At 45.1% G+C, this 182,100-nt stretch carries 159 protein-coding genes and 3 tRNA genes; 77 read left to right on the plus strand and 85 right to left on the minus strand.

Annotation, left to right across the window (positions count from 1 at the left end):
- A partial coding sequence (locus AC27HD_RS14255) for a type II toxin-antitoxin system RelE/ParE family toxin (RefSeq protein WP_032095397.1) occupies positions 1–279 on the minus strand: 279 nt, incomplete at its 3' end.
- Positions 276–560: a type II toxin-antitoxin system TacA family antitoxin gene (locus AC27HD_RS14260; protein WP_032095398.1), complete on the minus strand. Its 285-nt coding sequence runs from the start codon at positions 558–560 to the stop codon at positions 276–278. The genes AC27HD_RS14260 and AC27HD_RS14255, both read right to left, overlap by 4 nt.
- A gap of 218 nt (positions 561–778) precedes the next feature.
- Between AC27HD_RS14260 and AC27HD_RS14265 the strand changes: the two genes are divergently transcribed.
- From AC27HD_RS14265 to AC27HD_RS14290, 6 genes are all read left to right on the plus strand, one after another.
- Entirely contained in the window at positions 779–1,060 is a 282-nt protein-coding gene (locus AC27HD_RS14265; protein WP_032095399.1) for a hypothetical protein, read from the plus strand.
- A gap of 230 nt (positions 1,061–1,290) precedes the next feature.
- Complete coding sequence (locus AC27HD_RS14270; RefSeq protein WP_487106684.1) at positions 1,291–1,863, plus strand: helix-turn-helix transcriptional regulator; 573 nt, start codon at positions 1,291–1,293, stop codon at positions 1,861–1,863.
- Positions 1,864–2,016: 153 nt separating this feature from the next.
- The gene (locus AC27HD_RS14275; protein ID WP_487106686.1) at positions 2,017–3,228 is read left to right on the plus strand and encodes a metallophosphoesterase; all 1,212 of its coding nucleotides are present in this window, start codon (positions 2,017–2,019) and stop codon (positions 3,226–3,228) included.
- Between the two features lie 65 nt (positions 3,229–3,293).
- A complete protein-coding gene (locus AC27HD_RS14280; RefSeq protein WP_487106688.1) occupies positions 3,294–3,809 on the plus strand; it encodes a P-loop nucleotide/nucleoside kinase family protein in 516 nt (171 codons plus the stop codon).
- Positions 3,810–3,860: 51 nt separating this feature from the next.
- Complete coding sequence (locus AC27HD_RS14285) at positions 3,861–4,229, plus strand: VOC family protein (RefSeq protein ID WP_487106690.1); 369 nt, start codon at positions 3,861–3,863, stop codon at positions 4,227–4,229.
- Positions 4,230–4,319: 90 nt separating this feature from the next.
- Complete coding sequence (locus tag AC27HD_RS14290) at positions 4,320–4,646, plus strand: gamma-glutamylcyclotransferase (RefSeq protein ID WP_487106692.1); 327 nt, start codon at positions 4,320–4,322, stop codon at positions 4,644–4,646.
- A 69-nt stretch (positions 4,647–4,715) separates the two neighbouring features.
- On the opposite strand, the gene AC27HD_RS14295 is transcribed toward AC27HD_RS14290, so the two are convergent.
- Positions 4,716–6,176, minus strand: a complete 1,461-nt coding sequence (locus AC27HD_RS14295; protein WP_032095406.1) for a potassium/proton antiporter — start codon at positions 6,174–6,176, stop codon at positions 4,716–4,718.
- Between the two features lie 204 nt (positions 6,177–6,380).
- On the opposite strand from AC27HD_RS14295, the gene AC27HD_RS14300 reads away from it, so the two are divergent.
- The 7 genes from AC27HD_RS14300 to AC27HD_RS14330 all read left to right on the plus strand — a co-directional run bounded on the left by AC27HD_RS14300 (position 6,381) and on the right by AC27HD_RS14330 (position 11,083).
- Positions 6,381–6,740: a hypothetical protein gene (locus AC27HD_RS14300; RefSeq protein ID WP_487106694.1), complete on the plus strand. Its 360-nt coding sequence runs from the start codon at positions 6,381–6,383 to the stop codon at positions 6,738–6,740.
- A 105-nt stretch (positions 6,741–6,845) separates the two neighbouring features.
- On the plus strand, positions 6,846–7,142 hold the full coding sequence (locus AC27HD_RS14305; protein WP_487106696.1) for a YciI-like protein: 297 nt from the start codon (positions 6,846–6,848) through the stop codon (positions 7,140–7,142).
- Positions 7,143–7,180: 38 nt separating this feature from the next.
- Complete coding sequence (locus AC27HD_RS14310; protein WP_487106698.1) at positions 7,181–7,825, plus strand: DUF4386 family protein; 645 nt, start codon at positions 7,181–7,183, stop codon at positions 7,823–7,825.
- Between the two features lie 88 nt (positions 7,826–7,913).
- Entirely contained in the window at positions 7,914–8,498 is a 585-nt protein-coding gene (locus AC27HD_RS14315) for a histidine phosphatase family protein (protein ID WP_487106700.1), read from the plus strand.
- On the plus strand, positions 8,492–9,001 hold the full coding sequence (locus tag AC27HD_RS14320) for a P-loop NTPase family protein (protein ID WP_487106702.1): 510 nt from the start codon (positions 8,492–8,494) through the stop codon (positions 8,999–9,001). The genes AC27HD_RS14315 and AC27HD_RS14320 overlap by 7 nt, the downstream gene beginning before the upstream one ends.
- A gap of 98 nt (positions 9,002–9,099) precedes the next feature.
- Positions 9,100–9,273, plus strand: a complete 174-nt coding sequence (locus tag AC27HD_RS14325; protein WP_487106704.1) for a hypothetical protein — start codon at positions 9,100–9,102, stop codon at positions 9,271–9,273.
- 331 nt (positions 9,274–9,604) lie between these two features.
- Positions 9,605–11,083 (plus strand): SGNH/GDSL hydrolase family protein, encoded by a 1,479-nt coding sequence (locus tag AC27HD_RS14330; RefSeq protein ID WP_487106706.1) that lies wholly within the window; start codon positions 9,605–9,607, stop codon positions 11,081–11,083.
- Between the two features lie 18 nt (positions 11,084–11,101).
- On the opposite strand, the gene AC27HD_RS14335 is transcribed toward AC27HD_RS14330, so the two are convergent.
- The 4 genes from AC27HD_RS14335 to AC27HD_RS14350 all read right to left on the minus strand — a co-directional run bounded on the left by AC27HD_RS14335 (position 11,102) and on the right by AC27HD_RS14350 (position 15,900).
- Complete coding sequence (locus AC27HD_RS14335; RefSeq protein ID WP_487106708.1) at positions 11,102–12,376, minus strand: NRAMP family divalent metal transporter; 1,275 nt, start codon at positions 12,374–12,376, stop codon at positions 11,102–11,104.
- A gap of 121 nt (positions 12,377–12,497) precedes the next feature.
- Entirely contained in the window at positions 12,498–13,841 is a 1,344-nt protein-coding gene (locus AC27HD_RS14340; protein ID WP_487106710.1) for an alginate export family protein, read from the minus strand.
- 100 nt (positions 13,842–13,941) lie between these two features.
- Positions 13,942–14,739 carry a substrate-binding periplasmic protein gene (locus AC27HD_RS14345; protein ID WP_487106712.1) on the minus strand — a complete coding sequence of 266 codons (798 nt, stop codon included), beginning with the start codon at positions 14,737–14,739 and terminating at the stop codon, positions 13,942–13,944.
- Positions 14,740–14,757: 18 nt separating this feature from the next.
- On the minus strand, positions 14,758–15,900 hold the full coding sequence (locus AC27HD_RS14350) for a hypothetical protein (RefSeq protein WP_487106714.1): 1,143 nt from the start codon (positions 15,898–15,900) through the stop codon (positions 14,758–14,760).
- A 447-nt stretch (positions 15,901–16,347) separates the two neighbouring features.
- Here AC27HD_RS14350 and AC27HD_RS14355 point away from each other — a divergent pair, with 447 nt between their 5' ends.
- Both AC27HD_RS14355 and AC27HD_RS14360 read left to right on the plus strand, forming a co-directional pair.
- Complete coding sequence (locus tag AC27HD_RS14355) at positions 16,348–16,650, plus strand: hypothetical protein (RefSeq protein ID WP_235207752.1); 303 nt, start codon at positions 16,348–16,350, stop codon at positions 16,648–16,650.
- A gap of 240 nt (positions 16,651–16,890) precedes the next feature.
- Positions 16,891–17,601: a YitT family protein gene (locus AC27HD_RS14360; protein ID WP_032095415.1), complete on the plus strand. Its 711-nt coding sequence runs from the start codon at positions 16,891–16,893 to the stop codon at positions 17,599–17,601.
- Between the two features lie 433 nt (positions 17,602–18,034).
- On the opposite strand, the gene alr is transcribed toward AC27HD_RS14360, so the two are convergent.
- Entirely contained in the window at positions 18,035–19,117 is a 1,083-nt protein-coding gene (alr, locus tag AC27HD_RS14365) for an alanine racemase (protein ID WP_032095416.1), read from the minus strand.
- Between the two features lie 266 nt (positions 19,118–19,383).
- On the opposite strand from alr, the gene murQ reads away from it, so the two are divergent.
- From murQ to AC27HD_RS14380, 3 genes are all read left to right on the plus strand, one after another.
- A complete protein-coding gene (gene murQ / locus AC27HD_RS14370) occupies positions 19,384–20,352 on the plus strand; it encodes an N-acetylmuramic acid 6-phosphate etherase (RefSeq protein WP_487106717.1) in 969 nt (322 codons plus the stop codon).
- 173 nt (positions 20,353–20,525) lie between these two features.
- Positions 20,526–20,714, plus strand: coding sequence for a hypothetical protein (locus tag AC27HD_RS14375; RefSeq protein WP_487106719.1), 189 nt, complete (start codon positions 20,526–20,528; stop codon positions 20,712–20,714).
- The gene (locus tag AC27HD_RS14380; protein WP_487106721.1) at positions 20,665–22,080 is read left to right on the plus strand and encodes an exo-beta-N-acetylmuramidase NamZ family protein; all 1,416 of its coding nucleotides are present in this window, start codon (positions 20,665–20,667) and stop codon (positions 22,078–22,080) included. The genes AC27HD_RS14375 and AC27HD_RS14380 overlap by 50 nt, the downstream gene beginning before the upstream one ends.
- A gap of 851 nt (positions 22,081–22,931) precedes the next feature.
- Here AC27HD_RS14380 and AC27HD_RS14385 read toward each other — a convergent pair.
- Entirely contained in the window at positions 22,932–25,136 is a 2,205-nt protein-coding gene (locus AC27HD_RS14385) for a glycoside hydrolase family 3 N-terminal domain-containing protein (protein ID WP_487106723.1), read from the minus strand.
- 176 nt (positions 25,137–25,312) lie between these two features.
- On the opposite strand from AC27HD_RS14385, the gene AC27HD_RS14390 reads away from it, so the two are divergent.
- Together AC27HD_RS14390 and ggt (AC27HD_RS14395) are read left to right on the plus strand one after the other, a co-directional pair.
- Entirely contained in the window at positions 25,313–26,689 is a 1,377-nt protein-coding gene (locus tag AC27HD_RS14390) for a Na+/H+ antiporter NhaC family protein (protein WP_487106724.1), read from the plus strand.
- Between the two features lie 169 nt (positions 26,690–26,858).
- A complete protein-coding gene (ggt, locus tag AC27HD_RS14395) occupies positions 26,859–28,457 on the plus strand; it encodes a gamma-glutamyltransferase (protein ID WP_487106844.1) in 1,599 nt (532 codons plus the stop codon).
- Positions 28,458–28,502: 45 nt separating this feature from the next.
- Here the strand turns inward: ggt (AC27HD_RS14395) and AC27HD_RS14400 are convergent, their stop codons facing one another.
- The 6 genes from AC27HD_RS14400 to AC27HD_RS14425 all read right to left on the minus strand — a co-directional run bounded on the left by AC27HD_RS14400 (position 28,503) and on the right by AC27HD_RS14425 (position 34,381).
- Positions 28,503–28,973 carry a LabA-like NYN domain-containing protein gene (locus AC27HD_RS14400; RefSeq protein WP_032095421.1) on the minus strand — a complete coding sequence of 157 codons (471 nt, stop codon included), beginning with the start codon at positions 28,971–28,973 and terminating at the stop codon, positions 28,503–28,505.
- Positions 28,974–29,210: 237 nt separating this feature from the next.
- Positions 29,211–29,627 carry a VOC family protein gene (locus AC27HD_RS14405; protein ID WP_032095422.1) on the minus strand — a complete coding sequence of 139 codons (417 nt, stop codon included), beginning with the start codon at positions 29,625–29,627 and terminating at the stop codon, positions 29,211–29,213.
- 11 nt (positions 29,628–29,638) lie between these two features.
- Entirely contained in the window at positions 29,639–31,045 is a 1,407-nt protein-coding gene (locus tag AC27HD_RS14410; protein ID WP_487106727.1) for an aldehyde dehydrogenase family protein, read from the minus strand.
- A gap of 312 nt (positions 31,046–31,357) precedes the next feature.
- Complete coding sequence (locus tag AC27HD_RS14415; RefSeq protein ID WP_032095424.1) at positions 31,358–32,656, minus strand: adenylosuccinate synthase; 1,299 nt, start codon at positions 32,654–32,656, stop codon at positions 31,358–31,360.
- A gap of 271 nt (positions 32,657–32,927) precedes the next feature.
- Positions 32,928–33,110 carry a DUF2065 domain-containing protein gene (locus AC27HD_RS14420; protein WP_032095425.1) on the minus strand — a complete coding sequence of 61 codons (183 nt, stop codon included), beginning with the start codon at positions 33,108–33,110 and terminating at the stop codon, positions 32,928–32,930.
- Positions 33,111–33,217: 107 nt separating this feature from the next.
- The gene (locus AC27HD_RS14425) at positions 33,218–34,381 is read right to left on the minus strand and encodes an aminotransferase class V-fold PLP-dependent enzyme (RefSeq protein WP_487106729.1); all 1,164 of its coding nucleotides are present in this window, start codon (positions 34,379–34,381) and stop codon (positions 33,218–33,220) included.
- A gap of 247 nt (positions 34,382–34,628) precedes the next feature.
- Between AC27HD_RS14425 and AC27HD_RS14430 the strand changes: the two genes are divergently transcribed.
- Positions 34,629–35,057, plus strand: a complete 429-nt coding sequence (locus AC27HD_RS14430) for a hypothetical protein (protein ID WP_032095480.1) — start codon at positions 34,629–34,631, stop codon at positions 35,055–35,057.
- A 75-nt stretch (positions 35,058–35,132) separates the two neighbouring features.
- Here the strand turns inward: AC27HD_RS14430 and trxA (AC27HD_RS14435) are convergent, their stop codons facing one another.
- Complete coding sequence (gene trxA / locus AC27HD_RS14435) at positions 35,133–36,002, minus strand: thioredoxin (RefSeq protein ID WP_163106963.1); 870 nt, start codon at positions 36,000–36,002, stop codon at positions 35,133–35,135.
- A gap of 232 nt (positions 36,003–36,234) precedes the next feature.
- Here trxA (AC27HD_RS14435) and AC27HD_RS14440 point away from each other — a divergent pair, with 232 nt between their 5' ends.
- Positions 36,235–36,564: an Mpo1-like protein gene (locus AC27HD_RS14440; RefSeq protein ID WP_032095427.1), complete on the plus strand. Its 330-nt coding sequence runs from the start codon at positions 36,235–36,237 to the stop codon at positions 36,562–36,564.
- Between the two features lie 183 nt (positions 36,565–36,747).
- Positions 36,748–38,862 carry a S9 family peptidase gene (locus tag AC27HD_RS14445; RefSeq protein ID WP_487106732.1) on the plus strand — a complete coding sequence of 705 codons (2,115 nt, stop codon included), beginning with the start codon at positions 36,748–36,750 and terminating at the stop codon, positions 38,860–38,862.
- 165 nt (positions 38,863–39,027) lie between these two features.
- Here AC27HD_RS14445 and AC27HD_RS14450 read toward each other — a convergent pair whose 3' ends face one another.
- From AC27HD_RS14450 to trxA (AC27HD_RS14495), 10 genes are all read right to left on the minus strand, one after another.
- Positions 39,028–40,173 (minus strand): PQQ-dependent sugar dehydrogenase, encoded by a 1,146-nt coding sequence (locus AC27HD_RS14450; RefSeq protein ID WP_487106734.1) that lies wholly within the window; start codon positions 40,171–40,173, stop codon positions 39,028–39,030.
- Between the two features lie 408 nt (positions 40,174–40,581).
- Entirely contained in the window at positions 40,582–41,055 is a 474-nt protein-coding gene (locus AC27HD_RS14455; RefSeq protein WP_487106736.1) for a Dps family protein, read from the minus strand.
- A gap of 191 nt (positions 41,056–41,246) precedes the next feature.
- Positions 41,247–41,837, minus strand: a complete 591-nt coding sequence (locus tag AC27HD_RS14460) for a copper chaperone PCu(A)C (protein ID WP_052010107.1) — start codon at positions 41,835–41,837, stop codon at positions 41,247–41,249.
- A gap of 67 nt (positions 41,838–41,904) precedes the next feature.
- Positions 41,905–41,980, minus strand: a tRNA-Thr gene (locus AC27HD_RS14465).
- Between the two features lie 61 nt (positions 41,981–42,041).
- A complete protein-coding gene (locus AC27HD_RS14470; RefSeq protein ID WP_032095431.1) occupies positions 42,042–43,178 on the minus strand; it encodes a 5-(carboxyamino)imidazole ribonucleotide synthase in 1,137 nt (378 codons plus the stop codon).
- Complete coding sequence (gene purE, locus AC27HD_RS14475) at positions 43,175–43,669, minus strand: 5-(carboxyamino)imidazole ribonucleotide mutase (RefSeq protein WP_032095432.1); 495 nt, start codon at positions 43,667–43,669, stop codon at positions 43,175–43,177. The genes AC27HD_RS14470 and purE overlap by 4 nt, the downstream gene beginning before the upstream one ends.
- A gap of 339 nt (positions 43,670–44,008) precedes the next feature.
- On the minus strand, positions 44,009–46,843 hold the full coding sequence (locus AC27HD_RS14480) for an ATP-binding protein (protein WP_487106739.1): 2,835 nt from the start codon (positions 46,841–46,843) through the stop codon (positions 44,009–44,011).
- 21 nt (positions 46,844–46,864) lie between these two features.
- Positions 46,865–48,163 (minus strand): amidohydrolase, encoded by a 1,299-nt coding sequence (locus AC27HD_RS14485; RefSeq protein WP_487106846.1) that lies wholly within the window; start codon positions 48,161–48,163, stop codon positions 46,865–46,867.
- A gap of 206 nt (positions 48,164–48,369) precedes the next feature.
- Complete coding sequence (gene rho, locus AC27HD_RS14490) at positions 48,370–49,635, minus strand: transcription termination factor Rho (protein WP_032095483.1); 1,266 nt, start codon at positions 49,633–49,635, stop codon at positions 48,370–48,372.
- Between the two features lie 268 nt (positions 49,636–49,903).
- Positions 49,904–50,230 carry a thioredoxin TrxA gene (trxA, locus tag AC27HD_RS14495; RefSeq protein WP_032095435.1) on the minus strand — a complete coding sequence of 109 codons (327 nt, stop codon included), beginning with the start codon at positions 50,228–50,230 and terminating at the stop codon, positions 49,904–49,906.
- A 100-nt stretch (positions 50,231–50,330) separates the two neighbouring features.
- Between trxA (AC27HD_RS14495) and rhlB the strand changes: the two genes are divergently transcribed.
- The gene (rhlB, locus tag AC27HD_RS14500; protein WP_032095436.1) at positions 50,331–51,617 is read left to right on the plus strand and encodes an ATP-dependent RNA helicase RhlB; all 1,287 of its coding nucleotides are present in this window, start codon (positions 50,331–50,333) and stop codon (positions 51,615–51,617) included.
- Between the two features lie 13 nt (positions 51,618–51,630).
- Positions 51,631–53,142: a Ppx/GppA phosphatase family protein gene (locus AC27HD_RS14505; RefSeq protein WP_032095437.1), complete on the plus strand. Its 1,512-nt coding sequence runs from the start codon at positions 51,631–51,633 to the stop codon at positions 53,140–53,142.
- Positions 53,143–53,243: 101 nt separating this feature from the next.
- On the opposite strand, the gene hemB is transcribed toward AC27HD_RS14505, so the two are convergent.
- Genes hemB through tatA form a run of 7 tightly spaced genes read right to left on the minus strand, consistent with a single transcriptional unit; the run spans position 53,244 to position 58,825 of the window.
- On the minus strand, positions 53,244–54,248 hold the full coding sequence (gene hemB, locus AC27HD_RS14510; protein WP_487106742.1) for a porphobilinogen synthase: 1,005 nt from the start codon (positions 54,246–54,248) through the stop codon (positions 53,244–53,246).
- Complete coding sequence (locus tag AC27HD_RS14515; RefSeq protein WP_032095439.1) at positions 54,245–56,140, minus strand: sensor domain-containing diguanylate cyclase; 1,896 nt, start codon at positions 56,138–56,140, stop codon at positions 54,245–54,247. Before AC27HD_RS14515 ends, hemB begins: the two co-directional genes overlap by 4 nt.
- A gap of 9 nt (positions 56,141–56,149) precedes the next feature.
- Positions 56,150–56,926 (minus strand): TatD family hydrolase, encoded by a 777-nt coding sequence (locus AC27HD_RS14520; protein ID WP_032095440.1) that lies wholly within the window; start codon positions 56,924–56,926, stop codon positions 56,150–56,152.
- Complete coding sequence (locus AC27HD_RS14525; RefSeq protein ID WP_487106745.1) at positions 56,927–57,487, minus strand: hypothetical protein; 561 nt, start codon at positions 57,485–57,487, stop codon at positions 56,927–56,929. It abuts the gene before it with no gap.
- Between the two features lie 25 nt (positions 57,488–57,512).
- Positions 57,513–58,286 (minus strand): twin-arginine translocase subunit TatC, encoded by a 774-nt coding sequence (gene tatC, locus AC27HD_RS14530; RefSeq protein WP_032095442.1) that lies wholly within the window; start codon positions 58,284–58,286, stop codon positions 57,513–57,515.
- Positions 58,287–58,586 carry a Sec-independent protein translocase protein TatB gene (tatB, locus tag AC27HD_RS14535; protein ID WP_032095443.1) on the minus strand — a complete coding sequence of 100 codons (300 nt, stop codon included), beginning with the start codon at positions 58,584–58,586 and terminating at the stop codon, positions 58,287–58,289.
- The gene (gene tatA / locus AC27HD_RS14540) at positions 58,586–58,825 is read right to left on the minus strand and encodes a Sec-independent protein translocase subunit TatA (RefSeq protein WP_349378506.1); all 240 of its coding nucleotides are present in this window, start codon (positions 58,823–58,825) and stop codon (positions 58,586–58,588) included. The genes tatB and tatA overlap by 1 nt, the downstream gene beginning before the upstream one ends.
- Before the next feature lie 182 nt (positions 58,826–59,007).
- On the opposite strand from tatA, the gene AC27HD_RS14545 reads away from it, so the two are divergent.
- Positions 59,008–60,054: a hypothetical protein gene (locus tag AC27HD_RS14545; protein WP_235207754.1), complete on the plus strand. Its 1,047-nt coding sequence runs from the start codon at positions 59,008–59,010 to the stop codon at positions 60,052–60,054.
- A gap of 111 nt (positions 60,055–60,165) precedes the next feature.
- Here AC27HD_RS14545 and ilvN read toward each other — a convergent pair whose 3' ends face one another.
- From ilvN to orn, 8 genes are all read right to left on the minus strand, one after another.
- Positions 60,166–60,663 (minus strand): acetolactate synthase small subunit, encoded by a 498-nt coding sequence (gene ilvN / locus AC27HD_RS14550; protein WP_032095445.1) that lies wholly within the window; start codon positions 60,661–60,663, stop codon positions 60,166–60,168.
- Positions 60,663–62,381: an acetolactate synthase 3 large subunit gene (locus AC27HD_RS14555; protein ID WP_032095485.1), complete on the minus strand. Its 1,719-nt coding sequence runs from the start codon at positions 62,379–62,381 to the stop codon at positions 60,663–60,665. The genes ilvN and AC27HD_RS14555 overlap by 1 nt, the downstream gene beginning before the upstream one ends.
- A 255-nt stretch (positions 62,382–62,636) precedes the next feature.
- A complete protein-coding gene (locus AC27HD_RS14560; protein ID WP_487106749.1) occupies positions 62,637–63,020 on the minus strand; it encodes a MaoP family protein in 384 nt (127 codons plus the stop codon).
- 218 nt (positions 63,021–63,238) lie between these two features.
- A complete protein-coding gene (locus AC27HD_RS14565) occupies positions 63,239–63,700 on the minus strand; it encodes a hotdog fold domain-containing protein (protein WP_032095447.1) in 462 nt (153 codons plus the stop codon).
- 180 nt (positions 63,701–63,880) lie between these two features.
- Positions 63,881–66,967 (minus strand): TonB-dependent receptor domain-containing protein, encoded by a 3,087-nt coding sequence (locus AC27HD_RS14570; RefSeq protein WP_487106751.1) that lies wholly within the window; start codon positions 66,965–66,967, stop codon positions 63,881–63,883.
- Between the two features lie 646 nt (positions 66,968–67,613).
- Positions 67,614–67,689 (minus strand) — tRNA-Gly (locus AC27HD_RS14575).
- A 284-nt stretch (positions 67,690–67,973) separates the two neighbouring features.
- Positions 67,974–68,049, minus strand: a tRNA-Gly gene (locus tag AC27HD_RS14580).
- A 99-nt stretch (positions 68,050–68,148) separates the two neighbouring features.
- Positions 68,149–68,694 (minus strand): oligoribonuclease, encoded by a 546-nt coding sequence (orn, locus tag AC27HD_RS14585; protein WP_032095449.1) that lies wholly within the window; start codon positions 68,692–68,694, stop codon positions 68,149–68,151.
- 86 nt (positions 68,695–68,780) lie between these two features.
- On the opposite strand from orn, the gene rsgA reads away from it, so the two are divergent.
- The 4 genes from rsgA (at position 68,781) to AC27HD_RS14605 (ending at position 72,428) form a co-directional block, all read left to right on the plus strand.
- Positions 68,781–69,824, plus strand: coding sequence for a small ribosomal subunit biogenesis GTPase RsgA (rsgA, locus tag AC27HD_RS14590; RefSeq protein ID WP_032095450.1), 1,044 nt, complete (start codon positions 68,781–68,783; stop codon positions 69,822–69,824).
- 142 nt (positions 69,825–69,966) lie between these two features.
- Entirely contained in the window at positions 69,967–70,845 is an 879-nt protein-coding gene (gene asd, locus AC27HD_RS14595; protein WP_163106980.1) for an archaetidylserine decarboxylase, read from the plus strand.
- Between the two features lie 3 nt (positions 70,846–70,848).
- A complete protein-coding gene (locus AC27HD_RS14600; protein WP_032095452.1) occupies positions 70,849–71,730 on the plus strand; it encodes a DMT family transporter in 882 nt (293 codons plus the stop codon).
- A gap of 8 nt (positions 71,731–71,738) precedes the next feature.
- Positions 71,739–72,428, plus strand: coding sequence for a glycerophosphodiester phosphodiesterase (locus AC27HD_RS14605; protein ID WP_032095453.1), 690 nt, complete (start codon positions 71,739–71,741; stop codon positions 72,426–72,428).
- 60 nt (positions 72,429–72,488) lie between these two features.
- Here the strand turns inward: AC27HD_RS14605 and AC27HD_RS14610 are convergent, their stop codons facing one another.
- The 3 genes from AC27HD_RS14610 to AC27HD_RS14620 form a co-directional block, all read right to left on the minus strand.
- The gene (locus tag AC27HD_RS14610; protein WP_032095454.1) at positions 72,489–72,917 is read right to left on the minus strand and encodes a MerC domain-containing protein; all 429 of its coding nucleotides are present in this window, start codon (positions 72,915–72,917) and stop codon (positions 72,489–72,491) included.
- 125 nt (positions 72,918–73,042) lie between these two features.
- A complete protein-coding gene (locus AC27HD_RS14615) occupies positions 73,043–73,843 on the minus strand; it encodes a divergent polysaccharide deacetylase family protein (RefSeq protein ID WP_235207755.1) in 801 nt (266 codons plus the stop codon).
- A gap of 275 nt (positions 73,844–74,118) precedes the next feature.
- On the minus strand, positions 74,119–75,240 hold the full coding sequence (locus AC27HD_RS14620; protein ID WP_487106848.1) for a murein hydrolase activator EnvC family protein: 1,122 nt from the start codon (positions 75,238–75,240) through the stop codon (positions 74,119–74,121).
- 354 nt (positions 75,241–75,594) lie between these two features.
- Here AC27HD_RS14620 and AC27HD_RS14625 point away from each other — a divergent pair, with 354 nt between their 5' ends.
- The 4 genes from AC27HD_RS14625 (at position 75,595) to gpsA (ending at position 77,936) form a co-directional block, all read left to right on the plus strand.
- Positions 75,595–76,020 carry a rhodanese-like domain-containing protein gene (locus tag AC27HD_RS14625; protein ID WP_032095456.1) on the plus strand — a complete coding sequence of 142 codons (426 nt, stop codon included), beginning with the start codon at positions 75,595–75,597 and terminating at the stop codon, positions 76,018–76,020.
- A 13-nt stretch (positions 76,021–76,033) separates the two neighbouring features.
- Positions 76,034–76,294 (plus strand): glutaredoxin 3, encoded by a 261-nt coding sequence (grxC, locus tag AC27HD_RS14630; protein WP_032095457.1) that lies wholly within the window; start codon positions 76,034–76,036, stop codon positions 76,292–76,294.
- Positions 76,295–76,356: 62 nt separating this feature from the next.
- Positions 76,357–76,866 (plus strand): protein-export chaperone SecB, encoded by a 510-nt coding sequence (gene secB / locus AC27HD_RS14635; protein WP_032095458.1) that lies wholly within the window; start codon positions 76,357–76,359, stop codon positions 76,864–76,866.
- A gap of 86 nt (positions 76,867–76,952) precedes the next feature.
- Entirely contained in the window at positions 76,953–77,936 is a 984-nt protein-coding gene (gpsA, locus tag AC27HD_RS14640; RefSeq protein ID WP_487106850.1) for an NAD(P)H-dependent glycerol-3-phosphate dehydrogenase, read from the plus strand.
- Positions 77,937–78,145: 209 nt separating this feature from the next.
- On the opposite strand, the gene trmL is transcribed toward gpsA, so the two are convergent.
- The 4 genes from trmL to AC27HD_RS14660 all read right to left on the minus strand — a co-directional run bounded on the left by trmL (position 78,146) and on the right by AC27HD_RS14660 (position 81,833).
- The gene (gene trmL, locus AC27HD_RS14645; RefSeq protein WP_032095459.1) at positions 78,146–78,610 is read right to left on the minus strand and encodes a tRNA (uridine(34)/cytosine(34)/5-carboxymethylaminomethyluridine(34)-2'-O)-methyltransferase TrmL; all 465 of its coding nucleotides are present in this window, start codon (positions 78,608–78,610) and stop codon (positions 78,146–78,148) included.
- A 67-nt stretch (positions 78,611–78,677) separates the two neighbouring features.
- A complete protein-coding gene (locus AC27HD_RS14650; RefSeq protein ID WP_487106756.1) occupies positions 78,678–79,643 on the minus strand; it encodes an alpha/beta fold hydrolase in 966 nt (321 codons plus the stop codon).
- Positions 79,644–79,770: 127 nt separating this feature from the next.
- Positions 79,771–81,120, minus strand: a complete 1,350-nt coding sequence (locus AC27HD_RS14655) for an ATP-binding protein (protein ID WP_487106757.1) — start codon at positions 81,118–81,120, stop codon at positions 79,771–79,773.
- A 5-nt stretch (positions 81,121–81,125) separates the two neighbouring features.
- Positions 81,126–81,833: a response regulator transcription factor gene (locus AC27HD_RS14660; RefSeq protein WP_032095462.1), complete on the minus strand. Its 708-nt coding sequence runs from the start codon at positions 81,831–81,833 to the stop codon at positions 81,126–81,128.
- 258 nt (positions 81,834–82,091) lie between these two features.
- On the opposite strand from AC27HD_RS14660, the gene AC27HD_RS14665 reads away from it, so the two are divergent.
- Positions 82,092–82,949 carry a Spy/CpxP family protein refolding chaperone gene (locus AC27HD_RS14665; protein WP_487106759.1) on the plus strand — a complete coding sequence of 286 codons (858 nt, stop codon included), beginning with the start codon at positions 82,092–82,094 and terminating at the stop codon, positions 82,947–82,949.
- A gap of 185 nt (positions 82,950–83,134) precedes the next feature.
- Here AC27HD_RS14665 and AC27HD_RS14670 read toward each other — a convergent pair whose 3' ends face one another.
- On the minus strand, positions 83,135–83,545 hold the full coding sequence (locus tag AC27HD_RS14670) for a methylglyoxal synthase (RefSeq protein WP_032095464.1): 411 nt from the start codon (positions 83,543–83,545) through the stop codon (positions 83,135–83,137).
- A 576-nt stretch (positions 83,546–84,121) separates the two neighbouring features.
- On the opposite strand from AC27HD_RS14670, the gene argC reads away from it, so the two are divergent.
- The 8 genes from argC (at position 84,122) to AC27HD_RS14710 (ending at position 92,616) form a co-directional block, all read left to right on the plus strand.
- Positions 84,122–85,135 carry an N-acetyl-gamma-glutamyl-phosphate reductase gene (gene argC / locus AC27HD_RS14675; protein ID WP_487106761.1) on the plus strand — a complete coding sequence of 338 codons (1,014 nt, stop codon included), beginning with the start codon at positions 84,122–84,124 and terminating at the stop codon, positions 85,133–85,135.
- Positions 85,132–85,938 carry an acetylglutamate kinase gene (argB, locus tag AC27HD_RS14680; protein WP_487106763.1) on the plus strand — a complete coding sequence of 269 codons (807 nt, stop codon included), beginning with the start codon at positions 85,132–85,134 and terminating at the stop codon, positions 85,936–85,938. The genes argC and argB overlap by 4 nt, the downstream gene beginning before the upstream one ends.
- On the plus strand, positions 85,935–86,846 hold the full coding sequence (locus AC27HD_RS14685; protein WP_487106765.1) for an ornithine carbamoyltransferase: 912 nt from the start codon (positions 85,935–85,937) through the stop codon (positions 86,844–86,846). Before argB ends, AC27HD_RS14685 begins: the two co-directional genes overlap by 4 nt.
- Before the next feature lie 14 nt (positions 86,847–86,860).
- Positions 86,861–88,066, plus strand: coding sequence for an argininosuccinate synthase (locus AC27HD_RS14690; RefSeq protein WP_032095468.1), 1,206 nt, complete (start codon positions 86,861–86,863; stop codon positions 88,064–88,066).
- A gap of 24 nt (positions 88,067–88,090) precedes the next feature.
- Positions 88,091–89,494, plus strand: a complete 1,404-nt coding sequence (gene argH / locus AC27HD_RS14695) for an argininosuccinate lyase (protein WP_032095469.1) — start codon at positions 88,091–88,093, stop codon at positions 89,492–89,494.
- An 18-nt stretch (positions 89,495–89,512) separates the two neighbouring features.
- Entirely contained in the window at positions 89,513–90,826 is a 1,314-nt protein-coding gene (argA, locus tag AC27HD_RS14700; RefSeq protein ID WP_032095470.1) for an amino-acid N-acetyltransferase, read from the plus strand.
- Between the two features lie 137 nt (positions 90,827–90,963).
- Positions 90,964–91,830, plus strand: coding sequence for an alpha/beta hydrolase family protein (locus AC27HD_RS14705; protein ID WP_487106768.1), 867 nt, complete (start codon positions 90,964–90,966; stop codon positions 91,828–91,830).
- Between the two features lie 339 nt (positions 91,831–92,169).
- The gene (locus AC27HD_RS14710; protein ID WP_152561520.1) at positions 92,170–92,616 is read left to right on the plus strand and encodes a hypothetical protein; all 447 of its coding nucleotides are present in this window, start codon (positions 92,170–92,172) and stop codon (positions 92,614–92,616) included.
- Positions 92,617–92,820: 204 nt separating this feature from the next.
- Here AC27HD_RS14710 and yghU read toward each other — a convergent pair whose 3' ends face one another.
- The 3 genes from yghU to AC27HD_RS14725 all read right to left on the minus strand — a co-directional run bounded on the left by yghU (position 92,821) and on the right by AC27HD_RS14725 (position 98,839).
- Positions 92,821–93,678 carry a glutathione-dependent disulfide-bond oxidoreductase gene (gene yghU / locus AC27HD_RS14715; RefSeq protein ID WP_032095472.1) on the minus strand — a complete coding sequence of 286 codons (858 nt, stop codon included), beginning with the start codon at positions 93,676–93,678 and terminating at the stop codon, positions 92,821–92,823.
- Between the two features lie 731 nt (positions 93,679–94,409).
- Entirely contained in the window at positions 94,410–96,101 is a 1,692-nt protein-coding gene (locus AC27HD_RS14720; RefSeq protein ID WP_032095195.1) for an NAD-dependent malic enzyme, read from the minus strand.
- Positions 96,102–96,178: 77 nt separating this feature from the next.
- Complete coding sequence (locus AC27HD_RS14725) at positions 96,179–98,839, minus strand: penicillin-binding protein 1A (protein ID WP_487106771.1); 2,661 nt, start codon at positions 98,837–98,839, stop codon at positions 96,179–96,181.
- A 138-nt stretch (positions 98,840–98,977) separates the two neighbouring features.
- Here AC27HD_RS14725 and pilM point away from each other — a divergent pair, with 138 nt between their 5' ends.
- From pilM to AC27HD_RS14770, 9 genes are all read left to right on the plus strand, one after another.
- Positions 98,978–100,045, plus strand: coding sequence for a type IV pilus assembly protein PilM (pilM, locus tag AC27HD_RS14730; protein WP_032095193.1), 1,068 nt, complete (start codon positions 98,978–98,980; stop codon positions 100,043–100,045).
- Positions 100,033–100,611 (plus strand): PilN domain-containing protein, encoded by a 579-nt coding sequence (locus AC27HD_RS14735; protein WP_032095192.1) that lies wholly within the window; start codon positions 100,033–100,035, stop codon positions 100,609–100,611. Before pilM ends, AC27HD_RS14735 begins: the two co-directional genes overlap by 13 nt.
- Positions 100,612–101,223, plus strand: a complete 612-nt coding sequence (locus AC27HD_RS14740) for a type IV pilus inner membrane component PilO (RefSeq protein WP_032095191.1) — start codon at positions 100,612–100,614, stop codon at positions 101,221–101,223.
- Positions 101,223–101,747 carry a pilus assembly protein PilP gene (locus AC27HD_RS14745; protein ID WP_032095190.1) on the plus strand — a complete coding sequence of 175 codons (525 nt, stop codon included), beginning with the start codon at positions 101,223–101,225 and terminating at the stop codon, positions 101,745–101,747. The genes AC27HD_RS14740 and AC27HD_RS14745 overlap by 1 nt, the downstream gene beginning before the upstream one ends.
- 2 nt (positions 101,748–101,749) lie before the next feature.
- A complete protein-coding gene (locus AC27HD_RS14750) occupies positions 101,750–103,522 on the plus strand; it encodes a type IV pilus secretin PilQ (protein WP_487106774.1) in 1,773 nt (590 codons plus the stop codon).
- A gap of 271 nt (positions 103,523–103,793) precedes the next feature.
- Positions 103,794–104,309 carry a shikimate kinase AroK gene (gene aroK, locus AC27HD_RS14755; RefSeq protein ID WP_032095188.1) on the plus strand — a complete coding sequence of 172 codons (516 nt, stop codon included), beginning with the start codon at positions 103,794–103,796 and terminating at the stop codon, positions 104,307–104,309.
- A 31-nt stretch (positions 104,310–104,340) separates the two neighbouring features.
- Positions 104,341–105,408: a 3-dehydroquinate synthase gene (aroB, locus tag AC27HD_RS14760; protein ID WP_487106777.1), complete on the plus strand. Its 1,068-nt coding sequence runs from the start codon at positions 104,341–104,343 to the stop codon at positions 105,406–105,408.
- Positions 105,409–105,496: 88 nt separating this feature from the next.
- Positions 105,497–107,005, plus strand: coding sequence for an SPOR domain-containing protein (locus tag AC27HD_RS14765; protein ID WP_487106779.1), 1,509 nt, complete (start codon positions 105,497–105,499; stop codon positions 107,003–107,005).
- Positions 107,006–107,210: 205 nt separating this feature from the next.
- Positions 107,211–108,128, plus strand: a complete 918-nt coding sequence (locus tag AC27HD_RS14770; RefSeq protein WP_487106781.1) for a Dam family site-specific DNA-(adenine-N6)-methyltransferase — start codon at positions 107,211–107,213, stop codon at positions 108,126–108,128.
- A 104-nt stretch (positions 108,129–108,232) separates the two neighbouring features.
- Here AC27HD_RS14770 and AC27HD_RS14775 read toward each other — a convergent pair whose 3' ends face one another.
- From AC27HD_RS14775 to AC27HD_RS14785, 3 genes are all read right to left on the minus strand, one after another.
- Complete coding sequence (locus AC27HD_RS14775) at positions 108,233–108,430, minus strand: DUF2970 domain-containing protein (protein ID WP_032095185.1); 198 nt, start codon at positions 108,428–108,430, stop codon at positions 108,233–108,235.
- The gene (locus AC27HD_RS14780) at positions 108,430–108,741 is read right to left on the minus strand and encodes a hypothetical protein (RefSeq protein WP_032095184.1); all 312 of its coding nucleotides are present in this window, start codon (positions 108,739–108,741) and stop codon (positions 108,430–108,432) included. Before AC27HD_RS14780 ends, AC27HD_RS14775 begins: the two co-directional genes overlap by 1 nt.
- 182 nt (positions 108,742–108,923) lie before the next feature.
- Positions 108,924–109,649 carry a TorF family putative porin gene (locus AC27HD_RS14785; RefSeq protein WP_032095183.1) on the minus strand — a complete coding sequence of 242 codons (726 nt, stop codon included), beginning with the start codon at positions 109,647–109,649 and terminating at the stop codon, positions 108,924–108,926.
- A 444-nt stretch (positions 109,650–110,093) separates the two neighbouring features.
- Here AC27HD_RS14785 and rpe point away from each other — a divergent pair, with 444 nt between their 5' ends.
- The 8 genes from rpe to AC27HD_RS14825 all read left to right on the plus strand — a co-directional run bounded on the left by rpe (position 110,094) and on the right by AC27HD_RS14825 (position 118,984).
- Positions 110,094–110,771 carry a ribulose-phosphate 3-epimerase gene (rpe, locus tag AC27HD_RS14790; RefSeq protein ID WP_032095182.1) on the plus strand — a complete coding sequence of 226 codons (678 nt, stop codon included), beginning with the start codon at positions 110,094–110,096 and terminating at the stop codon, positions 110,769–110,771.
- Between the two features lie 29 nt (positions 110,772–110,800).
- Entirely contained in the window at positions 110,801–111,808 is a 1,008-nt protein-coding gene (gene trpS / locus AC27HD_RS14795; protein ID WP_032095181.1) for a tryptophan--tRNA ligase, read from the plus strand.
- A 142-nt stretch (positions 111,809–111,950) separates the two neighbouring features.
- A complete protein-coding gene (locus AC27HD_RS14800; protein WP_487106785.1) occupies positions 111,951–112,556 on the plus strand; it encodes an anthranilate synthase component II in 606 nt (201 codons plus the stop codon).
- A gap of 337 nt (positions 112,557–112,893) precedes the next feature.
- Complete coding sequence (locus tag AC27HD_RS14805) at positions 112,894–114,069, plus strand: HDOD domain-containing protein (RefSeq protein ID WP_487106787.1); 1,176 nt, start codon at positions 112,894–112,896, stop codon at positions 114,067–114,069.
- A gap of 336 nt (positions 114,070–114,405) precedes the next feature.
- Positions 114,406–115,611, plus strand: coding sequence for an aspartate aminotransferase family protein (locus AC27HD_RS14810; protein ID WP_487106789.1), 1,206 nt, complete (start codon positions 114,406–114,408; stop codon positions 115,609–115,611).
- Between the two features lie 23 nt (positions 115,612–115,634).
- Positions 115,635–116,672: an arginine N-succinyltransferase gene (gene astA / locus AC27HD_RS14815; protein WP_487106791.1), complete on the plus strand. Its 1,038-nt coding sequence runs from the start codon at positions 115,635–115,637 to the stop codon at positions 116,670–116,672.
- Positions 116,673–116,686: 14 nt separating this feature from the next.
- Complete coding sequence (astD, locus tag AC27HD_RS14820; protein WP_032095178.1) at positions 116,687–118,156, plus strand: succinylglutamate-semialdehyde dehydrogenase; 1,470 nt, start codon at positions 116,687–116,689, stop codon at positions 118,154–118,156.
- A gap of 21 nt (positions 118,157–118,177) precedes the next feature.
- The gene (locus AC27HD_RS14825; protein ID WP_032095177.1) at positions 118,178–118,984 is read left to right on the plus strand and encodes a DUF1338 domain-containing protein; all 807 of its coding nucleotides are present in this window, start codon (positions 118,178–118,180) and stop codon (positions 118,982–118,984) included.
- Between the two features lie 228 nt (positions 118,985–119,212).
- On the opposite strand, the gene AC27HD_RS14830 is transcribed toward AC27HD_RS14825, so the two are convergent.
- The 3 genes from AC27HD_RS14830 to parC are packed head-to-tail and all read right to left on the minus strand — an operon-like array spanning position 119,213 to position 124,263.
- Positions 119,213–121,369, minus strand: coding sequence for a putative bifunctional diguanylate cyclase/phosphodiesterase (locus AC27HD_RS14830; RefSeq protein ID WP_487106794.1), 2,157 nt, complete (start codon positions 121,367–121,369; stop codon positions 119,213–119,215).
- Positions 121,370–121,377: 8 nt separating this feature from the next.
- Positions 121,378–121,917, minus strand: a complete 540-nt coding sequence (locus AC27HD_RS14835) for a heme NO-binding domain-containing protein (RefSeq protein WP_032095175.1) — start codon at positions 121,915–121,917, stop codon at positions 121,378–121,380.
- Between the two features lie 60 nt (positions 121,918–121,977).
- Complete coding sequence (parC, locus tag AC27HD_RS14840; protein ID WP_487106796.1) at positions 121,978–124,263, minus strand: DNA topoisomerase IV subunit A; 2,286 nt, start codon at positions 124,261–124,263, stop codon at positions 121,978–121,980.
- A 517-nt stretch (positions 124,264–124,780) separates the two neighbouring features.
- Here parC and AC27HD_RS14845 point away from each other — a divergent pair.
- Complete coding sequence (locus tag AC27HD_RS14845; protein ID WP_487106798.1) at positions 124,781–127,918, plus strand: hybrid sensor histidine kinase/response regulator; 3,138 nt, start codon at positions 124,781–124,783, stop codon at positions 127,916–127,918.
- Between the two features lie 73 nt (positions 127,919–127,991).
- On the opposite strand, the gene AC27HD_RS14850 is transcribed toward AC27HD_RS14845, so the two are convergent.
- The 3 genes from AC27HD_RS14850 to AC27HD_RS14860 all read right to left on the minus strand — a co-directional run bounded on the left by AC27HD_RS14850 (position 127,992) and on the right by AC27HD_RS14860 (position 133,397).
- The gene (locus tag AC27HD_RS14850) at positions 127,992–128,690 is read right to left on the minus strand and encodes a DUF2982 domain-containing protein (RefSeq protein ID WP_032095172.1); all 699 of its coding nucleotides are present in this window, start codon (positions 128,688–128,690) and stop codon (positions 127,992–127,994) included.
- A 304-nt stretch (positions 128,691–128,994) separates the two neighbouring features.
- Positions 128,995–132,147 (minus strand): efflux RND transporter permease subunit, encoded by a 3,153-nt coding sequence (locus AC27HD_RS14855; protein WP_487106800.1) that lies wholly within the window; start codon positions 132,145–132,147, stop codon positions 128,995–128,997.
- The gene (locus AC27HD_RS14860; protein ID WP_487106802.1) at positions 132,147–133,397 is read right to left on the minus strand and encodes an efflux RND transporter periplasmic adaptor subunit; all 1,251 of its coding nucleotides are present in this window, start codon (positions 133,395–133,397) and stop codon (positions 132,147–132,149) included. Before AC27HD_RS14860 ends, AC27HD_RS14855 begins: the two co-directional genes overlap by 1 nt.
- A gap of 119 nt (positions 133,398–133,516) precedes the next feature.
- Here AC27HD_RS14860 and AC27HD_RS14865 point away from each other — a divergent pair, with 119 nt between their 5' ends.
- The 4 genes from AC27HD_RS14865 to AC27HD_RS14880 all read left to right on the plus strand — a co-directional run bounded on the left by AC27HD_RS14865 (position 133,517) and on the right by AC27HD_RS14880 (position 138,020).
- Positions 133,517–134,161 carry a TetR/AcrR family transcriptional regulator gene (locus AC27HD_RS14865; protein WP_487106804.1) on the plus strand — a complete coding sequence of 215 codons (645 nt, stop codon included), beginning with the start codon at positions 133,517–133,519 and terminating at the stop codon, positions 134,159–134,161.
- 116 nt (positions 134,162–134,277) lie between these two features.
- Positions 134,278–135,291, plus strand: a complete 1,014-nt coding sequence (locus AC27HD_RS14870) for an aspartate carbamoyltransferase (protein ID WP_032095200.1) — start codon at positions 134,278–134,280, stop codon at positions 135,289–135,291.
- Positions 135,292–135,295: 4 nt separating this feature from the next.
- Positions 135,296–136,576: a glutamate-1-semialdehyde 2,1-aminomutase gene (gene hemL / locus AC27HD_RS14875; protein ID WP_487106806.1), complete on the plus strand. Its 1,281-nt coding sequence runs from the start codon at positions 135,296–135,298 to the stop codon at positions 136,574–136,576.
- 361 nt (positions 136,577–136,937) lie between these two features.
- Complete coding sequence (locus AC27HD_RS14880; protein ID WP_487106808.1) at positions 136,938–138,020, plus strand: adenylate/guanylate cyclase domain-containing protein; 1,083 nt, start codon at positions 136,938–136,940, stop codon at positions 138,018–138,020.
- 21 nt (positions 138,021–138,041) lie between these two features.
- Here AC27HD_RS14880 and AC27HD_RS14885 read toward each other — a convergent pair whose 3' ends face one another.
- From AC27HD_RS14885 to glnK, 4 genes are all read right to left on the minus strand, one after another.
- Positions 138,042–138,968 carry a Dyp-type peroxidase gene (locus AC27HD_RS14885; protein ID WP_032095168.1) on the minus strand — a complete coding sequence of 309 codons (927 nt, stop codon included), beginning with the start codon at positions 138,966–138,968 and terminating at the stop codon, positions 138,042–138,044.
- 148 nt (positions 138,969–139,116) lie between these two features.
- Complete coding sequence (gene ggt, locus AC27HD_RS14890; protein ID WP_487106852.1) at positions 139,117–140,799, minus strand: gamma-glutamyltransferase; 1,683 nt, start codon at positions 140,797–140,799, stop codon at positions 139,117–139,119.
- Between the two features lie 289 nt (positions 140,800–141,088).
- Positions 141,089–142,336, minus strand: coding sequence for an ammonium transporter (locus tag AC27HD_RS14895; RefSeq protein WP_032095166.1), 1,248 nt, complete (start codon positions 142,334–142,336; stop codon positions 141,089–141,091).
- 32 nt (positions 142,337–142,368) lie between these two features.
- Positions 142,369–142,707 carry a P-II family nitrogen regulator gene (gene glnK, locus AC27HD_RS14900; RefSeq protein ID WP_032095165.1) on the minus strand — a complete coding sequence of 113 codons (339 nt, stop codon included), beginning with the start codon at positions 142,705–142,707 and terminating at the stop codon, positions 142,369–142,371.
- A 404-nt stretch (positions 142,708–143,111) separates the two neighbouring features.
- Between glnK and AC27HD_RS14905 the strand changes: the two genes are divergently transcribed.
- The 3 genes from AC27HD_RS14905 to AC27HD_RS14915 all read left to right on the plus strand — a co-directional run bounded on the left by AC27HD_RS14905 (position 143,112) and on the right by AC27HD_RS14915 (position 146,314).
- Positions 143,112–143,999, plus strand: a complete 888-nt coding sequence (locus AC27HD_RS14905; RefSeq protein ID WP_487106811.1) for a hypothetical protein — start codon at positions 143,112–143,114, stop codon at positions 143,997–143,999.
- 574 nt (positions 144,000–144,573) lie between these two features.
- Positions 144,574–145,494, plus strand: coding sequence for a DUF808 domain-containing protein (locus tag AC27HD_RS14910; protein ID WP_487106813.1), 921 nt, complete (start codon positions 144,574–144,576; stop codon positions 145,492–145,494).
- A 508-nt stretch (positions 145,495–146,002) separates the two neighbouring features.
- Complete coding sequence (locus tag AC27HD_RS14915; protein WP_032095163.1) at positions 146,003–146,314, plus strand: hypothetical protein; 312 nt, start codon at positions 146,003–146,005, stop codon at positions 146,312–146,314.
- Positions 146,315–146,574: 260 nt separating this feature from the next.
- On the opposite strand, the gene mrcB is transcribed toward AC27HD_RS14915, so the two are convergent.
- Entirely contained in the window at positions 146,575–148,935 is a 2,361-nt protein-coding gene (gene mrcB, locus AC27HD_RS14920) for a penicillin-binding protein 1B (protein WP_487106815.1), read from the minus strand.
- 248 nt (positions 148,936–149,183) lie between these two features.
- Here mrcB and AC27HD_RS14925 point away from each other — a divergent pair, with 248 nt between their 5' ends.
- Entirely contained in the window at positions 149,184–150,425 is a 1,242-nt protein-coding gene (locus AC27HD_RS14925; protein WP_052010083.1) for a lytic murein transglycosylase, read from the plus strand.
- Between the two features lie 194 nt (positions 150,426–150,619).
- Here AC27HD_RS14925 and AC27HD_RS14930 read toward each other — a convergent pair whose 3' ends face one another.
- The 3 genes from AC27HD_RS14930 to hrpB all read right to left on the minus strand — a co-directional run bounded on the left by AC27HD_RS14930 (position 150,620) and on the right by hrpB (position 156,209).
- A complete protein-coding gene (locus AC27HD_RS14930; protein WP_032095161.1) occupies positions 150,620–151,813 on the minus strand; it encodes an HDOD domain-containing protein in 1,194 nt (397 codons plus the stop codon).
- A 9-nt stretch (positions 151,814–151,822) separates the two neighbouring features.
- Positions 151,823–153,106: a GGDEF/EAL domain-containing response regulator gene (locus AC27HD_RS14935; RefSeq protein WP_487106817.1), complete on the minus strand. Its 1,284-nt coding sequence runs from the start codon at positions 153,104–153,106 to the stop codon at positions 151,823–151,825.
- 463 nt (positions 153,107–153,569) lie between these two features.
- Positions 153,570–156,209: an ATP-dependent helicase HrpB gene (hrpB, locus tag AC27HD_RS14940; protein ID WP_487106819.1), complete on the minus strand. Its 2,640-nt coding sequence runs from the start codon at positions 156,207–156,209 to the stop codon at positions 153,570–153,572.
- Between the two features lie 204 nt (positions 156,210–156,413).
- On the opposite strand from hrpB, the gene thpR reads away from it, so the two are divergent.
- Together thpR and purU are read left to right on the plus strand one after the other, a co-directional pair.
- Positions 156,414–157,118 (plus strand): RNA 2',3'-cyclic phosphodiesterase, encoded by a 705-nt coding sequence (thpR, locus tag AC27HD_RS14945; protein WP_487106821.1) that lies wholly within the window; start codon positions 156,414–156,416, stop codon positions 157,116–157,118.
- Between the two features lie 123 nt (positions 157,119–157,241).
- Positions 157,242–158,096 (plus strand): formyltetrahydrofolate deformylase, encoded by an 855-nt coding sequence (purU, locus tag AC27HD_RS14950; protein WP_487106823.1) that lies wholly within the window; start codon positions 157,242–157,244, stop codon positions 158,094–158,096.
- 128 nt (positions 158,097–158,224) lie between these two features.
- On the opposite strand, the gene AC27HD_RS14955 is transcribed toward purU, so the two are convergent.
- Positions 158,225–158,743, minus strand: coding sequence for a YgjV family protein (locus tag AC27HD_RS14955; protein ID WP_032095156.1), 519 nt, complete (start codon positions 158,741–158,743; stop codon positions 158,225–158,227).
- Positions 158,744–159,054: 311 nt separating this feature from the next.
- Here AC27HD_RS14955 and AC27HD_RS14960 point away from each other — a divergent pair, with 311 nt between their 5' ends.
- Both AC27HD_RS14960 and AC27HD_RS14965 read left to right on the plus strand, forming a co-directional pair.
- On the plus strand, positions 159,055–161,253 hold the full coding sequence (locus AC27HD_RS14960) for a M3 family metallopeptidase (RefSeq protein WP_487106825.1): 2,199 nt from the start codon (positions 159,055–159,057) through the stop codon (positions 161,251–161,253).
- 499 nt (positions 161,254–161,752) lie between these two features.
- Positions 161,753–163,663, plus strand: coding sequence for a methyl-accepting chemotaxis protein (locus AC27HD_RS14965; RefSeq protein ID WP_487106827.1), 1,911 nt, complete (start codon positions 161,753–161,755; stop codon positions 163,661–163,663).
- 151 nt (positions 163,664–163,814) lie between these two features.
- On the opposite strand, the gene AC27HD_RS14970 is transcribed toward AC27HD_RS14965, so the two are convergent.
- Complete coding sequence (locus AC27HD_RS14970) at positions 163,815–164,603, minus strand: hypothetical protein (protein WP_152561508.1); 789 nt, start codon at positions 164,601–164,603, stop codon at positions 163,815–163,817.
- Between the two features lie 348 nt (positions 164,604–164,951).
- On the opposite strand from AC27HD_RS14970, the gene AC27HD_RS14975 reads away from it, so the two are divergent.
- Entirely contained in the window at positions 164,952–166,769 is a 1,818-nt protein-coding gene (locus AC27HD_RS14975) for a cation:proton antiporter (protein ID WP_487106829.1), read from the plus strand.
- 438 nt (positions 166,770–167,207) lie between these two features.
- Here the strand turns inward: AC27HD_RS14975 and AC27HD_RS14980 are convergent, their stop codons facing one another.
- From AC27HD_RS14980 to rpsJ, 12 genes are all read right to left on the minus strand, one after another.
- Positions 167,208–168,515: a 3-deoxy-D-manno-octulosonic acid transferase gene (locus AC27HD_RS14980; protein ID WP_487106831.1), complete on the minus strand. Its 1,308-nt coding sequence runs from the start codon at positions 168,513–168,515 to the stop codon at positions 167,208–167,210.
- A gap of 159 nt (positions 168,516–168,674) precedes the next feature.
- Positions 168,675–168,932, minus strand: coding sequence for a 30S ribosomal protein S17 (rpsQ, locus tag AC27HD_RS14985; protein ID WP_032095150.1), 258 nt, complete (start codon positions 168,930–168,932; stop codon positions 168,675–168,677).
- The gene (rpmC, locus tag AC27HD_RS14990; protein WP_014947980.1) at positions 168,932–169,123 is read right to left on the minus strand and encodes a 50S ribosomal protein L29; all 192 of its coding nucleotides are present in this window, start codon (positions 169,121–169,123) and stop codon (positions 168,932–168,934) included. Before rpmC ends, rpsQ begins: the two co-directional genes overlap by 1 nt.
- Positions 169,123–169,533, minus strand: a complete 411-nt coding sequence (gene rplP, locus AC27HD_RS14995) for a 50S ribosomal protein L16 (protein ID WP_032095149.1) — start codon at positions 169,531–169,533, stop codon at positions 169,123–169,125. Before rplP ends, rpmC begins: the two co-directional genes overlap by 1 nt.
- 2 nt (positions 169,534–169,535) lie before the next feature.
- Positions 169,536–170,240, minus strand: coding sequence for a 30S ribosomal protein S3 (rpsC, locus tag AC27HD_RS15000; protein ID WP_032095148.1), 705 nt, complete (start codon positions 170,238–170,240; stop codon positions 169,536–169,538).
- Between the two features lie 9 nt (positions 170,241–170,249).
- Positions 170,250–170,582 (minus strand): 50S ribosomal protein L22, encoded by a 333-nt coding sequence (gene rplV, locus AC27HD_RS15005; protein WP_032095147.1) that lies wholly within the window; start codon positions 170,580–170,582, stop codon positions 170,250–170,252.
- A gap of 11 nt (positions 170,583–170,593) precedes the next feature.
- Positions 170,594–170,869: a 30S ribosomal protein S19 gene (rpsS, locus tag AC27HD_RS15010; protein WP_012516961.1), complete on the minus strand. Its 276-nt coding sequence runs from the start codon at positions 170,867–170,869 to the stop codon at positions 170,594–170,596.
- A gap of 15 nt (positions 170,870–170,884) precedes the next feature.
- Positions 170,885–171,709: a 50S ribosomal protein L2 gene (gene rplB / locus AC27HD_RS15015; protein ID WP_032095146.1), complete on the minus strand. Its 825-nt coding sequence runs from the start codon at positions 171,707–171,709 to the stop codon at positions 170,885–170,887.
- A gap of 14 nt (positions 171,710–171,723) precedes the next feature.
- Complete coding sequence (rplW, locus tag AC27HD_RS15020) at positions 171,724–172,023, minus strand: 50S ribosomal protein L23 (RefSeq protein WP_012516959.1); 300 nt, start codon at positions 172,021–172,023, stop codon at positions 171,724–171,726.
- Positions 172,020–172,625 (minus strand): 50S ribosomal protein L4, encoded by a 606-nt coding sequence (gene rplD, locus AC27HD_RS15025; protein ID WP_032095145.1) that lies wholly within the window; start codon positions 172,623–172,625, stop codon positions 172,020–172,022. Before rplD ends, rplW begins: the two co-directional genes overlap by 4 nt.
- Before the next feature lie 18 nt (positions 172,626–172,643).
- A complete protein-coding gene (gene rplC / locus AC27HD_RS15030; protein WP_032095144.1) occupies positions 172,644–173,282 on the minus strand; it encodes a 50S ribosomal protein L3 in 639 nt (212 codons plus the stop codon).
- A gap of 18 nt (positions 173,283–173,300) precedes the next feature.
- Complete coding sequence (gene rpsJ / locus AC27HD_RS15035) at positions 173,301–173,612, minus strand: 30S ribosomal protein S10 (protein ID WP_006012796.1); 312 nt, start codon at positions 173,610–173,612, stop codon at positions 173,301–173,303.
- A gap of 623 nt (positions 173,613–174,235) precedes the next feature.
- On the opposite strand from rpsJ, the gene AC27HD_RS15040 reads away from it, so the two are divergent.
- Positions 174,236–176,452, plus strand: coding sequence for a GspE/PulE family protein (locus AC27HD_RS15040; RefSeq protein WP_081926613.1), 2,217 nt, complete (start codon positions 174,236–174,238; stop codon positions 176,450–176,452).
- 119 nt (positions 176,453–176,571) lie between these two features.
- On the opposite strand, the gene acnA is transcribed toward AC27HD_RS15040, so the two are convergent.
- A complete protein-coding gene (gene acnA, locus AC27HD_RS15045) occupies positions 176,572–179,289 on the minus strand; it encodes an aconitate hydratase AcnA (RefSeq protein ID WP_487106839.1) in 2,718 nt (905 codons plus the stop codon).
- 334 nt (positions 179,290–179,623) lie between these two features.
- Between acnA and AC27HD_RS15050 the strand changes: the two genes are divergently transcribed.
- Positions 179,624–180,082, plus strand: coding sequence for a cupin domain-containing protein (locus AC27HD_RS15050; RefSeq protein WP_487106840.1), 459 nt, complete (start codon positions 179,624–179,626; stop codon positions 180,080–180,082).
- A 182-nt stretch (positions 180,083–180,264) separates the two neighbouring features.
- Positions 180,265–181,011 (plus strand): 2,3-diphosphoglycerate-dependent phosphoglycerate mutase, encoded by a 747-nt coding sequence (gene gpmA, locus AC27HD_RS15055; RefSeq protein WP_163107038.1) that lies wholly within the window; start codon positions 180,265–180,267, stop codon positions 181,009–181,011.
- A gap of 163 nt (positions 181,012–181,174) precedes the next feature.
- Here the strand turns inward: gpmA and AC27HD_RS15060 are convergent, their stop codons facing one another.
- Positions 181,175–181,708, minus strand: coding sequence for a PH domain-containing protein (locus tag AC27HD_RS15060; protein ID WP_487106842.1), 534 nt, complete (start codon positions 181,706–181,708; stop codon positions 181,175–181,177).
- Between the last annotated feature and the right edge of the window lie 392 nt (positions 181,709–182,100).

A 182,100-nucleotide genomic window follows, 5' to 3' on the forward strand; every position in this document is an offset into this window, starting at 1 on the left:
GTTGCCTACAGGAAATTTTTGCTTTTGGTGTAAAACTCGAAGAATGTGAATAATGTCATCTTTCATGAAATATGAAACGATCATTGAGACCTCTGGAATTATTAACAATCTTCCCGGTATACCCTCTCTCTCCACTCCCATAAGAGGTTGCTGGTTCAAGTTTTCAACTTTTTTCTCAATTATTGCATCAGTTTTTTCTGCTGCTAATGGATTAAATTCGTATAAAAACTCGAAAATAGCCTCACGATCGTCCAGCGAACTTTTTTCCCAAACGATCATTTTTTGGCTTTATTCCTAATTTTCATTTTTCGAGCTTCCATGTCCAAGTTTGCCTCTTCATGACTGACAAACTTACTTTGCCCACTTTCTAATTTATTAAACGCAGCATTCACCTCTTCAGTAAGCCACTGTTCATGGGTAATTATTTTGCGTTGCTGTTCAGCAAGCTCTTCCGTAAGCTCTCTACAAGCGTCGCTTAAAGTGCGCCCTTGGCTTTCGGCCATTTTCTGAGCTAGCCGTTTAGTTTCTTCGTCTACTCTAAATTGTATGCGAGTATCCATAGTAAATTCCTTACTCAATGTACACACAAACGTTAGCACAACCATTGGATTTACGGCAACTAACAAATGCATTAACTCGCTCGCAAGCTCGCTAGGATAAAAACACGTAGGCTCCTCGCGCATCGCTTGTTATTCTGACCTTCATATTTTTGCCCCTTACCGGGAGGTTATGGATTTCCACTTTTAGTGGGTAAGACCAATTTCATCGGATATCTGTTATGAATTTAGATAAATCTACAAAACGTATAGCAAAGAGAGTCAAAAAAGGATTTCAGGGGTACCCTCAAATTTCAATTTCTTATTTCGGTCAGACGGCAGAGCTTGCAACAGAAATTATCGTTGGCTTTACGGCTGAAGAAGGTGCTCCTCTACAAGAGCAAAAATTTTCGAGTGAAGGAGATGCGAGAAAAGATGAAACTATTCAAACTACCTTGTTAAAAGTAATTGAGCGTGCTGATGCCCGAACAGTACTGCAAACCGAAGGTGTTTCTATACTCTAGTCTTTGAGTGATTGAAATAGAACAAATCACTAAAGCGGGACTTTTTACAGTTTGCTGAGTTTCGCTTCGCTATACATTTTAGCAAACTATTAATAGCCCTTTATTCGAGGGTTAGCTGCTTGGCGTACTACTGACGTAGTACTGGCGTGTATTTGTCGTAACAAAAATGAGGACTATTCCCTTACGATGTAGCTTTGTTAAACAAAGAAATATCGTAAGGGAATAGTAATATGGAAATGAAAATAAACTCAAAATTGATCGTTAAACTCAGAAAAGAGAAAGGGTGGAGTCAGCAGCACCTTTCCCTTGTTTCAGGTGTAAGTCTACGCACTATCCAAAGAGTAGAGAACGAGGGAAACACATCTATAGAAACACTGAAATCTCTGGCATCAGCATTTGAAACTGACTTTAACAGTCTAATTTTTACCCCCCCACAACCAAACAAGCTATTAAGGAAAACAATAACCTCTTTTGCTCTACTTTTTAGTTTGACCATGAGTATCTTTCTTACATCAACAACCACTGCTTCACCAGGTATGGAAATTCAAGCAGAAAAAATGATTGTATCTCAAGATAAAAGAGAGACCACTTTCTTAGGCAAAGTGATTATGGTTATTCCGTCTGCTGCTTCTTTTGAGATCTCAACAATTAAACATCGCTCGAATGAGGACAGTGATGCCTATCAACTTAAAATCACTACGGAAGAATCATCATTTCTAGCTTTAGATGCTCGAATTACAAGAATAGACACTGGGTTAGAGGTTAGAGCAGAAGAAATACGAGCAATCAACGCGACAGAATAGTGATTGCAGCTAACAACACTATAAACTTCGCTGGGGCGCATATACGAAGAGCTGCTTAGCCATTGCACATTCACTTATTGGAGTGTTACGTTACATTTGTCTGTTGTGTGCATTCAGACCGTCGTAAAAGTTTTAAAACAAGGAAGTTTTAGTTTGAAAAAGTTTTTGTATATTGTGACTACAGTGATCCTTATTCTGTTTATATCACTTGCAGTAGTTAGCAGGTATAGCGGAACGGGCATTAGGGTCACAGACGGACGCTACTTGGGGTACTCCGAAAGTACCGACGAATGGCTATTTATTGGATATCAAAATAAACGTGTCGAGCATGATGGACCTTATGTTTTTGTCAATTCGAATAAACCGTTAGCGTTAAGAGTTGAAAGTACCGAGCAGTCAATTAACAACGTTACAAAGTCACCTGTTCATGGTGAGCTTTTAGTCACTGTAGACAATAAACCTCAAACCCAATTCAAAGTACCTTTGCGACAGTCTTTCCCTCGCTCAAAGTTGAACTATTCCACAACCGAAAGTGTGTTGGCTATTTCTGATATCGAAGGAAACTTTGACGCAACCGTGAATATTCTCGCCGCCAATGGCGTGATAGACAGCTCCTTAAATTGGAACTTTGGTAAAGGGCATCTGGTGTTAGTTGGCGATATGGTAGACCGAGGCACGAATGTTGTGCCAACACTCTGGCTATTATACAAACTTGAAGCTGAGGCCAGAGAGGCCGGTGGCAATCTTCATTATATTCTTGGAAATCACGAACGTTACTTATTGGATGGCAGAACAAAATCTGTAGCAAAAAAGTATTTTGGTACATACCGCGCGACCAACATGACGCAACGCCAGTTGTGGTCGGAAGAAACTGTGCTAGGCCGCTGGCTGAGGACTAAACCGGTTTTATTGAAGATAAACGATGTTCTATACGTTCACGGTGGTATATCCCCCGAGGTATTGGATAAAAAGCCAACGTTAAAATTCATCGATAATTTAGCAAAAGAGTCTTTTGTAACAACAGGAACCATTGTGAAAAATATCGAAGGGCACATCCTACATAGCTCAGAAGGTTTACTGTTTTATAGAGGCTTAGCTAAGGATATGAGTCACTATGGGTTAGGCAAGAAAGCAAGTGAAAGCCATATCGAACAAATATTGACAATATATGACGCGAAAAAAATAGCCATAGGTCACACGCTGACAAACCACATTAGTTTCGACTTTAATGATAACGTAATTCGAGTTGATGTTGACCATGCCGCGGGGGCAAGCGAAGCATTGTTAATTGAAAACCATGCGGTTTATAGAGTTGACTTGAAAGGGCAAAAGCTTCCGTTAATTCAAATCGAAGGTTCAGAGTAATAATAGATATAATAAACTAGCAAGCCAAGGTTTAAGCAGTGCGAGAGAGGAATCATTACAATACTATGCTGTATATTTTTGGTGGTTTACCAGCCTCGGGTAAAACCGAACTTTCAAGGTATTTAGCCACATCGTTAAGCGCCGTTTATATTCGTATCGACACCATCGAACAAGAATTAAAAAACTGTGGCTTTAATGCACTCTATGACGAGGGCTATAACGTAGCTTTCGCACTTGCTTTAGACAATTTAAAAAACGGCCTCTCTGTAGTTGCAGACTCCACGAATCCGGTTTTAGAATCACGCCAGAAATGGATAAAAGTAGCCAACAAAGCTGCTTCACCTTATATAGAGATAGAAATTGTTTGCTCCGACAAAGTCGAGCATAAACAGCGTGTGGAAAACAGGCAGTGTGACATTCCAAATCTTGCTCTTCCCTCATGGGACAGCGTGATTTCAAGAGAATATGAACCTTGGAAATCAGCTAGCATAACTTTAGACACTGCCGGCAAGACTCCAGAACAAAGCAAACAAGAGCTTAACAGTCTACTTCATAAAAAAGGCATTAGCGGGTTAGCATAGAGTGGCAAACTAACTGGGTTGTCTATCCAATTACACAGTAAGGAATTACACATGGCTGGTCCCGCTCATCATGGCGCAATTATTTACTCTAACAATCTAAAAAATTTATCTGCTTTTTACGTGCAGCTGTTTAGTATGAAAGTGGTCAGGGAAACCGCTGACTTTATCAGCCTTGATAAAGATGGCTTTAACCTGATTGTTCACATACCGCCTTTTGCTATTCCCCATAGTAGCGTAAGCGCTGTAAAATTGTTTTTTGCTGTGACAAGTATTGATAATGCCAAATTACAAGCGATAAAGTTAGGTGGTGAGGCACTAGATGGTGAATGGGCAAACCCCATATTTACAGTGGCTAATATTGTAGATAACGAGGGTAATCATATTCAAATACGAGAATTTGCACGTAGCTCAAGTGCATAAACTTTTTAACGCGCAGTGGGCTCTTTTGGCGTGGTGCTTTGCTTAAGTAACGTAGTTATCGAAATATAAAATATTGGAGAGCAGGTATTGATGAGCGATAAATTATTTGTGTATGGAACACTAGGCCTCGGTCGACCTAATGAACACATTTTAAGTAATATTGGTGGCACCTGGGATAAAGGAAGCGTGAAAGGCGTTCTCAAAAATGAAGGCTGGGGCGCCGAAATGGGTTTTCCTGGTTTAACTTTGGATGAACGCGGTGAGGAGGTTAAAGGCTTTGTATTTACCTCTGCAAACCTAGCCCAACATTGGGCTAGTCTCGACGAATTTGAAGGCGATGCATACTTACGTGTTATTTCACACGTAACCCTAGAAGATGGCCGAACTGTAGAAGCACAACTATATACTCTGCGATAGGCGCTAGGCATTGAGTATTTAACATTAGGAGGTTGAATGTTAATGCGTTTTCACCCCATTTAGTGCCATTTAACTATCGTGATAAAAGCAGCTTTCCACGGCTTGTTTATCAAGCAACTTAGTAATAATAAATACGTGATCGCCTACCTCTAAACGTGTGCTGCCTTTGGGTATTAGCGTAGCCTCCCCTCGCGCAACTACCGCAATAATCGTTTGCGCAGGCAGTACCAGTTCACCAATCGACAGCCCTATTGCTGGTGAGTCTTCTATCAACTCTATTTCTATTAATTCTCGCTTGCTCTTAGCCACCTTCACTATTTCGATGGTGCTTGATTCTTTTGCCTTTGCATTCAACACTAGCCCCAGCTTTTTCGCTGCAAAGGGTAAACTAGAGCCTTGCAGTAAGGCAGATATAAGTACGATAAAAAACACTACGTTGAATATGAGGTCGGCATTCGGTAGCTCAAATATCAGTGGGAATATAGCCAAGATAATAGGCACTGAGCCACGTAGCCCAACCCATGATATTAACAATGATGCTTTAAACGAAAAGCGACTTAGCATCATTAGCGGCATGACGATTAGCGGCCTTGCAACAAATATAAGCACGAAAGCAATGATTAGCCCTTCTTTCCAAGTTTGAAAGAGATCCGTGGGTGTAACTAATAGGCCTAAAATAACGAACATGGCGATTTGCCCAAGCCACGCAAGCCCGTCGAGAAACACAAAGGTGTTCCGTTGATAAGAAAAACGACTGTTTCCCACAATAACGCCCGTTATAAAGGTAGCTAGAAAGCCGCTGCCGTTTAAATTTGCGGCCAAGCCAAACGCTAACACCCCGAAAAGCATGACAAACACCGGGTATAATCCAATAGCCATTAGGGTAATTCTTCTAAAAATCCATACTGCAACACCCCCAATACCGGCCCCCACCAAGGCCCCTACCCCCATTTGACTTACAAATAGCGACGCCAGCTCGATAGGCTGAGTAGAGGTGTCTTTTATGAGTGTAATTAACCCAACGGTGAGAAATATGGCCATGGGATCGTTTGATGCGCTTTCTAATTCTAGCGTGGCCTTAATTTTTGCAGGTATCGTAATGCCTGCATTTCTCAGTACAGAAAATACCGCAGCAGCATCTGTCGACCCTACAATAGCGCCAAGCAGCAGCCCCATATACAGCGGTAAGTTCAGAATATACATGGCCGCTATACCTGTGACCGTAGCGGTGCCCACTACACCAAGGGTGGCTAAAAGTGCCGCAGGTTTCCATGCTCGCTTTATCGACCTTTTCGAGGTTTGTAAGCCACCATCAAACAAGATAAGAATAAGCGCAAACGTGCCAATTGAATGAGCCACATCCACGTTATCAAAAAGAATTCTGCCAATGCCGTCTTCTCCGGCCAGCATGCCAACACCTAAAAAGAGAACGAGCACCGGCACGCCAAACCGTGGCGACAATTTGCTGGCTAATACACCAAGTATGGCAAGCACAGCGCTGAGTAAAATAATGTGGTCGACCGCAAACATAAGAATATCCTTGTACTGAGTTGCGCGGAAAAATGAAGAAAACGGAAAGGCGCTAGAATAACAGGCTTATAAGCACGATTGAGCACCACAATCGTACGGTTTTGTTGATCGGCCTTTTTGCCTCCTTTTTAAAACGCTCTTTAATACTATTTGATGTCTCACATAACAGCGCTATATTTAGAGCTCGGTTTAGGGAGATTATAATTGAAAGACTTTGACATCATCTTTGATTATTTAAAAAACATTCTGATGAACTATAAACAGGATATGGTGGTTGCCATCAACGAACCCGACCACTTTTATCTAAATACCCATCATGTTATGAAAAATAAACAGCCAATGTATTTCGCCTCAGTAAAGGTCAATAAGAATTACGTTAGCTTTCACTTGATGCCAGTTTATGTCTTTCCTGAATTACTCGACAACGTATCCCCTGAACTTAAAAAACGAATGCAGGGCAAGTCTTGCTTCAATTTTAAAACGTTCGACGACACTCTTATTGATGAATTAACAGCCCTTACTCGAGCAGGCTTTCATAAATTTGAACAAGCCGATTATTTATAGTTTCGGCGTACAAAATAAATTTATTATATCAAAAACTAGTATTTACAATGCTGTATGCTCTAATTTGACATTGAGCTTTCGCGTTTTATCCACCGAGAAATTAGTATGTTTTTCTTACTTACCTACACGGTTATTCCTGGCTATCTAGAAGCAAGGCAGCTGTATCGACAACAGCACATTCAATTGGCTAACGAGGCGGCTCAACGGGGTGAGCTCTGTTTAGGTGGAGCGTTATCTGCCCCCACAGACTCTGCGGTGTTGCTTTTTAAAGGCGATAGCGACGAAGTGGCAAAGCAGTTTGCTAAAAACGACCCCTACGTGGTTAATGGTCTAGTAACAAACTGGACGGTAAGACAATGGGACATAGTGATTGGCGCTGGTGTTGACCCCATTGGGGTGTAGTGGTGCATAGCGATGTTTAACCCTTGGAAATATACAGCTTGAGTAACTTACAAAAAACAGGCGGCGTAGCTGCATTATTTGAAGCCGTCATTTATGTTTCGGCGTTTGTGTTCTTTGGTGCTTTTTGGAGCTCACCCGGTGGTGCCGATGCAGCGCAACAATTTGCCTTTCTCGCCGAGAACAAAACAGTGCTATCCATTGTTAACTTCGTTATGTATGTGCTTTTTGGCATTGTATTAGCGGTATTAGTACTGGCACTTCACGAGCGTTTAAAAAAAGGGGCCCCAACACTTTCTTCACTCGCCGCTGTATTTGGTGTGGTTTGGGTAGGCTTAGTGATTGCCAGCGGTATGATAGCGAATATTGGCTTAGCCGCAGCCATAGACCTTGCTACCACAGAGCCACAACAAGCAATGATAATGTGGCGCACTGTTTACACCGTAGTAGAAGGATTGGGTGGCGGAAACGAAGTGGTAGGTGGACTTTGGGTTTTACTGATAAGCATTGCGGCTTTTCAAAGCCAAACGCTGCCAAAAGCGTTTAACGTTGTTGGATTATTCGTTGGATCTGTTGGTGTACTCACTGTGTACCCCGCCGACGTATTGACCGAAATCTTTGGCGTAAGTCAGATAGTATGGTTTGCTTGGCTGGGCGTAACCTTGTTGAAAAGCAGCGAAATTTAACAGCCATATATAGGTATCATGGGTTTGTCATTTAATAGGGTTTTTCATTTAATAGGCATTGCCCTTCAATAGTAGTGATAACACGGAAGTGAAACTAGATAATATGCAAATAGTGCTAGTACGACACGGAAAACCAGAAAAATCCCAAAATACTCGATTGGGCAGCGCGGGCTTCGCAAACTGGGTAAGGAATTACAATCACTCGATGGTGGCTAAGACTAGTCGCCCAAACATTGTATTTACTGACAGCTTTAATGATTACTACGTGGTGTCTAGCGATTTGCCTCGTGCTGTTCATAGCTGTGAAATTGCACTCAACAAATCTCCAGACCTCACATCGGCGTTATATCGAGAGATGGATATTCCGCGCTTCAAATTACCTTTTACCCTAAACGCGTGGACCTGGGTTTATGTAAACCGAGCTTTATGGACGGTAGGAAAAACGGGCCCGTTCGAATCTTATCGACAAGCAAAAATGCGCGCTAAAACTGCAGCACAAGAATTAATCACCATTGCGCAAAAAGAAGGTAAGGTTATTGTATTTGCCCACGGTTACTTAAATTTACATATGAGAAAACACTTTCGCAATTACGGCTTAAAGCAAACTTGCAAATCAAGCCAGTATTGGGGAGTCACCGCCTTTGAAAGCGGGTCACGAGAAACGCCATGTTAACTAACACTCTGATTTTTGGAAACTCTGCGTCTGGAAAATCAACCCTCGCCAAAGGGCTTGCGAATACATACGGTGTCGCCCATTTAGACTTAGACACCATAGCGTGGCAACCGCAATCGCCACCAGCGCGAATGCCCATGGCAGAGTCTAAAGCGTTGATAGATGCGTTTGTAAATACACATACTCACTGGGTAATTGAAGGATGTTATTCTGATTTATTAGCGCTTGTTACTCCTTTGGCCAGTAACGTGCTTTTTCTCAATTTATCCGCTAATGACTGTATACAAAATGCCAAAAACAGGCCTTGGGAGCCACATAAATACGAGAGTAAGGAAGCCCAAGACGCCAACTTAGATATGCTTATACAATGGATTTCGCAATACACCGAACGCACTGACACATTTTCAAAAGCGGCTCATGAACACCTATTTAATAGCTTTGAGGGCAACAAGCGTATGTTTCAGTCGAACCAAGCAAAGTCTCGCTGGCTCTCACAACAATGAAACTTAAGGCTCAGACACATACGCTTACGTTGTTTTAGCTAATGGCTTTACTAAATGCACTATAATTACAATTCGGCATACCAATATGGAGTATTCTGATGCCCCCATTTATTCGTATCACCATTGCGTTATTATTTCTATTTGCTGCGTTATGCTCATACAGCATGGGCTTTGAAACGGGTCTGTTTGCTCTTGTCGTACTTGGCTTTATCTTTGAGGCAGGGTTTTGGTTAGGGCTTTTCCCAATAAAAAGAAGAAAGCAAAAATTTTAGTGCATCACTCTGTGATCACCGGTTTGCTTGCCAATTTGAGCAACAGCTTGAGCACCTGTTTGAGCATAGGCTTAATCAGAGATTTTATCTCGGGTTCAATAGCAGTTTAGTTTGCAGATCGGTTTATAGCTGTTCGAGGCCTTAGCTGTTTGAGACCTTTGCTTTTTGAGGTCTAAGCTGCCTGACACTTTAACTGTTGAAAATTTAACCAGCCTATTTTACATTAACCACTCTTGAATAAAGTAAACGGACACAAATTCTATTGCGCTGGTGTCATTGCGCTGATGTTATTGGAGTGGGGTCCTCACTTACCCAGCACGGACGTACCTCAATGACCAAAATATTTACTATAGGCGACAGCATTTCCCAAGGCTTTATGTCAGGCAGTGCGGCTAACACGCGACTTAGTTACAGCACACTCCTTGCCGACGCACTTGGCGAACCCAACTACCGTTACCTTCGCTGGGATGAGCGCTATAAAACAAAAATCGATTTAGAACGCATTTTTAGGGCGCTGGAAAGGAAGTTCGGCGCTAACATTCGTGGCCTCGAATGGCTAAATGCATTTTCAGTGATTAATAGCGTGCTCGATCAGGCTGAAGACTTTTACGAGCGTGGTGACGGCATGCCGGGTAAACCCGTGGGTAGCGATTTCGACTCGCAAGGTTTTCACAATGTGGCCGTAGAAGGGATGGATGTGGGCGATGCCTTTATGGTCACTCCCCGCTCATGCCTAGATGTGATAGCAAACAGCACCGCCACCGGCGATGGCTACCTTCAAGCCGTGAGTACGCCTTTTTCCAGAAATGCCTATCGCGTACTTAACCCATTAGGCGATAAAGGATTAGACACCTTCGGCAACTTTACCGCCGTTGACTGGCTTAAGCATTGCGCGAGAGAAGAAGGCGTTGAAAATCTCTGCCTGTGGCTTGGCGCCAATAACGCGCTAGGCACGGTGTTAAGCCTCAATATAGCCCAAACACCAAACGACCCCGAACGAGTGCTACAGGCTTCGCGCAAGGAGCGTAGCCAATGGAATTTATGGCACCCCAACGACTTTCACGCCGAATACGACATGCTGTTAAACAAGGTTGTTGACGCTATGGCAGACAATAAGGAAAGTGACTGGAAAGTTTTCGTTGGCACGGTTCCTTTGGTCACTATTGCGCCTATTGCAAAAGGAATGGGCGAAAAGCGGGTAATAACCGATCCTTCTCGGCCTGATAAAAAGGCCCTTTATTATGAGTTTTATTCTTATTTTCCGCTGTCAGAATCAGCTGCAAAGGGGTGTGGTAAATACCTCCCGTTTAGAGATGCGGTATTCATCGATAAAACTATCGTCGAGTTTAATCGCAGTATTAAAGCGTTGGTGGCCGCTAAAAATGACGCTTTAGGCAGCGAACGCTTTCATATTGTTGATATTGGTAATGACTTAACTGAAATGGCGTGGAAGCGCAATTTTGGTGAGCCGACCTACCCTCTGCCTGAAGCTTTACAGTTTGTTTATCCTCCCATCGACACTAAGTACTACGATACATCGACCGAGGGCGACATTTTATCTGGCGGTATTTTTAGCCTAGACGGGGTGCACCCTACAGCGATAGGACAAGGCATCATTGCCGACGCATTTCTCAAAGAAATACAAAACGCCCGGCCCAATGAATCGGTAACACCGCTTAATTGGCAAAACATTATTGCAAGCGACTCATTAAGACAAAAACCCATTACCTTAATGAGCGAATTGTATGAGCACGATAAGCTGGTGAAATTTATTTGCTCCGTGGGCGATATTATTCGCTTTAGAGACTAATGTGTGTGTTAGTTCGCATTATGCCAGCCATTTCCACCAGACAAAGACCAGCAAAAATCCGAATAAATATATAAGCCCCATATAGCTTATTGCCGTTACCCATTTGCTTGGGGCGGCGTCTTCATGCAGCTGACTTCGGGCCACTAATCTATGGTTAAGCCACGCAAAAACTGGGGTTGTCACAAAAGCGAGGGTCATCGCAAACCCTAGCATGGCTAACAGCGCTGATTTAAAAAATAGCACTATGGCAAAACTTATCGCTGCCATAACAAGCAGCACTATTGTAACCAGAGCGTTTTGAGGGCCTTTTTCACTGTTTGCTGCTTCGCCCGCTTTTTTCGGTAAAAGCAGCGAAATACCCTCTGCGACCACTCGCGCATAACCATCGTAAACGGTCAGCGCCGAGCCGAAAATACACAGAAAGGCCACCAGCGCTATAAGCCCATGGGCCCATTCACCAATGGTGGCTGAATACATGCTAATAAGCTGATGAGAAAACCCTATGCCGCTTGTGGCCAGAGGCGTGCCGCTTGAATAGAGTACCAACGCACCTAGCCCTAAAAACAGCATGGCAAGCAACACCGTTACGCCGTAGCCAAGGTTGAAATCGAACAGCGCGCTTTTAGGAGTAACCGCTTTGTCTTTGCACTGGCGCTTTAGCCACAGCGACGTAATTGACGATATTTCGATAGGCGCAGGCATCCAGCCCATGGTAACAACTAAAAATCCGAGGGTTGCTAACGTCCATGGAGAAGGAGGTGTCTCTTTGGGCGTAACCGAGGCGTACCCCACTAGGGCAACAACAAACACCACAATAGTCGCTAACACCAAGACGCCCATTATGCCCTTAGCAATATTGTCTAGGCCTTCAAAATGCCCTGCTAACAAGATGATTAAAATAAGGCCCAATACCAAGGATGAGGAGAGTGTGATCGCGATATCGAAAGGCACAAAGTACGAGAGTAAACTGGCGGCGAACAGTAAAAGTGCGGCGGCATTCACCACAGAGGCGAGCATATTTAAGCACAGCGCCGACGCTAAATAGCGCTTACCCATACTAAGATACCCCTGCTGCAGGGTGTTCTGAGTGCTTATGGTGTAGCTTACCCCGGCCCTAAAAAAAGGGTACTTCAGTATATTTACCACAAGAATGAGTATGGCCAGCTGCCAGCCAAACTTAGCCCCTGCCTGCGTTGACGCTACAAGGTGACTTCCTCCAACGGCCGCTGTGGCCATGAGCACTCCGGGCCCAAGGAGCGATAAGAGTGCCCGAAAACGGGAAATTAGCGACATAAATGGCAAGGTGCTCTCTTAACTATTAGCAAACGATGAGCAAAGATAACAGGTTAATTACACAGGGAAAAGGTTAACTCATTTCTACTAGCGAGACGCATCAGGTATCAGTAAACGGCGGTTAAAAGCTGTACATTGCACCTGTGAAAACAAACGCACTGTTATCGCTATAGTCGCCGCGCTCAAAGCCCCGCCCTTTAAACAAATACGCACCGCCAATAGCCAAGCGCAAATTAGGTAATACGTTATAGCGCCATCTAGCCTCTACTTGATGGCCGATAAAATCATCCACACTTTCAGGGGCTTTTTGATACCACATGGCTTTATAGCCAAGCAGTACATGGTGGGCGCCTGCAGGTTTGCTAATGCTGCGCAACCCTACCGTTTTCAAGTTTCTACGGGGCATGGCTTTATACACATCCGTTGGCCCAAAATCAAAACGCCTAACACCAAATAAACTGTCGAAATTCTCAATTCTGTTGTCTGACGTATCGTTATCACCACTGATGTAATCTACCTCGGCGCGTAAAAAGGTATTGGCAGTAATCTTTTTGCCTAGATAGCCAAAAAGCATGTAAGCGCGAACGTCTTTATCTAAAGTGTCATCGGCGGCTCTGGTTTCTCTTGCGGTTCCAGTTTGACCGACTATCTCTACGTTGCCCTTCCAACCATGACTAAACGCTTTGGTATAATCTACGGATAAGGTATACAAATCTCTGTTATTCGTGGCTAACTGGTCGCCGTCATCTTCTTTTAGCCAGTAGCTTTGTAACTTTACATTGTCATCGGGAGAGGCGATGTATGCGCCGAATAACCGTCTCTCGCTGTAGCTTTTATCAAATGCTCGCTCATTTGCATCAACACTTGCTGCATCAAGAGGAAAACGCACCACAGGCTGAATATATATACCACTGACATTCCACTGTGAGAATGTGGCGTCTACCACTACCCCGTCGTAACTGTTTGTAGCATTGCGATAGATGGTTTTTGCTAGCAGGCGACGGCTGCCGTAATCAAGCTCCATACGCCCTACTTTGATGGCGTCTATATTGGCTAGTGAGGTTGGCGCATAAGAGACATAGAACTGCACGGGCTCCAGTGTATTGACCTGATTGGCACCCAATGTGGGGTCGTTATCATCAAGAAATGCTCTGGAGTCTCTTACGTCTAAAGTCGCGCTAATATTGTTGTAGCTTACCGTAGTGTTAACAATGATTCGGGTAGAAATACGCTCATTGTTTTGCTCGCGCTGCTCACGCGTAGTAGGAAAAATAGGGTTGTGCAGCGACTCATAGCGCACTCTTAGTGAGCCTGATACGTCCACATGCACTTGGTTGTCGTTGTGTATCGCTGTATCCGCTAACGCATTATTAGCCACAAGTGGCGACACTATAATCAGCGCTATAGAGAAAAGAAAGAAAGGAAAAGCGAAGAGTAAAGGTAACCGACTATAAAAAGAACGCATTAACAACCCATAAAGACCTAAAAAATTATGGGTTGTAATTATACGCAGAGCTACTCATAACGCACTATCTGTTTACGTGTAGCGCGTTATTTGTATTGGGCTATCGTCTATCGTAGTGCACTTTTTTCTGAGGATGCTGGTAGTAGCCCTCTTTTAACAAGTGCTTAAACCGTGTCAGCTTGCCTTCTAATGTGAGCTCATCAATACCTTTATTGAATAGTGAAAGCACTAGCTGACTATTTTGCTTATCCTTAGGCACAAGAAGGTGGGTAGTGACGGTAGAAATATTAGGAGAAATAAGGGCCACGTTATCTCGCTCAGTGTCAGTGAATTCTCGCTCTAATAGATACCAACCCGTTAATTCATCAATAGGGAAAATATCAATATCGCCATTGATTAGTGCTTCAAAGTTTTCCTGATCGCTTTCGCGTTTTACTACATTCTCATTGTTCTCTATAAAAGCAGCAATCTCATCGTTGTAGAGGTATCCCTCTGTAATACCCATTTTCAAATCGGCAATATCGCTTAACTCAGACCACGTACGTATTTCATTTTCGCTGTTCACATAAAAGACTAAACTTTCAGCGCTAATTGGCTTGCTGTGAAAAAACTCATTTTCTCTGGAGCGAACAAAATTGCCGTAAGATAGCGCATCATACTCACCGGCCAAGGTAGCTTCTAACGCTTCATCCCATGGCATTGATACATACTCAACCTGCACTCCAGTTTCTAACAGCGCATCAGTAATGATATGGTTTATATAGCCGCCATGCTGCATATTCGATGAGGTATAAGGCGCATACTCAGCGGTGGCTATTTTTAACTTTAACCACGCATGCCCGTGGCTCACCGACGGTATAAAGGCAAGTAAACATATAATGGTAAATACTGTTTTCATAATCATTCCCCTAAGCGCTTAGAAATAAATTCCAAGGTTAATATTAAGCCTGTGCGTGGTGTCTTGCAGGCCGCCGATGTCTAAGCCAATTCCCGGGCCACCGCTAAACCACATATTTTTGCCTCGAATGCTATCCACATACATGAATAATTTATCCCATCCCACGCTACAGCCATTCACCCACTGAGATGAGTTTTTACCTGAGGCATCATCACCCTTAGCAAGACTGAACTCTGAGTAGCATGTCATTGACGATATATTGTCAAAGTCGTATGGCACCGAGTAGATGAGGTTGGCCGAGTAGGTTTGTCCGTCTGCCGCTGCCAAAAAAGGAAAGGTAAACGAAGATAGCGCTAAACGATCGTCAGCCTGACCTTCAGGCGCAGCTAAGTTGTATTCGTAATTGATATACTGAAGTTCTACCTTAAAGTCATTTTGGGTATGACGCATGTGCAGGGCATAGGCATTCATATCGCCACTGCTAGAGGTATCTAAGTTGAGAATATTACCATACTGATAAGACGCACCAATCTCAGTGGTAGCACCTCTAATAAAACGGCCAGTGTAATTTGCACGCAAGTTATACTGTCCATCTTCTGAGTTTCTAAACTCACCATCGTCAGCAACATCGAAGGAATAACGACTAAACTTCGCAGCGTCGTTATATTCATCGTTCATGAAGTAGGCCGCCTGAAAATCCCAGTTGCCTCGCGTATGATTTATTTTAACGCCAGCATCGTAGTCGTCTTCAAACCCTAGGTAGTAATTGACTGAAAACCAGAAACTGTTACTGGCGAAGGGCTGTAAGCCAAAAGGCGTTTGCGTAATACCACCGGTAATCTCTGTACGATCGTTAAAGTGATAGGTTAGATCGGCAAAACGAACCGTATTGAAGTCGACATTTTCATACCAACGGTACTCCGCTTTATAGCTAAATTGATCAGATTCGCCAGCCACACCCAGTTTAAAGGATTCAAATTCAAAGCCGTCTCTAAAATCAGGGATAAGCCAGTCTTGATGCCCGTAGTTAACACGTGCATGACCAGAAAGAGTAAAAGGTAATTCGTCAGCTATCGCTGAATTGCTAAAGCCAATAGCGCCGATAGAGCAACCGATGCCACTACCGACAAGTAGCGATAGCGCGATGGGGAGTTTTTTCATTGCAGTTCCTACAAGTAAATTGGCGACACAAGAGAAGAAGAAGGCTTACGAAAGGTGTTTGATTACCTAGCTTTCAAAAAATAATTCTACGCCGATAGATTTGCAGTAATGGTATCAGCCCAGCGCAAACCTTACAAAAATATAACGTATGACATTGACAGTTAATACGTTCGCCTTTGCGTGTGCAACACAGGCTTGTGTAATGCGGCCTTTTGCTACATAAGCTCCCAACAGGTTTTCTAACTAGAAAACAACCGCGTTACGAGAGCACATTTCCCTATTTTGCATTCTTTATATCCCACACGTGGTCATGATATGTTTATGCGCTTAAGTAGGAACCGTATCTTTTTTATTAACCTGCAAACGCACTTTTAACTCATTATAGTGTCTGAAACTTCTCGATGTAGTCTGCCACCGCGCAATGATAGAGGTAAAACAATGCATGCTATGAAACGTTCGATTCTTGCGGATATTGCTGCAATCGCTGCTATTGCGGCGCTCATTGCCGTGACTTTTTACTGGATTGAAGCGCGAAGAGAAGTCATCATTTTATGCGACAATTTCTATCCTGGTATATCAAAAGCCAATGTAGAGCGTCAGTTGAACACCGCTGAGCTTTTAACGTGGCATACGGAGTTTGTCGCTAACGGCAGCAGAATAGAAGCGTCCAGTCCGCTCCATTTTGGCATTATGCAGTGCAATATTAGTTTTAATAAACAAGACATCGTTTGGAGTGCCACTCTCGATTAGGCAACAACCTGTTAGTGCGTGATTGAACGCGGTCATTTTATGCCTTGTACTGAAGTGGTTGTCACAATTTGGTGCAATGTTTACATAGCGGCAACACCTTGTTTACGGAAGAGATAAGAGTCGTAAAGGCATGCATACCATTCGCTGATTTGCCGACTTTAAGTTAGCCGCTCCCCCCTATATTCCCGCATGTTGTAAACGTACAATTACACTGTGTATTCTTAACGCAAGTTCTTTATCATGCAAAAACCAAATCACAGTGTCATCGAAGATGTATTCGCTTTAGTTAGTGCGGGTTTATTTGTTGCGTTTGGCGTGTTCTTATTCCAGTCTCAAGACTTAATGGTAGGGGGTGCTGCAGGTTTAGCATTGCTTGGTACCTACGCAGTGGATATAGACTTTGGCGTACTCTTCTTTCTCATTAACATTCCCTTTTACGCCTTAGCGTGGACGCAAATTAGTAAGCGTTTCACTATCAATACTTTTATTTCTGTTACCACGGTATCGGTGCTTACCGAACAAATACCAGCCTTTGTTGATATAAGCCACGTGAACCCATTTTTTGCCGCGGTATTTGGTGGCATTCTCATTGGTGTGGGTATGCTAATGATGTTTCGTCATAGCTCTAGCTTAGGTGGTATCGGCATTATGGCGTTCTTCTTACAACAGCGCTTTAATATACGAGCCGGTTTTTTCCAGCTATCGGTAGATAGCGTCATATTGTTATGCGCCTTACAGTTTATAGAATGGCACCTTGTGTTAATTTCTATTCTTGCAGCGCTTTGCCTTAACATGGTGATATCGCTTAATCACCGCCCAGAGCGTTACGCGCCGGTATCAAAAAACAAGAACAACAGTAAAAGCGTGAGTAGTGCTGACGCTAACAACACCACACTCACAGGCGAACAGAACGAACATTTAGACAACGGACTACACCCTCAAAATAGCTGATGCAACTTTGAACGTCTGGTGTGCTATCCGTTGGCCACACAACTCCAGCCAAATTGACGTGGCGCGCAAAAGAAAAGCCCGATTGACTCACATTAATCGGGCTTTTTTGAATTGCTTATTTGTATTTTTACCGCTTAGGTACGTTGGCGTCTACTTTAGCTACTGCTTCTTTTTTAACAGGCGTTGGTGGACGACTTACTGCGCCACGGTTCACTCTCGGTCTTGAAAACGAAGTACGCATACAAACCTCACTTATGAGTATTGGCAACGCTGTCGATGATGAAACATTCACCTCACACACACGTCAACCAACAACAGTATAGACACAAGGTAGGCCAAAGCGCCTCATTCTTTTGTCGAATAGTTGTTAATAAAATTTTAGCGATTCGCCGTGTAGTGCAGTTTCTGAGTGGGAAACACTCTACATAAAAGTTTAGGCATATCTCACGATACGAGGGACGCGACTGGACACGCGTGTCATCAGCTCATAATCGATGGTGCCCGCACAAGAGGCCACTTCGCTGATGGAGATGTTTTCTCCCCACAGCTCTACCGTGTCGCCAGTGGTAACATTATTAATGTGAGTTACGTCAATGGTTATCATGTCCATAGACACCCGACCTACAAGCGACGCGCGCTGCCCTCTTATCATTACGGGCGTGCCGTTAGGGCAGTGTCGTGGATAACCATCGGCATAACCTATTCCCACTGTCGCTATTTTACTTGGCTTTTGTGCCCGCCAGGTTTGCCCGTAGCCTACCCCTTCACCCTCAGCGATGTCTCTAAGTGCAATAACGCTAGAGCGCAAGGTCATTGCAGGGAACAACTGCACCGACGTGCTGGTGATAGATTGAGTAGAAACCTTTCCACCATAAACACCGAGCCCTAACCGATTCCACTGTGCTTGAGATTGTGGCCAGTTCACGCATGCTGGCGAGTTTGCTAGGCTAACTGGTAACGACAAAGACGCTACCTTGGTTTCAAAGGCGGCTATTTGAGTGGCTGTAAAATCGTTATCTGGATCGTCGGCGCTGGCGAAATGCGTTACCAAAGTGGTCTCGTTGGTAAGCAGGCTTTGGTTTTTAGCCACAACCTGAACAATGTCGTCGGTAGAAAAACCCAGTCGATGCATACCACTATCTACTTTTAGCCAAATATGCGGACGTTTAGATACCTCACACTTTTGCATCCACTGTAGTTGTTCATAAGAATGCATCACCAATATACAGTCGTATTGCGCCGCCATTGCGCACTCTTTGGCTTGATGCGCCCCTTCAAGTACCACTATTGGCACCGTTATGCCCGCTTCTCTTAATGCCACCGCTTCTTCAATAATAGCCACTGCAAAGCGCGGCGACACATGCTGAAGTATGCGCGCAACATTAATTGCACCGTGACCATAGGCGTCGGCTTTAATCACGGCCATAGACTGGCTGTGCTTTGCCATAGACGACAATGTTCTGAAATTTTGAAGTACGGCATCTGCGTGGATGATGGCTTGAGTTTGACGGCTCACAGGTTAACTCTCACTGCATAAAAAAGTTGCTAATCACAATACAATCACCGTGTGACCATATCTAATGGCGCAGATTATATCATGAGTTAAACCTGACCGCGTTTGTCTTTACCTGTGGTTTGTGGCCTTTCACCTTTAGGCAAATGCCGTTATTCTTAGCTCTTTACCAATAGCACCTTTGCTATAAGCAAAAAGCCTAGAATAAGCACGGCACTACTAGCGCTTTGCTTCTAGCTTGTTATTAACCAATCACTAGAGTATCTCTCATGCCGTTGTCACAGCCTTCATCTTCTCATTCTCTTATCAACGATTTAGCGCGTATTGTTTCGGAGGGCAGAAATCCAGACACTCTCGACATTGATACACTTTCCACCGTAGACGTACTCTCAAAAATTAATGCTGAAGATGCAAAAGTGGCGGCAAGCGTAGCCACGCAAATTGCAGCAATTGCACAAACCGTTGATGCAGCAACGCAAAGCATTAAAGCGGGCGGCAGACTGATTTATATTGGAGCCGGTACCAGCGGCAGGTTAGGTATTTTAGATGCGGTGGAGTGCAGACCCACTTTTAGCGTGCCCGATTCACTGGTAGTGGGAGTTATTGCAGGAGGTGACGATGCCATAGTGCATGCGGTAGAAGGCGCTGAAGATAACCGTGCGGCAGGCAAAGACGATTTGGTTGCCCTATCACTGACTAAAAACGACACCGTAGTGGGCATTTCAGCAAGTGGCCGCACGCCTTATGTCAGTGGCGCGTTAACCTATGCAAGTGAGCTAGGCTGCACCACCGCCGCTATTGCCTGTAGTCCTGACGCAGCCATATTTGAACCCGCCGCTATTACAATATGCCCAGTAGTTGGCCCGGAAGCATTAACCGGCAGTACCCGAATGAAGTCGGGCACGGCGCAAAAAATGATCCTCAATATGATAAGCACCACCACCATGGTGAAATTGGGTAAAACCTACGAAAACCTGATGGTAGACGTGAACGCCACGAATGAGAAATTGAAAGCCCGTGCATGTCGCATTGTAATACAAGCCACCGAGTGTGATGAGGCCACCGCCATGGAGGCACTCGACGCCTGCGATAATAAGGCAAAGGTCGCCATATTGATGGTACTGACTAACACCAATGCAGAGCAGGCGGCTAAAAGCCTGAGCAATCATAACGGATACTTAAGAAAAGCAGTCAAAACAGACGCTGCGGACAAGCCAATGCCAAAAGCTGATAACTAGCGAATAGGTAACTAGCTAATAAATAAATAGAAAATAGAGACGAAAGAGATGGGGCCTTGGCTATAAGAGGCTGTAAAAGGTTATAAGGGTCAACAAGGGTGCAATACATTGGTAAAAGGCATGCAGCAAAGCTTTAACAGGGGAAGCAATATGAAAACACATAGATCATCAAAATGCCTATTACCGTCTTTTATCCCGGCAGTGCGATACAGCTTAATGTTCTTCAAAGTAAGTTTGAGGGCAAGCTTGGGTTTGTGCCTGAAATGGCTTTTGAGATTGTGCTTGAGATTGTTCCTGAGTTTAGGCTTAGGAATGGTCATTCCATTAGGCGCTATGGCAGCGTTAAATACACCACCCGCTAGTGCCTCACAAATTAAAGTTGGCGCTGAGCAATTTGATAGCTATGTGCCTTTGTTATCTGGAAAACGTGTTGCTCTGGTTGTTAACCAAAGTGCTCTGGTTGCGAATAGCGAACCGGAGCCTAGCGTTGATGTTGATGTTGATGGTGATGGTGATGGTGATGGTGAAGGTAATTCAACTGGCGCTCCTTCAGCAACCAAACAGCATCTGCTTGATGCATTGCTCGCTCGCAACATCAATGTGGTCAGTATTATGTCTCCCGAGCATGGTTTTCGAGGAGATAAAGATGCCGGAGAAAAGATAGACAGCAACATCGACATTCAAACCGGCTTACCCATTCACTCTCTTTACGGTAAAACCAAAAAGCCCTCTGTGGCGATGTTAGAAAATATCGACACCGTTATTTTCGACATACAGGATGTGGGCGTGCGCTTTTATACCTATTTGAGTACCCTGCATTACGTTATTGAAGCAGCGTTTGAACAAGGTGTTGATGTGATTGTGCTTGATAGGCCGAACCCTAATATAGCCTACGTTGACGGGCCGTTACTTACACCACCCTTTAAATCATTTATTGGCATGCATCCCATTCCCGTACTTCATGGTATGACACTAGGTGAACTTGCCAAGATGATAGTGGGAGAAGGTTGGCTAGACACAGATAAACGCGCAAACCTAACGGTTGTGCCAGTAGCAAACTATACCCGAACCACGCCCTACTCGCTTCCCATAGCGCCGAGTCCAAACCTTCCCAACGATAATGCTATTCGGCTTTACCCCACACTGTGTTTTTTTGAGGGCACATCGGTAAGCATTGGTCGCGGAACTGACCTTCCTTTTCAACTTATAGGTCACCCTGTTGCCAATTTAGGCAACAGCCGTATTAAGGTAAATGCAAACCATGGAGCGTCAAATCCGAAACACGAAGGCACAACATTGTTTGCTCAAACTCTTGTGGCTGACTCTTATGCTTCTGAGCTTTCTAGCGCACAAAATTCTCAAGCACAGAAGCAAATATTAGAGCCACAAATAATAGGGGAATCGACAGCATCAAATGTAAGAACAAATACCAGAACAAAAGCGCGAAAACCAGCGGCCAAAAATGCAAGATTAAGCTCAATAAGCGGGCTAGATATTCAAACGTTGCTAGATACATTTAACGCTGTAAAACTGGCTGATGAGACTTTTTTTACTCGCCCAAATTTTTTCGATAAATTAGCCGGAAGTTCGTCTTTTAGAGAAGCCATAGTGGCAGGCAAGAACGCAGATGAAATTTATGAATCTTGGCAAGAAGACATTGTAAAATTTAAAGCGCAGCGAGCCCCCTATCTACTTTATTCAGAGCAGACTCAGCACACTGCAAAATAAAGTTTGTAACCACTTACAAACTATTAATAGTATTCACTTAGATATTGCCCAGCAAACCATTTATGACAAGCGGTTATCTTCAACAGTAATGGGCTTATATCTGCTATAGCGTGAGCGCCTGTAAAAGCGTGGGCGGTTAACGCTATGTATAAATCGGCAACAAGCAAGCTTACTGGATAAATGCATAGGGATTAGTAAGCACTCACACTTTACTTTAAAGAGTGTTAATTTGAATGCTGGCTAAAGGGATATGTTGAATGTTACTTGTGTATTCGTTGAGAATTACTGACGTGTATTTTGAGTATGAATTGCGTCCTAACTTAAGGGGACAGCTTGAGAGAATCAGCACTAATCTAAGATTTTACAGTTCGCAATTATTAGCAGTTTGGTGCAAAACAACACACATATTGGGTGGCATAAGCTGAAAGTGAGAGCTTCGTTTTTTATCTTATTTTCAGCTTTATTCTATGTCTATCAGTACACAAAAAAGTAGACGAAAATAGCGCAAGTTACTGATAAAGCTTTCACTAAAAACCCTGCTAATTTTTCAGCTTGAGATAACATTTTAGACTCTCTAAAAGTCTAATTAGTGAGTACTAACATACCGCTTCTTCTCTACTATTTTCAGCGCGTTTTTTTATGTATTTTTATTAGTGTTTGGCTTGGTGTTTGGCTTAGTATTTGAGTAGCAATTTACAGGTCTTCTTTCCTACATATTTGATCTAACACACGCCTTGCTTCCGACCTCTTTTTTACCCTGATTTGCTCCTTCATCACCACCAAATATTAAACCCAATATTAGCCCCTTATTTATATTACTTTGGTACGTAACATTAAAAATAGCAGCGTAACTATTGTTGCCAGCTAACTGGAGATTTTCCCTTTGGGACAAGTTTTCCACTTAGCACTTTCATCAAGGTTTGAAGACTCTGACTAGACACCTTTTGGCTAGGTTCGTCGCTGTTGGTATCGATTAGCGCACTTTTCTCCAGTGCATAGTCATAAGTTGCAATGCCAATGTCTGCATAGTCCATTGCCGCCTTGGCGGTGTAAGGCATTCTCATTGCAGCAAAAATTACTGTTTTGCCTTGCGATCTTGCCAGCTTCATTGCATACGCGCCAAAGGCGTTTAACTGCGCTCCACTGGCCCTATTTGCGAGTTGCGAGGCTCGATCTAACCCACCAAGCTCATAGTTGGCGTGAAGCGGCGTAATATCACCCACAATGAGTGCATCAGATTGCTTGATTAACCGCGATACTAACCCTTTATTCGGCAGCTCGATGAGCGGCAAACACGCGTACTGCGCATTAGCGTCGACAGAAAGTACGGCGTCTTCAAGGGCTAAGCATCTCGCTGCGTCTGGCATGAGCGCTACCCACTTCACTGCTTTCACGGGAAGTTTATTGTTTCCAAACAGTAAGGTGACAGACGCCTCAGAAAGCGCTTTCTCAATTTGTTTCCCCTTTAGATACAGCGCACTAGCATTTTCGTTTTTGGGCGCATTAGCGTGAGTTTTTGCAGCGATTTTTGAATTATTTTTTGCGTTTTTATCTGCGTTCTTTGCTGCGCTCTCTGCTGTATTCTCTTTTGCGCTCTCTTTTGCGCCCTCTTCCGCATTCCCTTTTAAGTAGCCTGCTGCTTTACCTTTCGATTCTGGGATAACCTTGTCACTGCGTGGAGTAGTCTCACCGGTGTTCGCCTGTGCTTCATTAAGCCACCACGACATAGGTTTACTCACGTACCGGCCTAGCTGATGATGTAACTTCATGCGCAACACCCGTTGGTGTGATGCTGTTAACCGTCCCATCTTTTGCTTATCTTTCACCGTTCGCATTGCAAGGCTATTTAGCATGGCTTTAAATGCCTCTATATCTTGTAGATTGCGAATGGTATATGGCATAAGCGCAATGTCTGCACCCGCGTCAAAGGCCATCATCACCGCCTCTTCTTCTGTAAAAAATTGTGATATGCCCGCCATATCCAACGCGTCGGTTACAATGAGTCCATCGAAGCCTAAACGATTGCGCAAAATGTCGGTTAAGATACGCTTTGATAAGGTGGCCGGCACAATTTGCAGTTCGCCTTGTTTGTTTTTGATAGTGGTATTATCTAGGGATGGATATTGAATATGTGCACTCATCACCATGGCTGGCGGTGTGTCGCTATTAATAATATTAGCGAATGGAAGCAAGTCGCCAGACTGTGCTTGTTTAAGCGAATGGTCAACTCGCGGTAGTCCCGAATGACTGTCTACGCGAGTATCTCCATGACCAGGAAAATGTTTAAGCGCGCTTAATACCCCTGCTTTCTGCATAGCCGACACAAAGGCTTCACCAAGTTCTGCGGTTTGTTCAGGACTTTCACCAAAGCTACGAACGTTAATAACGGGGTTGTTAGGTTCGCTATTAATATCAACCGAAGGGGCGAAGTTAGTATTTATTCCCAGCGGCAGCAATGTTCTACCTATGTGCTCACCAATGTTGCTAGCAAACGCATTACCATGTTGATGCGCAGACGCCCCAATAGCCAGGTTACCCGCAAAAGCAGGTAATATAGTAGTAGGTAACCGAGCCACCCGCCCACCTTCTTGGTCAACAGCAATAAAGAGGGCTTCTTTTCCCGCCTGTCGCATGTTGGCCTGTAGCTCGTAATTCATTGTTACAAGCTGCTTGACGCTATGGATATTTTCACTAAAGAGTATTACGCCGCCAATATTTTCACTACTGAGTAAATTTAATAATGGCTGTGGCATGGTCGTAACAGGAGTTCTGCATTGCTTGGATAAGGTACCGTCTTGGCAAAAATAACGAAAATCCAACATCATTTTTTGCCCTATCATTAACTTGGCTTTTTTAAGCTGGGCGTCACTGGCTTCAGTATTCGTGCCGCCAGGTGTAAAACTAGCGCTAAAATCAGATGCGAAACAAGGCACAGCTACAGCAATAAAAAGCCCAGTAATAAATAGGCTGTTTCTGCAGAGCGTTAACGCAGAGAGCACTGAACGACTTGATGATATAACGGGGGTTTTAGTTTTCTTAAATGTGAAGAACGACAATGTTTATCTAATCCTTGGTAACAACGCACACAATACGGTACGCTACTATAAATCAGGAAGCTAGCAGAACGCGAACTGCTCTGATCACCGCTAAACCCGCAGTTTCTCTGCGAGTTAGTCACGTTAATGAGCGCTCCCCTGGCGCTAAGTCAATACGTTTAGATTTGGAAAGTAGTATGGATTGGATGTCAGTCATCCCCCCAATTGTGGCTATTGCCGTTGTATTTTGGAAAAAAGAAGTCATTCTCGCACTCGCCCTTGCTGTGCTTTGCGCGGAAACGCTGATATTGGTCAGTACGGATTTAAGCGGCACTTACCTTGCGCCGATAAATGCGATTGAAAGAGTGGTTGGCACAGCCTCTAGCCCGGGTAATACAAGGGTATTATTATTTTCCGTATTGGTTGGTGCACTGCTAGCCTTTATTCGCGATTCTGGCGGTGTTACCGCTACCGTTAACTTTCTGGTTGGCAAAGGCGTAGCCAAAACCCGTAAACAGGTGGGCGGACTGACTATGTTTACCGGTATTGCGGTGTTTATCGAATCGAATTTAAGCGTGCTGACTGCGGGTATATTTGCCAGAGGTTTATACGACCGGTTTGGAATGAGCCGCGCTCGCCTTGCCTACATTATTGACTCTACCAGTGCGCCAGTTTGTATACTAATACTCCTTAATGGTTGGGGCGCGTTTATATTAAGTCTGCTAGACGCCTACGAACTGCCCGCCTCTTCTGCCTCCATTTTATGGGGCAGCGTTGTATTTAATTTCTACGCCATTTTTACCCTTCTTATTGTCGCCTACACAATATCTGCCGACAAAGTACACGGCCCAATGCTAGAAGAAGAAACAGCGCTTTCTCACACCGATGCAACGCAGCACTCTGAACCGGCTACCAAAGCGCGCTTTATGATAGCGCCATTACTGGTGATGGTATTTAGCATGGTGGGCTTTATGTTCTGGACTGGTAACGGTACGCTTTCACAAGGAAGCGGCAGTAAATCTGTACTCTACGCCACAGCGCTCGCTACTGCTCTTGCGTATTTCTTGCTGTTGTTTCACAAACGATTCACCCACAAAGAAGCGGTAGAAATTGGCTTTAAAGGCATGGGCGAGCTTCTGCCCTTGGTTACCATTGTATTGCTTTCTCTTACCCTTGGTAATAGCTTAAAAGACTTAGGAACAGGGGTGTTTGTTGCTGGCGTAGTGGGCGAATACCTTCCTATTGTGTTTATTGTGCCAATGCTATTTATTGCCGGTGGCGTGATGTCTTTTACCACGGGCACCTCGTGGGGCACTTTTGCTATTCTTATTCCTATTGGCGTACCGCTAATACAAAGTTTAGGGCTCCCACCATCGCTGGTTATTGCGGCTATTTTGGGAGGCGGTATATTTGGCGATCATTGCTCGCCTATTTCAGATACAACAGCGGTTTCTTCTCTGGCAGCAGGGTGCGATGTACTTACCCATGTTAAAACACAAATACCCTATGCGCTTTTCGCCGGTGTACTTACGCTAATTGCATACTTCATTGCTAGCGTCATTATGATTGGGTAACCCCCATTTTTGCATTACAAAGGAGCTATACATGACTGGACGGATAATATTTAATGCCTGGATGCTAAAAGCGGCAATGCTTTTTGGCGTCATAGCACTAGGAGCAGGCTGCACTTATACGGCTTCTTCTGATGCTGGTCAGTATGAAAATGATAATGTTAAAAGCCCAATGGCGCAGCAGGCTGTTGCCATGCCAGATAGCTACAGTGCCGATGCTGCAATGGCAGTATTACAAGAAGGCGGTAACGCCATTGACGCCGCGATTACTGCACAATTTGTATTGGCAGTCACCTTGCCTGAGGCAGGCAACATTGGTGGCGGTGGCTTTATGACCATTAAGTTTGAAGACACTACCGACTTTCTCGACTATCGGGAAATGGCGCCTCAACAGGCTCACCGCGATATGTATTTAGACGATAAAGGCGACGTAAAACCTTACGAATCGCTTTTTGGTGCAAAAGCCTCCGGTATTCCGGGCACGGTTGCTGGAATGTGGGCCGCCCATAAAAAGTATGGCACGCTAAGCTGGGAACGCTTACTCGCCCCTGCAGTGCAATTAGCTGAAGACGGTTTTGTTGTGCACGACAAGCTAGCTAATAATATTTCAAACTACATTCGCCGAACTCAAAATAACGGTATTAACAGCAACTTTGCAGACTATTTTCAACAGGCCAAAGCCAATACCGTATTCAAACAACCTGAATTGGCGGCCACGTTAAAAACCATACAATTAGAAGGCAAAGAGGGCTTTTACTCAGGCGAAGTGGCTAACCTTATTGTGGACTTTATGAAGCAGAATAAGGGGTTAATTACCCACGACGACCTAGCGGCCTATAAAGCAGTGTGGAGAAAACCACTGCAATTGAACTGGCAGGGATATGAGTTAGTGACTGCCCCGCCGCCAAGCTCAGGCGGTGTCGCTGTAGCGCAGTGGATTGGCATGCTTGAGGCTTACACGGCGCAACACGAACTGCCAGCCCACAACAGCAGTGAATACATTCACATCATGTCGGAAATTGGTAAGCGTGTATTTGCCGATAGAGCTGAATACTTGGGCGATCCAGACTTTGTAAGCGTGCCTGTTGCCGCCCTTACCCAGCCACAATATATTGCGGCGCGGGCAAAGGATATTCAACCAGATACCATTTCAGAAACCATCGCGATTAAGCCTGGCCTTCCTGAAAGCGAAGATACCACCCACTTTTCTATTATGGATAAATGGGGCAATGCTATTGCCAATACCACCACCATTAACCTGACCTTTGGTAGCGGTGTGGTGGTTAGCGGGGCTGGCTTCTTACTTAACGACGAAATGGATGACTTTAGTGCCAAGCCAGGCGTGCCTAACTTTTTTGGCGCAGTAGGCGGTGAGGCTAATGCTATTGAACCTTACAAGCGTATGTTGTCTTCGATGACGCCAACCTTGGTGAAAAAAGGCAATGACGTGGTGCTGGTGACTGGCTCTCCAGGGGGAACCACCATCATTTCATCGGTAGCGCAGTCGTTATTGAATGTGTTGCTTTACGACATGAGCGCCGAAGATGCCGTTAATGCGCCCCGTTTTCACCACCAACTATTTCCGAAAGACACCATTAGAATGCACGATGGTTTCAACACTGACACGTTGAAAAACCTTGAAAGCATGGGGTATATCATTGATAACCGACGCTTTGGTGATGTACACCTTATCAAACGAACTGACGCGGGCATTGATGCAGCATCAGAGGCCAGCGGCAGAGGAAAAAGCATTGTTGCTGCCCCTAACTAGGGCGTGTAAACCTAGTATTAGGAGCGCGGTGAAGTAGCGAGAGTGCTAGAGTAAAAGTGCGGCATCGATGGGTATATACTCCGATGCCGCTTTTTGCAGGCTTTCTGCCGTTAGCGCCGGCACACCATATACAGAGACTTTTTTGCCCTTGGCCTTTAATGCCTCCACGAGTATATCGAAGTCGCCATCGCCAGATACCAGCACCACTTCATCGGCATTGTCGGCGTATTGCAGTGCATCAACGGTAATGCCAACATCCCAATCACCTTTTGCTGACCCATCGGCACGTTGAATAAAAGGCTTTAGCTTTACATCAAAGCCAATAGCGCGAAGTATATTTTGAAATTCCCGCTGTTTGTTATCGCCCTTATCTATTGCATAGGCGAAAGCATTGACAATATCGCTATTGGCGTTAATTCGCTGCCAAAAGCGATTGTAGTTAAAGTTGCGTTTGTACGCCTGACGGCAGGTGTAATAGACATTTTGCACATCGACTAAAATAAGAACTTTCTGCACGATTATTTATACTCGCTTGTTTTTTACTCGTCTGGTTTAGACTCGCTTGTTTTTTACTCGTCTGGTTTAGACTCGCCTGATTTTGACTGACCTGATTTTGACTAGCCTGATTTTGACTAGCTATGAGAAAACGAAATGAGAATGACATTACCTAGGTAATGTCACTACACTGAGGGTGTGCTGCTAGAGCGTTGAGTGTAGCGCTTTGAGCGTCAGGCCACGAACCTGAACTTTAAGCTACGAGGCAAACAGCTGATTGATGTCGGCAAACGCTTTAAATTCTAGCGCATTGCCGAAAGGGTCTTTAAAAAACATAGTGGCCTGCTCTCCAGGCTTTCCCTTAAAACGAATGTAAGGAGCAACAATAAAGTCAATATTGGCCGCCTCTACCTTTTCTGCTAGTTCCTGCCATACCCCCATTGTTAGCACCACGCCAAAATGAGGCACAGGCACTGCGTGATCGTCTACGCCATTATAGGAAGGTGGCGAGGGCATTTCATTCACGCAGTGAGTAACTAGCTGATGACCAAAGAAATTCCAATCTATCCACTGGGTATCGCTACGCCCCTTCTCACAGCCAAGCAGTTCGCCATAAAATCGATTGGCATCGTCTAAGTTTGTTACTGGAATAGCTAAGTGAAAAGGCTGTGTCATCAAACGTCCTATTATAAAAATTTCTTGAGTAGCGACAGTTTAAATTTGGAAAACGGCGCGTATCTAAAGGGAACATCTAGCGCAAATGACCGCTTCATTACTGTCTTCAAATGGCTGAAGGTATCAAACCCTGCACGACCATGATAACTGCCCATACCGCTATTACCAACACCGCCAAAGGGAAGTTCGGGGTTGGTCATAAATAACATGGTGTCGTTTGTACATACGCTACCGGAGCTAGTGGCACTTATAATGCGGTCGAGCACCTCGTCGCTGTCGCTAAATGCATATAGGGCAAGGGGTTTAGCACCATCATTCACTAGCGCAATACCATCATCTAACGACGGTACCGTGACTATGGGTAAAATAGGCCCAAAGATCTCTTCTTGCATAATAGCACTATCAAGACCCGGCTCCAGTACTAAGGTGGGCACCATTGCTGGGCGCTCCTCATCAAACTCACCGCCATAAACCACATTCACGTTATCTAAATAACTGCGTAAACGACTTAAATGGCGTTTATTGATAATGTTGCCGTAATCTGGCGAGGTGAGTGCCGATTTACCATATTGCTTTTTAAGCTCTTTTCTAATGGCATCAATGAGCGGCTGCTCAAAACCCTTTTCTACAATAATGTAATCTGGGGCCACGCAGGTTTGTCCTGCGTTCATCCACTTACCCCAGACAATGCGCCTAGCAGTAACCTTCAAATTTGTATTTTTATCGACAAAGCACGGACTTTTGCCGCCAAGTTCAAGGGTAACCGGAGTAAGATAACGGGCCGCTGCACTCATCACAATTTTACCAACGGCTTCGCCGCCGGTGTAGAAGATATGATCCCATTTACAAGCAAGTAACGCAGTTGCCTCTTCTTTACCGCCTTCTATCACCTCTACACAAGACACATCCATGTATTGAGGGATGAGCTTTGCCACCAGCGCTGAGGTTTCTGCTGAGAGCTCTGAGGGCTTCAATACGGCGCAGTTACCCGCCGCTAGTGCGGCAATATAAGGCGCTAGCAATAGCTGTAAAGGATAGTTCCAGGCCCCAATGATTAGCACTGTACCTAGCGACTCAGGCTGCTGAAAGCTTTTACCTGGCCACGCCACCATGGGAGTAGACACCTTGCGAGGCTTAACCCATTTGTCTAAATGCTTAAGGGTGTGATCGATATCGGATAACAAAAAACCTTGTTCGGCAATCATGGCCTCGGTTTCACATTTGCCCAAATCCGCTTTAAGAGCCTCTAACAACGCCTCTTGATTGTCTTCTAACATGCGCTTTAATGCCAACAACTGATTTTTCCGCCAGTCGAGAGACTGTGTCTTTCCGGTGCGATAGCTAGCGTTTAGCTTTTTAACATTGTCGATAAAACAAATACCCGGTTCGATAGCATGAAGAGTAGGTCTAGTTGGCATATGAAGGCTCCGCTGGCGTTGTCAGCTCGAAAAAAGTCGACTTTCTATACTCTATTAATAGGTATGTTCTGCTGCAACGCAACTAAATTGTTTATTAATATTCGCTCGTTGCCGTATTTTATTAGCGCGTGATTAGCGCTTATTGCCCTTTGCAGCGCATTTTTATAGCGGTTTTAGGGCTGCTTAGACAACTATGTCAATGTTGTCTACTTTGTTTCGCGCATAAAAAAACCTAGCACAGGCTAGGTTTTTTTGGTGTATCGGCTTAAGTATACAGCGGCTGCTGCATACTTAAGCTAACGTTTCGTTGCATTAGGCATCATAAGGATGACGTAGCACGATAGTCTCGTTTCTGTCTGGGCCTGTTGATACGATATCGATTGGCACACCTGTTAACGCTTCTAAGCGTTTGATGTAGTTTTTCGCGGCTTGTGGCAAGCCTTCAAACTCTGTCACACCATAGGTGTTGTCAGACCAACCCGGCATTTCTTCGTATACCGGTGTTATCTTATCGTAGCCATCAGCTGCCATAGGCGGTACGTCTTTCACATTACCGTCAGCGTCTTTGTAGCCTACACAAATTTGAAGCGACTCCAAACCGTCAAGTACATCAAGCTTGGTCAGGCAGAAACCTGTGATAGAGTTAATCTGCACTGCGCGTTTCATGGCCACAGCGTCAAACCAACCTGTGCGACGCTTACGACCTGTCGTTGCACCGAACTCATGACCTTTAACACCTAAGTGCTGACCTACTTCACAATCAAGCTCTGTAGGGAATGGGCCAGAACCAACTCGTGTCGTGTAGGCTTTTACAATACCTAGCACGTAATCAAGCTTCAACGGACCAAAGCCTGCACCTGTTGCCACACCGCCTACGGTAGTGTTCGACGAGGTAACGTAAGGATAGGTACCGTGGTCGATATCAAGCAGCGTACCTTGAGCTCCTTCAAACATGATTGGCAAACCGTTTTTGTCGGCTTTATCAAGTTCATCGGTAACATCAATAACCATTGCTTTAAGAATATCGGCAACTTCCATCGCGCCTTTCAACGTTTCGTCGAAATCGACAGCTTCTTCACCGTAATATTGAGTCAGCGTAAAGTTATGCACATCAAGCACTTCTTTTAGCTTGGCTGCAAAGTCTTCAGCATTAAACAAATCGCCCACGCGAAGACCGCGACGAGCCACTTTGTCTTCATAGGCTGGACCAATGCCGCGACCGGTTGTACCGATGGCTTTAGCGCCTCGCGCCTTTTCACGAGCAACATCGAGTGCTACGTGATAAGGAAGGATCAGAGGACAAGCTTCACTAATTTTCAAACGCTCACGCACAGGTACACCACGCTCTTCTAGCATAGTGACTTCTTTCATAAGTGCGTCTGGGCTTAATACAACACCATTACCAATTATGCAGGTAACGTTGTCACGTAAGATGCCTGATGGGATTAAGTGAAGAACGGTTTTTTCACCGTCGATTACTAGAGTGTGACCTGCGTTGTGCCCGCCTTGGTAGCGAACAACATATTTTGCGCGATCAGTGAGTAGGTCTACGACCTTTCCTTTACCCTCGTCACCCCATTGAGTGCCGAGTACCACAACGTTCTTTGCCATGAATCATATGTGTTAAAAAATTAGGCGGGGATTCTACAAAATTCTACGCAAAGGATCATCTATTTTTCGAACAAAAATGCGCCACAGAACGCCCTTTGGTGTGAAGATATTTTGTCAACGCACTCATAAAGCAAGGAGCAAAACCCACTAACCCTATATTTTATAAAGGGTTAACGGGTAACGTTTTTTATTCATAAGCGGGATAAACTGAACAAACGGTCAATAGAATTAAAACCGTCTTTCTTATGCTTTTATTAGAGTGCTCATTCATCTACGAAAAAAACAGGAGTAACAGTGTACCAAAAATAACCAACACACCACCTATTTGACGAAGTTGATTACTGGGCTGCTGGCTTATTTGCAGCAAGTAATTGCGCCATTTGTTGGGAAATAGCAATGGCCCTATTCCCTCAATAATAAGCACCATCGCCAGTGCAGGTAAAAACCATGACATTTCCCTCTCCTTTCTTTAGCGAATTCAGCTAGCAGCCTTCGTTGACAAACTTTGGATAAGTTTATAAGGGTAACCGTTGAGGGAAAAGGGCGCTATCAAATAGTGCGTTACACCCTGCCAAGGGCGCTCAAATCTACATAGTCTGGCGTATGGTATAGGCCAAATCCAAAGCGCAATCGATTACCTCGGTAATCGGTGAGTATGTTCTGCGCTTTTAAAGCATTCGCTAACTGCTGGGTTTCATCAGCACTATCAAATTCAAAGGTCAGAAAATGCCCCCGTGCTTTGTCATCTTTAACCACTAACGCCTGTCGGTTAATCTGCGTGTGGCCGCTTGCATCTAGCTGAGCTAAAAAGTGACGCTGCATGCCCATAACGTGCTCGTCAATTTTCTCGACACTGAGGTGATGCGCTTCAAACAACTCTAGTACTGCACGCAGACGGTACAGCGCAGTAAAGTCCATCGTGGCGCCGGCAAACCGCATGCCGTCGGTGCTGTACTGAACCTCCCCCGAACGAGGCTTATCTAACGTACCAAATTCGGCAAACCACCCGGTGTAGACTGGGCGCAACGTACAGCCTGTAGGAATGTGAGCAAAACACGCCCCCTCTCCTGCCTGCGCGTATTTGTAGCTTCCTGATAGATAAAAAACTCTGTCTTCTATATGTTTAAGGTTTGTAGGCTTTGCCATAAAGCCATGATAACCGTCTACCACGATTAACGTATCGTCATTAGTGACACTAGCAACGATACTGTCTACGTCATCTACCACGTAGCCTGAATTAAAAAACACATGACTAAAGAACACCAAATCTGGCTGATGCTTACTAATAGCAGCTTTAAAACGCGCGCTAAAGGTATCGAAGGGCTGCGTGGGCACGCTGATAAGATTAATATTGGCTTGTTCATTCATGCGGGTGACTTGTCGCTGAAAGCTATGAAATTCGCTATCTGTGGATACAATGGTCACTTCGCGAGAGTAATCTAAGCAGCTCATTATGCGATAGAGTAACTCATGGGTATTAGATGCAAACACCAGCTGTTCTGGTGCGCTAGTACCGATGATTTCACTTATCTTGCTTTGTAATTCGGGAACGAGTGTTTCAAAAAAATAGCCCCATTTTGCATCAACGTAGCGGGCGCTATCATCCCAGTATTGAAGCATGGCATCGCGAGTGCAGTCTGGCCAAAAGTAATGACTGTGGCACGCGTAATGTTGCTTGCCCTCATTTGCTTCAAGGAATCTGGTATAAAAATGCTGATAGGACATGATGAAATACTCTTATTTTGACGCGACTTAATTTACCAAAACCTATCAGCGCTGACATGCAAACAGCAAACTAAACTCTCCCTAAGTGTAAAAAGTTTAATCCACCGTATGGATATTTATACCTATGTAAGTTTTAAAACCCATAATATATGCTATAAAATTAAGTAACAGTATAAAAAATCATACGCGTCACACTGGTTCTCGTGAAGCACAGACTTTTAAAAATCACGGCGGTAGTAAAAAAGAAATGCAGTTCCCTCCTTACGGCAATTACTCTGTAGACATTTCTGGCAATGTGCTTGAAGTGTTTGCCTTGGGCGCATGGAATTTAAAGACCACCCAGCTATTTGTTGAAGAGATGCATTCGTTGATTAAGCGCTTTGACGGTGAACCGTGGGCAGCGTTGATGGATGGTAGGCGCTGGGTACTGGCTACACCAGATTGTCAGGCGTACCTGTCAGAAGCGATTAAGACTAACATTGCTATGGGGCTGTGCCGCTCGGCTTACGTACTAGACAGTGGCATGGTTAAAAAGGCACACCTCGAACGAACTCACCCGTCTAAACAAAGGGATTTAGAGTTTCCTCACTACGAACGACAGTATTTTAAAAAGTATTTTGAAGCGCTTAACTGGCTTAATCAGGAGGGATTTTCACCCATTCTAACAAAACCTTGAAGGCCAACGTCTTAAAGACTTGGTATTGGAAAGCATAGCCTTAACAACCGCGGTTAAGACTATGCCTTGTGCAGTTTAGTAAAGCAGGCTGTATACCTTTCTGCGGTATTCAGATTTAAGCGGATCGCCATCTGGCAGCGCGTTCATCATATCCATCATCAGTTTGCGAGCATTGCCGAAACCAAGCTCTTTCTTTAACACCGCATAGAGCAGTGCAAGTGCATCTTGCGCTTTATTGGCCTGCTGTAACTGAACGGCCAAATCCACCTTTGCTTGTAAATCATCTGGGTTCGATTCAACCACCGACTGCAGCTGTCGTATTTCAGGGGTATCGGCCGCTTGCTCCGCCAGCTCTATCTTGCCATTTAAGGTTTGGTAGCGGGAGTCTTGATCCACTAGCTTAATTTCTGACAATAGCTGCTTGGCCACATCGATTGAACCTGTTTCTATAAAACAGTCGATAAGCATGTATTTAGCATTCACATTGCTTTCGTTAAGTGCCAGCGCCTCTTTTGCAGCAGGTAATGCTGCGGCATAATCGCCCTGCTGAATTGCTTTACCCGCAGTGGCAAGCAGTTCGTCTTCAGGATTAGGCAGGTATTTACCCAACATTTCGCGTATTTGCGGCTCGCCCTGCACACCGGCAAAACCATCTACAGGCTGACCGTTTTGCACTACCATCACCGTGGGCAGATTGCGAATTCCAAACTGGGCAGCCACCTCTTGTTGTGCTTCACAATCAACCTTCGCCAGTATCATGTGCTCACTGTATTCACCGGCAAGTTTCTCTAAAATTGGCTGTAAGTCTTTGCATGGCTCGCACCAAGGAGCCCAAAAATCGATAAGCACCACTTTCTCTTGCGACGCTTCAACGATAATTTGTTGAAAGTTCTCGACGGTAATATCAACAATGGTTGCCTGAGTATTAGCAATCATATTTTCCATAACGGGTGCCTTTTGTTTAATCATTATATGCAAAGGAATATGGGGTAGTTAGACACAAAATACAAGGCTAAGCGCATATCCTATTTATAGGTAGTAATGGCAGACAAAATAGAAAAAACATTGTCGTATTTATGACATTATTTGACAAAGCCCCATGTTAAATTAGTGTAAATAGTAAGAACAAGCGCTTCGCCTAAGTAAGCGATGACGTGTATAAATAAGGCAACAAGTTATGAGCAATGAAATATCGTCTGATTCCCGCTTTAGCTCTTTTGCAGAGTTTTATCCGTTTTACTTAAAAGAACACAGCGACGCCACCTGCCGCACGCTGCACTTTATTGGCTCATGGCTTGTTCTGGGTATTATCGCCACAGCCATATTCACTAACGTGTTGGTTTACCTTTGGTTGATTCCTCTAGTGGGATATGGATTTGCCTGGGTGGGTCACTTTTTCTTTGAAAAAAACAAACCCGCTACCTTTAAATACCCCCTCTACAGCTTTATAGGCGACTGGGTAATGTTTAAAGATATTTTGGTAGGCCGGATTAGTCTTAGAAACTAGCCTTAACAATTAGCCTCAATAAGTAGTTTCTGCGCGCGACCTAACACAAAGGCAGTGCGCTGTTTGTCACACTAAAGGGTAAGTTTGCCGCACAGGCTTTACACAATTTAAAGCAACAGGCTATGGTAGGAGAAATGATCGTTACCGAATCATTCTCTGCATTAAAAATAAAAAGGAAAACCTATGTCTGCTTACCGCTTGGTAAATCGCAAACGTAACTTCGCGTTATGTGCTGCGATGACGGCTATATGCGCTGCCCTAACGCCAGCATCTGCTGCTGATAGCGGTGGTGTTGCCAGCTCGACTGATAACGCACCCAACGTGCTAACCTACAACGACACATTCAATTTAGAGTTTGTTTCTAATCCGCAGTTCATCAATGATGACACCGTTATTTATAGCCGTCAAAGCCTAGACATTATGTCTGACAGCAGGCAAAGCAGGCTATGGCAGGTTGATATAAGCTCAGGTAAACATCGTCCATTCATTGCGCAAGATGAAAATATTTCTCAAGCCACACTGTCCCCCGACGGCACTGCTATCGCCTATACCAAAGCCGTTGATGGACGCGCTCAACTGCACTTGTATTACCTTGATTCAAAGCAATCTGTACGCCTTACCAACAGCGACGAAGCGCCATCTAACTTAACGTGGTCTCCTGATGGCAAGTCGCTTGCCTTTAGCCTTTTTACCGAAGAAAAAAACGCCCCAATATTTACCGGAATGCCGGCAAAGCCAGAGGGAGCCAAATGGGCAGAACAAGCCACCTATATTGATACCACGCAATACCGCGGCGACGGACGAGGTTATTTACGGGAAGGGTATAACCAAATCTATGTTCTTCCTGTTGAAGGCGGCACGCCGAGACAATTAACGGATGGAAAGTTTCCCAGCGGTGGTTCGCTTTCATTTTCGCGGGATGGAGATTGGATATACTTTGCCACGCCTCATCGAGAGGACTATGCCCTGCATCCTTACTTTAGTGATATCTACAGAGTCAACGTCGCTACCGCTGAAAGTGAGCAAGTGACCAGCATGGAAGGACCTGAGGGCTCACCCGCCCTAAGCCCAGATGGTAAATATCTCGCGTTTACCCATGTTAACGATAGAAAATTGTCTTATCAAAACAACGACCTGCTTGTAATGAAGCTAAGTGACGGCGAAATAACCCGTCTCACCTCTTCCCTTGACCGTGCTATCGGCGACTTTACTTGGCGTAAGAATAGTCGAGGGCTTCTTTTTTCATACCTTGATGAAGGTGACAATAAGCTAGCAGCAGTTAACCTCAAAGGCGACGTGAAGCCATTGGACGTTGCCATAGGTGGTCAATCGCTAGGTAGACCATATACATCGGGGGCCTTCGCCATGAGCGATGAAGGTACCATTGTGTATACCAGCGCAGCTCGAAACATGCCGGGGGATCTTACGTTGTATCGCACCCGCGATGACGATAGAGCCTTAACACACCTCAACGACGATACACTGGGTCATAAGGCACTCGCAGAGGTGATCGATTTATCGGTAACCTCTAGCGTTGATGAGCGAAACATCGATGCTTGGATAGCACTGCCACCAGGTTTTGATAGCAGTAAAAAATACCCGTTTATCTTAGAAATCCACGGTGGTCCGCACGCTGCCTACGGCCCTCATTTCGCCATGGAAATACAGTTAATGGCAGCGCAAGGTTATGTAGTGGCTTGGTCGAACCCAAGAGGCAGTAGCTCTTATGGCGAAGATTTTGGCAACCTTATTCACCATAACTACCCTTCTGAGGATTATAATGACCTTATGGATGTCGTCGATGCTGTCATCGACAAGGGTTATGTTGATACCGACAACCTATTTATTACAGGCGGCTCAGGAGGTGGTGTGCTCACTGCTTGGTCAATCGGAAAGACCGACCGCTTTGCTGCGGCCGTGGTTGCTAAGCCCGTGATTAACTGGATGAGCTTTGCTTTGACCGCCGATGCATATCCGTTTTTCAGTCAATATTGGATGTCTGATATGCCGTGGAATATTGCCGACAAGCTGTGGAAACGCAGCCCACTTTCATTAGTTGGCAACGTGACGACGCCCACTATGCTGTTAACCGGTGAGTCTGATTACCGCACACCGATTAGTGAGTCTGAGCAGTATTACCAGGCGCTAAAGCTTCAGGATATTGATGCAGCCATGGTGAGAATACCTGGCGCTTCACACGGGATAGCCAGCAAGCCATCTCGCCTTATTCAAAAGGTGGGGAATATTCTTGCGTGGTTCGAGCGCTACAAAACCACATCCGAAGGTGAAGATAAATAAGCTACGCGCTTCAAATAAAAAGCCGAGCTAGCGCAATTCGCTAGCTCGGCTTTTTTGCTTGCCTTTTTTGCCAAGCCCTGTCTTACCGTTGATGATAAGAGCGTCGACTGACCTATTGCGTCACTCGTATTGACATTGGCACTGGCGTTGGCATTAGCGTTGACACTATTTGGTCAGCTTTAGCACCTTGCCATTTGGCGCATCCGTTAACAGATAAATTGCACCTGCTTCGTCAACCTCAACATCTCTGATGCGAGCGCCGTTATCTCGTAGGTACTCGTACTGCTCTGCGGGTTTTCCATCTACCACATCGATACGACGAAGATGAGTAAACTTCAACGACCCCACAAGAATGTCGCCCTGCCATTCTTTAAACATGTCACCGCTATAAAATACGAGTCCACTAGGAGCGATAGAAGGGTCCCAATAGAGCCACGGTTGCTCCATGCCGTCCATGTGCGTTTTATCGCTGATGATCTCGCCACTGTAATCAATGCCATAGGTAATTTCAGGCCAGCCATAGTTAGCGCCATTTTTGATAAGGTTTATTTCATCACCGCCTTTAGGCCCATGCTCCATTGCCCACACTGCACCAGTATCGGGGTGAACCGTTACGCCCTGAACGTTTCGATGACCAAAACTGAATACTTCCGGCGCATCACCGTCAGTGAAAGAATTACTTTCAGGTACGCTGCCATCGCGATTTATGCGCACTATAGTACCGAAGTGATTATCCGTATTTTGTGCTTCTTTCATGTATTTGTAGCGATCGCCAAGGGTGATATACAGTGACTTTTCAGCATCAAATACCAAACGACACCCAAAGTGAAAACCATTGTCGATAATAGGCGAAGCGCTGAATATTACTTCTACATTCTCGAGCCCATTGTCTATCAGTGTCGCCTTCGCCACACTACTGCTGCTGCCAGGCTTGCCATCATCAGAGGGTTTGCTGTAGCAAAAATACACCGTATTGTTTTCGCTGAAATCAGGATCGATAGTAATATCTAGCATTCCGCCTTGGTTGTTTGCAACAACCTCTGGCACGTTTGCTAGCCTGTCTGATAGCTCGCCGCTTTGTGACAACCTACGAATACCACCAGAGCGTTCAGTTACTAGCATATCTCCGTTAGGTAGAAACGCCATTCCCCACGGATGCTCAAGCCCTTGTGCTAGTGTCGTTACTTTTATCCCGTCATTTTTAGTGCTAATGACCTTGTCTGAGTCGTTGTGACTATTTGCCATCACGCCTTGGCTCACTGCCAAACTGATACTACAAAGGCCAAGTAACCCCGCTGTAAATTTTTTCATCTGTGCCTCAATGTCCGCTATTGCTCTTATCGATGTCGCTTTTTGAATGCCGCATTTTTTAATGCGCTATCGTAGATACATCTTTTGCTGTGTATAGAATCTTTTGTATCTAGTTATCTGTAATTAGTGCTCTGTATCTAGTCTTCTGTATCCGGCTTTATGTATTTAGCTTTATGTATTTAGCTTTATGTATTTAGCCTTCTATATCCAGCTTTCTATATCCGGCTTTCTATATCCGGCTTTCTATATCCAAATAAGGCGAATATAACTAAGTGAAATAACAATTATACAAAAAAGGGTACAGCATAGCTGTACCCTTTACTTTATTCGTCCCGAGATATCGGACAGAGACCTCTTTTTACAGAGCTCTCTTTTTAAAAAGCTTTCTTAAACGCTGCCTTTTGACGTCTACTTCGGTAACGTCGCGCGAAGCATCCAAGCGTTTTTTTCATGAACGCGCATTCTGTCGCCAATAAGTGCAGCAGACGATTCATCATCCGCACCTTGCGCTAATTTCAAAGACTCTCTGCACGTTTTTACCACCTGCTCGTGGCCATGGGTAAGTAAACGTACCATTTCGGTAGCCTCTGGCACACCATCCACTTCTTCAATTGCACTTAGCTCTGCAAATGCTTTGTACGTTCCTGGAGCCGCCACGCCTAACGTACGAATACGCTCTGCGATTTCATCTACCGCTAATGCCAGTTCGGTGTAGTGCTCTTCAAACATTAGGTGTAGTTCGCGAAACTGTGGGCCTTCAACATTCCAGTGAAAATTATGAGTTTGAAGGTATAACGTGTACGAGTCTGCCAATAGTTTCTTTAAACCATGGGCCACTTCATTACGATCGCTTTCTGAAATTCCAATATCAATTTTACTCATGTTCCGCTCCTCAACATAATGTTAAAACTAATTAGCAGTAACGCTAACGAATCTAAATACTATATATCAACCTAACGCAGATAGAACTCGCATTAAGTTGATTGCAGCCATCTATTTTATAGATGCTAGCCCCTTAAGTTTCAACGTGAAAGATACGGGTATTGTCCGCCATCATAAACACGTCACAGTGCTTAATGCCCGTGCTTGTGCACAGCTTGTTTATCGGCTTTTACAGGTAGAACCGTATGCAATGGCTCTTGCCCATCAAAGTGAAGAGTGAGCTGCACTTCTTCTCCCTCGCTTAAACCATTTTTTAAACCTAAAAGCATTACGTGGTAACCACCCGATGTGAAAGTGACATGTTCGTGAGCGCCTATAGTCACACCATCAGTTAAGTGACGCATACGCATAACGTCGCCTTCCATTTTCGTGGTGTGAATTTGCGCCTCGTCTGCCACTTTGGCGTCAACAGTAACACCACTTAGTTGAAGGTCGTCTTCGCTATGATTGTGCAGTGTAAAATAAGCGGCTGCAGTTTTAGCCATTGGGAAGGTTGCGCGGGCATAGCCATCGTTAAGAACAACGGGCGATTGGGAGTCTGTCATGTGCCCATGGTTTTTATGATGCTCATGGCTTTTGTCGTGCTCATGGCTTTTGCCGTGCTCATTCTCATGGCTGTGCTCACCGTGAGCAAAAACAGTAGCCGAAGTAAAACAAGACAGGGCTAGCAGACAGCTAAACGCTTTGCCATGAAATTGGCGAACATAGGAAGATAATGACATTGAGAAATTGCTCCGTTGTGGTTAACGGAACTATATTACGTAAGAAATGCGTAATAACAAAGATAAATGGTGCCGACTGCCGGAATCGAACTGGCGACCTACTGATTACAAGTCAGTTGCTCTACCAACTGAGCTAAGTCGGCACACTATTTAAAACCGCTGCCTAGACAGCGGATGCGTATTCTAGCGATTAAATGGTTACTGTCAACCTTTTAATCGCGTTGCCTCAGCAACTAATTTGGGGAAGTACTCAAGGGGAAGATATTGACTAAGGGCCATCAGCTTTTCACCAAGCTGATGGTAGCTATCAGTCGTCACATTAATGTGGCCCATCTTGCGCTTGTCTCTTACCGATTTACCGTACCAATGCAAATGACTGCCATCAATACTCAAAAGCTCTCGAGAGAAACTGCTGCACCCAATAATATTCACCATGGCACTGGGTCCCAACGCTGATGTATCGCCTAATGGCAGTCCACACACCGCTCTGAGATGATTCTCGAACTGACTGGTTACCGCGCCAGATTGACTCCAGTGACCTGAATTGTGAACCCGGGGCGCTAACTCATTCACCAATAAGGTATCGTTAACTTGGAATAGCTCCACCGCAAGTACACCCACATAGTCCATACCGTCGGCCAAGGTGGTAAAGATATCGTGTGCTTGTTGCTGTAGCGCCTCATCGACGTTTGTTGCAGGCGCAACAGACACATGTAGCTGGCCCTGATGGTGCAAGTTTTCCGCAAGTGGATAAGTGCGAATATCACCTTTGGCATTTCTCACACCAATGAGTGAAAGCTCGCGGTCGAAGGCAACCATTTTCTCAACAACTAAAGGCACATTTTCTAAATCTAGGCCCTGAAGAGACTGCTTTAACTCTGGTAATTCGGCGTCGTCTGACAAACGCCATTGGCCGTAACCATCGTAACCATCGCGACTGGCTTTTAAAATTAACTTGCTGCCAAGCGCATCAACACATTCATCTAACTGGTCTAAGTGCGTAACAATTTTGTGCTCGCAATTTGCCACACCCATAGTCTGCAACAAGTGCTTTTCACGAACACGATCTGCACCCACCAAAATACTTTGAATATTCGGCATTAACTTATTGGTTTGCGCGGCAACTTCAAGCAGGCGCTCTGGAACGTGCTCAAATTCAACGGTTAGCGCATCAGCACCGACTAACGCTTCATCAAGAGGGATATCTAGAGGGGTTTTACTTACCGGATGAACAACCGTGTCGTTATTTACGTCAACGGCCTGTACATCAATACCTAACGGGCTACCCGCAAGGTACATCATTTGTGCTAATTGACCTGCACCGTAAACGACGACTCTCATTCATCTAGCTCCAATGTGTTACTTGACGCTAGCACTGTCTCGGTTTGAGTTTTTCTAAAGGCAATAATCGCGTCTCGCACTGTCTCGTCTTGCAACGCAACAACTTGAGCGGCCAATAGCCCAGCATTGGCTGCGCCAGCTTCGCCAATGGCGAGCGTACCAACGGCAACGCCCTTGGGCATTTGCACAATTGATAACAATGAGTCTAAACCGCTAAGTGCTTTTGATTTTACCGGACACCCAAATACTGGCAAATGAGTATGCGCCGCAATCATGCCAGGCAAATGAGCAGCACCGCCGGCACCTGCAATAATGGCGCTAAAGCCTTCATCTGCAGCGCTCTCTGCGAACTCCACTAGTAAGTTTGGTGTTCTGTGCGCCGACACGACTTTCGCGTCAAATTCGACGTTGAACGACTTCAGCATTTTTGCAGCCTGCTGCATGGTAGGCCAGTCTGAAGTTGAACCCATTACAATCGCGACTTTCGCCATCTAATGATCCTCGGAGTAGGTAACCTGAATCCTGTTTAAGAAAAGGCGCTCAGCACCACTAGAAACACGAATTACTGCGTTGCAAAAGTAAGTAATAGAACAACTGTTACGTGACTTTTGCGCCTTGCACTTATCATTTCTAGCAGTACTGAGTTTGAAATTTTAATTTATATTTTATAGAACAAATGCTTGCACCATTCTTTAAACAGGATTCAGGTTAGGTAAAATAGACAAGTTTGGAAAGCACGCGATTGTAGCGTAACTTGCGCAAAATTCCCACTTCAATTGCCCGTAGAAAGGCGTTTCAAATTGCGCGTTAAATGACTTGTGACAAGATATCTAGACAGCGGCGAGTTCGTTGGCAATACAGTTAAATAGAACACGCTTTCGAATAGGCTTACTTAAGTACGCATCCATACCCGCGTTGAGACACGCTATTCTGTCTTCCTCAAAAGCATTCGCCGTTAGCGCAATAATACGCACGGTGTCTTTGTTTATGCCGTGCTTGCGAATTTGCGATGCGGCAGTCAGGCCATCCATTACCGGCATTTGGCAATCCATGAGAATGACATCAAACGGGTATTTCTTCGCTGCCTCTAACGTATCTTGTCCATTTTTAGCACGTATACAGCGGACGTTAGCGCTAGACAACATATCCATGACGATTTCGGCGTTAATATCGTTATCTTCTGCTAATAGAATATGGGTGTTACTGGGGATAGTTGCGATGCTATGCTTAGCATCGGTTCCTTTAGCCACTACTGCATGCTTACTTTCTTTACAGGGAACATAAAATGTAAACGTAGAGCCATTATCCAGCACGCTCTCTACACTCATTTCACCACCGAGAAGCTCCACAAGACCTTTACTTATTGGCAAACCTAATCCCGTGCCTCCATAGTCGCGAGTGGTGGAGGCATCGGCCTGCTCAAACTTCTCAAAAATAGTATGTAACTTATCTTTTGAAATGCCAATTCCGGTGTCGGTGATCTTAATATTAAGGGAATTGTCGGCATAACTTGCCGTTATTGTAACGGTGCCGCCATTAGTAAATTTAATCGCATTGCTCAGTAAGTTATTCACCACTTGACCAACTTTGCCAGCATCAAGGGCTAGTACGCTAGGAACTGAGTCATCTACATCAAGGTCAATCTCCACTTCCTTTACATTGGCCGTGTAGGCGTAAAGTTCCTTGGCACCTAACAACAGTTCGCGTACCTGCGTATCTTGGTAATCCACTGCCATCTTGCCAGACTCGATTTTAGACCAGTCGAGGATACTGTCTAATATATGCAGCAAATTTGTGGCCGAGCGCGAAATGGTATTGGCTCGTGACGCTATATGACCTGGCAGCTCGTACTCTGACATGAGTTCACACGAACCAATAATGCCATTCATTGGGGTGCGAATTTCGTGGCTCATGTTGGCAAGAAACTGGGTTTTCGAAATATTCGCCGCTTCTGCAGATTTTAATGCGCTCTCTAAATGATGCGTTTTTTCTTCTATGCGCGCTTCCAGTGACTGATTAAGCTCACCTAACTCTACGTTCAACTGCTTCTCGTTTGCCCTTGCCTTGTCTAGTTCATCAAAGGCTGTTAGTAAGCGCTGCTCTAAACTTATAAACTCATTGTTTAATGCAGTGAGCTCTTGAATGTGAAATGCACGACTGGGGAGATTATTTCCCTGCGTACTTTTTGGGTCAAATTTGGCAATATAACGAATGAGTCGTCTAAGAGGCATGCTGATCATCCGAGCGACTAAATAGCCAGTTAATGTACCAAGGACGGATAACAACAATAGTAAGAGCAAGTCCTTCATCAGGTAGCTGCCCATAGAGGCTTGCAGGTATTCCCGGTTGAAGTAATAGCTTAACGTCCAGTTAACCTTTGGTATATCACCCTTAAACCGCAGCCAGTTTTTTCCGCCTACGCCATTATCTATTTCAACATCACACTTTGGCTCGCACTCATAAAACGGCGCTTTGCTTAACGGCTCTAAGTTAAGCGCGCTTGATGCAAATATCACATCCCCTTTTCTGTCCTCTATTAATAAGGAAAAGCCTTGTAAACTGAGCTCATCGAAGGCAGTAAAGCTTTTAAGAGACAGTGAGCCTTCAACAATACCAACGGTGTTGTCGCTGCTTGTTTTAATAGGAGCGGAAATGGCGATGATAGGGTCGTTCCCAAAGCCACGCCCTTGAAATACATCGGATAAATAAGGCTCGCCAGATTCCATTACTTCAGAAAAATAGGGGCGATAAGCGACATTTGAGCGCACGCCATCTTTTACTTTATCAATTAAATTGGTGGGGTAAGTGTGGGTAATGTCACCATCTTCATCAGCGATAAGAAACGTAATGAAGTTAGGGTAATACGCGGCCATTATCGACAGCTGTTTTGAGGATGCAGTGTCTAATGCTTTTTGAGCCATGTTGCCTGAAAGCGTTTTTGCCGTGGCCGATACAACGCTTTGGTGCTGTTCAATGAAATCGGATAGCTGTTGCTGCATTACCGCAACCCGTTGAACCATATATTGTTGAATTTGGCGCTCCTGCTGTTGCTGAAACAGCGCGACCGACAAGTAAATTACGGCCATGGAGCCGACAAAGAAACAGCCAGAAAAGAAGTAGCTAAAAAGAAAATTAAGCTTAACCTTCTCCGGCTCATAAGCAATATTTCGCCTTAAACCATGAGTGGCCAGATAAACGAAATGGCCTGTGACCAACCCAAAAGCACCGCTTATCCAGGTAACCAGCACCCCAGACATTATTATATTGAGGCTTTCGCTGTTATCGGCGCCGTTATTGAAATAATGCTCTAGTACCAAAATAGGCACAAAAACAACAGACCAAAAGCCCGCACCTATCTTAATCACCTGTTTCAGTGACTTGTGATACCCAAACAGACTTATAACGATAGGAAGAAGAGTGAGGCTTTCTTTTCCTACGATACTTCCATCGCCAAACCACACAGGTGCACTGATAAGTAGCGCAATGGGTATCGACAGGTATGGAGTAAAGCGAAGTGCTGCGTATACCGCTGCGCCGTAGCCAAACACGGCAATACCTGAACTATCAAAAGGGGCTGGCAATACATTAATACCCACCCCCACTAAGCACACTAAAAAAGCTTCAAGCGCTAGAGACCAGCTAAAAACAAAACGAGTTTTACCCAAAGAAAATCCCCAGCGCCATGTTTAGTTTTGCTCCATGTAGTCGAGTGTAAAGTTAGTCAGTAATTTAACGCCCAACTTCATGCCTTCATCGTCCACATAAAATTCTGGGGTATGATGAGCGGGGCTATCTTCTTCAGACACATCTAGAGGCTTTCCGCCAACCCACACGTAAAGGCCAGGCACTTGCTCCTGAAAGAAAGAGAAATCTTCCGCACCTGTGACAGGATTTGATAACAAGGTGTTTTCAACACCTGCCGTACGCTGCATTGTCGGCAACATGGCCTGCGTTAATGCGGGGTCGTTATACGTAATAGGGTAAGAATAATCTAACGGTAACGTTAGCTCTGCTTTGGCTCCCATACTTTCAGCGATGGCGTTTACCTTGCGAGGCAGTGCCTCATAAATATGCTCACGGGCTGCCTTGTTCAACGTTCTAATAGTACCAACAAGCTCAACTTCATTAGGAATAATGTTAGACCTGTTACCACCGTGTATTGAACCGATTGAAACAACAGCAGCGTCGTCAATCAGCTTTAATTCTCTGCTCACAATGGTTTGAATAGACATGATCATTTGTGCAGCGGTGACCACGGGATCGACACTTTTCCACGGATAAGCGCCATGCGCCTGTTTACCGTGAATAATGATTTTAAACGGATCTACGGCAGCCATGGTGCCACCAGGTTTATAGCGCACTTTGCCCACATCAGTGTTGGCATTAATGTGCAAACCAAAAATCACATCCACATCAGGGTTTTTAAGTACCCCTTCCTTTACCATTACTTCGGCACCACCGGTTTCTCCCGCGGGTGCGCCCTCTTCTGCTGGCTGAAAGATGAACTTTACTTTGCCAGTAAGTTCGCTTTTTATACCGGTTAAGATTTTAGCTGCGCCCATCAGCATGGCCATATGAGTGTCGTGACCGCATGCGTGCATAACGGGCACGTCATTTCCATTGTATTCGCCCATTTGTTCAGAGCGATAGGATAATTGGTTTTCCTCTTTAACAGGCAGACCATCCATATCGGCGCGAAGCGCTACCACAGGACCAGGCTTTCCAGAGTCGAGAATGGCCACTACGCCGGTTTTTGCGACGCCGGTTTGTACCTCTAAGCCTAGGGAGGTGAGGTAATTCGCAATATAGTCTGCGGTTTTGAATTCGCGGTTAGAAAGCTCGGGGAACTGGTGAAAGTGGTGACGCCATTTAATGACATCTGGCTCTACATTGGTAGCCAAACTGTCAACATCGACAGATGCCGCAAATACGCTGGTTGACACTGCTAAACTTGCGAAGGTTAACGTTGCTAACTTCCTAATCATCATGTTTTTCCTTTGTTGTTTTAGCCAGAATAGATCATCTGGTAAAAGAACACACCACCAAACAGAATCGAGGAGGAAAAATAACGCATAGCTAAATACAAAAACATTATACGGAAGTCTAATACCCTCAATATATGAGCCTGTAGACATAAACAGATACAAAAAAGGCGCCTTCAAAGGCGCCTTTATCAGATTCTTAGCGAGTGCTAGCTTCTTTGTCTTCGCATTGCATCGAAGAATTCATCGTTCGTCTTCGTCATAGAGAGCTTACTAATTAAGAACTCCATCGCGTCGATTTCTGACATTTCATGAACAATTTTACGCAAGATCCACATTTTCTGTAGTTCATCTTGTTTTGTAAGTAGCTCTTCACGACGTGTGCCAGAACGATTAAAGTCGATAGCTGGGAATACACGCTTCTCCGCAATTTTGCGATTAAGGTGAAGTTCCATGTTACCCGTACCTTTAAACTCTTCGTAGATAACTTCATCCATTTTAGAGCCGGTATCGATAAGTGCTGTAGCGATAATAGTTAAACTACCACCCTCTTCAACGTTACGGGCAGCACCAAAGAAACGCTTTGGCTTATGAAGTGCGTTTGCATCTACACCACCGGTTAGTACTTTACCTGATGATGGAATAACCGTGTTATAGGCACGAGCAAGACGAGTGATTGAATCGAGAAGAATAACCACATCTTTTTTGTGCTCTACTAAGCGTTTCGCTTTCTCGATAACCATCTCTGCCACTTGTACGTGACGGCTTGCTGGCTCGTCGAACGTAGAGGCAACCACTTCACCTTGTACTAGGCGATGCATTTCAGTTACTTCTTCTGGACGTTCGTCGATAAGTAGTACCATCAATTCACATTCTGGGTGATTGGCAGCAATAGACTGTGCAATATTCTGTAGAAGCAACGTTTTACCGGCTTTAGGCGGCGCAACTATGAGTCCGCGCTGACCGCGACCAATAGGCGATGCTAAATCGAGAACACGCGCAGTAATATCTTCTGTTGAACCATTACCACGTTCCATGCGCAAACGATCGGCAGCATGCAATGGAGTCAGGTTTTCAAACAAGATTTTGTTTCGCGAGTTTTCAGGCTTGTCGAAGTTTACTTCGCGAATTTTTAATAGCGCAAAGTAACGTTCGCTGTCTTTAGGAGGACGAATTTTTCCTGCAATGGTGTCACCAGTGCGCAAATTAAAGCGACGAATCTGGCTAGGCGATACATAAATATCATCTGGACCTGCAAGGTAAGAAGAATCAGCTGAGCGTAAGAAGCCGAAACCGTCCTGTAAAATTTCTAAAACTCCATCTCCGAAGATATCTTCGCCACTTTTAGCGTGCGTCTTCAAGATAGAGAATATGATGTCTTGTTTTCTGGCGCGAGCCATATTCTCAAGGCCCATTTTCTCGGCCATGTTAACCAATTCGCTAATTGGTTTATTCTTTAATTCGGTTAAATTCATACTGGTGGGTCTTTGTGCTTGAGCTTCGCTTACAGGACTTTTGGTCACTCTGTTCTCGTTTAGATTTGGTATCGCCCGGATTTGGACAGTTGCAGAATGCTGCTCGGATGAGCGCTGAGGGAAAAGTTAGCACTATATTTAACCAACGTCCAGCGATTTGGTCACTAAATGTTAATTAAATTGGGCTCACTATCCTAAAGTGTAATGCTGCCTAGTGTAATGAAAAAAGCCGATGTAGGAGTTAGCTACACCGGCTTTTCTGTATCAATTACAGGTTTTCGTTGAGAAATTCTGTTAACTGAGTTTTTGATAACGCACCCACTTTTGTCGCTGCAACGTTACCGTTTTTGAAAAGTAACAACGTTGGGATGCCACGGATACCGTATTTAGGCGGAGTTTCGTTATTTTCATCGACATTCAACTTGCCAACTGTTAACTTGCCATCAAACTCGGTCGCAACTTCTTCTAAGATAGGTGCGATCATTTTACAGGGGCCACACCACTCGGCCCAAAAGTCAACTAGTACAGGACTGTCAGCATTGATAACATCTGCTTCGAATTTATCGTCAGATAACTGGATAATTTTGTCGCTCATTCTTTTCTCCATTGTTGGTCTGTCGCTGAGTCTTCTCAGCCTTACCATAAGTGTTATATAGAAACTGTTTTTTAATGCAAGCACTGATAAGCTATAAGCTATGCCTACTCATTTAACTGAAACTCATTTTTCTGACCTGCCGATCAACAGCAAAGTCGTTGACGCCTTGACGGCAGAGAATTTTTCGCATTGTACACCAATTCAGGCACTTGCACTGCCTCCGTTATTAGAAGGCCTCGATATTGCTGGCCAAGCTCAAACGGGCACGGGAAAAACCATTGCGTTTTTGGTCGCTACATTCCATTACCTGCTAAGCAAAGCAGAAAACTCAAGTAACAGCAAATTAGACGGTCCTCGTGCCATCATTATGGCACCTACACGAGAACTTGCTGTGCAAATTTATAACGATGCCAAATTGCTCAGTGAGCACACTGGAATATCGTTAGGGTTGATCTATGGGGGCGAAGGTTACCAAAGTCAACGTGAAACCCTAGAAGAAGGGGTGGATATAATTATTGGCACGACAGGACGCATACTGGATTACTATAAACAGGATGTATTCTCGCTGAAAAATATTCAGGTTGCCGTGCTTGATGAAGCCGATCGTATGTTCGATTTGGGCTTTATTAAAGACATCCGCTTTTTATTCCGTCGTATGCCACCTGCAAACGAGAGACTTAGCATGCTGTTTTCAGCTACGTTGAGTTATCGCGTACAGGAGCTGGCCTATGAACACATGAATAACCCTACTCATGTGCAAGTTGCCCCTGAACAAACGACTGCAAGCCGCGTAAGCCAAGAACTCTTTTATCCGTCAGATGACGATAAAATGTTGCTGCTTCTCACGCTCTTAGAAGAAGAGTGGCCAGAAAAGGCCATTGTGTTTGCCAACACCAAGCACAGCTGTGAGAAAGTCACAGATTGGCTAACCGCAGACGGACACCGCGTTGGTTTATTAAGTGGCGATGTTCCGCAAAAGAAACGTCTTGGTATTTTAGAAGACTTTACCAAGGGCGCATTAGACATATTAGTTGCGACTGACGTGGCGGCTCGTGGTTTACATATCGATGCGGTAACGCACGTATTTAACTACGACTTGCCAGACGATGCCGAAGATTATGTGCACCGTATTGGTCGTACCGGTCGAGCGGGAAGAAGCGGTATTGCAATAAGTTTTGCGTGCGAAAAATACGCGCTTAACCTACCGGCAATTGAAAAGTACATTCATACAACTATTCCGGTTACAGACTACGATAGAACCGCATTATTAGACGAGGTAACACCTCCTAAGCCACGCAGAAAGCGTGTGCCTAATAATCGAAACTCTTCTCGTAGAGGCAATAGCCGTGGGCGCGGCAAGCCTCAGCAGCGAAATAATAGTAAATAGAACACGAGACACTATGCAGGCAGAACTCCAGCACGATGCCCAGACCTACGGCGAGTATTATGCCGCCGTTGACCTAGGCTCTAATAGTTTTCACATGGTGATTGTCCATGTAGTAAATGGAAGCGTTCAAATTATTGGTAAAATTAAGCAGAAGGTGCGATTAGCGGCCGGGCTTGATGAACAATTATTGCTTGATGACACAAGCATGGAGCGCGGTTGGAAATGCCTGCAAGTATTCTCTGAAAGATTACAAGATATCCCCCCTTCAAATATCAAGGTGGTTGCAACCGCGACACTGCGCCTTGCCACCAATGCACACGTTTTTGTGCGCAAAGCCGAAGAAATTCTTAATCATAAGCTTAATGTTATCAGCGGCGAAGAAGAGGCCAGACAGATATACCTCGGCGTAGCCTATACATCGGCCAATCAAGGCAACAGCCTTGTTATTGATATTGGTGGTGCTAGCACTGAAATCATTATTGGTAATGATATGCAGCCCATTCATTTGAAAAGTTTAGACATGGGTTGTGTCACCTTTATGGAACGCTATTTCCAAGGAGGAAGCATAACCGATGAGAACTTTGATAAGGCAAAAAAAGCTGCACACGCACTTATTAGTGAAGTGTCTAACGCCTTTTTATGCTTTGACTGGGAAAACTGTCTTGGTGCTTCAGGCACGCCACAGGCAATAACTGAAATATTAGTGGCTCAAGGGATCAGCGATGCTATTCGACTCGATTACCTCTACCACTTGCAAAAGCAGTGTATTGAATGCGGCTCTATCGACCAACTCACTATTGAAGGGTTAGAAGAAAACCGCAAAGCAATATTTCCATCGGGACTGGCCATTCTCATTAGCTTATTTGAAGCTCTCGATATTAAGCACATGAACATTTCTGGTGGCGCCCTACGAGAGGGTTTAATCTATGGCATGTTGGACAATGTCACCGATAACGACCGCCGCCAGCAGACGCTAAACCAAGCCAAACAGCGTTACCACATCGACACGGCTCATGCAGCTACGGTAAAACAAGTGGCGCTGTCGCTATGCTATCAACTGTGTGGTCAACAGAATATTTGTCACCTCGATACCGAGACAATTTTAGGCGCAGCCGCAGAGCTTCACGAAATTGGCCTGCATATTGAGTACAAACGCCATCATGAACACGGTGCATATATACTCAGTTATATCGATTTGCCAGGCTTTACTCGTTTGCAGCGCTCAGCAATTAGAGAGCTTGTGTCTCAGCATCGGTTAAATGTTGCCAGTAATATATTTGATAATTATCACCAAGATTATCGCCCTATGCTTAAAGGGTTACTTCGGGTTTTACGCATTGCCGTGGTGCTGTGTTTACGCAGACAAAACAAGCATATTCCCGATGTAAAACTGTTGTGTGAAGATGATAAGTGGACGCTTACCTTTCCAGAAGGTTGGTTAAAGTCTCACCCTTTAATTAATGCCGAACTAGCCAATGAATGCTGGCTGCAGCACAAAGCAGGATGTGAGCTGGTTTGTTTGTAATAGGCGCTTTTAGGTAAGGCCGCTACATAAGAAAAAAATCATTTCATAAAAAAAGAGCTGCTTTGAAGCAGCTCTTTTTGTTTGTACTCATGCCCAACGTGTTATTTATTGCTATTGCGCAATAGCTCTGCTGCTTTGGGGGCGAAGTAAGTCAAAATACCATCGGCACCGGCACGCTTAAATGCCAATAACGATTCCAGTACCACCTCATCTTCGTTTAACCAACCGTTGGCAAAAGCTGCTTGGTGCATGGCGTACTCGCCGCTTACCTGATAAGCAAACGTAGGCACTTTGCATTCATCTTTACAGCGACGCACAATATCTAAATATGGCATGCCTGGCTTCACCATTACCATGTCTGCACCTTCTTCGATATCTAGGGCAATTTCATGAATGGCTTCATCGGAATTTGCAGGGTCCATTTGATACGTTTTTTTATTGCCGCCTTTAATATTGGCAGCTGAGCCGACGGCATCTCTAAAGGGCCCGTAGTAAGAAGAAGCGTACTTGGCTGAGTAGGCCATAATACACGTGTTTACATATCCGTTGCTTTCTAGCGCCTGGCGAATTTGACCTATGCGTCCATCCATCATATCCGATGGCGCAACAATATCAGCACCTGCTTCAGCATGGGATAAGGCCTGCTTTACTAACACCTCAACCGTCTCATCGTTAACCACATAGCCCATGGCATCAATAAGGCCATCTTGGCCGTGGGACGTAAATGGGTCGAGAGCAACATCAGACATTAGCATGATGTCTGGGTACGCTTTTTTAATCGCACAAAGTGCCGTTTGCGTTAAGCCATCAGGGTTAAACGCTTCTTTTGCACAGTCTGTTTTTAAGGTCATTGGCGTGACGGGAAAAAGCGCAAATGTGCGAATACCCAGCGCAACCCACTTTTTCATTTCTACCAATAAAAGGTCGAGAGAAAGACGCTCTACGCCTGGCATTGAGGGGACGGCCTCTCGTGAGTCTTGCCCAGGCAATACGAATACGGGGTAAATTAAATCATCTACGCAAAGTGCGTTCTCAGCAACGAGTCCACGCAGAGCATCTTTAGCTCGAAGTCTGCGCATTCGGCGATTTGGAAACGAAGTGGTCATAGTTGGTCCTGCAATTGTTGAGATATTACTTTGTTTCGCCCACCCTGCTTTGCTTTATACAACAGTGAGTCGGCAAGTCTGAATAAATGTTGAGCCTGATCTTCATCATGCATAATAGCAGTTGCTACGCCGGCACTGGCAGTAAGGTTTATTTCATCGCCCTCATAACTCAGTGGTTCAGATGCCAACGCGGTTAGCAGAGTTTCGGCAATGAATTCACCGCCTCGAAGATCGGTATTAGGTAAGATAACAGCAAACTCTTCGCCCCCAATTCGACATAAATCATCGCTAGGGCGATGAATATGTTTTTGAAAGAGGTGTGTCATATGCTTTAAACACTCGTCACCGGCATCATGACCAAACTTATCGTTAATTTGCTTAAAGTGATCAATATCGAGAATGATCAACGAGAGCGGTATTTGCTCTCTGCGACTTCGTCGCCCCTGTGCGCGCAGGCTTTTATCAAAGTGACGGCGGTTGTGAGCGCCTGTAAGCGGGTCTACTGCGTTGAGTCGCTCTAGCTCTTGGTTCACTTCAGAGAGCTCTCGCAACGTAACCTCAAGCTCTAGGGTACGCTCTTCAACTTTGTACTCCAAATCTTCTTGATGTCGTTGTTGCATGGTTAACAAGTGTTCTTTGGCAATATTAGCCTGCTTCTCTTGCTCTAATGCAAATTGCTTAGCGTTTATCAGTGTATCTCTGCTGTGGCTAAAATTAATAGCCAAGATTAACGCCAGGATAAGCGTTTCAACCGCACCACCAATAATGAGTAACGTATTAGACGTTAATGGCAAGTGGAATAGGTTTAAATTGTCAAAACTTGCCGCTAAGGCGCTTATCAGTAAAAAGCCCCAAGCAATAGTAAAGTATCGAGCAATCACCTCGCCTTTAGTGGCCATCCACGCGCCTAATAGCAACGTGAAAGAGACGATTATGCTCAAGGCCACTAAGAAAATTTTGATCATAATTGAATAAGGCAGTAACACACTGGCAACGATGCTTGCCCCACATAGCCAACCAATACCGCGCATTATTTTGTCCAACAGAATACTGTGTTTCTTTATGGGCAATAAGCTACGAGTAAACATGCTGCCAAACATAATGGTGGCACTGGCAAAAATAACGGCGGCTTTACCTTGAAACCATGGGCTACTCGACCAAAGATAAGTAAAACCATAACCTTGAAGTGTGGCAATGGTGAGGGCTAAGCAAAAAACGTAGCCGGAGTAGAGAAAAAATGACTTACTCCCTGTAGTGACAGTGAGGAATAAATTGCTTATTCCCATCGCAATCAGTATTCCAAAGAAGACACCTAGTGCAGCATTTCGATTGGCTGTGAACTGAATGAACTCACTTTCTTTCCAAATACGAATGGGTAATCGGATGGTTCCCGACGTTTTTACTTTAATAAAAACCTGCTGTGAAAACTGGCTAGACGGCAATGGAAAAAGTGGCTTTACGTGCTTAAACGGACGGTTTTCTGCCGTTTGTGTATCTCCAGCAGAGTAAGTAACAAGGGGCGCCGAACTAATATTCTCATATATGCCTACGTCGAGTTCATCTAATAAGGCATAGTCGATATGCAGCAAATATTTGCTATCTGGGCTTTGAGTGGGCTCAATGACCATTGAAAACCACACAGTTTTGTCACTCATTCCCAAATTGACGGGTGATGTAGCGGGCATCCATTGGTTGGATGGTACTTGGTCCACATTCTCAAAATTTAGCTCGTCAGATGAGGCAAAACGATATTTTAATTGTGAGTAATGCGGGGGCTGCGACGAGTTGGGGGATATATTTAAAAACAGCGATATAAAAAGCACAACAGCAACGATGGCAGTTACCAACAAACCTACATCATAATTACGTAGCTTGTCTGTGTGAATTTGCATCAATCGTTCTCAGCCTATGGAAAACAAAGTGCAGCTGTTAGCAAAACTGTATTCGCTTAGCTGCTCTTCAGATAGTGCTAGCATCTCGCTAACCTGCTTTACAATGTGAGGCAAAAAGGCTGGCTCGTTATTTCGCTTTCTTGGTCTTAATGTTTTTGGGAAAAGATAGGGAGCGTCAGTTTCAAAAATAAGCCTGTCTTTAGGAATATTTTTTACCGCGTCTCTTAGCGCTTCGCCCCGCTTTTCATCACAGACCCACCCCGTGATCCCAATGTACAAACCGAGAGACAAATAGGTATTAACCTGTTCCACCGTGCCAGTAAAACAGTGAGCAATGCCACCTGGCAACTGAGGAATATAGTGAGTTAACAGCCCCATCTGTGGTTCAAACGCATCGCGCTCGTGCAGATAAACGGGCTTTTGCAGTTTAACTGCGATAGCAAGCTGTGCCTCAAACACCGATAACTGAGTGTCTTGTGCAGAAAAGTTGCGATTAAAGTCTAAGCCGCACTCGCCTATGGCTACACAGCCTTCGCGCTGCGCTAACTGCTCAAGTTGAATTAATGATTGGTCAGTAACGTCCTTTGCATGGTGCGGATGAACGCCGATGGTGTAACACAGAATATCAGGATACTTGAGATACAGTTGATAAGCAGGCTCCCATTCATCTGGGTGAGTGGTAATTACACATAACTTCTCAACGCCTGCCTCAACGGCACGTTGAATGACTTCGCTGGCATCGAAGCGCCTGTCTAGCAGATTGACACCAGCATCAAATAGAGTCATTTACTTAAGTCGTTTTACTTTTAAACGCTTATTTATACCGTCAACGCCTAAAAAGAATGCGCCGAATAGGCCCTTTTCGATAGTAACGCCCTGCCCTGTTTCTAATTTCAAATAGGTATTATCTACTTGTTGCCACTGTGAGCCGTCGTTAAATGTGATCACTTGCTTTCCACGGGCGCCTTTTGACACCTCAGCAATCGTTAGTGCAACTTCAGATACGTCGTCGGCTGGAGTGCGCTTTTTATCTAAGCCGAAAGACGCTTCAGGGTCTTGCTCTTCCATTTGTTGAGGCGCAGCAGCAACGGTAGGACGAACCGCCGGTACTTTGGTGACGGCTGGCTTTGGAGTTGCCCTAGGAATAGCCGGTACGTCACTTATTTGCATATCAACGTCGTCGTACTGGCTGATAGATTTTGCCATACGGTCGTAGCACATAAGGCGCTTTAAGCTGTTTTCAGTGCCGCGACATTTTTCGATTGCTTTGCTAATACTTTCAGCCTGCACAGAAAATGTGCCTAACGCTGCTAGCAGTGAGATCAAAGTAATGGCTCGTGATTTCATTTTTATCCCTTTTGTTATTAATGAATTAAACGTCGTCTGAAATTTTGTTTTCTGCTTCGTCTTGCTCGGGTTCATCTGCGTCCTTGGCCTTTCCAGCGTATAGCCCGCCTATGATCACGCCCACTTCAAACAGAAACCACATAGGGATTGCCAATAAAGTTTGCGAGATAATGTCTGGCGGGGTAAGCAGCATGCCGACAACAAACGCACCAACCACCACAAATGGGCGTTTAGCACGTAGTGATTTGGCGTCTGTAACGCCGGTCCAACACAATAAAATAATAGCGATGGGTATTTCAAAAGACACGCCAAAAGCGAAAAACAGCTTTAACACGAAGTTCAGGTAGCTTGAAATATCAGTGCTTACCGTAACGCCCTCGGGGGCTACACTCGTGAAAAAGGCAAAGGCAATGGGGAAAACCACAAAATACGCAAACGCCATACCCGCATAAAAGAGTAATGTGCTTGATAGCAGCAGTGGCGCCACCAAACGCTTTTCATTGCGATAAAGACCTGGCGCCACGAAGCCCCACACTTGATAAAGCACGTAAGGAATGGCGATAAAAAAGGATAGCACCAAGGTAAGTTTAAACGGCGCGAAAAACGGTGAGGCAACGTCAGTGGCAATCATTGTGGCATTTTCTGGCATTGCATTTAAAAGCGGCATAGCCAAAAGCTGATACAAATCTTGCGCAAACGCAGCCAAGCACAGGAAAACCACCAGCACGCTCAATAGCGCCTTAAGAATTCTGCTGCGTAATTCAATTAAATGAGATAGTAAGTTGTTAGCGTCAGACATCTACTGCTTTTTATATGGTTCTTGAACCGACTCAGCCGCTTTTTTCAACTCATCAACACTTTGTTCAAGTTCTGGTGAGAGATCTTTAAGCCCCTGCTGTTCCGCTTTCTTAAGATTTTCATGCAATTCGTGCACGCGCAATTGATGCTCAACTTCTTGCTTAAAGCCAGTTGCCATATTACGCACGCCGCGAATAGTATTAATAGTAGAACGCATGGCACCGGGCAACCGTTCTGGACCTAACACTAGTAGGGCCAGAACGCCAATGACCAATAACTCCCAAAAGCCAATATCAAACATTAGGACTTATCTTTAACGTCGCTTTCTGTTTTTGTGGATACTGAGTCAGTCGAGGGCTGCTCTTCAACCTGTTTTTTTTGGTCGAAGTCTGCATCTTTATCGTCTTCAGTGATTTCTTTTTTGAAACCTTTGATGGCACTACCTAAGTCGGTGCCGATACCTTTAAGGCGCTTTGTACCAAAAAGTAACACAACAATAACCAGTATTATCAGCAACTGCCAAATACTAATTCCACCCATAAAATTTATCTCCCCAACGTCAATGGCACCAGTATGCCACCGCGAGCCGTTCCTTTCACCTGAATATTTATCTTATCGAATAATCATTGACGTTTTGTACTTCCCGTTTCATTCTTTGTATTACAAAGGATTGCTAATTTAAGCACCTAACATCACGATTGCTAACAAGGGGTTAGTCATTAATGACCTGTGCGGTAACTGTGTTATGTCACTTTATGCTTGTCAACTTTTCGCCGCTACAAACCAACATAGAGACGGCCAAACGTGATGTAGATGCGGTCAGTAACCATGAGCAATCACAAAGCAGCGCCAGCCTGCAAACTCATCAGTCCAATGATCCCAACAATGTTCATGAACATCATTTTGACGAGCAGTGGTTTGATATTTGGCAGCGCAGTTTTACTGACTCCATGGATTTTACTGTAAAGCAGTTTGATGGTTGGTTTCACAGTAACGACTCGGGTGCAAAACAACTCGGTGAACAAGCGCGTGCAGAGGGGCGTATTCAGCTTGCTTGGGAACCTCGTTCTGGGGATTTTGCTGACACAGATTTGCGTTTTAGGATCCGCGTAAAGCTTCCGGCACTTGAAGAGCGCGTTGACCTTTTGTTAAGTGATAATGAAGATGAAACCCAAGACTCATCGATTCGAGCCGCCAGAGATACCGCCAATAACAATCGCGACCAGACCACCATTGCTCTGCGCTTTCGCCCAGATCAGAATTCACACTACTCTTTTAGAGTGGGAGCCGGACGACGTGACCAACTGTATACCCGAGCAAGGTATCGGGATGCCCTAGCTTTCACTAATAAATTGGCCATGCTGTATGATGCTGAGTTGTATTACTTTACCAGAGACAGACTTGGTGCGGAGATAGGCGCTGCCTTTCAGTACGATATTAGTCCACGACACCTTGTGAGACAAAACAATCGCTTTTTCTATCGCGATGAAACCAACGACTGGTTTTGGCGACATGAAATTCAGCACCTTTACTCCATAAACAGCCACAATGCGTTAATTCCTCACTTTATGGTGGAAGGACTGAGTCAGCCAAATTATCGCGTAGAGGAGGTGTATGGCGGCTTGAGATGGCGCTCTAACACGATTAGAGACTGGTTGTATTTCGATGTAGAGCCCTTCGTGCTGTTACTTCGCGAAGAAAACTTTTCAGCGTCTTTAGGTGTGGCCCTTAGAGTAGAAGCTTACTACGGCGGCAACTCAGGCAATTAATGAGGTAGGACTTTTTTGATTGGCAAATAAAAAGGCCAGTCTTTATCAACTGGCCTTCTTTCTTTTATCGTTGCTGTGCTGCCGGTAATTAGCAGCGAGAGCCAATGAATACTAAGGACGAAGTGCTCTATCACCTCGGGCCAAACCGCACACGCCGGTTCTAGAAGATTCAATTACCTCAGCACATTGCCCCATTGTAGCGGCAAACGCGTCGAGCTTGTCGGTAGTACCGGTAATCTCAATGGTGTAGTTGTTGGCATTCACATCGAGAATGCGGCCACGAAATATATCCGAGTTACGCTTCACTTCCGCGCGCACTGACTCTGTGCGAGTAGCAACCTTGATTAACATCAATTCACGCTCAATGTGCGTATTTTCCGTTAAATCGGCCACTTTAAGTACATCGATAAGCTTGTTCACCTGCTTGGTGATCTGTTCTATCACCTTATCATCCCCGTGGGTGATAATCGTTAAGCGAGACAAGCTGGAATCGTCTGTAGGCGCTACACATAACGAATCAACGTTATATCCACGCTGTGAGAAGACACCAACAATACGTGATAGTGCGCCAGGGGCGTTTTCCATTAATACTGAAATAATGCGTTTCATCAGGTTCGCTCCGTCTTGCTCAAGCGCATGTCATCCATGGCGCCGTACTTAATTTGCATTGGATATACGTGTTCGTTTTGATCGATGGCAATGTCCATAAATACAAGTCTATCTGTATAGCTAAAGCATTTCTCCATCGCTGCATCTAGGTCTTCTAACTTGTCGACCTTAATACCAACATGCCCATAGGCCTCAGCAAGCTTAACGAAGTCGGGCATAGAATCCATGTAGGAATGCGAGTGGCGACCTTTATAAATCATGTCTTGCCATTGGCGAACCATTCCAAGAGCACGGTTGTTCAACGAAATAATCTTAATAGGTAGGTTGTACTGCAAGCAGGTAGACAACTCTTGAATATTCATTTGAATACTACCGTCACCTGTAACTACAACCGATGTGGCTTTAGGGTGAGCAAACTGAACGCCCATGGCCGCTGGCAAGCCAAAGCCCATGGTGCCAAGGCCACCTGAATTTATCCACTGACGAGGTTTGTCGTATTGATAGTAAAGTGCCGCAAACATTTGATGCTGGCCAACATCTGAACTCACAAACGCTTTTCCATCGGTATGTTTGTACAAGGTCTCGATAACGCGCTGAGGCTTTATGACTTCCTCGCCTTGCTCGTAATTCAAACACGTCTTTGCACGCCATGTTGCAATTTGTTCCCACCAATCGGCAAGCTTCTCTGGCTGATGTGATAAGTCTTTCTTATCTACTTGGCTAAGAATTTGATCTAATACTTTATCTACCGAGCCCACTACAGGAATGTGTGCGTTTACGGTTTTTGAGATTGACGCTGGGTCAATATCTACATGAATAATGTCAGCATGGGGACAGAACTTGTCCACATTGTTTGTCACGCGGTCATCAAATCGCGCGCCCAATGCAATAATACAATCAGCATTGTGCATCGACTTGTTGGCTTCAAGGGTGCCATGCATGCCCAGCATACCGATAAACTGCTTGTGCGTACCCGGCATTGCACCTAAACCCATAAGCGTGCAAGTTACAGGGGCATTTAGCTTTTCCGCCAATTCAATCACTTTACTTGATGCATCGCATGCTACTGCACCGCCGCCAACATAAAGTATAGGACGCTCGGCCTTAAGTAGTGACTCTACCGCTTTTTTAACCTGCTTTGGGTGGCCTTTTTCAGTGGGGTTATATGAACGCATAGTGACATCGCTTGGGAATACATAAGGATGTTCATCTGCAACACTCACCAAGTCTTTTGGTAAATCAACCACAACAGGGCCAGGACGGCCAGTGTTTGCAATATAATAAGCCTTAGCAATCGCCTCTGGGATATCCACCGAACGCTTTACAAGAAAACTGTGCTTAACGATAGGGCGCGAGCACCCTACCATGTCAGTCTCTTGGAATGCGTCTTCACCAATGTGCATAGACGGCACTTGCCCTGACAGCACAACCATAGGGATTGAATCCATATAAGCTGTAGCTATACCGGTGATCGTGTTTGTTGCCCCTGGACCTGAGGTGACGAGAACGGTGCCGGTTTTGCCAGTTGAACGTGCATACCCATCCGCCATATGTGCGGCTGCCTGTTCATGACGCACGAGGACATGTTTGACATCTTCTTGCGCATATAACGCATCGTAAATGTCTAGTACGGCTCCACCTGGGTAGCCGAACACATGAGTCACTCCTACATCTTTTAGCGCTTCAACCACCATGGCTGCGCCCGACATCATTTTCACTGTTGTATCTCCCATAAAAGGTTGTGTATTGTCAGCTTTCGTTGACCATGTCCGGACTATATCGAAGCTATTAGGAAGATAAAACACCAAATTGAGGAAAAGTGAGATATATATCCCAATAATGGAGATTATTAGGATGAATATTTCGAATTAAGCTAGCTAGCAACGTAAATTAGGATAAAGTTTTACATTGATTTAACATTTATTAGGATCAATACATTTCGTGCACTTATATAGAGCAAAGGTAGACACCTCTCAATCTGAAATGTCTACATCAAGGTCGCTATTATCACTTATGGTTGTATCACTACCATCATCGCCATCCTCAAGAATGGGTTTTTGAGAACCGTAAATACTCGCTGCTTTTGGTCGATTTATGCGTCGTTGGTATTTTAACCACACCCTCTCTTGAGGCGTTGCTGGCTCGCGATGGCCTAGTGCTGATTCGAGATAGGATTGTTCTTCATCATTTTCAGGCGTAATGTGGCCATCGACAAGGGCTGCAAATAACCCCCCTGTAGACTGCAGAAGCTTGCTCTCTGAAATAGAGAAATCACCAGAACGGGCAAAGCCATATGGGTAATTTTTTTTATCCACAAACAGTTTACCCACTACCTGCGCTTTCGTCATAACCGCCATATTCACCCCGTTCAACACATGTTAGCTTGGTGGTAGCTGGCACATGTACCAGCTATGCAATAGACTTTTTACCCGACATCTATCGATAGGTTTAGTTTGGTTTATAGCGGCTGTCAAACCGAAAATACACGGTAGTAAAAACTTAATATATTAACGTGGTTTAAAGACAGAAAAGGCCGCAAATGCGGCCCCTTAAATTACGATTGAGGAAATGTTTTTTATCGCTTTTCACTTACCCACACGGTAATAGTTCCATCAACCACTACTGTGCCTTCTTTATTATATGCTTTTACTGAAATAGGCAGGTTACCGGGCTTCCATGCATCTTCTGGCACTTCGGCAACACAACGTATATCGGAGTCCGCTTTTGCTGGGTACTTCACTTCCATACCTTTAGGTATCCACCGCAAATGTTTTGGAATAGATGCCTCGCACATAAACCCCATTGCCATTTCTAGCCCGTTACAAATTGCAATAACATGCACCGTGCCGATATGGTTTTCTATTGCTTTGCGCTTCTTAAGATAGACTTCACAATAGTTCGGTCTGACGTCGGTAATTAAAGGCGACACGGTAGAGAAATAAGGCGCTCTACGCGCAGAGTACCAACTGAACAGCTTTTTACCGAAAGGCAGTTTTAGAAATTTATTGTAGGTGTTTAGTACGTAGTTATTGGACATAGTATTCAGTGTTCCACAGCAACGGTATACGCGTATGTTAAAAATTGAGCTGGCATCTTGTAACAGCAAGCACTTATCTGGTTAGACCAGTAAGAGTAGCGTTTGATTCGGTTAAAAGCAATGAGACAAAAAAAAGCCCCGCGCACTTTCGTGGCGGGGCTGTTATTCATCTCACCTAGATTACATGTTGTAATTCAAACCAAGGAAGAAGAAACGTCCTCGAGGGCCTGCTGGACGAGAAAGCGTACCTAAATACGGGTCTTCTTCGAACGCATTATTCACACCACCATACACTTCTAGTGAATCGTCGAAGGTATAAGATACAGAAAAGTCGTGAACTAGCGCAGAACCTGTTGATGTAATGCTGACGAAGTCAGGGTTGTTTTCAATATCTTGGTTCTCTAACCCCGGAAGTAGTTGCGAACTTTCATAACGTCCTTGCCATCCGATAACAAAATCGCCAATTAAATAATCGACGTTCATGTTCACAATCCACTCTGGACGGCTAAATGTGCCGAGCACATCAGTCACTTCATCCGGTGCCGATACGTCGCGAACTTCATCATTTTTAAGGAAGTTTGTGCCGTTAAGGGTAAAGTTTAAACGAGAGTCTGTGTCGGTTAATTCTGCTAAATCAAAACCATAATCAACACGGAAATCGATTCCCGAGGTTTCCACTGCTGCCAGGTTGATAAACCCTGAGCGGAAGTTAGAAATAGAACCGTTTGTTGCATTTCGGTCTACCGCATCACAGAACTGGTTGTTGATCGTTGGTGCATCAACACAGTTAGACGCAATATCAAAACCACTTAGGCTATCGATAAGCCCGTCAATCTGGATGTTGTAATAATCTAGCGTAAATACTAGGCCATCAAACAAACCGTCCAGCTCGCCAGCGGGCATCCACACTGTACCTATCGTAATGGTTTCCGCTTCTTCTGGTTCTAGGTCTGGATTACCACCTGTGGTTCCAGCGACGAAGGCCGACAAGAAGTTAGTTGAATCATATGAGCCATCGGCGACGCTATCACCGATTAATGCAATACAGTTTGCTTCGCGGAATTCAGAACCTGCTTCAATAAAGTTTTGGTTACATGGGTCGTCGCCTGCACCCAATGTTGCAGCAAACGTTGGCGCAAATGCTTCGTTTATATTTGGAACACGAACCGCTTCAGAGTAAGTAGTACGCACACTGAAGGTTTCTACAGGAGACCATACTGAACCCACTGTCCACGCATCATGAGTGCCGTATGGGTCGTAGTCTGAACTACGATATGCGGTACGAAGTTCAAGACGCTCGGCGAAATCCATTCCCTCTAATAGTGGAATAGTGGCTTCTACAAAATATTCTGAAACATCGTATTGACCATTTGATGCGTTCGTTGGTCCACTGCGTGAATCTAGTGTGCCAAATGTCAGGCCAGATGCTGAATAAGGGTCTGGTGTAAAATTACTTGTTTCACGACGCCATTCGTAACCTAACGCAAACGATACTGGACCGGCTGGTAGTTCAAATAAATCAGACGAGTTACCTGAAATTACAGCAAGGAAGTTCTCTTGTTCAATTTCGTTTTCCGACGTCGCCGGCTGGAATATAAAAGCCGCAGCCTCGGCGCTTACTGAATCTTTTCCAAACAAGTTAACGGGAACGCACGATCCGTCGCCAGGTTGGAAAGTATTAAAACCAAAGTTGCCATTAACCGTAGGGAATGGTGACGTTGGTGGCAGAGCAGAACCGTCTAAATCTGAACGACACACGGCTTCACCAGTTGTTGGGTCTGTTACCGCATCAATAGCTGCGAAGTAGCGGTCTTCTAAACGAACTCTGGATGTAATATCAGCATCCGTACGACCGTAGTTATAAAATACTTCGTATTCTAATTCGGTATTGGGGATGTAACCGTCGAAGCCAGTGACTATACGGAACGTTTTGCGCTCGGCTTCAGGGTTTGAGGTTGCATTGAAATCTAGAACGTCGCGAGACATTACCAAACTTACGCTTTCTCCCTCGCCATTAAGCTGGTTGATTTGAGCAAGTAGCGCACTAGGTACAAATGGGTTGTCTAAAGAGATTGGAATATCATCGTTAAAGCCGTTTACTTGGTTGGTTTCTTTGGTTTCACTTGAAACAAACTTAGCATCAACAAAAAAGTTTATAAAATCATTTACTTCATAGTTAGACACCGCTTGAACTAACAAACGCTTAGATTCAGGCAGAATTAATTCGCTATCAGGGGAAGCTGGAACGCCGTCACCGCCGCTTGCATCAAAGGCACCTATATACACATCACCTGGGTTATAAGCACGTAAATTACCGTCTTCACCAATTACCTGACAGGTTGGGATCATTTGTGAGCCGATAGTGGCACAACCTGCAGCACCGCCGGAATCAAGTACGTCAACAAATGCACTGCCAGTGAGTGAGATTACACCGCGATCACTTGAGATAGGCAGGCGATAATTAGGCACCCATGTGTTGTCAAAGCGAGCATCTACACCAAAAGCTTCCTGAGTAGCCGCTGAGTTAGCGACTTGAGAGAATAAACCTGAACCAGCAAAGTCTCTGTCGCGAGCAAATACGGGGCTGGTTTCTTGATATTCAATGGCAAAAACAAGGTCACCGCGATCGCTGGTAAAGCCGTTTGCTAATGATAAGAAGAATTCATTGGCATCGCCATCATCAGTAACACCGGTTTGTGTACGAACTTCTAAGCCATCAAACGACGCGCCGTCGCGCATATTGAAGTTAACAACACCGGTAACCGCATCGGCGCCGTATACCGCTGACGCACCACCCGTTAATACCTCTACATTGCGAAGCAGTGCAGTAGAAAGAGCATTAACGTCAACTGAGCCTGTTCCTTCAATACCGGAAACGTGGCGGCGGCCATTTTCCATGACTAGAGTTCTTTCACTACCTAGGTTACGTAAGTCTAATAAACTTGCACCTAGTGGCGTACCGCTGAACGCTGAAAATGAGCCAGGAAGTGAAGCCTGTAGCTGTGGAGACTCACGCAACATGGCACCAAGGTCGATTTGACCTGAGGTTTTAATGTCGCCCGCGTTAATTGCAAGGACTGGACTTGCGGCACTTAATGATGAATCTTGCGCAACACGAGAACCGGTTACCACTACTTTTTCGACTTCCCGTTCTTTAACTTCAGTCTCTTCCTGAGCCTGAACTGCTCCTGCACTTACGGCCAATGCCGACGATACGGCAAATGCTAGTACAGAAATGTTATTGCGCTTTGATAAATCAAAAGCCATGTGTGTTTCTCCGAATATTTTCTTGTCTGTTTAAGCCACTATTCTTAGTGATAGCTACCGGCAGTAAGACTGATTATGCGTACCTCTACAATGAGCAACATTAAGGTGCTCACGTGGGGTACTATTTTTTTGGTATTTTTTGTCTGGTATTTTTTTCTGGTTTTACCCAGAAATTTATATTTATAGACTTTTAACATTTATGTTTTAGCAAGCACTGTGCCCAGTATATGTTCACTTTTGCACTGCGACAGCTCATAAAGGCTGGGGATTATGCATACTTATTTATAAAAATCTATTTAATATGCAAATGATCAAGCAAGAAAACCATCGACCGCACTATTTTTGTGCAATTAAGTGCGTTTAAGCTATTTTAAATCGGCATTAAGTAGAGATGGAGTGCAGAGAAAACGCGAAGAATAGCGAACACCGTATTTTTAGCGCACCAATAAAAGACAAGTCACGATGCATATTGATGCAATCAGTATGAATGCACTAATCATTAACTTATGAAAATGTGGCAAACAGGCTGGTGCGGGAAACAGATTTGAACTCGTTGCGAAACAATGGCCGACGCTCGGTCGCGGGTCCACAAGGGTCGCATAGAATAGGATTGCAAATATAAAAATATGATTTGAGGTGTAAAAATTGGAGCGGGAAACGAGATTCGAACTCGCGACCCCGACCTTGGCAAGGTCGTGCTCTACCAACTGAGCTATTCCCGCATAGAGTCGATGCTGATGCATCTTTTGGTACTTACTAAAAGTAAGTTAGATTTGAATTTGGAGCGGGAAACGAGATTTGCCAACTGGCCGACACTCGGTCGCGGGCCCACAAGGGGTCGCGCTTTTCGCACTCACTAACTGCCGTTTTAATTCGTTAGTTAGATTTGAATTTGGAGCGGGAAACGAGATTTGCCAACTGGCCGACACTCGGTCGCGGGCCCACAAGGGGTCGCGCTTTTCGCACTCACTAACTGCCGTTTTAATTCGTTAGTTAGATTTGAATTTGGAGCGGGAAACGAGATTCGAACTCGCGACCCCGACCTTGGCAAGGTCGTGCTCTACCAACTGAGCTATTCCCGCAACAAAGGGCACTTCGTTTGAAGTGGTGCGCATTTTACAAAAATTTTGGGGTAACGCAACCTTTTATTCCACTTTTTTAGTACCTTTGCCCTTGAGTGCTTAAATCGTAAACACTTTCTCTCTGTAATAGCGCATCTCTTCGATAGACTCGCGAATATCGTCGAGTGCAAGGTGAACGCCTTTTTTGTCAAAACCAGATAATATTTCAGGCTTCCAACGACGAGTTAGCTCTTTAATTGTACTTACATCAATACTGCGGTAGTGAAAGTAGTCTTCGAGTTCTGGCATATATTTCACCATAAAGCGTCTGTCTTGCCCTATAGTGTTTCCGCATAGTGGCGATTTGCCAGCATCAACCCACTGCTGCAAAAACGCGATAGTTTGCTCAGCAGCTTCGCTCTCGCTCACTGTACTTTCCCGACAACGCTTTGTTAAGCCGCTTTCGCCGTGCACTCGCGTGCACCACTCGTCCATGGTATCTAACACGCTATCACTTTGATGAACGGCAATAACAGGTCCTTCGGCAAGGATGTTTAACTGTGCGTCAGTCACAATGGTAGCAATCTCCATTACCACACACGTTTCGGGATCTAACCCTGTCATCTCCATGTCTATCCAAACAAGGTTACTGTTATCTTTACTCATATCATTCCTCTATGCGTTACAGACATGGCAACCATGCCCTACAAACGTTATTATTGTATTAGTATACGTGAAACTAGAAAATAATCGTGGCGAAAAAACCAAAACTTACTCAAAGACAAAAGCGTCAAGTTGCAACTAACCGTAGCAAACGCTTACAAGAAAAACACGCGAACTCATCATCCTCAACACCGGATGAGAGCGCACTGCTGAGCGGCACCGTCGTGGGTCGATTTGGCAAGCATGCTGATGTAGAGGACACTAGCGGCACTATTTCACGTTGTCACATTCGCCGCACGGTGGAATCTGTGGTGTGTGGAGACAAAGTCTTTTTTAGTAAAGGTGATACCACTGACACCGGCGTAAACGGTGTTATTGAAATTGTCAAAGACAGACACTCTGTACTTACCCGTCCCGACTTTTATGACGGCGTAAAACCCATCGCCGCGAACATAGATAGAATCATCGTAGTGAGTGCTATTCTGCCCTCGCTTTCAACCAATATCATTGACCGCTATCTTGTTGCCTGTGAAGACATAGGCATAACACCGCTGATAGTGATTAATAAGGTTGAGCTACTTAGCGACGAAGAACGAACTGCGGTAGCAAATCAGCTTACCACCTATGAAAAACTGGGTTATGAAGTGCTCTACACCAGCTGTGCAACTGGCGAAGGCATCGAAGCGCTTAACGACTACTTGAATAATAGTATAAGCGTATTTGTTGGCCAGTCTGGCGTGGGCAAGTCGAGCCTAATTAATCAGGTATTGCCTGACGCGGATGAACTCACGGGCGAAATTTCAAATAACTCTGGGTTAGGTCAGCACACCACCACAACAGCAAAACTGCTACACCTTCCTGCGGGAGGAGACTTAATAGACTCTCCCGGCGTGCGAGAGTTTGGGCTTTGGCATATTCCCAGCGAGCGTATCACTTGGGGTTTTATTGAATTTAGAGATTACCTTGGCGGATGTAAGTTTAGAGACTGTAAGCATCTTAACGACCCTGGGTGTTTAATTAAAAAAGCGGTCGAAGAAAACGAAATTAGCAAAGAACGCTTTGATAGTTATCATCGAATTTTAGTCTCGATGGAAGAAAATAGGCCGAGCCACAGTCAGCCTCCGGGGGCTTAAAAAGCCCTAGCGTAAAAACCTTTAGTCGCGTACTTATATCGACTTGGAAGCATCCATAATCTTTAAGTAGTTTGTCGTTGCGCAACATAAGGTACAATCTCACCCGTTGAAAGGGCCTTGTTAGAAAAATGGAGAATTTTTAGTGTTAGATTGGCTTAAAGTTAATTTACAGTACGTAACCCCAAAGCACCTCATATCACGCTTAGTGGGAAAGCTTGCTGAAGCAGAAATGGGCAGCGTAACCACATCGTTAATCAAGCTTTTTATAAAGCAGTACAACGTGGATATGTCAGAAGCCTTACACGAAGACCCTTCTCATTATCGAAGCTTTAATGCTTTTTTCACGCGCCCTTTAAAACCTGAGGCTCGCACCATCGACGACAACGACGATGTGCTAATCCATGCTGTAGATGGAACCGTCAGTCAGTTTGGCGATATTGAAAGCGACAGTATCTTTCAAGCTAAAGGACACGACTTTAGCTTAACCACGTTACTAGGTGGCAAGCCGGATATCGCCGCGCCTTACAAAAACGGCAAGTTTGCAACTATCTACTTAGCGCCGCGCGACTACCATCGTATTCATATGCCTGTTGAAGGCACCCTAACAGATATGATTTATGTTCCTGGCGAACTGTTTTCAGTTAATCCACTGACCGCAGAAAACATACCTGGATTATTCGCTCGCAACGAGCGGGTCGTCGCTATTTTTGATACGCCTGTAGGCAAAATGGCAATGGTACTTGTTGGTGCCACCATTGTGGCCAGTATTGAGACGGTCTGGGCGGGCACGGTTACACCACCAGCGGGGCAAAATGTGCAGCACTGGACTTACGAGCAAGACAGTGAGGCTGCCGTTAAGTTAGAAAAAGGTGCCGAATTAGGCCGCTTCAAACTGGGTTCTACTATTGTGGTGTGTTTCGAGAAAGACACCATAGATTTTGAAGATCTTGTGCCGGGTATGGTCACCCGTCTCGGTGAGCCAATGGCAGCAAAACGCAGTGCCGATACCACTGACACTTAATTTATGGATGCTGTTAAAAAAAGCCTGATATCGCTGCATTTTACTGTTGTTCTGCTTGGTGGTACGGCGCTTTTTTCTCGTCTTATCCCGTTAAGTGCTAGCGATATCACGCTTATACGCTCTGTTTTTGCATGTATCGCCCTATTTGCATTTCTAACCTTAACGAAAGACAAACTATCACTTCGTTCTCGCCGTGATTACCTTATTGCTATCGGACTAGGCGTGCTTATGGCACTGCATTGGATTTCATATTTTGCGGCCATGCAGTACGCTGGCGTATCGGTAGGAATGATTGCCCTTTTTACTTTTCCTGTTATCACCGTGCTCATTGAGCCATTTTTCGAAAAAACAGGATTGGTATGGCAAGACATTGTGTCGGCCCTCACTGTTATTGTAGGCGTTTATCTTATTGTGCCCGAGTCTTCGCTGGAAAATGAAGTCACGCTTGGCGTATTGATCGGCATTGGCTCGGCTATTTTGTACGCGTTTAGAAATATTATTCATCGCAAGCATTTCAAGCAGTATAGCGGTGCAAAAGCCATGGCCTGGCAAACACTAGTGATCATTGCGGTGCTGCTGCCAACCATAAGTAGCAGCATTGGCGAAGCAACAACCCGCGATTGGCTCATGCTATTGCTATTAGGTACTGTTTTTACTGCGCTGCCACACGCCCTTATTGCTGCAACTTTACGCCATTTGCGCGCAAAAACCTTTTCTCTCATCGCTTGCATGCAGCCCCTATACGGCGTCGCACTTGCTATCATTGTGCTTGATGAAAGCCCAACGTTTCGCACCCTCATTGGCGGTATTCTTATTACATCGGCATCGGTTTACGAAACGCTAAATACACACAAACTCCATCAATCAAACGTACAAGATGAGTAGGAATAGCCATGCGTATTTTTGCCCACAGAGGTGCCAGTAAAGCCGCTCCCGAAAATACACTCAAAGCCTTTCATTTGGCTTTTGAGCAGGGTACTGATGGCATTGAGTTTGATACTTATCAACACGACAGCGGCATTATTGTTTTTCACGACAGACTGCTGCTTCGACGAGCCCGTACTCCTGGTTATTTATTAGATACGCCGTGGTCTACCTTGCGCCACTTAGATATTGGTGAAGGTGAGTGCATTCCTACGTTGGACAGCACCCTAGCTACGGTACCTAAAGGGCGCTGGTGCAATATTGAAATAAAGCATCTTCAGTGTATCGACACCTGGGTAACTCAAACTAAACAGGCCATCGCACAAAGTGCGGTTGCAGAAGAGCAGGTGCTTATATCGTCATTTAACCACCATTGGCTTGCTGGTATTGTCGCTCGGTGGCCCGAGGTAAAAATAGGTGCATTAACCGCAAGCTACGAACTGGACTGCACAGCAAGTGCAAGAGCACTTAACGCTTACTCTGTGAACATTGCATTAGATGCAGTAGAAAAAGACTTTGTGGAAGAAGTACGCTCTAAAGGCTTTGAAGTGTATGTGTACACGGTGGATGAACCAAGAGATATGCAGCAATTAGCCGCGTGGGGAGTAACAGGTATATTTACCAACGTACCGAATAAAGCCATAGAGGTTTTAAGGTAAGTTGGAGATACTGAAGTAGACTAGAAAGCTTGAGGTAGATTCAAAATTTGCGAAATCTGACTACTTTGCCTCTGTCGATAAGTGATTCGACAATACAGAGTTTTTGCAGCACTTACATTGACGGCAAAGACGCATGTTTACCCAATGCCCCGCTACAATCAAAAATGCCCCCGTCGCTATAGTGAAGGGCTCGTAGGACTCGCCAAATATATCTTTATTCCAATAAATTACGCCGCCGGTTAACAGCAACGCAAGTGGATAATACCGACCGTGATAACGGGTTGCACCGCTAATGAGGGCTACTGCGCCAACCAATAAAGAAAATGACAAGATGGTGCGCTCGAACCACACCTGGGCAAAAAAGGTTGAGCCAATTAATGGCAGCAGAGGAATAAGTACTGGCAGCGCAAGGCAATGCAGCGCACATAGACCAGACACCCAAATGCCTAATTTGTCTAATTTCGCTGGATTGTCATCAAGAGGAGCCATGGATACCTTACATTAAAACGTGTCAGAGACGTTATAATATAACAAATTGGGAGAAATGAAAAATTTCTTCGCATTAAACTTTATATCGAATTCGCGCAGTTTATGTCCGATTGCACTCTATCGTGCTACTCGTTTGGAGAGGATGCGCCGCTATCGGTGGAATAAGTGGCGAGCAACGGGTCGCTTTGCTCGTCTTCTGCGAAATAATCTGCAATGGATAACAGGTTGAATCCCTCAGATTCTAAAGAAGGTAACTGCTGCTTTAAAAAGGCGATGGTTTCAGGGTGGGGATGACCGATAACAACCACATAGCCTTTGGCTTTTGCTATATCTTTCATTCTCTTAAATTGGTGTTCGAAAAATGCCGTGTTGCGCTGATGATCTAAAAAAATCTGGCGGCTGGCATTTGGCACCCCCACCCGTTCAGCAACTTCTTGAGCTTTGGTTAAGACGGTTGTCCTGCTGTCTACAAAAAACAAACCTTGGCGCTTAATTTCTTCCATAAGCGCTTTCATTGAGTCTTCTTGCCCGGTAAAGGCGCTCCCCATGTGGTTATTTACCCCAATTGCATTAGGAACACTTTTGATGGCTTTTCGCAATGTGTGGGTAATGGCACCAGGAAACATATCTGTACTCAAACCTAGGGGCCCCATGGACTTGTGATTTGTGGCTTGCATCGGCATATGCAACATCACAGGGCGACCTTCATTTTCAGCGCGTTGGGCAATGCTTTTTGACAGCGGCGTTTGCGGAAGAATAGAAAACGCCACCTCTTTAGGAAGTGAAAATGCGGCCACGTCAGTAGGTCTGTAGCCAAGGTCATCGAGAATAACAATGATATTAGGCTTTGCAAAAGCAGATAAGCTTGTGAGGCTACTAACAGCAGCACTCATCGCTATAGTTACGCTAATTAAAAAACGACGCACGTGCACCTAACAATATCCATTTATTTATTATTATTTGTTCCTGGTATTTACCAGCGCTTATTTTTAACACCAAGTCAGCTAATCAAAGTGCTAAGAGGTGTTGACCTAGCATACCAAGTAATGAATTTGACACAACACGCCGTGCAGCCTAGCTACTCGATACATGGGCACTCAATACACGGCCTTGATAAATAGCTACTTAATACACGGTCACTTAATACACAGCCACTCAATACCTGGCTATTTAATACACGGCCACTCAATACAAACCCTAGCTAGTTTATAAAAATCGTCGGGTTAACCGCTTTGCCTTTATGACGAATTTCAAAGTAGAGGTTCGGAAACTCTTGCCCCCCGCTTCGCCCTACCAAAGCGATACGCTCTCCCCTTCGCACCTCATCACCCGCCTGCTTTAAAAGCGCTTGATTGTGCCCATACACACTCATGTAGCCGTCACCGTGGTCGACAATAGAGACCAACCCAAAACCGCGTAGCCAGTCAGCATACAGCACCTTACCCTGTGCAATACTATTTACCGGGTCGCCCTCTGCGCCATCAATGACAATGCCTTTCCATCGTACCTGCCCCTGTCTTCTGTTTCCAAACAGCTTGCGTATGCGACCTTTCACTGGCGAATCGAGCTGACCTTTTAGCTTGGCTAATCCGTCTAGCGTAATTGTCGCTTCTCTTGCCGCTCGCTCTGCCGCAATGCGCGCTTTTTCGATAGCATCCACTAAGGCTTTTTCGTTTGCTTGCAGGGAAGCAATTCGTTGGCTTTCTGACGCAATCGTTTGATTGAGCTTATTCAATGTGGCTTTGCGATCGTTCTGGCGAGTCAGCAAGATAGCCCGCTGATTTTCTTGCTCATCTTGAAGGCGCGCTAACGATTCTGCTTTTTCAATCAATTCCGCGTTAACTGCTTCTAAGCGAGCCACATTATCTCTAAACGTTTCTATCTCTTTTTGACGTGCTTTCGCAACATACTTGTAATAGGTAATGACGCGTTCGAAGGACTTTGCGTCTTCTTGATAAAACAGCATTTTTGCATAGTCGTAGTGCCCTGCCATAAAGGCGCTTTTAAGCTGACTGGCAAGTAACGACTGTTGCTGACGAATCGCAGTTTTCAATTCGCTCTGCTCTTTTTGGAGTGCCTGTTGCTCGTCTTTTATCTTATCTAAAGACTGCTTGGTGCTACTCAATGCTTTTGCGACCTTGGCGATTTCAAGCTCAGACTGCTTAAGCACACCCTCAAGCTCCTCTGCACTTGCTTTATTATTTTTAAGCACTTGCTGCCTAGCGACTAATTCGGCCTGTAGTTGTGCCAACTGCTCTTTTTGTTGTGCTTGTCCAGATTTTTGGTCAGAGTCCTGACTGCACGCAAGGGGCGAAACAAGCATTAGCAAGCAAAAAGACAGCAGAGAAAGCGCGGTTCTTAAAAACATAAAAGCGGTGAAGATATCCTGTTAACAAGCATGGCAGTGTATAAATTTGAAATAATGAACGCATCGAGCATCTAAAATAACGAACCTTAACTAAAATAGCGCGCATTTAACGACAAAGCGCGGGTATTCGTTCCAAAATCAGTGTATCTGAGGCTTTGCCATAATCCCAGTTCAATTTCGCCGTAATATCAACCATCTGAAGCAAATGGGAATGCTGATGCGAGCTACTGCTAACGGCAGGCTGGTTTCTCGCCGATTTTTCTATATACTTTGCACTCTTTTCAAGGTCTGTAGACAGGGTTAGCAGTAATGGATCAACTAATTGAATTTGCCAGCAACAATATTGTTCTTGCTGGTGTGTGGGTGGCGTTAGTGGCAATGTTGATATTTAGTTATGTCAGCGGGCTCACCTCGTCGGTAAAAGAATTAAGCACCCATGAAGCAACGCTTTTAATCAATAAAGAAGACGCGGTGATATTTGATACTCGTCCCGCAAAAGACTTTAAAACCGGACACATACTCGGTGCTAGACAAATAAAACCAGAAGAGCTTCGCGAGAAAAACTTCAAGAAGCTTGAAAACAGCAAAGACAAACCCATTATCGTAGTATGCGCTATGGGTAATCAGGCTCGTGGTACAGCAAGTGCGATGCAAAAAGACGGCTTCGCAAATGTGAATGTATTGAAAGGCGGTATGAATGCATGGCAAAGCGCCAGCCTTCCCGTTTCAAAATAATAGGTAACCTTTTATGAGCAACGTTGAACTTTACACCAAGGGCCACTGCCCATATTGCCATCGTGCAAAAGCACTACTCACGCAAAAAGGTGTGGAATTTACTGAATATCCCATCGACGTGCAGCCTGAATTGCGCGACGTTATGATTGAGCGTGCCAACGGTGGCTGGACAGTACCGCAGATTTTTATCAATGATCAGCACGTTGGCGGCTGTGACGAGATGATGGCTTTAGAAGCCGCGAGTAAACTCGACCCAATGCTGGGTTTAGCATAAAGCGTCAGCACGACAGCAACGCTCTAAATTTAAAATAAAACAACAAATAAATAGGAACTATCATGGCTGACGAAAATCAGACAAATAACGGCGAGGCTGCAGGCGAACAGGCTCAGCAGGGACCACAGTTTAATATTCAACGCATTTACACCAAAGATATTTCTTTTGAATCACCCAATGCGCCGGCTATCTACACAAAAGAGTGGAAGCCTGAAATTAAGCTGGATATCGACACTAGCACAAACAAGCTAGAAGAGAACGTATACGAAGTGGTACTTTCGGTTACCGTTACTGCGTCTCTTGGCGAAGAAACAGCGTTCCTTTGTGAAGTTCAGCAAGCAGGTATCTTTGCTATTGGCGAAATGCCAGATCAGAACAAAGCACATACTCTTGGTTCGTTCTGCCCGAATATGCTTTTCCCTTATGCGCGTGAAACCATCTCTAACTTGGTTAACCGCGGGACTTTCCCTCCGCTTAACCTTGCACCTGTAAACTTTGATGCAATTTTTGCAGCTTATGTGCAAAAACGTGCGCAACAAGCACAGGGCCAAGCGCCTAAGATGGACGCGTAAATAACGTGAACACTAAGACGGCTTGTGAACCTTCGGTTTCTACTGCGTCTACCTCGGTACCTTCTACCTCGGTACCATCTACCTCGGTGTTGGGAGCAGGGTCTTACGGCACTGCTCTTGCTTTTTGTCTTGCCAGAAATGGTAATCCAACACTGTTGTGGGGGCGGGACGAAAAGCATATACAAGCACTCGCAGAGTCTCGAGAAAATGCTCGATACTTACCAGGAGCAACGTTTCCTGATGCGCTGCAGGTAGATGCTGATTTAGAAAACGTTTTGGCAGCGAGCGCAGACATATTAGTCGTGGTTCCAAGCCATGCTTTTGCGGCTATGCTGACAAGCTTAAAGCCCTTGCTAAAACCTCATCACAGAGTTATTTGGGCGACAAAAGGTCTTGAACCAAAAACAGGGCGTTTGTTGCGAGAAGTAGCAGAAGAGATTTTAGGTCTTGATTACCCTCTAGCGGTACTATCCGGCCCAACCTTCGCCAAAGAAATGGTAGCGGGGTTGCCCACTGCTATATCGCTGTCTTCTACTGACGATACTTTCGCTGATGAATTTTCGGCAAAGCTTCACTGTGCAAAATCATTCAGAGTGTATAAAAACTCAGATTTTACCGGCGTACAGCTTGGTGGTGCAGTGAAAAACGTTATCGCGATTGGTGCGGGATTGGCCGACGGTTTAGGCTTTGGTGCAAATGCTCGTACTGCGCTGATAACCCGTGGTCTTGCCGAACTAACCCGCTTAGGCGTAAAGCTTGGCTCCAACCCTGAAACCTTTATGGGCATGGCTGGACTTGGCGACTTAGTGCTTACTTGCACAGATAATCAGTCTCGAAACCGCCGCTTTGGCTTGGCACTAGGTCAAGGTAAATCCGTTGACGTTGCCATAGAAGAAATTGGGCAAGTGGTTGAAGGTTACAGAAATACCGAAGAAGTGCATATATTGTCGAACAAGGTGGGTGTAGAAATGCCGATTTGTGAGCAAATTTATGCCGTTCTGTATCACGATAAAAACCCTAAAGAGGCCGCTTTAGCGCTCTTAGGACGCGACCTTCGAACTGAAGGCTAGTCGCTTTCAGTGACTGAAACTTCGTTTGCCCAAGCATTGTAAAAGCGCAAATGTAACACTAAAAAAAGCGCAGCGTTTTATCACGCTGCGCTTTTTTTTATGCTTTAAGAAGGTAGTCAGCGTGAGGGAGTCTCAACGCGAAATGGCCTCAACGCAAAATGATCTCTACGCGAAACGGTTTCAATGCGAAAGGCTTTTAGTGCTAAAGGCTATCTTGCTCCTTCGTATCCCATTTGACGCCAGCTCTCATAAACAAACACAGACACGGCATTAGATAGGTTCATACTGCGACTGTCTGGCAGCATAGGAATTCTTACTCGCTGCCCTTCAGGAAGAGACTGAATAAATTCATCAGGTAGTCCTCTCGTCTCAGGGCCAAATATTAACGCATCACCTTTTTTATAGCTGACATCGCTATGAAAGGCTTTTCCTTTTGTGGTGCATGCAAAAATTCGCGTGGGTTTTGCATCTTCAATGTAGGCGTCCAAATTTGCATGTCGTGTCACATGGGCAAACTCGTGATAATCGAGGCCAGCCCGTCGTACTCGTTTATCGTCCCATTCAAAGCCAAGCGGCTCAATGAGGTGTAGCGCGAAACCACTATTGGCGCATAAACGAATAATGTTACCTGTATTAGGTGGAATTTCAGGTTGGTAAAGTACAATATCAAACATGCTGTGAGTTCTACTTACTGCTATAAAGTTAAGGGCATTAGAATGAGTTGCAACACTTTCATTGCGTTTAGCTAGAAAGGTAATCACATAGTCGATTTAGCACGGGCTCGCGTATGGAGTCCGACTCGGTAAATAACTCGTGATAGGCCCTGGGTATGACTTCTAACTCTGCATTTGGCATTTTCTTTGCCACTCGGCGCTGACGAGTATTATCAATAATGCTGTCACCATCGGCACTAAAAATTATCATAGGTGTAGTGACGGCCCTAGCACTATCTTCTATTCGGTGCATAGCTTCATGTGCAGCAGCTAGCCATTCTGTGGTCACGCCGCCCAGTTGTATTTCTTGCTCTTCATCATACAGCGAACGAAATAGCGCATAGCGGGATTTGCTGTGAGTGAGTTTATTCAATGAATAGGGAAATGCGATGTAAGGCGTTTGGCCAAAAAAGTACCCCGACTGCTGCTTTCTCATTCTATTTACAGCAAGGCCAGTACGAATGAGTCCGTTGGCCACCCAGTCAGGCAAGGCTGGCTTGATACCAAACATAGGCGAAGCCAATACGGCTTTGTCAAATAAAGTAGGCACCCGTAGCAGAGTAAGGGCACCAATTGCTCCACCCATAGAGTGACACACAAGCTGTAACTCGCCACACTGTTTTGGCTTTACTATTTCTTTAACGAAGGTGATCAGGTCGTCCACATAATCATCGAAGCTGCTTACATAGCCATGCTGAGGGTCGTGAGTCAGCCTATCGGACAGCCCTTGCCCTCTATGATCAAGAATGAAGACAGCAAACCCATTTTGGTATAGGTCAAAAATAAGCTCTTTATACTTTAAGTAAGACTCAATTCTGCCAGAACTGATCACCACCGTGGAACGCGGACTCTTTGGAATACAAAACGCGTACCGAACACTGAAACCTTCTTGGCCTTTAAAAGCCCCTTCAGTGACGTGCTCTTGCCAGAATGGGTTTATTGCCGTAGCAAACGTCGTCGCCAGATCATTTTCAGACGTGAACGTCCATTCCATGTGTTTTGCCTTGTTATAAAGTTGTTATATCGAAATGATACCTAAAAACCTAGGTACTTTACCAACATACTCACAAAGTTTTATTTATTTAATAGCAGATCAACACCCCCTAGGGTAACTCCATGAACTACCGGGGAAAGGATAAAGTCACCTTTAACCCTTTATCACTTTGAGGTTCAGCGCAGATAACTCCGTTATGTAACTCTACAGCGGCCTTGGCAATAGAGAGTCCAAGCCCAACTCCGCCAGACTCACGCTCTCGGGCTAGAGATGCTCGATAGAACGGAGAAAATATTTGCTCGCACTCTTTTTGTGACAAACCATCACCATCATCTGAAATAGAGATATGCCACTGTGTATCGTCATGCTCAAAAGCAACCGAAGTAAGTGCTTTACTGTGGCGAATAGCATTTCGTATCACGTTTTCCACCGCCCTGCAGAGCATGTTGCTATCAACCTCAACGGTTATTTGTGGTACTTGTGCAATACGCAGCTGCTTATTTTTATTTTGTGCCTCAAAGTTAGCGTCAGTAAATACATCGTTGAGCACTTCGGTTAGGGACTGCTTAGTAAGCGACACATGACCAGCCTCAACACGACTTAGCGTAAGTAGCTGTGCCACCAAGGCTTCCATGCGTTCAGCTTCTCGCTCAACTCGGCTTAACGTGTCAGGGTCTACGTTTTGTTGATACGCCAGTCCTAATGCCATTTGTAGCCTAGCCAGTGGCGACCTCAACTCATGAGATACATCAGCTAAGAGGCGCTTCTGTGAGCCCCACATGGCTTGTAATCGTGCTGCCATTGTATTGAAGTCTCGGGCTAGCTCACCTAATTCATCATGGCGATTCGATGCAAAGCCTACTCGCGTATCCCACTGCCCGCTGGCAAGCTTCTTGGCAGAACTTTGTATATCAAGAATGGGGGAAGTTAACGAGCGTGCAAACAACCAACTCAGTATGGTAGTGGTAAGGATGGCGATAAAAAACAGCAATAAAAACGATGGCTTATTTTCCTGAGCCCGATCAAACTTTGCTGAGAAGAGCGCATAACGCTCTTCATCATGGTTAAAAAACACAGGCCCAGAAAACTTTACGGCTCCGCGTTTAATTGCAATGGCAGACTCTTGCCCAATTAAATTTTGCAGCGCCCGAACATCAACATCTCGAAGGGGCGGCCCGGAAGGCGCAATGACTTGTTTGCTGTTGGTATTCACAGCGATTAAACGCCACCGTCTTTCTCGCTCGAAGCGGTTAAGCAGTTTAACGAGAGGCACTTGCTGCGCATTGTTACGCTGAATTCGCGAGACAGAAACGGACAGTGCGCGCACATCCTGGGGTTTAATATCAACAACTTCTAACTCTTCGAAGAAAAACCGTGTCCCCACAACGGCCAGCGCTGCTGTCACAAGAAATGTAGCCCAAAACCACAAAAAAATGCGCCCCATAATTTTGCGTGTGGGATTTAACTTTTTAAACATCTGCATTACTCCGGCAGCAGCATATAACCCACACCGCGCAGGGTTTTTATCTTATCACCAGGCGCCACTGCAGAAATTTTCTTGCGTAAATTACTCACATGCATATCGATACTTCTATCAAAAGCTTGTAAGGGCTTGCCCAGTACTTTTAGGCTAATTTGCTCTTTTGTAACCCGTTGTGCGGCATTCAGCATTAGAAGCCTGAGCACCATAAACTCCGTGGTTGTCAGCTCTAGCGCTATATCGCTCACCTTAACCTGCTGACTACTAGGGCTAAGAAAGATGTCATTAATAAGAAGGTCTTGCTCTGTGCCGCCGCCACCGGCAGACAAGGTGTAGCGCCGCACTATGGCTTTAATTCGCGCTACTAGCTCTCTGTGGTTAAAGGGCTTTGGCAAATAATCATCGGCTCCCAATTCAAGACCTAAGATCCTGTCGTAGTCATCACCGCGAGCCGTCAACATAAGCACTGGTGTAGTATGGCTAGCGCGAAGTTTTTGGAGCACGTCGAAACCGTCCATTTTTGGCATCATTACATCGAGAAGAATAAGGTCGTAATGATGGCCGGATATTGCTTCAGACAATCCGGCTTCACCGTCGTTTTTCACGTTAACGCTATATCCCATACCAGAGAGATAAGTCGACAACATATCTGTTAGTTCAATGTCATCATCGATGACTAATACAGACTGTAGATGGAACTCCTTGTTCATGAAAACACACTCACCTTTCTATGATTTATTCCCATACCCGCTGTGCCCATTGGTTGAAACTGCACGCTGCTAAGCAATGCTATTACTGGACTGCACAGCGTCTATATAACTTCTATATAATTTCTATATAGCTACTATATCGCTTCCACTCTTTCTAGTCTTGATATCGTATCGCCTTTACACAAGCTTTACAGTTTGCTGACTGTATAGCTAGACGATTGGTACTAATCTATCAGTGTCAATTAAAAGGAGACGAAAATGAAACGATTACTTATTACCACCGCAATTGTAGCGACTGTAGGTATCAGTGGTTTTGCTTATGCCAAGCATCACGACACAGAAATGCGTCACCATCAATCAGCGAAATTTTCAGTTAAACAGATGGTTAAACAGCTTCGCGGCCTTTCTCTTAGTGAAGTACAAAAAAGTGAAATTAAAGCGCTAGTCACTCAATTTAAAGAAGCCAACTCTAATGAAACCAAGGGCTATTCAAGAGAAGAGCGCAGGAATGCTGACTCAACGCCAAGAGTAGACTTGGCCACAGCGACGGACGCTGAAATTACTGAGATGGTGACACAGCGTGTTGCAAAGCAATCGTCGAAGCAGCTTGTTTTTGCAACATTACGCCATGATGTGTTTGCCGTGTTAACCACAGAGCAGCAAGCAGAACTCGATGAGCGCCACTCTAAGTTTGAAGAGAAGCGTGAACGCAAACATGAACGCAGAGAGCAGGCAATGCAGTCGCACAAAGATAGCAGAGGCGACAAACAGCAGCGTGGAAAAAGAGAGATGAAACAGTTTGCTGGCCTGTCTTTGTCTGATGAACAAAAGGCCGAGATTGCGCAATTGATTGATTCACAGAAAGAGAGTGCACTATCTCATCGCGAAACAGTGAAAACATTCAAACAGGCACAGCGCGATTTAGTGAGAAGTGATGCGTTCTCTGAGGATGCTTTTATCGCCCTTAGCGCGAAGTATGAAGATGACCTTATCGCTGCTGGCGTTGAAAAGGTTAAATTCAGAAGTACATTAATGGCCGTGCTTACCGACGAGCAACAAGAAGAGCTTAAAAGCAGGAAAAGAGAAATGCGAGGGTTGATGGATCTAATTAAGTAGGGCTCTTACCTAGTTAGCACTTAATCTTAATAGCCCTTAATTTTAATAGCATCGATACCATTTATCGTTGATTCAAAGCCGAGACATTACTCTCGGCTTTTTGTTTTGGCCCGCGTTCTTTTGGGTTTGATGCTCTGGGCCAGTAAGAATTAGGGCAATGATTCTACGCCAATTCGTCTCAACGTTTAAAAGTGGGGCTTAACTGGCTTATATTCTGGCGACAAAAATAGCGGTGACGTCACAACTAAATCGGCGGTTGCCGGTGTGCACGCCACAGGTACGTTCCATACAGAACACAAGCGCAGCAGCGCTTTAACATCGGGGTCGTGAGGAGCGGCATTTAACGGGTCCCAGAAAAAGAATAAGGCATCTAACTTATTTTCAGCAATCAGTGCCCCAATTTGCTGGTCACCACCTAACGGGCCGCTTTTAAAGCGCTGTACCGGAAGTCCAATTTCATCAGCAACCAGCCCCCCTGTTGTTCCAGTGGCGACAAGATTGCACTGTTCTAATATCTTTTTATGCTGATTCGCCCACGCTAACAACTCAGGTTTTTTGTGGTCGTGGGCAACTAGGGCCAAAGTAAGCTTGCTCATTGCTGAATGTGCCTTTTTATGTGTAAACCAATAAATACGATTATGACAACCAATAATAATAACCAATTATGACAACAGGGAAAGTGTACAACGTCTTACGCTGTTTACATAGCCATCCTCGCCAAAACGGCATGTATAAATATTCAATATCAGCGAAGTCCGTGTCAAATTTATGTAACAGATACTAATGTACTATATTAGTTAACGAATATATCACAGCAAAAAGCGATAAAGACCACTCAATTTAAAATATTTATACATTAATATTGCATATAAATTCAGAATTGATAGACTTATCCACGGTCAAAACAGTCGTCCATTGTGAGGATGACACGATACAGGAACGCATAATGACAACATCGATTTACGCTGCTGAATTTAATAGCAACGTAACCATGTTTACCACTCCCCTGGCTAGCTACACTTTGCATAGTGTGCGACGACGCTCGCGTTCATCTATGCTGTTGCAGTAGCACACTTTTTACCTTTGTAATGTGGTAGCGGTTAGGCAATAGAGTCCAATCAGTTTACAAAGGTAAAAAGTGATTTTTTTTCTTTATTCAAAATAGACTTATTATGTATAACGTATCAATTATTGGTGCCAGTGGTTACACCGGGGCACAGCTTGTAGAGTTAGTTCAACAGCATCCTGCATTGACGCTGTCTGGAACCTATGTGTCATCGAACAGCGCCGATGCCAATAAACCCATTGGCGAGCTTCACGGAAAGTTAGCTCACGTTGATGCAACACTTATCCCCATTAGCGACAGCATTTTAGAGTCGTTAGCGCATGACGTTGACTTTATATTCTTAGCAACGCCTCATGAAGCAAGCCACGACTGGATGCCAGTGCTTACCTCAGGCTCAGCAAAAGTACTCGATCTGTCTGGCGCATTTAGGCTAAAAGACACTGAGGTATTCGAGGCGTTTTATGGTTTTCCTCACATGCAGCAAGAAAGTTTAGACAATGCGGTTTATGGACTGGCTGAGTGGTATTCCTCGTCTATTGAGCAAGCCAAAATTATTGCTGTACCGGGCTGCTACCCCACCGCCAGCCTAAGTGCACTTAAGCCGCTAGGTGAAAACAACTTGTTAGATAACGCTGTTCGCCCCGTCATTAATGCGGTGTCCGGTGTCTCTGGAGCCGGTAGAAAAGCAAGCCTTACCACCAGCTTTTTCGAAGTTAGCCTGCATGCCTATGGTGTTTTAGGCCACCGCCATACGCCGGAAATTGAGGCATACCTAGGCACCCCCGTTATCTTCACCCCTCATCTAGGTAATTTTAAACGCGGGATCTTAGCTACGGTAACGGTGAAATTAAAATCAGGTGTCACTCAAGAGCAACTTGATGAAGCCTATAAAGCTGCCTATGCTGATAAGCCTATTGTTCGTTTGCGCAGCAGCTTCCCTAAAATAGATGATGTAGCGCACACGCCATTTATTGACCTTTACTGGAAGCTTGATGAGTCATCAGGTTATGCCGTTGTCACATCAGCAATTGATAACGTTATGAAAGGCGCAGCATCGCAGGCCATTCAATGCGTAAACATTATGACTAAACAGCCAATAGAAACAGGGTTAGTACTATGAGCCGTTCCCCCATTGTCATAAAGGTAGGTGGCGCGTTACTCGATGACGCCGCTGCGATGACCCGGTTATTTTTAAGCGTTAAAGAAGTACAAAAAAGCCGTCCTGTAGTGGTTGTGCATGGTGGTGGGCCATTGGTAGAAACCTTAATGGCGAGCTTAGGACTTAAGAGTACTAAGATAGATGGGCTAAGGGTAACCCCAGATGAACATATGCCTTACATTTGTGGTGCGCTAGCGGGCTCGGCAAACAAACAGCTTTGTGCTGCGGCAATAGCGTCGGGATTAACGCCCGTGGGCTTATCACTACTTGATGGAAACATGGTAGTTTGTGAACCACTGGCAGACAAATACGGTGCCGTTGGTACGCCTGCCACTGCCGACGCTAGCTTTTTAAAAAGCGTATTAGCCCAGTCAGTGCTGCCGGTTATCAGCTCTATTGGCTCAAGCGCACAAGGCAGATTGCTCAACATCAACGCCGACCAAGCAGCAACGGTAATTGCTGAATTACTGGATGCCGAACTATTGCTGCTTTCCAACGTTGATGGCGTGCTCGATGGCAACAAAGCGCTTATTGGCGAGTTAGACGCAACGCGCATAGAAGAATACTCTGCTGCGGGCGTTATTATTGATGGCATGAAGGTAAAGGTCGACGCAGCTCTTCAGTCAGCAAACACTCTATCGCGTGCGGTCTATATTGCCAGCTGGACTGCAGATATCACTGACATACTTAATAAAAACACGGGTACACAAATTATACCCTGCGAGACCTCGTCACTAAATGGCGTCTTGGGAGACAACGAATGAAACAGGATTTATTAACATTTGCCAACTGGACCCCAGAGGCAATGGAAGCATTACTTAAACTTGCGGTTGAAATAAAGCAAGCACCGGCAAGTTATAGCAATGTGCTAAAAGGAAAGTCGATTGTTGCGCTATTTGAAAAACCGTCTCTGCGCACACGCGTGAGCTTTGATATTGGTATTAACAAGCTTGGCGGCCACATGGTGTATCTTGATGTACAATCGGGCAAGCTGGCCGGTCGTGAAGACTCGGTAGATACCGCAGCAAACCTTTCGTGCTGGGCGGATGCCATTGTTGCTCGCGTATTTTCTCACTCGACATTAGAGACCTATGCTGAAGCGGCAAATGTACCTGTGGTTAACGCATTGTGCGATAAATACCACCCGTGCCAAGGCTTGGCCGACTACCTCACCATGTTCGAGCGTTTTGGTAAAACCACAGGTTTGACTATGACCTATATCGGCGATGGCAACAACGTAACCCATTCGCTATTGATTGTTGGTGCCCTGTTAGGTTGCAACCAAGTTGTGATTACCCCGAAAGGTCACGAAGCAGATGCCAACATTGTCGCTCATGCAAAAGCGTTAGCTGAGAAGACCGGCGCAACCATTGTTGAAAGTAACGAGTTAGAAGCCGCAAATGGTACCGATGTCATCTATACCGACACTTGGCTTTCAATGGGTGATGACACTCCGCTTGAAACTATTAAGGCAACGTTTATGCCGTATCAAGTGAACGAAGCGCTAATGGAGGCATCGGGTGCAAGCTGTGTAATGCACTGCCAGCCGGCCCATCGTGACTTAGAAATTACTGGCTCACTGATTGATAGTGACAAGTCGCTATTAATGCAGCAAGCCGAAAACAGAATGCATGGCCAAAACGCCATCCTTACTCAATTACTCAGTGCCTAAGAGGAACTACTTAGATGCAAAACGTTAAAAAAATCGTGTTGGCCTACTCCGGCGGGCTTGATACCTCAGCTATCATTCCATGGCTTAAAGAAAACTATGACTGTGAAGTAGTGGCGTTTGCCGCTGATGTAGGTCAAGGGGATGAAGAGCTTGAAGGCCTTCATGAAAAAGCGATCGCTTCAGGTGCTAGCGAGTGCCACATCATCGATTTGAAAGAAGAGTTCGTTAACGACTACATCTTTCCAACAATTACCACAGGCGCTGTATATGAAGGCGAGTATCTATTAGGTACTTCAATGGCCCGCCCGGTTATCGCAAAAGCGCAAGTAGAAGTGGCAAGAAAAGTAGGTGCTGATGCACTGTGTCACGGCTGTACCGGTAAAGGTAATGACCAAGTACGCTTTGAAAGTACCTTTGCGGCACTAGCACCAGATTTAACGGTTATCGCACCATGGCGTGAGTGGGATATGGTAAGCCGTGAAGACTTATTGGCCTATTTGGCCGAGCGCAACATTGCCACTACGGCCTCAGCAACAAAGATATACAGCCGTGACGCCAACGCATGGCATATTTCTCACGAAGGCGGTGAGCTTGAAGATCCATGGCAAGAGCCGACGAAAGAAGTCTGGACTATGACGGTAGACCCAGAAGATGCGCCAAACACACCAGAGCGCATAAATTTGTCATTTAACGAAGGTAGACTCACTCACATTGACGGCGAAGCATTATCGCCATATCAAGCGTTAGTGAAGCTAAACACGGTTGCGGCGGCACACGGCGTGGGTCGTATCGATATTGTTGAAAACCGTTTAGTGGGCATGAAGTCTCGTGGCTGTTATGAAACTCCTGGCGGCACAGTGCTGCTAAAAGCATACAAAGCACTTGAGACAATGGTACTTGATAAAGCAGCGCTTAAATACCGCGAGCAAATTGGCTTAGAGTTTTCCCACGTTATGTATGACGGACGTTGGTTTACTGCGCTAAACGATTCACTGCTTGCTGGTGCGGCATCCTTCGCGAAAAAAGTGACGGGTGATATCGTGGTTAAACTTTATAAAGGTCAGGCAACTGTAACCCAGCGTCGCTCGCCTAACAGCTTGTATTCTGAAGACTTCGCCACATTTGGCGCCGATGATGTATACGACCAAAAACACGCTGAAGGATTTATCCGTTTATTCAGCCTGTCTAGTCGTATTGAAGCATTAAAAAACCAAGGCTAATCACAAAGGTTAAAGGAGTATCACATGGCGTTGTGGGGTGGCCGGTTTGAATCCGGTGCAAGTAGTATGTTTAAGCAGGTTAACGACTCTTTACCGTTTGACCGTGTTATGGCGAGCCAAGATATACAAGGCTCAATAAGTTGGTCGCGCGCGCTGCAAAAAGCGGGCGTGCTCACTGTTGACGAACAGCAGCAGCTAGAAGCAGCACTGAGCGAGCTTAAAGCGCAAGCTGATGCCGGCGAGTTAGATTTTGATGCCTCTAGCGAAGAAGATATTCACAGCTTTGTAGAAGCTGCGCTTATCGAAAAGCTGGGTGATATTGGCAGAAAACTACACACGGGTAGAAGTCGCAATGACCAAGTTGCCACTGATTTCAGGCTATGGGTTCGCGAACATATTGCTTCACTTCGCAGCGACGTTCTTGGCGTCATTAAATCGCTGCTAAACGCTGCAAGTCGCCATCAGGAAGCTATCATTCCTGGTTATACCCACTTACAGCGCGCTCAACCTATTCACTTTGCACATTGGTGCTTGGCATACGTTGAAATGCTAAAGCGCGATCTGAGTCGACTTGATGACCTAAAAGCAAGAATGAACCAGTGTCCACTGGGCTCTGGTGCATTAGCTGGTACAACATTCCCTGTTGACCGCCATGCCATTGCCGATGAGTTAGGGTTTGATTCTCCTTGCCTAAACAGCTTAGATGCAGTTTCAGATCGCGACTTCGTGCTTGAGCTTTTATTCACCGCAAGCACAAGCATGATGCACTTATCTCGCCTGGCTGAAGATATGATTTTTTACAACTCTGGCGAAGCTGGCTTTCTTCAGCTAGGTGATAGCGTGACATCGGGCTCTTCACTTATGCCTCAGAAGAAAAACCCGGATGCACTAGAGTTAATGCGCGGGAAATGCGGCCGAGTCTTCGGTTCACTACAAGCTCTGCTAGTCACCATGAAAGGGCTGCCTCTTGCGTACAACAAAGATATGCAGGAAGACAAAGAAGGTGCTATTGACGCTGTCAATCAATGGCATATTTGTTTGTGCATCGCCAGTGAAGTGCTCGACTCGTTGCAACTAAACGAGGAGCGCTGCCGCGTTGCTGCAGCGCAAGGGTATTCCAATGCCACTGAACTTGCTGACTACTTGGTGGGCAAAGGCATTCCGTTTAGAACCGGTCACGATATTGCAGGTCGCGTGGTGCTGCAGGCTATTGATAGTGGCTGTGCCATTGAAGATTTGCCCCTTAGCCAGCTGCAGTCTATTTGCGACAAGATTGAAGACGATGTGTATCCGGTGCTGCAGCTTGAGTTTGGCGTTAATCAACGAAATATACTTGGCGGAACCAGTAAAGAAACAGTGACTAAAGCGCTGTATCAAGAACTGGAAAGCTTGGATCAAGAGCTGGAAAGCTTAGATAAACAAGGGTAGCGGTAGGGACATACTCGCATGGTATTAGCGCATCACGATGGCATCAAATTATTTCGCAGCTCGCTGCCTTATATTAATGCCCACCAGGGAAAGACCTTTGTATTGATGTTCGGTGGCGAAGCCATTGAACATCCCAATTTCCCTAATATTATTCACGATATCGCATTGCTGAATACGCTTGGCGTGCGCGTAGTTATTGTGCACGGTGCGAGGCCGCAAATAGACTCAAGAGTGGCCCTTCGCAATATTGAAGGACGCTTTGAAGACGGCGTAAGAATTACCGACAAGCAAACTCTTGAGTGCGTAAAAGACGCCGCTGGCTCGGTGCGTTCTCAAGTAGAAGCCTTGTTAACCATGGGCCTTCCAAACTCTCCAATGCACGGCGCACAAATTCGCGTTTGTTCTGGAAATTTAGTTGTGGCAAAACCCATGGGAGTGCGCAACGGTATTGATTTTGAAAATACCGGTTTAGTGAGACGCATTGATATAACGGGCATTAACGATCATTTAAATGACGGTTCAATCGTTTTGCTTTCGCCCATGGGGTATTCAGCGACAGGAGAGGTGTTCAACCTGTCTCATGAAGATGTGGCCACCCAAGCTGCAATTACACTTAAAGCCGACAAGCTCATTGTATTTTCAAATTACGATGGCGTGTATAACAGCGATGGAAAACTGCTTCGCACCATCGAGCGCCCTCAGTTAGAGAAAATGATAATGGGCGGCAGCATTACCACGGAACACACTGTACTGCGTGCTCTCACCACCAGCGTATCTGCTGGCGTGCCGCGAGCACACTGCATTAGTTATGAAAACGACGGTGCACTGCTTCAAGAGCTGTTCACTCGCGATGGCACAGGCTCATTAGTGATGGAACATCATTACGAGCAATTGCGAGCTGCTACCATTGACGATGTGGGCGGCATACTGAATCTTATTAAGCCTTTAGAGGACAGTGGCGTATTGGTCAAACGCTCTCGCGAACGCCTTGAGAGTGAAATTAATCAATTTATTATTATTGTACGTGATGGAATGATCATCGCTTGCGCAGCACTTTATCTGTATCCCGAGGATGACTGTGCCGAGCTTGCGTGTGTGGCAACACATCAAGATTACCGCGGCAAAAACCGCGGGGAACGTATACTAGAAGAAGTATGCAGGCGTGCTAAAGAAGCGTGTATCAATCGTATATTTGTACTGACCACAGTGACGGCTCACTGGTTTTTAGAGCAGGGATTTCAGCCTGCAGATATCAGCGCTTTGCCAGAAGTGAAAAAAGAGCTTTACAACTTCCAGCGTAATTCGAAGGTGTTTACACTAAACGTAGAGTAGCCTTTTCTCCTATGCCAAACGGCTCTAAAGGCCGCTTTGGCATAGGCATTTATCATCAAAATAAATACCCTCTTTGTTGCAAATTAACAGCAAACTCGCTTTACTGGTTAGACCAGAAACTGCGAGCGGGCCTATTTGTGACAGACATAAAAACCGACGATATCTTTGTAACCTGCGAAGACAAAACTCAGCTAAAAGCCACTTTATTTACACCGATTCCCCCAGCGAAAGCAGCTATCATGGTGGGCCCTGCTACGGGCATAAAACGTCAATTTTATCGCGCCTTCGCAACGTATTTGTGCGAACAGGGCTACGGTGTTATCACATTCGATAATCGTGGTATTGGAGAATCGTCTAACGTTCCGTTAAAGCACAGTAATGCGTCGCTGGTAAGCTGGGGCGAGCAAGACATGCCTGCCATATTATCAACGCTCAAATCTCACTTTTCACACTGTCACTATTTTTTAGTGGGCCATAGCGCAGGTGGGCAATTGCTAGGTCTCATGCACAATGTTCACGACCTGAGTGCGTTTTGTAACTTTGGAAGCTCATCAGGTAGCTTACGTAATATGCGTAAGGGATATTTAATCAAAGCGCATTTTTTTATGAATGGTTTTATTCCCTTAAGTAACTTTTTGTTTGGCTTTACGAACTCACAATGGGTTGGTATGGGTGAGCCATTGCCAAAAAAGGTTGCTCGCCAGTGGCAACAATGGTGTAACGGCAGTGGATACATAAAAACGGCTTTTGGGAAGGAAGTAAAAAACCATTATTTTGACGATATCCGTATTCCCTCAAAATGGTTACTTGCCACTGATGATGACATAGCTAACATAAAAAATGTGCATGACATGATAAGTGTGTTCCCCAATATGCAGGCTGAAGTGGAGCAGCTTGACCCTGCTGAGTACAACGTGAAAGACATTGGTCACATGAAATTCTTCTCACGCAAGTGCCAACACCTTTGGCCTAAAGTAACTGAGTACTTTAATAGTGTTGCTTAGCGCAGAGTAAAAAGCCGTGACTTTCGCCACGGCTTTTATCGTTTTTCTCCCCTAAGGTTTAACTAGCTGAGCGAGATAGCACAATCTCTCTTACTTGAGCGCCGTAGTTTTTGTCGGCTAAGTCATACTGAGCAAACACCCAACCCTGATACATTAAATTCCGGTTAATTGGATGAGATAAACAAACGTTTACCACTTTATCTACGTATATTTATGTAATCGTACTATCACTCATTTTTCTTTATGGTTATGGCGCTGCATACATCACGACTACTCACTGTTGCTATTGTCTTTGTGCTTCTCACCATAGGCGCGGGCGCCCTTTTTTCATATAAAAGTATGAGTAAACACGCCTTGAAACGAGAAGAACTTAATTTTATGGGCAGCAAAGGTTGGTCATGGTTTGACGAAAAGCGGCGTGTTCAAATAAAGAGAGTTGAAGGGGATTTACCTGCTTTGCGTAAGGTATACGTAGATGAAAATTATGCAGCCCTTTTAACCATTAGCGATAATGGCCGTTATCGAGGTTTTGTATTCTTTGACGAACCCTGCGAAGAAGGTTCCGCTATTACAGAAACTAAATACTATGGTGCCGACGGTGAGCAAAATATTGATGTGCTGCACTGTATTCAAGGAAAATTGGTGTTTATGAAGTCGTGGGCAACACCTCCAGAAACACGGTGGGAAGGAAACGTTGGCGACTTTCGTTTTTCAGTATCACTTGAAGATTGGGATCTGAAACCGTTGCAAAAAGCCTACTATAAAAGCCGAGCCGTGCTTATTTAGCTGTGCTTGTTTAACTGTGCTTAATTAACTGTGCCTAGTTAACTGCGCTTAGTTAACTGTGCTTAGTTAACTGCGTTGGTTAACTGCAATAATTAACTGCATTAGTTAATGTCACTAGCATCACGAAAAACAGCTGTGTCGCCACCACCGACAACGTCAATGATGGCGCTTTACACAGTCATCTTCCTCTTGTTTCAAACGTCTTTAGCTATTCGCTAGGGCGTTATCAATATCAGCAGCGCTGTGTCGGTTCTCCAACTGTCCGTCTTCGCCCCACGTTTTATTAACGATACGGCCGCGCTGCACACCTTTGCGCTTTTCAACACGCTGGGCCCATTCAAGCAGATGGGTATAATCTTCTACTTGTAAAAACGTAGCGGCGTCATACAAATTACCTAGCACGAGGTTGCCGTACCATGGCCATATGGCGATATCCGCTATGCTGTACTCATCGCCCGCCATGAATGTATTCTTCGCCAAATGCTTATCTAAAACATCTAATTGACGTTTCGTTTCCATAGTAAAGCGGTTAATGGGGTACTCCATTGGGTATGGCGCGTAACTGTAAAAATGGCCAAAACCACCACCGAGATAAGGCGCACTGCCCACCTGCCAGAATAACCAGTTCATGCATTCTGCTTTAGCATGAGCATCTTTGGGAATAAATTTATCGAACTTTTCAGCTAAGTACATCAGGATGGAGCCCGACTCAAACAGCTTTGTTTCCGGCGTGGTTGTAGTATCCACCATCGCGGGTATTTTACTATTTGGGTTTACATCCACAAAGCCTGAAGAAAATTGATCGCCCTCTCCGATATTCACCAACCAAGCGTCATATTCAGCCTCATCCACGCCTGCGGCCAACAACTCTTCTAGCATGATGGTGACTTTTTGCCCGTTTGGTGTGGCTAAAGAATGAAGCTGAAATCCATGCTCACCTTGTTCACGGGCCTTTTCATGGGTCGCACCAGACACAGGGCGATTAATGCTAGCCCACTTATTACCGTCGTCTTTGTCCTGCGCCCATATTTTAGGAGGGGTGTAATTATCAGATACTGACATTGCTTTTCCTTTTTGTCGCTGCTTGTAAAATGTATCTATTAACTAAGAACAACTTTTAAAGAGATAGAGCTCACCGGTGTCGACCAATAAACAAGGTTATAGGCTCACCAACATAAAAAAAGCCGAGCGGTGAAATTTACCAGCTCGGCCTACAATAAAAGGCGCACACTCCATTGCACGCAAAGCGGTAGTGTACGGATAGCGTTAGCGAGTTGAGCTAGCGAATTACACTAGCGCTCATCTACCCGTACATATCAATTAACTGCATTAGCACCGCGCTTATTCGTCACGCGTGCTTGCACAACTGTGCATATCAATATCTAGTTATCAATAATTAAGCCAACTTCAAAAAAACTATTATTTTCATCGTGTTATAAAATTTAAAGCGAAAAAATCAAGAAGAAATAGAGGAAAATGTTGCACATTGGTGACAATGTTTTACCGAGGGAGGTAGAAAGGCGATTGCTAGGATATGTTTCACCTTAAAGTACATACAAAAAAGCAGGCGTTGCGCCTGCTTTTTTAATAGTTAACCTGAACCCTGTTTAAAGAATGGTGCAAGCATTTGTTCTATAAGATATAAATTAAAATTTCAAACTCAGTACTGCTAGAAATGCGAAGTGCAAGGCGCAAAAGTCACGTAATAGTTGTTCTATTACTTACTTTTGCAACGCAGTAATTCGCGTTTCTAGTGGTGCTGAGCGCCGTTTCTTAAACAGGATTCAGGTTAGTTAAATACTCACTCGTTTGTAGGGTCGATATTCGGCTTTCCAGAAATTCCTTTCAATGCTTGCACGAAGTGCTTCCTCAGACATTTCTAAGGCCAAGCCTTGCTGCATCGCTACTTTGCCAACTTCAAAAGCAATATCTCGACTAAGCTCTGCAATTTGTACCAAGGATGGCAACAGCGAGCCTTCACCAGTGTTGACTAATGGCGACGCTTTAGCGAGAGCGTTGCTGGCAGCCATTAACATTTCATCGCTGATTAGTTTCGCTTTTGCAGCAACAACACCTAAACCGATACCGGGAAAGATATAAGAGTTATTGCACTGGGCGATAGGGAACACCTTGCCATTGTACTCAACCGGCTTAAATGGGCTTCCGGTGGCAATGATCACCTCTCCATCCGTCCATTCAATCACCTGCTCCGGCCGCGCTTCTACTTGGCGTGAAGGGTTACTCAGCGGAAAGATAATAGGCAATTCGCAGTTTTGCTTCATGGCGCGAATGACTTGTTCAGTGAATAAACCTGGCTGGCCAGACACCCCAATGAGTACATCGGGCTGTGCACAATGCATAACATCAAGAAGCGACGCATAGTCACCACTGAAGGTCCAGTCGGCAAGGTCTTCTTGTTTTTGCTGAAGCTTTTCTTGGAAGTCACGTAGCCCTTCCATACCTTCGGTTAAGAGGCCAAAGCGATCGATCATGAATACTTGCTTTCGCGCTTCCTCGTCACTTAACCCTTCAAATACCATTTGCTGAATTAGCATTTCAGCAATACCGCAACCGGCCGAGCCAGAGCCCACAAAAACAACCTTCATCTCACTGAGCTTTTGTTGCTTTGTTCTGCAGGCGGCTAATATTGTGCCTAGAGTAACTGCCGCGGTGCCCTGAATATCATCATTGAAACAACAGATCTCATTGCGATAGCGATTAAGTAACGGCATGGCGTTTGGCTGAGCAAAGTCTTCAAATTGAATAAGTACGTCAGGCCAGCGTCGTTTAACTGCTTGTACAAACAAGTCGACAAACTCGTCATACTCTTTTTGCTCAATACGAGGGTGTCGAGCTCCCATGTACATAGGGTCGTTAAGCAGCTTTTCATTATTGGTGCCCACATCGAGCATCACCGGCAATGTATAGGCTGGGCTAATACCGCCACAGGCGGTATACAGCGACAGTTTCCCAATAGGGATACCCATGCCACCAATACCTTGGTCACCTAAACCTAAGATACGCTCGCCGTCTGTTACAACGATGACCTTTACTTTGCGTTTTGTGGCGTTGCGAACAATGTCATCTATCTGGTGACGCTCTTCATAAGACACAAATAAACCACGAGAACTGCGGTAAATATCAGAAAACTGCTCACAGGCATCCCCAACAGTAGGGGTGTAGATGAGCGGCATCATTTCATCAATGTATTTCTGAATGAGACGATAGAATAAAGTTTCGTTATTATCTTGAATTGCACGCAAGTAAATGTGCTTGTTCAATGCTTCGTCAAAGCTGCTGTACTGCATGTAAGCGCGTTCAACCTGCTCTTCTATGCTTTCATACCGCGGAGGCACTAATCCCGTTAGATTGAATGCAGCTCTTTCTCGGGCAGTAAAGGCACTGCCCTTGTTAAGTAGCGGAGTTTCCAGCAATGAAGGGCCGGAATGTGGGATATAGAGATAGCGCTGTGAATCTTCTGACATGTTTTTTCCGGTTATGGGTTCAGGCAAATGGAGCGCCAAAGCCTGAAAGGACGTGGTTTTGCACGCCCTTCCCTTTTTTAAAATATTTCTTCTGACTCTGGCGTTGTTGTTTCATCCTGCTCGGCTGGGTCTACCACATCGTTGTCACGAACGTATACGGTAGGCTCTGTACCTTGAAGGAAGTATTCGAATAGTGTCGTATGGTCTGTGCGATTGGTCAACTTTCCACTGGTACGATCAATGCGCACGCGAACGATATCTTCAGGCACAGGTAACGGAGAATAAGGTTTGTCGGCCAGTGCATATTCCATAAAGCGGATCCAGGCAGGGCCTGCGGCTTTAGCTCCATCTTCTGTTCCGATAAGCGCATTACCAATCCAATTAAACTTCTCAGGTTTTTTATTAATTAAGTTTTGATTGCGTGTGGCGCGTCCAAGCTGGCGGCTCATATTGTCAAACCCTACCCAAGCAGTGGCCACGATGTCTTTGTGGAACCCGCTGAACCAAGTATCTCTCGAGTCGTTAGTTGTACCGGTTTTACCGGCAATATCCGTGCGCTGCAATATATTTCTAGCTCGCCAGCCGGTTCCTAGCCAGTAGGTTTTCTTGTTCCAATCACCGTTGGCCCTTACGCCCGTTCGCATCATTTCAGCGACGAGGAATGCATTTTGTGCACTGATAACCTGAGGCGCTATGGTCTTTTCTTCAACGTCATTAGTCAAATCTACTGTACCGGCATCTTCATTAAGCTGAGCAGCAAGCAATGCCTCAATATCATCTTCATCTAAGGGCTGTGACGTTGAAGACTGGTCTTCCTCTTCACAGCGATGGCATGCCCATACCGGGTTTGCCTGCCATAGCTGTTCACCATTCTCATCGAGCACTTCACTAATAAAGTGAGGGTTAACCAAATAACCGCCATTGGCAATGACCGACATGCCCCGTACCACTTCAAGAGGAGTATGAGAGCTTGAACCTAACGATACGGTTTCATCGAGAGGAATATCCTCCTTGTTAAAACCAAAACGAGTAAGGTAATTCGCTGTTTCGCGCAAACCTACGCCGCGAAGCAGTCGAACTGACACCACGTTTTTCGATTTACCCAATGCTTTTCGCATGCGGATAGGACCATCGTATTCAGCAGGTGAATTTTGCGGCCGCCATGCCACACCCGTTGCAGCGTTCCACTGGTTTATCGGGGCATCGTTGATAATAGACGCTAATGTGTAACCGCTGTTGATTGCGGCTGAATAGACAAATGGCTTTATGTTAGAGCCAACTTGACGCTTAGCTTGCGTGGCGCGATTAAACTGACTTTGGTAGAAGCTGTAGCCGCCCACGACCGCTTCCACGGCACCGTTTTTAGGGTTAAGTGCGATAAACGCACCGCTTACCTCAGGAATCTGCGCAATTCGCCACTCACTGTCTTGCTCACGGATATAAATTACCGCACCCTCGCGCGTCACATCGGCAGCTGTGTCAGGGTCGTTTCCTTGCCTGAAGTCAGTAATGTATTGACGAGCCCAATCTAGGCCGTCCCACTCTATGGTGCGAGTTTCGCCATTGACAGTAAGTACCTCTATGGACTTTTCGTTTACCACTTTCACCACTGATGGCACTAGCGGTTTAATATAGGGAACTTCTTCTAATACAGTTATTAACGACGGGTCATCCCACATCGCTCGCTCTGTGCGATTGCTCACGTCGAAACTCAATGACAGAAGCGGGATTTTCTCATCCTTTGACTCTGCCTTTGGAATGTCCCACAGATAGCCTAATGCCCCTTTATAGCCATGGCGCTCGTCATAATCATGTAGATTTCTTACCACTGCCCTTTGGGCCGCAAGCTGTAGCTCAGATGTGGCCGTTGCATACACTTGATACCCACCAGTTTCTGCTTCTTCTTTCCCGTAGGTTTCTACCATTTCGGAATAAATAACGTCTGCTAGGTATGGCGCATCAACTTCAATTTCAGCGCCGTGTTTACGTGCAGTAACAGGAGCGCTAGCGGCTTCATCAAACTGCGCTCTGGTAATGTAGTTTTCATCGAGCATTCTTAGAAGAACCACTCGTCGCCTTTCAACAGAGCGCTCTGGCCCGCTAATGGGGTTAAGCACTGAGGGCGCTTTGGGAAGACCCGCAATAGTGGCAATTTGTGCTAAAGACAGCTCGGTAAGTGGCTTTCCGTAGTACACCTGTGAAGCAGCGCCAAAACCAAAAGAACGGTGTCCCAATTCGATTTTGTTTAAATACAATTCCAAAATTTCCTGCTTCGAGAGCTCTTGCTCCATATGAAGGGCAATAAATATTTCCTTCACCTTACGTATGTACGTCTTCTCCCGAGATAGAAAGAAACCTCTTGCCAACTGCATGGTAAGTGTACTGGCCCCCTGTCGCTTTTCACCCGTCAGTACTAAGCTTACTGCTGCGCGAACTATACCAATGGGATCTATACCGTGATGCTCGTAGAAGCGGCTATCCTCAGTGGCAATTATCGCATCGACTAATTGCTTAGGAACTTCCTCAAGTTTTACCGGTATCCGCCGTTTAACTCCATACTGGGAAATAAGTTTTCCATCTTTGGTATATATCTGCATTGGGGTTTGCAGGCGAACATCCTTAAGGACAGTGACACTAGGCAGGTCAGGTTTGATATAAAAGTAAATACCAACCAGCGCAGCAAAGCCAAGAAGACCGGATAAGAAACTGAAAAGGATTAGCGGTTTAATGTACTTCACTGTAACGGGTACCAAGGAAATTTATGATGAAATGACGTATATTCTATACGTATGTGTTATCAATAGAACCATACATATGAATTATTTAGAGTAATATTGTACTTTAGAGCAACTACCTTTGGAACTAGGCACGAATAAATGAAATCGCTACTGAAAAAAAAGCTGCCGCCCATTGTGGGCTTAGACATAGGTACGCGTCAAATAAAAGCGGTATGGATAGAGCAGACAAAAGACGGGTTTGTACTTCAAGGGTATGCCTGCGAACCCATCAGTAAAATTGCTTTTTCAGAGCGCGACATAAAAGACTATGAATCGGTCAGTATTGCACTAAAAAAAATCAGAAAAGCGCTTAAGACCAAAATTAAGTTAGCCAACGTGGCTGTTGCGGGCACGTCTGTTATCAGTAAAGTCGTTTATATGGACCCAGAGCAAAGCGATTTCGATTTAGAAAACCAAATTGAAATAGAAGCTGACAGTCTCATTCCTTACCCGTTAGAAGAAGTCTACTTAGACTTTGAAGAAATCGGCCCAAGCACTACGCATACAGGCAAAGTAAATGTTCTGCTAACGGCTGCACATAAAGATTTGGTAGATAGCAGACTGCTGCTAGCAAGAGAAGCCAATTTCGAGCCTAAAATTGTCGATATGGAAAGCTATGCTATTGGCAATGCCATCGACTTTTTTCACGCCAATCCGGTAACCGACGAGTCCTTGTGTTGTGTGAATGTGGGTGCCTCACTGCTCCAGGTCTGTGTGGTAAAAAACGGTAACGTTGTCTATACCAAAGAGCACGCCTTTGGACTGAATAACCTCATTAGCGATATTAGCGCCATTCATATGATTGAGCGAGAAACCGCAGAACGCCAGTTGCTAGACGGCACGTTATCGGGAAATTGGGTTGAAGACACCCTACCCATTTTTGCCGCTAACCTTCAACAAAGCATCAATCGCGCATTGCAAATGTACATGAGTACCACCCACGCCGAACGTCCTCAGAAAATTTTACTTACCGGAGGCGCAGCAACCATTGAGCCTTTGGTTGATATTTTAAACCAAGACTTAGGTCTTGATGTCGCTCGCTTTAACCCTTTTGCTGGCATGACAATAAATCCAAAATTGGATGCGGCAAAACTACAAAAATTAGCGCCTCAACTTGTCATAGCAGCAGGCCTAGCGAGTAGGAGTTTTACCCCGTGGCACATGTAAACCTGCTCCCCTGGCGCGAAAAACAGCGCCAGCATCAAAAGCAACAGTATCTCGCAGCACTCGTGGCCGTAGCGGCGATTGTTGGGCTAATATTTTGGTTTGTTGGACAAGCAATTGATCAGCAAATTAGCCATCAAAACTCGCGAAACCAATTTCTAGAACGTGAAATTGCCGCCTTAGACAATCAAATTGGCGATATAAAGAAAGTAAAAGAAAATAAAAGCGCCATTGAACAACGGATGACCCTGATTGAACAACTTCAGGCAAGTCGCAATATCTCGCCTATTGTGTTTGATGAGCTAGCCAAGCTTGTACCCTCAGGCGTAGCGTTTAACACTATGGCTCGCACTGGAAACAGCATAAAAATTGAGGGTACGAGTGATTCAAACAACAGACTATCGGATTTCATGCGCGCATTAGACAGCTCTGACACCTTTGTGTCTGCTGAGCTATCTACCATTAAATCGGATAGCAGCGCCGCGCGTGCAGTGAGTGACTTTACTCTTACATTCTCTATCGCACCCAATCTAGCGCCAGTGACAGATGCAGAAAGTGAGGTTCAGTAGATGAAATTTGATGTCTCAAAACTAAAAGAACTCAACGAACTCGATTTCGAACAAATTGCCATTTGGCCCAATGAAGTACGCATTGTTGTTGCTGCCTTTGTGGCTATTGCCATCGGCGCATTAAGTTACTACCTGCTGATAAGTCCAAAGCTTCCTATATTAGATACAGCGAAACTAAAAGAAGACGAATTAAAGCTTCAATTTGAAGCTAAATATAGAATTGCTGCAAACCTCGATGCTTACCAAGCCCAGTTAGAGCAAATCAAAAAAGACTTCTCTTCTATGCTGAAAAGTTTACCTACCAGTAATGAGACACCGGGACTACTTGACGATATTACCTACGTGGGCACCTCGGCAGGATTAACCTTTAAACTGCTCAACTGGCAGCAAGAAGTGCCAAAAGAATTCTACACAGAACTGCCAATAGAGATGGAAGTAAGCGGCGGTTATCACAACTTTGGCGAATTTGTCTCTAACGTGGCAGATCTACCTCGTATTGTCACTTTGCACGACTTTGATATTGCCCGCGATGAAGGTGGCTTAACCCTTAGATTACAGGCAAGAACCTACCGTTCTGACAATCCCTCACTCTTAGAGGGAGAAGAAGACTAATGCGATATCTTTTATCTTTGTGTATTTTTGTTATGATTTCTGGATGCACCCCTGAAATCAACGATTTACAGGCTTACACAGAAAGCGTTAAAAGCCGAGCTCAGCCGAGCGTAGAGCCATACACTAAATTTGAAACTCAACCGCCTTTTGCATACAGCGCAAGTTCGTTACGAAGCCCTTTTGAACAGCCAAGAGGGATACCTGCGGTAGTGAGCCAAACTCGGGTTGAAAATTGCTTACAACCTGATTTTCAACGCCCCAAACAGGCGTTAGAAAGTTATGGCTTAGACGCTCTCGCACTCACTGGAAGTTTTACCGTTCAGGGCGAAAAATGGGCGCTCATAAAAAGTAACGACGGCGTGCTGCACAAAGCAAAAGCCAAAAGCCGAATTGGGCTATTTTACGGTAGCATTACGCAAATTGGCACAGAATCAATTATTATAGAACAGTTATTACCAGATGGTGCTGGCTGCTGGCAAAGGAAAACAACAACAATGACAACAGCATCACAGGCGGGAGAGTAAACATGGCCGAGCGATACATATTTAATAAGTCTCTAAATCGTAGCGGGCCTAGATGGTATTGGTTAGCGGGTACTATTGCCGCGTTTCTCTCTTTTACTTTGTTTGTTGCTCCCTCAAAAGCACAAGAGCCAGTTTTAGTCGACCCGCAGTCTATGGGCGATGCTCAGCGCGTGACCACTACCATCACTGATGTGGACTTTACGCAAAACGCCAACAACACCGCGATTACTGTGGTGACGTTTGAAGGCCAAGTACCTAAGACCCAGCTTATTGAATCTCAGGGCAAAGTATCAGTAACTTTAATGGCCACTAAACTGGGTGAAAATCAGTTTGTAGAGCTGGATGTGGCTGATTTCGGCACCGTGGTTTCTACAATCGAAACTTTTGAAGACGACATATCTGCTCGTATTGAAGTCAATTATGAAGGCGCGGTTACCGTTAGAAACACGGTAAAAGGGAAGCAGCTTCACATTGAAATAGTACCTATGGGTAAAGAACAGCAAGAAGCCCTTAGCAGCGAGAAAAAGTATACTGGCGAACCCATATCTCTCGACTTCCAGGACGTTCCGGTACGTCAGGTTCTGCAGATTATTGCTCAAGTTAATGGATTCAACCTCGTTACAACCGATTCGGTGACAGGCAATGTCACCATTAGCCTTTCTGGGGTTCCGTGGGATCAAGCCCTCGATATGATCATGCGAGTAAAAGGCTTAGACAAGCGTTTAGAAGGTAATATTTTACTTATTGCACCGGCAGAAGAATTATCCGCAAGAGAAACCCAAGCGCTCCAGTCTCGTCAGCAGGTGGCCGATTTAGCCCCATTGCAAACAGTGGATATTGCGATTAACTACGCAAAAGCAACAGAACTGGCCGCAATTTTAAAATCATCGGAAGGCGGTATTCTTTCAGATAGAGGCGGAGTGACCGTTGATGAGCGCACCAATACGCTATTGATAAGAGACACCTTGGAGTCTATCGATGAAGCGAGAAAGACCATTGAAGTACTTGATATTCCCGTTAAGCAGGTGCTTATTGAAAGCCGTATGGTAACCGTACTGGATAACGTAGATGAACAACTTGGCGTTCGTTGGGGCTTCAGTGACAGACAAGATGACAACGGTGTATCTGGCTCTCTTGAAGGTGCAGATACCATTGCAGGTGGCATTGTTCCCTCAATCAACAACCGATTAAACGTTAACTTACCGGTGAGCAGTGCTGCGGGCACCATAGGCTTTCAAGTGGCAAGCTTAATTGATGGCACCATATTAGATTTAGAGCTGTCGGCACTGGAGTCTGAAAGCAAGGGGGAAATCATTGCCAGCCCGCGCATCACGGTGGCCAATCAACACGAAGCGTATATTGAGCAAGGTACTGAGATCCCGTTTGTGCAAGCCACCTCAAGCGGCGCCACAGCGGTTGAATTTAAGAAGGCGGTATTATCACTCAAAGTAACGCCGCATATCACACCGGACAACCGAATTATTTTAGATTTAGTGGTAACACAAGATACCCGAGGTGAAACAGTATCCACATCAACTGGGGATGCAGTAGCAATCGATACACAAGAAATACAGACGCAGGTGCTGGTTGAGAATGGTGAAACAATTGTTCTAGGCGGCATCTTCCAGCAAACAAGTAGTGACGGTGTAAATAAAGTACCACTTTTTGGCGACCTACCCGTGCTAGGTGCATTGTTCAGAAATACTACTGAGCTACAGCAAAAGCGCGAGTTATTAATTTTTGTAACGCCGAAAATAATTACTGAAAAACCGTAACACCCTCCCTGAGTTACCAAGAAAACGTGCATAACCTTGCACGTTTTTTGTTTTAACCCTGTTTTTTTAAGTGAAATTACAGGTATATGCATATTGTTGGTAACAAAACTTGCAACGCCTTGTAGGAAACTGAGATAATCGCCGCCTCGAAATATTAACGAGGTTTAAGGAGTGGTGCTTATTGGACATTAAATAGGCACGAGTCAATGGGTAGGCTGGTAAGGCAACAGTGCACTGCCCCTAACATGATTAAGTTGTGATATAAGCAAATATGGCTGAAAAACGTAATATCTTTTTAGTTGGCCCGATGGGTGCTGGCAAGAGCACTATCGGTAGACATCTAGCAGACGAACTTCACTTGGATTTTTTTGATTCGGATCAGGAAATTGAGCGCCGCACTGGGGCTGATATCGCCTGGATCTTTGACTTAGAAGGTGAAGATGGTTTTAGAGCACGCGAAGAAAACGTCATCAACGATTTAACCGACAAGCAAGGCATTGTGCTTGCTACTGGCGGTGGCTCTATCGTGACTAAAGCAGTACGTAACCGTTTATCTGCCCGCGGTATCGTTGTTTACTTGCAAACCACTATCGATAAGCAAGTAGCTCGTACACAACGTGACAAGCGTCGTCCTCTTCTTCAAAACGAAGATCCTGAGAAGGTACTTCGCGACCTAGCTGACTCACGCAACCCTTTGTACGAAGAGGTAGCCGACTACGTAGTTGATACCGACGACCAGTCTGCACGTGCAGTAGCAAACCAAATCATCAGTAAAATCGGTCTTTAAATAGCATAATGTATTAGGAGGTGCTGCGCCCATGTCAACCTTAACTGTGGAACTTGGAGACCGTAGCTATCCAATACAGATAGAAGCAGGTTTGCTCTCGCAGCCTGCTCTATTTAGCCCTTACATAAAAGGGCCTCTCGCTGTTATCGTTACCAACGAAACCGTTGCGCCCTTGTACCTAGAGACAGCAAAAGCTGCCTGTGGTGACGTTAACGTAGAAACCATTATCCTGCCCGACGGCGAACAGTATAAAAACCTCGAACAATTCGAAGTCGTTATGACTCGTTTGTTAGAGCTAAATGCCGCTCGCGATACCACATTAATCGCATTGGGCGGTGGGGTAATTGGTGATCTGACTGGCTTTGTAGCAGCAACCTATCAGCGCGGCATCCCTTTTATTCAGGTTCCTACTACATTACTTTCCCAAGTTGATTCATCAGTGGGTGGAAAGACTGCAGTCAATCATCCTCTTGGGAAAAACATGATTGGTGCTTTTTACCAACCTGTTTTTGTAGCAATAGACACACTTTCATTATCCACCCTTCCAAAGCGAGAATTCGCGGCTGGGATGGCTGAAGTCGTGAAGTATGGCATTATTTACGACGCACCTTTCTTCACTTGGCTTGAGTCTGCAGTGGAATCGCTGAAAGCACTCGACAATGACGTGTTAAGCCAAACTATTCACCGCTGCTGTGAAATAAAAGCCGATGTGGTAGCAAAAGACGAACGAGAAGGCGGACTTCGCGCCATTCTAAATTTGGGCCATACGTTTGGTCACGCTATTGAAGCAGAGCAAGGCTATGGCAACTGGTTGCATGGTGAAGCCGTGGCAGCTGGTACTATAATTGCTTGTTTAGCTGCACAAGAGCTAGATTGGTTTGAAACGTCAGAAACTCGTCGTGTTATCGCGCTGTTTAAAGCCTTCGACCTTCCCGTTGAAGGCCCTAAGAGTATGATCAAAGCTGACTACGTCAAGCATATGAAGCGAGACAAGAAAGTAGAAGCCGGTAGCATACGATTTGTGCTTCCTAAAGGCATTGGCAACGCGGTGGTTACAAAAGCAGTGACCGACGACATACTTTCTAACGTACTTCCCTAGCCTTTAAGATTCGACACTGCAAATAAACACATTTGTTTGCGGTGTTACTATTTTCTACTCACCGCAAGGTTTTTATAGGGGCAAACACATGCAAAATGAACTGCATGAACGTTTGGAGTATTTAGTCAACTACTCGTCGCAACTGATTTTTGTCAGTGGAGACTCTATTGCTCAGCAACAAAAAACCCTAGAAGCCTTTGTCTTTCAGCAGCATGATGATACTGAAATAGCCTATTTGACTGCACAAGAAACGATGGATGTGTCTGACTACCGTCGCCAACTCTGTCGCCAGCTGTTAGGGCAAGTGATAGGCAGTTTTGTCAGACCGTTAAACGAGCTACTTGTTGATTTGAATAATCACGAAGGGCCTATACTCGTTGCCATTACTCAATCTCATCATCTACCGGATAGCTTTTTACAAGAGCTGTGGGACCTTGTTCTTCAAAGTCGATTTGCCGGTAATAAGCAGCATTTAAACGTATTACTGTTTGCCGATAGCCAGTGGGCAGAACGAGCAAAGCAGTGGCTACCCGCAAAAAACACGGAAACACCCTTAATTATTAGCAGTCAATCTGTCATCGACGAGCAACCTAACTTTGCATCTGATTTAGATAAAATGATTGCAACACGTCGAGAGGCCTTTCAAGCGCATCTTGAAAACCGACAGCAGCAAAGCGCACTGACCTTTTCCAACCCGTTAAAGTCGAGATGGCTCTATGTATTGTTGCTTTGCGTTTTCGTTAGCACATTTTCAGGTTTAGTTTATTGGCAATACGGCGACGACATCGCTTCTTTGTTCGCGCCAATAGACAACGCAGATGGGGCTAACGGTAACCTTGTCGCGCCTGGTTCTGCCTATGATCAGATTGCAGCAGAAACTAACGGTAATGAAGCGGGAGTGAATGCTGAAGGCTCTCTTTTATACGCTGAAGGCTCTCTTTTATACGCTGAAGGCTCTACCCTAATCGGTGGGGCTGCCACAATAAAAGGCGCTGATGATATCAATAATAATCGCGCCCCCTCTGATGACACAGTAAACGCGAGCGGGAACACGCAAAGCAATGAGGCCGCACAAAATCAACCGGAGGCGTTAATTACCAGTTGGCAAAATGCTATATCAAAAGATACTGGTGATTTATCGAAAAAAGGCAGTGCCTTACCTCAGGATAAAGGGGATGACAGCGGTACAAGCGAAAACGCCATTGCGGCTAACACAACGAATTTAGCTGAACCTAAATCTACACCTAGTCTAAATACTGAATCATCTGCCTCCGGGGCTGAGTTAGATGTCACTCGCAGTACAGAAACTCCGTTCATTGCTCCTAATGAGTACGCGTTACAAATGCTAGCAATGAAAAACGAACAAGTGCTCAACGACTTTATCGAAGAAAATAACTTGGCACAGCAAACCCGAGTTTATAAAACACGGCGCTATGGCGGCGATTGGTATGTCGTGCTATATGCCCAAACGTTTTCATCTGCTACGCAGGCTCAGCAAGCTAAACAAGCGCTGCCTGATTACCCAGGCAATGGGTCAGCGTTTGTAAAAAATGGACAACAAATATTGCAGGAAATAGCACTATCTGAAAGTCAGTAAATGGGCGTTAGCTGCAGGCTTTTTAGTCGATTTGAAAAAGATATCAAATGGCCGGCACTTGCCGGTTGTCCGTTTAAACGATGAAAGATACAATTACCGATTAGTGTGGTGACGCCGAGAGGCTCCCTTCCCCAGCAATACGCCTAGAACGGCGACGTTAGGAACAACCACCGTCTTCATTCCGTGTAGGTAGTAACGTTTACGCATGATGCAAAAAAAGAACCGTGCTTTTTTGAAGTGGGCCGGTGGCAAATACAGCTTGGTTGAGCATATTCAAGCCAGATTACCGCAAGCAAATAAGCTTATTGAGCCTTTTGTCGGCGCCGGATCTGTGTTTTTGAATACGCAATACAAACGTTATCTCTTAAACGACATCAATCCAGATTTAATTAATCTTTATAACTTTCTCAAAGCGCAGCCTGACGCACTTATCAATGATGCCCGTGATTTTTTTAGTACTGCTCGTAACAATGAGCCCATGTACTACGCGTTACGAGAAGAGTTTAATAAAACTGAAGACGAGTATTACCGCGCCATTTTATTTCTTTACTTGAACAGACATGGCTACAATGGATTGTGTCGTTACAGCCTTCAAGGCCGGTTTAATGTGCCATTCGGGCGCTATAAAAAACCCTATTTTCCAGAACATGAAATGTTTGTTTTTTCGGAAAAGTCACAAAAAGCGACCTTTACCTGCTTACCCTTTGAAAAAGTATTTACTAGGGCGAGACAGGGTAATGTCATTTATTGCGACCCGCCCTACGCACCAATAAGTAAAACCGCCGCGTTTACCAGTTACGCCAGTCATAGTTTTGGGCAAGAAGCGCAGGAAAAATTGGCGAAGCTTGCAGCTAAAACCTCGCAAAAAAGAGGGATCCCAGTGCTTGTCTCAAATCACGACCTGCCACTAACCAGAGACTTGTATCAAGGGGCAGATTTCAGCATGTTGTCTGTAAAACGCTCCATCAGTCAAAATGGCGCAAAGCGCAATCCTGTCGATGAAATACTCGCGTTTTTCCCCCCGGTGATGCCGTCAGCGAAAAAGGCGAAGGGAGTGAGAAAAGCAAAGAAGCCTGCGTTAAATTTATCAGCAGTGCAGACAAGTAAAAGCAAGACATCATAGGCTTGACGTAATGAAGAGATTGGGCAGGAGAGTTCGACGTTATGAAGAGATTAGACAGGCGTTATTTAGGCTAATCTACCTGCAACAGCGTTAGGTACACTTTGCTAGCCTACGTACCATTTCACAAAAGTAAACAAGCTCACCACAAACAATACCACCATGACCACGCCAATTACCGCATAGGTAATAAAGGTACCCTGCGTAAAATCCCGTTCGTAATTTTTGTGACTTTGTACGCCAAATAAGCTAGCTAAAACGCTGCCAACTATCGCCCATAAGCCAGAGTCGGACTTGTGACTCATTACTGAGCGTCTTTAGGAGACGAAGAAAAGTCTTGGTGAGAATTGTCGCTGTGTAACAGCTCCAATAAATCGAGGAAGTGAAACTGGAATGACGATGATTTACCTGCAACCCACGAGAGCCAGCTGACTTCCTCAACGCCTTCTTGATAACGAGCACATTGATTCATGACATGACTAGCGGGTAGCTTGGGATTGAACTCTGTCACAGGCTGAAAGTCACAGACAGACGAGCGAGCGTTGGGTGCTGACACCATTGTCGCACTAGCAAGCGCAACGACACCACACAAGGCAAAAAATGGGAGAACCTTCATCCTGAACACTCCTATCACTCGGTTGAAATTCCATCTTAGTATAATCTAAATAGGTTAATGGACAAGCTAATTATTTTAACCTGCTGTTAACCCACGTATTCATTGAGAAAGCCCAGCGTAATGATGCTGGGCTTTTTATCAATTAACAGAAAAGTCTTTACTAAACAGACTTTTCAAAACACTTATAGCTCGAAGTCCATACCGTAGCTAACAGTGAATTTTACTGCATCGTTATCGTATGCATCTGCGCCAGTATCGTCTAAATCGGTGCCCGTAACCGCAAAGCTAAAACCGTCTTTAGATAATGAAATACCGTAATCTGCGTAACCATCTGGTACACCGTTGAACGCTTCAGCGAAGTCGCCTTGATGATAACCAACGTGGAAACCAAGTTCAGCACCGTCTAGTACTGGCATGCCGTAATCTAATGAAACATAGGTTGCTTTACCAAAACCAAAATCCTGTCCTTCGCCTTCATCTGCTTCTGTGTGCGCAAGCAATGAAACCGTAAGGCTAACACCACCCATGCCTACTGAGCCGTAAACCTCTGCGAAATCAAATTCAGCTTCTGAATCATAGTTGTAGTACAAGTAACCCACATCATAAGCGATACCTTGGTCAGACTCACCAGAGAAACCGAAATAGAGGTCGTGCTCATACGAATAAATATCGTCTGCACCGTAGTTTACATTTGACGCCCATGTACCTGCGTAAAAACCGCTTTCGTGTGCATAGTCAATACCGCCTTGAACAGCTGCATCATTCGTTGTTTGAGTAAGACCACGCCAGATGTAGTTACTTGTGAAACTTGCGTTTGCAGTAACTTCTGCATAAGTAGGCATTGCAGTGAAAAGGCACGCTGTTGATATAGCAGCGGCAAGTAGAGTTCTTTTTGTAGACGTTTTCATGTGTGTTCTCCAGTCAAATTCCAATTTGTTTTAATTAGTTTTTCTGTCTGTATTTTTATATTTGCACTAGCTAACGCAAAACTGATGCCCGTTTATGGCACGAGTAAAAAAGAGTTAAAATTAATTCCAATACATTGATTTTAATCATTTTATTCTCAACCCAAAAGAATTGAATGAAAATAACCATGCAGCTTAAATGAATAAAAATGCACCAGATTAACGCGCACTCCCCAAAACTGGGCAGGCTTTGTTGCATTTCTCACTCTTCGAAAAAGGGGGGTATTTTAATTTGTCTGGAGGAAATACAGAGTTCGTAGTAAAGCACGACGGATTTCGTTAAACTTTCATCAAGTATGCATCTATGCACATTGCATATATGTACATTGCGTATATGTTCACTGCAGCATCAATCGCTGTGTATGCATTAATGACTAAGGATGAAAAATGAAACCATTTTTAATTGCGCCCTCTATTCTTTCCGCAGATTTTGCTCGACTTGGTGCGGACGTCGAGAAAGTGATCAGCGCGGGCGCGGATATCGTTCATTTTGATGTGATGGACAACCACTATGTCCCAAACCTTACTTTTGGGCCTATGATTTGCGATGCATTGAGAAACTACGGCATTACCGCACCCATTGATGTGCATTTAATGGTGAAGCCTGTAGACGATCTAATAGAAAAGTTTGCCAATGCGGGTGCATCATATATCAGCTTTCACCCTGAGGCTTCTGAGCATATCGATAGGTCTTTGCAGCTCATTATCGATTCGGGATGTAAGCCAGGATTGGTCTTTAATCCAGCGACACCGCTACATTACTTAGATCATGTGATGGATAAACTTCACCACATTCTTATAATGTCGGTGAACCCAGGCTTTGGCGGACAGGCCTTTATCCCGTCGACATTGGATAAAGTACGTGCAGTTAAGCAGCGCGTTGCAGAAAGTGGTTACGATATAAGAATAGAAATTGACGGTGGCGTAAAAGTAGATAACATTCGCGACATCGCAGAAGCGGGCGCAGACATGTTCGTAGCTGGCTCCGCCATTTTCTCTCAAGACGATTACACAAAAGTCATCAGCGAAATGCGACAAGAGCTTGCATCGCTGTCTAAAGCATAATTTATTAAACACAATTACAGGTAAAAATAATGAGTAATAAACCCGTTGTATTAAGTGGCTGTCAGCCTTCTGGACAACTCACCCTAGGTAACTATATGGGTGCGCTTAAGCAATGGGTTTCCATGCAAGCAGATTACGACTGTCTTTATATGATTGTCGATTTGCATGCGATTACGGTGCGCCAAGATCCCAAGCAGTTATTTGAAGCCTGCTTAGATGGCCTAGCGCTCTACCTTGCTTGTGGTATCGACCCGCAAAAAAGCACTATCTTTATGCAGTCTCACGTGCCTGAGCATGCGCAGCTATCTTGGGTGCTAAACTGTTACGCTCAAATGGGCGAACTCAACCGAATGACTCAGTTTAAAGATAAGTCTGCCAAAAACGAAAACAATATCAACGTGGGCTTATATAGCTATCCGGTATTGCAGGCCGCAGATATATTGGCCTATCAAGCAGACAAAGTGCCCGTTGGTGAAGATCAGAAACAGCACTTAGAGCTAACTCGCGATATCGCTACTCGGGTGAATAATCTTTACGGCGATGTTTTTAAACTACCTGACCCGTATATTCCAGATTTTGGTGCTCGAATCATGAGCTTACAAGAGCCTGAAAAGAAAATGTCTAAGTCGGATACAAACCCGAATAACTTTCTTGGTTTGCTTGAAGAACCTAAAAAGCTGACGAAGAAAATAAAGCGCGCGGTTACCGACTCAGACGAGCAGGCTAATATCTATTTTGACCCTAAGGAGAAGCCGGGCGTATCTAACCTACTTACCTTGCTCTCTTTATCTACAGGAAAGTCGATAAAAGAGCTTGAGCCTGAGTACACTGACAAAATGTATGGACACCTCAAAGGTGATGTTGCTGAGGCAGTTGTGTCACTGATTACACCGATTCAAGAAGAATACGCAAAAATTCGTGCCGACAGAGCTTTCCTTAACGAGGTAATGCAAAGTGGTGCCAATAAGGCCTCAGAACGAGCAAGTGTGACATTGAAGAAAGTGTATGATGCGGTGGGTTTCATTCCTAAACCATAGGGTCGCTTTTACCGTAAAGTAACCCACTCACGTGTTGAACATGGTACTTACTGTTTATGGTAGCTACTGTTCATACTTCGTGTTTCATGCTCGTTTTTATAAAATACATAGCTTTAATATCACACAGAGGTATAGCACTACCGTGTTATTGTTGATTGATAACTTTGATTCGTTTACGCACAACTTAGCTCGCTATTTTTTAGAGTTAGGCGTAAACGTAAAAGTAGTGCGAAATAATGCCATCACGCTGGATGAGATTGCTCATCTAGCGCCCTCCCAGCTCGTTATATCACCAGGCCCCTGCACACCTAATGAAGCAGGGATTAGTTTACAGGCAATAGAGCGATTTGCCGGTACTATTCCTATTTTAGGTGTGTGTCTAGGACATCAAGCTATAGGTCAGGTTTTTGGGGCTAGTGTGGTTGGTGCTCAAGAAATAAAACACGGAAAGGTATCAGAACTACACCATAGCGATACCGGCCTACTAAACGGACTTCCAAGGGCGTTTAACGTTACTCGTTACCATTCTTTGGTATTAAAACCTGAAAGCCTGCCTACATGCCTCAATGCTGATGCGTGGTGCAACACCAATGTTGGTCAAAAAGAAATCATGGCTATCTCTCATCAAAGTATGCCTATTTGGGGAGTTCAATATCACCCTGAATCGCTTTTGACTGAATATGGTCACGATGTACTAGCGAAATTTATTTCCCTGTCTAAGGCACGCCCTAATCAAATCACAGCTTAAGTAACTGTATCTCTTGCCGATATGTCCTTAATACGGACAGAAAAAAGTCCATTTTTTATAGTGTTTAAATACATTGCTTACCTAAAATGCAAAGTTGATGTGCTTGGCCAAGTCTTGAGCTAGAGACCTGTTTAGCTAGAGTTCTGACTAGCTAGAGTTCTGACTAGCTAGAGTTCTGACTAGCTAGAGGCCTTGTCGGCTCAAAGCCAGGTAGCAGGCTATTAAGCTACTTTTTGGTGAAAGAGCGGTATAGCGATAATCGAAAGTGGGAAACTGGCATAAAATGTACGACAATACAGCAACGTACGAAACTATTAAGCATCGGAGTCGTCTGCACGTGCCCACAGCCCCTACAGAACACACAGAGCAACCCACTGTTAACGACTGTTTTGAGAATTTTATTATCTCAACAGAACGTGTGTTCGAGATCTTGGGAAAATCGCCAACGGGCAAAGTTACCTTTGAAGAATCAGAGCAAGGTGATGCTCGCAGGCAGTTGCTGCACGTAGAAAAAGTGGCCATTGAGAACAAGCGGCTACAAAGAACCTCTGAAGCTTCCTACATTGAATCAATCAGCTATCAACTCCACGATATTATCGTTGAAGAAATGTCGGTGTATCTCAAAGATACGCCAGGGGTGATAAGCAGCCTGCTAAATCTACCGTCAAATATTGGTATGTTACTTGATGCACTAACGGTAAGAGCTTGCTCTGTATCAAAACTTGAACCTATCGTTGCCACTATGCCGTGGCTTGTTGACGATCTTACGAGCATTGTGAATACACCTCGCTTTAGAAGAAAAGATTCTAGAGGTCGCATCATCATTGTTGAGACACTGCGAACGGCGCTTAGCTTTTTAGGAATTGAAAACTTAAGACTGCTTATCCCGTCACTCATTGTAAAACGCGCCACGCCGCAAATTACCGACCCTTATCCGATCATTAAACAAAAGTTGTCTAGTTACTCAACGGGTGTAGCAATAACGGCGCAGCACATCGCCATCGCGCAGGGAATAAACAAGAGCGATGCCTATATGCTTGGCATGTTAGGCAATTTAGGCAGATGCGCTGTTATTCGCCTCTACTTTAGAATGTTCGACAAAGTGCAGTTGCACCTTTTACAAGAATGCCAGAAAGACAAGGAGCACAAGCGCCACGATGCTTTGATTAAAATAGTGCCATCGGCTAATCACCTTATAGCGCTGCAGCAAACCTTTGCCGATGCGTTAACTGCAGATGTGTTAGACGAACTGGCCTTGAAACGACTGTTTATCACGCCTGCTATGCGGGCAGTTGCAGGTTCATCACACGCAGAACCCTCAGTATTAAGCGATGTGGTGTTACAAGCGCGATTATATGCTCAAATTCGAGCGCTGCATCAAACCAAGCTCACCGACGCAAGAACAGCAAAAAGCGCGTTGTCAGCATTAAAATACCCACAGGGCATGTTAGCAAAGTTGAAAAATATCGATATTTTCACACTTCCTCTCGTAAAAAGTGATGCCGAAGATTAATTTTTAGTGGATATTCATGCAGCCCGCCAGTACAAGAGATAATCGTTTAAGCAAAAACTAGTCACTCATTTTAAGTCGCAGCGCCACCGTTGCTGCATGCCTCAGCCTAAAATCAACTACCAAAAATCTCTATTACCAAATGATATTGCTTAGCAGTTAATAGTTATTCACTTTTCTTGCAAATTAAGCCACAGTCCTTGTAAACAAAGGGCTAGAGCATCCCTAAGACAAGACAAATGTTAAAAAAAATGGCATACTGCGCTCCAGTATAGTTTTATTTTTTGCGCTTTTTCGCACCAGATTTGGTGTAGGGCGCTCAATGCAGAGGTAGTGATAATGAAGGTAACTCGCGCGACGTTTGACGATGTAATGGTTCCTAACTATAACCCGGCTCATATGGTACCGGTTCGCGGCGAAGGCTCGCGCGTCTGGGATCAAGAAGGTGCTGAGTACGTCGACTTTGCAGGCGGCATTGCAGTAAATGTTTTAGGTCACTGCCACCCTGAACTTGTTAAAGCCCTCAATGAACAAGGCTCAAAGCTTTGGCATTTAAGCAACGTTTTTACTAACGAGCCATCATTACGCTTAGCGAAAAAGCTGGCTGATGCAACGTTCGCCGATAAGGTATATTTCGCAAATTCCGGTGCAGAAGCTAACGAAGCAGCTCTTAAGCTTGCACGCCGTTGGGCTCTTGATAAACACGGCGAAGATAAAAATCAAATCATCGCGTTTAACAAAGGGTTTCACGGCCGTACATTCTTTACTGTAACCGTAGGTGGACAAGCAGCTTACTCTGATGGTTTTGGACCTAAGCCAGGCGCCGTTGACCACTGTGACTTTAACGATCTTGCCGCTTTTGAAGCCATGATTTCTGACAAAACCTGTGCGGTTATGATGGAGCCGTTGCAAGGTGAAGGCGGTATCATTACGCCAGACATTGAGTTCGTTAAAGGCGTACGCGAGTTATGTGACAAGCACAATGCACTACTCATTCTAGATGAAGTTCAATCTGGTGTTGGCCGTACGGGTCACCTTTACGCTTACATGGGTTTAGGCGTAACCCCTGACATTCTAACTACCGCAAAATCGCTGGGCGGCGGATTCCCAATTGGCGCCATGTTGACGACTACAGACATCGCGGCACATCTCAAGCCAGGTACTCACGGCAGTACATACGGTGGTAACCCGCTGGCCTGCGCCGTAGCAGAAAAAGCGCTAGATATTGTAAACCAACCTGAAGTGCTAGAAGGCGTGCTGAAGAAAGAAGCGCTGTTCCGCAAAATTCTTGGCGAAATAAACGATAAATATCACGTTTTCGAAGAAATTCGTGGCCAAGGTATGCTTCTTGGATGCGCACTGAATGAAAAATATCAGGGCCGTGCGAAAGATTTTATGACCGCAGCGACTAAAGAGCACTTAATGTGTCTAGTTGCTGGTATGAATGTCATTCGTTTTGCACCATCACTTGTCATTCCTGACGAGGATATCGTAGAAGGTCTTGCACGTTTCGAGCGCGCAGTTGCCGCTATTGTAAACGCCTAATTACCTCTACCAGAGTAGTGAATATGAATATCATTCGCCCTATTACAAAAGCGGATTACAGTGCGCTTAAGGATATCGCTGTCGAATCGGGCATTGGCTTTACGTCTTTGCCCGTTAACGATGAGCTTTTACAGCGCAAGATAGACCGCGCCGACAGTACGTTTAACAAAACGAATGTGACTGAACCAGGCGATGAGTCTTATTTATTTGTTATGGAAGACACTGCAACCGGCGAAGTCGTTGGCACGACTGGCATTGAAGCCGCAGTAGGTATAGATGATGCTTTTTATCATTATCACTTGAGCAAAGTGGTGCACGCTTCTCGTGAGTTGAATATTCACAACACCGTGGACATTCTTACTTTTTGTAACGACTACACTGGCGTGACAGAAATTTGCACGCTGTTTTTACGAGAGCAAGCGAGAGGCGGAATTAACGGTCGCTTCCTATCGAAAGTACGATTTTTATTCATGATGGAACATCGCGAGCGCTTTTCTGAAACCGTCATTGCAGAAATGCGTGGTGTCAGTGATGAAGAAGGCCGCTCTCCGTTTTGGGAGTGGTTAGAAACCCACTTTTTCTCAATGGACTTCCCGACTGCTGACTACCTCACAGGGATTGGCAATAAGGTGTTTATTGCCGAGCTTATGCCGAAATACCCTATTTACGTGAACTTGCTCAGTCAAGCGGCACAGGATGTCATTGGCAAGGTTCACGACAAAACTCGCCCGGCACTACAACTTCTTGAAGAGGAAGGGTTCTCGTGCAGAGGCTATGTGGATATTTTCGATGCAGGCCCTACGGTAGAAGCGAATCTTAGTCATATTCGAACCGCTCAGTCTAGCCTTAAGCTACCTGTTGTAATTGACGACATGGCTGCGGCTCAGGGGCAAACCCACTACATCATCAACACATCTATCAGCGAGTTTCGCGCAGTTGCCGCAGAGATGACCGTAAGTGAAGAACAACGTGTTGCGGTGCTGTCTCGTCAAGCTGCTGCTGCCTTAAATGTTAATGAAGGCGACTCGGTGCGCTTTGCGCCCGTTACGTTTCGCGACTAATAAAGGACATCCCTATGCTACACACACATTATATCAACGGTGAGTGGATTGCCGGAGAAGGTCACGACCTGACCTCAATAGATCCAGCTAAAAACGACGTTATTTGGGAAGGAAAATCTGCGACTGCATCACAGATAGATACGGCGATTAAATCAGCCAGAGCAGCCCTTGTTGAATGGAGCTTAAAAACCGTAGAGCAACGCCTAGACATCATCAAAGCCTACGGCAGTAAGCTTGAAGAAGCGAAAGAGCACCTCGCTAAAGTAATGGCGAAAGAAACGGGCAAGCCAGAGTGGGAAACGGCCACCGAAGTTGGCGCCATGATGGGTAAAATTGGCATTTCTGAAAAAGCATTCTTTGAGCGTACCGGCGATGTGGAAAACCCTATGCCGGTGGGTAAGGCGTTTATACGTCATAAGCCTCACGGTGTCGTGGCTGTATTCGGGCCTTACAACTTCCCAGGCCACTTACCAAATGGTCACATTGTGCCTGCACTCATTGCGGGAAACACCGTTGTGTTTAAGCCAAGCGACCTTACCCCTATGGTAGCGCAAGAAATGGTGAAACTGTGGGATGCTGCAGGCTTGCCTAAAGGCGTGTTAAACCTTGTACAAGGTGAAGTGGAAACCGGTAAAGCACTTGCCGCTCATAACGATATTGACGGGTTGTTTTTTACCGGTAGTTCACGCACCGGTCGAGTGCTGCACGAACAGTTTGCAGGTCATCCTGGCAAAATTCTTGCCCTTGAAATGGGTGGTAACAACCCTCTCATCGTTAAAGATGTCAGTGACATAGATGCCGCGACTCATGACATCGTGCAATCGGCATTCATTACATCTGGACAACGCTGCACCTGTGCACGTCGCTTATTTTTGCCAGCAAACGCGCAAGGTGATGCAATCCTCGAGCGCTTAATTGCCATGACTAAGAATATCAAAGTGGGCGATTATGATGCACAAGAGCAACCCTTTATGGGCGCGATGATTTCAAGCAAGGCGGCAGCTTCTATGGTTGCAGCGCAAAGCGAGCTTGAAGCATTAGGCGGTAAAGTGCTCGTTCGATTAGAACAAACCGACCCGCAAAAAGGGTTTGCCACGCCAGGTATTATCGACGTAACAGACATGCTTGACGCATTGCCTGATGAAGAGCATTTCGGTCCACTACTGAAAGTGATTCGATACACCGACTTTGACGATGCCATAGCAGAAGCCAACAACACGAGCTTTGGTTTATCGGCTGGTTTACTCGGTGATAGCGAAGAAGACTATCGCTATTTCTTTGCTCGCATTCGTGCGGGTATCGTTAACTGGAATAGGCCAATTACTGGCGCAAGCAGCGCTGCACCATTTGGTGGAATTGGCGATAGCGGTAACCACCGTGCCAGTGCGTTTTATGCCGCCGACTATTGCGCCTACCCAGTGGCCTCGGTTGAGCTCGATAAAGTTACGCTACCGGGCAAATTAAGCCCTGGCTTATCACTATAAAAATGCAAGGACCCTACTTAAATGCATAGTAATATCGATACTTTATTTGCCAACATGTGGGAAGACTACGTAAAGATAACGCCGTCTGCGCACAAGATTCATACTCTGCTTGCCGGTGAAGAAAACAATAGCAATATTGTTAACGATCACGTTGCGTTTAGAACCTTTGCCTTAGATAAGACACGACTTGATAAGTTAGCAGCTCACTTCCTAGCACTGGGCTATGAAGCAAAAGGCGACTACGACTTTGAAGCGAAAAAGCTAACGGCTAAACATTTTGAGCACCCAGACGATACAAAGCCTAAAGTGTTTATTAGCGAACTTCGCGTTGATGAACTGTCTAGCGACGTTCAAGCAATTATTAAAAAGCTAGTGGCACAAATGCCAAGTGATATTACTGATGCAGACAATTTCCTGTACTCGGGTAAGCACTGGGATGTGAGTAAAGCCGAATACGATACGCTCATCAATGAATCTGAATACGCTGCTTGGATGGCTGCGTGGGGCTTCAGAGCGAATCATTTTACGGTAAGTGTCAACCACTTGAGTCGCACTAATGAACTGAGTGATGTAAACACCCTTCTGAAAGAAGCAGGGTTTGTTTTAAATACATCCGGCGGCGAAATAAAAGGTGGTCCTGAGGTTTTCCTAGCCCAGTCATCGACAATGGCCGACCGTAGCGACGTTTCATTTAGCGAAGAAACGCTGTCTATTCCAAGCTGCTTTTATGAATTTGCTCAGCGCTACGACATGCCAAACGGCGAGCGCTATCAGGGTTTTGTTGCAGCCTCTGCAGACAAGATTTTCGAAAGCACGAACGCCAAATAACTCGGCTAAGCACGGATGGTATTACGCTATCTCATGCTCACGCCTTGGCTTGTTAAGCCATTGACGTAACAAAATGATCGCATCAATACTAAAAGCCCAGCGTCGCGAGACGCTGGGCTTTTTTATTAAGCGGAGATAAGATTATTGACGATAAAGAGTGTTGTCGGTCAAAAATTGCTGGCGTTCCAAGATTGCTGGCGAGCGCCGCCTACCCACAGGCGAATATTATTAGCGCTTAGTCTCTGATGTATGTCGTGCTAAAAATTGATCATACGGCATTGGCTTATCAAAATAGAACCCCTGCATAAGCTGCACGTCAGCCTGTTCCATAAAAGGTAAGTAAGTTTCTAGCTCTATACCCTCTGCAACAACCTCAATTTCTAAGCTTCGAAGCATGGTTATTATGCCGCTAAATAGCGCATAAGCCTTACTATCTTGATGTACCCCATTCACTAAACTTCTATCCACTTTGACCACCTGAAACTGGAACATACGCAAATAGCTTAATGATGAGAAACCGCTGCCAAAATCATCAAGGGATAGTCTAAAACCAAGCTCGCGCAATGCATTTAATGAACGCAATGCGGTTTTTTCATCGCGTATAAACACCGATTCAGTAAGCTCTAATTCAATGTATTCAGGCGAGACGTGATTTGTACGGCAGATGTCTAAGGCTTTTTCTGGAAACGTTTCATCGAGCATTTGATTCGCACTAATGTTCACCGATAGGGGAATCGCTTCTCCCTGCTGCGATTCCATTATAGAGATATAGTCGCACGCAGCTTCTATTGCATATAAACCGATGGCGCTATCGAGATTGTGCTCCTCGGCAATAGGAATGAACACGGTAGGCGATACCACACCGTGAAGACCAGAAATCCAGCGGCACAGCACTTCTCCACCCTTTAAATTGCCGTGAAGATCGTATTTTCCTTGTATGTAAAAGTCGAGCAAATGATTTTCTACCGCTTTGCGCAGATCATTCACCATGCTTACCTGCTGCGTCATGCTCTCGTATAGGCCAGGTTCGTAAACAAATACCTGCCCTTTTCCCAACTCTTTCGCTCTGTACATTGCTGCATCAGCGCATTGAATTAGGCTTTTTATTCCGTCACTGTGCTCTGGATAAGCGGCAATCCCGATACTTGAAGACAATCGCAACTCAGTGCCCTTAGCATAAATCACGTCCTCTTCTATTTGCTCTATTAGCCTCTCGCATTTTTCTTTGACACTGCCAGACGCTTCTTCTTTAAGCACCACGAGGAATTCATCCCCTCCCCATCGTCCAACCTCGCCGATAGGCCCAAACATGGCGGTTAAAAGTGCTGCAACTCGCTGAAGTTCCGCATCGCCTTTATCGTGACCTGCAGTATCGTTAATGGCTTTAAAGCCGTCTAAATCAAGGAAAACAAGTAGAAAGGGCTCACCGCTTGCCACATATGAGTCTATAGACTCCCGAAGCCAATTTCTGTTAGACAGACCCGTTAAGTCATCATGCTGTGCTAACTGTCTTAATCGGGCTTCATTGCGCTTTCTGTCGCTAACATCACGCAGCGTAGCGATTAAATAAGAGGAGGTTTGCCGATATGCCTCAAACACGGCTATAGAAATATCGACGACGCGTGTTTTACCAGACAGCGAATCTATTTTTGACTCAAAGCGCAGCTGCTTGTCGAGCACAAGCTGCTCTTCATTCACCCGAGTGGCCGCCAATAGCTCGTTAAAGTTTTCGCCAATGCATTTTTCTTTTACTGGGGCCTCTAACAAACGAATAAACGCGTCGTTGCATTCTGTGATTACAAGGTCGGGAGTTAACACCAGCATGGGCTCTCGCGAGCTTGCAAACGCAGATGCCATTAAATCAAAGGATTGCTCAGCTTTACGCTGTTGAGTGATATCTTTCGTAGTGCCAACAATATTGAGCGCTTCGGCTGTGCTTCCCCGTTCAAGCACTCGCCCTCGCAGGCGTATCCATTGGTAATCGTCTTTAAAGCGCAAACGAAACGACACTTCAATGCGGTCTCGGTTACCGTGTATCGCCATAGACCAATGAAACTGCAGGTTTTCCATATCATCTTGGTGCACACGAGCCATTAGCTCTATGACAGTGCCAGACCAAGTAGAGCGGTTACCGCTGTAAAGCGAGAAGGAGCGGATCTCCATAATGTCGGTATCAGCGCGCCAGCTCCAAAAAGACTCCTGAGACGCCCATAACGCGAGCTCTAAGTCAGCTTGAGATTGCTGACTTTTCATTAACGCATCGTATAAAAGCTGTGACTTTTCTCTTAGTAACGCTTCCGCTTGCTCCCGGGCATTTTTCTCCCGTTTGAAACGACGCTCTAAGAGTGTGTAGCGCTTGTCACTTTCAGTGAAGTCTTGCGACATACATTAACCTATGAAATCACAGATATACTGAATTCGTAAGTGTGTGGTGTACTAAGCTGATGGGTTTCCCGCTCTAATTTACAGTTAAAATAGCCGGCAGCACCATCCATAAGGCCTTCTGCAAGGGCAAATAGATTGCGTTCAGAGTAATACTGCAATCGCATTGTCGTGTCAGTTCTCGACAATACCTTGAAGCGTGGTAAGTCGGCGTCAGGATAGAGCTTTTTCACCTGTACATGAATATCGTCGTCAAGATGGCCCAACATATCCAGCATATTATCGGTATTTGCTAGCACATCACCATGAGCAGCGCCCAATTTTCCAAAAAGATAATAACCAAAATCGTATAGCAGCTCGTTGGCAGACTTTCCGGTTTTTTCCACCAACACACTTAACATTCGCTCCATATCTTCATAAGGGTAATAGCCTACAGCTGTGTAAGCGCCCTCGTTTTCCAATTCTGCTTCCATAATGACGTCATCGGCAAACTCAGGCGACACGTTTTCTTCTAACATGTCGATCAATGACGTAAAAACAATACCCAACATATGCGGTTTCCTTCACTGTTTAAGGAAAGTGTAGTCCACACCACACGATAACAACAAAATTTATAGTAGGTTTTCGTCTTGGTTATCATTCTTTTCGAATACAACCTCTACGTTATCTACACGCTGTAACCCTCTTGGCAACTTATTTCCTCTTCGTCCTCGTTCGCCTTGGTAGTGGGTTAAATCTTCAGCCGATAGGGTCATATTGCGTTTACCGGCAGCCACTTTAATTGACGCGCCTTCAGGCACAACGGTAAGTACTTTTACATACTCTTCTCTTGCCTGAGACTTGGCTGAAGGGATATTAATGAGCTTATTGCCTTTGCCTTTGCCTAAACTCGGCAAGTCTCGAAGCGGGAACATCAACATACGGCCTTCATTAGAAATACTTAAGCAAAGGTCAGAATCTGGGTTACTAACCGGCATGGGTGTCATGACCTTCGCTGCCTTTGGCAACGACAGGTAAGCTTTACCCGCTTTGTTTTTACTCACCATGTCCTTGAACGTTCCCAAGAAGCCGTAGCCGGCGTCAGACCCCACTAAAAACTTACTTTCATCTGAAGCCATGATGACGTGTTCAAATGACTCGCCACCTACAATACTAAATCGTCCGGTTAATGGCTCGCCCTGACTCCGTGCAGAAGGCAGACCGTGGGCATCACAAGAAAAGGTACGCCCAGATGAGTCCATGAAGACCGCAGGTTGATTACTCTTACCCTCTGCACTACCAAGGTATCCGTCTCCCGCTTTATAACTTAGCCCTTCAGCATCGATATCATGGCCTTTAGCACAGCGGGCCCAACCTTTTTCGGACAATACCACTGTTACTGATTCGGCAGGTATTAGCTCTTTTTCAGACAATGCTTTTGCTTCGCCGCGCTCAATGATTGGCGAACGTCTATCGTCGCCGTACTTTTCTGCATCGGCTAAGATTTCTTTTTTAATCAGCGTTTTTAAGCGTCGCTCAGAGCCTAATAAGGTTTGTAGCTTATCTCTCTCTGCCGCCAGTTCTTCTTGCTCACCTTTAATTTTGAATTCTTCAAGCTTGGCAAGATGGCGAAGTTTGAGCTCTAAAATAGCTTCAGCTTGCGTGTCACTTAAACCAAAACGCGATATCAACTCTGGCTTTGGCTTATCATAGGTGCGAATAATATCGATAACTTCATCAATATTTAAAAAGGCAATAAGTAAGCCTTCTAGAATGTGCAGTCTGGCTAGTACTTTGTCTAATCGATACTGTATCCGACGAGTTACCGTGTCTTTTCGATACTGTAACCATTCAGCCAAAATAGTGCGTAAATCTTTTACTTGAGGGCGACCATCTAACCCAATCATGTTGAGGTTTACGCGATAGTTCTTTTCTAAGTCGGTGGTGGCGAATAGATGCTGCATAAGCTGCAGTACATCAATGCGATTAGAACGAGGTGTGACCACAAGGCGTGTGGGGTTTTCATGGTCAGACTCATCCCGCAAGTCGCTCACCATAGGCAGCTTTTTCGCCTGCATTTGCGACGCAATTTGTTCTAAGATCTTGGCGCCAGATGCCTGGTGAGGCAATGCCGTAATGACGATATCACCATTTTCTTCGTGGTACACCGCTCGCATTTTTATTGAGCCGCGCCCTGTTTCATAAAGCTTGCGAATATCTGCTTTCGGCGTGATCACTTCTGCGTCTGTGGGATAGTCTGGCCCTTGAACATGCTCGAGCACGTCGTTTAAATCTGCTTTGCTGTTATCGAGCAGCATGGCGCAGGCCGTTGCCAGCTCTCTCACATTATGAGGGGGGATATCTGTCGCCATTCCTACTGCAATACCCGTTACACCGTTAAGGAGTATGTGGGGCAGTCTCGCAGGTAGCGTACTAGGCTCGTTTAGGGTACCGTCAAAATTTGGTACCCAATCAACGGTGCCCTGGCCTATCTCATTTAATAGTACTTCGGCAAAACGAGATAGCTTAGCTTCGGTATAACGCATAGCCGCGAAAGATTTAGGATCATCAGGTGCTCCCCAGTTCCCTTGCCCATCCACCAGCGGATAACGGTAAGAAAACGGCTGTGCCATTAGTACCATGGCTTCATAGCAAGCCGAATCGCCGTGAGGATGGAATTTACCAAGTACGTCACCTACGGTTCTCGCAGACTTTTTATACTTCGCGTTGGCACTGAGTCCAAGATCGGACATTGCATAAATAATACGGCGCTGTACTGGCTTTAAACCGTCAGAAATATGGGGAAGCGCCCTATCCATGATTACGTACATAGAATAGTTAAGATAAGCATCTTCCGTGAAACGTCTCATCGGGAGCTGTTCCACACCGTCGTTACTAATAATGATCTCGTCACTCATGATAATTTTTTCGTTTTGTTATTAATACCAATGCGCTTGTTTTTGCGAGGTCGCAGTAAAAGTGAGATAGCACGCCTTTTTGGGTTAGTACAAGAGCGTATAACTTCATTGTGGGGTAAACCGCTTGTCGGTGCAAATAATACGAATAAATGAACTAATAAAAAAGACGGAGGCTTATCATTACTGGCGATTCTTTGTTATACAAAGAAAACAGTGGTTTAATAGGGCGTGTTAATCTTTGCTGTACATTTTTGCAGGGTCTGTGAGCTATTTAGACAAGGCGAATGGTTGAAGGTCTAGCGGGCTAAATCGAAACCATTCAAGGCAGTGTAAATAGCTCACAGGCCCTGCCCGAAGGGGGCGTTATGGAAGCATTTTACTCTTTGGCACAGCCCTTTGACTTAGCCCACTAAGCCTACAGGACTGTTTCGCGATTAAAATACTTCCATTTAGCCCAAAACTCGTACAGCAAAGATCAACACGCCCTTATATAAAATTAAAAGAAGAATAGTTGGTCATGCCTTTTTTTCGCACTTTGCTTTTGACTTTTTGTATTGTGACTGCCGCACTTTGCTGTTCATTCAGTTCTGGTGCCCGTGCCCAGCATATTGAACAGTTATATGACGAGAATAGTACGCTCGATCTCTCTGATTCTTTATACTATTTATACGAAACTAACTATCAGCTAAGTATCAGCGATATTGCTCGGCGTAAGAACGATTTTTTAGCCCATTCAGGCAAAAACCCCAACTTTGGATTTCAAGACAACGCAGTTTGGCTTCTCAAATCGGTAACCAATGTATCGAACGAATCTGACTGGGTGTTCTCCATTAATTTCAGCCAGCTGGATAAAGTTGATTTTTATCTTATTCAAAACGGTAATATTATTGCGCAAAGCCATCAAGGCAAATTACAAAAAGAGCAGCGCTTTCGCATACCTACATTGCAAACTCAGATAGATTCCGCGAGCCCTGTCGACATCTACATTCGCGTTGAAAGTCAGTCTTCCAGTATTATTGTTCCACTGCGCGCGCAGTCTGCCGAAAAGCACGGCCGCTATTTTCAGATTGATAGTCTGTTATGGGGTGTATTTTATGGTGGCTTGTTAATTCTCGCTATTTATAACTTGGTACTCTATTTCGGAGTAAAAGAAAAAAGTGTTATTGCCTACGTTGGCTATATCTGCACCGTTATTCTCTGGCAGGTAGTCTGGGGAGGGCACACACACTTTATTTTTGCATACGGTATTCCTGCGTGGTTGGTAGGGCATACAGAGCTTATTTTTGTCTTCATTGGCATTACCTCTGGCCTATTTACCATTACGTTTTTAGAAAGCGAAAGGCACGCTCCAACATTACACCCCATATTGCAGCTAATGCTTGCTACTCAAACCATCATCGGCGTTGTTTGCTTTGCTGACCTATTGCCATCGATGTGGAAGAACAACTTAGTTTATGGTGTGGGACTGGTCTCAATATTAAGCTATGTGTCTGCGGGTTTTGAAGCTTACTTTAATAAGTTTAGACCTGCGAGGTACTTTATTTTTGCTTGGGGGTTATTAGCGACTGGGGCCGTTGTGGGCATGTTGAGTTTACTGGGTGTGGCGCCTGTGAACGATTTCACAACCTACTGCTTTCAAATTGGTGTTTTCCTTGAGGCTAGCTTGTTCTCTATTGCTCTAATGGAGAAAAGTCGTGGGCAGCTAGAATATGATGTAGAGCAGGCCACCAACGATTTGCACAATAATATGGAGTTAATTGAAGAGCAAAACGTACGGTTAGACATTGCTCGAAAAGACGCCATTAAGGCCAGCCACGTTAAATCTCAGTTTTTGGCAAATATGAGCCATGAAATTAGAACCCCACTCAATGCCATTTTAGGGTTTAGTAAAGAGCTAAATAACGCCTCCCTTCCTCCGGATCAGCAAGAGCAGGTGCGAATTGTTAATACCGCTGCCGATAATCTACTTACCATTGTTAACGATGTGCTCGATTTTTCAAAAATTGAAGCCGGCAAGTTAAGCTTAAATAGCCAACCGTTTTCGCCCAATAAGCTGTTTGAAGAAATGGTGGCAATAATGGCTAAGTCATCGCATACCAAACGTATAGAGTTTGTTTTTGAACTTGCTCCCCTACCGGAAAAGCTTTTAGGTGATGTCTTTAGAATAAAGCAAATACTCAATAATCTGCTGAGCAATGCCCTTAAATTTACGTCCTCAGGAAGCATTACTTTGTCGGTAAGCGGTCGCGCACTCGACCACGGCATTCACGAGGTTAATATTGTTATTCGCGATACAGGAATTGGTATAAGCCGACAGGATCAGAAAAAGCTGTTTAGTGCATTTTCCCAAGTAGACGATGCGTTAAACCGGAATTATCAAGGCACGGGTCTTGGTCTTGTTATTAGTCGTGAGTTAGTCAATATGATGAACGGTACGCTCACTCTTAAAAGTACCCTTGGGCAGGGGTCTATATTCAATGTATCGTTAAGAATGAATCAACTTAGCCAGAAGTATGGACTCTCTTCCAATCCTGACTGGCAGGGTAAAAAAGTGGTTATTTTCGATCCTATCCCCGCCACCAGACAAGCGAGTGCCAAAATCCTCAAATCGATGGGTGCAGAAATCACCTGCGCTGAGTCTATCGAGTATCTCAGCAGCCTCAATGGTCAATACGATTACATAATGGCTACCACACCAGTCAGTCATATAGACTCAAGGCTGCAGCACTTGCGTAAGTTCGTCGAGTTTCCTGCTAAAAATAGGGTGCTGTGGTATTCGGGTCCAGATCCATTTATGAAATATCCCAATTTATACCAGCACTTTTACACCCAAATTCGAATGCCTATGACGATCACCAAACTAGACAGTTTGATGAGAGAGCAAATTATTTCTGGGGTTAATCCGCTTAAAGAAAAAATAAATGCATTGCCAAGAGCAAGGTTGCTCGCGGTGGACGATATAGAAATGAACTTAAAGCTTCTTCATACCTGGCTTGACGATTCGGCTATAGAATTAACTACCACCATTAGCGGGCAAGATGCCGTTAACAAATGTCAAACCCAAGAGTTTGACCTGATTTTGATGGATATACAGATGCCCGGTATGGACGGTGTTCATGCGACTCGCGAAATTCGTAAATCGCCCATGAATATGGGAACACCGATTGTGGCTGTTACTGCTCATGCACTAAAAGAAGAACAGGAAAAACTGCTTGCCTCGGGGATGGACGACTACTTAGCTAAGCCTATTGGAATTGACTCGTTACTCACTTTAATCAAGTCGTGGTGTCATGACATAGAGCCAGGCGAACTTACCTTCCCTTCGGTAGATTGGCAGCTGGCCCTAAAGCGTGCAAATCAAAACCAAGCCGCGGCAAAAGAGTTATTAAATGACTTCATTGCAATGCTGCCAGATACCCTACATGCCCTAGAGTCGCAAATGGAAAGGCTTGCATTTGACGAACTCTCTGCTGAAGTGCATAAACTTCATGGAGCCTGCTGCTATACCGGTTTACCACGGCTACAAAACCTAGCCAAAGAACTGGAAATAGCCCTTAAACTAAAACATACAGATTTGGTTGAAGAGTTTTTGCTGGCATTAGTTAAAGAGGCGCAAAAAATCATTGAAGAAAACAACGTTAACGCCCTGCATTAACCCTAGGGCGCTTTATCAGGGCAGAGACTTTTGCTTTTCTCTACAGGAGCCTCAGCTCTTTTCAGTGAAAGCCTCAGCTTTCTTCAACAGGAGCAGAGCGTGCGTGCTGACACTGAACAATTAATGCAGCGAAATCTACGGCTTCTCTATCAAGTTCAGAGCTTGCTATGAAGATATCGTAGCCCAAACGTTTTCTAAGCTCTACCATACGGTGAGCCAACATTGCTTTGATACCGGTGATAGGCGTGCCATCTTCTAAGACAAAGTGCTTGTCGTCGAACATAGATTGTTCGTAACAGCTTCCCGTCGCACAATTACTGTCCGAATTATGCAGCAGCAAAGGACGTTGCTCCATGAGCAAGTGAGTGGCAAGGCGCGGTGAAATGGTTTTTAAAAAGTCGGTATAACTTTTCACCTTAAAACCCACGGTTTCAAGCGCCACCTGATCAAGCCCGTGGCGAATACGTGGACAATCAGCTCGCTGTAAATTATCCCAATGAATACGCCAGCTGCCTAACCGGTGTCGGTAGGTGATGTAGTCTTTAGCAATTTCTAAGCTGTAGTTAGGTTCACGTATTTTAAAGTAACCGATTAGCAAGCACACCAGTGCTGCGCTGGTCATGAAGATACCCGCCAAAAACAGCCATTCGGGAAGAAAGCTAAGCCACAGGGCAGACACAACTAACCCCACGCAGCCGATCACAATGCTCGTTAAACCATTGCTTTTAGAAGCGGCTCTAATATAAATGGGTTCTGCACTACTGCCAGACATAAAAATACACTACCAACATAATAACGGCCCAAAGAAGGTATAAGCGTAAACGCTTGCACTTAGCACAATCGGTCTTCCACCAGCGGGAAAAAAGAAAAGGCTTTTTTTGCATATGTGCCGACGCTTCCTATGACAAAATTTACAATCGCATCGCGTCTCACGTGCTGACGTTGAGATAGTTTCTATATACGCGATTTAAAAACAGATAGTTTACCTAAGCTCATTACTACTTAAACACATTACTTTTAAACACATTATTACTCAAATCCGTTGCTATCTAAACCAATCAGCCTGTGGCGTTGTATTATTCACTCACTAACCTTTTGTGCTGATTGCGCTTAAATGCGGCCACAATGGTTGGGGTAAATACCAAAGATAGAATGACCGAGAAACCCACGCCGCCCGCAATAACAACAGCCAGTGGAGGCCAGAAACTTCCCTCACTGAATAACAATAGCGGTATGAGTCCACCCACCGTTGTAAATGTAGTCGATAATATGTGTCGGCTACAGCTCATTGTTTCTTCCACTATGGCTTTCGTATCACCTTGCTTCGCTTGCGGGTTAGCATTAATTGCCGCTATCACCACGATAGAACCATTGATAGCAACCCCGATAAGTCCGGCGCAGCCAAGCAGCGGATTAAAGCCTAGGGGGAGTCCTGAAAGCCACAAACTGAACATACCAAGACCAACGGATAACATTGCGACTAGCACAATCACCCCTGCCATTCTTAAGCTTGAGAAAGTGAGAATAAGCGTTGTAATCATTAATACCAACAATACAGGCGCGTAGGTCCCAAGCTGACCTAACGCTTGTTGCTGTTCATCGGCATCCCCTGCTAAATGAATTCGATAGCCTTGGGGTAACACCAAATGCTCATTGAGCTTCTCTCTCAACGTATTGCTCGCATCTATTGCCGGTACATCGGGTAATAAAAATGCTTGAATACGATTAAGGCGCTCGCCGTTAACACGGGTAATACTGCTAGTAGCCGGCTTTAGCGAAAGCGATGTCACCGCCGCCAAAGGTGACCATGAGAGGGCGCTATCATTAGCCACAGGTATGGGCATAGCGTCGACACCGGAGACATCTTGTCTAAATGACTCTGCCAACCTCACTCTGACGGGGACTTCCTCAGTACTTTCTAATACTGATCCACCGGTGATCCCAGAGAAGTTGATTTGCATCTGCGCAGCAAGATCGGCCAAAGATATCCCTAAATACGACAAGCTATCGCTATCTGTAACAACGTTAAGTTCTGGCTCGCCCATAGAAATGCTGGCTATTGATTGAGAAATGCCGTCAACCTCTGACATCAGCGCTCTTACCTGCTCCCCTAACTCGTTCAATACGTTTAGGTCGGGCCCAAATATCTCGACTTCCACCGGCGCAGCAATGGGCGGCCCCTGCCCAAACCCTTTCACCACAATTTGAATTTCTGGGTATGCGCTATCTAAATCTTGCTGCAGCTTGCCGACGAGCGATGAGGCCCCTTCAACAGTGTTGGTGGTTATCACCGCATTGGCAAAGTACGGCATGTTATCTCGTGTCATGGTTTGATTGTAATATACCGAGGGCGCCGAACCGCCCACTAGCCAGGTGACTTGATTCACGCCTTCGTACTGGCGAATTTTAGCGTCAACATCTAACGCATAGTCGGTAGTATTGTTAATACTGCTGCCTTCTTTCGTCCACAGATACACTTCAAACTGGTCTCTGTCGGCACTGGGGAAAAACACATTCGCTAAGCGTGTAGACAAGGCAAACCCTGATAAGCAAAGTATGCAAATAACTGAAATAACGAGCTTCGGCTGTTTTATCCAGCGTCCTAGCTGGCGGCTGAAAGCTAACGTTAGCGCCGGTGCCTGAATGCCCACCTGCCACCACGAGGAGCCGGCAGCTTTCGTGGTATCCAATGAAACGCCGTCGTTTTTCGGTAAAAAGCGGGCTGCCAGCGCAGCAATAATGGTAAGAGAGATAAACAAGGAGCCAATTAGGGCCATTACCACGCTAATAGCGATAGGCCCAATAAAGTCGCCAATGTTCCCATTTAGCAAAAATATTGGCATGAAACCCAACACCGTTGTTAACGTTGAGGCGAGTAGCGGCGCGAATAAATGCGCCACACTTTTCGCCATTGCCCCTACTCGGGTAAGCTGAGGGTCTTGTAAATTGAGTCGAATTTCATCTGTTATTACGATGGCATTATCAATGAGAAGACCGATGGCGATGATCATGCCAAAAATGGACATCTGGTGAATTTGTTCGTTATAAAAACTCAGCGAAAACAACGTGAAGGATGCACATAGCGGAAGCGCTAAACCCACAATCCATGCAGCTCTAAAGCCCATGAATAGTAAAATAACCAACATCACCACCGCACAACCCATCAACAAATTCATTGATAAATCGGCTAAACGGGTGGCCGTGTATTCGTTTTGCTCAAAAGCGACTGACGCGGTAAGCGTGCCGCCAAAATCGCGATTAAACTGCTCGACTTCTGCAAGGGCATTTTGAGTCCACACATCAGAGCGTAATGAGGGCTGCATTCTAGCCGCAACAAAAATAGATTCTTCGCCATCTAAAAATGCAATTTCACTGCGTGGCGTACTGTAACTGCGAGTGACGCTGGCAATGTCTTCAACGCGCAAGTAGCGACCGTCGCGATTGACTAATGGGACCGATGCAATCATATCAACGCCGGTGAGCCCCTCGCCCACACTAAAGCGTAAGTTGCTCTGTTGCGTGTTTAACATGCCTGCGGGCAGCTTGGGGTCGGCATTGCGAATAATAGTGCTAACCTGCTGCAGCGTTAAGCCTGTAGCCGCTAACTTAATGGGGTCTACGCTAACGCTCACTTCTTCGTTAGGCTCACCATATACCCTAACTAATTCAGTGCCGTTAACGTTTCTAAGACGATCGGTAAGCTCTTCAGCAAGGCGAGACATGACTGTAATAGGCGTTGTGTCTGGATATTCGGCACGAAGGGAAAGTAGCAACGTAAAGGCGGTTGCCCCGCGCTTTTCATCAAAGACAGGGTCTAAGGCACCCTCAGGGAAAAGCGCTGACGCAGCCCCAATCGCATCTCGAATCTCGCTAAATAGCTCTTCGTTAGTGCTGTTATCAACCCAATCTTGGGTTTCTATTAATATGACTGAAATCCCCGCCCGAGATGTAGACTTTACCTCTTTGATTTCAAATATTTCTCGCAGCCTGTCCTCTAAAACATCACTGACAAGCGCTTCTACACGCTCTGCCGACGCCCCTGGATACTGGGTGATAATTAGCGCATTGCGCGTATCAATCCTAGGGTCTTCAATACGTGGTAACGAGCCTAGCGCTGATAGCCCGGCGACAATGATGATCACCAAACTTAATACCAGAAGATGTCCCCGACGATAAAAAAGCGTATACCACGGGTAGTCTTTACTTACACCAACGTGAGGCGTTTTCATTACTGTACTCCAGCGTATTGCGCGCTGCTTTGACCGCCGCTTTGAACACCACTTTCTAGCGCACTGCGCTCAGAGTAAGGTTGACGCTCTGTTTGTGTCTGCGTTTGAGTTGACGCACTGGCTGCGGATACCCGCTGTCCAGGGGAAAGTTTGTGTGTGCCGTCTACGATATAGCGGTCGCCGTCTTTTAACGCCCCACGGACGAAGGCGTTTTTCCCATCGGTGTAAACCACCTCGACCACTCTTGCTTCAAGCGCTGTGCCGCTCTCACTTTGCGCTGCATCACTTAATACAAATACCCGCCATAGGCCACGCAGCCCGTTACTTAATGCTGTCACAGGTAGCCAGCTACCTTGTTCATCGTGCGAGCGCGCACCAAACAAAATAGCCATATCACCAGGTCGTACTTTGTCATTGCTGTTCAGGGTTACCAGAATATCAACCGTTCTGGTTTGTATATTTCTCACAGCAAGGCGTTGGGTGACCAAGCCCGCTGCATTTTGCTCACCAATTTGAATGATGACAGGCTCACCAATATCAAACTGGTCGATAATATCCGCCGGCACTGCAAAGCGAGCTTGAAATTGCTCGTTGCTCGTAATACCAATGACCGCGGTCCCGGCGTTTACAACACTTCCCTCATCAAAGAAGCGTCGGTTAACTTGACCGTCAAACGGTGCGTAAAGCACGGCTCTATCAAGTGCCACATTCATTGAGTTAAGGGATGCTTCAATCTCGTCTACCCTCGCATTGGCCACACTAAGAGAGGCGTTTGTTTCATCAAGACGCTGTGCAGATTCTAGTTTTCTGTCAACGAGAGATTGAGTGCGATCGTTGTTGATTTTAGCTAAGTTTAAATCTGCCTTTACTCGCACTAAGGAGGCATTAAGCTCTTCTTGCTGTGCTCTTAAGCGCTGAGTGTCTAACCGAGCAACAACATCCCCTTTGGACACAGCATCACCCTCTTCAACCAACACTTCCTCTATTTGACCCCCAGTGTCAAATGACAGCGAGGTCGCTTTTGGCGATTCAACTAAGCCGAAGACATTAATTGGCGTTTCAAACTGCTGTTGCACCTTTACTGTACCGGTAGCGACAGACATGGGCGCTCTCGCCTGAGGTGTCTGCGCGGCATTACCTATTCCAGCTGCTACCAACAACAGCACCAGCGCGGCAGTGAAAACAACGATTGCAACGTATAGGGATGCTTTACTTGCTGTTGACGAGGTGTCAGCAGAATTCATATTCATGTTTTTACACTCAGTGATGATGGTTGCAAATGCATAATGCGATGCTAGTATATAAATACTAGACCGTCCAGTATGATATTATTTATTCGTTATATTCTTTTATTTCGCAAGCGAGGATCATGGTGTCGCAAATAAAAAAACAAGGTAGGCCAAAAAGTGAAGAGAAATCTCGGCTTATCTTACAGGCTGCATCACGACTTTTCTTGAAAGATGGCTTTGCTAAGACGTCTATGGACGGCATTGCTAAAGCCTCTGGCGTTTCAAAGCAAACGGTTTACTCTCACTTTGATGGTAAAGACGTCCTTTTTCAATCGGCCATATCCTCTAAGTGCAGAGCATATCAGCTCGATACTCCTGAAGCTTTTGAGTCAGCGCCACACGAGTCAAACATTACAGAGTGTCTTCATAAAATTGGCAGGCAATATATACGTCTTATTCAAGACCCCGAGACCGTGGGTATATTTAGGGTGATCATTGCCGAGGCTGTTAATAACGCTCACGTGGCGTCACTATTTTATCAAGCCGGCCCGAAACGCTCGCTAGACGCTCTTGGCCATACAATTTGGCAGTTGGGCAAAGGTGACATTTCTCAAGAGAAAGCCAATCAACTTGCCATTGATTACTGCGCACTATTGAAAGGCGAATTTCACACCATGCTGTTATGCGGCATTCACCCTGCAATGAACGATAAACACATACACGAACACGTAGGCCAAGCAGCAGAAAAAATAGCAGTATTGTTTACGCATTATCGCAATAAGTAGTCACAACGATTCACGCAAAAAATGCGCGAATTACGCTTAGAGTTTGCCGCTGAAAGATTACTTATACCGCGGTTTGTTATACACTAGCGGCGTTTTCGTTAATGATTGAGTGGCTCATGTCTGACTTTACTGGTAACCATATTCTTTCGGTTAATCAATTCGATCGGGAGGCCATTGAGAAGGTGTTCTCAGTAGCCGATTCCATGCAACCTTATGCAAGACGAGAAAAACGCACGACGGTACTAGAAGGCGCCATTCTTGGTAACCTTTTTTTTGAACCCAGTACCCGAACTCGCGTGAGTTTTGGTACCGCCTTCAACTTGTTAGGTGGTGAAGTGCGAGAAACGACCGGAATGTCGAGTTCAGCGCTGGCAAAGGGCGAGTCTCTATACGATACCGCAAGAGTATTAAGCGGGTATTCAGATATTATCGCCATGCGACATCCCGCAGCAGGCTCAGTGGCCGAATTTGCTGAAGGAAGCCGAGTCCCCGTAATTAATGGCGGCGATGGTGCAAATGAACATCCTACCCAAGCCCTGTTAGACCTATTTACCATTAAACGTGAGTTAGAATACAACGGCCAGGGTATTGATGGGCTTCATATCGCTATGATAGGCGACTTGCGCTACGGCCGCACCGTGCATTCATTATCCCGTTTATTGTGTTTATTTAATAATGTGCGTTTTACCTTAATATCGCCTCAAGAATTAGCCATGCCGCAACCTGTCATTGATGCTATAGAGCAAGCGGGTCATCAACTTACTATCACCGATACCCTAGAAGGCAGCATGGATGCGGACATTTGCTATCAAACTCGTATTCAAGAAGAGCGATTCCCTTCACAAGATGAAGCCAATAAATACCGCGGAAAGTTTCGGTTAAATCAATCGATTTACACACGACACTTTCAGTCTAAGACCGTCATTATGCATCCACTTCCGCGAGATTCTCGTATGGAAGCCAACGAGCTAGACAACGATTTAAACCTTAATCCAAACCTAGCCATTTTCCGACAAACCGATAATGGTGTGTTGGTAAGAATGGCCTTATTTGCCCTCACTCTTGGTGTGGAGCACTTGGTCACAAAATACGAACGTGACGTCGTTTGGTACAGCAATAAGAGTAAGTAATTACATGACAAAATCTGAAACACTATTTGCCCGAGCTCAAATCACCATTCCAGGTGGTGTAAATTCACCTGTGCGCGCTTTTAAAGCGGTAGGTGGAACGCCTCGCTTTATTACGAAAGCAGATGGCGCATACATGTGGGACGTAGACGGTAAACAGTACATTGACTACATTCAGTCATGGGGACCAATGGTATTAGGGCACAACAACCCCAAAATAAGAGAGGCCGTTATAGAGGCTTCTTACAGCGGGTTATCTTTTGGCGCGCCAACCGAAGCCGAGGTCATTATGGCTGAAACGGTGAGCAAAATGGTGCCGTCAATGGAGATGGTGCGCATGGTAAATTCAGGCACCGAGGCGACAATGTCAGCAATACGACTTGCACGTGGCTATACAGGCCGCAACAAAATTGTAAAATTTGAAGGCTGCTATCATGGGCATGCCGACTCGTTGTTAGTAAAAGCGGGGTCAGGTGCACTGACACTGGGTGTACCAAGCTCTCCTGGCGTACCTGATAATGTGGCGGAACATACGCTTACCGTTGAATATAACAATATTGAATCGGTTAAAGAGATCTTCAAAGCTCATGGCGACGACATTGCCTGTATTATCGTAGAGCCAGTGGCTGGCAACATGAACTGTATTCCGCCTGTAGAGGGTTTTCTTGAAGGCCTTCGTGCGGTATGCGATGAGTATTCAAGCGTACTTATTTTTGACGAAGTCATGACAGGCTTCCGTGTATCTCGCGGCGGAGCTCAAGAACGCTATGGTGTTAAGCCAGATCTTACCTGCCTTGGGAAAGTGATTGGCGGCGGTATGCCGGTAGGTTGTTTTGGTGGCAGAAAAGATATTATCACGCACATAGCCCCAACAGGGCCTGTCTATCAGGCGGGAACACTGTCGGGTAACCCAGTAGCGATGGCCGCTGGCCTTGCAGCTATGGAACAGCTGCAGCAAGAAGACCTCTATGACTCAATTTTTGAGAATACGCAGGCATTGGTAGATGGCATGCAGGCACTGGCCGACAAGCACAATATTAGTCTAACTACTAACGTTGCGGGCAGTATGTTTGGGATATTCTTCACCGACGTTGAGAAGGTGACGAACTATAAACAGGCTATTAATTGCAACACCGAGCAATTTAATAAGTTTTATCACGGCATGCTGAACGAGGGTGTATACCTAGCCCCGGCCTCCTACGAGGCAGGATTTGTATCCAAAGCCCACGATGCCAGTGTTATAGAAAAAACACTAGCGGCTGCAGATAAGGTATTTGCTACGCTTTAAGGCATTTGTGTAGTAGCCCTGATTGTATTTATGCACAGAGCAGCTATACCTAGAGAGCACATAAATGTTGTGCTCTCTAGTCATCATTTATCGGCCCTTAAATAGCTAATCTCTTTATTATTAAATACTTTTTTTTGACCAATCTCTTTCCTCAACTAATGTTCACTTGAATTACACTACAGTATACGTTTACTTTAGTGATACGAAGGCACTCACAAGATTTCGAAATTTCTGTACTACATTTCTGAGCTACATTTCCGTACTTCATTTTTGTATTGTATTTTTAGTATTTAAATTTTCACACTATCTTGTATTGATGTCTTCATTCTCATTATAAAGTCACTTTGAATAAGAATAGCGAATGTCTTCTATGGAATGGTTTTTAGGAATAGGGATAGTTCTACTCCTCATTTATAGCGCCGTCATCACGATACTGCTTATTAAGCGCAGTCGAAGATTTGCACGACGAGTTACGCAGTTCAAAAAGAACAGGCGCAATACCGACTTAAGTATTGAAAAAGAGCTTCGGTTTCAAGAAGCGGCTGATGAGGCCCTGCGATTAAATCAAACATTTCAAAAATTTGTGCCCAAGCAGTTTGTAGAGCACATGGCCAATACCGATGTAGACAACCTTGGTTTAGGCTACGCCTCAGAGAATGAAGTCGCTATTATGTTTTGCGACATTAGAGGGTTTACTGGCTTTTCTGAACGCATAACACCTCAAGAGTTAATGAATTTCCTTAATTCATACTTTACCCGCATGAACGACCCTATTCATCAAAACAGTGGCTTTATCGACAAGTTCATGGGTGATGGTATTATGGCCTTATTCGACCATCCAGGTGGCACAGCGAGAGATAAAGCCATCGACTCTCTAAACGCTGCATTAGATTTAAGAAAAGCACTGACCATATATAACGGACATAGAAAGAACAGCAACTACGCTGCGGTCAACATGGGTATTGGGATACACTTTGGAAATGTGATCATGGGCACGGTAGGTTCAGACGATCGCATGGACACCACAGTAATTGGCGACAGTGTTAATATTGCATCGCGTCTTGAAGCACTGACGCCGAAATACCAAGCCGATATTATTGTGAGTGCTCAAGTACTGCAAACCTTAGGGGCAGGCTATCCCATTAAGACCCGTTTACTCGATTGGGTACGGGTAAAAGGCCGACAGGCGCCGATTGAAATTTATGAGGTACTAAGTCATCTCAGCGACGTTGAACAAGCGGCGCGAATTTCTGTGCAAGCCAAAATTGCAGCGGGCTTGGCATGTCGTATCAACAAGCAGTGGGATGAAGCGATTGCCTACTTTGAAACCGCATTGGCAGTTAATCCAAATGATACCCTAGCCCATCACCATATTGACGTATGTCGTATTTATCGAAATATAGATTTAGATGACGACTGGGATGGCGCCCTAGTGCTTCAGTAAAAGTGGTGCAATAGAGAGGTGTCAGTTCGATAGGGTAGCCTGCGCTTTTATAAAGTTAACAGAGGGAGCAAAGAACGCAGCACCGGTCTCTGCACTTGTAAAATCTAACCACCGGTCGTAATCCCCTTCTCCATTGCCGTATATCTGACTTTGTAACATATGCTTAAAGGGTCGCGCGCTTGCGCTACAGCAGACAGAAAACAAGCCTTGAGATGCCATATCGCCATAGGGCATACCTTGCTTCATAAGTTTAGATGTTTCATCATCAGCAGATGCGCTTACGGCGCGAACGCAGTGTGACGACTGAGACTGCTCCACACTTGGCAGGTTGTGTTGCTGAGTGGTTCCCATGGCCTGTTCTTTTTGCCTATCAGACAAACTATTCCAGCGCCTAAGATCATGTCGATATCGCTGCACATGCAAGTAACTTCCCCCTTGAAAATCGGGGTCGTCCTCTTCGCTAATAATAGCGACCTTTCTGCGAGCCATCCCTCTAGGGTTGTCAGTAGCATAAAGAAAGCCATTGAGGTCGCGACCGTCGAGATAGCGAAAACCCCGTACCTGCTCTACCAACTCAACGTGAATGCGCAGTAAGTCCATCACCTCTATACCAACGGCGTGGCAAATATCTAGCCGGTCTGCTCGAATTTGAATAAACAAATCGCAAGGTGTGGTTGGCGCGCTTCTGTCTTCACATTGCATATCGGGGAAAGGAGCAAGCTCAACGGGGATTAGCCCGGGATAAACATCGGCCCAATAGCTGGTTCCCACCGCAATAACACCGGTAACCATGGCTTCGTAATGCTCATTTTCAAAGTGCTCGAAAATATCGAGCACTCTCGCTAATTTTGCTCTTACGGCTTCGCTGTCCTCATCGACAACATTGAGCATCAAATATTGCGCATGCAAATTTGGCTCTGCGCATATGCCTTTTTGTGGTTGTGTCATTGCAGCTCTTGTTATTATTTGAAGTTTTCTTAAAGCACTTATAAAAACTACTCATTCAAACAGCGCTTATTAACCGTTATTACAGATGTTATACGAATCCTGTTACAGGCGGTTAAATCCCTTGCTGTGACGAGTATTGTCAGTGTGCTTAATACCCTGCAGCTTGTCCATCTTTTCTGCTTTCAGAAGCGCCAAAATACACGCCTTTTTTGGCATCCCAAGCAATGGCTTGATAGCCGCCAAATGCACCCACCACACGCTGGAGTTTATGGCCTCTCTCCATAAGCTCGCGCTGCACCACCTCATCGAATCCTGACTCTAAGCTTACATAGCCGCCGTCTAACATTAATTCACCCGTAGGACTGCTTGAGCCACTGTGGAGAATCCGTGGTGCATCACCTGCTTCTTGCAAGTTCATACCAAAATCCAGAATATTAACGATGATTTGTGCGTGCATTTGTGGCTGTGTGCCACCACCCATTACCCCAAAGCTCATCACGGGGCGACCGTTTCGGGTAACAAATGCGGGAATAATGGTATGAAAGGGACGTTTGCCTGGGCGATACTCGTTGTAGTGTCCCTCTTCTAGCGTAAACATCTCACCTCTATTTTGCAGTACAAAGCCTAAGCCGGGCGGCGTCATACCCGACCCCATTCCGCGATAATTACTTTGAATTAGCGAAACCATATTGCCGTCTTTGTCTGCCACAGTTAGATAAATAGTATCGCCCTCATAAATACCTGCATCTACCCGGGACGCTGCTTTTTCCATATCAATGAGCGCCTGTCGTTTTTTGGCATACTCTTTAGAGATTAACCAATCTACAGGAATATCATTAAAGTCAGGATCAGCGTAAAACTTTGCTCTATCTTCGAATGCGAGCTTTTTGGCTTCTACAAAGGTGTGAATATAATCGGCAGAGTTAAACCCCATGCCTTCTATATCGTAGCGCTCGAGCACATTGAGGATTTGCAGTGCGGCAATACCTTGTCCGTTTGGAGGTAGTTCCCACACATCGTAACCACGGTAATTTGCCGATACTGGCTCAACCCATTGTGATGTATGAGACGCTAAATCTTGATAAGAAAGAAATCCGCCCTGAGCTTCCATATACGCATCAATGGCGCGAGCAATATCTCCTTTGTAAAACGCATCACGGCCGCCGGTAGCTATCTTTTCATAGGTAACCGCAAGCCCAGGATTTTTGAATATGTCGCCTTTTTTGGGCACATTGCCGTTGATGAGGTAGGTCTCAGCGAAGCCATCGTAGTGGCCTATTCTGTCTTTATTCATTTGCCAGTAATACGCGATTAGCTCGGAAACTGGGAAGCCATTTTTTGCGTATTCGATGGCAGGAGTCAAAAGAGTAGACATGGGCAACTTGCCGAACTTTTCATGTAACTCAAACCAGCCGTCTACCGCACCAGGAACCGATACAGGTAAGGGACCAAACTTAGGGATTTTGTTCAATCCGCGCTCTGCAAACACCGCTTTAGTCAGTGAACGGGGAGAACGACCTGATGCATTTAAGCCAACTAGCTTTTGTTCACTGGCATCCCATACAATGGCGAATAAGTCTCCTCCTATACCACTACCTGTAGGCTCTACTAAGCCAAGCATAGCATTTGCTGCAATAGCAGCATCGACAGCACTTCCACCTTGCTTAAGCACATCCAGAGCGACCTGCGTTGCTAAGGGTTGACTGGTTGCCGCCATGCCGTGCTGCGCTATAACCTCCGACCGGCTGGCAAATGGCTTGCCCGTTACTCTGTCATATGCGTGTGAAGACGATATACAAAGCGTACTGCATAGTGTAATTGCGAACGTCATCGTGAAAAGTGAGTGTGATATTTTAGCTATCATCACCGTAGTCCCGTCGTTTCCCTTTTAATCCAAAGCACGTTTTTTATAAACAATGTTGGTGTGCTTACGTTTTTAACTGGCAGCTTCGTGTCGAAACCTCTTTGAATTTCCATTTCTAGTGTAGCGTTTAAGGCGCAATACGCCTAGGTTTATCGCAGAACGAAAAAAGCCTCGCAAATGCGAGGCTTAAGTGATGATAATTAGGCATTATTATGTTTTTGTCGCTGCCTACATCAATGTAAATTGGTCCGTGTGTTTATGAACGACCGCTGGTGAAATCTGGGTATGCTTCCAAACCACATTCACTCATGTCTACACCGTCAAACTCTTCTTCTTCAGTAACACGGATGCCCATCGTTGCTTTAAGCGCTAACCACACTACTAGGCTGGCTACGAATACCCAAACAAAGATAGTTGCCGCACCAATAAGCTGACCAGAGAAGCTTGAACCGTCGTTAGTAATTGGAACAAGTAGAAGACCAAGTAAACCAACAACACCGTGAACTGAGATAGCACCTACTGGATCATCAATCTTAAGCTTATCAAGACCAACAATGCTAAGTACTACCAAGATACCACCAAGACCACCGAATAAGGTTGCCTCTAATGGGCTAGGCGTAGAAGGCTCTGCAGTAATAGCAACCAAACCGGCTAATGCACCGTTTAGTGCCATTGTTAAGTCAGCTTTACCGAATAAGATACGCGCTACGATAAGCGCAGCAATAGTACCACCGGCTGCGGCTGCGTTAGTGTTCATAAATACGATAGCAACAGAGTTTGCGCTTTCAACCGTTGCAGTAGCAAGTACCGAACCTCCGTTGAACCCAAACCATCCCATCCACAAGATAAATGTACCTAGGGTTGCTAGAGGCAGGTTAGCACCTGGAATAGCATTGACTTTTCCATCTGCGGTGTACTTACCTTTACGAGCACCAAGAATTAACACACCCGCCAGTGCAGCTGCTGCACCTGCCATGTGAACAATACCCGAGCCTGCAAAATCTGAGAAGCCTAAATCGCCAAGTGTGTACAGACCGAATACAGCTTCACCGCCCCATGTCCATGCACCTTCCATTGGGTAAATGAAACCAGTCATTACCACAGTGAAGGCTAAGAAAGCCCATAGCTTCATACGCTCAGCAACCGCACCAGACACGATAGACATAGCAGTGGCAACGAAGACGACTTGGAAGAAGAAGTCTGCAGAAGGCGCATAGGTTGCTGGGTCTTCTGAAACACCTGTTGCGCCGTCGCTTAAGATGCCGCTAAGGAAAGGACCCCAATCGCCACCGCCGTACATGATTCCGTAGCCGCAAACCATATACATGGTGCAGGCTATGGCAAATAACGAGATGTTTTTAGTCAAAATTTCAGTGGTGTTTTTGGCTCTAACTAAGCCAGCTTCAAGCATTGCAAAACCTGCAGCCATCCACATAACTAGCGCGCCGCAAATTAAGAAGTAAAAGGTATCTAGCGCATACCCAAGTTCAAAAGTGATTTCCATTATGGTTTTCTCCGCAAAAATATCGTTGTGGCTTACAGCGCGTCGGTATCCGACTCACCAGTTCGAATACGAACGGCATGTTCTAGGTCGTACACAAAGACCTTACCGTCACCAATTTTGCCTGTTTTAGCAGCACCAACGATGGCCTCGACCAAACGCTCTACCTGATCGTCCTGTACGGCAATTTCTAATTTTACTTTCGGTAAAAAATCTACCTGGTATTCCGCGCCGCGATAGAGTTCGGTGTGACCTTTTTGACGTCCAAAGCCTTTTACTTCGGTAACGGTTAAACCGTCAATCCCGATTTCTGAAATGGCTTCACGAACATCATCTAGCTTGAACGGCTTGATGATAGCAGTGACTAATTTCATGTGATGCTCCCAGTTTATTGTGATTATTCTGCAAAAATGCGTACTTGACGATTACTATACCAAGAGCCATGCCACAAATAATTATTCATTAAAATCAGATAGATAATCGAAATCAGAGGAAGATAAATCAAAAACAACGCACCAATAAGGTGCAGCGCGGAAAGAATGCCCAACAATGACGCGCACAAGGTCAATTCACCATAAATTAAGACGAATAGGAGCGCGTATTGACCTTTTCATATCCCGTTATCAGCGCTTACGGGCTTTTCAGGTAAAGCGAATTGTTTAATGTTGATGCACAAAACCGGGTCTGTTTATCGAAGGAGAAAAAGAGCATAACGTCGCAGCTTACAAAAGCTCGCGAAAGCGGAACTATCATTAGGTTACTGGGTCTGTTAGTTCTAATGAGCACAAATACAGCGATGTTTTTCGCGCCCGAGCGCCCCTTACAAGACCATGCACGCAAACAGCGTTATGCATGGCGTACCGCATTGGCGTCACTGCTTATTCATGCTGGGGCAATCATCACAGTTGTTGTAGTAAGCCAATATGGTATTGAAAAAAAGAAAGCGGCTATTACTGAGCTTTCCCCTGCCCCCACAATTCAGGCCGTGCTGTTTCAGCCACCCGCCAAAAAAACTGTTGAGCCCAGTAATTTATTAAACAAAGACGCAGTCGACAAGGAAGTGGTAGACAGGGAAGTGGTAGACAAGCGAACGTCAGAGGTAGTCAATGAAGGTGCAAGCGAGGAGGAATCAGCAGACAGCGAAATACAGACTTCTAGCACGGCTGACATTCCGGACAAGCCAAACGCTGAGCCCAAGCAGCCTTCAGAAACCAAGCTTTTGCCAGACGCTCACCCACCACAGCTAAAAGAGGCACTTTCAAAAGAAGCATCTTTTGAAGAACCTTCTCCTCAAGTTTCGAAGCCCCTCATCAACCGTGAAGCCGGTCGTTTAAATGTGTCTAGCGCACAGGCAGCAGCCGACTATTTAGACAGCTATAATGAAGCCCGTATTGGCGAGGAATCAGCTAATGCTGCCTCTTCATATGCAGCAAAAAAAAGAAGCCCAAACATTATCGACCCTAGAAAAGGCGAGGATAGAGATGAGAAGCTATATAATCAGCGTCCAGTTAAAATAGTCAATTGCACAAGCACAACTAATAAACTTTTTACTGCGCTTAGCACAATGGCTGGAGGCACCTTAAGATGCTCGAAAAGAAATGAGCACAAACGGTTTATCGATGCCCGAATTAACAAAACACCTGAAAACGATGAGCAAACTCACTAGCGTCTTTCGCAGTAATTCAACTGACATTATTTAGCCTGTGACTCATATAGCCATGACTTACATAGCCATTACTCACAAAATCATGGCTCACACAGCAAAAGCCAAAGCCCGCGCAGCATGCATCTTTGCCCAACCCTTCTTGATTATACTTGGCTTTTCTTTATTTTACTTGGCTTGGCTTAACGCGCAGCCTTGTCTAAAGGGAACCGGTAAACACATTGCTACCGTAATGTTGTGTTGCCAAACATTGGCATTACGGCGTATTCTGCCTATCAAGGGCGTGTTAATCTTTGCTGTACGATTTTTGGGCTAAATGGAAGCATTTTAATCGCGGAACAGTCCTGTAGGCCTAGTGGGCTAAGTCAAAGGGCTGTGACAAAGAGTAAAATGCTTCCATAACGCCCCCTTAGGGCAGCGCCTGTGAGCTATTTATCCTGCGTTGAATGGTTTCGATTTAGCCCGCTAGACCTTCAACCATTCGCCTTGTCTAAATAGCTCACAGACCGCTGCAAAAATGTACAACAAAGATCAACACGCCCTATTTAATAACTCTCTCATTAAAAAGGAATAATCTGTGGCTGGAGCTAATCTACTTGCCTTACTCGACGATATTGCCACCTTAATGGACGACATTGCCACCATGTCAAAAGTAGCGGCCCAAAAAACTGCTGGCGTTTTGGGTGACGACTTGGCGGTAAACGCAGACCAAGTGCAAGGTATAAAAGCAGACAGAGAACTGCCTGTTGTGTGGGCTGTGGCAAAAGGGTCGCTGCTGAATAAAGCCATATTGGTGCCTGCGGCCCTAGCCATTAGTGCCTTTGTCCCTTCGCTCATTACCGTACTGTTAGTGTTAGGCGGGTTGTACTTATGCTTTGAAGGGGCTGAAAAACTGTTGCACAAATATCTTCCTCACGATGATCAACTTCAAGAACGGGAAGCGCGAATAGAAGCCATTGCTCATGAAGATGTTGATATGGTGGCCTTCGAACAAAAAAAGATAAAGGGCGCAATACGCACCGATTTTATCCTGTCAGCTGAAATTATAGTGATTGCCTTAGGCACCGTTAGCGACGCAACATTAATAACCCAAGTGGGCGTTCTAATTGCATTGAGCTTAGCCATAACGGTTGGTGTGTATGGACTGGTAGCAGGCTTGGTAAAAATGGACGATGTAGGTCTTTATATGCTGCGCAAGTCGCTAACCGGCACTATGAACACCATGCAGCGCTTAATTGGACGAACTCTTCTTGTAGCAGCTCCGGCTATTATGAAAACCCTTGCGGTGGTAGGCACCATAGCCATGTTCCTCGTTGGCGGCGGTATCCTCACTCACAGTATTGGTTTTTTGCATCACGTAACCCAGTGGGCAACAGAGCTAGTGCCCAGTGCTGACTTTGCTATGTCTATTTTAGCCGATGGAGCAGTTGGCGTGGTGGCGGGAGCTATTATTGCTTTTGCGGTAGCAGCCATTTCTAAGCTTAAAGCTTCATCGTAGCTTTTACTGCAACCGAATTTATAAGCGTGCTGATCGTTAGCCTTGTGGCAAGGAAGGCTAACCTTCTCTCGTACCTCGTTGTGGTATTCCGTCCCTACCTTACTTCTTACCTTACTTCTTACCTTATTGTAGTAGAGTCAATCCAATAGAATAAATCCAAAAGGCAAATCTGGTAGGCCATATTTGGTAGGCATAGACCGCATTTCATTGAGTAGATTCAATTGACCAAATTAAGGTTGGCGAATTTCACCAAGTCAGTTTCAAAAACACTACTTTTTAGTCTTCCACTATTCCTCTCTCGTTCCCCCCCTTTTATGCCAAACCAAACTAAATCAATAAAATCATACAGTTAAATGAGATAATAAAAGTGGCACAACACTCGCAATACGTTAATGGTAATGAGAAAGAAACGTGCTCTACGTTAAGAATTACGAGTTTTAACAATATCGAAAGCTGCCACGCAGTATGTATCAGTGCAGTGTTCAACTTTTATTAATAGGAAAATATTATGTTTACGCGTCGCAACCTTATCACTGCATTACTACTGACTTCTGGTACTTTCAGCGCATCATCAATGGCTAACGACAATGTGTCTGCGCTGCAGTCGCATACCGATTATTTAGTGGCAAGCGCCATTAACGAAGTGAGACAAGAAACTTCAACACGTATTACGTTTGACGTTATGACGGCAAGCCACACCTTCGAGCCTGACGCAGACGAGTCAACGACATTGATTGCGGATATACAAGTTGTGGATATGTTGATAGCGCCTGCGGTTTCAGAGGATTCACCTGAAGCTTCTGACGATAACGATGCGTAAGGAGATAGTCATGATTGCTGCCAGTACCTTACTGATGTTAGTACTTGGTCCTTTCATTGCTTTCGCAGTTAGCGCTATCGCTTTTTCGACCGCGCGCCTGTTTTTTCAAAAAGGACATTAACCATTTTTGTTCCCCAAGCCTCCCTGGGCTTTTAGCTCCGGTAGAAGATAGACATTACGCAACAGGTATTAGCCCTCCTTAGGGAATAAAGAACCCTAGTGTAAATATTTGCTTTCTATCTTCTTACTGGAGCATTTTTTTATCCAAATATACGTTCCCACCAGCTTTTCTTTTTACCGTCTTTGGCATCGTCTACTGGACGCCCGCTGCAGTCTTGCTCAGGTTCAGGAAGTACATCTAGTATGGCCGGAACGCTCAAACTACCAGCACAACCTGCAACAACCACTGCCCCCGTTTTTGCATCAAAGTGGGCAATGCCTAATCCTCTTGGAAATCTTCTGGAAAGTGATTTGGGCGCTTGTGACTTCATATAGTTAACAAACACCGGCAGTGCACCGCCAGCGCCGGTTAAATTAACCGATTTATTGTCATCATTACCCACCCAAACTGTCACCACATGATTTCTATCGAAACCGCTAAACCAACTGTCGCGATAGTCGTCCGTCGTACCCGTTTTACCGGCCATATTAACGCTGCCAAAGGTGGCCCCAACTCGCTTTGCCGTGCCTTCTGTGGTTACTTTATAAAGCGCGTAATTTAACAGGTAGGTGGCCGCCTCATCTACTCGTTGAGAGTAAAACTCCGCTTTTTTCCACAGCAGCGCGTTTTCCGATGTCACTACCGAAGTCACTGTGTGAAGTGGAATATAGCGTCCATCATTAGACAGGGTTTGATACATTTGATTGGTAGCAAATGGGGTTAACTCAAACGCCCCAAGTGTCATTGAAGGCACTTTTTCTAGCGGTGTACTCACCCCAAGGCGCTCTATGGTATCGGCCAGTGTATTTAAGCCCACCTGCATTCCTAAGTTTACGGTCGGAATGTTGAGTGACTCAGTTAGTCCCTGCAATAATGGCACTTGCCCTCTAAATTCCTTGTCGTAGTTTTTGGGCGACCACGGCTTACCGTTTTTACTTTCAAGGGTAATGGGCTTATCTTCAAGCGGCGTTGCCAAATTAAACTGAGTGGGGTCTTCAAGGGCAGTAAGGTATACCGCAGGTTTCACTAACGATCCTATGGGACGCTTGGCATCTAACGCTCGATTAAAACCTTTATACGCGACGTTTCTATCACCGATGATCGCTCTTACTTCACCAGTTGCGCTATCGGTGACCACCATTGCGCCCTGTAGTGCAGCCTTTCTGTCTTTTTGAAGTCCATCTAAGGTAGTGGACAGTGCCCGCTCCGCACGACGCTGTGCAACAATATCAAGGGTAGTAAATACTTTAACCCCTGAATCTCTTAAACTGGGCTCTGCTAATATTTCGTTCAGCTCTCTACGCACTTGCTCCATAAACGCAGGGTGCTTTCCACTGGCTAAACTCGCGCCGCTCGCTAAGCCAAGAGGCCTATTCACGTAACGTTCGTATTCATCGCGATTAATTTCATTCTCGTCAAACAACATGCGCAAAACCAAGTCTCTTCGCTCTTTAGTGCGCTCTGCATATTTTCGAGGGTTGTAATAAGACGGCCCTTTGATAATAGCCACTAAGGTCGCAATTTCAGGAACACTTAATTCATTGGCAGGTCTGTCAAAGTAGAAGTAGCTTGCCAAGCCGAAACCATGCACGGCCATGTTGCCGTTTTGGCCTAAAAAGACCTCGTTTAAATAGGCTTCAATTATCTCAGATTTGCTATATCGAGCGTCGATAATCACCGCCATTATCGCTTCTTTCGCTTTTCTAACTAGCGATCGCTCTCGGGTTAAAAACATATTTTTAACCAGCTGTTGGGTTAGCGTGCTGCCGCCTTGTACGGTTCTTCCGGCAGCGATATTCGCCACCAAGGCACGCACAATTGAAAGCGGGGCTACCCCGTGATGATTATAAAAATTACGGTCTTCTACCAACGTCAGGGCTTTTGGCAATAATTCTGGAATAGTATCGAGTGACACCAACATGCGATCTTCACTAGAACCACTTGTCATGCGAGTTACCAGCCATGGCTCAAGTCTGATTGTGCCAAACGGTCGCTCTTCCGTTTTATCGTAAATTTCAGACACCCTCGCGCCATCCCAAGTGACAATCAGATGTCTTAAAGGCTCTGCTCCCTCTGGGAACTGAAACGCTCGGCGCTGAACAGTTAGCACTCTATTTTGATAGCTGTACTCACCACTATTGTTGGCAAATGCCACTTTTCGATAGCCTAAAAGGTCTAACTCATCAATGACCTCTGAAGGTGTGATTTCTTCACCTTTACTTAGGCTTAGCGGGCGCGCAAAAATTTGTGCAGGCACTTCCCACTTATTGCCTGAAAAGCCTTTTTTGATTTGTGCATCAAGATAGAATGCGTATGCACCAAGTACCACAAGCGCAACTAATGATAGTCGCCAGAATGCACCGAATAACCAACTACCTTTGGTTTTTTGCTTTGTGTTTGAATTGCTTTTTCTTGCTGTCTTTTTTGCTGTTGAGCTGTTACTTGATTGTCTTTTTGCCACGAGGAAGCGCCATAAAAAGGTAAGCGCGTACCGCTCACCGTCCCTTAAATTTATGCAGTGAACATTACCACTGCGCCCTTGATGCAACAACAGCTAACCACCATCTAAACAACAGCAGCTGCACGAAACCCTGACCTACAATGGAATTTAGCTCGCACTTTGCAGTCACAATGCGATAGCATGCAAGCAAGTAACAAAGGAAATTTACTATGCGTTCAGCTTTTTCATCATCAATTTTTCATTCGACAATGCCATTTGTGGCGAGTCGCTCTGCGTTTTCAGCAACACGGATAATTGCATCTGTCTCTTTAGCCGTGTTGTTTACCAGCTTCTCTATTTCATCTGCCAGCGCGAACGAAAACTTCGCGTCTTGCACAGCGGCGCTTGAAAAAGAGGCGATGCAACAAGGCGTTAGCCAACAAACCATAGATGCCATTTTTCCTTCATTGGTACATCAAGATAACGTGATTAAGTACGACAGAAGTCAGCCCGAGTTCGTGCAGACCTTTCCGGGTTACTTCAGTAAACGAGTCACCGAGTGGCGTACAAATAAAGGCAAAGAAATGTACGCGAAGCACAAAACCTTACTGCACAAATTAAGTGACGAGTATGGCGTGCCGCCACATTATCTGCTGGCATTCTGGGGGTTAGAGACAAACTTTGGCAACTACAAAGGCAAGATGCCGGTACTCGATTCACTGGCCACATTAGCCTGCGATAAGCGCCGCAGCACGTATTTTACAAAAGAGTTTTTAGTAGCGGTTAAACTGTTTGAAAGAGAAAAGCTAGAAAGGGAAGAAATGGTAGGCTCTTGGGCAGGCGCCATGGGGCACACTCAGTTTATGCCTTCGGCATATACCCATTACGCCATAGATGGTGATGGCGACGGACAGATTAACCTATGGGCCAGTGAAGAAGATGCACTGTCTTCTGCTGCTAACTTTCTTGCAAGCTTAGGATGGGACGCCGGTTTTCGATGGGGGCGGGAAATTACGCTACCTGAGAACTTTGACTATCGACTTTCTGGCTACAAAAACCGCCAGCCTCTTAGCGAATGGAACGCACTTGGGGTAATGCGAGCAGACGGCAGCGAACTGGGTAATGCAGATACCTCTGCCTATGTCATCGTACCTGCCGGTCACGAAGGGCCTGCATTTATCGCCTATAAAAACTTTAGAGTGATCATGCGTTGGAACAATTCTGAGTTTTACGCCATCGCAGTCGGTGTTTTAGCTGATAAGATCACCGGAGCCTCAGGTATAAAAGCCACATTGCCAGACCTTCCTGCTTACAGCCGAAAGGACATCATTGCGCTACAAAGCAAGCTCAATACTCTGGGCTTCGATGTAGGTAAGCCCGACGGAATTATAGGGCCCGCCACCCGCGAAGGTATTCGCAATTATCAAATAGCGAATAGTATGATTGCTGATGGGTTTCCAGGGCTAGACGTAATGAGCGCTCTTGATGTTACGCTAGATAAACACTCTTGATACCAGTTTGCACAGATAATTGCTCACTCAGAAGGCGCTGACAGCCATCGGTACTAGTTTGAAATAACCAGTATTTCGGGTTAACCAATACCTCGGATTAACCCGTATTTTGAATGTACCATGGCTGCTCAGTTCTGTGTGTGATGGGTGTCATCTCAGCCTCACCTCAACACGATAGGCTCAATTATCAGTGATTACTGAGGCGCAGCTAAGTTAATGTCTTCAGGCGGGTTTTCTTTAAGCGCATTAAGTGCTGGGTACCATTGGGCAAAATCTCCCATATTTAGTACATCCGTCAGCGCCTCATCAAAATCTTCGCACGCCAAGCGGCGGGCGAGATAAAAGACTTGAGATGCTATTAGCCCTTCTGCTTCTTTTGCCTCTTCTGAATCGTCTAGCTCTTCCGACTTTTCTGCCACCTCACATGACGCCGAAAGAATATCTTCCACCAATCGCTCCTCTATGCCCCATACGGTAAGAAGATAGTAGGTGATAAGTGCACTAATGGGCTTCGTTGATGACTGCAGCCCCACATCATTTGCCGTTTCAGGCGCATCCACCAAATACAGTTCGCCAATAGAAGCAAGTAAACACATCGAAAATGAATACTCTGCCTGCTCTCGCGAAAAGCCTCGCAACTGCATCAGTCGAGTTGCAATATAGGCAGACGAAAGTGCACGTACCACGACATCTCGGTGCATTTTGCTGTCAATGCTATAGGTTTGACTCAAGCTAGAGGCAACCGCTATAGATGCAATAGTATTCAGACCCAGTCGTTTCACTGCCTTATCTACAGAGGAGACCTGCCCGCGAAACCCAAGAAAAGGAGAGTTTGCGGCTTGAAGTACATTTGCCACCAGCGTTGGATCTTTTCCTACTACCCTGGCCACTTCATCAAGTTCGGCGTCCTCACACTTAAGAAGCTTGTCTAACTTCTGATAGGTTTCATTAAGTACCGGCAACCCTTTTAACCTTCCAAGGGCCTGCCTTACTGAATGTGTTAAGGGGAGTGCTTTTATACGCATCACTCGATTGAGTACGTCGCTAATATCGCCGTGCTCAAAGGGTTTCGAAATGAAAATATGCACGTTTGAAGCAACTATCTCCTTCATATCAACCCGAGTATCACCGGTCATTAATAGACGAATAGCCTCTGGGTTGTGAGTTCTGCACTCAAGCAAAACGTCGTCACCTCGTGTTCCTGGCATAAGTCTGTCGCACATGACGAGGTCTGGTTTTATTTCACCCTGCTGTAGTTTATCAAGGGCTTCTTTTGGGGAATCAAAGAGGTGGACTGACCATGAGGGCGCTAATCGTCTCAGCGCTCTTTTCAACGATTTAAGGATCAGCTCTTCATCATCAACAATGACAACCTGATTACTCGACATCCTATCTCCTCAGATTAAATAAGGCTGTTGTGCCAGCACTTTCAACAAGGGCTCTTCTGCGAGCGGCTTACTATAAAGATAGCCCTGCAACTCTTCACACCCCATATCCCGTAAACACAACGCGTGCTGAGATACTTCTATACCTTCGGCAACCACTTTCATGCCAATTGACTGGGCCATTGACACTAAATTTTTTACCACGTTGTAGCACTTTTCTTCACTATCTACACCGGCAATTAAACTCCGATCTATCTTAACCACTTGAGCCGGCAAATTAAGAAGATAGTTGATAGCAGTATGTCCGGTACCAAAATCGTCAATGGCAACGTCAATACCTAACTTTTCTAACCTCTTAAGCTGTTTACAGCAGCCATCGAAGTCTTCGATAGCGGCCGACTCCGTTATTTCCACACACAAATTTTCTGGAACTAGGTTTCCCTCAGCTATTAAGTCCTTTACAACATCGACAAATTTGTCATCGTGTAACTGCTTTGGCGATACATTGAAAGCAAGCTTAAACCCATCTAGCAAAGTAAATGCTTGCCATCGTATTTGAAACCGTGCCGTTTCTCTTAACACCCATTCGCCGATCTCTTGAATAAAATCTCCCTCTTCGGCGACTGGAATAAAAATCTCTGGTGATACTGAGCCGTAACCCGCACTCGTCCAGCGCAGTAAACTTTCTAACCCGACAATTCTTCCCGTTTTTGCGCATACTTTCGGCTGGTAAACCAAACTAAATTCATCTTCAAAAATGGCAGACTTTAGTCGTTCTAGTAGCTCGTTATTTTGACTGGAGTGAGCCTGTGAACCGTTAGCAGTAGACGAGGTTATTACAGAAAGATCCTTTGACTCATTGGGGTGCTGCTTTTGCAGTTGATTGTTCATCATCACACTAAGAAGGTGGTTTTTATGCCGCTTTTCAACACCGATACTCACTTCATCGAGCAGACGTTTATTGTCCCACGGCTTGCGCAAGAAGCGCTCTGCCACATCATCGTTCATGCACTCTATAACGTCATCAATGTCGGCATCACCGCTTAATATAAAATGACAGGCAAAAGGTTGATGGGGGCGGGACTTGCGTAAAAAAGCGACACCGTTCATTTCTGGCATACGGTAGTCAGCAATAATGACATCGAAAGATTGAGCTTTAACCATAGCTAAGGCATCTTTCGGGCAAGAGGACGTAATGACCTGGTAACCCGCATACGTTAGTACGCGACTTAATGCGCGAAGCACGCTGGTTTCATCGTCTACGAGCAAAATCTTTGAATGCAGCTCAGGCTTCATTGTCTACTCATCGCCTTACTGTTGCCCCTTAACAATGCCAACTAACCAAATGAATGTTGATTCACACAACGTGGATAGCGTTTAGGCTATTCACATTGACTCAACACGCTTTCAATACGCGTTACGTATAAAATGCCATGTATCGCAAAAAACGCGCTATATTTATTCCACTGCTTATTTTATCACCCAAAAAAGCAAGCGCGCCATAAATTAATATAGTACATTTATGACACTTGCGACACAAAACGAAAAAATACGCTCAGAAAATTGATTTCAAAGAGTGAATATTCAAGTAACAACGTGAAAAAGAACAGATAACAATCAGATTACAGGTTCACACGGAGTGCTTAGGGTGAATGCTAACCTTAAAAGGTATGCAATAACATACAACTTTCGTAGGTGAAAGTTTCGTCGGTGAAAATTTCGTCGATGAAAGAATTGTGCAAAGAACAGCACGACCTCTCTATAAATGCTTTTTAGTTTTTGTTGTCGGCTTTGATACAGCGGGGTTGTCTGGCCAAAAATGTTTAGGGTAGCGTCCCTTCATCTCTTTTTGAATTTCCTTATAACTTCCCTCCCAAAATGTACCGAGATCACTGGTGGTTTGAAGCGGCCGTCCGGCAGGAGAAAGTAATTCGCACACCACTGTTATGCGGCCATTGCCAATAACAATAGGGGCAGACTGAGAATACATTTCCGTTAACTTAACGGACAGCACTACATCGCCGCTCTCTCGATAGTCTAGGGCAGCTTCTCGCCCGGTGGGAATGCGTATCGTCACAGGCAAGAGTGTTGCAAGAGCATCTTGCTGGGGCCAGGTTAGTCCATTATTGAGCGCCGTTTTCCAAGGCAGTTTATGCAACATCTTTAATGATGAGCATCGCGCTAAATGACCGGTAAGCCCCTCTTTGGCTTGGTGCACAACATCATTTAACGATTTAGGCCACGGTGCGTCTTCACCAAAGGACTGCGGCTGAGGTAACTCGTACTGTGCAGCTAATTTAACTCGACGCCACCACTGCCAGTCAGCTTCAGACAAGGGCCATTCTTTAAGCACAAGGGATTCAAGGTAGCCTAACCATGCCTCAACAGTAGCCTGCTCCCAATATGCACTATCTTTTGAGCGCGTATCTTTTGAGACCGGCGTAGTGTCTAAATCAATATCATAAAACCCGGTTATGGTTCGCGCTTCCATTAAACCGCTGACACGATTTAATCTGATGCGCTGCTGCTGATTGAACGCATGTGGAAATATGCCTCGTAGCAGTGACTCTGAAATAGGCTGAGCCTGACGAATTTTCACTGTATTTTCAATATGCTGCCCATGTAGCACAGCCAACCACTGAGGCGGAGATTTCGATGACAAGCCGCTAACTTGCGCCCCCTTTCCACTTGCTAGCTTATAGTCTTGAATAATATGGCCGGACCCATCTGCTTTTCTTGTACTTTGGTGCGATGCAGTTTTCGCTTCTCGTAAAAATGCCACCTGCAGTGGATACGCAATGGCTATACACAAACCAATAGCGTCATCGTCTAGTGCAGAGATGGATAAACTATTACCTTCAATGCCAACAAAGCGCGCATAACGCTTTGCTTGCGAGGTTATTTGTGTCCGTTCTGCTGCACTCAATGTACGAAGCAGTTCACTCACCAGCGGTGTATTTTGCCCGAGAGTTCTGCTCTCACTCAATGCCACTACAAAAGGAGCGGCTGCCTGCATTGCCGTCTTTAGTGAGCGAGTTGCTGCATTTTTGAATAAGCCCTGCATAGATTTATCAAGAGACGGATTTGTGTTCTGACAAACCAAAAGGAGATTGGCAAGGTGTGGCTGGCAAGGAAACTCTGCGACCTTTTTTCCGTAAGCTGTAATCGACAGGCCCTCGTCAATACAGTGAATGCGCTGCAGTTTTTTCTGAGCAATAGCTTCTTGAGTGGCAGTGGGCGGCGTAAGTAACGCTAACTCATTCGGCTTACTTCCCCATGCGTAGGTGTCAAGCAAAAAGCTGCTAATATCTTCTCTTTCAATTTGTGCTGCACTGTGATGCGCAAGGCGTTCAAAACTTTCTTGACTGCACAGCCGATAACACACTCCCTCACTGACTCTCCCCGCTCGTCCTGCTCTTTGTATGGCTGAGGCTTGTGAAATTCTCTGCATTGTAATTTGTGTCATATCACTTGCCGGGTGGTACTGTGCACTATTTTCCCAAAGACTATCTATTACCACTTTAACCCCTTCAATGGTTAAACTGGTTTCAGCAATATTGGTCGCCAAAATAACTTTTCTTCGGCCCTCATTATCTGCTACTAACGCTTGCTGCTGTGCACTTTTCCCCAACGCGCCATATAACGGGCACACCGCTATATCTTGACTTTGACTGAACGAATTAAGCTCTCGCTCAACAGCATTTATCGTTGCGCGACTTGGCAAAAATACCAGCACATCACCGTCGTGACGTGTTACGGCATTTTTAACCACCTGCGTGGTATTCACCACAATGTCTTTTGCAAAGGTGTCTTTGTAATAGAAAACCTCAACGGGGTAGGCCCGCCCTTGAGTATTCAGGTGACTGATAGGCAATGCACTGTGCTTTTCAAGTAAGCGACTAAGGGGCTCTAAGGCAAGAGTAGCCGACATAACAAGAATACGTAAATCATCGCGAAGCCCCGCTTGCACTTCTAGCGCAAGTGCCAAGCCGAAGTCGCTGTGAATACTGCGCTCGTGAAACTCATCGAAGACAATTGCGCTGACGCCTGTTAACTCAGGATCGTTTTGAATTATTCGTGTCAGTATGCCCTCAGTAATTAATTCAATACGAGTTTGTGCACTAACCTTACTTTCACCCCGTATTCTATAGCCTATGGTTTGCCCCACCGACTCACCAAGCTGCTTGGCTAAATAGTCTGCTAAATTCCTTACCACCACTCTTCTTGGCTGCATCAACAATATTTTGCCATCAAGATCTGTATTTAACAGTGACAGAGGCAGTACCGTAGATTTACCTGCACCAGGGGGCGCACCAATCACGACATTATTGGTAGCAATTTCTTTGGCTAACCCGTCAACTAGAGAAAAGGCGGGTAAATGAGATAAGTTATCTAACATAAGGACGTTCAATCAAGGTAATGAATTAAGCTACTGAATTAAGGTAATGACCTAAGGCGATTTATGAGAGCAAATCGTTGAGGGCATATTACAGCATTCATCGCTATCTGCTAGCCTCGTATACTGTCTCAAATACTGATCTGGATTTATCCTAATTGCATAGCGATTAGGGTATGTTGAATATAAAAGCTCAAAGGATAAAGAATGCGTTGTTTTATAGGTTTAGATTTAAGTGCGTCAGAAAAGCTCGCTTTAGATAGCTGGCGGCAGCAGGCAATGCCCGAAGTATTGCCTCGGCACATGACGAAAAGCATGATAAGAAGCAACGACGCAGGCACAGATACCGGTATACGCAATAAAAATAAAGGCAAGACACGGGGTAAAAAAACAAAAAGCGCCGTTAACAAAGGCATTAACAATAATGAGCCGGGGGTGCCTTACGCTGTTCCTGCAGCCAATTATCATATGACACTTTGCTTTTTGGGCGACATCGATCATCGCCAACATGAAGCCCTTATGGCTGAGTTAGATGCGCTAACCGCTGAACCCTTTACGGTTACACTTGATGAGACTGGTATATGGAACGGCCCTAAAATATTGTTTAGCGCCCCAAGTTCGCCGCCCAATGAGCTTATGAACTTAGCAAAGCTGACCCGAAAGAGTGCGAGAAGCGCTGGTATTGAAGTAGAGGGAAAAGAGTATAAGCCGCACATTACGATGGTGAGAAAAGCAACATCTACATTGCCTCTGCCACTTTTTGCTCCAAGTATTGATGTACAGGCCAGCGCGTTTCATTTGTTCGAGTCTGTATCTACGCCTCAAGGTGTGGCCTACCCCATTCGTGACTCTTGGTCACTCGAGCACAATATTTCAATTAGAGAAAAACTGAGAAGGGGCATCACAGATTGACGCCATAAAGCTACCTTGGCGATGTCTGCACACCGTGTAGTATAAAGAGACAGCGCTAATCCCTTTACATCCCTACCATTGACAGGTAAAAAGGTGTGACGTTTTTCGAACCTGCCTATATTCATGCAACAAACTTATAAATTAGTTATTGATTGCCCAGACCAAGTTGGTCTGGTCGCAAATGTGTCTCAGTTTTTAGCCGACCACAATGCCACCATTGTGGAAGCAAGCCATCATACCGACCTACAAACCGGTCGCTTTTTTATGCGCCACGAAATAGGCGCGAGCTCTTTAACGCTGAATGCAGAAAGCTTCGTTGAAGAATTTACGCCCTTAGCAAATGAATACCAGATGAATTGGAAGTTTACCGATTCATCGAAAAAGCAACGAGTAGCGCTACTAGGCAGTTTGGAATCTCACTGTTTAGTTGACTTACTGCACCGCTGGCATACGGGTGAACTGCATTGTGACATTCCGGTTATTATTGGTAATCACCCGCAAATGAAACAATTTGCCGACTGGTACAAAGTCCCTTTTCATTGGGTTGATTTTAAAGCGCTTGGCAAAGAGGCTGCGTTTGCTCAAATATCCACGCTGCTTAACGAATACGCCATCGATTTGACTGTGCTTGCGCGCTTTATGCAAATTCTGCCAGATAGCCTGTGTCAGCAGTTACAAGGCAAGGCGATAAATATTCACCATAGCTTTTTGCCTAGCTTTGCTGGGGCAAAACCCTATCAGCAGGCCTACGATCGCGGCGTAAAGCTGATTGGTGCCACCTGCCACTATGTGACGAAAGACCTTGACGAAGGCCCTATTATTGAGCAAAGCGTGAAACGCATCAGTCACAGCGACAGCGCTACTGACATGGTACGCAAAGGAAAGGACTGCGAGGTAACGGCATTAGCCCACGGGGTTCGATATCACCTAGAAGACAGGGTTATTATTCACCGTAATAAAACAGTGGTTTTTGCGTAAACCAATGTAGTTCAGAAACAGTCGCGTGAAAGGCGTTCGCTTAATCCCTAGCACTGCAAATAAGCACTGCCAATAAACAGCGCCGACAAAGAATCACTCGTAGAAAGGGCTTTTAAATAAGCCCTTTTTTATACCGGGCTTACGCGCATGGCCCGTCTAAGCTTCATGTAATACCACAGGTTCGATACCGCAAAGAGTGCTTCTGTGATTGCGAGTCCCCATGTTTGGGTGATAATGCCGTACAAGGTGAAGTTAATAGACCCCACTATCATACATATTCTCAGACCTGCTTCTTTACAATGTAGTTCACCAAACCGGTATGCCATAAACGTAAACACAGGCATGGTTTCAATAAAGGACGTTTTACCCGTTAGGTTATTTACGGTAAGCACGAGGCACATCATGCCTATCAATGTTACGTAAGTAGCAATGGGAGACAGTAACTTTTGCTTGATCAATCGATAACTGGTGCTCAGTCCCGCCACCGTAATAACTATTGCACCTCCCCACGCCTGCTCAAATACCAATAAAGAGCCAATAGCCACACACAACCCTAGATTTAATAGGAGCAATTTACGCTCGGTATTAGACCAGAAAGACCCCAGTGCGAAAGCCACTGGAAAAGCATGCAGTAAAAATTCAAACATCGCGCTTCACTTAAAAAAACAGGGGGTAAAAAGGCGCTATAAACGATAGCGATATGGAACGAGCGCAGTGTAATTTTTAAGGTTAAAAATGCAATCAAAATTTAATCAATTTCGATGAATTGCATACGAGTTAGACGCGTTGGTTTACACGCCCTCCACTGGCAAGGGTAAATCACAACAGTGAAGGTCTGTTAACCTACTATTACGGTAAAGAGCATTTAACTTATATTTACATTGCCTTAGTATGTTACTACGTCAAAATACCTCGCCAATAAAGAGGTATAAAATCATAACAAAAGACAGGAAACCTCATGAGAAACTTTAAGTCGTCACTCACCGCAATGGCTGTTGTCGTTGCGCTAAGTGCATGTTCAGAACAAAAAGTTGCTGAAACCTCGGTTGCGCCAGTACCTGAAACAGCGGGGATGGATTCATCAAGTACCGCACAGTTCGACAACGTATTGCTGCAAGAATTTAAAGGACCGTACGGCGGCGTGCCGGCCTTCGACAAGATGTCACTAGAAGATTTAAAACCAGCTCTTGAAAAAGCGATGGCGTTAAATTTAGAAGAAATAGATGCTATTGCCAATAATGACGCACCGCCAACATTCGACAATGTTATTGTGGAAATGGAACGTGCTGGCGCAGAACTCGGCCGCGTATTTACCTACTACGGCATTTGGAGCGCGAACAAATCAAGCCCTGAATTCCGCGAAATTCAGGCAGAAATGTCTCCTATCTTGTCTTCATTTTTTACCAAAATTACGCAGAACGAAAAACTGTTTGCTCGTGTAAAAGCGGTTTACGAATCTGACGAGTTATCATCGCTTACTGCTGAAGAACAGCGTATTGCGTGGATGACTTACAACAGCTTTGCACGCAACGGTGCAACACTAGATAGCGAAAGCAAAAAGCGTTATGCGGAAATTAATAAAGAGCTAGCGACACTGCACACCAACTTCTCTAGCAACGTACTTGCTGATGAAGAAAATTATGTGACTTACATCACAGAAGAGCAGTTAGATGGCCTGCCGGCATCATTTGTGAAAGCAGCAAAAGCCGCTGCCTCGTCTCGAGGCGAAGAAGGTAAGTACGCCATTACTAATAGCCGCTCTTCTATGGATCCGTTCCTCACCTATTCTACAAACCGCGAGCTACGCGAACAGGTATGGCGTACGTATTATAATCGCGGCGATAACGCAGATGATTTCGATAACAATAAAATCATCAAGCGAATATTAACGCTGCGTGACGAACGTGTTGAACTACTTGGTTATGAAAACTATGCTCAGTGGCGTTTAGAAGATCGCATGGCGAAAAACCCAGAAAATGCGATGGAGCTAATGATGAAAGTATGGCCCGCTGCTATTGCTCGGGTTGAAGAAGAAGTTGCCGATATGCAGGCAGTTGCAGAAGCTGAAGGCGCAGATATTACTATTAAGCCTTGGGACTACCGTTTTTATGCCGAAAAAGTACGCAAAGATAAGTACGACTTAGATTCAAACGAAGTGAAGCAGTACCTGCAGCTTGATAAGCTTCGCGAAGCGATGTTTTACGTCGCCGGTCGTTTATTTAACTTTAACTTCACTCCGGTAGAAGAAGGAAAAGTTTCTGTATTCCACGAAGACGTCAAAGTTTGGGAAGTAACAGATAAAGACAGCGGTGAACACATCGGTCTTTGGTACCTTGACCCATTCTCTCGCAAAGGTAAGCGTTCGGGTGCATGGGCAACAACGTATCGCTCGTATACCACGTTTGACGGTAAGAAGACGGTGTTATCTTCAAACAACTCTAACTTTGTAAAGGGTGCTGAAGGCGAAGCGACGCTAATCTCTTGGGATGATGCAGAAACGTATTTCCACGAGTTTGGTCATGCCCTTCACTTCCTATCTGCTGACGTTAAGTATCCGTCTTCGCACTCTGGCGTTCGCGATTACACCGAGTTTCAATCTCAGCTACTCGAGCGCTGGTTAACAACCGATGAGGTGATTAACCAGTTCTTAGTACACCACGAGACAGGCGAACCAATTCCCGCGTCTCTTGTTGAGAAGATTAAAAAGGCATCAACATTCAATGAAGGCTTTAAGACGACAGAGTATATGGCGTCAGCCATCATGGACTTGAAATACCACACCACCAACCCTGAAGATATCGACCCAGATGCGTTTGAGCGTGAAGAGCTAACTAAGCTCGATATGCCTGAAGAGATTGTTATGCGTCACCGTTCTCCGCACTTTGGTCATGTATTCTCAGGTGAAGGTTACGCCGCTGCATACTACGGTTATATGTGGGCAGAAGTACTGACTGCCGATGCAGCCGAAGCCTTTATGGAAGCCCCTGGCGGTTTTTACGATAAGGAAGTTGGCGATCGTTTGGTGAAATACCTATTCTCTGTTCGCAATGCGATGGACCCAGCAGAAGCGTATCGCAAATTCCGTGGACGTGATGCAGAAGTAGATGCACTAATGCGCGATAGAGGATTCCCAATCCCGAAATCAAACGACGAGTAAACACCCTGTTTACATCAGTCACTTTTTAGTAACAAAGCCGCAATAAATTGGCGGCTTTTTTCATTGACCCTTCAGTCAGTTATGCCGCACAATCTTAAATGAACTGCTGTTTATCAATACCATTAACTTTGACACACATTGGCCGATACACTTTATTCTGGCGCTATGTATTTCAAGACTATGCATTTTAAGACTATGTATTTTAAGACCATGCATTTTAAGACCATGCATTTTAGCATTATGACGTGTAGCCCTAAAACTAGGTGTTAAGTACTAGATACTAGGTATCAAGTTCTAGGTATTGAATATTCAGCACCTTCAAACTCTGTGTAATAAAAATATCTGTAAAATAAAAAGAATAATGACACAGAGTGTAATTAGCCAAATAGCGCTGTATTAATTCGGACGTTGCGGTGCTTGCTGTATTGCTTGCCGTGCTATGTTCCTATTTGCAGCATTAACTTACGTGTATCAGCATTAACTTACGTGGTCGAAAGCTATGACTTTCAGTATTAAGCAAAAACTCATTATTTCACTTATTGTTGCTGTACTAGCGGCATCTATTTTGGTTGGGTCTATTAGTCAGTGGATTGCTCGTGACCTCGTTAAAGAAAACATGGAAACGCTGCAACTTCCCGCCCTGTTAAAGCAAATTGGAAACCGCGTGGATAGCGAAGCAAACGTAATGCTTACCGTTGCCCACAGCATTGCCTCGAACCCGGATATTTTAGCGTGGTCGGCCAGTGGTGCAGATAAAGCGGGTGAACACAGATTGCTTAACTATCTCAACGACATTGTGAGTTTTAACGATCTTACCGTCGCTTCTTTTGTCGATAGAAATACCTACAAGTATTGGAATCAAGATGGTTTCTTACGCACCTTAAAAAATGACGAGTTCGACGGGTGGTTCTTCGCCTATAAGGACAGCGGTGAGCCAATTTCACTCAGTTTGTACAATGAACCTGGTCAAGGGTATCGACTGTTTGCAAATTATCAGCAAATTAACGGCAGTGGCATGTCAGGAGTTGCAAAATCCGTTGATGAGCTGCTTACCATCATCAATGCCGTTAAAATAGCGCAAACTGGCTTTGTCTATCTTGTTGACGGGTCGGGAACGATTATCGCTCACCCCGATACAAACCTGTTAGGTAAAGCTAAGTTAGCCTCTGTCAGTGACAATCAAACTGCATCGGCTTTGCTAACTAAACAAGACTTCGCTATGGCTACCAGCGATCAAGACAATGGCAAAATGCTGTATGCGAGCACTTATGTAAAGAAAGCCGGTTGGTATGTTGTCGCTCAGGTTCCTGAAAGCGAACTTTACGCGTCTTTGAATGCAGGAAGCCAGCAAATCATTATTTGGTCATTGATCATCGCTGGCGGCTTCGCGCTCATCGGTATTTGGCTTGCAGGCACATTAACCAAGCCCCTTGAATCACTTGCAGATATTTTCCAACAGTTAGGAAAAGGTGAAGGCGACCTTCGTGCACGTATACCGGTTCCAGAGCAAAAAGAAATTGCCCGCCTCGTTGAAGGTTTCAATCAGTTCATCGACCATTTACACGCCACCATTTCTAAGGTGGCAAAAACCAGTGAAGAATTGAAATTATCTGCGGCTGACGTTACCCGTCAGTCACAACAAACCGAGTACTCAACAAAGAGTCAGCGCGACCAAACGTTGCAAGCCGCTGCGGCATTAACTGAAATGGGCAGTACAGTGAGTGAAGTAGCTCAATCGGCAACTCACGCGGCGCAAAACGCTAATCAAGCAAATACAAACTCAGAACAAGGTCGACAAGTTACGCAAAAGGCCGTAGTTGCTATTCAAGACTTAAGCGGGCAGATACAAACGGTATCTGGGGTAATTCAGTCTCTCGATGAGCACACCAGCGCTATCGGTGGCATTCTTGATACTATTCGAGGTATTTCAGAACAAACCAACCTACTTGCGTTAAATGCGGCTATTGAAGCAGCTCGGGCTGGCGATCATGGTCGCGGGTTTTCAGTGGTAGCAGATGAAGTACGAACGTTGGCTCAGCGAGCAGCCCAAGCCACTGATGAAATTCAGGTGAAGATTGATAAATTTCAGCAAGACTCTAAATCTGCGGTAGATCAAATGGAAACAAGCCGCACAAAAACCGATGACGTGGTGACAGCCACTAACGAGATTGACGCCTTGCTTCAAAAGATTACTCACGAAATTTCAACCATCAATGACGTGAACACCCAAGTAGCCACAGCCACTGAGCAGCAAGCCGTCGTGGTAGAGGATATCAGCCGTAATATCAACGATATTAGTGCTTCTAGTGAAGAAACCTTAAACGCGACTCAAGTTTTAGTGAGTGTAAGCGACAGACTAGATGAACTTGCTAAGGCACTGTCGATTGAAGTTAACAGGTTTAAAATTTAAACCTGCATAGCGCACTTGGTAGAACGCATGTGGTTTAACTAGTGCATGTGTTTTAAATAGTGCACGTGTTTTTAATTAGCGCTTGTTTTAGATAGCGTACTGGTTACAACCAGTGCGCTACTTCGCTAGGTCTCTAAAGACGTACCACCGGCTATTGAAAAGATGCTTTCGTAAGAGATGCCGCGCGAGTCTCGGTTTTTTCTTCGGTAAACCAATAGTTACCGCCTTTATCCACACACACTCCCTCAACCTGCTTATAACCCTCTAACGGCCAAATAGAGGTTAATGTGAAGTCTTGCGACACTTCAGCGATAAAGGCTGCGAAATTACCAAAAGGGTCTGATTTGTAACCTACGACCACGTATTGTTGTTTACCCGAATCATAGTCCACTCCTGTGACGACGCCTGGCAAACCAGATAGGGCAGCGAATGGCGTAAGCACTTGCAGACTTTCGCCTTCATTTATTCGATAAACATGAGTAATACCCGAGCTCCAACTCTTGGAGAAAAGCAGTAATTCATTGCCTTTTTTCACCATGGCTTCGGCGTCGTAATCATGGGCATAGGGAATGTTGCTATTCACGTTATTAGCAGCGTATTTGATTGACAGCGTTTCGATGTCTTTCACATTTTGCTGATTCACTTTATAAACTGCAACCTGCTCTCTCTGCCCTTTGTTGTTGCCAATATCGGCGACATAAAAGTAATCACTGTCTGCACTTACTGCTTCCCAGTCATTGTTAATAATGGGCAGAGTAATTGTTTGTTTCAGTTTGCCGCTATAACTTACTTTAAATACAGCGGGCGCATTCCCTGAATCGTTGATTGACAGCACATGGTCATCTGCGCAAAAAAGCCCTGATGTTTCTGACAGCATTGGAGGTAAGGTTATCGTCTCTTCTATGTGTAGGCCTTTTGATGAGGAAGGGATCGGGGCCATGCAACCGCTCACTGCGCAGAGTATTGATACTGCGTAAGCCAAACGCAATGAAGGTATGAAAGAATATGTCACAGACTATCTCTATGGAACTGTTCATAAGGAGTGAAAAGAATAGCAAATATTCAGGGGCGTGTTGATCTTTACCGTGTATTATTGAAGCGTTTATTTGTACATTGAAGAGAGCGCAGAGAGTGCACCGCTGAGTGCCTACAAGAATAACGTGTAAGCAAGACCGTCTTTGGTCTAAACACTATCAATACCCGTATGTGTATTAACGAAAATTAATAAAATAGTAGCGGCGCGTGATGTTAGCTACGGAACTACACCGATGTTAATAAGGAAATAATCGTGTCTGATCCCTTACTCTCTCTTGTTGCGGTAGGTTTACTCTCTATCGGCTGTCAATACTTGGCATACCGGGTTCGGCTTCCCGCCATACTGCCTCTTCTTATTGTTGGTATTGTGGTAGGCCCAGTGTTTGGCATACTCGATGCCGATGCGTTATTTGGCGACTTACTGTTTCCGGTGGTTTCACTTTCCGTTGCTATCATTTTGTTTGAAGGCTCGCTTACGCTGAAGTTTAAAGACATAGCCGGGCATGGCAACATGGTACGCAACCTATGTACCGTAGGCGTTCTAATAACAGGGATTATCTCTGCCGCAGCCGCGCACTATTGTTTGGATCTCACCTGGCAACTGTCCTGTCTATTCGGCGCTATCGTGACGGTGACCGGCCCCACTGTTATAGTGCCTATGCTCAGAACAGTGCGCCCCCATACTAACCTAGCTAACATACTCAGATGGGAAGGGATTATTATCGATCCTATTGGGGCATTACTGGCAGTGTTAGTATTTGAGTTTATTGTGGCATCGCAGGAAACCGCCATTACTCAAACCTTTATCGCCTTTAGCAAGACCATAGGCATTGGCTCTTTTCTTGGGCTTGCCTCAGGCTATTTCCTTGGCATGTGTGTACGTAAAGACTGGATCCCCCACTATCTCCTCAATACCGCAGTGCTAACCATTATTTTAGGTGTCTTTGCCGCGTCTAACTATGTCGCTCACGAATCAGGGCTATTGGCGGTGACTATTACTGGCATGGTAATGGCCAACATGAAAGATGTGGATGTAGAGGATATTTTAGAGTTTAAAGAAACACTCAGCGTGCTGCTTATCTCAGGTCTCTTTATTTTACTGGCCACACGATTAAACCTAGACTCCGTGGTTGCCGTTGGCTGGGGTACGCTGGTGGTGCTTGCCATAATTATGTTTATTGCACGCCCAATATCTGTGTTGGTCTCAAGTATTGGTACAGGCTTGAAGCTTAACGAAATTGCGCTTCTCAGCTGGATAGCACCACGTGGAATTGTTGCCGCAGCAGTATCTGCACTTTTCTCATTAAAATTAGAGGAGATTGGCTACGAGGGCGCAGGCATAATAGTGCCTATTGTGTTTATGGTTATCATTGCAACCGTTGTTGTGCAAAGCATTACCGCTCGCTCTGTCGCTACGCTACTTAAGGTTCGGGCGCCAGCACCTACTGGCTACCTGTTCTTCGGCGGCAGTAAGTTCAATCGTATGTTGGCAACAGAAATGTTAAACCAGAAGCTCGATGTCGTTGTGACCGACACCAACTGGGATGCCATTAGAGAAGCTAGAATGATGGACATTCCAGTTTATTTTGGTAACCCTATGTCAGATCACGCGGCTCGCCATTTGGAACTATCCACTATTGGCACTGTGCTTATTATGTCTCCCTATAAGCAGTTGAATCCACCTATTGCCTATCACTTCGAGAATACGCTGGGCAAAGACAAGGTATGGGCGCTAACCAATAATGAGCAATCTACACGTCCTAGTCATCAAGTGAGCAACCAATACGCGAAAAAACTGATGTTGTTTGATGAGGGTGTAACTTATGGTTATTTGGCTTCTGCGGTTGCAAAGGGGTCTACGATTAAAACCACACCACTCTCAGAAGAGTTTGATTATGAGCAATACATTCATAAGTATGGTGATAGAGCCACACCGCTTATTGCCATTGATAGTGATGGAAAAAGCTTTACCTTTATTAACGGGAACAGTATTGAACCTAAGGCAGGATGGCGCTTAATTAGCTTGGTAGAGCCAGAGCCGGAACCTGTATCACAAGATGGCTCTGAGTAGAAAGTAAGAAAACCTCCTGCCATCGGCAGGAGGCCTCTCCCTGGAAAACGCGTAACGCAGTGTACGTTTAGAACGAACTTTATTGTTTGAATTTTACTACTGCTACATCGTCGACGTAATTGTTTGCAAAAGCTAAACCAGATTTTCAAAATCTTTTAGTTACAATAAGTTAGGCTAATTCCGAGTAAAATCAACACGGTCGCCGTTAACACCTCGTTTCAACATGGTGCACCCAGCGCACTGTACTGGGGTTCACATATTAACCAAAAGTCTAAGATGAACACATGATTTACTGACATCATCTATTCTGATGCGCTTCTCTTTTTTGCTTTGTCTTGCTTTGTCTCGCCTTAGCTTACCCTATTTTAGATACATGTCTTTTTCGTTAAGGCGGGTTATCTCACCTCTTATCGCTACTTAACAATATCACTACCAATATTAGATAGACTGGGCTAGGCAAAATAAGGTTTTATGAAGTGCACCACTGTTTTCACTTAGTACCAGACTTCCAGCGTTTCCTGCTTTTTGTCGAGTCTCATGTGATGAAAGCCATGTGCCACAGGTTTGTGCAATTTCTTGTGCATTACTTACAATTTCTAGTGCGCCGCGGTCAATTAAGTGTTGGCAGATGACCGGATTATTGTACGTGTTGGGCCCCATTAAAATAGGCAGTGAAAAAGCAGCGGGTTCGAGTGCGTTATGTCCGCCTCTATCTGCTATAGAGCCCCCAACAAAGGCAATGGTGCCAACCGAATACGCGTGATTCAAGCGTCCCATTTCATCAAGCAAAATTACTGGTTTGTTTATGTCAAAGGTGGTCGCTAAGGAGCTTCTTGTAAACGCTATATCATGTGATACCAGTAATTCAGCAACCGTATCGAAACGTTCCGGATGGCGAGGCACGATAATGACCACAAGAGTAGGGTGAGATTTCCACAGACGTTTTGCCGCCTCTATCATCGCTTCTTCCTCTGGGGCATGAGTACTGCCAGCAACTAAAATTGGCCCGTTGTGACTTTCCAGCCCCATAAAACGAGCAGAGGCTGTAGACACTGAAGCAGCTTGATCAAACTTTATATTATTGGTGAGGGTCAGTTTCTGCTCTGGTAGCCCTAAAGCCAAATAATTGCGGTAATCTCCTTCACCTTGAGCGCATACGTGGCTCACTTTATTAAGCATAGGCTGGAAAACCCTGCTTATTTTTTGATATCGACGTGCAGACCTATCTGTCATTCTTGCATTGATTACCACAACGGGTACCTTACGCTTCCAGCACATATGAACCATGTTTGGCCATAGTTCCACTTCGGTGACCAGCACTGCTTTCGGCTGAATACGTTTGAGCATCATTGCCATACATAGTGAAACGTCAAATGGCAGGTAACAATGGTTAACCTTATCGCCAAAGATGTCTCTTACTCTCGCTGAGCCTGTAGAGGTCGTTGTGGTAACTGTAATGCTTGTATGGGGTTCATCAATGAGTAACTGCTTAATGACACAGGAAGCAGCAACCACCTCACCCACAGATACACAATGTATTAAATAACCATTATGACTAGGTGGCGTAGGTACAATGCCAAATCTCTCAAACTTTCCGTGTGAGTACAGTGAGTGTTGGTCCCGTTTTTTACCGGCAAGTTTTGCTATTGCTAAGGGAATTAAAAGAAGGAGTAAAAATGAATACAACCAGCGGCAAAGTTCATCGACGAGTGTGGGCTTGCCACAGTCTCGCTTTTCAGCAGACATATATCTTCCTTAACACTCAGTAGAAAAATCTAACATGTAGAAGGTAACAATAAGGGGTGTATGGGGCTAAGTATACTTATTTGCAGAATTTCTATCAGTAATAGAAAACAAAAAAGCCGCTCGAAAGCGGCTTTTTTAAGACTTTAAAAAAGTAAGCGATTATACGCCTGCTTTTTCAAGAACGTCTACAAGCATCCAAGTTTTGTTCTTAGATAGCGGACGACATTCACTTATAGTTACTAAGTCGCCTTTGTTGCATACGTTACTTTCGTCGTGGGCGTGAAGCTTAGTAGAGCGCTTGATGAACTTCCCGTAGATAGGGTGTTTAACAAAACGTTCAACAACAACAGTAATGGTTTTATCCATCTTGTTGCTAACCACACGACCTTGCACTGTACGAATTTTTTGCTCAGTCATTACGCATCAGCCTTTTGAGTCAGAATGGTTTTAACACGCGCGATGTTACGACGTACTTTTCTCAACTGGTCAGTTTTTTCAAGCTGGCCTGTTGTGTGCTGCATGCGCAGGTTGAACTGTTCGCGTAGCAGGTTAATCAACTCTGCGTTCAGCTCTTCTACGCTTTTTTCTTTCAGTTCAGTCGCTTTCATTACATCACCGTCCGAGTTACAAAGGTTGTTTTAAATGGCAGTTTAGCCGCTGCCAATTCAAACGCTTCGCGTGCAAGATTTTCAGGAACACCTTCCATCTCATAAAGAACACGACCAGGCTGAATTTGGCATACCCAGTACTCAACGTTACCTTTACCTTTACCTTGACGCACTTCTAAAGGCTTCTCAGTAATTGGCTTGTCAGGGAAAACTCGAATCCAAATTTTACCTTGACGCTTAACGTGACGAGTCATAGCACGACGCGCTGCTTCGATTTGACGCGCAGTCATTCGACCGCGGCCAGTCGCTTTAAGGCCGTAAGTACCAAAGGCTACAGTGCTTCCTGCAGCCATGCCGCGGTTGCGGCCTTTGTGCATCTTACGGAACTTCATGCGTTTTGGTTGTAACATGATTAGCCCTCTCGCTTAGCGTTGCGGCCTTTCTTCTTAGGTTGAGAAGCCGGTGGCTGCTCTTGAGTTGTAGGTAATCCACCTAGAACTTCACCCTTGAAGATCCAAACCTTAACGCCGATGATGCCGTAAGTTGTTGATGCTTCTGAGGTTGCGTAATCGATATCTGCACGGAAAGTGTGCAGTGGAACGCGACCTTCACGATACCATTCAGAACGTGCAATTTCTGCTCCGCCTAAACGACCGCTAACTTCAACTTTAATACCTTTAGCGCCCAAGCGCATTGCATTTTGTACCGCACGCTTCATAGCACGACGGAACATAACGCGACGCTCTAGCTGGCTAGAAATGCTGTCAGCTACTAACTGACCATCTAGCTCTGGCTTACGTACTTCAGCGATGTTGATCTGAGCTGGCACACCGGCTAGCTTAGATACATAGTTACGCAACTTCTCTACGTCTTCACCTTTCTTACCGATTACAACGCCTGGACGAGCTGTGTGAATAGTCACACGGATGCTCTTAGCAGGACGCTCGATCACGATTTTAGAAAGTGAAGCGTTCTTTAGTTGCTTAGTCAGATACTGACGTACCTGATGATCGTTATACAGGTTGTCCGCATAGTCTGCAGTATTAGCGTACCAGGTAGAAGTCCATGGTTTACTGATACCCAGGCGTATACCTGTAGGATGTACCTTCTGTCCCATTATCTACTCCTAGTTATCCGCTACAACCACAGTAATGTGACTGCTGCGCTTAAAGATGCGATCAGCACGGCCTTTGGCGCGTGTTTTGATTCGCTTCATAGTTGGACCTTCGTCAACAAAGATTTTGGCTACGACGAGCTCGTCGATATCCGCGCCCTCGTTGTGCTCTGCGTTAGCAATCGCAGACTCCAAAACTTTCTTTACTAGCGCTGCGCTTTTCTTCGGGCTGTACGTAAGAACTTCTAGTGCTTTCTCTACGTGTAAACCGCGAACCTGATCCGCAACCAAGCGTGCCTTTTGAGCCGACGTGCGGGCAAAACGGTGTTTAGCTAATGCTTCCATCTTCCTACCCCTTAACGTTTAGCTTTCTTATCCGCGACATGGCCGCGGTAAGTACGCGTTGGCGCAAATTCGCCCAACTTGTGGCCGACCATTTCGTCACTAATAATGACAGGTACATGTTGTCGACCGTTATGGACCGCAATGGTCAACCCAATCATATCTGGGATGATCATGGAACGACGAGACCAAGTCTTAATTGGTTTACGTTCGTTCTTTTCCACTGCAGCCTCTACCTTCTTCAGCAAGTGAAGGTCGATAAATGGACCTTTCTTGAGAGAACGTGGCATGGTGAATCCTCGCTGTTACTTGTTACGACGACGTACGATAAGTTTATCGGTACGCTTGTTGCTTCGGGTTTTCTTACCTTTGGTAGGAACACCCCAAGGAGATACTGGATGACGACCACCAGACGTGCGCCCTTCACCACCACCGTGTGGGTGATCAACCGGGTTCATGGCAACACCACGAACGGTAGGACGGATACCACGCCAGCGCGTTGCACCAGCTTTACCCAATGAACGAAGCATGTGTTCTGCATTACCAACTTCACCGATGGTGGCGCGGCAATCAGATAATACTTTACGCATTTCGCCAGAGCGTAGACGTAAAGTAACGTAGTTAGTGTCACGTGCTAAGATCTGAGCGTAAGCGCCAGCAGAGCGTGCAATTTGTGCACCCTTACCAGGCTTCATTTCAATTGCGTGTACAACACTACCAACAGGAATGTTACGCATAGGCAATGTGTTACCAGACTTGATCGGAGCATCCGAACCAGACTGGATTGCATCACCAGCTTTCATACCTTTTGGAGCCAGAATGTAACGACGTTCACCATCTGCATACAATACTAGTGCAATGTTAGCAGAACGGTTTGGATCGTATTCTAAACGCTCAACTTTGGCTGGAATGCCATCTTTGTTGCGTTTAAAGTCGATCACACGATAGTGTTGCTTATGACCACCACCAATGTGACGCGTAGTAATACGACCATTGTTGTTACGACCGCCAGATTTGCTGTTCTTTTCAAGCAAAGGTGCGTACGGTGCACCTTTGTGCAGGTCAGGGTTAGTAACCTGAACAACGTGACGACGACCGGCAGAAGTTGGCTTAGCTTTCAATAATGGCATTTCTAATCCCCTTCTTACTCAGCGCCACCGACAAAGTCGATGTCCTGACCTTCTTTAAGAACCACGTAGGCCTTTTTCCAGTCGCTGCGTTTACCGAAAGACATACCGTGACGTTTAGTCTTACCTTTAACGTTCACTGTGCGAACACCTTCAACTTCAACTTCAAACAGTTTTTCAACTGCAGCTTTAATTTCGGCTTTGTTCGCGTCTTTGGCTACTTTAAATACAACTGTGTTGTTCGCTTCAGCAGCCATTGTAGACTTTTCTGAAACGTGAGGTGCTACTAGCACCTTCAGTAGACGTTCTTCTTTCATGCTAACGCCTCCTCAAGTTGTTTAACCGCATCAGCAGTAATTAGCACTTTTTCGAATGCAATCAAGCTCACTGGGTCAATGCCTGCTACGTCGCGAACGTCAACTTTATACAAGTTGCGAGCCGCTAGGAACAAGTTTTCATCTACTTCAGGAGTAACGATAAGAACATCTTTCAGTTCATATTCGTTAAGTGCAGCAATAAGTTCTTTTGTCTTAGGTGCTTCAACACCGAACTTCTCAACCACGATCAAACGATCTTGGCGAATTAGTTCTGACAAAATGCTCTTAATCGCACCGCGATACATTTTCTTGTTAACTTTTTGTTCGAAGTCACGAGGCTTAGCTGCGAAAGCACGGCCACCGCCAACCCAAATTGGGCTACGGATTGTACCAGCACGAGCTCGGCCAGTACCTTTTTGACGCCATGGCTTCTTACCGCCACCACGAACTTCAGCGCGAGTTTTCTGCGCTTTTGTACCCTGACGCGCGCCTGCACCGTAAGCTACAACGACTTGGTGTACCAAGGCTTCGTTGAATTCACGTCCAAAGGTCGCTTCGGATACTTCAAGAGCGCTTTGCGCGTCTTTCAATGTTAATTCCATCAGTTCACTCCCCAGACGTTACGCTTTAACAGCTGGCTTGACGATAACGTCATTGCCAGTTGCGCCAGGTACGGCACCTTTAACAAGGATAAGGCCGTTCTCTACGTCAACACGTACAACTTCCAAAGACTGCGTAGTCACTTGCTTGTTACCAAGCTGACCAGCCATTTTCTTGCCTTTGAAAACTTTACCTGGTGATTGGTTTTGGCCAATTGAACCAGGAGCACGGTGAGACAAAGAGTTACCGTGAGTCATACGCTGAGAACTAAAGTTCCAACGTTTGATCGCGCCAGCAAAACCTTTACCTTTTGATGTACCAGTGACATCAATCTTTTTGGTATCGTTAAAGATTTCAACAGTGATTTCACCGCCTACTTCAATATCGTTACCTTCGTTATCTTCTAGGCGGAATTCTGCTAGAGTGCGACCAGCTTCAACACCAGCTTTAGCAAAGTGACCTGCTTCGGCTTTGTTGACGCGGTTAGCTTTCTTAGTTCCAGCAGTAACCTGAAGAGCGCGATAACCGTCAGTTTCTTCAGTGCGTAACTGAGTAACACGGTTTGGGGTCGCTTCAATAACAGTCACAGGGATTGACGTGCCATCTTCAGTGAAGATGCGAGTCATACCCACTTTACGACCGATTAGACCAATCGCCATTGTTATAACCCTCTCTTGTTAGCCCAGGCTGATTTGAACATCAACACCAGCAGCCAAGTCCAAACGCATCAACGCGTCAACTGTTTTATCAGTTGGTTCGATGATGTCTACCAAACGCTTGTGAGTACGAATCTCATATTGGTCACGTGCATCTTTATTTACGTGAGGAGATGTCAATACCGTATAGCGTTCTTTGCGAGTAGGCAGTGGAATAGGACCGCTGACCTGAGCACCAGTACGTTTCGCCGTTTCAACGATTTCAGCCGTAGACTGATCGATCAACTTGTGATCAAACGCTTTCAAACGAATACGAATTCTTTGATTTGGCATCGATTAAGCTCCAATCGAAAGAACAAAAAAATTCACCCCTTCTTCTCTATTTCGTTCAGAGAGAAAGGATGTGCGTAAACCGATGGTTCCCAATTGGAACCCTGTTCTTATTTCTAGCACGCTTGTAATAGCTTGGTCGGTAAAGACAAATCTCTTACGTCGGCAGCCACCCTAAAAGCAGTGTGGTTGCGGCTAAAAACTCATTGCCCAAATAGGACAGTGGGCGCGAATTATACAGATGCTAACCGTCAATGCAACTACTAGTTTGCTTTTTGTACCGTATATATGACAGAAAAATGAATTTACCCCGACACAATCGAATTAGTACAATCGAATTAGCACAATCGAAATAGTGTATTCGATTTGATCCAAGCGATTGAGTACAGACCATCTAGCGAAGCTACCTGTAACCTAGCGCATGTAATGCCCTCAGCCTGAAACGGGTAGCCTAGCGCTTATTACACGTCCATTGTTGCTCCAGTTTACGTAAACCTATATCGTTACCGTTGTTGTAGGTATATAGTAGCTATTTAGCAGCGTGTTCGCCGCATGATAGCAACGTGCAAACATTTTCGTAAGAAAGGGATGAAGCACAAGGTTTCACACCGTTAAGTAGTGGGAATATGGAAGTAGTTAATAATCAACAAACATTTTCGCAAATCAAGCGCATATTAAACAATCACTCTACGTTACTTGATGCCTATGGTTTGCTCGAACCAATTATTCTAGAGTTGTTTGGTGCTCAGCGGATGAGTATTTTCCAGCGTCGCCGCCAGCATCAAGATCTTGTTGCAAGATTTAAGACAGGTAAGGAAACGCTGGAGATAAAGGTACCCATCAATGCGATGTCGATAGCCGGGTACGTTGCGCTGTCGCAAAAACCGGTTGTGATTGACGATCCCTACAACGCGACAATGCTTCAAAGTATTCATCCAAGATTACGCTTTGAAGGCAAGTTCGACAAAGACAACGACTTCAAAACCCAAAATATTCTATGCGTTCCTATAATGAATGCAGGGGTGTTGATGGGTGTTATTCAAATCATCAACAAGACCGATAGCGCCTTTTCTCAAGATGATCTCAAATTGGGTAACGCACTTGCACTTATATTAGGGGACAAATTTCGCTTTGAGCTAGGTGGAACGAATAACCCATTCGACTTACTCGTGCACAAAAGCCTGTTAGATGAGCACACATTAGAAGAGCTTAATTTATCGACACCAGATATTCGAGCTTTTGTACAACGGCTTATTTCGGAACATCGTATTCCCGAAGAAGAAATTGGTAACTCTCTCTCTATTCATTACCAAGTGCCCTTTATTCCTTACTTGCCCGACAAATATCATCGCTTTGAAAATGAAAGTAAACTCAATGTGTCGTATCTAAAACGCAACTATGTTGCTGTTATTGCTGATGCGCACGATAAGCCCATCGTATTAATGGCAGAACCCAATAACGCAGCGCTTCTCATGGAAATTGAGACTGCAATGGGTATAGAGAGCTATGAAATTGCGGTTAGCCTACCAAGTTTAATACTCCAATATCTTGGTGAGAACAGCGGTGGCGGCGGCCCCGGTGAAATGAGTGATATCCTAGATGAAATCGGTACCTCTAGTGATGAAAAAGAAGACCAATTCGATGAGCTTTCAGATGACGCCCCGGCGGTTGTTCGTTTGGTAAGCCGCGTGTTACATGATGCGAAGCGACTCAATGCGTCAGATATTCACATAGATCCTGAGAAGAACGCCCCTACCCGCGTACGTATGCGTGTAGACGGTGTGTGTCGAGACATGAACCAAGTGCCCCACTCTCACCATAATGCGGTGATAGCCCGTATTAAAATAATGTCGAATTTGAACATAGCCGAAAAACGCGTTCCTCAAGACGGTAAGCTAGCCTTTAGAATGAACGGTCAGCTTGTTGAAGTTCGTGTAGCGACTATTCCCACTGTTGCAGGTGAAGGCGTAGTAATGCGGATATTGGCCTCGGGCGGCGCTATGCCAATAGATAAAATGAATTTGGCGCCCAACAATCGTGCCCGCCTTGAAGATATGATTAAAAAGCCCCACGGTATTCTTCTTGTGGTAGGGCCCACAGGTTCAGGTAAAACAACGACACTGCATGCCATTCTTGGGTACTTAAACACCCCTGAGAAAAAGATATGGACTGCTGAAGATCCGGTGGAAATTACACAGCCTGGTTTACAGCAAGTTCAAGTAAGCCCCAAAATTGGTTTCACCTTTGCCAATGCATTGCGTGCGTTCTTACGTGCTGATCCAGATATTATTCTTATCGGTGAGATGCGAGACAAAGAAACGGCTCATGCGGGTATTGAAGCGTCACTGACAGGTCACTTGGTATTATCTACCCTGCATACAAACTCGGCGCCGGAAACAATTACTCGCTTGCTCGATTTAGGGTTAGACCCGGTTAACTTTTCAGATGCCTGTGTAGGTATACTTGCCCAGCGTCTTATTCGAACGCTGTGCGGGAAGTGTAAAGAAAAATACGTAGCATCAGATACCGATATGGCGTTTATTGAGCGCCAGTATGGTAAAGACCAAATGCATGAGCTCAACCTCTCTGGGATTCCGGAGCTTTATAAAGCAAAAGGTTGCTCAGAATGTGGTAACACGGGTTATAAAGGCAGAACGGGTGTTCATGAATTACTTGGTATGACACCCGAACTTCGCTCGCTAGTATACAAAGAATCGAGTGTAGCGCAGATGAAAAAGCAAGCCACCGATGATGGCATGCGTACTCTGGTACAAGACGCCATCTTTAAAGTACTTAAAGGCGATACTGATTTAGCACAAGTGCAAATAGTCAGTGGCGATTAATAGAAGAGACTTAAAAAAACTAATAAAAAAGGCCTTCGTAATAACGAAGGCCTTTTTCTTTGTGAGCGCTTATATCGAAAAGACCCATTTTTATATTAAGACCTTATCGAAGCATCTCTTTATTTACGGAGATATTCACGGATAACGTAATGAAGGATCCCGCCATTCTCAAAGTAAGTAAACTCATTAGACGTATCTACTCTAATGTCCATGCTAAATACTTTCGACTCTCCGTCATCGGTTTCCATTGTTACGCTAACCTCTTTCTGGCCTCGCTCTACAGGCTCAATTGAGAAAGATTCATTGCCTTTTATGTCTAAAGAAGATGCAGAGTCGCCTTCTTTAAACTGTAGCGGTAGTATTCCCATGCCAATCAAGTTAGAACGGTGAATACGCTCGTAACTTTCTGCTAGCACAGCCTTCACACCCATTAGCGAGGGTCCTTTGGCAGCCCAGTCTCTGCTTGAGCCGGTACCATATTCTTTTCCGCCGATTACTACAGCTGGTACGCCATCGTCTTTGTAGCGCATAGCAGCATGAAATATAGACATGCTATCGCCGCTTGGATAATGGGTTGTAGCGCTTCCTTTCGTGCCCGGTGCTAATTGGTTTTGCAAGCGCACATTGGCAAATGTACCTCGCATCATGACTTCATGATTACCCCTACGTGAGCCATAAGAGTTGAAGTCTTTTGGATCGACGCCCTGAGCTTGGAGATATTCACCTGCAGGGCTATCTGGCGCAATGGCCCCCGCCGGTGAAATATGGTCGGTAGTGATTGAATCGCCCACTTTTACCAAACACCGTGCATTTTCGATAGATTGAAGCGCAGCCGGTTCTTTCTCCATCACCTCGAAGAACGGAGGATGCTTGATGTACGTTGAATCAGGCCAATCGTAGACCGACGTTTCACTAACACTCAGCTCGTTCCACTCACCGCTGCCCTTAAACACATCGGCATACTTTTCTTTAAAGAGTGCACCGGTTACGTTTTCAGTAATGTACTTTTGAATTTCTTCTTCTGAAGGCCATATATCTTTGAGATATACAGGCTCGCCATCTTTAGATTTACCTAAAGGCTCCTTAGTAATATCCGCGTTCATGTTGCCTGCTAATGCATAAGCCACGACAAGCGGCGGTGAAGCTAAATAGTTTGCAGCAACATCTGGGTGAATACGCCCCTCGAAGTTTCGGTTGCCCGACAGAACAGAGGTAACAGTGAGTTTAGCTTTTCTTATGGCATCGGTAATAGGGTCGGGTAGCGGCCCCGAGTTACCAATACATGTTGTACACCCATATCCTACCAAGTTAAAACCAAGCGCTTCTAATGGCGCCATCAAATTGGCATCTTCCAAGTACTGGGTTACTACTTGCGAACCTGGTGCAAGAGAAGTTTTTACCCACGGCTTACTGGTTAACCCTTTCTCTGCTGCTTTTTGTGCTAATAATCCTGCGGCCACAAGTACAGAGGGGTTAGAGGTGTTTGTACAACTCGTGATGGCCGCAATTACTATTGCCCCATCTTCTAAATTGAATTTGCTATTTCTGAAATTCACATAGGAATCATGTTCTTCGTCAACATCACTGCCGCCGACTAGACCGCCCTCGGCCACAAATTCTGTTTCTTCATCAAGTACCTTCACATCAATCTGTGAGCGATGCCATTCGTTAAATGCTTCAGCCGCTTTATCGAGCGCAATTTTATCTTGCGGACGTTTAGGCCCTGCAATAGAGGGAACTACGTCATTTAAGTTAAGCTCAAGTGTTTCGTGATATTCAGCGTCTTTTGAGTAGTCGTCATGCCATAGCGAACTGTACTTAGCGTACTTCTCAACAAGCTCAATTTGCGCCTCATCTCGGCCAGTTAAGCGAAGATAATCAAGAGCTACATCGTCAATGGGGAAAATTCCGCACGTAGCACCGTATTCTGGTGCCATATTGGCAATAGTGGCTCGGTCGGCTGTAGTAAGATGCTTCAAGCCTGGACCAAAGAACTCAACAAATTTACCCACAACACCGTGCGACCTAAGCTGTTGAGTGATGGTAAGTACCATATCAGTGGCAGTCACTCCAGCAGGAAGCTTACCCTCTAATTTAAAGCCCACAACATTAGGTAATAGCATGGTTACAGGCTGACCCAGCATGGCGGCTTCAGCTTCGATACCGCCCACACCCCAACCTAGTACGCCTAAGCCATTAATCATTGTGGTGTGAGAATCTGTACCGACTAAGGTATCTGGATAAACGAAGTTGCCTTCATCCGTTTCTTTAGTGAACGCACAACGCGCTAGGTATTCAAGGTTGACTTGGTGGACGATACCACGACCTGGAGGCACCACTTTGAAATTGTCGAAACTAGACTGTCCCCACTTCAGGAACTGATAACGTTCGCGGTTTCTCTCAATTTCTATATCAGTGTTTTTCTGTAGGGCATTTTCTTCTGCGAAATGGTCGACCATTACGGAGTGGTCAATGACGAGCTCTACTGGGTTTAACGGATTAATAGCTTGAGCGTCTCCGCCAAGACGGTCTACTGCATCGCGCATAGCCGCTAAATCGACAATAGCCGGAACACCGGTAAAATCTTGCAGAATAACTCGTGCAGGGACGAAAGAAACTTCGAGTTCTTCGTTGTTTGATGTATCCCACTTAGCAACATGTTCAATATCTTCGCTAGAGACAAATTCTTTGTCCTCATGGCGAACCAGATTTTCTAAAAGTACCTTGATGCAAAAGGGAAGGCGATCGAGTGCGTACTTTTCATTGATGCTGTCGAGATTGATAGCCTTGAAAGTTTTACCCTTTACTTCAAGGTCTGAAAAAGACTTATAGGTCATATGGTCACTATCCTTATTTGCCTGTTCGAATTCTATAATGTTCGCTGAACGAGAAGACTTTAGGAAAGACCTAGAGTGCAGCGTGTACACCTAAACGTTCAGCTGCTAATTCTTATACGCATTAGACATGAAAAAAAGTTCATGTAATGTGGTATTTTTCAACTCATCTATTTAGTTAGCGTACTATTGCCTTATATTTATCATTGTAGGTTACCAAGTAAGGGTCTGCTTTGTTGCCGAGCTTCTCGTTTTAGTTTTTACTGTTCGTGTGTCATAGGTATAGAATTGGAGTTACCAAACCTATACCAACCCACTGACAAAAAGAATAAAGCGTATGCACCCACTTATTCAAAAATATGATTTAGCCCCACATCCAGAAGGCGGATATTTCAAACAAGTCTATAAATCAGCAAGTACAACTATGTCTCATGCACATGGACAACCCCGAACTGCGCTCACCCATATTTACTTTCTTTTACTGAAAGGTGAAATGAGCCGCTTTCATCGCGTGCTTCATGATGAGGTGTGGAATCATTATGAAGGTGCACCGTTACAATTAATTCAATTACACGATAAAACGCTTACGCAGAAAACAATAGGTAGCCAAGAAGAGGATTATGTCGATATTGTGCCTGCTGGCAATTATCAAGCGGCGTTCAGTACTGGAGATTATAGCTTAGTGGGTTGTACAGTAGCGCCGGGGTTCGATTTTGAGGATTTTAGCTTTATCGACGATCCGTCAATTGCGCTCTGGTTGGACACATATCATCCGAGTATGAGCAAATTTATATAGCGCCCACATGCGCAACACTTCTTTATTATAGTTTGGTCTTACCTCAGATTTTATAGGGGTTGACGCTGGATTTTTTATCGCCGATCAAGGATGATATTACACAAATCTTGAATATACGTCTGCACGTCTAAATTTTATAGGCTGTTAGGCAATTTTACTCAACCCCCGCAGGTAGCCCAACTATGTATAAATTGGTACTTATTCGTCACGGAGAGAGTCAGTGGAACTTAGAAAATCGTTTCACTGGGTGGCATGACGTTGAATTGACCGATACTGGTATTGCGCAAGCAACAACCGCCGGTCAGATGCTTAAGGAAGCAGGATTCGAATTCGATCAGGCTTACACGTCTGTATTGCTTCGCGCAATCAAAACACTGAATATCGCACTTGAAGAGATGGGCCAACACTACCTACCTGTTGAGCGTCACTGGCGTTTAAACGAGCGTCACTATGGTGCGCTTACAGGTTTAGACAAAGCAGAAACTGCTGCTAAGCATGGCGAAGAGCAAGTGAAGGTATGGCGTCGTAGTTTTGATATCCCACCGCCGGCAGTAGAAACTGACAGTGAACATTTCCCTGGTCATGATCGCCGCTACAACAATGTAGATGCTGAAATATTACCGCGCGGTGAAAGCCTAAAATTAACAATAGAACGTGTGCTTCCCTATTGGCATGACGTTATTCGTCCTCAAATTCAAGATGGCAAACGTGTGATCATTGCAGCTCACGGCAATAGTTTGCGTGCTTTAGTGAAATACTTAGACGGTATGTCTGATGAAGAAGTACTAGGACTTAATATCCCTACAGGCGTTCCTTTAGTTTACGAACTAGATGAAAACCTAAAGCCTATTTCAAAAGAGTACCTTGGCGACCCAGAAGCTATCAAAGCAATGATGGATGCTGTTGCAAAACAGGGTAAGGCAAAATAGCGTAAGGCCAATTAACCGCAAAGCGAAATAGTCTAGGGCCATGTAGCGTAAGGCTAGAGAGCTTATAGAATACTCAATTACAAAAGCCAGCAATCAGCTGGCTTTTTTGTTTTTTATCAATGCGCTATGGGCGAAAAATTTATTACCTTTTCCAAGCGATAATTTATTTAGCGTTAACCAACTTCTCCAAAAGTACTTCGATTCGCTTTACACTATCAATAAGTAGCGACATTTCAGTTTGATCGTTGTCAGTTGAGTTTGACGTAGACCTCATCCCAGATGCAATCTGGTCTTTTTGGGTTAGAATTGTTTCTCTGAAGTTAGCGGCATCATTTATACCGATGAGCGAAACTAACGCGCCCTGCGCGGATTGACCTGCGGTTTCAAACGATAATCGATGCAGATTAAACAATCTCATTAGAGGCCCTTGAACCATCGCCACATCAGTAATTTTTTCCAAGGGTATCGACTTCTCTTCCTTGTTTAGAATCCCTCGTTTTACAACCAACTTACGCTCAGTAATAGTGGCTGACATGGCAGCGAGTGTTCTGCCGCTAATAAAATAAAACAATGGAATGGAAATTATGAGAAAAGGGATACCTATTACAATTAGTGTCGAAAACAACAATAGACTGACCAGCCAGTAGGTCTTTACCGATGGATTAAACGTCGCCTCCAAAATTACTCTCTCTGACATCAGTTAGTCCCTTTTTATAATTCAAAAATAATAGCGAACACCGATAATAGAGAATAAATGGGGTCAGAACCACATAAATAATAAAGGGGGTCAGGTCCACATTTTCTGTTGGCTATTCTAGTTTGAGCCTATAGGTAACAGCAGTAGAGTTCTGTTCCTCCTTTATGAGCGCTGAGTTTGATTGTGTTTGTTTAGATTGGCGATTAATGCGGATCTGACCCCCATTTATATTTGAGTTCGATAGTCAGAGTTCAGCGCTAAAAATAACAATAAATTGGGTTCTGCCCCTGTTTTATATGCGTTAGGTTGGATGTAGTGAATGCAATTGGGAGGATAAATGCGGACCTGACCCCCATTATTATTTTGGGGCAGAAAGCAAAAAACCCGCCGTT

The organism is Alteromonas sp. 4NS20-0143, from assembly GCF_057542855.1.

What these genes read in the sequence shown, in the direction of transcription:
- argA (WP_032095470.1), top strand. Translation starts at nt 89,513, where the DNA reads ATGGTATTAGCGCATCACGATGGCATCAAATTATTTCGCAGCTCGCTG.
- AC27HD_RS14775 (WP_032095185.1), bottom strand. Translation starts at nt 108,430, where the DNA reads ATGAGTCACAAGTCCGACTCTGGCTTATGGGCGATAGTTGGCAGCGTT.
- AC27HD_RS14750 (WP_487106774.1), top strand. Translation starts at nt 101,750, where the DNA reads ATGGCCGAGCGATACATATTTAATAAGTCTCTAAATCGTAGCGGGCCT.
- AC27HD_RS14965 (WP_487106827.1), top strand. Translation starts at nt 161,753, where the DNA reads ATGACTTTCAGTATTAAGCAAAAACTCATTATTTCACTTATTGTTGCT.
- pilM (WP_032095193.1), top strand. Translation starts at nt 98,978, where the DNA reads ATGAAATCGCTACTGAAAAAAAAGCTGCCGCCCATTGTGGGCTTAGAC.
- aroB (WP_487106777.1), top strand. Translation starts at nt 104,341, where the DNA reads ATGTCAACCTTAACTGTGGAACTTGGAGACCGTAGCTATCCAATACAG.
- AC27HD_RS14520 (WP_032095440.1), bottom strand. Translation starts at nt 56,926, where the DNA reads ATGACTCTATTTGATGCTGGTGTCAATCTGCTAGACAGGCGCTTCGAT.
- AC27HD_RS14410 (WP_487106727.1), bottom strand. Translation starts at nt 31,045, where the DNA reads ATGCCAACTAGACCTACTCTTCATGCTATCGAACCGGGTATTTGTTTT.
- AC27HD_RS14745 (WP_032095190.1), top strand. Translation starts at nt 101,223, where the DNA reads ATGCGATATCTTTTATCTTTGTGTATTTTTGTTATGATTTCTGGATGC.
- AC27HD_RS14915 (WP_032095163.1), top strand. Translation starts at nt 146,003, where the DNA reads ATGTTTACGCGTCGCAACCTTATCACTGCATTACTACTGACTTCTGGT.
- acnA (WP_487106839.1), bottom strand. Translation starts at nt 179,289, where the DNA reads ATGACCTATAAGTCTTTTTCAGACCTTGAAGTAAAGGGTAAAACTTTC.
- argH (WP_032095469.1), top strand. Translation starts at nt 88,091, where the DNA reads ATGGCGTTGTGGGGTGGCCGGTTTGAATCCGGTGCAAGTAGTATGTTT.
- AC27HD_RS14660 (WP_032095462.1), bottom strand. Translation starts at nt 81,833, where the DNA reads ATGAACAAGGAGTTCCATCTACAGTCTGTATTAGTCATCGATGATGAC.
- astA (WP_487106791.1), top strand. Translation starts at nt 115,635, where the DNA reads ATGAATATCATTCGCCCTATTACAAAAGCGGATTACAGTGCGCTTAAG.
- rplC (WP_032095144.1), bottom strand. Translation starts at nt 173,282, where the DNA reads ATGGCGATTGGTCTAATCGGTCGTAAAGTGGGTATGACTCGCATCTTC.
- AC27HD_RS14515 (WP_032095439.1), bottom strand. Translation starts at nt 56,140, where the DNA reads ATGCAAATTCACACAGACAAGCTACGTAATTATGATGTAGGTTTGTTG.
- rplW (WP_012516959.1), bottom strand. Translation starts at nt 172,023, where the DNA reads ATGAAAGAAGAACGTCTACTGAAGGTGCTAGTAGCACCTCACGTTTCA.
- AC27HD_RS14445 (WP_487106732.1), top strand. Translation starts at nt 36,748, where the DNA reads ATGTCTGCTTACCGCTTGGTAAATCGCAAACGTAACTTCGCGTTATGT.
- trmL (WP_032095459.1), bottom strand. Translation starts at nt 78,610, where the DNA reads ATGTTTGATATTGTACTTTACCAACCTGAAATTCCACCTAATACAGGT.
- rplD (WP_032095145.1), bottom strand. Translation starts at nt 172,625, where the DNA reads ATGGAATTAACATTGAAAGACGCGCAAAGCGCTCTTGAAGTATCCGAA.
- AC27HD_RS14355 (WP_235207752.1), top strand. Translation starts at nt 16,348, where the DNA reads ATGAAACGTTCGATTCTTGCGGATATTGCTGCAATCGCTGCTATTGCG.
- tatC (WP_032095442.1), bottom strand. Translation starts at nt 58,286, where the DNA reads ATGTCTGACGCTAACAACTTACTATCTCATTTAATTGAATTACGCAGC.
- AC27HD_RS14930 (WP_032095161.1), bottom strand. Translation starts at nt 151,813, where the DNA reads ATGTCGAGTAATCAGGTTGTCATTGTTGATGATGAAGAGCTGATCCTT.
- gpmA (WP_163107038.1), top strand. Translation starts at nt 180,265, where the DNA reads ATGTATAAATTGGTACTTATTCGTCACGGAGAGAGTCAGTGGAACTTA.
- AC27HD_RS14830 (WP_487106794.1), bottom strand. Translation starts at nt 121,369, where the DNA reads ATGTCGCAAGACTTCACTGAAAGTGACAAGCGCTACACACTCTTAGAG.
- AC27HD_RS14455 (WP_487106736.1), bottom strand. Translation starts at nt 41,055, where the DNA reads ATGAGTAAAATTGATATTGGAATTTCAGAAAGCGATCGTAATGAAGTG.
- AC27HD_RS14955 (WP_032095156.1), bottom strand. Translation starts at nt 158,743, where the DNA reads ATGTTTGAATTTTTACTGCATGCTTTTCCAGTGGCTTTCGCACTGGGG.
- AC27HD_RS14295 (WP_032095406.1), bottom strand. Translation starts at nt 6,176, where the DNA reads ATGTTTGCGGTCGACCACATTATTTTACTCAGCGCTGTGCTTGCCATA.
- AC27HD_RS14865 (WP_487106804.1), top strand. Translation starts at nt 133,517, where the DNA reads ATGGTGTCGCAAATAAAAAAACAAGGTAGGCCAAAAAGTGAAGAGAAA.
- AC27HD_RS14450 (WP_487106734.1), bottom strand. Translation starts at nt 40,173, where the DNA reads ATGAAAAAATTTACAGCGGGGTTACTTGGCCTTTGTAGTATCAGTTTG.
- AC27HD_RS14425 (WP_487106729.1), bottom strand. Translation starts at nt 34,381, where the DNA reads ATGTCCTATCAGCATTTTTATACCAGATTCCTTGAAGCAAATGAGGGC.
- AC27HD_RS14415 (WP_032095424.1), bottom strand. Translation starts at nt 32,656, where the DNA reads ATGGCAAAGAACGTTGTGGTACTCGGCACTCAATGGGGTGACGAGGGT.
- astD (WP_032095178.1), top strand. Translation starts at nt 116,687, where the DNA reads ATGCTACACACACATTATATCAACGGTGAGTGGATTGCCGGAGAAGGT.
- AC27HD_RS14665 (WP_487106759.1), top strand. Translation starts at nt 82,092, where the DNA reads ATGAAACGATTACTTATTACCACCGCAATTGTAGCGACTGTAGGTATC.
- AC27HD_RS14345 (WP_487106712.1), bottom strand. Translation starts at nt 14,739, where the DNA reads ATGAAAACAGTATTTACCATTATATGTTTACTTGCCTTTATACCGTCG.
- ggt (WP_487106852.1), bottom strand. Translation starts at nt 140,799, where the DNA reads ATGACGTTCGCAATTACACTATGCAGTACGCTTTGTATATCGTCTTCA.
- AC27HD_RS14670 (WP_032095464.1), bottom strand. Translation starts at nt 83,545, where the DNA reads ATGAGCAAGCTTACTTTGGCCCTAGTTGCCCACGACCACAAAAAACCT.
- AC27HD_RS14375 (WP_487106719.1), top strand. Translation starts at nt 20,526, where the DNA reads ATGCCTATTACCGTCTTTTATCCCGGCAGTGCGATACAGCTTAATGTT.
- thpR (WP_487106821.1), top strand. Translation starts at nt 156,414, where the DNA reads ATGCGTTGTTTTATAGGTTTAGATTTAAGTGCGTCAGAAAAGCTCGCT.
- AC27HD_RS14470 (WP_032095431.1), bottom strand. Translation starts at nt 43,178, where the DNA reads ATGAGAGTCGTCGTTTACGGTGCAGGTCAATTAGCACAAATGATGTAC.
- AC27HD_RS14610 (WP_032095454.1), bottom strand. Translation starts at nt 72,917, where the DNA reads ATGGCTCCTCTTGATGACAATCCAGCGAAATTAGACAAATTAGGCATT.
- AC27HD_RS14270 (WP_487106684.1), top strand. Translation starts at nt 1,291, where the DNA reads ATGGAAATGAAAATAAACTCAAAATTGATCGTTAAACTCAGAAAAGAG.
- AC27HD_RS14320 (WP_487106702.1), top strand. Translation starts at nt 8,492, where the DNA reads ATGTTAACTAACACTCTGATTTTTGGAAACTCTGCGTCTGGAAAATCA.
- AC27HD_RS14740 (WP_032095191.1), top strand. Translation starts at nt 100,612, where the DNA reads ATGAAATTTGATGTCTCAAAACTAAAAGAACTCAACGAACTCGATTTC.
- AC27HD_RS14780 (WP_032095184.1), bottom strand. Translation starts at nt 108,741, where the DNA reads ATGAAGGTTCTCCCATTTTTTGCCTTGTGTGGTGTCGTTGCGCTTGCT.
- AC27HD_RS14685 (WP_487106765.1), top strand. Translation starts at nt 85,935, where the DNA reads ATGAAACAGGATTTATTAACATTTGCCAACTGGACCCCAGAGGCAATG.
- tatB (WP_032095443.1), bottom strand. Translation starts at nt 58,586, where the DNA reads ATGTTTGATATTGGCTTTTGGGAGTTATTGGTCATTGGCGTTCTGGCC.
- AC27HD_RS14360 (WP_032095415.1), top strand. Translation starts at nt 16,891, where the DNA reads ATGCAAAAACCAAATCACAGTGTCATCGAAGATGTATTCGCTTTAGTT.
- trpS (WP_032095181.1), top strand. Translation starts at nt 110,801, where the DNA reads ATGAGTAATAAACCCGTTGTATTAAGTGGCTGTCAGCCTTCTGGACAA.
- rpsS (WP_012516961.1), bottom strand. Translation starts at nt 170,869, where the DNA reads ATGCCACGTTCTCTCAAGAAAGGTCCATTTATCGACCTTCACTTGCTG.
- AC27HD_RS14265 (WP_032095399.1), top strand. Translation starts at nt 779, where the DNA reads ATGAATTTAGATAAATCTACAAAACGTATAGCAAAGAGAGTCAAAAAA.
- AC27HD_RS14710 (WP_152561520.1), top strand. Translation starts at nt 92,170, where the DNA reads ATGAGTAAACACGCCTTGAAACGAGAAGAACTTAATTTTATGGGCAGC.
- rhlB (WP_032095436.1), top strand. Translation starts at nt 50,331, where the DNA reads ATGCCTACTCATTTAACTGAAACTCATTTTTCTGACCTGCCGATCAAC.
- rpe (WP_032095182.1), top strand. Translation starts at nt 110,094, where the DNA reads ATGAAACCATTTTTAATTGCGCCCTCTATTCTTTCCGCAGATTTTGCT.
- purU (WP_487106823.1), top strand. Translation starts at nt 157,242, where the DNA reads ATGCAACAAACTTATAAATTAGTTATTGATTGCCCAGACCAAGTTGGT.
- AC27HD_RS15060 (WP_487106842.1), bottom strand. Translation starts at nt 181,708, where the DNA reads ATGTCAGAGAGAGTAATTTTGGAGGCGACGTTTAATCCATCGGTAAAG.
- AC27HD_RS14850 (WP_032095172.1), bottom strand. Translation starts at nt 128,690, where the DNA reads ATGTCTGGCAGTAGTGCAGAACCCATTTATATTAGAGCCGCTTCTAAA.
- rpmC (WP_014947980.1), bottom strand. Translation starts at nt 169,123, where the DNA reads ATGAAAGCGACTGAACTGAAAGAAAAAAGCGTAGAAGAGCTGAACGCA.
- AC27HD_RS14305 (WP_487106696.1), top strand. Translation starts at nt 6,846, where the DNA reads ATGTTTTTCTTACTTACCTACACGGTTATTCCTGGCTATCTAGAAGCA.
- AC27HD_RS14870 (WP_032095200.1), top strand. Translation starts at nt 134,278, where the DNA reads ATGTCTGACTTTACTGGTAACCATATTCTTTCGGTTAATCAATTCGAT.
- AC27HD_RS14720 (WP_032095195.1), bottom strand. Translation starts at nt 96,101, where the DNA reads ATGTCAGAAGATTCACAGCGCTATCTCTATATCCCACATTCCGGCCCT.
- rpsJ (WP_006012796.1), bottom strand. Translation starts at nt 173,612, where the DNA reads ATGCCAAATCAAAGAATTCGTATTCGTTTGAAAGCGTTTGATCACAAG.
- AC27HD_RS14380 (WP_487106721.1), top strand. Translation starts at nt 20,665, where the DNA reads ATGGTCATTCCATTAGGCGCTATGGCAGCGTTAAATACACCACCCGCT.
- AC27HD_RS14935 (WP_487106817.1), bottom strand. Translation starts at nt 153,106, where the DNA reads ATGAAGCCTGAGCTGCATTCAAAGATTTTGCTCGTAGACGATGAAACC.
- argB (WP_487106763.1), top strand. Translation starts at nt 85,132, where the DNA reads ATGAGCCGTTCCCCCATTGTCATAAAGGTAGGTGGCGCGTTACTCGAT.
- AC27HD_RS14905 (WP_487106811.1), top strand. Translation starts at nt 143,112, where the DNA reads ATGAGCACAAATACAGCGATGTTTTTCGCGCCCGAGCGCCCCTTACAA.
- AC27HD_RS15050 (WP_487106840.1), top strand. Translation starts at nt 179,624, where the DNA reads ATGCACCCACTTATTCAAAAATATGATTTAGCCCCACATCCAGAAGGC.
- AC27HD_RS14420 (WP_032095425.1), bottom strand. Translation starts at nt 33,110, where the DNA reads ATGTCATGGTTTTTACCTGCACTGGCGATGGTGCTTATTATTGAGGGA.
- rpsC (WP_032095148.1), bottom strand. Translation starts at nt 170,240, where the DNA reads ATGGGACAGAAGGTACATCCTACAGGTATACGCCTGGGTATCAGTAAA.
- AC27HD_RS14770 (WP_487106781.1), top strand. Translation starts at nt 107,211, where the DNA reads ATGATGCAAAAAAAGAACCGTGCTTTTTTGAAGTGGGCCGGTGGCAAA.
- AC27HD_RS14960 (WP_487106825.1), top strand. Translation starts at nt 159,055, where the DNA reads ATGAGAAACTTTAAGTCGTCACTCACCGCAATGGCTGTTGTCGTTGCG.
- parC (WP_487106796.1), bottom strand. Translation starts at nt 124,263, where the DNA reads ATGAGTGACGAGATCATTATTAGTAACGACGGTGTGGAACAGCTCCCG.
- AC27HD_RS14325 (WP_487106704.1), top strand. Translation starts at nt 9,100, where the DNA reads ATGCCCCCATTTATTCGTATCACCATTGCGTTATTATTTCTATTTGCT.
- AC27HD_RS14350 (WP_487106714.1), bottom strand. Translation starts at nt 15,900, where the DNA reads ATGAAAAAACTCCCCATCGCGCTATCGCTACTTGTCGGTAGTGGCATC.
- AC27HD_RS14825 (WP_032095177.1), top strand. Translation starts at nt 118,178, where the DNA reads ATGCATAGTAATATCGATACTTTATTTGCCAACATGTGGGAAGACTAC.
- secB (WP_032095458.1), top strand. Translation starts at nt 76,357, where the DNA reads ATGGCTGACGAAAATCAGACAAATAACGGCGAGGCTGCAGGCGAACAG.
- ggt (WP_487106844.1), top strand. Translation starts at nt 26,859, where the DNA reads ATGGCGCAGCAGGCTGTTGCCATGCCAGATAGCTACAGTGCCGATGCT.
- AC27HD_RS14880 (WP_487106808.1), top strand. Translation starts at nt 136,938, where the DNA reads ATGTCTTCTATGGAATGGTTTTTAGGAATAGGGATAGTTCTACTCCTC.
- tatA (WP_349378506.1), bottom strand. Translation starts at nt 58,825, where the DNA reads ATGGGTGGAATTAGTATTTGGCAGTTGCTGATAATACTGGTTATTGTT.
- trxA (WP_163106963.1), bottom strand. Translation starts at nt 36,002, where the DNA reads ATGGAAAATATGATTGCTAATACTCAGGCAACCATTGTTGATATTACC.
- argC (WP_487106761.1), top strand. Translation starts at nt 84,122, where the DNA reads ATGTATAACGTATCAATTATTGGTGCCAGTGGTTACACCGGGGCACAG.
- AC27HD_RS14810 (WP_487106789.1), top strand. Translation starts at nt 114,406, where the DNA reads ATGAAGGTAACTCGCGCGACGTTTGACGATGTAATGGTTCCTAACTAT.
- AC27HD_RS14655 (WP_487106757.1), bottom strand. Translation starts at nt 81,120, where the DNA reads ATGTTTAAAAAGTTAAATCCCACACGCAAAATTATGGGGCGCATTTTT.
- rplB (WP_032095146.1), bottom strand. Translation starts at nt 171,709, where the DNA reads ATGCCATTATTGAAAGCTAAGCCAACTTCTGCCGGTCGTCGTCACGTT.
- AC27HD_RS14970 (WP_152561508.1), bottom strand. Translation starts at nt 164,603, where the DNA reads ATGGCCCCGATCCCTTCCTCATCAAAAGGCCTACACATAGAAGAGACG.
- rplP (WP_032095149.1), bottom strand. Translation starts at nt 169,533, where the DNA reads ATGTTACAACCAAAACGCATGAAGTTCCGTAAGATGCACAAAGGCCGC.
- AC27HD_RS14280 (WP_487106688.1), top strand. Translation starts at nt 3,294, where the DNA reads ATGCTGTATATTTTTGGTGGTTTACCAGCCTCGGGTAAAACCGAACTT.
- AC27HD_RS14860 (WP_487106802.1), bottom strand. Translation starts at nt 133,397, where the DNA reads ATGAATATGAATTCTGCTGACACCTCGTCAACAGCAAGTAAAGCATCC.
- orn (WP_032095449.1), bottom strand. Translation starts at nt 68,694, where the DNA reads ATGAGTAAAGATAACAGTAACCTTGTTTGGATAGACATGGAGATGACA.
- AC27HD_RS14785 (WP_032095183.1), bottom strand. Translation starts at nt 109,649, where the DNA reads ATGAAAACGTCTACAAAAAGAACTCTACTTGCCGCTGCTATATCAACA.
- AC27HD_RS14560 (WP_487106749.1), bottom strand. Translation starts at nt 63,020, where the DNA reads ATGGCGGTTATGACGAAAGCGCAGGTAGTGGGTAAACTGTTTGTGGAT.
- AC27HD_RS14330 (WP_487106706.1), top strand. Translation starts at nt 9,605, where the DNA reads ATGACCAAAATATTTACTATAGGCGACAGCATTTCCCAAGGCTTTATG.
- AC27HD_RS14545 (WP_235207754.1), top strand. Translation starts at nt 59,008, where the DNA reads ATGACCTGTGCGGTAACTGTGTTATGTCACTTTATGCTTGTCAACTTT.
- AC27HD_RS14690 (WP_032095468.1), top strand. Translation starts at nt 86,861, where the DNA reads ATGCAAAACGTTAAAAAAATCGTGTTGGCCTACTCCGGCGGGCTTGAT.
- AC27HD_RS14650 (WP_487106756.1), bottom strand. Translation starts at nt 79,643, where the DNA reads ATGGAATGGACGTTCACGTCTGAAAATGATCTGGCGACGACGTTTGCT.
- grxC (WP_032095457.1), top strand. Translation starts at nt 76,034, where the DNA reads ATGAGCAACGTTGAACTTTACACCAAGGGCCACTGCCCATATTGCCAT.
- AC27HD_RS14340 (WP_487106710.1), bottom strand. Translation starts at nt 13,841, where the DNA reads ATGCGTTCTTTTTATAGTCGGTTACCTTTACTCTTCGCTTTTCCTTTC.
- glnK (WP_032095165.1), bottom strand. Translation starts at nt 142,707, where the DNA reads ATGAAATTAGTCACTGCTATCATCAAGCCGTTCAAGCTAGATGATGTT.
- AC27HD_RS14885 (WP_032095168.1), bottom strand. Translation starts at nt 138,968, where the DNA reads ATGACACAACCACAAAAAGGCATATGCGCAGAGCCAAATTTGCATGCG.
- AC27HD_RS14600 (WP_032095452.1), top strand. Translation starts at nt 70,849, where the DNA reads ATGGATGCTGTTAAAAAAAGCCTGATATCGCTGCATTTTACTGTTGTT.
- AC27HD_RS15040 (WP_081926613.1), top strand. Translation starts at nt 174,236, where the DNA reads ATGGAAGTAGTTAATAATCAACAAACATTTTCGCAAATCAAGCGCATA.
- rpsQ (WP_032095150.1), bottom strand. Translation starts at nt 168,932, where the DNA reads ATGACTGAGCAAAAAATTCGTACAGTGCAAGGTCGTGTGGTTAGCAAC.
- AC27HD_RS14505 (WP_032095437.1), top strand. Translation starts at nt 51,631, where the DNA reads ATGCAGGCAGAACTCCAGCACGATGCCCAGACCTACGGCGAGTATTAT.
- AC27HD_RS14460 (WP_052010107.1), bottom strand. Translation starts at nt 41,837, where the DNA reads ATGTCATTATCTTCCTATGTTCGCCAATTTCATGGCAAAGCGTTTAGC.
- AC27HD_RS14605 (WP_032095453.1), top strand. Translation starts at nt 71,739, where the DNA reads ATGCGTATTTTTGCCCACAGAGGTGCCAGTAAAGCCGCTCCCGAAAAT.
- AC27HD_RS14625 (WP_032095456.1), top strand. Translation starts at nt 75,595, where the DNA reads ATGGATCAACTAATTGAATTTGCCAGCAACAATATTGTTCTTGCTGGT.
- AC27HD_RS14485 (WP_487106846.1), bottom strand. Translation starts at nt 48,163, where the DNA reads ATGATTAGGAAGTTAGCAACGTTAACCTTCGCAAGTTTAGCAGTGTCA.
- AC27HD_RS14335 (WP_487106708.1), bottom strand. Translation starts at nt 12,376, where the DNA reads ATGTCGCTAATTTCCCGTTTTCGGGCACTCTTATCGCTCCTTGGGCCC.
- AC27HD_RS14285 (WP_487106690.1), top strand. Translation starts at nt 3,861, where the DNA reads ATGGCTGGTCCCGCTCATCATGGCGCAATTATTTACTCTAACAATCTA.
- trxA (WP_032095435.1), bottom strand. Translation starts at nt 50,230, where the DNA reads ATGAGCGACAAAATTATCCAGTTATCTGACGATAAATTCGAAGCAGAT.
- AC27HD_RS14620 (WP_487106848.1), bottom strand. Translation starts at nt 75,240, where the DNA reads ATGCTTGTTTCGCCCCTTGCGTGCAGTCAGGACTCTGACCAAAAATCT.
- ilvN (WP_032095445.1), bottom strand. Translation starts at nt 60,663, where the DNA reads ATGAAACGCATTATTTCAGTATTAATGGAAAACGCCCCTGGCGCACTA.
- AC27HD_RS14895 (WP_032095166.1), bottom strand. Translation starts at nt 142,336, where the DNA reads ATGGAAATCACTTTTGAACTTGGGTATGCGCTAGATACCTTTTACTTC.
- AC27HD_RS14855 (WP_487106800.1), bottom strand. Translation starts at nt 132,147, where the DNA reads ATGAAAACGCCTCACGTTGGTGTAAGTAAAGACTACCCGTGGTATACG.
- AC27HD_RS14925 (WP_052010083.1), top strand. Translation starts at nt 149,184, where the DNA reads ATGCCATTTGTGGCGAGTCGCTCTGCGTTTTCAGCAACACGGATAATT.
- AC27HD_RS14405 (WP_032095422.1), bottom strand. Translation starts at nt 29,627, where the DNA reads ATGACACAGCCTTTTCACTTAGCTATTCCAGTAACAAACTTAGACGAT.
- rplV (WP_032095147.1), bottom strand. Translation starts at nt 170,582, where the DNA reads ATGGAAGCATTAGCTAAACACCGTTTTGCCCGCACGTCGGCTCAAAAG.
- AC27HD_RS14260 (WP_032095398.1), bottom strand. Translation starts at nt 560, where the DNA reads ATGGATACTCGCATACAATTTAGAGTAGACGAAGAAACTAAACGGCTA.
- yghU (WP_032095472.1), bottom strand. Translation starts at nt 93,678, where the DNA reads ATGTCAGTATCTGATAATTACACCCCTCCTAAAATATGGGCGCAGGAC.
- AC27HD_RS14440 (WP_032095427.1), top strand. Translation starts at nt 36,235, where the DNA reads ATGAGCAATGAAATATCGTCTGATTCCCGCTTTAGCTCTTTTGCAGAG.
- AC27HD_RS14845 (WP_487106798.1), top strand. Translation starts at nt 124,781, where the DNA reads ATGCCTTTTTTTCGCACTTTGCTTTTGACTTTTTGTATTGTGACTGCC.
- murQ (WP_487106717.1), top strand. Translation starts at nt 19,384, where the DNA reads ATGCCGTTGTCACAGCCTTCATCTTCTCATTCTCTTATCAACGATTTA.
- AC27HD_RS14980 (WP_487106831.1), bottom strand. Translation starts at nt 168,515, where the DNA reads ATGTCTGCTGAAAAGCGAGACTGTGGCAAGCCCACACTCGTCGATGAA.
- purE (WP_032095432.1), bottom strand. Translation starts at nt 43,669, where the DNA reads ATGGCGAAAGTCGCGATTGTAATGGGTTCAACTTCAGACTGGCCTACC.
- AC27HD_RS14765 (WP_487106779.1), top strand. Translation starts at nt 105,497, where the DNA reads ATGCAAAATGAACTGCATGAACGTTTGGAGTATTTAGTCAACTACTCG.
- AC27HD_RS14570 (WP_487106751.1), bottom strand. Translation starts at nt 66,967, where the DNA reads ATGGCTTTTGATTTATCAAAGCGCAATAACATTTCTGTACTAGCATTT.
- AC27HD_RS14565 (WP_032095447.1), bottom strand. Translation starts at nt 63,700, where the DNA reads ATGTCCAATAACTACGTACTAAACACCTACAATAAATTTCTAAAACTG.
- AC27HD_RS14430 (WP_032095480.1), top strand. Translation starts at nt 34,629, where the DNA reads ATGCAGTTCCCTCCTTACGGCAATTACTCTGTAGACATTTCTGGCAAT.
- AC27HD_RS14835 (WP_032095175.1), bottom strand. Translation starts at nt 121,917, where the DNA reads ATGTTGGGTATTGTTTTTACGTCATTGATCGACATGTTAGAAGAAAAC.
- AC27HD_RS14390 (WP_487106724.1), top strand. Translation starts at nt 25,313, where the DNA reads ATGGATTGGATGTCAGTCATCCCCCCAATTGTGGCTATTGCCGTTGTA.
- AC27HD_RS14290 (WP_487106692.1), top strand. Translation starts at nt 4,320, where the DNA reads ATGAGCGATAAATTATTTGTGTATGGAACACTAGGCCTCGGTCGACCT.
- aroK (WP_032095188.1), top strand. Translation starts at nt 103,794, where the DNA reads ATGGCTGAAAAACGTAATATCTTTTTAGTTGGCCCGATGGGTGCTGGC.
- rho (WP_032095483.1), bottom strand. Translation starts at nt 49,635, where the DNA reads ATGAATTTAACCGAATTAAAGAATAAACCAATTAGCGAATTGGTTAAC.
- hemL (WP_487106806.1), top strand. Translation starts at nt 135,296, where the DNA reads ATGACAAAATCTGAAACACTATTTGCCCGAGCTCAAATCACCATTCCA.
- hrpB (WP_487106819.1), bottom strand. Translation starts at nt 156,209, where the DNA reads ATGTTAGATAACTTATCTCATTTACCCGCCTTTTCTCTAGTTGACGGG.
- AC27HD_RS14525 (WP_487106745.1), bottom strand. Translation starts at nt 57,487, where the DNA reads ATGAAATCACGAGCCATTACTTTGATCTCACTGCTAGCAGCGTTAGGC.
- hemB (WP_487106742.1), bottom strand. Translation starts at nt 54,248, where the DNA reads ATGACCACTTCGTTTCCAAATCGCCGAATGCGCAGACTTCGAGCTAAA.